The 230,686-nt window shown below is 57.3% G+C and carries 200 protein-coding genes and 9 pseudogenes (1 of these 209 cut by a window edge); 118 read left to right on the forward strand and 91 right to left on the reverse strand.

Features of this window, described 5'->3' with window-relative positions; translation table 11 throughout:
• A partial coding sequence (locus tag RYB66_RS13070) for a hypothetical protein (protein WP_316894569.1) occupies positions 1-334 on the reverse strand: 334 nt, incomplete at its 3' end.
• Positions 335-792: 458 nt separating this feature from the next.
• Between RYB66_RS13070 and RYB66_RS13075 the strand changes: the two genes are divergently transcribed.
• The 21 genes from RYB66_RS13075 (at position 793) to RYB66_RS13175 (ending at position 26,003) form a co-directional block, all read left to right on the forward strand.
• Entirely contained in the window at positions 793-2,370 is a 1,578-nt protein-coding gene (locus RYB66_RS13075; RefSeq protein ID WP_016980494.1) for an ABC transporter substrate-binding protein, read from the forward strand.
• Positions 2,371-2,390: 20 nt separating this feature from the next.
• Positions 2,391-3,401 carry an ABC transporter permease gene (locus tag RYB66_RS13080; protein ID WP_044345200.1) on the forward strand — a complete coding sequence of 337 codons (1,011 nt, stop codon included), beginning with the start codon at positions 2,391-2,393 and terminating at the stop codon, positions 3,399-3,401.
• Positions 3,398-4,252 (forward strand): ABC transporter permease, encoded by an 855-nt coding sequence (locus RYB66_RS13085; protein ID WP_002553740.1) that lies wholly within the window; start codon positions 3,398-3,400, stop codon positions 4,250-4,252. The genes RYB66_RS13080 and RYB66_RS13085 overlap by 4 nt, the downstream gene beginning before the upstream one ends.
• Complete coding sequence (locus tag RYB66_RS13090; protein WP_316894571.1) at positions 4,242-5,090, forward strand: ABC transporter ATP-binding protein; 849 nt, start codon at positions 4,242-4,244, stop codon at positions 5,088-5,090. The genes RYB66_RS13085 and RYB66_RS13090 overlap by 11 nt, the downstream gene beginning before the upstream one ends.
• Positions 5,087-5,803 carry an ABC transporter ATP-binding protein gene (locus tag RYB66_RS13095; RefSeq protein ID WP_005777364.1) on the forward strand — a complete coding sequence of 239 codons (717 nt, stop codon included), beginning with the start codon at positions 5,087-5,089 and terminating at the stop codon, positions 5,801-5,803. The genes RYB66_RS13090 and RYB66_RS13095 overlap by 4 nt, the downstream gene beginning before the upstream one ends.
• Positions 5,804-6,035: 232 nt before the next feature.
• The gene (locus tag RYB66_RS13100; protein ID WP_005757773.1) at positions 6,036-6,545 is read left to right on the forward strand and encodes a sigma-70 family RNA polymerase sigma factor; all 510 of its coding nucleotides are present in this window, start codon (positions 6,036-6,038) and stop codon (positions 6,543-6,545) included.
• The gene (locus tag RYB66_RS13105) at positions 6,542-7,507 is read left to right on the forward strand and encodes a FecR domain-containing protein (RefSeq protein ID WP_016980496.1); all 966 of its coding nucleotides are present in this window, start codon (positions 6,542-6,544) and stop codon (positions 7,505-7,507) included. The genes RYB66_RS13100 and RYB66_RS13105 overlap by 4 nt, the downstream gene beginning before the upstream one ends.
• Before the next feature lie 69 nt (positions 7,508-7,576).
• Complete coding sequence (locus RYB66_RS13110; RefSeq protein ID WP_117139548.1) at positions 7,577-9,985, forward strand: TonB-dependent receptor; 2,409 nt, start codon at positions 7,577-7,579, stop codon at positions 9,983-9,985.
• 345 nt (positions 9,986-10,330) lie between these two features.
• Positions 10,331-11,707 (forward strand): diaminobutyrate--2-oxoglutarate transaminase, encoded by a 1,377-nt coding sequence (locus RYB66_RS13115; protein WP_002553746.1) that lies wholly within the window; start codon positions 10,331-10,333, stop codon positions 11,705-11,707.
• A 238-nt stretch (positions 11,708-11,945) separates the two neighbouring features.
• A complete protein-coding gene (locus tag RYB66_RS13120) occupies positions 11,946-13,730 on the forward strand; it encodes an IucA/IucC family protein (RefSeq protein WP_054078562.1) in 1,785 nt (594 codons plus the stop codon).
• A complete protein-coding gene (locus RYB66_RS13125; RefSeq protein WP_004662637.1) occupies positions 13,723-14,931 on the forward strand; it encodes a type III PLP-dependent enzyme in 1,209 nt (402 codons plus the stop codon). The genes RYB66_RS13120 and RYB66_RS13125 overlap by 8 nt, the downstream gene beginning before the upstream one ends.
• A complete protein-coding gene (locus tag RYB66_RS13130; protein ID WP_016980499.1) occupies positions 14,928-16,334 on the forward strand; it encodes a DHA2 family efflux MFS transporter permease subunit in 1,407 nt (468 codons plus the stop codon). The genes RYB66_RS13125 and RYB66_RS13130 overlap by 4 nt, the downstream gene beginning before the upstream one ends.
• A gap of 21 nt (positions 16,335-16,355) precedes the next feature.
• Entirely contained in the window at positions 16,356-18,209 is a 1,854-nt protein-coding gene (locus tag RYB66_RS13135) for an IucA/IucC family protein (protein ID WP_029240813.1), read from the forward strand.
• Positions 18,209-18,982: an HpcH/HpaI aldolase family protein gene (locus RYB66_RS13140; RefSeq protein WP_002553751.1), complete on the forward strand. Its 774-nt coding sequence runs from the start codon at positions 18,209-18,211 to the stop codon at positions 18,980-18,982. The genes RYB66_RS13135 and RYB66_RS13140 overlap by 1 nt, the downstream gene beginning before the upstream one ends.
• Before the next feature lie 4 nt (positions 18,983-18,986).
• Positions 18,987-20,870, forward strand: coding sequence for an IucA/IucC family protein (locus tag RYB66_RS13145; RefSeq protein WP_316886117.1), 1,884 nt, complete (start codon positions 18,987-18,989; stop codon positions 20,868-20,870).
• Entirely contained in the window at positions 20,860-21,780 is a 921-nt protein-coding gene (locus tag RYB66_RS13150) for an iron-siderophore ABC transporter substrate-binding protein (RefSeq protein ID WP_316894575.1), read from the forward strand. Before RYB66_RS13145 ends, RYB66_RS13150 begins: the two co-directional genes overlap by 11 nt.
• On the forward strand, positions 21,777-22,766 hold the full coding sequence (locus tag RYB66_RS13155; protein ID WP_002553754.1) for a FecCD family ABC transporter permease: 990 nt from the start codon (positions 21,777-21,779) through the stop codon (positions 22,764-22,766). Before RYB66_RS13150 ends, RYB66_RS13155 begins: the two co-directional genes overlap by 4 nt.
• Positions 22,759-23,790 (forward strand): iron ABC transporter permease, encoded by a 1,032-nt coding sequence (locus tag RYB66_RS13160; RefSeq protein ID WP_316894576.1) that lies wholly within the window; start codon positions 22,759-22,761, stop codon positions 23,788-23,790. The genes RYB66_RS13155 and RYB66_RS13160 overlap by 8 nt, the downstream gene beginning before the upstream one ends.
• 10 nt (positions 23,791-23,800) lie before the next feature.
• The gene (locus RYB66_RS13165; protein WP_005777341.1) at positions 23,801-24,592 is read left to right on the forward strand and encodes an ABC transporter ATP-binding protein; all 792 of its coding nucleotides are present in this window, start codon (positions 23,801-23,803) and stop codon (positions 24,590-24,592) included.
• Complete coding sequence (locus tag RYB66_RS13170) at positions 24,589-25,368, forward strand: IucA/IucC family C-terminal-domain containing protein (protein ID WP_316894578.1); 780 nt, start codon at positions 24,589-24,591, stop codon at positions 25,366-25,368. The genes RYB66_RS13165 and RYB66_RS13170 overlap by 4 nt, the downstream gene beginning before the upstream one ends.
• On the forward strand, positions 25,365-26,003 hold the full coding sequence (locus tag RYB66_RS13175) for an RraA family protein (protein WP_316894579.1): 639 nt from the start codon (positions 25,365-25,367) through the stop codon (positions 26,001-26,003). The genes RYB66_RS13170 and RYB66_RS13175 overlap by 4 nt, the downstream gene beginning before the upstream one ends.
• 4 nt (positions 26,004-26,007) lie before the next feature.
• On the opposite strand, the gene RYB66_RS13180 is transcribed toward RYB66_RS13175, so the two are convergent.
• Positions 26,008-26,454, reverse strand: a complete 447-nt coding sequence (locus tag RYB66_RS13180; RefSeq protein ID WP_005757742.1) for an NUDIX hydrolase — start codon at positions 26,452-26,454, stop codon at positions 26,008-26,010.
• A 253-nt stretch (positions 26,455-26,707) separates the two neighbouring features.
• Between RYB66_RS13180 and RYB66_RS13185 the strand changes: the two genes are divergently transcribed.
• Complete coding sequence (locus RYB66_RS13185) at positions 26,708-28,069, forward strand: PAS domain-containing methyl-accepting chemotaxis protein (protein ID WP_005777335.1); 1,362 nt, start codon at positions 26,708-26,710, stop codon at positions 28,067-28,069.
• Between the two features lie 154 nt (positions 28,070-28,223).
• A complete protein-coding gene (locus RYB66_RS13190; RefSeq protein WP_046832769.1) occupies positions 28,224-29,825 on the forward strand; it encodes a putative bifunctional diguanylate cyclase/phosphodiesterase in 1,602 nt (533 codons plus the stop codon).
• Between the two features lie 45 nt (positions 29,826-29,870).
• On the opposite strand, the gene RYB66_RS13195 is transcribed toward RYB66_RS13190, so the two are convergent.
• Positions 29,871-30,989 carry a metallophosphoesterase gene (locus RYB66_RS13195; RefSeq protein WP_005777332.1) on the reverse strand — a complete coding sequence of 373 codons (1,119 nt, stop codon included), beginning with the start codon at positions 30,987-30,989 and terminating at the stop codon, positions 29,871-29,873.
• A gap of 357 nt (positions 30,990-31,346) precedes the next feature.
• Here RYB66_RS13195 and RYB66_RS13200 point away from each other — a divergent pair, with 357 nt between their 5' ends.
• From RYB66_RS13200 to RYB66_RS13215, 4 genes are read left to right on the forward strand one after another with little or no spacing between them, the layout of a single operon-like run.
• Positions 31,347-32,339 (forward strand): TRAP transporter substrate-binding protein, encoded by a 993-nt coding sequence (locus tag RYB66_RS13200; RefSeq protein WP_039847398.1) that lies wholly within the window; start codon positions 31,347-31,349, stop codon positions 32,337-32,339.
• Positions 32,340-32,343: 4 nt separating this feature from the next.
• Positions 32,344-32,838, forward strand: coding sequence for a TRAP transporter small permease (locus RYB66_RS13205; protein ID WP_005777328.1), 495 nt, complete (start codon positions 32,344-32,346; stop codon positions 32,836-32,838).
• Positions 32,835-34,121, forward strand: a complete 1,287-nt coding sequence (locus RYB66_RS13210; RefSeq protein ID WP_004665402.1) for a TRAP transporter large permease — start codon at positions 32,835-32,837, stop codon at positions 34,119-34,121. Before RYB66_RS13205 ends, RYB66_RS13210 begins: the two co-directional genes overlap by 4 nt.
• Positions 34,122-34,146: 25 nt before the next feature.
• Entirely contained in the window at positions 34,147-35,373 is a 1,227-nt protein-coding gene (locus RYB66_RS13215) for an aminotransferase class III-fold pyridoxal phosphate-dependent enzyme (RefSeq protein ID WP_005777325.1), read from the forward strand.
• Here the strand turns inward: RYB66_RS13215 and RYB66_RS13220 are convergent.
• The 3 genes from RYB66_RS13220 to RYB66_RS13230 all read right to left on the reverse strand — a co-directional run bounded on the left by RYB66_RS13220 (position 35,346) and on the right by RYB66_RS13230 (position 38,608).
• On the reverse strand, positions 35,346-36,239 hold the full coding sequence (locus tag RYB66_RS13220; protein WP_016980510.1) for a LysR substrate-binding domain-containing protein: 894 nt from the start codon (positions 36,237-36,239) through the stop codon (positions 35,346-35,348). The two genes, RYB66_RS13215 and RYB66_RS13220, sit on opposite strands and share 28 nt — an antisense overlap.
• A 79-nt stretch (positions 36,240-36,318) precedes the next feature.
• A complete protein-coding gene (locus RYB66_RS13225; RefSeq protein ID WP_016980511.1) occupies positions 36,319-37,392 on the reverse strand; it encodes an NAD-dependent epimerase/dehydratase family protein in 1,074 nt (357 codons plus the stop codon).
• A 148-nt stretch (positions 37,393-37,540) separates the two neighbouring features.
• Positions 37,541-38,608, reverse strand: coding sequence for an AraC family transcriptional regulator (locus RYB66_RS13230; RefSeq protein WP_016980512.1), 1,068 nt, complete (start codon positions 38,606-38,608; stop codon positions 37,541-37,543).
• Positions 38,609-38,864: 256 nt separating this feature from the next.
• On the opposite strand from RYB66_RS13230, the gene RYB66_RS13235 reads away from it, so the two are divergent.
• The 6 genes and pseudogenes from RYB66_RS13235 to RYB66_RS13255 all read left to right on the forward strand — a co-directional run bounded on the left by RYB66_RS13235 (position 38,865) and on the right by RYB66_RS13255 (position 45,865).
• Positions 38,865-40,235, forward strand: coding sequence for a flavin-containing monooxygenase (locus RYB66_RS13235; RefSeq protein WP_050547697.1), 1,371 nt, complete (start codon positions 38,865-38,867; stop codon positions 40,233-40,235).
• Complete coding sequence (locus RYB66_RS13240; protein WP_057424143.1) at positions 40,232-41,080, forward strand: SDR family oxidoreductase; 849 nt, start codon at positions 40,232-40,234, stop codon at positions 41,078-41,080. The genes RYB66_RS13235 and RYB66_RS13240 overlap by 4 nt, the downstream gene beginning before the upstream one ends.
• A 111-nt stretch (positions 41,081-41,191) precedes the next feature.
• On the forward strand, positions 41,192-41,920 hold the full coding sequence (locus RYB66_RS13245) for an NAD(P)-dependent alcohol dehydrogenase (protein WP_316894581.1): 729 nt from the start codon (positions 41,192-41,194) through the stop codon (positions 41,918-41,920).
• Between the two features lie 905 nt (positions 41,921-42,825).
• A pseudogene (locus tag RYB66_RS26595) lies at positions 42,826-43,596 on the forward strand (MCP four helix bundle domain-containing protein); the annotation flags it as partial.
• 279 nt (positions 43,597-43,875) lie between these two features.
• A pseudogene (locus RYB66_RS26600) lies at positions 43,876-44,454 on the forward strand (methyl-accepting chemotaxis protein); the annotation flags it as partial.
• Between the two features lie 232 nt (positions 44,455-44,686).
• Positions 44,687-45,865, forward strand: a complete 1,179-nt coding sequence (locus RYB66_RS13255; protein WP_057404310.1) for a DUF2252 domain-containing protein — start codon at positions 44,687-44,689, stop codon at positions 45,863-45,865.
• Between the two features lie 41 nt (positions 45,866-45,906).
• Here the strand turns inward: RYB66_RS13255 and tspO are convergent, their stop codons facing one another.
• The 8 genes from tspO to RYB66_RS13295 all read right to left on the reverse strand — a co-directional run bounded on the left by tspO (position 45,907) and on the right by RYB66_RS13295 (position 54,363).
• Positions 45,907-46,347 (reverse strand): tryptophan-rich sensory protein TspO, encoded by a 441-nt coding sequence (gene tspO / locus RYB66_RS13260; protein ID WP_005777309.1) that lies wholly within the window; start codon positions 46,345-46,347, stop codon positions 45,907-45,909.
• 165 nt (positions 46,348-46,512) lie between these two features.
• Positions 46,513-48,108, reverse strand: coding sequence for a gamma-glutamyltransferase family protein (locus RYB66_RS13265; protein WP_016981819.1), 1,596 nt, complete (start codon positions 48,106-48,108; stop codon positions 46,513-46,515).
• A 30-nt stretch (positions 48,109-48,138) separates the two neighbouring features.
• On the reverse strand, positions 48,139-49,011 hold the full coding sequence (locus tag RYB66_RS13270) for an ABC transporter permease (protein WP_057404311.1): 873 nt from the start codon (positions 49,009-49,011) through the stop codon (positions 48,139-48,141).
• On the reverse strand, positions 49,011-49,955 hold the full coding sequence (locus RYB66_RS13275; protein WP_016981817.1) for an ABC transporter permease: 945 nt from the start codon (positions 49,953-49,955) through the stop codon (positions 49,011-49,013). Before RYB66_RS13275 ends, RYB66_RS13270 begins: the two co-directional genes overlap by 1 nt.
• A gap of 28 nt (positions 49,956-49,983) precedes the next feature.
• Positions 49,984-51,486 (reverse strand): ABC transporter substrate-binding protein, encoded by a 1,503-nt coding sequence (locus tag RYB66_RS13280; protein ID WP_029240982.1) that lies wholly within the window; start codon positions 51,484-51,486, stop codon positions 49,984-49,986.
• Positions 51,483-52,616, reverse strand: a complete 1,134-nt coding sequence (locus RYB66_RS13285) for an ABC transporter ATP-binding protein (protein ID WP_016981811.1) — start codon at positions 52,614-52,616, stop codon at positions 51,483-51,485. Before RYB66_RS13285 ends, RYB66_RS13280 begins: the two co-directional genes overlap by 4 nt.
• Positions 52,613-53,629, reverse strand: a complete 1,017-nt coding sequence (locus RYB66_RS13290; protein ID WP_005777297.1) for an ABC transporter ATP-binding protein — start codon at positions 53,627-53,629, stop codon at positions 52,613-52,615. The genes RYB66_RS13285 and RYB66_RS13290 overlap by 4 nt, the downstream gene beginning before the upstream one ends.
• The gene (locus RYB66_RS13295; protein ID WP_005777295.1) at positions 53,626-54,363 is read right to left on the reverse strand and encodes a FadR/GntR family transcriptional regulator; all 738 of its coding nucleotides are present in this window, start codon (positions 54,361-54,363) and stop codon (positions 53,626-53,628) included. The genes RYB66_RS13290 and RYB66_RS13295 overlap by 4 nt, the downstream gene beginning before the upstream one ends.
• Before the next feature lie 308 nt (positions 54,364-54,671).
• On the opposite strand from RYB66_RS13295, the gene RYB66_RS13300 reads away from it, so the two are divergent.
• Entirely contained in the window at positions 54,672-55,856 is a 1,185-nt protein-coding gene (locus tag RYB66_RS13300) for a dienelactone hydrolase family protein (RefSeq protein WP_005777291.1), read from the forward strand.
• Between the two features lie 27 nt (positions 55,857-55,883).
• Here RYB66_RS13300 and RYB66_RS13305 read toward each other — a convergent pair whose 3' ends face one another.
• Positions 55,884-56,381, reverse strand: a complete 498-nt coding sequence (locus RYB66_RS13305) for a hypothetical protein (protein WP_005777289.1) — start codon at positions 56,379-56,381, stop codon at positions 55,884-55,886.
• 126 nt (positions 56,382-56,507) lie between these two features.
• Positions 56,508-56,905, reverse strand: a pseudogene (locus tag RYB66_RS13310) (integrase); the annotation flags it as partial.
• A 139-nt stretch (positions 56,906-57,044) separates the two neighbouring features.
• Here RYB66_RS13310 and RYB66_RS26605 point away from each other — a divergent pair.
• A pseudogene (locus RYB66_RS26605) lies at positions 57,045-57,815 on the forward strand (MCP four helix bundle domain-containing protein); the annotation flags it as partial.
• A 126-nt stretch (positions 57,816-57,941) separates the two neighbouring features.
• On the forward strand, positions 57,942-58,670 hold the full coding sequence (locus RYB66_RS26610; RefSeq protein WP_410039655.1) for a methyl-accepting chemotaxis protein: 729 nt from the start codon (positions 57,942-57,944) through the stop codon (positions 58,668-58,670).
• 84 nt (positions 58,671-58,754) lie between these two features.
• Here RYB66_RS26610 and RYB66_RS13320 read toward each other — a convergent pair whose 3' ends face one another.
• Complete coding sequence (locus RYB66_RS13320) at positions 58,755-59,186, reverse strand: DUF4113 domain-containing protein (RefSeq protein WP_005777282.1); 432 nt, start codon at positions 59,184-59,186, stop codon at positions 58,755-58,757.
• A gap of 265 nt (positions 59,187-59,451) precedes the next feature.
• On the opposite strand from RYB66_RS13320, the gene RYB66_RS13325 reads away from it, so the two are divergent.
• Positions 59,452-61,077 (forward strand): methyl-accepting chemotaxis protein, encoded by a 1,626-nt coding sequence (locus RYB66_RS13325; RefSeq protein WP_016981800.1) that lies wholly within the window; start codon positions 59,452-59,454, stop codon positions 61,075-61,077.
• An 11-nt stretch (positions 61,078-61,088) separates the two neighbouring features.
• Here the strand turns inward: RYB66_RS13325 and RYB66_RS26615 are convergent.
• A pseudogene (locus tag RYB66_RS26615) lies at positions 61,089-61,223 on the reverse strand (PLP-dependent aminotransferase family protein); the annotation flags it as partial.
• Between the two features lie 1,007 nt (positions 61,224-62,230).
• Here RYB66_RS26615 and RYB66_RS13330 point away from each other — a divergent pair.
• From RYB66_RS13330 to RYB66_RS13380, 11 genes are all read left to right on the forward strand, one after another.
• Positions 62,231-64,069: an integrase gene (locus RYB66_RS13330; protein ID WP_316894584.1), complete on the forward strand. Its 1,839-nt coding sequence runs from the start codon at positions 62,231-62,233 to the stop codon at positions 64,067-64,069.
• A gap of 65 nt (positions 64,070-64,134) precedes the next feature.
• Entirely contained in the window at positions 64,135-65,022 is an 888-nt protein-coding gene (locus RYB66_RS13335; RefSeq protein WP_005777275.1) for a TniB family NTP-binding protein, read from the forward strand.
• A 349-nt stretch (positions 65,023-65,371) separates the two neighbouring features.
• Complete coding sequence (locus tag RYB66_RS13340; RefSeq protein WP_316894586.1) at positions 65,372-67,273, forward strand: hypothetical protein; 1,902 nt, start codon at positions 65,372-65,374, stop codon at positions 67,271-67,273.
• Positions 67,274-67,519: 246 nt separating this feature from the next.
• The gene (locus tag RYB66_RS13345; RefSeq protein WP_005777271.1) at positions 67,520-67,870 is read left to right on the forward strand and encodes a hypothetical protein; all 351 of its coding nucleotides are present in this window, start codon (positions 67,520-67,522) and stop codon (positions 67,868-67,870) included.
• An 825-nt stretch (positions 67,871-68,695) separates the two neighbouring features.
• Complete coding sequence (locus tag RYB66_RS13350; protein ID WP_005777268.1) at positions 68,696-69,187, forward strand: hypothetical protein; 492 nt, start codon at positions 68,696-68,698, stop codon at positions 69,185-69,187.
• Entirely contained in the window at positions 69,180-69,437 is a 258-nt protein-coding gene (locus tag RYB66_RS13355) for a hypothetical protein (protein WP_005777266.1), read from the forward strand. Before RYB66_RS13350 ends, RYB66_RS13355 begins: the two co-directional genes overlap by 8 nt.
• A gap of 229 nt (positions 69,438-69,666) precedes the next feature.
• A complete protein-coding gene (locus tag RYB66_RS13360) occupies positions 69,667-70,410 on the forward strand; it encodes a hypothetical protein (protein WP_316894588.1) in 744 nt (247 codons plus the stop codon).
• A 138-nt stretch (positions 70,411-70,548) separates the two neighbouring features.
• Positions 70,549-72,270, forward strand: a complete 1,722-nt coding sequence (locus tag RYB66_RS13365; RefSeq protein ID WP_010196816.1) for a hypothetical protein — start codon at positions 70,549-70,551, stop codon at positions 72,268-72,270.
• Positions 72,271-72,336: 66 nt separating this feature from the next.
• Complete coding sequence (locus RYB66_RS13370; protein WP_316894590.1) at positions 72,337-72,918, forward strand: TetR/AcrR family transcriptional regulator; 582 nt, start codon at positions 72,337-72,339, stop codon at positions 72,916-72,918.
• A gap of 48 nt (positions 72,919-72,966) precedes the next feature.
• The gene (locus RYB66_RS13375) at positions 72,967-74,064 is read left to right on the forward strand and encodes an alkene reductase (RefSeq protein ID WP_316894592.1); all 1,098 of its coding nucleotides are present in this window, start codon (positions 72,967-72,969) and stop codon (positions 74,062-74,064) included.
• A gap of 20 nt (positions 74,065-74,084) precedes the next feature.
• On the forward strand, positions 74,085-74,168 hold the full coding sequence (locus tag RYB66_RS13380; RefSeq protein ID WP_003433863.1) for a zinc-binding dehydrogenase: 84 nt from the start codon (positions 74,085-74,087) through the stop codon (positions 74,166-74,168).
• 126 nt (positions 74,169-74,294) lie between these two features.
• Here the strand turns inward: RYB66_RS13380 and RYB66_RS13385 are convergent, their stop codons facing one another.
• Complete coding sequence (locus tag RYB66_RS13385; RefSeq protein ID WP_003433861.1) at positions 74,295-74,768, reverse strand: helix-turn-helix domain-containing protein; 474 nt, start codon at positions 74,766-74,768, stop codon at positions 74,295-74,297.
• Between the two features lie 371 nt (positions 74,769-75,139).
• On the opposite strand from RYB66_RS13385, the gene RYB66_RS13390 reads away from it, so the two are divergent.
• The 4 genes from RYB66_RS13390 to RYB66_RS13405 all read left to right on the forward strand — a co-directional run bounded on the left by RYB66_RS13390 (position 75,140) and on the right by RYB66_RS13405 (position 78,069).
• Positions 75,140-75,874 carry a metallophosphoesterase gene (locus tag RYB66_RS13390; RefSeq protein ID WP_054080914.1) on the forward strand — a complete coding sequence of 245 codons (735 nt, stop codon included), beginning with the start codon at positions 75,140-75,142 and terminating at the stop codon, positions 75,872-75,874.
• An 11-nt stretch (positions 75,875-75,885) separates the two neighbouring features.
• Entirely contained in the window at positions 75,886-76,287 is a 402-nt protein-coding gene (locus tag RYB66_RS13395) for a hypothetical protein (RefSeq protein WP_316894594.1), read from the forward strand.
• Positions 76,288-76,676: 389 nt separating this feature from the next.
• Positions 76,677-77,378, forward strand: a complete 702-nt coding sequence (locus RYB66_RS13400; RefSeq protein ID WP_223272535.1) for a DUF6957 family protein — start codon at positions 76,677-76,679, stop codon at positions 77,376-77,378.
• Between the two features lie 58 nt (positions 77,379-77,436).
• Positions 77,437-78,069 (forward strand): HAD family hydrolase, encoded by a 633-nt coding sequence (locus tag RYB66_RS13405; RefSeq protein ID WP_003433852.1) that lies wholly within the window; start codon positions 77,437-77,439, stop codon positions 78,067-78,069.
• 163 nt (positions 78,070-78,232) lie between these two features.
• Here the strand turns inward: RYB66_RS13405 and RYB66_RS13410 are convergent, their stop codons facing one another.
• On the reverse strand, positions 78,233-78,634 hold the full coding sequence (locus tag RYB66_RS13410) for a helix-turn-helix domain-containing protein (protein ID WP_003433850.1): 402 nt from the start codon (positions 78,632-78,634) through the stop codon (positions 78,233-78,235).
• Between the two features lie 318 nt (positions 78,635-78,952).
• Between RYB66_RS13410 and RYB66_RS13415 the strand changes: the two genes are divergently transcribed.
• The 3 genes from RYB66_RS13415 (at position 78,953) to RYB66_RS13425 (ending at position 82,548) form a co-directional block, all read left to right on the forward strand.
• The gene (locus tag RYB66_RS13415; RefSeq protein WP_003433848.1) at positions 78,953-79,285 is read left to right on the forward strand and encodes a hypothetical protein; all 333 of its coding nucleotides are present in this window, start codon (positions 78,953-78,955) and stop codon (positions 79,283-79,285) included.
• Positions 79,286-79,753: 468 nt separating this feature from the next.
• Positions 79,754-80,665, forward strand: a complete 912-nt coding sequence (locus RYB66_RS13420; protein WP_223272544.1) for an AAA family ATPase — start codon at positions 79,754-79,756, stop codon at positions 80,663-80,665.
• A 578-nt stretch (positions 80,666-81,243) separates the two neighbouring features.
• Positions 81,244-82,548 (forward strand): PQQ-dependent sugar dehydrogenase, encoded by a 1,305-nt coding sequence (locus RYB66_RS13425; RefSeq protein WP_005777246.1) that lies wholly within the window; start codon positions 81,244-81,246, stop codon positions 82,546-82,548.
• A gap of 33 nt (positions 82,549-82,581) precedes the next feature.
• Here RYB66_RS13425 and RYB66_RS26620 read toward each other — a convergent pair whose 3' ends face one another.
• Entirely contained in the window at positions 82,582-82,863 is a 282-nt protein-coding gene (locus RYB66_RS26620) for a DUF192 domain-containing protein (RefSeq protein WP_230081973.1), read from the reverse strand.
• Positions 82,864-83,229: 366 nt separating this feature from the next.
• Here RYB66_RS26620 and RYB66_RS13435 point away from each other — a divergent pair, with 366 nt between their 5' ends.
• A complete protein-coding gene (locus tag RYB66_RS13435) occupies positions 83,230-84,381 on the forward strand; it encodes an MFS transporter (protein WP_003435165.1) in 1,152 nt (383 codons plus the stop codon).
• A 203-nt stretch (positions 84,382-84,584) separates the two neighbouring features.
• Here the strand turns inward: RYB66_RS13435 and RYB66_RS13440 are convergent, their stop codons facing one another.
• A complete protein-coding gene (locus RYB66_RS13440) occupies positions 84,585-85,484 on the reverse strand; it encodes a LysR family transcriptional regulator (protein ID WP_003435167.1) in 900 nt (299 codons plus the stop codon).
• Positions 85,485-85,686: 202 nt separating this feature from the next.
• Between RYB66_RS13440 and RYB66_RS13445 the strand changes: the two genes are divergently transcribed.
• The 4 genes from RYB66_RS13445 to RYB66_RS13460 all read left to right on the forward strand — a co-directional run bounded on the left by RYB66_RS13445 (position 85,687) and on the right by RYB66_RS13460 (position 93,123).
• A complete protein-coding gene (locus tag RYB66_RS13445) occupies positions 85,687-87,039 on the forward strand; it encodes a VCBS repeat-containing protein (RefSeq protein WP_316894597.1) in 1,353 nt (450 codons plus the stop codon).
• 252 nt (positions 87,040-87,291) lie between these two features.
• Complete coding sequence (locus RYB66_RS13450; RefSeq protein ID WP_410478412.1) at positions 87,292-88,437, forward strand: efflux RND transporter periplasmic adaptor subunit; 1,146 nt, start codon at positions 87,292-87,294, stop codon at positions 88,435-88,437.
• A 32-nt stretch (positions 88,438-88,469) separates the two neighbouring features.
• On the forward strand, positions 88,470-91,634 hold the full coding sequence (locus tag RYB66_RS13455; RefSeq protein WP_316894600.1) for an efflux RND transporter permease subunit: 3,165 nt from the start codon (positions 88,470-88,472) through the stop codon (positions 91,632-91,634).
• A 1-nt stretch (position 91,635) separates the two neighbouring features.
• A complete protein-coding gene (locus RYB66_RS13460; protein ID WP_016981760.1) occupies positions 91,636-93,123 on the forward strand; it encodes an efflux transporter outer membrane subunit in 1,488 nt (495 codons plus the stop codon).
• Between the two features lie 104 nt (positions 93,124-93,227).
• Here the strand turns inward: RYB66_RS13460 and RYB66_RS13465 are convergent, their stop codons facing one another.
• Positions 93,228-94,148 (reverse strand): LysR family transcriptional regulator, encoded by a 921-nt coding sequence (locus RYB66_RS13465; protein ID WP_003435176.1) that lies wholly within the window; start codon positions 94,146-94,148, stop codon positions 93,228-93,230.
• 128 nt (positions 94,149-94,276) lie between these two features.
• Between RYB66_RS13465 and RYB66_RS13470 the strand changes: the two genes are divergently transcribed.
• The 4 genes from RYB66_RS13470 (at position 94,277) to RYB66_RS13485 (ending at position 98,534) form a co-directional block, all read left to right on the forward strand.
• Positions 94,277-95,422 (forward strand): metallophosphoesterase, encoded by a 1,146-nt coding sequence (locus tag RYB66_RS13470; protein WP_003435177.1) that lies wholly within the window; start codon positions 94,277-94,279, stop codon positions 95,420-95,422.
• Between the two features lie 10 nt (positions 95,423-95,432).
• Positions 95,433-96,290 (forward strand): SDR family NAD(P)-dependent oxidoreductase, encoded by an 858-nt coding sequence (locus RYB66_RS13475; RefSeq protein WP_003435179.1) that lies wholly within the window; start codon positions 95,433-95,435, stop codon positions 96,288-96,290.
• A 207-nt stretch (positions 96,291-96,497) separates the two neighbouring features.
• A complete protein-coding gene (locus RYB66_RS13480) occupies positions 96,498-97,643 on the forward strand; it encodes an MFS transporter (RefSeq protein WP_029240976.1) in 1,146 nt (381 codons plus the stop codon).
• A 63-nt stretch (positions 97,644-97,706) separates the two neighbouring features.
• Complete coding sequence (locus RYB66_RS13485; protein WP_003435183.1) at positions 97,707-98,534, forward strand: aldo/keto reductase; 828 nt, start codon at positions 97,707-97,709, stop codon at positions 98,532-98,534.
• A 47-nt stretch (positions 98,535-98,581) separates the two neighbouring features.
• Here RYB66_RS13485 and RYB66_RS13490 read toward each other — a convergent pair whose 3' ends face one another.
• Positions 98,582-99,577 (reverse strand): aldo/keto reductase, encoded by a 996-nt coding sequence (locus RYB66_RS13490; RefSeq protein ID WP_003435185.1) that lies wholly within the window; start codon positions 99,575-99,577, stop codon positions 98,582-98,584.
• Between the two features lie 197 nt (positions 99,578-99,774).
• Between RYB66_RS13490 and RYB66_RS13495 the strand changes: the two genes are divergently transcribed.
• From RYB66_RS13495 to RYB66_RS13505, 3 genes are all read left to right on the forward strand, one after another.
• Complete coding sequence (locus RYB66_RS13495; RefSeq protein ID WP_316894603.1) at positions 99,775-100,671, forward strand: NAD(P)-dependent oxidoreductase; 897 nt, start codon at positions 99,775-99,777, stop codon at positions 100,669-100,671.
• Positions 100,672-100,740: 69 nt separating this feature from the next.
• Complete coding sequence (locus RYB66_RS13500) at positions 100,741-101,463, forward strand: haloacid dehalogenase type II (RefSeq protein WP_016981748.1); 723 nt, start codon at positions 100,741-100,743, stop codon at positions 101,461-101,463.
• An 18-nt stretch (positions 101,464-101,481) separates the two neighbouring features.
• Entirely contained in the window at positions 101,482-102,303 is an 822-nt protein-coding gene (locus tag RYB66_RS13505) for an SDR family NAD(P)-dependent oxidoreductase (RefSeq protein WP_234942973.1), read from the forward strand.
• A 52-nt stretch (positions 102,304-102,355) separates the two neighbouring features.
• On the opposite strand, the gene RYB66_RS13510 is transcribed toward RYB66_RS13505, so the two are convergent.
• Positions 102,356-103,099: an SDR family oxidoreductase gene (locus tag RYB66_RS13510; protein WP_003435192.1), complete on the reverse strand. Its 744-nt coding sequence runs from the start codon at positions 103,097-103,099 to the stop codon at positions 102,356-102,358.
• 163 nt (positions 103,100-103,262) lie between these two features.
• On the opposite strand from RYB66_RS13510, the gene RYB66_RS13515 reads away from it, so the two are divergent.
• The 3 genes and pseudogenes from RYB66_RS13515 to RYB66_RS13530 all read left to right on the forward strand — a co-directional run.
• Positions 103,263-104,045 (forward strand): SDR family NAD(P)-dependent oxidoreductase, encoded by a 783-nt coding sequence (locus RYB66_RS13515; protein ID WP_016981746.1) that lies wholly within the window; start codon positions 103,263-103,265, stop codon positions 104,043-104,045.
• A 102-nt stretch (positions 104,046-104,147) separates the two neighbouring features.
• Entirely contained in the window at positions 104,148-105,029 is an 882-nt protein-coding gene (locus RYB66_RS13520) for an alpha/beta hydrolase (RefSeq protein ID WP_316894606.1), read from the forward strand.
• Positions 105,030-105,139: 110 nt separating this feature from the next.
• Positions 105,140-106,269, forward strand: a pseudogene (locus tag RYB66_RS13530) (IS3 family transposase); the annotation flags it as partial.
• A 279-nt stretch (positions 106,270-106,548) separates the two neighbouring features.
• Here the strand turns inward: RYB66_RS13530 and RYB66_RS13535 are convergent.
• Together RYB66_RS13535 and RYB66_RS13540 are read right to left on the reverse strand one after the other, a co-directional pair.
• Positions 106,549-107,469 carry an ImmA/IrrE family metallo-endopeptidase gene (locus RYB66_RS13535; protein ID WP_003435201.1) on the reverse strand — a complete coding sequence of 307 codons (921 nt, stop codon included), beginning with the start codon at positions 107,467-107,469 and terminating at the stop codon, positions 106,549-106,551.
• On the reverse strand, positions 107,447-107,812 hold the full coding sequence (locus RYB66_RS13540; protein WP_003435204.1) for a helix-turn-helix domain-containing protein: 366 nt from the start codon (positions 107,810-107,812) through the stop codon (positions 107,447-107,449). Before RYB66_RS13540 ends, RYB66_RS13535 begins: the two co-directional genes overlap by 23 nt.
• 207 nt (positions 107,813-108,019) lie before the next feature.
• Between RYB66_RS13540 and RYB66_RS13545 the strand changes: the two genes are divergently transcribed.
• Genes RYB66_RS13545 through RYB66_RS13555 form a run of 3 tightly spaced genes read left to right on the forward strand, consistent with a single transcriptional unit; the run spans position 108,020 to position 110,365 of the window.
• Positions 108,020-108,766 (forward strand): multiubiquitin domain-containing protein, encoded by a 747-nt coding sequence (locus tag RYB66_RS13545; RefSeq protein WP_003435206.1) that lies wholly within the window; start codon positions 108,020-108,022, stop codon positions 108,764-108,766.
• A complete protein-coding gene (locus RYB66_RS13550; protein WP_117139558.1) occupies positions 108,741-109,931 on the forward strand; it encodes a ThiF family adenylyltransferase in 1,191 nt (396 codons plus the stop codon). Before RYB66_RS13545 ends, RYB66_RS13550 begins: the two co-directional genes overlap by 26 nt.
• A complete protein-coding gene (locus tag RYB66_RS13555) occupies positions 109,928-110,365 on the forward strand; it encodes a DUF6527 family protein (RefSeq protein ID WP_003435209.1) in 438 nt (145 codons plus the stop codon). Before RYB66_RS13550 ends, RYB66_RS13555 begins: the two co-directional genes overlap by 4 nt.
• A 46-nt stretch (positions 110,366-110,411) precedes the next feature.
• Here the strand turns inward: RYB66_RS13555 and RYB66_RS13560 are convergent, their stop codons facing one another.
• Positions 110,412-112,793, reverse strand: a complete 2,382-nt coding sequence (locus RYB66_RS13560; protein WP_016981741.1) for a type I restriction enzyme HsdR N-terminal domain-containing protein — start codon at positions 112,791-112,793, stop codon at positions 110,412-110,414.
• A gap of 480 nt (positions 112,794-113,273) precedes the next feature.
• Between RYB66_RS13560 and RYB66_RS13565 the strand changes: the two genes are divergently transcribed.
• The 3 genes from RYB66_RS13565 to RYB66_RS13575 all read left to right on the forward strand — a co-directional run bounded on the left by RYB66_RS13565 (position 113,274) and on the right by RYB66_RS13575 (position 115,274).
• Entirely contained in the window at positions 113,274-113,642 is a 369-nt protein-coding gene (locus RYB66_RS13565; protein WP_003435219.1) for an iron-containing alcohol dehydrogenase, read from the forward strand.
• Between the two features lie 301 nt (positions 113,643-113,943).
• On the forward strand, positions 113,944-114,636 hold the full coding sequence (locus RYB66_RS13570) for an HNH endonuclease (protein WP_316894609.1): 693 nt from the start codon (positions 113,944-113,946) through the stop codon (positions 114,634-114,636).
• Positions 114,633-115,274: a hypothetical protein gene (locus tag RYB66_RS13575; protein ID WP_003435223.1), complete on the forward strand. Its 642-nt coding sequence runs from the start codon at positions 114,633-114,635 to the stop codon at positions 115,272-115,274. Before RYB66_RS13570 ends, RYB66_RS13575 begins: the two co-directional genes overlap by 4 nt.
• Before the next feature lie 381 nt (positions 115,275-115,655).
• Here the strand turns inward: RYB66_RS13575 and RYB66_RS13580 are convergent.
• Positions 115,656-115,835: pseudogene (locus tag RYB66_RS13580) on the reverse strand (alkene reductase); the annotation flags it as partial.
• Positions 115,836-116,085: 250 nt separating this feature from the next.
• Between RYB66_RS13580 and RYB66_RS13585 the strand changes: the two are divergent.
• From RYB66_RS13585 to RYB66_RS13600, 4 genes and pseudogenes are all read left to right on the forward strand, one after another.
• Positions 116,086-116,304 (forward strand): annotated as a pseudogene (locus tag RYB66_RS13585) (LysR substrate-binding domain-containing protein); the annotation flags it as partial.
• A gap of 25 nt (positions 116,305-116,329) precedes the next feature.
• A complete protein-coding gene (locus RYB66_RS13590) occupies positions 116,330-116,599 on the forward strand; it encodes a LysR substrate-binding domain-containing protein (protein WP_172833045.1) in 270 nt (89 codons plus the stop codon).
• A 54-nt stretch (positions 116,600-116,653) separates the two neighbouring features.
• A complete protein-coding gene (locus RYB66_RS13595) occupies positions 116,654-117,484 on the forward strand; it encodes a hypothetical protein (protein WP_316894612.1) in 831 nt (276 codons plus the stop codon).
• A 398-nt stretch (positions 117,485-117,882) separates the two neighbouring features.
• Positions 117,883-118,053 carry a hypothetical protein gene (locus tag RYB66_RS13600; RefSeq protein WP_003435236.1) on the forward strand — a complete coding sequence of 57 codons (171 nt, stop codon included), beginning with the start codon at positions 117,883-117,885 and terminating at the stop codon, positions 118,051-118,053.
• Positions 118,054-118,106: 53 nt separating this feature from the next.
• On the opposite strand, the gene RYB66_RS13605 is transcribed toward RYB66_RS13600, so the two are convergent.
• Positions 118,107-119,057, reverse strand: a complete 951-nt coding sequence (locus RYB66_RS13605; RefSeq protein ID WP_057404313.1) for a site-specific integrase — start codon at positions 119,055-119,057, stop codon at positions 118,107-118,109.
• Between the two features lie 194 nt (positions 119,058-119,251).
• Between RYB66_RS13605 and RYB66_RS13610 the strand changes: the two genes are divergently transcribed.
• Positions 119,252-120,274 (forward strand): DNA-binding protein, encoded by a 1,023-nt coding sequence (locus tag RYB66_RS13610; protein WP_003435239.1) that lies wholly within the window; start codon positions 119,252-119,254, stop codon positions 120,272-120,274.
• Between the two features lie 40 nt (positions 120,275-120,314).
• Here RYB66_RS13610 and RYB66_RS13615 read toward each other — a convergent pair whose 3' ends face one another.
• Positions 120,315-120,494 (reverse strand): hypothetical protein, encoded by a 180-nt coding sequence (locus RYB66_RS13615; protein WP_016981733.1) that lies wholly within the window; start codon positions 120,492-120,494, stop codon positions 120,315-120,317.
• Between RYB66_RS13615 and RYB66_RS13620 the strand changes: the two genes are divergently transcribed.
• From RYB66_RS13620 to RYB66_RS13645, 6 genes are all read left to right on the forward strand, one after another.
• On the forward strand, positions 120,493-120,918 hold the full coding sequence (locus RYB66_RS13620; protein ID WP_003435241.1) for a hypothetical protein: 426 nt from the start codon (positions 120,493-120,495) through the stop codon (positions 120,916-120,918). The genes RYB66_RS13615 and RYB66_RS13620 overlap by 2 nt on opposite strands.
• Positions 120,919-121,109: 191 nt before the next feature.
• Positions 121,110-123,014, forward strand: coding sequence for an ATP-dependent nuclease (locus RYB66_RS13625; RefSeq protein ID WP_003435243.1), 1,905 nt, complete (start codon positions 121,110-121,112; stop codon positions 123,012-123,014).
• Between the two features lie 43 nt (positions 123,015-123,057).
• Positions 123,058-124,809 carry a UvrD-helicase domain-containing protein gene (locus tag RYB66_RS13630; RefSeq protein ID WP_016981727.1) on the forward strand — a complete coding sequence of 584 codons (1,752 nt, stop codon included), beginning with the start codon at positions 123,058-123,060 and terminating at the stop codon, positions 124,807-124,809.
• Positions 124,810-125,020: 211 nt separating this feature from the next.
• Entirely contained in the window at positions 125,021-126,175 is a 1,155-nt protein-coding gene (locus RYB66_RS13635) for an RES family NAD+ phosphorylase (protein WP_225231426.1), read from the forward strand.
• A gap of 124 nt (positions 126,176-126,299) precedes the next feature.
• Complete coding sequence (locus RYB66_RS13640; RefSeq protein ID WP_029240973.1) at positions 126,300-126,962, forward strand: competence protein CoiA; 663 nt, start codon at positions 126,300-126,302, stop codon at positions 126,960-126,962.
• A 703-nt stretch (positions 126,963-127,665) separates the two neighbouring features.
• The gene (locus RYB66_RS13645) at positions 127,666-128,727 is read left to right on the forward strand and encodes a hypothetical protein (protein WP_316894616.1); all 1,062 of its coding nucleotides are present in this window, start codon (positions 127,666-127,668) and stop codon (positions 128,725-128,727) included.
• Positions 128,728-129,074: 347 nt separating this feature from the next.
• Here the strand turns inward: RYB66_RS13645 and RYB66_RS13650 are convergent, their stop codons facing one another.
• Positions 129,075-130,133: a hypothetical protein gene (locus RYB66_RS13650; RefSeq protein WP_223272539.1), complete on the reverse strand. Its 1,059-nt coding sequence runs from the start codon at positions 130,131-130,133 to the stop codon at positions 129,075-129,077.
• Between the two features lie 191 nt (positions 130,134-130,324).
• Between RYB66_RS13650 and RYB66_RS13655 the strand changes: the two genes are divergently transcribed.
• Positions 130,325-131,017: an ImmA/IrrE family metallo-endopeptidase gene (locus RYB66_RS13655; protein ID WP_005777170.1), complete on the forward strand. Its 693-nt coding sequence runs from the start codon at positions 130,325-130,327 to the stop codon at positions 131,015-131,017.
• A 456-nt stretch (positions 131,018-131,473) separates the two neighbouring features.
• Here RYB66_RS13655 and RYB66_RS13660 read toward each other — a convergent pair whose 3' ends face one another.
• Complete coding sequence (locus tag RYB66_RS13660) at positions 131,474-132,385, reverse strand: GNAT family N-acetyltransferase (protein WP_316894985.1); 912 nt, start codon at positions 132,383-132,385, stop codon at positions 131,474-131,476.
• 122 nt (positions 132,386-132,507) lie between these two features.
• Here RYB66_RS13660 and RYB66_RS13665 point away from each other — a divergent pair, with 122 nt between their 5' ends.
• Positions 132,508-133,929: a PLP-dependent aminotransferase family protein gene (locus RYB66_RS13665; RefSeq protein ID WP_005777167.1), complete on the forward strand. Its 1,422-nt coding sequence runs from the start codon at positions 132,508-132,510 to the stop codon at positions 133,927-133,929.
• Between the two features lie 458 nt (positions 133,930-134,387).
• On the opposite strand, the gene RYB66_RS13670 is transcribed toward RYB66_RS13665, so the two are convergent.
• On the reverse strand, positions 134,388-135,407 hold the full coding sequence (locus tag RYB66_RS13670) for a hypothetical protein (protein WP_039847380.1): 1,020 nt from the start codon (positions 135,405-135,407) through the stop codon (positions 134,388-134,390).
• A 669-nt stretch (positions 135,408-136,076) separates the two neighbouring features.
• On the opposite strand from RYB66_RS13670, the gene RYB66_RS13675 reads away from it, so the two are divergent.
• The 9 genes from RYB66_RS13675 to RYB66_RS13715 all read left to right on the forward strand — a co-directional run bounded on the left by RYB66_RS13675 (position 136,077) and on the right by RYB66_RS13715 (position 145,987).
• A complete protein-coding gene (locus RYB66_RS13675) occupies positions 136,077-136,367 on the forward strand; it encodes a hypothetical protein (RefSeq protein ID WP_005743709.1) in 291 nt (96 codons plus the stop codon).
• 799 nt (positions 136,368-137,166) lie between these two features.
• Positions 137,167-138,315, forward strand: a complete 1,149-nt coding sequence (gene arnB, locus RYB66_RS13680) for a UDP-4-amino-4-deoxy-L-arabinose aminotransferase (RefSeq protein WP_005743711.1) — start codon at positions 137,167-137,169, stop codon at positions 138,313-138,315.
• Positions 138,312-139,325 carry an undecaprenyl-phosphate 4-deoxy-4-formamido-L-arabinose transferase gene (arnC, locus tag RYB66_RS13685; RefSeq protein WP_005743713.1) on the forward strand — a complete coding sequence of 338 codons (1,014 nt, stop codon included), beginning with the start codon at positions 138,312-138,314 and terminating at the stop codon, positions 139,323-139,325. The genes arnB and arnC overlap by 4 nt, the downstream gene beginning before the upstream one ends.
• Positions 139,322-141,313: a bifunctional UDP-4-amino-4-deoxy-L-arabinose formyltransferase/UDP-glucuronic acid oxidase ArnA gene (gene arnA, locus RYB66_RS13690; RefSeq protein WP_316886073.1), complete on the forward strand. Its 1,992-nt coding sequence runs from the start codon at positions 139,322-139,324 to the stop codon at positions 141,311-141,313. The genes arnC and arnA overlap by 4 nt, the downstream gene beginning before the upstream one ends.
• Positions 141,313-142,194, forward strand: coding sequence for a 4-deoxy-4-formamido-L-arabinose-phosphoundecaprenol deformylase (arnD, locus tag RYB66_RS13695; protein WP_002553514.1), 882 nt, complete (start codon positions 141,313-141,315; stop codon positions 142,192-142,194). The genes arnA and arnD overlap by 1 nt, the downstream gene beginning before the upstream one ends.
• The gene (gene arnT / locus RYB66_RS13700) at positions 142,194-143,843 is read left to right on the forward strand and encodes a lipid IV(A) 4-amino-4-deoxy-L-arabinosyltransferase (protein ID WP_005743715.1); all 1,650 of its coding nucleotides are present in this window, start codon (positions 142,194-142,196) and stop codon (positions 143,841-143,843) included. Before arnD ends, arnT begins: the two co-directional genes overlap by 1 nt.
• Positions 143,840-144,184: a 4-amino-4-deoxy-L-arabinose-phosphoundecaprenol flippase subunit ArnE gene (gene arnE, locus RYB66_RS13705; RefSeq protein ID WP_005743716.1), complete on the forward strand. Its 345-nt coding sequence runs from the start codon at positions 143,840-143,842 to the stop codon at positions 144,182-144,184. Before arnT ends, arnE begins: the two co-directional genes overlap by 4 nt.
• A 26-nt stretch (positions 144,185-144,210) precedes the next feature.
• Positions 144,211-144,615 carry a 4-amino-4-deoxy-L-arabinose-phosphoundecaprenol flippase subunit ArnF gene (gene arnF / locus RYB66_RS13710; RefSeq protein ID WP_005777154.1) on the forward strand — a complete coding sequence of 135 codons (405 nt, stop codon included), beginning with the start codon at positions 144,211-144,213 and terminating at the stop codon, positions 144,613-144,615.
• Complete coding sequence (locus RYB66_RS13715) at positions 144,593-145,987, forward strand: UDP-glucose dehydrogenase family protein (RefSeq protein WP_005743718.1); 1,395 nt, start codon at positions 144,593-144,595, stop codon at positions 145,985-145,987. Before arnF ends, RYB66_RS13715 begins: the two co-directional genes overlap by 23 nt.
• Positions 145,988-146,021: 34 nt before the next feature.
• Here RYB66_RS13715 and RYB66_RS13720 read toward each other — a convergent pair whose 3' ends face one another.
• Complete coding sequence (locus RYB66_RS13720; protein ID WP_316894621.1) at positions 146,022-147,509, reverse strand: ArnT family glycosyltransferase; 1,488 nt, start codon at positions 147,507-147,509, stop codon at positions 146,022-146,024.
• A 182-nt stretch (positions 147,510-147,691) separates the two neighbouring features.
• On the reverse strand, positions 147,692-148,372 hold the full coding sequence (locus tag RYB66_RS13725; protein ID WP_223886834.1) for a histidine phosphatase family protein: 681 nt from the start codon (positions 148,370-148,372) through the stop codon (positions 147,692-147,694).
• Between the two features lie 259 nt (positions 148,373-148,631).
• Here RYB66_RS13725 and RYB66_RS13730 point away from each other — a divergent pair, with 259 nt between their 5' ends.
• Positions 148,632-149,435 (forward strand): phosphatase PAP2 family protein, encoded by an 804-nt coding sequence (locus RYB66_RS13730; RefSeq protein WP_316894624.1) that lies wholly within the window; start codon positions 148,632-148,634, stop codon positions 149,433-149,435.
• Between the two features lie 262 nt (positions 149,436-149,697).
• On the opposite strand, the gene RYB66_RS13735 is transcribed toward RYB66_RS13730, so the two are convergent.
• From RYB66_RS13735 to RYB66_RS13755, 5 genes are all read right to left on the reverse strand, one after another.
• Positions 149,698-150,717 carry a hypothetical protein gene (locus tag RYB66_RS13735; protein WP_316894626.1) on the reverse strand — a complete coding sequence of 340 codons (1,020 nt, stop codon included), beginning with the start codon at positions 150,715-150,717 and terminating at the stop codon, positions 149,698-149,700.
• Positions 150,718-151,090: 373 nt separating this feature from the next.
• Positions 151,091-152,695: a hybrid sensor histidine kinase/response regulator gene (locus RYB66_RS13740; RefSeq protein WP_005777149.1), complete on the reverse strand. Its 1,605-nt coding sequence runs from the start codon at positions 152,693-152,695 to the stop codon at positions 151,091-151,093.
• A 126-nt stretch (positions 152,696-152,821) separates the two neighbouring features.
• Entirely contained in the window at positions 152,822-153,979 is a 1,158-nt protein-coding gene (locus RYB66_RS13745; RefSeq protein WP_316894628.1) for a beta-glucosidase, read from the reverse strand.
• Positions 153,980-153,981: 2 nt separating this feature from the next.
• Entirely contained in the window at positions 153,982-155,163 is a 1,182-nt protein-coding gene (glf, locus tag RYB66_RS13750) for a UDP-galactopyranose mutase (protein WP_316894630.1), read from the reverse strand.
• Positions 155,151-156,335, reverse strand: a complete 1,185-nt coding sequence (locus RYB66_RS13755) for a glycosyltransferase family 1 protein (RefSeq protein WP_044299215.1) — start codon at positions 156,333-156,335, stop codon at positions 155,151-155,153. The genes glf and RYB66_RS13755 overlap by 13 nt, the downstream gene beginning before the upstream one ends.
• 414 nt (positions 156,336-156,749) lie before the next feature.
• Here RYB66_RS13755 and galE point away from each other — a divergent pair, with 414 nt between their 5' ends.
• Positions 156,750-157,778: a UDP-glucose 4-epimerase GalE gene (gene galE / locus RYB66_RS13760; protein WP_005743726.1), complete on the forward strand. Its 1,029-nt coding sequence runs from the start codon at positions 156,750-156,752 to the stop codon at positions 157,776-157,778.
• A 57-nt stretch (positions 157,779-157,835) separates the two neighbouring features.
• Here galE and RYB66_RS13765 read toward each other — a convergent pair whose 3' ends face one another.
• Both RYB66_RS13765 and RYB66_RS13770 read right to left on the reverse strand, forming a co-directional pair.
• Positions 157,836-158,384, reverse strand: coding sequence for a cupin domain-containing protein (locus RYB66_RS13765; protein ID WP_002553494.1), 549 nt, complete (start codon positions 158,382-158,384; stop codon positions 157,836-157,838).
• A gap of 127 nt (positions 158,385-158,511) precedes the next feature.
• Positions 158,512-159,267 carry a gamma-glutamyl-gamma-aminobutyrate hydrolase family protein gene (locus RYB66_RS13770; protein ID WP_005777144.1) on the reverse strand — a complete coding sequence of 252 codons (756 nt, stop codon included), beginning with the start codon at positions 159,265-159,267 and terminating at the stop codon, positions 158,512-158,514.
• A gap of 127 nt (positions 159,268-159,394) precedes the next feature.
• Here RYB66_RS13770 and RYB66_RS13775 point away from each other — a divergent pair, with 127 nt between their 5' ends.
• The 3 genes from RYB66_RS13775 (at position 159,395) to RYB66_RS13785 (ending at position 162,518) form a co-directional block, all read left to right on the forward strand.
• The gene (locus tag RYB66_RS13775; protein ID WP_046832777.1) at positions 159,395-160,282 is read left to right on the forward strand and encodes a LysR family transcriptional regulator; all 888 of its coding nucleotides are present in this window, start codon (positions 159,395-159,397) and stop codon (positions 160,280-160,282) included.
• Between the two features lie 147 nt (positions 160,283-160,429).
• Positions 160,430-161,494 (forward strand): aromatic ring-hydroxylating oxygenase subunit alpha, encoded by a 1,065-nt coding sequence (locus RYB66_RS13780; protein ID WP_005777138.1) that lies wholly within the window; start codon positions 160,430-160,432, stop codon positions 161,492-161,494.
• Between the two features lie 73 nt (positions 161,495-161,567).
• Positions 161,568-162,518, forward strand: coding sequence for a PDR/VanB family oxidoreductase (locus RYB66_RS13785; protein WP_005777137.1), 951 nt, complete (start codon positions 161,568-161,570; stop codon positions 162,516-162,518).
• On the opposite strand, the gene RYB66_RS13790 is transcribed toward RYB66_RS13785, so the two are convergent.
• Both RYB66_RS13790 and RYB66_RS13795 read right to left on the reverse strand, forming a co-directional pair.
• Positions 162,519-163,229 (reverse strand): GntR family transcriptional regulator, encoded by a 711-nt coding sequence (locus tag RYB66_RS13790; RefSeq protein ID WP_316894634.1) that lies wholly within the window; start codon positions 163,227-163,229, stop codon positions 162,519-162,521. It abuts the gene before it with no gap.
• Between the two features lie 73 nt (positions 163,230-163,302).
• A complete protein-coding gene (locus tag RYB66_RS13795; protein WP_005743733.1) occupies positions 163,303-165,273 on the reverse strand; it encodes a putative bifunctional diguanylate cyclase/phosphodiesterase in 1,971 nt (656 codons plus the stop codon).
• A 247-nt stretch (positions 165,274-165,520) separates the two neighbouring features.
• Between RYB66_RS13795 and RYB66_RS13800 the strand changes: the two genes are divergently transcribed.
• Positions 165,521-166,519, forward strand: a complete 999-nt coding sequence (locus RYB66_RS13800; protein ID WP_005743734.1) for a nucleoside hydrolase — start codon at positions 165,521-165,523, stop codon at positions 166,517-166,519.
• A gap of 18 nt (positions 166,520-166,537) precedes the next feature.
• Here RYB66_RS13800 and RYB66_RS13805 read toward each other — a convergent pair whose 3' ends face one another.
• Together RYB66_RS13805 and RYB66_RS13810 are read right to left on the reverse strand one after the other, a co-directional pair.
• Complete coding sequence (locus RYB66_RS13805; RefSeq protein ID WP_002553487.1) at positions 166,538-167,230, reverse strand: hypothetical protein; 693 nt, start codon at positions 167,228-167,230, stop codon at positions 166,538-166,540.
• A 138-nt stretch (positions 167,231-167,368) separates the two neighbouring features.
• A complete protein-coding gene (locus RYB66_RS13810; protein ID WP_019741535.1) occupies positions 167,369-168,268 on the reverse strand; it encodes a LysR substrate-binding domain-containing protein in 900 nt (299 codons plus the stop codon).
• Positions 168,269-168,406: 138 nt separating this feature from the next.
• Between RYB66_RS13810 and RYB66_RS13815 the strand changes: the two genes are divergently transcribed.
• On the forward strand, positions 168,407-169,750 hold the full coding sequence (locus tag RYB66_RS13815; RefSeq protein WP_316894987.1) for an MFS transporter: 1,344 nt from the start codon (positions 168,407-168,409) through the stop codon (positions 169,748-169,750).
• Between the two features lie 18 nt (positions 169,751-169,768).
• Positions 169,769-171,043, forward strand: a complete 1,275-nt coding sequence (locus RYB66_RS13820) for a glucarate dehydratase family protein (RefSeq protein WP_005743738.1) — start codon at positions 169,769-169,771, stop codon at positions 171,041-171,043.
• Positions 171,044-171,059: 16 nt separating this feature from the next.
• On the opposite strand, the pseudogene RYB66_RS13825 reads toward RYB66_RS13820, so the two are convergent.
• From RYB66_RS13825 to nac, 13 genes and pseudogenes are all read right to left on the reverse strand, one after another.
• A pseudogene (locus tag RYB66_RS13825) lies at positions 171,060-172,724 on the reverse strand (intermembrane transport protein PqiB).
• 106 nt (positions 172,725-172,830) lie between these two features.
• Complete coding sequence (locus RYB66_RS13830; RefSeq protein ID WP_002553482.1) at positions 172,831-173,664, reverse strand: ABC transporter substrate-binding protein; 834 nt, start codon at positions 173,662-173,664, stop codon at positions 172,831-172,833.
• A gap of 51 nt (positions 173,665-173,715) precedes the next feature.
• The gene (locus RYB66_RS13835) at positions 173,716-174,444 is read right to left on the reverse strand and encodes an amino acid ABC transporter ATP-binding protein (protein WP_005731847.1); all 729 of its coding nucleotides are present in this window, start codon (positions 174,442-174,444) and stop codon (positions 173,716-173,718) included.
• 19 nt (positions 174,445-174,463) lie between these two features.
• Positions 174,464-175,204, reverse strand: a complete 741-nt coding sequence (locus RYB66_RS13840) for an amino acid ABC transporter permease (RefSeq protein ID WP_044320739.1) — start codon at positions 175,202-175,204, stop codon at positions 174,464-174,466.
• Positions 175,205-175,210: 6 nt separating this feature from the next.
• Positions 175,211-175,912, reverse strand: a complete 702-nt coding sequence (locus RYB66_RS13845; protein ID WP_002553479.1) for an amino acid ABC transporter permease — start codon at positions 175,910-175,912, stop codon at positions 175,211-175,213.
• A gap of 121 nt (positions 175,913-176,033) precedes the next feature.
• Entirely contained in the window at positions 176,034-176,786 is a 753-nt protein-coding gene (locus RYB66_RS13850) for an SDR family oxidoreductase (RefSeq protein WP_005731845.1), read from the reverse strand.
• A gap of 127 nt (positions 176,787-176,913) precedes the next feature.
• Positions 176,914-177,684, reverse strand: coding sequence for a 5-oxoprolinase subunit PxpA (locus RYB66_RS13855; RefSeq protein WP_316892018.1), 771 nt, complete (start codon positions 177,682-177,684; stop codon positions 176,914-176,916).
• A gap of 4 nt (positions 177,685-177,688) precedes the next feature.
• Positions 177,689-178,096, reverse strand: a complete 408-nt coding sequence (locus RYB66_RS13860; RefSeq protein ID WP_316892017.1) for a biotin/lipoyl-containing protein — start codon at positions 178,094-178,096, stop codon at positions 177,689-177,691.
• Positions 178,096-179,067 (reverse strand): biotin-dependent carboxyltransferase family protein, encoded by a 972-nt coding sequence (locus RYB66_RS13865; protein WP_002553476.1) that lies wholly within the window; start codon positions 179,065-179,067, stop codon positions 178,096-178,098. The genes RYB66_RS13860 and RYB66_RS13865 overlap by 1 nt, the downstream gene beginning before the upstream one ends.
• Complete coding sequence (gene pxpB / locus RYB66_RS13870) at positions 179,064-179,729, reverse strand: 5-oxoprolinase subunit PxpB (RefSeq protein ID WP_044320743.1); 666 nt, start codon at positions 179,727-179,729, stop codon at positions 179,064-179,066. Before pxpB ends, RYB66_RS13865 begins: the two co-directional genes overlap by 4 nt.
• The gene (accC, locus tag RYB66_RS13875) at positions 179,726-181,078 is read right to left on the reverse strand and encodes an acetyl-CoA carboxylase biotin carboxylase subunit (protein ID WP_316894637.1); all 1,353 of its coding nucleotides are present in this window, start codon (positions 181,076-181,078) and stop codon (positions 179,726-179,728) included. Before accC ends, pxpB begins: the two co-directional genes overlap by 4 nt.
• Positions 181,079-181,132: 54 nt before the next feature.
• Positions 181,133-181,579: an acetyl-CoA carboxylase biotin carboxyl carrier protein gene (locus tag RYB66_RS13880; protein ID WP_002553473.1), complete on the reverse strand. Its 447-nt coding sequence runs from the start codon at positions 181,577-181,579 to the stop codon at positions 181,133-181,135.
• Between the two features lie 115 nt (positions 181,580-181,694).
• Entirely contained in the window at positions 181,695-182,606 is a 912-nt protein-coding gene (gene nac, locus RYB66_RS13885; RefSeq protein ID WP_010207353.1) for a nitrogen assimilation transcriptional regulator NAC, read from the reverse strand.
• Positions 182,607-182,882: 276 nt separating this feature from the next.
• On the opposite strand from nac, the gene RYB66_RS13890 reads away from it, so the two are divergent.
• The 4 genes from RYB66_RS13890 (at position 182,883) to RYB66_RS13905 (ending at position 187,665) form a co-directional block, all read left to right on the forward strand.
• Positions 182,883-184,091 (forward strand): aspartate transaminase, encoded by a 1,209-nt coding sequence (locus tag RYB66_RS13890; RefSeq protein WP_316894639.1) that lies wholly within the window; start codon positions 182,883-182,885, stop codon positions 184,089-184,091.
• On the forward strand, positions 184,063-185,661 hold the full coding sequence (locus RYB66_RS13895; protein WP_316894989.1) for an MFS transporter: 1,599 nt from the start codon (positions 184,063-184,065) through the stop codon (positions 185,659-185,661). The genes RYB66_RS13890 and RYB66_RS13895 overlap by 29 nt, the downstream gene beginning before the upstream one ends.
• A 72-nt stretch (positions 185,662-185,733) precedes the next feature.
• On the forward strand, positions 185,734-187,065 hold the full coding sequence (locus tag RYB66_RS13900; protein WP_316894641.1) for an OprD family porin: 1,332 nt from the start codon (positions 185,734-185,736) through the stop codon (positions 187,063-187,065).
• 126 nt (positions 187,066-187,191) lie between these two features.
• On the forward strand, positions 187,192-187,665 hold the full coding sequence (locus tag RYB66_RS13905) for a hypothetical protein (protein ID WP_016981675.1): 474 nt from the start codon (positions 187,192-187,194) through the stop codon (positions 187,663-187,665).
• Positions 187,666-187,761: 96 nt separating this feature from the next.
• Here RYB66_RS13905 and RYB66_RS13910 read toward each other — a convergent pair whose 3' ends face one another.
• Both RYB66_RS13910 and RYB66_RS13915 read right to left on the reverse strand, forming a co-directional pair.
• Entirely contained in the window at positions 187,762-188,070 is a 309-nt protein-coding gene (locus RYB66_RS13910; protein WP_316886019.1) for a putative quinol monooxygenase, read from the reverse strand.
• Between the two features lie 26 nt (positions 188,071-188,096).
• A complete protein-coding gene (locus RYB66_RS13915) occupies positions 188,097-189,281 on the reverse strand; it encodes an L-dopachrome tautomerase-related protein (RefSeq protein WP_316886011.1) in 1,185 nt (394 codons plus the stop codon).
• A gap of 72 nt (positions 189,282-189,353) precedes the next feature.
• On the opposite strand from RYB66_RS13915, the gene RYB66_RS13920 reads away from it, so the two are divergent.
• Complete coding sequence (locus RYB66_RS13920; RefSeq protein ID WP_316886009.1) at positions 189,354-189,566, forward strand: hypothetical protein; 213 nt, start codon at positions 189,354-189,356, stop codon at positions 189,564-189,566.
• 29 nt (positions 189,567-189,595) lie between these two features.
• Here the strand turns inward: RYB66_RS13920 and RYB66_RS13925 are convergent, their stop codons facing one another.
• Positions 189,596-190,603, reverse strand: coding sequence for an aldo/keto reductase (locus RYB66_RS13925; RefSeq protein ID WP_054079142.1), 1,008 nt, complete (start codon positions 190,601-190,603; stop codon positions 189,596-189,598).
• A 209-nt stretch (positions 190,604-190,812) separates the two neighbouring features.
• Here RYB66_RS13925 and RYB66_RS13930 point away from each other — a divergent pair, with 209 nt between their 5' ends.
• Complete coding sequence (locus RYB66_RS13930) at positions 190,813-191,385, forward strand: TetR/AcrR family transcriptional regulator (protein WP_316886006.1); 573 nt, start codon at positions 190,813-190,815, stop codon at positions 191,383-191,385.
• Positions 191,386-191,391: 6 nt separating this feature from the next.
• Here the strand turns inward: RYB66_RS13930 and RYB66_RS13935 are convergent, their stop codons facing one another.
• The 3 genes from RYB66_RS13935 to RYB66_RS13945 all read right to left on the reverse strand — a co-directional run bounded on the left by RYB66_RS13935 (position 191,392) and on the right by RYB66_RS13945 (position 194,077).
• A complete protein-coding gene (locus tag RYB66_RS13935) occupies positions 191,392-192,366 on the reverse strand; it encodes a biotin-dependent carboxyltransferase family protein (protein WP_002553463.1) in 975 nt (324 codons plus the stop codon).
• Positions 192,363-193,235, reverse strand: a complete 873-nt coding sequence (locus RYB66_RS13940; RefSeq protein ID WP_004665338.1) for a 5-oxoprolinase subunit B family protein — start codon at positions 193,233-193,235, stop codon at positions 192,363-192,365. Before RYB66_RS13940 ends, RYB66_RS13935 begins: the two co-directional genes overlap by 4 nt.
• An 86-nt stretch (positions 193,236-193,321) precedes the next feature.
• A complete protein-coding gene (locus RYB66_RS13945) occupies positions 193,322-194,077 on the reverse strand; it encodes a 5-oxoprolinase subunit PxpA (RefSeq protein ID WP_057402540.1) in 756 nt (251 codons plus the stop codon).
• Positions 194,078-194,234: 157 nt separating this feature from the next.
• On the opposite strand from RYB66_RS13945, the gene RYB66_RS13950 reads away from it, so the two are divergent.
• Entirely contained in the window at positions 194,235-195,152 is a 918-nt protein-coding gene (locus RYB66_RS13950; protein WP_316894643.1) for a LysR family transcriptional regulator, read from the forward strand.
• A gap of 76 nt (positions 195,153-195,228) precedes the next feature.
• Here RYB66_RS13950 and RYB66_RS13955 read toward each other — a convergent pair whose 3' ends face one another.
• The 5 genes from RYB66_RS13955 to RYB66_RS13975 all read right to left on the reverse strand — a co-directional run bounded on the left by RYB66_RS13955 (position 195,229) and on the right by RYB66_RS13975 (position 201,362).
• A complete protein-coding gene (locus RYB66_RS13955) occupies positions 195,229-195,573 on the reverse strand; it encodes a hypothetical protein (protein WP_005756108.1) in 345 nt (114 codons plus the stop codon).
• Between the two features lie 139 nt (positions 195,574-195,712).
• Entirely contained in the window at positions 195,713-196,957 is a 1,245-nt protein-coding gene (locus RYB66_RS13960) for a thiolase family protein (RefSeq protein ID WP_316894645.1), read from the reverse strand.
• Positions 196,954-198,840, reverse strand: coding sequence for a feruloyl-CoA synthase (locus RYB66_RS13965; RefSeq protein ID WP_005777105.1), 1,887 nt, complete (start codon positions 198,838-198,840; stop codon positions 196,954-196,956). The genes RYB66_RS13960 and RYB66_RS13965 overlap by 4 nt, the downstream gene beginning before the upstream one ends.
• A gap of 152 nt (positions 198,841-198,992) precedes the next feature.
• A complete protein-coding gene (locus RYB66_RS13970; protein ID WP_010196555.1) occupies positions 198,993-200,441 on the reverse strand; it encodes an aldehyde dehydrogenase in 1,449 nt (482 codons plus the stop codon).
• A gap of 90 nt (positions 200,442-200,531) precedes the next feature.
• Positions 200,532-201,362, reverse strand: coding sequence for a p-hydroxycinnamoyl CoA hydratase/lyase (locus RYB66_RS13975; RefSeq protein ID WP_316894647.1), 831 nt, complete (start codon positions 201,360-201,362; stop codon positions 200,532-200,534).
• A 211-nt stretch (positions 201,363-201,573) separates the two neighbouring features.
• Here RYB66_RS13975 and RYB66_RS13980 point away from each other — a divergent pair, with 211 nt between their 5' ends.
• Complete coding sequence (locus tag RYB66_RS13980) at positions 201,574-202,062, forward strand: MarR family winged helix-turn-helix transcriptional regulator (protein ID WP_004665318.1); 489 nt, start codon at positions 201,574-201,576, stop codon at positions 202,060-202,062.
• Between the two features lie 44 nt (positions 202,063-202,106).
• Here the strand turns inward: RYB66_RS13980 and RYB66_RS13985 are convergent, their stop codons facing one another.
• Entirely contained in the window at positions 202,107-203,429 is a 1,323-nt protein-coding gene (locus RYB66_RS13985) for an OprD family porin (protein WP_316894649.1), read from the reverse strand.
• Positions 203,430-203,755: 326 nt separating this feature from the next.
• On the opposite strand from RYB66_RS13985, the gene mhpT reads away from it, so the two are divergent.
• A complete protein-coding gene (gene mhpT / locus RYB66_RS13990; RefSeq protein ID WP_016981667.1) occupies positions 203,756-204,976 on the forward strand; it encodes a 3-(3-hydroxy-phenyl)propionate transporter MhpT in 1,221 nt (406 codons plus the stop codon).
• A gap of 355 nt (positions 204,977-205,331) precedes the next feature.
• Here the strand turns inward: mhpT and RYB66_RS13995 are convergent, their stop codons facing one another.
• The 3 genes from RYB66_RS13995 to RYB66_RS14005 all read right to left on the reverse strand — a co-directional run bounded on the left by RYB66_RS13995 (position 205,332) and on the right by RYB66_RS14005 (position 208,699).
• Positions 205,332-206,279, reverse strand: a complete 948-nt coding sequence (locus RYB66_RS13995) for a transporter (protein WP_004667647.1) — start codon at positions 206,277-206,279, stop codon at positions 205,332-205,334.
• A gap of 84 nt (positions 206,280-206,363) precedes the next feature.
• The gene (locus tag RYB66_RS14000) at positions 206,364-207,131 is read right to left on the reverse strand and encodes a coniferyl-alcohol dehydrogenase (RefSeq protein WP_010212026.1); all 768 of its coding nucleotides are present in this window, start codon (positions 207,129-207,131) and stop codon (positions 206,364-206,366) included.
• An 86-nt stretch (positions 207,132-207,217) separates the two neighbouring features.
• Positions 207,218-208,699, reverse strand: a complete 1,482-nt coding sequence (locus tag RYB66_RS14005) for a benzaldehyde dehydrogenase (protein ID WP_316894651.1) — start codon at positions 208,697-208,699, stop codon at positions 207,218-207,220.
• A gap of 279 nt (positions 208,700-208,978) precedes the next feature.
• On the opposite strand from RYB66_RS14005, the gene RYB66_RS14010 reads away from it, so the two are divergent.
• The gene (locus tag RYB66_RS14010; RefSeq protein ID WP_016981573.1) at positions 208,979-210,751 is read left to right on the forward strand and encodes a sigma-54-dependent Fis family transcriptional regulator; all 1,773 of its coding nucleotides are present in this window, start codon (positions 208,979-208,981) and stop codon (positions 210,749-210,751) included.
• Here RYB66_RS14010 and treS read toward each other — a convergent pair.
• From treS to RYB66_RS14030, 4 genes are all read right to left on the reverse strand, one after another.
• A complete protein-coding gene (gene treS / locus RYB66_RS14015) occupies positions 210,748-212,811 on the reverse strand; it encodes a maltose alpha-D-glucosyltransferase (RefSeq protein ID WP_002553446.1) in 2,064 nt (687 codons plus the stop codon). The two genes, RYB66_RS14010 and treS, sit on opposite strands and share 4 nt — an antisense overlap.
• A 158-nt stretch (positions 212,812-212,969) precedes the next feature.
• Positions 212,970-213,539, reverse strand: coding sequence for a LysR substrate-binding domain-containing protein (locus RYB66_RS14020; RefSeq protein WP_232288558.1), 570 nt, complete (start codon positions 213,537-213,539; stop codon positions 212,970-212,972).
• Positions 213,540-213,574: 35 nt separating this feature from the next.
• On the reverse strand, positions 213,575-213,835 hold the full coding sequence (locus RYB66_RS14025; RefSeq protein ID WP_002553444.1) for a LysR family transcriptional regulator: 261 nt from the start codon (positions 213,833-213,835) through the stop codon (positions 213,575-213,577).
• 229 nt (positions 213,836-214,064) lie between these two features.
• Positions 214,065-214,670: a DJ-1/PfpI family protein gene (locus RYB66_RS14030; protein ID WP_005734627.1), complete on the reverse strand. Its 606-nt coding sequence runs from the start codon at positions 214,668-214,670 to the stop codon at positions 214,065-214,067.
• A gap of 142 nt (positions 214,671-214,812) precedes the next feature.
• Here RYB66_RS14030 and ftrA point away from each other — a divergent pair, with 142 nt between their 5' ends.
• Positions 214,813-215,766 (forward strand): transcriptional regulator FtrA, encoded by a 954-nt coding sequence (ftrA, locus tag RYB66_RS14035; protein ID WP_002553443.1) that lies wholly within the window; start codon positions 214,813-214,815, stop codon positions 215,764-215,766.
• Here the strand turns inward: ftrA and RYB66_RS14040 are convergent.
• The 11 genes from RYB66_RS14040 to xerC all read right to left on the reverse strand — a co-directional run bounded on the left by RYB66_RS14040 (position 215,726) and on the right by xerC (position 229,393).
• Positions 215,726-216,919 carry a serine hydrolase domain-containing protein gene (locus RYB66_RS14040; RefSeq protein WP_005777088.1) on the reverse strand — a complete coding sequence of 398 codons (1,194 nt, stop codon included), beginning with the start codon at positions 216,917-216,919 and terminating at the stop codon, positions 215,726-215,728. The two genes, ftrA and RYB66_RS14040, sit on opposite strands and share 41 nt — an antisense overlap.
• Positions 216,920-216,922: 3 nt before the next feature.
• Positions 216,923-218,077: an iron-containing alcohol dehydrogenase gene (locus tag RYB66_RS14045; protein ID WP_002553441.1), complete on the reverse strand. Its 1,155-nt coding sequence runs from the start codon at positions 218,075-218,077 to the stop codon at positions 216,923-216,925.
• A gap of 24 nt (positions 218,078-218,101) precedes the next feature.
• Positions 218,102-218,746: a LysE family transporter gene (locus tag RYB66_RS14050; RefSeq protein ID WP_005743769.1), complete on the reverse strand. Its 645-nt coding sequence runs from the start codon at positions 218,744-218,746 to the stop codon at positions 218,102-218,104.
• Positions 218,747-218,773: 27 nt separating this feature from the next.
• The gene (locus RYB66_RS14055; protein WP_316894653.1) at positions 218,774-220,519 is read right to left on the reverse strand and encodes an FAD/NAD(P)-binding protein; all 1,746 of its coding nucleotides are present in this window, start codon (positions 220,517-220,519) and stop codon (positions 218,774-218,776) included.
• Positions 220,519-222,702, reverse strand: a complete 2,184-nt coding sequence (sbnB, locus tag RYB66_RS14060; RefSeq protein WP_316894656.1) for a 2,3-diaminopropionate biosynthesis protein SbnB — start codon at positions 222,700-222,702, stop codon at positions 220,519-220,521. The genes RYB66_RS14055 and sbnB overlap by 1 nt, the downstream gene beginning before the upstream one ends.
• 5 nt (positions 222,703-222,707) lie before the next feature.
• Positions 222,708-224,027 carry a lysine N(6)-hydroxylase/L-ornithine N(5)-oxygenase family protein gene (locus RYB66_RS14065; RefSeq protein ID WP_005743773.1) on the reverse strand — a complete coding sequence of 440 codons (1,320 nt, stop codon included), beginning with the start codon at positions 224,025-224,027 and terminating at the stop codon, positions 222,708-222,710.
• Between the two features lie 54 nt (positions 224,028-224,081).
• Positions 224,082-225,059, reverse strand: coding sequence for an ABC transporter substrate-binding protein (locus tag RYB66_RS14070; protein ID WP_057403946.1), 978 nt, complete (start codon positions 225,057-225,059; stop codon positions 224,082-224,084).
• Positions 225,056-226,195, reverse strand: a complete 1,140-nt coding sequence (locus RYB66_RS14075) for an NAD(P)/FAD-dependent oxidoreductase (RefSeq protein WP_005743775.1) — start codon at positions 226,193-226,195, stop codon at positions 225,056-225,058. Before RYB66_RS14075 ends, RYB66_RS14070 begins: the two co-directional genes overlap by 4 nt.
• A gap of 13 nt (positions 226,196-226,208) precedes the next feature.
• Positions 226,209-227,708: a methionine--tRNA ligase gene (locus RYB66_RS14080; protein ID WP_005777075.1), complete on the reverse strand. Its 1,500-nt coding sequence runs from the start codon at positions 227,706-227,708 to the stop codon at positions 226,209-226,211.
• Positions 227,701-228,093 carry a cupin domain-containing protein gene (locus RYB66_RS14085; RefSeq protein ID WP_002553433.1) on the reverse strand — a complete coding sequence of 131 codons (393 nt, stop codon included), beginning with the start codon at positions 228,091-228,093 and terminating at the stop codon, positions 227,701-227,703. The genes RYB66_RS14080 and RYB66_RS14085 overlap by 8 nt, the downstream gene beginning before the upstream one ends.
• A gap of 334 nt (positions 228,094-228,427) precedes the next feature.
• Positions 228,428-229,393, reverse strand: a complete 966-nt coding sequence (xerC, locus tag RYB66_RS14090) for a tyrosine recombinase XerC (RefSeq protein WP_005743777.1) — start codon at positions 229,391-229,393, stop codon at positions 228,428-228,430.
• Positions 229,394-229,627: 234 nt separating this feature from the next.
• Between xerC and RYB66_RS14095 the strand changes: the two genes are divergently transcribed.
• Positions 229,628-230,101 (forward strand): antitoxin Xre-like helix-turn-helix domain-containing protein, encoded by a 474-nt coding sequence (locus RYB66_RS14095; protein ID WP_005777073.1) that lies wholly within the window; start codon positions 229,628-229,630, stop codon positions 230,099-230,101.
• Positions 230,102-230,106: 5 nt separating this feature from the next.
• On the opposite strand, the gene RYB66_RS14100 is transcribed toward RYB66_RS14095, so the two are convergent.
• Positions 230,107-230,686, reverse strand: partial view of an MDR family oxidoreductase gene (locus tag RYB66_RS14100; protein ID WP_057403945.1) — the 3' portion only. It continues 404 nt past the right edge of the window; only the last 580 of its 984 coding nucleotides appear in the window; its start codon lies beyond the right edge, outside the window — the gene reads right to left on this strand; the stop codon is at positions 230,107-230,109.

Consider the following 230,686-nt stretch of genomic DNA (forward strand, 5'->3'; position numbering starts at 1 on the left):
CCACGAACGGTAATACCGGAACGATCTGGTTGAACTGCGCATCGGCCTGTCGCGGTGTGACCTTGGTGCCGCTGAATAACGGCAGGCGAATCGGCTCGCCTTCAAAGGTCGCGATCTGCAGATGAAGACGCGTGCCCTCGATGTGATCCCAGACCTTCAGGGTGCTGCTGAACAGCTCGTTTACCAGCCTTTCCGATTTGGCTTGATAGATACGATTTCCATCAGAGCCGACCAGCAAAACCTGCTGCTGTTCCGAATGATCCTTACCCACGATCTGGACGATCAGTTTGTCCATTTCGCAGGAAGGGCCATCGCTCAGTCTGCCGGTGGTCATTGTAAGAATTCCCTGTTCTGGCGTTGGTGATCGATACCGTCGAGGCCCAGACAGAAACGGACAGTTGGGCTAGTTGAATGCCGTGAGAGCTAACAAGAACAGTGCCAAATATTTTTTATTCATATAAATCAAAAGGTTAACTTTAAGTGTGATTCGAGAGTGATTTCTCAATCGAAAATCCAATAAAACCTGCGCGAGATTCTGCGTGCGATTACAAGATATTGCGCAACGCCGTCAAAGCGCCGCGAGGCGAGGCTCGCAAGCGCCTAACCGATCTAAAGCGACCGCTGATTGCGCAATCTATTGCGCATCACTTCCCAAACCGTAGCGTCGCTTTATCCGCCAACATTTCAACCCCAGAAAAACGTTCTAAGTTAATGACTAAACAGTCTTTTTTATATTACCAAATGCGCTATATCGTCTGCTCCCAATAACTCAAGCTCATAAGGGAATTCACGATGCGGCGTCTGACAGCTCTGGCTATGGCAATCACAATCAGCGGTTCAGCCTGGGCTGCGACGCCCCCGGATACGCTGGTGGTGGCGCGTTCAATAGACGACATTGCCAGCTTGGACCCCGCCGAAAGTTTTGAAATAACCGCGACCAACACCCTGGCTAATATCTATCAGCGCTTGCTTGAGCCAGACCGGCAGAACCCGGCCAGCCTGGTGCCTGCCCTGGCATCCAGATGGAAGGCGGGTGACGACGACAAGAGTCTGGTTTTCGAACTGCGTGACGGTGCCAGATTTGCCTCGGGCAACAGTGTTCGCCCGGAAGACGTCATTTACTCGTTGAGCCGCGTGGTCAAACTGAACAAGTCGCCTGCATTCATCCTGGGTGAGTTGGGCTGGACGGCGGAAAACGTCGACAGCTTCCTGACCCGGGTGGATGACCAGCATGTGAAGATTTCCTGGCCAGCAGCGGTAGGCAGCTCATTTGCGTTGAGCATTCTGTCTGCGACGCCAGTGGGCTTCATTGTCGACGCGGTAGAGGTCGGCAAGCATACGAAAGACGCTGATCTGGGCAACGGCTGGCTGAAAAATCATTCAGCCGGTACGGGTTCCTATGCGCTGCGCAGCTACGTGCCGCACGAGGCGCTGGTGCTTCAGGCCAATCCTAATGCCATCAAGGCCCCCAAGCTGAAAACAGTAATCCTCAAGAACGTCACTGACCCGGCAACCCGACGTCTGTTGGTGGTGCAGGGCGATGCTGACCTTGCGTTCGATCTGGGCGCAGACCAGTTCAGCGCTCTGGAAAAGCAGAAGGGCGTCAGTGTGCAGCGATTCCCGTCCTCAATGATCTATTACCTGGCCATCAACAGTGGCAGCACGCAGGCGCCTGCACTGAAGAACCCGGCGTTCTGGGAAGCTGCTCGTTGGCTGGTTGATTATCAGGGCATTTCCAAAGATCTGTTGAAAAACCAGTACAGCATCCACCAGGCATTCCTCCCTGCGGGCGTCATCGGCTCGCTGGTCGACAAACCGTTCAAACTGGACGTCGATAAAGCCAAGGCCGCTTTAAAGGCGGGTGGTATTGCCGAAGGCACGAAAATCGAACTCAATGTGTTCAATCAACCTCCCTACACGGATATTGCTCAGGCGCTGCAAGCCAGTTTTGCCAAAGCCGGCATAGAGATTTCAGTGCGTCCGCTGGTAGAAAGCGAGCTACTGGCGAAAATGCGCGCCCGGGACTTTCAGCTGATCTTCACCTACTGGGGGATGGATTATCTGGATCCTCACTCCAACGCGAGCGCCTTCACTTACAACGTCGCCAACGGTCCGAAAACCATCGCCTGGCGCACTCAGTGGGATATCCCGCAACTGAGCCAGGAAACCCGCACGGCTGCTGCCGAACGTGACCCGCAAAAACGTGTTGCGCTGTATACCGACCTGCAAAAAACTGTGCAGCAAAGCTCGCCATTTGTCGTGGCGCTGCAAGGTCAGAACCAGGTCGCGGTACATGACGGCGTGCAAGGTGTGTTACAGAACATCACCGTTTCGCTGCCGTATTTTGATCAGGTGAGCAAAAGCAAGTGAGAGCAGGGGCTTCACGCAGAGTGAAAGTGGCGGCCAGCGGACTGTTGTCGTTGTCGATAACACTGATCGGCCTGTTGTTCTTCACATTCATGCTGACCACTCTATCGCCAGTCGATCCGGCGCTAAGGATTGCTGGCGATCACGCCAGCGAATCGTCGCTGGCCCAGGTTCGAACCGATCTGGGCCTTGATCAACCTTGGCCAGCGCGGTTCGGTCGATATCTGGACAACCTGGGGCAAGGAGATCTTGGGGTTTCCATTACCTCCGGGCAGCCCGTGCTGGAAGGTTTGAGCCGTGCGCTGCCAGCCACACTTGAGCTCGCGACCCTGGCCATTCTGCTGGGCAGTACCCTCGGCCTGTCATTGGGCCTGCTGGCAGCGTGGCGGCCGGGAGGCTGGGTTGACGGGCTGGTGCGGCTGGTCTCGCTGATTGGCTATTCGGTGCCGATCTTCTGGCTCGGTCTGCTGATGCTCCTGCTGTTCTACGCCAGGCTGCAATGGACTGGCGGGCCAGGCCGTCTGGACGATTCGTACCTGTACACCCTTGAATTGAGCAGTGGATTGATGTTGTGGGACACCTGGCGCTCTGGCGAAAGCGGCGCGCTGGCCAACGCCTTCAGTCATCTGGTCTTGCCTGTTCTAGTCCTGGCGTTTTACTCGATGGCAGGCATTTGCCGCATGACACGCTCCGCGCTGCTGGGAGAAATGGGCAAGGAGTACGTCGTGACTGCGCTGGCCAAGGGGGCGGGACGTGGTCGGGTGCTGTTGCGCCATGTGTTGCCGAACGTTGCCGGGACGCTGGTGGTCGTCGTTGCCCTGTCTTACGCCAGTCTTCTCGAAGGCTCGATTCTCACCGAGACGGTCTTCGCCTGGCCGGGTATCGGCCGCTACCTCACCACGGCGTTGTTTGCCGGTGACGTACCAGCGATCCTCGGTAGCACGCTGGTTATCGGACTCTGTTTTGTGGTCGTCAACGGCATCGCCGATGTGCTGGCTGGCATGATCGATCCGCGAACACGGGGGGTGTCATGAGTGTTTCCGTAGCGTTCGACAATATAGTGGCTCGCAGCGGATGGCGTCGCTCACCCGCATTACTCATCGGCGCGTCGATTATCGGGGTGCTGGTACTTGTGGCGTTGCTGGCGCCGCTGTTGAGTGGTTTTGATCCCAATACGCAGAATATTCAGGAGCGTCTGCTGCCGCCGTCTGCCACCCACTGGCTGGGCACCGATGCGTTTGGCCGGGATCTGTTCACACGCCTGCTTTACGGCACACGCCCGACCTTGCTGCTGGTAACGCTGGTATTGCTGCTGACCTTGCCCATCGGTTTGCTGGTGGGCGTTACTGCCGGCTTTTACGGCGGCTGGGCCGAGCGAATCCTGATGCGCCTGACCGACATAATCATGGCCTTTCCGCAATTGGTGCTGGCCTTGGCGTTTGTCGCAATTCTGGGGCCGGGCCTGCTCAACGGGGCACTGGCACTGTCGCTCACGGCATGGCCCGCGTATGCCCGTCAGGCAAGGGCGGAAACCAGTGTATTGCGCAACAGCGACTATCTGGCCGCAGCTCACTTGCAGGGCATACGTGGCATGCGTCTGTTGATCGGTCACGTCCTGCCGCTGTGCCTGCCTTCGGTAATCGTGCGTGTAGCACTGAACCTGGGCGGCATCATTCTGGCCGCCGCAGGGCTGGGGTTTCTTGGCCTGGGTGTCGAGCCACCGACTGCCGAATGGGGCTCGATGGTTGCCGACGGCAGCCGGGTCATCTTTGATCAGTGGTGGGTCGCCGCTGCACCGGGAATCGCGATATTGCTGACGAGCCTGTCTTTCAACCTGCTGGGCGACGGTCTGCGCGATGTACTGGATCCTCGTCATGACTCATGAACAATCGCTGTTGAACGTGCAGGGCTTGCGGATCGGTTTTCCAGGCTCGGGCCCGGAACTGATCGAGGTGGTCAAGGGGATCGATTTCACTGTGGGCACTGAAAAGGTCGCGCTGGTGGGTGAGTCCGGCTCGGGCAAGTCACTCACCGCGCGTGCGTTGCTGGGGCTTGTCGCACGCCCCGGTCAGGTGACCGCCGAACACATGAGCCTGGCAGGCGATGACCTGCGCAGTCTGACGGCAAAGCAATGGCAGGGCCTGCGCGGTACTCGTCTGTCACTGGTGTTGCAGGACCCCAGGTATTCGCTCAACCCGGTGCTCAGGGTCGGCATTCAGGTTGAAGAGGCGCTGGTGCTGCATACCCGGCTGGGACGCCGTGAGCGCCGCGAAAAAGTACTCGACATGCTGGAGGCTGTAGGCTTGCCCAACCCGCTGGCGCTGTATGACAGCTACCCCCACGAACTGTCCGGCGGCATGGGGCAGCGGGTGATGCTCGCCGCGATGCTGATCAATGATCCGCGCCTTTTGATTGCCGACGAACCCACCTCGGCACTCGACAGCGGCCTGCGCGATCAGATTCTGGAGTTGATTCTGGGCCTTGTCGAACAACGCAACATGGGGTTACTGCTGATCAGTCATGATCTGCCTCTGGTGGCGAAATATTGTGACCGGGCGCTGGTCATGTACCGCGGGCGGATTGTCGACCGATGCAACTCCGCCGAATTGGCAACTGCCAGTAACCCCTACACGCAGACGCTATGGCGCTGTCAGCCCTCTGCTCTGACCTATGGTCAGGCACTTGCGACCCTTGATCGCAAACTAATGGAGGCGCTGCCATGAGCGTGGTGGATATCAGTGAACTGACGGTAAGTTTCAAACGCGGCCTGCATGCCTTTACTGCACTGCAGATGGCAGAGTTGAGAATCGAACCGGGTGAATGCTTTGGCCTGATCGGCGCGTCGGGCTCTGGCAAATCGACTTTGTTGCGAGTGCTCGCCGGCCTCCAGCGCGACTGGCAGGGCAGTGTGAACCTGTTCGGGCAGCCGCTTCACGCGCAGCAAGCCTTCACGGGAACCTTGCGTCAGCAGGTGCAGATGGTGTTTCAGGACCCTTATGCATCATTGCATCCGCTGCACCGGATCCGTCGCAGCCTGCGCGAGCCGCGGCAGATCAACGGCCTTCCTTTCGACGAGGCCAATCTGGTTGCATCGATGGAACAGGTGGGCCTGTCGGGTGACATGCTCGATCGCTACCCGCATCAACTGTCCGGCGGCCAGCGTCAGCGCGTTGCCATCGTTCGTGCGCTGCAATTGAATCCAGCACTGTTGTTGCTGGACGAACCGACCTCGGCGCTGGACATGACCGTTCAGGCGGAAATACTCAATCTTCTCCAGGCCCTGCGTCGCGACACGGGCATGACCATGATTCTGGTCAGTCACGACATGAATACCGTTGCCCATTTGTGTGACAGGGCACTGTTGATCCGCGAGGGACGTGTCGAGCGACATCTTGATCGTGCGGCACTTGGCGTATTGGCGGGGGCGAACCACTGATCGATTTCCCGGAAGAAATTTACGTCGAAAGTGGTACGAAAAAGATACACATCGCGTTTATTTGTCGCTCGAGTGAATCACTTGCATACAGCGCAGATCAACGCGTTGCGGACCAATGACCCCGATTTTACGCAGCGGCGGCGGGCTTTTTGAAAAAAAGAGCGTGGACTCGGGATATAACACTAATTAGAATCAGTCTCATTTGGCGCACCCATCGCTCAAGGCTTTTGACATGACTGAAGCAGCGACGCTATCACAGCAGACCTTGCATTCCCTTTACCGCGATCATCATGGCTGGCTGGAAAGCTGGTTGCGCAGACGCATGGGCAATGCATGGGATGCTGCGGACCTGAGTCAGGATACGTTCCTGCGTGTACTGTCCAGCTCTCAGCAGATCGCCGATATGCAGGAGCCACGCGCTTACCTGCTGACGGTGGGCAAGCGCCTGCTCAGTAACTTCTATACTCGCCGCAGCCTGGAACAGGCTTACCTCGAAGCGCTGGCGCAGTTGCCTGAAGACAGCGTGCCGTCGCCTGAGCAGCGCTGGCTGTTGCTGGAAACCCTGCAGGCGCTGGACGAGTTGCTCGACGGTCTTTCGGCAGTGGTGCGCCGGGCGTTTCTCTGGAGCCAGCTCGAGGGGCTGGGGTATCGGGAAATCGCAGAGCGCCTGGATGTTTCCGAACGCACCGTCAAACGTTATATGGCGCAAGCCTACGAACACTGCCTGCTGGTGGATTGGTGATTCGCTCGGCACCTTCTAACGAAGAACGCGAGGTAGTACGCAGGGCGGCGCAGTGGTTGGCGCTTCTGGAATCCGGCGGCGCCAGCGAAGAAGATCACGCCATGCTGCAGCACTGGCGCGACAGCTCTGCCAGTCATGAGCGCGCCTGGCAAAAAGCGCAACAGCTGCGGCAGCGTTTTTTCGGCCTGCCTGCCAATCTGGCTATGGCTACTCTGGATCGTCCCGACAAAGCAAGACGCGCGGCGCTCAAAAGGGCGTTGGGCGCTGTGGCATTGGTCCCTACCGCCTGGCTGGTGGGCCGTCAGTTGCCGCTGGATGTCTGGCGTGCCGACCTGCAAACCTCCGTCGGCGAGCACAAACGTCTGTCCCTGGCCGATGGCAGCACCTTGCAACTGAACACCGACAGCGCGGTGAATGTCGATCTGGGTGCACGTCGAGTCACCCTTGTGCGTGGCGAGATCGCACTCAAGGTGCCGGGCAGGGAAGCGCTGACCATCGAGGGCCCCTACGGGCGCGTCGTGGTCAGTCAGAGTGAAGTCTGTGTACGTCTCAACCAGAGCGACTGCCGTGTGTCGGTGGTCAGCGGCGCGGTGCAACTCTATCCGCTGCAGGGGCCGGTGCTGGTATTGCATGCACAACAGCAGGTCAGCCTCAAACAGGGCGGAGCCGGGCCTGTCAGCGCCTTCGACGCCTTGCTGCCCGGCTGGCGCGACGATGTACTGACCGCACAGAACCAGTCTCTGGGCGATTTCCTGCGCGAGCTTGGCCGCTACCGCCCTGGCTTGCTGCGCTGGGAGCCGGCACTTGAAACCCTGCGAGTGACGGGCAGTTTCAGACTCGACAATACCGACCGCGTGCTTTCGTTACTGGCTGCCAGCCTGCCGGTGGACGTGCAGATGCGGACCCGTTACTGGGTCACGCTGGTGCCTCGAAAAAACATTTCGACAAAAAATAATGCGTGAAGCTGTCCCTTTTTTTTGTCTCGCTGGTCATTTCAGGTAAGTGCACAAAAAATACGAGAGTTTCCCTCTATGTCCGCAGTGTCTTCCTACCGTTTGCGTCCGCTTTTGCATTTCAGCCTGTTGCTGACGTTGAGTTCCAGTCCGTTGTTTGTATCGACCAGTTGGGCCGAAACCTCGGGCAAACGTGCCTATGAGGTGCCGGCTGGCAGCCTGAGCGCCGCGCTCACCCGCTTTGCCGGTCAGGCCGGGGTCAACCTCTCGGTAGACCCCGCGCTGGTGAACGGTCGAAACAGTTCGGGGTTGTCCGGCGAATTCGCGGTCGAGGAAGGCTTTGCGCGCTTGCTGCAAGGTTCCGGTCTGCAACTGGTACCCGTCGGAGAGCAGGCTTACACGCTGATCCCGGCACCTGACAGCGCGAGCGCAGGCCTGCAACTCGCACCCACTTCGATTGTCGGTGATAGCGGCTTTACCGATGGCCAGGAATACGCAGGCGGCCAAGTGGCACGTAAAGGCTCGCAAGGCATGCTGGGTTCGCGGGACTTCATGGAAACGCCGTTCAGCATGACCACCTACACCAAGGACGCGGTGAAAAACCAGCAGGCCCGTACCCTTGGCGACCTGATTGCCAGCGACCCGTCGGTGCGTGCCACCAACCCGGCAGGCGGGCGTTACGAACAGTTCACCATTCGCGGCTTCAGCCTGTTCAATAGCGACGTCTCATACAACGGCTTGTACGGCATCCTGCCCACATACACCATCGACATGGAAATGGCCGAGCGGGTAGACATACTCAAGGGCCCGAGCCAGCTGATTAATGGCATTTCGCCGCGTGGCAGTGTCGGTGGTGGGATCAACGTGGTCCCCAAGCGCGCAACGGATAAACCCATCACCGAGCTGACCACCAGCTATGCGTCCAAAGGGCAGGCAGGCGCGGCGGTGGATGTGGCCCGTCGCTTTGGCGAGGACGACAAGTTCGGTATCCGTTTCAATGGCGTGAAGCAGTCTGGCGACACTGAATGGGATCATCAGAGCGTTGATCGCGAAATGGCCGTGCTGGGCCTGGATTTCCGCGGCGACCGCTTGCGCCTGTCGACGGATATCGGGCACACCGAACGCGACACCGATGCTCCGCAGGAACGCGTGCAGGTGGGTGCCAATGCAAAGGTGCCCAACGCCAACGATGTGCGTGACAACTATGCGCAGTCCTGGAGCAAGGCGCGCACCAAGGATACGTTCGGCGCAGTGAATGCCGAATATGACCTCAGCGACTCGGTGATGCTGTACGGCGGTGTCGGCGCTCGGAAAAGTAACCATGACTTCCTGCGCCATGCGGTATCGGTCACCAACGATGCAGGTGACTTCAGCGTTCAGCCGCGCGACTTCACCCGCGACGAAAATGTTCGCACAGCCACTGCCGGCGCACGCAGCTGGTTCAATACCGGACCGGTCAGCCACGAGGTCAATCTGGCTGCCAGCTATTTCTACATGGACTTTGAAAACGGTGGTGCACGCTACGCAGCCGCGCCGAGCAATCTCTACAATCCGGTCGACACGCCGACACCCTCCAACCCCACGCGGGCCGACTCCAAGGTTTACACCGAGAACCGCTTCAGCGGTGTGGCCCTGACCGACACACTGGGCTTTTTCGATGACCGCCTGCTGCTGACACTCGGTGCCCGCTGGCAGCGAGTCAAGGTTGATGACTGGACCGACAACGTCAAGGGCGACACCTCCTACGACGAGGAAAAGGTCTCACCTTCAGGCGGCATTCTGTACAAAGTGACCGACGACTTCTCGGTGTATGCCAACTACATGGAGGGCTTGAGCCAGGGCAAGATCGCGCCGTCGACGTCGGTGAACGAAGACCAGATCTTCCCGCCTTTCGTCAGCCGCCAGATCGAGGTCGGGGCCAAGTATGACCTGGGGTCATATGCCTTCACTGCCAGCGTATTCCGTATCAAGCAACCGGCCTACGAGACCAACACAACCTCGCGCGTCTTCGGCCCGAACGGCAAGCGCCGCAACGACGGTGTCGAGCTGACCATGTTCGGCGAACCGCTCAAGGGCTTCCGTCTGCTGGGCGGGGTGATGTATATCGACAGCGAGCTGACCAATACCGTCAACGGCACGTTCGATGGCAATCGCGCACCTGCCACCCCCGAGTACAACGTCAATCTGGGCGCAGAATGGGACGTGCCGAGCGTCAAGGGCCTGACCCTGACCGGGCGGGGTATCTACACCAGCTCGCAGTACCTGGACCAGGCCAACAGCAAAAGCATCGATTCTTCCGAGCGCTTCGACGTGGGCGCGCGGTATGCGTTCAAGGTCGATCAGAAGGACATCACACTGCGGGCCAATGTCGAGAACGTCATGAACAAGTATTACTGGAGTTCGGCCGGAGCGTCGGATGACAGCGAGCCGGGCCTGACCCTGTCGACACCCCGGACCTATCTGCTGTCAGCGACTATCGGGTTCTGAGTCGACCGCGACGCCCAGGGAAGGGCTCACTCGCGTAGTAAATTAACTGACAGTCCTCATCGAGGAATAACGTGTGCGGCTATTAAATAATTAACCTGAGTATGAGCATAGAAGAGTCTGTTATATAAGACTCTCTTTAGGTGCCTTACATAAATAACAATTGTCCCACCGAGTGATGGCACTTTGAATAATTCCGACTTATAGGGCGGCGTATTCATGTGCCCGGCTATTTTTTTAAGTAAGCAATAACGTTCATTTAAATTTCATCTTGTTTTTTGAAACAACGGGTTGCACTTTCAAGGAAATGATAATAGTTTGCATCCAGCATTTAGCGAGGACTAACCGATGTTGAATAATGGCTTATTGCAGTCTACTACGTCGCAGAAAACCAATGCCAACTATCTGGACAGGCAGAGCAGATTTGAATCCAATGTAAGAAGTTACCCGCGGAAGTTGCCATTGGCCATCGCCAAGGCACATGGCGTATGGGTCACTGATGTTGAAGGCACCACGTATCTGGACTGCCTGGCCGGTGCCGGAACACTGGCTCTGGGTCACAATCACGAAGCTATCATGGCCAGTCTCGACAGCTTCCTGACGTCCGGAATGCCGATGCACACCCTCGACCTGACCACCGCGGTCAAGGATGCCTTCAGCGAGACGCTGCTGAGCCTGCTGCCGGGCCAGGGACGCGATTACTGCCTGCAGTTCTGCGGGCCGTCCGGTGCCGATGCTGTCGAAGCCGCAATCAAGCTGGCGAAGACTGCCACCGGCCGGCACAACATCATCAGCTTTTCCGGCGCTTACCACGGCATGACCCACGGGGCTCTGGCATTGACTGGCAACACCGCGCCGAAAAATGCCGTCACCAACCTGATGCCCGGCGTGCAATTCCTGCCTTACCCTCATGAGTACCGGTGCCCGCTAGGTATTGGCGGTGAAGCCGGCACCGAGGCGCTGAGTTATTACTTCACCCAGTTCATCGAAGACGTGGAAAGTGGCGTGTCGCTCCCGGCCGCCGTGATTCTGGAGGCGGTGCAGGGCGAAGGGGGTGTCAATCCAGCGCCCGCTGCATGGCTGCGGCAGATTCGCGAAGTGACCCGCAAGCACGGCATTCTGCTGATTCTGGATGAAGTACAGGCCGGCTTCGGCCGTACCGGCAAGATGTTCGCCTTCGAACACGCCGGGATCGAGCCCGACGTCATCGTCATGTCCAAAGCCGTCGGTGGCGGCCTGCCGTTGGCCGTGCTCGGCTTCAAGCGCGAGTTCGACGCCTGGGCTCCGGGCAATCACGCGGGTACTTTCCGCGGCAATCAAATGGCGATGGCCACCGGCCTTGCGACCCTTGAAGTGCTGCAACGGCAAAACCTGGCTGCCCAGGCCGCAAAACGCGGGGACTGGCTCAAGGCACAGCTTGGCCTTTTGCAGCAACGTTATCCAATGATGGGCCAGGTGCGCGGACGCGGGCTGATGCTGGGCATCGAGATTGTCGATGAGCGCAAACCGGCGGACCGCCTCGGCAGCTTGCCAATGGATCCGGAACTGGCAGTTGCCATTCAGCAGCACTGTTTCAAGCAGGGGCTGTTACTTGAGCGCGGCGGCCGAAATGGCAACGTGATCCGTTTGCTGCCGCCGTTGATCATTACCGAAGAACAATGCCAACTGGTCATCCAGCGATTCGAGGACGCCCTCAAGGCTGCACTGGCCCAACTGCGCAAGTAAGCAGCTTGTAAACAGCGCGTAAGCAGTACTAACAGTGAGGACATCACTGCGCTTGAAACAGAACACGCACACAACGTTTGACTGAGCGACCCTATCGCACGTCGTGCACAGATTATCAATTGGCTTGTTGCAGATAATAAGCCACACCGACAGTTAAGCCGTTGTGCCGCAAGCGATAAATCAACACTTGTTGCGACGTCACTTAAACAGTAAGCGTCAAGGCGACTGTGGAGCAGACATGACTAATACCGATCGCACCGTTTTATCAAACATGGTGAGCGAGTTGGCAACCACTCGTGCATTACTTAATTGCCTGATCAAGGAGTTCGCACTGCCTGAACAGTGCCTTCATTACACTTGGCCCCAGGGCATGCAAGGTATTGCGCCGGGCAGCTTCGTGGATGGCGGGCAATGGAAGGGCATTCCACTCACCATCAGCCTGCCTAATGAGCAGCAGTTTTTCGTGCTGGTGGACCGCCGCGACCATCTGGGCAGCCATCGCTACCTTTCCGATGTTTATGCGCGGCAGGGGCAGGGTACCTGGCGCTGCCTGGCTTTTGCCGAATTCGCTCGGCAATTGCTGGCCGCCTGCGAGCACATGACCCGGGCCAGCAACGACGAACTGCTCGATCAGGTCCTGCAAAGCCAGCACCTGACTGCCGCCATCGTCGCCCACAACATGACCGGTCAGCACCCGGCACCGCTGAGCGGTTATCTGGCCAGCGAACAGGGCTTGTGGTTCGGTCATCCCAATCACCCGGCACCCAAGGCGCGTCTGTGGCCTGCGCATCTGGCGCAGGAGACCTACGCTCCGGAATTTCAGGCGCAGACCGCGCTGCATCTGTTCGAAGTGCCTCTGGACGGGTTGCGAATCACCTCCAATGGCTTGAGCGAAGCCGAGGTGATGTCAGGGTTCGCGGATCAATCGCGGGCCAGGCCCGGGCATGCGCTGATCTGCATGCATCCGGTACAAGCCCAATTATTTATGCAGGACCGCCGAGTGCAGCGCCTGATCGAACTCGGGCAGATCACCGATCTGGGCACCAGCGGGCCGCTGGCCAGCCCGACGGCTTCGATGCGCACCTGGTACATCGAAGGGCATGACTACTTCATCAAGGGCTCACTGAATGTGCGCATTACCAACTGCGTCAGGAAAAACGCCTGGTACGAACTGGAAAGCACGCTGATCATCGACGAATTGTTTCAGCGCTTGCAGCAGACCCGCCCGCAAACCCTCGGCGGGCTGTCCACCGTGGCTGAACCGGGTTCGATGAGCTGGGCTCCAAAAGGCTCCAGCGAGACCGACGGCCACTGGTTTCGCGAGCAGACCGGCGCGATTCTGCGGGAAAACTTCTGTCGCCGATCCGGCGCGGACTGCAGCGTGATGGCGGGTACATTGTTCGCGCGTGATCTGCGTTCGCGGCCTTTGGTGCACGATTTCCTTGAGCGTTTCAACGGCGGTGAACTTGAGGACCCGCACCTGCTGGACTGGTTCGATGAATACCAGGCCTTGCTGCTGCGCCCGGTCATGGCGCTGTTCTTCAATCACGGCATCGTGATGGAGCCACATTTGCAGAACGCGGTATTGATTCACGATAACGGACGCCCTCAACAGCTGCTGTTACGCGACTTCGAAGGCGTCAAACTGACCGATGAACTGGGCATCAAGGCCATTCAGGTCGGGCTGCACCCGCGGATTCGACAGTCATTGCTCTACACCCGCGAACAAGGCTGGAACCGCATCACCTATTGCCTGCTGATCAACAACCTGTCCGAGGCCGTGCTGGCCTTGAGTTGGGAACGTCCGCACCTCGCGCCGCTGATGTGGCAACGGGTCGAGCGGCAGTTGCAACGCATCCGCGACGAGTTGGTGCTGCCTGCGCCAGAACTGGACGCGCTGATCGCCGGCCAGTCAATTGCCTGCAAGACCAACCTGAAGGTCCGGCTCGCCGCCAAGGCCGACCGTGAGGCCAACTATGTGCGCCTCGCTTCACCATGGGCCAAGGAGGCACGTTATGCATAAGTTGCCGGAAACCGTACTGGGCGCCATCAAAGAAGCTCAGGCACTGGAAACCGACCCGCTGGCGGCTTTCGTCTACGATCTGGATGCGTTGCAACAGCATGTCACTGACGTCATGGCCGCGCTGCCTGCGGGCGTAGAGCTGTATTACGCGATCAAAGCCAACAGCGAAGCATTGATGCTGGAAACCCTCGCGCCGCTGGTCAGTGGCTTTGAAATCTCTTCGGGGGGCGAGATCGAGCGTGTGATGGCCTGCCCGACACGCAAACCTTACGTGTTCTCCGGCCCTGGCAAGCTTGATTCCGACTTGCGCTCGGCGTTGCTGAACAAGGTTGAAGCCATCCATCTGGAAAGCCTCAACGAAATTGCGCGTCTGCAACATCTGGCAGAGGAAACCGGGCGCGTGCAGCCGGTGTTTCTGCGCATCAACCCTCAGTTGCCAGCCGCGCAGTCGAGCAAGCTGGCGATGGCTGGCACCGCCACACCGTTCGGCATTGACGAAACCGATCTGGCCGAGGCGATCAGGCGCGTAGACAGCGCCAGCCACCTGACGCTCAAGGGTTTCCATGTACACGCCATGTCCCATCAGATGTCGGTTGAGCGTCATGAGCAGTTGCTGGATTTCTACCTGCAGCGCTGGCAGGAATGGAAAGCACTGGCCAGCTACCCGGAGCAGTTGACCCATTTCAACGTTGGCGGCGGCATTGGCGTCGATTATCTGAACAGTCAGCAGTTCGACTGGCAGCGCCTGTGCCGTTATCTGGAAAAACGCCTGGGCGAGCAGCGTGATGCGCCGATCCTGCGCTTTGAGCCAGGACGTTTCATCAGCGCCTATTGCGGCTATTACGCCATCGAGGTGCTGGACAGCAAAACCAGCCACGGCGAGCATTTTCTGGTCTGCCGCGGCGGCACTCACCAGTTTCGTCTGCCGGTTGCGCAAGGCCATGACCATCCGGTTATCCATGTGCCGTGTGCGCCAGCGACGGGCGCATCTGAGGAGCAGGCCTACACCGTGGTCGGCCAGTTGTGTACGCCAAAGGACGTATTGAGTCGCCGGCAGCCGCTCAAAGGCGTGAACATCGGCGATCTGCTGGTGTTGCCGCTGGCAGGGGCTTACGGCTACAACATCTCCCATGTCGATTTTCTATGCCACCCAAGACCGGTACAGCACTTTGTGCGCAACGGCGAACGGGTTCGCACATGAGTCTGAACGTCCCACGCCGTTGGGTGGTGTTCAATGTGCTGCTCGGTACGCTGACTGTCAGCCTTAGCAATAGCTCGCTCAACCCGGCGCTGCCAACCTTCATGGAGGCGTTTCAGGTCGGTCCGTTGCTGGCCACCTGGATCGTTGCAGGGTTCATGACCAGCATGGGCATGACCATGCCGCTGACCAGCTTTCTCAGTCAGCGCATTGGCCGCAAACGCCTGTACCTGTGGGGCGTGGCGCTCTTCATCGGTGGCTCCCTGCTGGGCGCGCTGGCCAACTCCATCGCATTGGTGATCACTGCGCGAGTGGTGCAGGGCATCGCCAGCGGGTTGATGATCCCACTGTCGCTGGCGATCATTTTCTCCGTGTATGAAAAGCATGAGCGGGGCAGGGTGACCGGGCTCTGGAGCGCAGCGGTAATGCTCGCTCCGGCATTGGGGCCACTGTGCGGCAGCCTGATGCTGGAGTGGTTCAGCTGGCGCTCGCTGTTCCTGATGAATGTGCCCATCGGCCTGCTGGCCTTGCTGTTGGGCGTCGGCGTGCTGCCAGACTCCGAGCCTGTCGAGCGCAAACCGTTCGACCTGATCGGCTATTTGCTGGTTGCCTCGGGCATCGGCTTGCTGATGATCGCCATCAGCCGCATGCATCACGCCCAAGCGCTGCTCGACCCGTTCAATCAGGGCATGGTGCTGGTCGCAGTGGCCTGTCTGATTGCTTTCGTCAGGGTCGAGTTGAGTCGCAAGGCACCGCTGCTGAATCTGCGTCTGTTCAACCTGCGCGGTTACCGTCTGAGCGTGATCGTTGCCGTCGTGCAGTCGGTCGGCATGTTCGAATGCCTGGTCCTGTTGCCGCTGCTGGTGCAGACGGTACTGGGCTACAACCCGATCTGGACCGGCCTGGCCCTGCTGTGTACCGCCGCGTTCGCCAGCCTGTTCGGGCAGTGGGGTGGCAAGGCGCTGGACCGGCATGGTCCGCGCACCGTAGTCGCCATCGGCCTGCTGCTGACCGGTGCTTCAACCCTGGCGCTGGGCATGCTCAAGGCGGATACGGCGATCGGCGTGGTGTTCGTGCTGATGATGATTCGTGGCGCAGGCCTCGGGCTGTCCTACATGCCGGTGACGACGGCTGGACTCAATGCCTTGCCCGAGCCGATGGTCACGCAGGGCGCTGCGATGAACAACATTTCCCGCCGTCTTGTGGCGTCGCTGGCAATTGTCATCGCCTCGCTGTGGCTGGAATTTCGCCTGAACACTGCGGGACCGGTCGCCACGCCTTCGGCCATCAATGAAGTCTTCATTGCCACCGGCCTGCTGATACTGCTGGCACTGCCTTGTGCCTGGCGTTTCCCCCTTAACGACGAACGCACCGAGGCACAGCCCGGCGCGGTCGAACCCCGATAATTTTTCGTTCGAGGTATGAACATGGCTACCCCTTTACCGCTGAAACGCAACACCGTTTCACCCTCAACGGCCACCGGTGCCTGGCTGGCTGATATCAACCCCGAGCGCTACCAACAAGTACAGCGCCGGGTAATCGGTCAATTGCTGCAAACCTTGCTGTACGAGGCTGCACTGCCTTATCGATGCGAAACGCTGGACGATCATCGGCATCGTTTCACTGTCGCTGTCAGTGATGGTGTGGAGTACCACTGCGAAGGCCTGCTGAGTACCAGCTTCGAGCTGATACGCCTGGATCACGCCACCCTTGAACGCTTGGACAGCGTCGGGGAGCGTAGCGTGCCGGATTTGCATCTGGCGTTGAGCGAGCTACTCAGCCCGTTTAAGGACAGCCCGCATCTGGCGCGCTTCATCCAGGAAATCGAGCAAACGCAACTCAAGGACCTGCAAGCGCGCAGTCAGGGTTATCAGCCCGCAAAACCCGCACATGAGCTGGACGTTGACGCTTTGGAACAGCACTTCATGGACGCCCACAGCTACCACCCGTGCTACAAGTCACGGATCGGTTTTTCGTTGGCTGACAACCGTCACTACGGGCCCGAATTTGCCACGCCGTTCGGGGTGGTCTGGCTGGCAGTGGCGAAGTCGAGCGCGTCGGTCGGTCATTCGCGCAACATGGATTTCCAGGCGTTTGTCCGCCAGGAACTGGGCACACAGCGCTGGCAGGAAATCTCCCGGGACCTGGCCGCGCAGGGCAAATCCATTGACGATTATCAACTGATGCCAGTGCATCCGTGGCAATGGGACAACGTCACGGTGTCGACTTTCTACCCGGAAATGGCCAGCGGCGAGCTGATTTACCTGGGCACCTCGACCGACGTCTACAAGGCTCAGCAGTCTATTCGTACACTGGCCAATGCCAGCCAGCCCAAACGACCTTACGTCAAACTGGCGATGAGCATGACCAACACCTCCAGCACGCGCATTCTGGCGCGGCATACGGTGCTCAATGGTCCGATCATCACCGACTGGCTGCACCAGTTGATCGCCACCGACAGCACTGCGCGTGCGCTGGATTTCGTGATTCTCGGCGAAGTTGCCGGTGTCAGCTACGACTATCGCCACCTGCCGGAAGCGCGCTCGGCGCAGACTTACGGCACGCTGGGTGCAATCTGGCGCGAAAGCCTGCATCAGTACCTCAAGGACGATGAGCAGGCCGTACCGTTCAATGGCTTGAGCCATGTGGAAAACCGTTATGGCGACGGCGCGCAGGCACCGTTCATCAATGCGTGGATCCGCCAGTACGGCCTCAAGGAATGGACCCGGCAATTGCTGCAGGTCACTGTGCCTCCGATCATCCATATGCTCTACGCCGAAGGCATCGGCATGGAGTCTCACGGTCAGAACATCGTGCTTATCGTCAAGCAGGGCTGGCCGCAGCGTATCGCCCTCAAGGACTTCCACGACGGTGTGCGTTACTCACCCGCGCATCTGGGCCGCCCTGAACTGTGTCCGGAGCTGGTCCCGCTGCCCGACAGCCACGCGAAACTCAACCGTAACTCGTTCATCATTACCGATGACGTGAATGCGGTACGCGACTTCTCCTGCGACTGTTTCTTCTTCATCTGCCTGGCCGAAATGGCGATCTTCCTGCGCCAGCAATACCAGCTGGATGAGGCGCTGTTCTGGCAGATGACCGCCGACGTCATTCTCGACTACCAGCGTGCGCACCCGCAGCATCGCGAGCGCTTCGAGCTGTTTGATGTCTTCGCACCGTCCTATGAAGTGGAAGAACTGACCAAGCGCCGCCTGTTAGGTGACGGTGAGCGTCGCTTCCGCTCGGTGCCTAACCCGCTGCATACCTACAGGCCGCAATGATGCTGAGGACCAATACACTCAAGAGCAGACTTGGCAGCGGACAGCCTGTGTACGGGCTAATCAGTTCGATCCCGGCCCCGGCCGCCATCGAGTTGATCGCCGAGGCCGGTTTCGACTTCGTGATCATCGACATGGAACACGTGCTGATCAACCCGGAAACCGTGGAGAACATGATCCGTGTTGCAGAGAGCTACGCCCTCACGCCATTGGTGCGGGTCGCCGATCTCAATCCGAAAACCCTGCTGCGCCTGCTTGATGGCGGTGCGCAGGGCATCGTTTTGCCGATGATCGAGAGCCCCGAGCAACTGGCGGATGCCATTGCCGCCTGCAAGTACCACCCGCTGGGCCGCCGCAGCCTCAACGCCGGTCGTCCCGGCTCGTTCGGCAAGCACAGCCTGGCGCAGTACGTGGAAGCTGCCAATCAACAGATCATGGTGGTAGCGATGATCGAAAGCGCCGAAGGCGTGCGCCGCGCCGCCGAGATTGCCCGTGTGCCGGGGCTGGACATGATTCTGGAAGGGGCCGCAGACCTGTCGCAGTCACTCGGGATGCCCTGGCAGATCGATCAACCCGATGTACAACAAGCGTTGCTGGCCACCTGGCAAGCCACCAAGGCAGCAGGCGTCGCCTATTGCACCATTCCCCGTAAAGACGGCGACGCTGCCCGCTGGCAGGCTCGCGGCGTCAATGCCTTCGTCCTCGGCGATGAGCGTGGCATTGCCTTTCGCGCACTTCAGGCGCGTCTGGCCCAACATTCAGCAGAAGGAAAATAATCCGATGAACTTCACTTCACTCGCCGCTGACCTGGTCATGCAGGATCTGGTCGATTGCCTGCTGGCTGAAGATTTCTTTGGCCGCGAGCCAGTGAGCCTGCAGGACACCGCTCACTGGCAAGCGCGCCACCCGCAAGCCCCAAAACTTGAAGGGCAGAGCAGCACACAGCAAATCTGGGAATGGTGCTGCGATGACTCGGAGCAGCGCTTCATCAGCGTCGCGCTGCGCCCAGGCATTACTCAACAATGGGAGAAAGTGCCCGGCACGCCGGTGCTGGGCCGTCAGGCTGAGCGCTGGACACAGTTGTCCCCGGAAGAGTTCATGAAATGGGTATTCGCCGGTAAAACAACCCTGCTTCAGGACAGCGAGCGCCAGGACAATGAAAAGGGCATAGCGCTGTTTCTGGAGGTGTTGCGCATCAGTGTCTGGCAGACCGCGTTGTCGCTGGACCATAAAGTCGACGAGCACAACCTGATGGCACAGGACGGCGCTACGTTCTTCAGGACGATGGAACAGTGGGCTTCGCTACGTGATCGCCCATATCATCCACTGGCCAAAGCCAAGCAAGGCTTGAACGAGCAGGAATACCAACAGTATCAGGCCGAGTTTGCCCGGCCGGTGGCGCTGAACTGGGTCGCCGTCGACAAAACCTTGCTGCAATGCGGTGACGGAGTAGGGGATTTGAACGAGTCTTTCCCTGCTCGCCACCTGCTGCCAGAGAATCTGCAAGCTGTCCTTGAGCAGGAACTGCAACAGCGCGGCATTGCCGACAGTCACGTTGCGCTGCCGGTTCATCCTTGGCAATTCGAGCATGTTCTGCAGGTCCAGCTGGGCGATGCCTTCACCAGGGGCGATTGTCAACGTCTGGCCTTCAACGAGGCCGCGGTATACGCCACCTCATCGCTACGTTCGATGACACCATGCCTCGACAGCCCCGATTACCTCAAATTGCCCATGGCGATCTATTCGCTCGGCGCGTCCCGCTACCTGCCAGCGGTGAAAATGATCAACGGCGGGCTTAGTGAAAAACTGTTGCGCCAGGTTGTCGACAAGGATGAAACCCTGAGTCGCTCGCTGCACCTGTGCGACGAACGCAAATGGTGGGCGTTCATGCCACCCCAAGCCACTCTGTTCGACGAAGGCCCCCGGCATCTTTCGGCCATGGTGCGAGGCTATCCGGCAGCCTTGCTCGACGATCCGGAATGCCGCCTGCTGCCGATGGCGGCGCTGGGTACACCGTTGCCAGGCAGCAATCGGCATTTCTTCGATGAGTGGATGGACTATCGCGACCTGCCGCGCAATCAGGCTTCGGTACTGACACTGTTCCGCGAGCTGAGCCACAGTTTCTTCGACATCAACCTGCGCATGTTCCGCCTGGGCATGCTCGGCGAGGTGCATGGCCAGAACGCAGTCATGGTCTGGAAAGCCGGTCAGGCACAAGGGCTGTTGTTGCGCGACCACGACTCGTTGCGTATTTTCGTGCCCTGGCTTGAGCGTAACGGCATGCGCGACCCGGAATATCGAATCAAGAAAGGCCATGCCAATACGCTTTATCATGACCGTCCTGAAGACCTGTTGTTCTGGCTGCAGACACTGGGCATTCAGGTAAACGTGCGGGCAATCATGGATACTCTGGCCCAGGTGTATGAGGTACCGGTAACAGCGCTGTGGACGGTATTGCGCGATGTTTTGGATAATCTCATTACAACCATCGAATTTGACGACGAGGCGCGTGCCATGATCAGGCATCAACTGTTCGAAGCCCCCAACTGGCCGCAAAAACTCCTGCTTACACCCATGATCGAGCGCGCAGGCGGACCGGGCAGCATGCCGTTCGGCAAGGGCGAGGTGGTCAACCCGTTCCACAGGTTGCGCCGTGCAACCTGACCAACATTTGCATCCTTCGCGGCGCACGGTATTGCGCCTGTCATTGGGGTTACTGGCGCTGCCCGGCATTGCCTGGGCAGAGCCATTGCGCGCAACGCCACCAAGAGTCGTCACCTTGTTTCAGGGGGCATCCGACAGCGCCGTGGCCCTGGGCGTGACGCCGTGCGGCGTGGTGGATTCCTGGAGCGAAAAACCGATGTACCGCTACCTGCGCCCGGCGCTGGCGGCGGTACCGCATGTGGGCCTGGAAACCCAGCCTAGCCTTGAAGATATCGTGCTGCTCAAGCCCGATCTTATCGTCGCATCACGCTTTCGCCATCAACGCATCGCGCCGTTGCTCGAGCAGATCAGCCCCGTGCTGATGCTGGAAGAGGTGTTCGAGTTCAAGCGCACGCTGGCGATGATGGGCGCTGCCATGCTGCGTCAACAGCAAGCCATGGACCTGCTTGACCAATGGCAACAGCGTGTGACGGCGTTACGCAGTCAGTTGCAGGAAAAATTCGCCGGGCGCTGGCCGATCACCGTGTCGGTGCTCGACATTCGTGAAGATCATATCCGCAGCTATCTGCCCGCCAGCTTTGCAGGTTCGGTGCTGACCGAACTGGGCTTCGCCTGGACGCCCACTGCCCGCGAAGCAACGGGCGTTTCCCTTAAACTCAGCAGCAAAGAGAGTTTGCCTGTGGTCGATGCCGACCTGTTTTTCATTTTTCAGCGCGCGGACAGCAAAGCCGCGCAGCAAAACTACGACAAGCTGGTCCGACACCCGTTCTGGCAACAGTTGCGCGCAGCGCAGGATGGTCAGGTATGGCGCGTGGATGCCGTTGCCTGGAGCCTGTCCGGTGGCATTCTGGGTGCCAACCGCATGCTCGATGAAATCGCTCGCGTGGCCATGGCGGATAGTCCCTCATGACCGCTGCGGTAAAACTGGGTCTGGGACTGTTGGTGTTGATAGCGTGCATGGGATTGAGCCTGGCAACCGGAGCCACCTGGATATCGCCCTCTGCGATTGTCCGAAGTGTGTGGCAGCCCGATGCGCTTAGCGCTATCGAGCATGTGCTGCTCGATACGCGCCTGACGCGAACCCTGATGGCCGTCGCCGTGGGTTCCAGTCTGGCGGTTGCTGGCGCGCTGATGCAGGCACTGACGCGCAACCCGCTGGCCTCGCCCGGTCTGTTCGGCATCAATGCCGGGGCGACGTTTTCGATCATTGCCTGTTCGTCGTTGTTTGCGCTTTCGTCCATGAGCCAGTGGCTGTGGTGCGCGTTCATTGGCGCGGCGGTAGCAGGGACTATTGTCTGGATAATCGGCAACCGCGGGCAGGGCAGTCTCAACCCGTTGCGAATTGTGTTGGCCGGCGCGGCGATTACCGCGCTGTTTACTGCGTTCAGTCAGGCGTTACTGGTAGTCAATCAGGACGGTCTGGACACCGTATTGTTCTGGCTGGCCGGTTCCTTGTCGGAACGCGATCTGGCCACCGCCGCGCCATTACTGATATGCGTGGTTGTGGCACTGGCCGGGTCACTGGTGCTGGCCGGGCAGGTCAACGTGCTCAATACCGGAGAAACCATCGCAACCGCATTGGGCCAGCGTACAGGCTTGATTCGCCTGCTGATGAGCATCGTGATCATTGTCCTGGCGGGCAGTGCTGTAGCGTTGGCCGGGAGCATTGGTTTCATCGGGCTGCTGGTGCCGCACATGGTACGCAAGACACTGTCCATCGATCATCGCTGGCTGCTGCCCGGCTGCGCGTTGCTGGGCGCAACGCTGTTGCTGCTGGCCGATACGCTGGCGCGGGTGGTGATCGTGCCTCAGGAAGTGCCGGTGGGCGTGATGACCGCACTGTTCGGCGCGCCGTTCTTTATTGCGCTGGTTCGCCGGGGGGCACGTTATGGATAGGCATCTGACCCTGCGCTACCGCGGTTTTTCCAGGCAGTTCAGCCTGACTGCATTGATACGTCTGTTGATCGGCGCAACGCTGACATTGCTGATCGCACTGGGCTCGCTGGCCGTGGGCAAAATCAACCTGTCGCCCGCGACCCTTTTGAATGTTTTTACCGGTCAGACGGATGCAAGTCTGGTTTTCATCGTCGAACAACTGCGCATGCCCCGACTGGTGCTGGCAGCACTTGTCGGCGCGGCGCTTGCGGTGTCTGGGCTGATCCTGCAAAGCATCATCCGCAATCCGCTGGCTTCGCCGGACCTGTTGGGTATCACCAGCGGTGCCAGTGCGGCGGCAGTGCTGTATCTGTCATTCTTCTCGGCTGCATTGGGGGCGCAATTTCTGCCCTTGGCGGCGATCTCTGGTGCAGGCCTTGCCGCATTGGTCATCTATCTGCTGGCGTGGAATCAGGGCGCTTCACCATTGCGCATGGTGTTGATCGGGGTAGGGGGGTCGGCCCTGCTGGCAGCAGTGACGACGTTCGTTCTGGTGTTCAGCCCGCTGACCACTACCTTGTCGGCTTATGTCTGGCTGACCGGGAGCGTGTATGGTGCCAGTTGGCCGGAGCCTCGCGCCCTGGCGGGCTGGCTGGCGCTGACTTTGCCGCTGCTGGTGCTGCTCGCCCGACAGGTGCGCATGCAGCAGCTCGATGATGATCTGGCTCAGGGCATCGGTGTGCGTGTGCAATGGCTGCGCGCCGGGCTGCTGCTGGTGAGTGTTGCGCTTGCAGGTCTGGCGGTTGCGTGGGGCGGGGCAATTGCCTTTGTCGGCCTAATTGCACCACACATTGCCAAACGCCTGATGCCACCGGGGTTTACCGGACAGGCGCTGATGGCGGCGCTGATCGGTGCCAACCTGGTAATGCTCGCCGATCTGGCTGGCCGCACGCTGTTCCTGCCACTGGACCTGCCTGCAGGAATTTTTGTCGCGGTGCTGGGCACACCGTTTTTTCTCTATTTATTGATCAACCAGCGGCATTAAGGAATTACGGATGGCGTCAATCGCAACCCACGACCTGACCCTGAGTTACCAACGGCAGGTGATCATCGACAGTCTTGATCTGCAGTTACCCGCAGGCCAGGTAAGCGTGCTGATCGGCAGTAACGGTTGCGGCAAAAGCACCTTGCTCAAATCCCTGGCGCGTCTGCTCAAGCCGCAGCAGGGCACTGTGGTGCTCAACGGTGCCGATATCCACCAGAAATCCACTGCTACGGTCGCGCGCGAACTGGCGATTCTGCCGCAAATGCCAAGCGCCCCGGAAGGCATAAGCGTACGTCAGCTGGTGGCACTGGGCCGTTATCCCTATCAGAACTGGATGCAGCAGTGGTCCGTTCAGGATGAAGCCATGGTCGAACGGGCGCTGGCGCAGACCGGTATGCAGGAACTGGCCGAGCGGCCCGTTGATGCGCTGTCAGGCGGCCAGCGTCAACGCGCGTGGATCGCCATGACGCTGGCCCAGGATACCGACATCGTATTGCTGGATGAGCCGACGACCTTTCTCGATCTGGCTCATCAGATCGAAGTGCTGGACTTGTTACGCGACCTCAATCGCCAGGAAGGCAAGACCATCGTCATGGTCCTGCATGATCTGAACCTGGCTTGCCGTTATGCCGATCACATGGTCGCCGTCCACGAGCGCACCGCCTTTGCCCAAGGACGTCCGGCCGACATCCTCAGTGAAGCACTGGTCAAGCAGGTCTTCGGCCTTAATTGCCGGATCATCGCCGACCCGTTCTTTGGTACGCCGCTGTGCATTCCCTTTGGCCGGGAACTGCCGCAATGAGCCTGGCACAGGCTTTCAGCGAGCCTGAATGGGCGCTGCTGTCCGGGGCGCTGCGCCTCAAACACGCAGTTGACCGCGATACCCGCTCGTTGCCAGCCCGTGCATTGCTGGACGACGAGGTGTGCGAACAATTGCTTGCAGCATTGGGGCCGGTCATCGGCTCTCCGACGCAGGCGATCACCGCGTCGCTGCTGGCCAAGCGCTTTTCCTTCCTGAGCACCGGTGCCTGCCTGTACGCCATGTCGGTCTACGACAAGGGCTTGATCCTGTCGCTGGACAATAGCGTGATTGAATACGCACACGAGGAGGGCCTGTGGACCTCTTCAATGCCCTTGGACGACGTAACACCTGTGGGTTATGAGCCGGGCACTCGCGAGGCGTGGCGGGAGGTAATTGTCGGCACCTTGTTCCGCGACCTGCTGCAGCCTCTGTGGGAAACCTTCAACCGCATCACTGGCATCTCCCGGCGCATCCTCTGGGAAAACACCGCCGTACGCGTTTATTCGCTGTACGACAAACGCATGGAGAAAGTTGAAGACCCGGCGATTCGACAGCGCTATAAAGCCGATTTCGACTGGCTGCTGAATCAGGCCGACCCGGCACTTTTCGGCCTGAGCTACAACCCGTTGAAACACTTCCGGCGCCCACCGGTTTTGCTCGAAGCCGAAGGCAAAAGCATCCGTTTTCGGCGCACCTGCTGCTTCTATTACGACGCCAGCAACCCCGTCGAGTATTGCTCGACCTGCCCGTTATTGAGGCCAAAAAAATGTCGATGAACAAGCACATTGCACACCGTCAGCAACAACTCAGTGACGCCGTGATAGAGCAATACCGGGGCATTGCCGCCTCCACCATCGGCCACCTGACTGACAGTGGTTATCTGCCAGGGATCAGACCGCTGTTCGACGGCGCGCGACTGGTCGGCAACGTGGTTACAGTCAAAGTACAGCTGCCCGACGGCAGCATCCTGCGCGATGCATTGCTTAACAGCCTGCCTGGCGACGTGCTGGTCATTGAGTGCGTCGGCGACGATCATTGCGCCTGCTGGGGCGAGCTGCGCACCCTGGCGGCGCTCATCAAAGGCCTGGCCGGCGTAGTCATATCAGGTGCGGTTACCGACGTCGCCGCCTTACGCGAACATCGTCTGCCGGTATTCAGCCGAGGTATCAGTGCGGTGACCACGCGAAGTCTGGGGGAACGTGGCGAACTCAATGGGCAGATCAATATCGGTGGGGTTGTTGTTAATCCGGGAGACATTGCCATTGGCGATGACGACGGAGTGTTCATTCTGAATGCGCAGCAGGCGAGTGAGTTGTTGCCTGGGTTGCTGGCCAAGGAACAAGCGGACCATGACAAACGGGAGGAGTTTTTCCGACGACTGGACAGGGATGAAGCACATGCTGCCGGTTAGCATATTAATCCAGCAGAGACGCATTCTTGAGTAGATCAAACAGCCCTTCAGGTACAAGCGTAGATTCACTGGTAAAACTGGAACCAGAATGCCACGCGGCCTTGAAAGTTGCCCCGTCGCTTTCAAGGCCATCCAGCCAGGGCTTCTTATAGATTTCTGCGTCGTCAAATCTTGCATCGTAGACCTGCACGATCTCGTGCCCTGGCTTGCCCGCGTAGGTAAAAATGCTCTCCAACGTGCCAATCAACCGAACGTTGCTGATCGAAAAGCCCAGTTCTTCATACACTTCCCGGACCACGGCATCGATACTCCGCTCGCCAAATTCTATGCCTCCGCCAAGAGGGCGAAAAAGCGTTTGCTTTGCAACGACGTCGTGGAATTCGTTGACCAGTATTTTTCCCTGGTGGTGAAAAACGCAAAGAGCGAGGGCACGAATGCGCGGTTCTGACATGAATAAATCTCCTTTCCAGCGTTCTGCATGAGGCACACACAGACGTTATCAAGTTGTTGTTCAGCCATTATTCAGGTGAATAGCTGACCGACAGCCACCTTACAATTTAATTCCGTGCAAACTTACAATTAATTGTCATGTATTAACCGTTATCGTACGACCAGACAGGCAATCTGGATCCTAATCAGATTTCGGAATTTACATCAGGATTTTCCGACGTTTAGTTGACCAGCGCGCTAAAGATTTCGATTCGATGACCGATGAAGGTGGCAAGCCCAAACTGTCCCGGATAGCCACAATGTTTAACTCTCAGTTGAAAAAAACCAATAAGGCATTGGAGCGCCGCCTCGCCATGCTTGAACAAGCAGGGCAAATTCTGAATCTGGAGACAGTTGCCGCCGTTCTGGACGGGGCGGGCAAAGTGCAGTCAGTCAATGCCTTGTTCGAGACAGAACTGAGCTATGCACAAGCCGAGATTGCCGGGCGCAGTCTCTCCGAGTTGAGCCCGCCAGAGCTGAGCGCTGATGTTCACCAGAAGCGTGCTCTGGCTGCTATTCGGGACGGCAAACATTTCAGCGGCACGTTGCGCCTGGTCAGCAAAACAGGGGCCAGGGTGTGGCTGAGAACTGTGGTCGTCCCCTTTAAAAACGAAACCGGCGGTGTGGAGCAGATCACGCTGTACTCAAGCGTTTTGACACGCACCATCGAAGCCTCTCGCGAGAACGAAGCCCTCGTGAACGCACTGCAACGGTCAACCGCCGTTATCGACTTCACCCTCGATGGAATAGTCATCGCAGCCAATGACAACTTTCTGAAAGCAATGGGCTACGAGTTGCATCAGATCAAGGGAAAACATCACAAGATTTTTTGTTTGCCTGAAGAGTCCGCCTCGGACGCCTACATGTTGTTTTGGGAAAGGTTGCGCCGGGGTGAATTTATCGTTGACCGTTTCCGGCGCGTCGACAAGTCCGGTCGTGATGTATGGCTGGAAGCGTCCTATAACCCGATTACCGACGCCAATGGCAAGCTCTATAAGATCGCCAAGTTTGCAACGGTCATTACTGAACAGGTTGAACGTGAGAAAGCTGTCGCTGAAGCGTCGGAGATGGCCTATCAAACATCTATCGATACCGACGGCAGTGCCCAGCAAGGCCGAAAAGTCATCAAGGACACCTTGCAGATGCTGGGCCAGCTGACGATTTCGATGGAAGAGGCCACGCGGGGCATCGAGGCACTGGACTCTCAAAGTCAGGTCATTGGAACGATCATAAAAACCATCAGTGGAATCGCCGAGCAAACCAATTTGCTCGCACTGAACGCAGCTATTGAAGCCGCGAGGGCGGGCGAACAGGGCAGGGGGTTCGCGGTGGTGGCCGATGAGGTACGTCAGTTGGCCTCCCGCACGACCAAAGCGGCAGAAGAAATCGTAAACGTCGTGAAGACCAATCAGAGCCTTGCTTCAGATGCCGTGGGCGTGATTGTGCGCAGTACCGAGCAGGCTTCCGAGGCGCTGGTGCTGGCTAACGATGCAGATCGTGTCATCCAGGAAATCCAGCAAGGCGCCAACACAGTAGTTCGAGCCGTCAGTCGGTTTGTCGATCAGCGCTCGAGTTAGTTGCAAACGGCGGAACACTACCGAGCCGGGTAGTGTTCCCGGTCATCATCCTGGCAAGGGTCAATAGGGCGTAGCGAATGCCGACTAGTGTGAAGTCTGGCGACCGCTGAACTGCCTGCAGTCGTACACCTGTCGTCATTTGAGCGTAGCGTTCATGTCATTCATTCGCAGTCCGCACATGGTTCGTAAATACCTTTACACCCTGTTGTGGTTTTATCTGTTTTCTATTTTTTTGGTGGCCATCGCGTGGGAATTCAAGCTTGAGTCCTTCGCCATGTACGCCATGAACTTACCGTATGATCAAGACTTCGAAGATGCCGAGCGCTGGCGTTTTGTATTAACGTCGACCGGGTTTGCATTGCTGTCGATGGTCGTACCGTTCATTCTTTTGAAGCGCCTGATGCAACGCTTGCAAGACAGCTACAACGACTTGCTGAAGTCGCAGGCGCTCAGCGACTCTCTGGCCCGCCACGATCCCTTGTCTGGCCTGCTCAATCGGCGCGTGTTTCAGGAGCAGCTGGTTGCGCGCCTGGAGCAGGCCTCTTCGCAAACCGCCGTTTTCCTGATCGATCTGGATAAATTCAAGCTGATCAACGACACCCACGGGCATGCAGTGGGAGATGCGGCGATTTGCGCCGTTGCGGAAAGCCTGCGAGAGGCGACTGCCGGCTGGCAGGCTTCAGTGGCGCGACTGGGCGGGGACGAGTTCGGTCTGGCGGTCAGTGGTGACTTCACTCAGGTTGAACTGGCAACGCTGGCTGAAAGTGTGTTGGCTAAAATCGCAGCGTCCAGCGCGGATTTGCCGCGTTTAGCGCTTAGTGCGACCCTGGGCATTGCAATTTCGCCTTTGGACGGTTCGGATGCCGACACCCTGCTACAGCATGCCGACAGCGCCATGTACAGAGGCAAGAACGGCGGCCGCGCCATGTTTAACTTCTATGAAGTCAGTTTCGAGCGCGAACAACGCCAGCAGGAGCTATTCGCGCAGGAATTGAGGCAGGCTATTGAGCACAACCAAATCCAGCCGTTCTATCAGCCTATTGTCAATCTTCCGGAGCAACGCCTCGCGGGCTTCGAACTATTGGCGCGATGGCTGCACCCCGAGCGTGGAACTATCATGCCGCTTGACTTCATCCCCGTGGCAGAACAGTTGGGGCTAATCAAGCAACTCACTGAAAGTCTCCTGCTTCAGGCCTTCGATCAGGCGCGTGACTGGCCCAGCGACTTTACGCTGTCCATAAACGTCACTTCATTGATGATCGAAAGTGTCGATTTTCCCGACTGGTTGGCCCACGTGGCCAGTGAAGGTCAATTTCCACTGACTCGGCTGGAAGTGGAAGTGACGGAAAATGCCCTTGTGGCCAATATCGACAGTGCACGCCTGAACCTGGAGCGTTTGCGCGCTATGGGTGTGAGCGTAGCGCTGGACGATTTCGGTACGGGCTATTCGGGGCTTTACCACCTGACCAAACTGGCCATCGACAAAATCAAGATCGACCGGTCTTTCTTTGACACCTCACTGGATAACCAAAATGAGATGGTCAAAGCCATCCTCGCTCTGGGAAAAAGCCTGCGCATGAAAATCACCGCCGAGGGAGTGGAGCACGAGGAACTTGCAGACTGGTTAGCCTCCCACGAGTGCGATTTCGCTCAGGGTTACTTGTTCGGACGGCCCTTGCCTTTGGCCCAGGTGACAGCGCTGCTGGCAATGGCCGAGCCCGAAGTGCCGATAAGGGCGCGCGCCAGTGCCGGGTAGCACGAACGTCGGGCGCACAGGATGTGGCGCGCCACTAATGGCAAGCTACGGTGCCCGCCGAAGCGTAATCCGGGTCAACTCCGAAGGCTGGCCAAGACGAATGGCAAATCCGGGCCAGAGTGCGGTGCCGTTGTTGACGTACAGCTGCATCCCGCCGACATCATAAAGCCCCGACACAAATCCCCCGTTGGCCAGGGCCAGCAGGCGGTGAAGACCGAAGATCATTCCGCCATGGGTATGGCCGGAAAGTTGTAAAGTTACCCCTTTAGCCGCGGTTTCTCGCGCGTTTCTCGGTTGATGGTCTAGCAGGATGATCGGTGTGTCTTTTGCGATGCCTGCTATGGCTTTTTCAACGTCCGGCGCGGGGAAGCCGGTTTTTGGTGCGGTCACATCGGTGACGCCAGCCAGAGCGATCCGTGCGCCGTCGCGCTCGATCAGAGTGTGGCTGTTGGCGAGTGGCACCATCCCCAGCGAGACAAAGTGCTGCATCCACGTCTGGTTATCGAAAAAGTATTCATGATTCCCGGGTATGACATACACGCCGTCAGGCGCCCGTAAATCGCGCAACGCTTCAACATCCTGCTTTCGGTTGTTGAGTGAGCCATCGATCAGGTCGCCGGTGATGACGATCAGATTCACTCCCAGCGCATTCGACTGCTGCACCACCGCCTGCGTCCACGGTGCGTCAAACAGGCGACTGATGTGCATGTCGGTCAGTTGCAATACTTTGTAGCCCTCGAATTGCACAGGCAGGTTTTTGATCGCGATCTGGATGTCTTTCACAGGCGGCACGCGCACGGCCTGCTGGACGCCGATTGCCGCCAGTACCAAGGCTGCCACACCGATGACGTAGCGCAGATTTGCCGGAATGGTCAGTGTTTTCCGGCGCAGCAGCATCGTCAGCAACGTTGCGATATCGACGATGATTTGCAACACCGCAAGCAACAGGATCGCGCCAAACGCCCAATTGAACAGCATCACGACGGAGCGTGGAAATTCTGGCGAAAACACGCTCCCGGAGGAAAACCGGCAATACAGATGATATTGCGAGGCTAGAACAAGCAGCAGAGCAACGGCAATTCTGGTTGATAGCGCCCACGGCATTGGCCATAAGAACCTGGCGATAACGTACAGGCAGGGCAGGCTGAACATAACGTGAAACATCAAAGCGCTCCTTTAGTCATCCGCCGATAGTAACGGCTCGCCTCTCGAGGCGTCGACCGGTGGGCTCCGAATACTCACTTGATTCATAAGCGGATGAAGCAACACCCGATACTGGAAACGTGGTTGGTGCCTCTTTCGGCTGCGGGCCCGGCCTTGCTCGCGATCCTCCCTTCATGGAGCGGGTTTTAAGTACCTGGAGCGTTGACTGAGAATGCCGGAATGGCAGGAAATGGCATCCATAAATAAACGTATGGATGCATTAAGCATCCTAATCGCAAAAAGCCATCTCTTAATTGACGCTAAGGTCGGCACTCATGGTTAATGGCTGCAACGCTATTCAACGTAGAGTTCGCCGCCATGCTCAAATTCTCATCTCGTTTAAACGCTGTTTTCGGAGCCCTGACCGGGTTGGCTTTGCTGATCGGCGCAAACGCCGCGATGGCGGACCAGACGTTACGTTTAGCCCACGCCTCCAGCTCCAGCAGCCTTATCAATCAGGCGATGACGCGATTCGCCGCCCAGGTCAGTGCGCAAACCAACGGTGAGTTGAAAGTGCAGCTCTACCCGGACGGCCAACTGGGTGATGAAGCGCCTATTGTCGATTCGGTCGGCGCAGGAGCCATCGACATTGGCCTGGGCGGCTCGACCGACGGCATCGATCCGCGCCTGAATGCGCTGTCGCTGCCATTTCTGTTCGAAGATTCGGTCGCCGTACATGCCTACCTCGATAGCGAAGCTGGCAAGAAATTCCTCAGCATGGGCCAGGATCATGGCTTCGTCATGCTCTCGGCGCTGGACTCTGGCTTTCGTCAGTTCGCCAACAGCAAACACCCGATACTTCAGCCCGCGGACCTAAGCGGCCTAAAAATACGTACGCCGCCCAACCCCGTGATCCTGGCAACCATCAAGCAACTGGGCGGGCTGGGACAGTCGATTCCGTTCGGCGAGGTGTATACCTCGCTGCAATCGGGTGTAGTCGACGGTGTGGAGCCCGAGCTGCGCGATTTTTACGACCAGAAATGGTACGAGGTCGCCAAATATGTCTCGCTCTCGAACTACGTGTGGTCGGCTAACTTCTGGTTCATCAACAAGGACAAGTACGAAAGCCTGAGCACAACTGAACGGGCAGCTCTCGATAAGGCGGTGGTAGACACCACAGCCTGGTATCGCTCGCAGCTGGAAGCGGTGTACAGCAAGATTCAGCAGGAAATGCAGGGCAAGGGCGTGAAGTTCAATGACGTCAACCCGCGTCCATTCCGCGAGCTGAGCAACCCGGTGTATGCCCAGTTCGGCAAGGTCTGGGGCGAAGACTTCGTCAGCCAGCTGCGACACGACGCGCAAGGCGAGTGACGCCATGTCTATCAGCCCGCATCCTGACCAACCACCCAGCAGCCTGGCTGAACGCTGCCTTGCTGTATTCGGCTCGCTGATGTTCGCCGTGACCTTTCTGTCCATTCTGGCAGGCGTTTTCTCGCGTTACCTGAATCTGCATGGCTTCGAATGGTCGTTCGAGATCGCCACGATCGGGTTTATCTGGGTGACATTTATTGGCGCCGTGATCGCTGAAGTCAGGCACGAAAACGTGCGATTCCAGGGCCTGGTGGGCATGCTGCCAAGGTCTTTGCAAAAGGCCCTGGATGCCTTTGCCAGTGTGGCCCTGCTGGGTATCAGCGCCTGGCTGCTGAGCAGCGGTGTTGCGTTCATTTCACGCACCGGCTGGATGCCAACCCCAGTGCTGCGCTGGCCCGCCGGGCTGAGTTCACTGGCGTTGATCAGCGCCGCCGCGATGCTTGCGCTACTGGCTGTGGTTCGTCTGACACGCCTGATTCGCAACGGAGTACGCCCATGACCGTGCTGATCCTTTTTCTGGCGTTTTTCTGTTTGCTGATGGCTGGCCTGCCAGTTGTCTGGGCGATGGCCGGTGGCAGTATCGCGGCCCTGCTGTGGGGTGATCTGCACATGCCGCTGGCCTGGATTGCCCAGCAAACGCTGCGCGGTGCCGACTCGTCGACCCTGGCCTCGATACCGTTGTTTCTGCTGGCCGGAGAGCTGATGAACCGTGGCGGTCTGACGCTGCGCATCATGCGTGTTGCAGAGCACTGCTTCGGGCGTTTGCGCGGCGGACTGGGGCTGGTGAATGTCGCCACTGCGTTCGTCTATGGCGGTCTGACCGGATCAGCCACCGCCGATACTGGCACCGTTGCCAAGGTCATGATTCCGGTGATGGAGGCGCGTGGCTACCCACGTGCCTTCGCCGCTGCTGTTACAGCAGCCTCTGGAACGCTGGGCATTATCGTACCGCCGAGCGTCATCCTGATCATGTTCGGCGTGTTGACCAACACGTCTATCGGTGGTCTGTTCATGGCCGGCGTTATCCCTGGCCTGATGCTCGCCGCAGTCTTCATGATGACCGCTTACATAGTCGGGGTTCGCGAGGGCTTTCCAAAAGCTGAAGGCAAGATGGACTGGGGCCTGTTCCTACGGGACACCGGTGGCGCGCTGCCTGCGTTGCTGATGCCGTTCATGGTGCTCGGGTCGATAGTTACCGGCTTTGCCACGGCCACTGAAGCGGCGTCGCTGTCAGTACTCTATGCGCTGTTCGTCGGCACCATTGTCTATCGACAACTGGGCTGGCGCGATCTATTCCCGGCCGTGACCGAAGCGGTGACCACCACCGGCTCGGTAATGATCATCATGGCTGTGGCCATGCCGTTTGGCTGGATCCTGACCTTCGAACTGGTGCCCCATACAGTGGCCACCTGGATTGTCGGCCTGCATACCGGCCCGCTGGTCACCATATTGCTGGTGATTCTGGTACTCAAAGTGGTCGGTTTCTGGCTGGACCTTGGCCCGGCAATGATCATTCTGGCGCCGATTCTGGTCCCCGTGGCCAAGGCTGCGGGCTTCGAGCCCTATCAGATCGGCCTTATCTTCACCATGACCCTGGGTTGGGGACTTTTCACTCCGCCTATCGGCACCAACATCTTTGTGGTGTGCAACGTAGGACGTATTGATATCGGTGCCGTATCACGACGATTGATACCGTTCTGGATCGCCACCGCGTTTGCCATCGCCTTGCTCGTGTTTTTCCCGAATCTGACCCAATGGTTGCCCCGCGTCATGGGCTATTGATACCTCCCATTTCCTGAGAATAAAGATGAAACATTTGATCGGTGGAATTTCCAGCGGCGGCCGCGCTTTGCCCGAAATCGACGGCCAGGCTTTCAATGTCGCACGCTCCAATGGGCCATGGCTGTGGGACAGCAAGGGTGTGCGCTACGTGGATACCGCAATGGGTTTTGGTGCAACCATGCTGGGCCATGCTCAGATGGAGGTCATGGCAGCGGCCAGTGCAGCAATGCTCAACGGCCCGATGCCTTCCTTTGCCCACGGGGACGAGGAGGCCGCTGCTGCCGCATTGGCGACATTCACCGGCGATCTCAGCCAGGTGATCTTCCTCAACACCGGCAGCGAAGCCGTGCACCTGGCCTGCCGCACCGCGCGCGTGGCAACGGGTCGCCAGCGCATTGTAAAGTTCGCTGCCGGCTATGACGGCTGGTACGACTCGGTAGCCTTTGGCAATGCGGGGCAGGCCTCGGCCTTGATGAGCGGCACAACCCGGCCTGAACGTGATGGCATGCTGCTGTTGCGCTACAACGATTTTGAGGATGCCGAACAACTGTTTCGCGATTACAGCGACATCGCAGCCCTGGTGGTGGAACCCGTGTTGGCCAACGCAGGCTGCATCGAGCCTGCGCCGGGCTATTTAAAGCACCTCAGCGATCTGGCTCACCGCAATGGCGCACTGGTTATCCTGGATGAAGTGTTGATGGGGTTGCGCCTGTGTCCAGGGCTGACCGGCACGATGCTGGGTGCCGAGCCTGATCTTGCCACGGTCGGCAAGGCGATCGGCAGTGGTATTCCGGTCGCCGCTCTGGTTGGCAAACCCGAATACATGCGTCTTTTCGAGCAGGGAAAAATCGTACGCGCCGGCACCTACAGTGGAGCGCCGCCAGCGTGCGCTGCAGTACTGGCGACCCTCAAGCAACTGGCGACCGCCAACTATGCCGCACTGCTGACACGCGGTGATCAGCTGCGCGCCCAACTGGTCGCAGCCTTTGCCAGCAAAGGCATGGCCGTGAGCAGTACGGGTTACGGGTCAGTGTTCACGTTATGGCCCTCGGCGACGCCACCCAGAACCTACGCCGATGCGGCGCATGTGGCTGACAGCGCGTGGACACTCGCGCTGCACAAAGCGCTACGCCGTGAACGGGTCATGAGCATGCCGTTTGCCTTTGGCCGAACCTATCTGACCTTTGCGCATCAGGAAAAAGCGCTGCAAGCGGTGCTTGAAGGTTACAAGGCTGCCATCGCTTCGCTTTGAGACTCGCTTTCAGAACGGCTTTTGGCCTGAAAGCAATCACGGACGAAATGCGCCAGGCGGCGGGTATTCAACAGGGCATGTTCAGGCACCAGCAGCTCCAGTTCGATGCTTGGCAGCCGGGGCAACTGCTCGGATTTCAGGATGCGCCAGCCAGATGGAACAACTGAAGCGGGCAATACCGTCACCGAGGTGCCCAGTCGAACCGAATGCATGACGCCCGGCAGATGAGATGAAGAACTGACCACCCGCCAAGGCGTGCCCAATAGATCCAGCGCCTCAATGATCTGCGGACGCGCCCGGCAGCTTTCGGTAAATAACGACAACGGTAAAACTTTCTGTTGCTCGGGAAAATGCCCCGGCGCTGCGCACCACAACATCGGTTCGCACCTAAGTAACTCACCCTGCACCTTGGTGCCGGAGCGGGTGATGATCGCCAGGTCGATGCTACCTTCGGTAATCATGGACTCGAGGCGAGAAGAAAAATCACAGATGATTTCTACCTGCAGATGCGGATGGCGCAGGGTGAATGCCTGCATGAGCTCGCAGCCCAGCGACTCAAGATAGTCATCCGGCATGCCTATACGAACGCGAGTGGCTTCCTGCCCGCAATCGAGCGCGGCAAGCGCCTCGTCTTCGAGCATCTGGATACGCCTGGCGTAGCCGATCAGCCGTTCACCATGCTCCGTCAGCGTAACGCCACGGCGAGACCGCTCCAACAGCTTGCGCCCGACCCGGGATTCCAGCCGGCCCAGCATCAAGCTGACAGCTGCCTGGGTCTTGCCGATACGCTCACCGGCAGTGGTGAACCCGCCGCAATCGATGACAGCAACAAAAGCAGCAAGGCAATCGGTATCGAGATGGCGCATGGGGAGACCTCGGGTGAAACCTGATAGGCGAGGTCTATGCACGTTCCATTCCGTTACGGGAAATGAAGCAACTTGAATGTCACGACCGAAGCTTCTCATTCGCCTGGCTGTTGAGCTGACGCTGCATATCCCAGCAACGGTAATGATCTGTCAGCGTTTCCGTGATGGATCGATATTTGATGCCCAGATCATTCAGGCTGCGCTGGTTATCCACCACGAAGCGAATGCCGAGGTGCTTGCTCAGATAATCCTGAGTGAGCCCGAAGAAGGGACCAATCAACCTGACAATAGCGTCGGGAATGCGGTAACGCGGCAATAACCAGGGGCGTCGATGCAAACGGCGCACAATGCCAGCTATCTCCACGAAAGAAATCATATGTTGTTCAGCAAGGATATAGCGCCCCTGAGCGTCAACCTTGTTCGCTGCGATGATATGAGCTGCCGCTACATCCCTGACGTCCACGGTAGTCAGACTCAGGTCGGGCATGCCATAGAAGAAGTAACCGCGGAACATCTCATCCAGAAGAAACAGGCTTCCGGAGTCCGAGGCCGGCGTAAGAGAAGGGCCGAGGATCATGCCCGGATTGATAGTGACCAGGCTCCAGCGAGTCTGCTTCTCGCAGATCCGCCATGCTTCTTTTTCGGCCTCGACCTTGGCGTAGTGATAGGGGTTGGTTTCAAGCGTGCTGCTGGTATTGAAATAGTCTTCGGTAAGGGTCTTGTTCTTCATGTGCAAAACGTCAATGTAATCGCCAAAGATTGCCCCGACGGTGGAGGTCGGGACGACACGAAGGACGCTGGGCGTTTTATCGACACTGCTCAGAACGTTCCGGGTGCCCAGCAGTGCAGGCTCAAGCATTTCCCGGCGGCCGTCCTTTATTTTTTCAGGCAGCAGAAAGGGCGACGCCACATGATGGACGACCGTGCAGTCGTGCATGGACGCATCAAACGCGCCGTCTACAAGAAGATCTGCTTCGAACAGGTAAAGTTTGCCTGGATGTTGCTTTTGCAACGTCAGCAGAGGAAGCACTTTTGCCCTGTTGGTGAGGTTGCGCACGGTGGTATTGACGACATTGCCGCTGGCAAGCAGTTGCTGAATCAAGTGGCAGGCCACAAAACCGCCACCCCCGGTAACAAGCACTCGTTCTGTCATCACGGCCCATCTCTTGTTTGATTATTTATGGAGAGCAGAGAGCTACGATAAACAACCGGTCACAGAACGATCAGGGGTTGAGCGGACACAAAAGGGGGCGGCAGCGGACGTTTGATGATCACGTATGTTCTTGCGAGTACGCAAAAACTCAGGAGGTTGACAGGCCCTGGATGTCTTTTCGAAATTGTTGAATTTCGTATCTGGCTTCGCGGGGTGTTACCCCGGTCCAGCGTTTGAACGCCCGACGGAAATCACGAATATCGCTGAAGCCGGTTTCAGTCGCCACGTCGATCAATTTCGTTTCACGGTGACTCAGGAGTGACAATGCTCGGGCCCTGCGTAGCGAGTCGATGACGCCCTGATAGGACTGTCCCGCCTCGTCAAGACGACGCCTTAAGGTGCGTTCGCCGATATTGAGCTGTTGCGCAAGGTCATTGAGTGACGGCGGAGCGCAGAGACGCTTGCGTATTTCCCGTTGAACGGTTTCGACAAGATCTGACGTGCCTTTATCTTCCCAGTTTGCACTGTCCAGCAACTCTGCCACTTCTGCAGCCACGAAGTCATCGCGCGTCAACAATGGAATGTCCAGCCACAGGGCATCGAATTCGATCAGATTGTGAGCACCGGCAAATACCACCGGGCAGCGGAATATTTCGCTGTATCGTTGCCGGTGCGCAGGCTCTGGATATTCAAGCTCGATGCGGCTGGGGAGCATGTCATGATGCCCAGTCAGATGCCGCGCGATGGCCATCGCGCTGGCGAATGCCTCTTCCAGATAAAAACTGATCACGTCAGGGTCAAAGAACTGCGGCACCATGTAGGTCAGGCAGCGACCTTCATGAAGCTCCATTCGATGGCGGAGCAGGGCACCGGCATGCTTCTGATAACGAATGGCCAGGTCCAGCGCCTCACCCAGCGTGGCACTGGCCTGCATACCCAGCCCGACAATGCCCCATGACACTGCTGTCTGGCGCTCGCCGACCGACAGACCCAAGCCGTCATCACCCAGCACCGTGATTGTTCGGCGTACCAGCAGGTTGCTTTGCCGATGCGACAGAAGATAGCCGGGCTTTTTCAGGTCATCAGGAGCAAAACCCAGGCCACGGCATAGCCACTCGGCATCGACGCCACGTTCGGTCGCGTACTGCAGGAGCATGCGCGATACCTGCGGCGGAGCCGAGGCTTCAGAGAACAGTGGGTCAGCAATGAGCTTCATGTTGATCCGGACCTTTTACAGACAGGTTTTATCGAATCACAGCATGCCTGAAAAAACAGCCGAAACACCCCTCGAATCGTTAAATTAATCATTGATCCGACCCGCCAGCCGAACAAGTCCGTTACCACCCCCTTTTACGTCCATTGGCCCCCTGCATGCTCCGCGCCTCCTTGGCTAACTTAGGGTTCTCGCTGTTGAACCCGAGGAATACAAAGTGAGCCACGAGAACAACAAGATCCACGATTGCGCCGACGCGGTGTGCATTATCGGAAGCGGCCCGGGCGGGCTGTGTATGGCGAGGGCGCTCAAGCGTCAGGGCCTCGATTACGAGCAGTTCGAGCGACACGGCGAAGTGGGAGGCGTATGGGATATCAATAACCCCGGAACCCCAATGTACCAATCGGCGCACTTTATCTCCTCTCGCGATCAGTCAGGGTTTATCGACTATCCCATGCCCGCGCACTTTCCCGATTACCCGAGCAATCGACAGATTTTCGAGTACGTTCGCTCTTTTGCGATGGCGTTCGATCTGTACGACAGGATCCGTTTCAACACCGCAGTCAAAGACGTTGAAAAAGAACAGGATGGACGCTGGCTAGTCACGCTGGCCAGCGGTGAACGACGCCGCTATCGCGCGGTAGTGTGTGCCACCGGCTGTAACTGGGACCCTAACATGCCTGAAGTGAAAGGTCAGTTTGAGGGCACCGTTCGGCACTCGGTAACGTACAAGAACGCCGACGAATTCAAGGGCAAGCGGGTGATGGTCATCGGTGCGGGTAACTCCGGCGCCGATATTGCCTGCGATGCGGCCAAATATGCAGATAAAGCCTTTATCAGCATGCGTCGCGGCTACCACCTCATTCCCAAGCACCTGTTCGGGATGCCGGTTGATGAGTTCGGTGAAAAGGGACCGCAACTGCCGATGTGGCTGGCGCGCCCGGTTTTCCAGACCATTTTACGGGTCATAAATGGTGATACCCGGCGCTTTGGCTTGCCCAGGCCGGACCACAAGCTCTTTGAGAGCCACCCGTTGCTCAATACCCAGTTGCTGCACTACCTGCAGCACGGCGATATTCAGGTAAAGCCGGACGTGTCCCACTACGAGGGTCAGCACGTGGTGTTCAAAGACGGCACGCGTGAGCCACTCGATCTGGTGCTGTATGCCACCGGGTATAAATGGAGCTGCCCCTATGCCGCGAAGTATTTCGAGTGGCAGGGCGGTCGGCCCCGGTTGTACCTGTCTATTTTCAGCCGTGAGCATCACAACTTGTTCGGCATCGGGTACGTCGAGACGAACTCGAGCGCCTATAAGCTGTTTGATAGCGAGGCGCATGCTGTCGCTTGTTACTTGCGTGACCAATTGCATCAGAAAACCCAGGCCAGTCATTTCGATCAGTTGATTGCTACGGACGACCCGGATCTTTCCGGGGGAATCAAGTTCGTCAAATCCCAACGCCACGAGGTGTACCTGGAGGCGCATGCGCTCAAGAAATACCTGCGCAAGCTGTTTCACAGCCAAGGCTGGCCTGCGGTCGAAGAGGGTTATTACAAAAGCCTGCGTAAAGGCACTGGCTATATTCCTGCGCCACTGCAACAGAAGGTCGCCATTCAGGAGACGTGCTTATGAAAACGGTGGTCCTGATTACCGGCGCGGCCGGCGGCATTGGCCAGGCGATCTGCGCCCAGCTGATCCGCAGGGGCATGCAACTGATACTGGCAGACATCGACGAAAAGCAGCTGCGCGTGTTGGCGGAAAGCCTCGGCGAAGATGCTTTTCCCTATGTAGTTGATCTGACCGACCAGGAAAGCCTGGCAGGCTTGATGACCTACATAGAGTCAGAGTTTGGCCGACTTGACGTGTTGATCAACAATGCAGCCATTGCAGTAGTCGAAGCGTTTGATACACGCTCGGTGGAAAGCATCAGTCGAGAGCTCAACATCAATCTCGTCGCACCGCTGATCCTGACTCGTCTGGCCATTCCATTGCTCAAGCGCTCGAACGACGCCCGGATCATATCCACTGTTTCATTGGGGGGCGTATTTCCCACGCCCGAATCACCGATCTACTGCGCCAGCAAGTTCGGCCTGCGCGGCGCAATGCTCTCGATCGGACTGGATCTGGCCGAGAAGGGCATCAAGGTCGGTTCCATCCTGCCAACCGCGACAGACACCCAAATGCTGCGCAAGGAAGCGATCGAAGGCGGCAACGCTCTACAGTTCATAGCACCGCCACAATCGCCGGACGACGTCGCACGTCAGGTGTTACTCATGCTCGACAAGCCTTGCCTGGAACGGACACCGAAACCGAGCGAATCCTTGGCATCCAGTCTGGCTATGCTGTTCCCCAACCTGTTGCCGCGCACCACCCGGTTGCTGCAAAAGCGCGGTGAGAAAGGCATGAAGAAGTACATCGAGTCGCTCGGCGAGCGCGGTCTGGCGCATCGGGTGGAGGGGATTTGGCGTTTGAAGTAGCAGCCGTCTGCGCTGCGGACAACACAGAGCGTTTCAGGGCTAAGGGCTTGCGGACATCGTTCGTCCAGGGGCGAGGTCATCGCTGTAGGCGAGGGCGTCAGTCAGGTCAAAGTGGGTGACCGGGTTATCTGCGGTCACTTCCCGGACTGGCTGGAAGGCCCATTCAGAATCGATGTGTTTGCCCATGAAGTCGGCGTAACCCACGACGGCTGGCTGGCGGACAAAGACGTTGCCGCGCTCGCATCTGCGGGCCTGACAGCCTGGAACGCGCTGATGGAGGTGTGCAAAGTCAAACCGGGCGAGCTGGTACTTTGTCTCGGAACCGGCGGGGTGGCGCTGGCCGCTTTGAAGCTTGCGAGGCTCCACGGCGCGCGCGTGGCAATTACCTCGTCAAGTGACGAAAAACTGGACATCGCCCGCCAGCTGGGCGCGGACATTACCATCAATTACCGAACACACCCTGACTGGGCTGCGCAAGTCATGGCGCTCACCAATAACACCGGTGCGGACGTCATCCTCGAAACCGGAGGCCAGGACACCCTGGGGCAATCAATCGCTGCCGCTGCCGTCAACGGACGTATCGCGGTCATTGGTGTGACCCCGGGGAAGCACTCTCCGATTCCCGATTACCTGTCCCTCATCCTGAAAAATGTAACCATCAGGGGCATTGCCAATGGTAGCCGCGCGATGTTTGTCGACCTCATACGCGCAATCGAGGCAAATGGGATTGAAACCGTTGTTGCCAGGACGTTCAAATTCGCTGATGCCCCCCAAGCCTATGCTTATTTTGCTGCGGCAAAGTGTATAGGAAAGGTATTGATCGAGTTTGAGCGCAACTGAGGGCAGGGCACAGGATCATCCGGAAAATGGCAAAAGGCTTACACGATCTGGAGTGGATCCACTCTGTACGGCGCCACGGCGAAGGAGCAATCTACACCCATCAACTGCAAGCGCAGGAAGCGCTTCACAGGTCACGGATGATCACCATTGCCGGGATGGCTACCGACAGGATGTCGGAATGGTATTGATGGAAAAAACAACCCGCTTCGGCGGGTTTTTTTATGCGCGCAAGTAATGGGCGCGCCTGCAAATGTAATCGAAGCTGGCGGCAACGGTTTTACGGATGACGTGAAGGTGAAGGGCCTATGCAGGCGCATACCCAAGCCCAAAGGCGGAAAAAGGTGTCGTGTCGCGCGGGTGATCGCAAGGCGGCGCTGACCGTCGATTGGCGGTGGTCGTCATTGGCGGGCTATCGGCCTCGACCGTACTAAGCCTGTTGGGAGTGCCCGTTATTTTTACTTATATCGATGATGGCCACGAGACACTAAAAAAATGGTTTCGCAGACCTCGATAAAACAGTGTAATCCGCTATCGTCGCAGGCTCGGTGACTCGGGCTAACGCCCGGTAATACCTGGCACGCCGACACGTTTTCCTACCTGGGTTCTACTTGGAAAACCCTGCGTAGCGGTGCCCGTTTTTCATCTAGTCACCCTCTTTTTATCCAGTAACACCACAGTGTCTATTCATAAAATCCGGTTCATGCCGATAACGACAGGGATCGCGAAAAGTCAGGATGCAGAGAAAAATCAGGTCCTGCTCTGGCACAGAAATTGGATGACTACTTCTGTAGTCCGAAAAATCGCTTATCGCAAAAGTGCGCAAAACCTGCGTTCAACTACTTGCCTCTAGTGCAGTAGGGCTCTCGGACAGAAGTGCCCCCTTACTTAACGATGATGGATAATCAATGAACCTGATAAATCGCACCAGTTTCGCTAAAAAACTCATGGCCGCGTTCATCGTTTGCGCCATGATCACCTTGGCTGTGGGTGGGTTGGGTATGCTCGGTATAAACCGGCTTTCCGACGCCCTTGAGCTGACCTTCTCGAATAACCTGGTTTCAGTGGCCAACACCAACGAGACGATGACCGCCCTGACCACTCATAACCGTGGGCTTTACCGTTTGCTTGATGCCAAGGACAAGGCCACGGCGGATAAAATGCGTCAAAGTATCAATGCCGAGTTGGAGCGTGCGCAGAAAGTCTATGCCGTCTACCGCGCCACGCCATTGGAGGACGATGAACGCGCAGCGGGTGACCAGTACGACGCCTTGATGCCAGCCTACATCTCTGCTTCCCAGAACATCTTTGACCTGCAGCAGGCGGGCAAACTGGAAGACGCGCGCAATCGTCTAAACGCGCTGGCGGACGGGGAGTTCAATAAGGCTCGCGGCTACCTGCAGATCATGATCGACTCCAACAAGCGCCAGATCAAAGAAGGTGCAGAGGCCGCTGACAGGCTGCAAAGCAACTCGGTATTCATGTTGACGGCGGGTATTGTCATCGCGTTTGTGGTGGCGATCATGTTGGGTATTCTGATCACTCGCATGATTACAGGGCCACTGAGAAGCGCTATCGACGTTGCACAACGTATTGCATCGGGTGACTTGACCCAGAGCGTTTCCAGCACCCGAGGTGATGAAGCAGGGCACCTGCTCAATGCGATCGGCACGATGCAGGGCAATTTGAAACGGACGATTCAAGAGATTTCCAGCGCGTCCGACCAGCTTGCGTCCGCTGCCGAAGAGCTCGGCGCGGTCACTGAAGAAAGCACACGCGGTCTTACTCGACAAAATGACGAGATTCAACAGGCAGCAACGGCGGTCAACGAAATGACGGCTGCTGTCGAAGAGGTAGCCCGCAATGCAGTGTCTACCTCGGAGGAATCGAAAGCACTGGCAACCGACGCAGCCAGCGGCCGTGGTCAGGTCGATGACACCGTCAAGGGCATCGGCACGATGGTGAGCGAGATTACCGAATCGACGGGGTCTGTCACAACGCTCGCTGGCCACGTCCGGGATATCAGTAAAGTGCTTGAGGTCATCCGCAGCATTGCGGAACAGACCAACCTGCTTGCACTCAACGCCGCCATCGAGGCTGCACGCGCCGGTGAACAAGGCAGAGGGTTTGCCGTGGTAGCCGACGAAGTGCGCGCCCTTGCACACCGCACCCAGGCTTCTACGGTGGAAATCGAAGGCATGATCGGCACCGTGCAGTCCGGTGCCGACGGTGCGGTCGCTGCAATGAGCAAAAGCCTGGCGACGGCCACCAACACCCAGGAACTCGCTCAGCGTGCCGGCAGCGCCCTGGAAAAAATCACCAGCGGCGTAGGCACCATCAACGAGCGCAACATGGTGATTGCCTCGGCGTCCGAAGAACAGGCCCAGGTCGCACGCGAAGTGGATCGCAACCTGGTCAACATTCAGGAGCTCAGCGCGCAGTCGGCAGCAGGCGCCAATCAGACGAGCGCATCCAGTCAGGAACTGTCACGGCTGGCGACTTCGTTCAACACCATGGTTGCGCAGTTCAAGCTTTAACGGGCTCGTGCAGGTGTATTTCCGGTCTGATTGTCTGGACCGGGAATACATGCTGCATACCTTGTTCTTGTTCTTTCTACGGGTTGACCTCGCCAGTTTACGGGGGCAAAGCGCTTGAGGTAATTTGAGTCTGGCTTAAACGCTGAAGACAAACAGCGATCAGATGTGAAATATCTTGAAACATTCGTGTCACATGTCGAGTCAATGGAATAACCCTCTTCAAGGTTTTCCGATGAAAACGCCTCGTCCCGACACACGCCTCAAATCCCTCATCAACCTGCGCAACCTGAAAATGGCGCGGTCTGCGCACGCGTTCGTTCGAGGCAATACCGAGCAGTTCTATGAGTGGCTTCACAGTCAGTCGGGCAGGCGTCTGCCCAGCGGTCCGCCGGTCTGGATCTGCGGAGACTGCCATGCCGGCAATCTGGGGCCCACTGGGGATTCGAACGGCCGCATCGACATGCATATCCGCGACCTCGATCAAGCCGTCATCGGTAATCCGGCCCATGACCTGGTGAGGCTGGGGCTGTCGTTGGCGACAGCTGCTCGTGGCTCGGATCTACCCGGAGTGACCACGGCAAGAATGCTGGAAGAGATGATGCAGGGCTACGAAGAGGCTTTTATTGGCAACGACGATGAAGAGCCGGATCGTCCTGCGCAAGTGAAAGCGGGGATGCGTAGCGCGGTACAACGCACATGGAAGCATCTGGCAAAGGAGCGTTTCGAAGGTACGCAACCGACCATTCCGCTGGGCAAACATTTCTGGCAGCTGTCACGTGCGGAACGCGATGCAATCAAGGCGCTTTGTGAGACGCCGGAGATTCATGCGTTGGTGACATCGCTAAAAGGCAGGTCCCAGGATGACCGAGTGCGTTTACTCGACTCCGCCTACTGGGTAAAAGGCTGCAGCTCTCTGGGGCTGCTTCGCTACGCGGTGCTGATGGGTGTTGGCGATGAAGAAGATGAAGAGTTCTGCCTGCTCGACGTCAAGGAAGCCGTCGCCGCGGCGGCCCCACGTACTGCGAGGGCGCGCATGCCCAGAGACAATGGCAAACGGGTAGTGGAGGGCGCCCGGAACCTGTCGCCCGGTCTGGGTAGCCGAATGGTTGCCGTGCGAATGCTGGATCATTCGTTCTTCATTCGTGAGCTACTTCCTCAGGACATGAAGTTGGAACTTGATGAGCTCACTGAGCAGGAGGCCATGCAGGCCGCAGCGTATCTCGCCAAAGTTGTGGGTAAAGCCCACGCCAGACAGATGGATCTGGCCACACGTGCGGCGTGGATCAGGGACCTGCAAACCAATCGATCCGATACCCTGGACGCTCCCTCCTGGCTATGGTCGAGCGTCGTTCAACTGGTCGGTAGTCACGAGCAGGGCTACCTTGAGCATTGCCGCCTTTACGCGCTGTAGCGGTTTCGCCGCAGAGCCAGTAGACGGCAAAGCCGGGACGGTTATCTGTTGTGGCGCAGAATGGAAAAGTTCAGCGCCGCTGCCACCGAGAGCCACACCAGATAGGGAAACAAAATCAGCCCAGTAATGATGTCCAGCTGCAAGGCCATTACGATCATTGTGGCGACAACAATCCACAGCAAAGCAAGAATCACCATCGCAGCGACAATGCGGTTCGCACCAAAAAATACTGGTGTCCACAACGTGTTCAGTGCAATCTGAGCAGCCCACAGGGCAAGCACGATCTGGCTGCCGGGGAGCAGCGTCAGGCGATACCCTGCCCAGGCGAGGAGCAGGTAGATCACGGTCCACGCTACCGGAAATGCCCAGTTTGGCGGGGTGAAGCTCGGTTTCTGAAGGGATTCGTACCAGGCTCCTGGCTTGAAGATGATGCCGGTTGCTGCGGCGGCGCTGCAGGCTAGAAGGAAGATCAAAAAGGTCATGGCTTTTCCTGGGTTGAAACGCTGTAGGGCGTCAGATGAGTGGCAATCTCAAGCTTGGACGCCTGTGCGCTGGAAAGGTCCGATCTTTTGAGTGGCGAGGCGAGGCCAGCGAAGCCGATTGAAACAGTCAATGCCCTGCTGCGCTGGCCGAGCCGCTACTTTTGGTCAATAAGCCGCGACAATTCCATCCTTCCTTGGATCGGTCCCGCCCACATAGCCATGCGCCGTGCGCTGGATAATCTGCGCACCGCCAAAGGCAAATACGCCGCTCGGCTCTTCGACATCGATGTCGTGACCCTTTGCACGCAGTGCGCTGACCACATCAGGGTCAAACGCACGCTCCACCGCGACTTTCAAGCCGGTTTCGATCCTCCAGCGCGGCGCATCGGCAGCGGCTTGCGGGTTTTGCTTATAGCGCAGGATGCGCATCATCATCTGCAAGTGGCCCTGCGCCTGCATCGGGCCGCCCATCAACCCGAATGCCATAAGCGGTGTGCCGTCTGAGTTCATGACAAAGCCAGGGATGATGGTGTGGAACGGGCGTTTGCGCGGCGCAACGTAATTGACGTGCTGCGGGTCCAGCGAGAAGCCTGCGCCACGGTTCTGCATGCTGATGCCGGTGCCGGGTACAACGACGCCCGAGCCGAAGCCCATGTAGTTGGACTGGATGAACGAGATCATCATGCCGCTTTCATCCGCCGCTGACAGGTACACCGTGCCACCCGGTTTTGGCGAGCCATGCCCGGGATTGGCGGCCTGATCAGTGACCAGTCCCGCGCGCTCCATCAGGTAGGCCTTACTCAGTAAATCCTCTGAAGGGACGCGCATGTGCTCGCTATCGGCCACATGTTCGTCGAGGTCGGCGAGGGCCATTTTCATCGCCTCCAGCACCGGGTGAACCGTCTCAAGGCTGTCCACCGGGTGCTCGCCGACGCCCAGCGCTTCAAGCATGGTCAGGCCGGCAAGAGTAGCAATGCCTTGGCCATTTGGTGGGAGCTCGTGAACCACAGCGCCCGCGTATGGCACCGACAGCGTATCGATCCAGTCCACGGTGTGCGTCGCCAGATCGTCGAGACTCATCACGCTGCCATTGGCGTTGGCATGGGCGATAATCGCCTGTGCCAGTTCGCCGCGATAGAATGCTTCGCCTTTGGTCCGGGCGATCAGTTCCAGCGTGCGGGCGTGGTCCTTGAGCTGGATTTTTTCTCCGGCCAAGGGGGCTTTGCCACCCGGCATGAAGCATTCGGCAAAGCCCGGTTGATCCTTGAGCAGGTGCGAGCCGCGTTTCCACAGCTCGGCGATAATCGGTGTGACCTGATAGCCATCGCGGGCGTAGCCGATCGCCGGTTCGGCCAGGGTCGCGAAGGGCAGTTTGCCGTAGCGTGCCGAAAGCTCCACCCAGGCCGACACTGCCCCCGGCACGCTGACCGCAGGCCAGCCGCGTTGCGGCATCTGGCTCTGGCCTTCGAAGTATTCCGGTGTCCAGGCCTGTGGCGCGCGGCCGGAAGCGTTCAAGCCTTGCAGCTTGCTGCCGTCCCAGACGATGGCAAAGGCATCGCTGCCGATGCCGCAGCCGGTGGGCTCTACCACAGTCAGCACCATGGCCGCTGCGATGGCGGCGTCGACCGCATTGCCGCCACGGCGCAGCATGTCCAGCCCGGCCTGAGCGGCCAATGGTTGAGAGCAGGCGACCATATTGTTGCCCATCACCGGCGAGCGGGCCGACGCGTACGGTTGGTTGTAATCCAGATCATCGAACATAAGCGTTTCTCTTGGCAGAAGACGAAAGGTTTAGCCCTTGGGGTCCAGCGCATCGCGCAGGCCGTCACCCAGCAGGTTGAAACACAGGACCGTGATGTAAATCGCCACACCTGGCGCGATCGACATCCACGGAGCCTGCTCCATGAAATTCTTCGCTGTATTGAGCATCGAGCCCCACGATGGCGAAGGCGGTTGCTGACCCAGGCCAAGGAACGACAGGCTGGCTTCGGCCAGAATTGCCGAGGCGATGGTCAGCGTTGCCTGTACCACCAGCGGCGACATCACGTTGGGCAGCACGTAACGCAGGATGATCCAGCGATCCGGCAGACCGATGGCGCGCGCACCCTCCAGATAATCCTCGTGCTTGATCGACAGCACCTGGCCGCGGGTCAGGCGGGCAAAGATCGGCATGGCGGACAGGCCGATGGCAATCATCGCGTTGGTCAGGCTTGGGCCGAGAAAGGCGCCCAAAGCGATGGCCAGCACCAGAAACGGACAGGACAACAGTGCTTCCATGACCTGTGAAATAAGCATGTCCAGCTTGCCACCAAAGTACCCGGCCAGCAGGCCCAGCGGCACGCCGATGAGCATGGCGATGGCTACCGAAACACCACCGGCCAGCAGCGAACTGCGTGCGCCATACAGCAAGCGTGAAAACAGATCGCGACCCAGTTCGTCGGTACCCAGCCAATAGATCAGCGAGGGGGCTTTGCGTACGGCGAGAAAGTTGGCCTTTAGCGGATCATGGGGCGCAATCCAGGGGGCCAGAATGGCCGCGAGGACAAACAGCAGCAACACCGCCGCGCCAATCACTGCGCCTTTGTTGGCGAGGAACTTCTTCAGAAAAGGCGAGCGACTGCGCGGCAGGATCGCGCTATGCGGCAGGCTGGCAATAGCGGTCATCAGGCACTCCTCAGGCGTGGGTTGATCAAGCGATAGAGCACGTCGGCCAGCAGGTTCAACAGCAGAAAGCCAATCGCGACACACAACACCACGCCTTGCACCACGGCGTAGTCGCGGTTGAACACAGCGTCGACGATCATCTTGCCGAAGCCCGGAATGCTGAACACTTGCTCGGTCAGCACCGCGCCGCCAAGCAATTCACCAAACAGCAGTGTCGTGAGGGTGACGATGGGCATCAGCGCGTTGCGCAACGCATGCTTGAGAATCACTGTGCGCGGGAACAGTCCTTTGGCCCGAGCGGTGCGGACGTAGTCAGTGCGCAATACTTCCAGCATGGCGCTGCGGGTGTGACGCATGAGAATCCCCGACAGCCCGGCACCCAGTACGAAGGCTGGCAGAATCAAGGTCTTCAGGTTTTGCCCGAAATCCTCGCCCATAGGCACGAAGCCGGAGGCGGGCAGCCACTGCAGTTTCACTGCAAAGATCATGATCAGCAGAATGCCCAGCCAGAAGTGCGGAATGGAAATACCCGACAGCGCCACCACGTTGGCGCCGTAATCCACGGCGGTGCCTTTGCGCACCGCCGAAATGATCCCGGTGGGAACGCCGATCAACAGCGCAATCAGCAGGGCCAGCACGGCCAGCTCGATAGTCACCGGCAGTTTCGACGCCAGCAGCGTGGTCACCGGTTGCTCGGTGCGCAGCGATGTGCCCAGGTCGCCGGTCAATACGTTGCCGACCCAGTTGAGGTACTGCAACGGGATCGGGTCATCGAGCCGGTACTTGTCGCGCAGGTATTCCATGACCGCCGGATCGCGTTCTTCCCCGGCCATGGCCAGCACCGGATCACCCGGCAGCAGCTTCTGTAGGGTGAAGACGAACAGCGAAACCAGAATCAGCGTCGGTATCGAGCTGAGCAGGCGTCGCAGGATGAACATCAGCATACCGGAACCTCGCAGGTGCGCCCGTCAGTCATGGCTTGAACGCGACATTGGCCAGACGAATCAGACCGTCCGGGTTAGGGACGAAACCGGTCACGTTGTTACGCATGGCAATGATTCGCGGGTCGAAATACAGGTAGGCGGTCGGTACTTCATCGGCCAACAAACGCAGCGCTTCGTTGTAAAGCGCCTGGCGTTGTGCAACGTCGTTGACCGTGCGCGCCTTGTTCAACAGCTCGTCGAGCTTGGCGTTGCAGTATTTGCCGTCGTTCTGGCCACCCTTGCAGGTCACGAACTGATGGATATCGCCATCCGGATCAGGGCGGCCCGACCAGGCGCTCATGCCAATCTGGAAATTGCCGCTCGCCTGTTCGCTGAGCATCGTCGCGTATTCAGTGGCAATCAGGTTGACCTTGAAGCCCGCTTCTTCAGCCATGGCCTGAATGATCTGCCCGACCTGTTGCGCGATAGGGTTGTTGGCCACTTTCAGGTCAACCGCCAACGGCAGTTTCACACCGGCCTGCGCCAGCAGCGCCTTGCTTTTCTCGACATCGCGGGCCGGGATCGGCAGGTCCTTGTCGTAATACGGGCTGTTTTTCGGAAACGGCTGAGCGCTAGGGGCGTACAGCCCCTCAAACACCACCTGGTTAATGGCATCGCGGTCGATAGACAGCTCAAATGCCTTGCGTACGCGCTTGTCCTTGCCGATCGGCGAGTTGGCTTTTTCCCCGTTGCCGATGTTGAACATCAGTTGCATGTAGCCCAGGCCGGGTGTGTTGTAGATCGCCAGCTTGCTGTCACCCTTGACCGTTTTCACATCGGTTGGTGCAACACGCTCAATGATATCCAGGTCGCCGGAGCGCAGGTTGGCCAGGCGCACCGAGGTATCCGGAATCGGCAGGAACACCACTTTGTCGAAGTGATACGCCTGTTTATTCCAGTACTTGTCAAAACGCTCCAGCACGATTCGATCCTGCTGCACGCGCTGCACGAATTTGTAAGGGCCGGAGCAGACCGGGTTGGAGGCGAATTCGCCTTGCGCAGCTTTCGGCGCGAGCATCATTCCGGCGCGGTCCGACAGCTGTGAAACCAGCGTGGCATCGGCCTGCTTGAGCTTGATGGCGACGGTTTTTGCGTCTATCACCTCGACGCTGTCCACCGAGGCCAGCTCGCTTTTGCGCAGCGAGTCGGGGAGGGTGCGGGCGCGGTCGAGGTTGAACTTCACCGAGGCGGCATCAAAAGGTTCGCCATCGTGGTACGTCACGCCTTCGCGCAACGTCATGGTCAGGGTTTTACCGTCTTCGCTCCAGTTCCAGGCGGTGGCCAGTTGCGGCGAGTAAGTCAGGTCCGGGTTGACGTCCACCAGTTTGTCGCACAGCGCGGTGTAGACCAGACGGCCGGAGTAGGTACGCGAACGATGCGGATCAAGCACATCGGGATCGTCCTGAATGCCGATGCGCAACGTCGATTCGGCAAAGGCAGCGTTGGCGGCCAGCAATAACAATGTTCCTGTCACGACGCGTGCGATTCTCATGGCTGGCTCTCCACTGCAAGGGATTGATGATGCTTGAACAGATTCAGGCGCTGGGTGTAGGCAGCGCTGGGTGTCGGAAGGATCAGCGTGGCGCTGCCTGCGTTGGCGATTTCACGCCAGAAGTGGCAAGCCACCTGACGTTCGGCCTCGACTGTTTCCATCACCGGCACAGCTTCCTTGCACAGCGCACGGGCATGCGGGCATCGGGTATGAAAACGGCAGCCCGAAGGCGGGCGGCTGGGGCTGGGCATATCGCCGCCGAGGAGCGAACGCGGCTGGCGCAGGTCAGGGTGGCTGACCGGCACAGCGGCCATCAGCGCCTGGGTATAAGGGTGCAAAGGGTTATCGAACAGCGCGTCGACCGGCGCCAGTTCGACGATTTCACCCAGGTACATCACCGCCACGCGGTCGCTCATGTGGCGGATCACGGCCAGTCCGTGGGCGACAATCACCAGGGTCAGGCCGAACTGGTGCTTGAGGTCTTCCAGCAGATTGACCACTTGCGCCTGCACTGAAACGTCCAGCGCCGAAACCGGCTCGTCACCGAGGATCAAGCGCGGTTCGGAAGCCAGTGCGCGGGCAATGCCGATGCGCTGGCGCTGCCCCCCGGAGAATTCGTGGGGATGTCGGCCACCGTGTTCCGGGGCAAGACCTACTGTGCGCAGTAACTCTGCGACCCTGGCCTGACGGTCGCTGCGGCTGGCCTGGCTGTGCAGCCAGATCGGTTCGCCAACGATGGATTCCACGGTCATGCGTGGATTCAGCGAGGCGAACGGGTCCTGAAAGATGATCTGTAAGTCACGGCGTACCTGACGCAGCTTTTCCGGTGTCAGGTTGGCCAGGTTGCGGCCCTCGTAAATCACGTCACCCGCAGTCGGTTGCAGCAGGTTGAGCAGCAAGCGGCCAAGGGTGGATTTACCCGAGCCGGACTCGCCTACCAATGCCAACGTCTCACCCTTGCGGACTGACAGGTTGACCTCATTGACAGCCTGTACCGGCGGCTTCTTCGGCTGCAAAAGGCCGCTTTGCACGGTAAAGTGCTTGCTCAGGCCGATGCCTTCCAGAATGGGTTTCTGCGCGTTGCTGTCGGGGCTGACGCGCCCGGCGATGTCTGGTCTGGAAAGGTTCACGCACTGACTCCCACATGCTGTTCCAAAGGCGCACGGATGCACGCGGCGAAGTGTCCGGGAGACAACTCAAGCAGCGGCGGGCGTTCGTCTCGGCATTGCTGGATCACAAACGGGCAGCGGCCGGCGAAACGGCAGCCGCTTGGCATTTCTGCCGGCGTCGGCACTCGGCCGTTAATCGTTGCCAGGCGACCTTCACGAGGACCAATCGATGGCATCGAGCCCATCAGGCCGATGGTGTATGGGTGCTGCGGATCGTCGAACAGGGTTTTAACCGGGCCGCTTTCAACGACGCGACCGGCGTACATCACCATGACGTCATCGGCGACTTCGGCCACAACGCCCAGGTCGTGGGTGATCAGAATCATCGCTGTGCCAGTCTCGCCCTGCAAGTTGGCGATCAGCGAGAGGATCTGCGCCTGAATGGTTACATCCAGTGCTGTGGTCGGCTCATCCGCAATGATCAGCGCCGGATCATTGGCCAGCGCCATGGCAATCATGGCCCGTTGACGCATGCCACCCGAGAGTTCATGCGGGTAGGCGTCCAGCCGCTGGCGAGCGTCCGGTACGCGGACTTTTTCCAGCATTTCCAGCGCCCGTTGCCGGGCAGCCTTGTCTGAAAGGCCCTGATGACGCATCACGCTTTCGGCGATCTGCTCACCGATGGTGAAAACCGGATTGAGGGAAGTCATCGGTTCCTGAAAAATCATCGCCATGCGGTTACCACGCACATCCAGCAGGCGTTCTTCGGACATGCCCAGCAAGGCTTCATCGATCAGCAGAGAGTCGTGTGCGCCGACCTGGGCAGTCGCAGGCAAAAGTCCCATCAGCGCCATTGAGGTCACGCTCTTGCCGCAGCCAGACTCGCCAACGATGGCCAGGGTCTTGCCGCGCTTGACGGAAAACGACAAACCGTCGACAACGTTGGCGGGCGCACCGGCGAAGCGTACGGTCAGGTCTCTGACACTGAGCACCGTGCTGTCGCCAGTTTCTGTGAGATGGGCGATGGCGCTCATAAGCTGGCCTCCAGGTCTTGATTGATGACGTTATCCAGCGCCTGTTGCAGCGCCCGTAAATGGCCGCGCATGGCCGTGGCGGCCTTGATCGGGTCGCGGCTTTCAATAGCGCTGACGATGTCGTCGTGATCATGGCTGTAAGTGTCGAGGCGGTCGGCGTTACGCGCCCGCTGGCGCAAATCTCGCCAGGTAGGGTCCAGACGGATCGCATCAAGCATTTCGAAGATATCCAGCATCAGCCGATTACCCGCAGCTTCGGCAATTGCACGGTGCAGGGCGCTGTCCCACAGCTCGATGCCTTCGGCATCAGTCTGCTCGGCGACCTGCTGGCGAGTGGTGCGCTCGGCAAGGCGGCGCAAAATCGCCATCTGCTCACCATTGGCCCGCACCGCTGCCAGTGAGGCAAGTGCCGGTTCCAGGTGCAGACGCGCTTCCATGACCTCGCTGAAATTGGTCCGGCCAGAAAGCCGGGCGAAACTCATGGCAGCGCTGGGTGGTGTAGGTCCGACAAAGGTTCCTTTACCTTGCCGCCGCCAGATCTGGCCTTCGGCTTCCAGCACCGACAGGGCCCGACGAATTGCCCGTCGGCTAACCCCGAAATCGACAGCCAGACCCCGTTCAGTAGGCAGCGCCCGCAGGGGAAATGCCGCATGCTGAGCGACGATCTGCCGCAAGGCATCCAGTGCCAGTTTCGAAGAGTTGTCGATGGGGACGTCAGGATCGAACCTTTGCATCGTGGTACTCACACCAGACCAGAAAAAGATGCCCTGAGCTGCCTACACGCAGACATTCAGGGCAAAGGGACCGGTGCAAGAGCGATGCCAATGAAATTGGTTCGATCAACTTCCAGTTGCAGGACGTCTCACAATTGCAGGCGATCAAGCCTGGCGCGCCAATGCTCAAAGGTTCGGCTGATCGGTTCCAGGCTTGGAAGAGGATTGGTTCGCAGGTCTGTGAACCAATTTTGCGAAGGAGGCGTTTTTTTGCATCAATGCGGGCATAGTGCGCCAGTGAGGCGCGCATTCTGCGGGGAGATTCTGGCATGGCGTTAAAAAATGCATCGATCGCTGTGCTGTTACTGGTATTGGCGGCTGGCGTCGGAACTTTCCTCCTGATGAATGAAGTGCCACAAGGGGAAGCGTTATCGTTAATAGCCAATGCGCACATTGATGGTTTGATCAGAGAGCCTTTGCTGCTCAGCGTCCGCTTGCCCGATGGTTCAAGTGCGCTTCTCGATGCTTTTGTCACGCGGCCAGAGAAGCCGGGGCGCTGGCCAGTTGCTCTGATCACTCATGGCACTAACGGTGATTCGAGCGATCGCACCAAAAGCCCCAATCTTTTCTCATCTGCGGCTACCGTATTTGCCCGTCATGGTTATGCAGCGGTAGTGGTAATGCGTCAGGGATATGGACAATCGTCAGGTGTCAGCGAAAAGCGTGATGGAACATGCCTCAGTCCCCATCATGCCAGGGCCGGCAGAATTGCAGCTGATGATCTCATTGCAGCATTGCAAGCCATTCAGGGGGCGCCCTGGTCATTACCGGATGAGGCCGTATTGATTGGTGTATCGTCCGGAGGATTCTCGGTGCTGGCAGCGGGCGCGTCCAATCCACCGGGCGTACGGGCGATAATAAATTTCGACGGTGGGCGCGGGGCCAAGGGGGCTGGCAAGGTTTGTGGCAAGGAGCAACTTCTAGCGGCTATTAAAACTTACGGAAGCCTCTCACGACTGCCTACCTTATGGATGTACGCCACCAACGATAAAGTATTTCCACTGCCACTCGGCGAAGAGTTTTTTGCAAGCTACATCGATCATGGAGGACGTGGAGAGTTTTTCCAGGCTCCCGTATTTGGTGAGGATGGTCACACGTTCTTTGAATGGGCGCCTGAAGAAATATGGTGGGGCAGGGTGGCTGATTTTCTGGATAAGAACAGGCTGCCGAGTGATGAGATCATTTCTGCACCTGTCCCGGATCTGGACCCGCCCGAGGGCTTGGCCACATCAGGGAAAGCGTCTTTTCAAAAATATCTGAACAGCCAGGTGTATGAAAAAGCTTTCGCGACCAATGGAGCAGGTGTCTGGGCCTGGAGCGGGGGGCATCGCAGTCAGGATCAAGCAGGCAAAAAAGCGCTAACTCGCTGCGAGAAGATGACACTCGCAAAAAAGGGGTTGCCTTGTACGGTCTATGCAGTAGGTAACACGCTGGTTAACGCGCAGAGAAAGTAAGTTATTTTTTATGAGGACTTCGCGACATCACTTCGCCGCGAGTTGTTGGGCCTGCTGCAACTCGTCGGGTGATATCTTATTCTCGCGTGCCTGTTTTACCAGGGCGTTGTTGGCGGTCGCGAGGCCAGCGCTGAGGGTCGCGATCTCCGTTACCAATGCGCCGACTTTGGATTTTTTGATTTCGGGATCCATATTCTGATCCGCCATAAGCGCCTGTAACTCCTGCTGTTTCTCCTCAATTTGTCGCTTCAACTCGCGGATCATCTTGAGGGTTTTTTGCGTCTGGTCTGGTAAGCCGCTTGATTCGATATCGGCATTCGACTTTGCCTGTGGCTTCTTGTCGTCGGCAGATTTCTGAATACTCGCCTCAGACAATGAGACCTTTACCCCTTCGGCAGGAATTGCAGTTGTAGCTGCAGAAGACGACTCAAGCGATTCATCTGTGACGTTGGCACTGTCAGGCCTGGGCGCAGGGACGACCGTTGGCGTGTAGCTAAAATTGGAGAGCTGAGTGTTGATGTTCAACGTATATGCCTCATGAGATGTCCGCAGTACGCCATTGGTACGGAAATGTAGCAAAACGTATCATTTTTGAATCATCGGCCGATCCTAGCAAATCTTTAGGTTCCGGGAGTGCGCCAATTATGATTCAAGCGCAAACGCCAACGACGTTCGCGATGGCTCGACATTGAAGGCTGTGCTGCCCAATCGGCCGCTGCACACTCCCAGGGCGGAGAACCAGGTGTCGGCATTCAGTCGGCGCACGTCACCGATCTGCAGGCCCATCACTTCAGAACGTCGTTGACCGCCACTGTTCCAGGCAAGAGGAGGAGGGCGCGGTCGCGGATCCCGCGCACCATCCTCGCAGGTCGCGAGCATCGCAGCAGGGGCTCGAGCGCCACCGCGGTTTTCTTACGTACCGCCACGCCTTGCCGCGACTGTGATTTGCGGGCTTCACGCAGCAAGGTTTTCACCGGCGGCGCCTCGGTGGGACTGTCCCAGTCATGCAACCGGCGCCACTTGGTCAGCATCACCAGCCGTTGCCATACGCAGCGCCCCTCGTCTCTATCGGCTGTTCATCGACACTACACACATGCTGTTACTTTCTGTCATAAAAGCTTCATATATAGGATCTATTGAGAATCTTGGGCTAGTCGATAACCGATAAATCCCTCATGTAGCCCTGCTATGAATCTTCGAAGCCTGAAAATTGCCTACCGCAGCCTTGCCTGCTTTGGCGTCCTGATAGTGCTCACGCTTAGCGTTGGCCTGTTCGGATTGAATCAATTGTCACACATTCGTGCGCAGGGACTAGCGCTTGAGAACAACAGCATTCCGAGTATTGTCGAGGCCGACAACTTAGCCTTGCAACTGGCCCGCACGCGCATAGAGGCACTGCGTATGGTCGCAATGCCTGACGCTGCCAGTCGCGCCGCCATCCTGAGCAAGATAGACGGTATATCCGGTCTGGTGAACAGCAGCTTCAAACGCTATGAGCCACTTGTGAGCAGTGATGAAGAACGTAGGCAACTGGAAGCCTTGCAACAGCATTACACGAGCTATCTCAGCTTGCTTGGCAAGCTTACAAACCTGATGTCCATGGGGCAGATCGATCAGGCTCGTCTTGTCATCAGTGACGAAATGGCGTCTGTCGGTGCAAAAATGAACGAGGGCACGGAAGCACTGCGAAAGATAAATGAGACTGCAATCAAAAACGCTGCAATAGCGTCCGATTCGACTTACTCGCAGTCACAGCTGGTAACCGGCATTGCGATCACGCTGGCGGTGGCTCTTACCCTGCTCTTGGCATGGCGGCTCACCGCAAGCCTGGCGCAGCCAATCACTCAGGCGGTTCAGGTCGCCAGAACCATCGCCGATGGGGACCTCACGCAAGTACTCGATGTACGCGGTACCGACGAAGCGGCTCAGCTCCTCCAGGCGATGCAGGTAATGCAAAACAATCTGCGTGAGACGCTTACGCACATGGGTCATTCGTCAACTCAGCTGGCAGCATCGGCTGAGGAAATGTCCGCAGTCATGCATGAGAGTGCACTAGGACTGCAGCAGCAGAACACCGAGATCGAGATGGCCGCGACCGCTGTTACTGAAATGAGCCAAGCGGTAGAGGAAGTCGCTAGCAATGCAACGTCAACTTCCACAGAGTCCAGAAAAGCTGCCGAAACAGCCCGAGAAGGGCAGACTCAGTTGGGCGCAACATTAGGGGCCATCGAAACCCTAACTGAGAACGTTTTGGACGCCCGAGAGCAAGCGCAGTACTTGGCCGATAAAACCCTCAACATAAGCCAGGTACTGGACGTCATACGATCGGTGGCGGATCAGACCAATCTGCTTGCACTCAACGCCGCGATCGAAGCAGCCCGCGCGGGTGAGGCAGGGCGGGGATTTGCCGTAGTCGCTGATGAGGTACGCGCATTGGCACACCGTACGAGCGAGTCAACCCGAGAGATCGAGTCGTTGATTGGTAGCATTCAAGACGGTACCGCACGCACTGTCGATGCACTTGAGTCCAGCGCAGAGCAGGCCCGTCTTACGCGAACTCAGGCTCAGTCCGCAAACTCGGCCTTAGCAACAATCGCGCAGTCAGTCTCCGGTATCGATGATTTGAACATGGTGATCGCCAGCGCGGCTGAAGAACAGGCACAGGTCGCACGCGAGGTAGATAGGAACATTGTAAGAATCCGCGATCTTTCAGTACAGACGGCCACAGGCTCCGAGCAAACCCGGATTGCCAGTCAGGAACTGTCTCAGCTCGCTGCCGGATTAAATACGCAGGTTCGCCGTTTTCGCGTTTAACCAACAATCCTTTCAAAAGCCTTGTCAGGTTGGGGGTCTTCCCCCAACTCGCGCGTGCCTTAAATCAAGCTCGCGCGACACTCATCAATGAGCTTTGGCTATCCAGAGCTCATCAACCCGCGTGGTATAACTCTGACTCATCAAGTCGCGCCGCTTAGCACATTCCGGTGTAGTCGGCACTGTCGCTGTGCGTAACGTCCCGCGTCCCCATCGACTGTTGATCGAGTCCATGACCGACATCAGCCGAGTGTCATTGGTAGCGTAGGGCAGCTCGATCACGACACCGTTGGCATACTTCGCTTCGTCCGGATTGAACATGCCCGTACGCACGCTCAAGCGCATCTTCTTGCACACTGAGCCTTGAGCTCGCAGCTTCTCCGCAGCTCGCGCTGTGTAGGTGGCCACCGCCTCCTTGATGGGCCCAACTTCGCTATGTTTGGCGATGTTTTTTTCATAGTCGCCCGGCGCAGGGTGAATTTGCGCGGCGATCAGCTTGATTTGCCCTTTCTCTTCCAAGTGTGGGGACAGCGCTGAGGCGAATGAATCTGTGCCCGAGCACTGCCTTGGATCCAACGGACGCTACACGATCGGCAGCCTGATGAAAAATATATGGAAGGGCATGCGCATCAACACCGGAGGCCAAGAGCGGACGCAAAAATATAAGGCAAGCGTCCTCCAAACTGTGCGGTGATCGCACAGGTTCTCTGTTAACCGCTTAAGTTTTAACGCCTTGGCGTAGATAGCGTATTACAAAAATCTATTCGGAGTCGGGATATTCCCCATGTTCGCACACTTGAAAGTCCGCACAGGCATGATCGGCGTGTTGGTGTTATTCGTCATCGCGCTGATGTTCTCGATCGTCAACAGCTGGTCATCGGCAATGCGCAGCTATGACCAGGTCGACGAGCTCAGACATACTTCACAACAGATTGACGGCATCAATAACTCACTGCTGTTGGCCATCCGTACCAGTGCCAATGTGTCATCGGCCTTCATCGAAACCGTGGGTGGTCGATTTGAGGATGCGGAAGCCCGGCTGATGCGAAGTGAAGGCATCTGGAACGACGCGATTGCCAAGCTCGATGCATCGACGGCCGATATTCGCGACTCGAAACTTCAAGCGCTCGCCGACGAATTGAAGGCCGCGTTCGCCGAGTACGGCAACGCCATCGTCGGCCAGCGCGCCGCCACCCGTGCACGCTCGGCGGACCAGTATTTCGTGGTCAACATCAGCGCTGGCAAGGGTATGACCAAACTTCAGGAAATCCGGGTGAATCTGGTCGGCGCCTTGGATGCCCGTGCCGCTGAGATTAACCGGGACGCCAGTGAACGCCTGGCCACCGCCAAGCGGCTATCCCTGGTACTGGCGTGTATCACTCTGGCGCTGGCGGTGATTTGCTGGATGTTCATCTCCAGCCGTGTACTGCGCCCGCTTCGTGAGGCCGGTGAGAACTTCAAACGCATCGCCAACGGCGACCTGACCCAAGAGGTCGTGCCCCCGGGCCGCAACGAGATCGGCGACTTGTTCGTTGAGCTTCAGCGCATGCAAGCCAGCCAGCGCAACACCTTGATCCTGATTTCCGGTTGCGCGACCCAACTGGCTTCGGCGGCCGAAGAGCTCAACGCAGTGACCGAGGAAAGCAACCGTGGCCTGCAGCAACAAGACATGCAACTTGAACAAGCCGCCACTGCAGTCAACCAGATGACCAGCGCCGTCGAAGAAGTCGCGCGCAATGCCGTCTCCACTTCGCAAGCGGCGACAGCTTCAAACACGCTGTCGGAGAAAAGCCGTCAACAGGTTCGCGAAAACATCGCGGGTACTCAGTTGATGACAACTGAAATCCAGGGCAGCGCAGAGCGTATCCAGCACCTGGCCGGCGAAGTACGCAACATCGGCAAGGTACTGGACGTGATCCGTGCGGTATCGGAGCAGACCAACCTGCTGGCCCTCAACGCCGCCATCGAGGCCGCCCGTGCCGGTGAAGCGGGGCGCGGCTTTGCCGTGGTCGCCGATGAGGTGCGAACGCTCGCCTATCGCACCCAGGAGTCCACCCGCGAGATCGAGCAGATGATTGGCAGCGTGCAGACCACCGCCGAGCAAGCTGTCGACTCGATGCGAGGTAGCACCCTGCGTGCGCAAGGGACCCTGGAAATCACTCAAGCCTCCGGCGCGGTACTTGAAGACATATTTGCTGCCATCGGCCAGATCAACGAACGCAATCTGGTCATCGCCAGTGCCGCGGAAGAGCAGGCTCAGGTCGCCCGTGAAGTGGACAGCAACCTGGTCGCCATTCGTGACCTGTCCGCGCAGTCTGCGGCTGGCGCCCTGCAGACCAATGCGGCGAGTCACGAGCTGTCGCGTCTGGCGGTCGAGTTGAACGACCTCGTGTCTCGTTTTCGTACTTGAGTGAAGCGAGATCAGATATAGGCCCCGACCACCCGCTTTAGGGTGGTCAGCGCTTCACGCAGGGTCTCCGTACTCACTGAGCCCAGGGCCAGCCGTAACGCATGAGGGACGTGAGCCGAGGTGCAAAACGGCCCGAGTGTCGCGACCATCGGTTACTGGTCCGGTCGATTCCCCTGAGGCCCCAAGTCGCCCAAGCCCGGCAGAAGCGTGATTGCTGTGCCAGAGAGGTCCTATTAAATTTCAAAGATCCTCAATGTGATCGCGCACTTTGGCATCCGCTGTCGCCGAGGTGTGTCGCAACCAGTGAAGTGACGCAGATCTCAAATGCTTCACGTCGTCATCGGGGAAGCCTTTACCTTTGACGAGGCGTAGAGCTTGGAAATGGAGACCATGGCGCGTGGATCTTAGGTTGCTGTCCAAATTCACATACCTCCGTTCACCACTCAGCTCCTTGAAATTGCACCATTTTTTCAAATTTCATCACTAACATCCGTTTTTTTGTCACAAGAAAACGGAGATTAGTGAAGTGGAGCTCATATAAATCAATAGGTTATGAACCTCCGTTTTTTTGGATCAGCGGTACGACCATGCCTCCGAAGGCGACCTATGCTTAGGCGTCAGGTGCACGATTGGAGCATGAATGGATGGTCTCTGTCGGCGATTTTTGCTCAGTGGGTACGGCGTCCGACCTGCTGGTCGTAGAAGCTATGTGGAAGCAGCGCGGCGGGGTCGTACGTCTCTGCAAACTGTCTAATGGGCTCCAGTTGGCTCTGCCCGAGGAGCGGCTGACCCTGTCAACAGATCCGGTCGGGGCCTTCCGAAAGCATATGGACAAAATCGTCCGAGCCTCTCGCAAAAAGTCCAGGGCCTCAGCTAAGCCCGTGTTCGAATCAAATCCTGCTTGCGAGTTTGCAGAGTACCTTGCCATTACTAAAGACGAAGGGGCCACATATCGGATCAAATCAATCACTTACTTTCTCACCCTGCTGGAATCACAGTATCTGACCCCTCACTACTCACTGAAAGCTCTATGGCGAGACGTCTGCGTCAAATGTGACCTGCTGGACATCGATCCGCCAACACTCGGGTTTGTCAGAGACCGGTTGCATAGCCGGCATCGTTCATTGCTCCTCGAAATGATCGGGCGATAGCTATGGAATTTTCAATAGGCGAAGCAGTTTTTGTGGATGGTATGGAGGGCATCTACCTAATAGTCGGCGATGTTCCGGAGCGGGGCTGTTACCTGGTCAAACTCTCCGGGTTACCTGCGTCTCCAATTGAGGTACCTAAGAGCAAGGTTCACAAGATCAGCACCAAGGCCGTTGAACAAATCCGCGCGGCAAGTGACGTTGGTGTCGAAAACGCCGAGCCTGACAATGAGGTCAGGCCTGTTTCCCCGTATACCCCTGAACAAATTCTTGTGGGGACTGCACGGGAGGAAGTGATCAAACCACTGTACCTGGAACAGATCACCAAAGAGCAGGCTGAGCAAAAACTGAGCATCGGGCGAACGGTTCTGAATGATCTGCTGCGCCGCTATCGAGAATGGCAATCATGGGAAGCGCTGGTGCCCGGTGTTTCTGGACGAAGAAAGGGCGATACCCGGCTAGAGGATGAGGTTGAAGAGATTCTGGCGAAAGCGATCGATGAAGACTACAAGGGGCCGGGTGCGTCTGTAGTCGCTGTACTCAATCGTGTCCGGTGGGAGTGCCAGGCTATTTCGAAGAATCCGCCTTCAGCCTCCACGGTTGAAAGACGGTGTGCCCAGTCATCCATGCGCAAAGCAGTTGCTAATAACCAAGGCCCCGTTGCGGCCCGGGATAAATTCGACTCCTTTCCGTTTGGTACAGTCACGCAGCGTGCCCTTGAGCTTGGGCAGGCTGATAACAGTCCACTCGACTGCCAAGCGGTCGATCCTGATACTGGAAAAGTACTGGGGCGACCGAACCTGACTATCATCAGTGATGACCATACCGAATCCTATTTAGGATTCTGGTTATCGTTCGGTGCGCCATCAAGAAACACCCTCGCGAATGCTTTTTTCATGGCACTGCAGCCTAAAGATGAACTGCTGGTGGAGTTTGGGCTTTCTGCAGTTTTTAAATGGATACAGTACGGAAAACTGTCTAGGCTGAGGACGGATGGAGGAAGCGATCTCAACGGCAAAACTGTCCTTGCAACGTTTTCAAAAAATGACATACGTCACGAGCGTAGAATGCGGCCGCAGAGCGGCGGCAAGGTAGAGCGTAAGATTGGTGTGGTGAACCGTTATTTCATTCAGACGCTGAACGGAGCGATAGCATCGAGTAGGAAAATCGCACGGGGAGAAAACCCAGAGAAACTTGCGGAATACACCATAAAAGACCTGTTTATTCTTATTATTAGCCAGATTTGCATTCTGCACGAGCGTCCTGGTGAGGATGGTTTGACGCCAAATCAGCGTTGGATGAGAGACTTTGGCGAAAAAGACGGTGTAATACGAACGCCCCCAGTTGTCAAAGATGCAACCCAGTTCAAGATCGACATGCTCCATCAGAGGAACATCCATGTAAGGCGTGAGGGGCTTCTGACTCTTGGGTTGTTGTATGAGCCCGGCCCGTACTGGAACAGAGTCGGAGAGCCGGTAACTCTTAAGCTCGATTACGGTAACTTGCATAGGGCGTGGGTGATGGACGAAGGGCTATGGGTTCCTGTCAAACTTATCAACGCAGATATTTATCCGAAAACGATGATGGAGTGGAATATCCAGCGTAAATCCGGACTTCCAGTAGGCCAGCATACCCCTGAAGGACTCCAAGCTATGCAGGAACAGCATCACCTCAAGCAGTCCCTTCTGACTCAACGGCAGGAGCGTCGGCTGCAGGAAAGCCGGGATCTTGAGGATAAGATGTGCAAGATCAATCAGCGTACATCTAGCTCGCTCCTGGAACCCAAAGCGCCTGCAAAGCCTCACCAAGGCCCTATACCAGTCATGATGGGGGATGATCTGTGACCCACTTAAGCCCCCGGGCATTGGCGCTACTGGAACTACCTCGTGAAGAGCGGGCGCTTGCGTGCATGCGTGACGTATTCCTTAACTACCCCACAGCGATGGCTGTGGAGCACAGCGCCAAGCGGCTACTCGCATCACCCAGAAATACGTCAAACGCCGGGATGTCGCTCATCGCTCTTCCTGGCTTAGGCAAGTCGACGATTGGAGTGAGCTGGGAAAAGCGAAGCTTTGATCCTGCGTCAGATTGGCCGGGCAAGGTCATTTATCTCGACCTGGTTAAAAACAGTGCAAACCTCAGCGTGATGAAGCTGTTCCTGGCCGCAATCGGGGAACGGTTTCATACACGCCCTTTGAATCTCAGCTATCGAGATGTGGGCTTGGCTAAGACTTTGGTTCGGGAGCATAACGTACGCGGGGTTTTTGTTGACGAGGCTCCGATGTTAAGGCTCGCTTTAACTGGGGCGCCCGTGAATCGTGAGCTGGGCTCAATAAAGGGGCTGGCCGGGCACGAATGGCAGCTAAATGTTTTTTTGGCTGGAACGCCAGACGAAATGTATGCTTTATTTGACAATGATGAAACACTAAAATCAAGATTCAACATTCGGGTAGGTTCTCTAAGCTATTGGAAGAATGATGTTGAGGGCAGGTCTTTTATTAAAGGTTACTTGGCGCTCATGCCGCTAGGGCAGCCCTCCGTACTCAATGATGATTTCTTTAGGATACTTGAAGAAAATACGCTAACAACTACCACTGTTCGAAAGAAATTGGTTATTTATAACTCGCGCCGTGCGGTAACTGACCTGACTCGTGAAACATGTCGCGCGGCAGTTGAGTCCGGGCAAGAATATGTCAACTCGGAGATATTGGTTAGCACTGTTCGCGCAATGAAGAATGTCATCGAAGAGATAAATCTCAATGACTATGCTCGACCGGACTTGGGCCCTTTTGCATGAGCACCGTTCTCGTCAGTGCGACTGAATGTTGTCTGCTCGGAAACGACGTTGCAGGGCTGACGGGAGACGAAGCTGCACGGGCAGCAGCGATGACCCCAGTGTCCTGTCTCGAAAATAAGCCGGTCACTTTTGGCGGAGTCTTGGGGGACTGCCCGGCATTGCCCATAGCCCTGCGATGGCTCGTCGCGGCGCCTTAGCGGAACACGCGAGCCACTCGCCTAGAGAACGTATTTCCGAGACAGGGCTCTAGCCGAGGTGGTACGCGTGATGCCCTGGCTGCCCTGAGAGCACAGAATTTGAAAAATTTGGATTCAAGGATTCATGACTACGGGATTGAGAACCAGGCTCAATGACGATCAAATCAGAGAAATGGTCAGATGCCTCAGGCAACCAAAAGGTCTTGGAGCAGTGCCTTGAGCACTTTCGTACAGTCACTCAGCCAGCCGAGTCACAAAGCGCTTCACATGTAGCCCCCTGCGCGCCTGAGCGAGAGGTTCTGCTGCTGGCTGCTCCGGCAGGAACTGGAGCCACCGCATTGCTGCTTCACCTGGCTTCTCTCCTAAGTCAAGAAGGGCAGAACGTCCTCTCGGTACTGGGAGGTACGACGCTAGAACCGACTGACTTCAGGCACGCGCTGAGTATTGCGGCTGGCATGCCTGGCGAGCTCGCAACTAAGGTTGACACCGCCGTGACCGAGCTGGGCCAAGTACAGCATGCCGTGCTGAGCGCCCGAAACTACGAGACGTCTATAGTTCATGATGTTCAGACTTATCTAAAGGGTAGCAAGGACGCAAATACCAACTTCTGGATCATGTCTCATTGGGTAAAGAGTTTCAGGCAGAAGGGCTTTTTGTTCTGCGGTCTGCCAGATGCCATTTCCACGCTGAGCGTGAGCTTCAAAACCGCCTCGATCAAGCATCGCATTTTCACACTTGAACCTATGGTGGAAGGCCTGGGTTTTGACCAGTTTCTTGCGGATGTAAAAGCTGGGCTAGCGGACAGGTACGCCCCAGACGTTTTGGTTGCAGTGGATACGACCATCGTTCATGGGCGCTCCGGTGGTCGCATCGGCGCTGCTGTAGATGTCATGGATCACCTCCTCATGGAGATGACTGCGTCGATTGACACTGTTGGCGAGCCGGACTGGTACTGCCTGGGTGCACACGAGGTGAGCCAGGAAAGGAGATACGAACCAGATCACGATCAGGTACCTATTCAGGAACCAGTGACTCCCGTATTGGATGAAACGTTTTCGTCTTGGGCAGCGAGAAGCAGCTTGGTGCCCCGGAATTCTGCTGACAGCCTGTTTGCGGAAAACTTCATGCTGCTATGCAGCAAAGGTAGCGTCGACCCTGATCGGCAGTACGCGAATCTGGAGCTTCTTAGCCATTTCTCTCCTCGCGAGCGATTGTTGATTTCAAAGCAGTTCAAGGAAACGGATGATGCCTTAGTAGACTATTCAAACGCCTTGAACTATTGCCCACAGTGCTTTCACACAGACCTCAGTGCGGGCCTGAATCCCGTGTGGCGGCTGTCGTGGCAAAAGTCGCGTAGCTGCGTATGCGTGAATCATAAAGGCGGGGTGATGCTGCAGCGGCTTGAAACGCGGAACTTCACGGTCTTGAACAAGGCCTGGGTCGCTTTCAAAGAGCATGTGCAAAGCCCGGCAGCTCGGTTGACGTCCAGCTTTCCGCTTCAGCACTCGAATCCGGAATTCGTCAGCGGTGATAACTCGTGCCTCGTCCATCTAACAGAGCGGGTTCAGACCTGGTTCTACTCGCTGTCAGAAACATCCACTCCGACCAGGCGCGCAGCAGAGTTCCTGCTGGCATTTTGGCTACAGGATTCAGATGAGAGCAAGACCCAGGGTTTTGCTCGCTCATATTTCTTCTATCGATTAACCAAACCTCATGCCGGGCTCAAGAAAAAACTACATGGCGAGGTTCGGGATCGTCTTAGGCCAGACTCTGCTAAGCCTCGTGATCTCGCGGTTGCGTATTGGATGCTTGGGGTGAGTTTCGAGCTGATCTCTGATGTGGAGGCTGGTTTTATCAGAGACACGACTCGGGCCTATTCGACACCATTCCCCGTGAACAGATCGGAGATTGCTACCTTGGGCACACTGGCGTACAGCTGGTCACAAATCTCTGCATACTTGAGGCATGCGCGGGTTATCTTCGATGAGAAAGACCTGAAGGCAGTTGCCTGGGCCATTGATGAGACCATTTTTCCCGCGAGTCGTCGAAAGTAATGTGGAAGGGCAGGGCAGTAGTAACCGGATCAGTGTCAACCTGTTTCGAGCTTCCTCGGGGCTCTGAGGCAACGGATGGAAATTTATGCCGCACGGGGGCTTTACACTTCCAACTGTGGCTGACGACAAATAATTCAAAGGAGAGAACTCTAGAAAAAGTTGAAGATTACGGTGGAGGCAGAGAGTGCGTCATGCATATCCAGCCTACTCGAACTTGCACTGACCGAATTGAGGCGAGAAAGCCGAATGCTGGTTGAATTCGACAGCAGCATGGCCGGGAGTCAGGAAGGTACATTTGGCAGTTACGTCGTTGAATATGCGGTTTCGGAGACGTCACAAGATGCCTCTGACCCTGATGATCCGTTTGGTTTCGCTGATGTAGATAAGCCTCGATCGCCAAGAAAAGTCGCAGGCTACGAGCACCCGGAAGGTTGGTACGAAGACTCGATCTTACTCATCAATGACCCGAGCCAACCCAAGCTGAAGGAAGGGCAGCTGCTGAGCTACATGCGTGAGGTTCGCGGACTTCACATTTATGTACTACTTACTGATCAGGGCTTAGCTACGGTCGCCCGAGATTATCTTCAGCTCAAGTAGAAAGCGTAGGGCGCGTTCTCCAATTCTTAATCATTAGGCGATGATACAGGTGGTCAATAATGCCTACGTAGCGCGCGGCTCCAAGGACGAGCTGCGCGTCATGAAGAATTGATCAAATGGACTGACCGCGTAGGGCAGGATTCAGGGGTACATCCTTGGCGCCGCTAGCAATGGCTAGAGGTCAGGAGGGTGCTGAAGGGAACAAACGACCTGAATGCTCTGGAACCGAAGCGGGCAAGGAGGAACGGACATAAATGGGCTCGGGTGGGGCACAGGAGGCGGCGTTCAATATCGGTTTTCAATTAAATTGAGTGGTGCTTCTGTCCGTGGCCGCAGAAAAATCGTAGTCGCAAAAAATATAGTTAATTCAATAGACTAGAGTGCCGAGCGCTAGTCGATACTTCTCGGCGTTCCTTCAAAATGTGTTTTTTCCCTGAAGAACGCTGGCTGGCTGAGGCTTTCTGGGCAGCACCGACCGTCAGTCGTAACCAAACTTAATTGATAAATTGACAAGAAGCGATTCAAGGGTGGCGCCAGCATGCGAGTGGGATTGTTGCGTGGGTGCGAACATTCTGCCGAAAGGGTTCTGGCGATCTTGAAACGCCTTCATGTTGAATTTTCTGCTCATGATCCAGCGCAGTCTGGTGTCCGACCAATGGTAGCGGGTGGTAACGATTAGCCATCTAACTTATTGAATGTTATGCATTAATTCCAATTAGAACGGCGCCCTTGCAAGGGTGTTGCTTAGCTCTTAACCTCACTATAATAAGACAGGAACCTCATGAGTCGCCCAGGGGTAGGAGTACCAGATAGCCGGAGCCATGCATGGTCAGAACACACACGCTCGTTGAGTTTAGACGCAAGCAGCACGAGCTTGAATTGGCCTTGCGCGGGCTAGAGAAGCAACAGGAAGAGGTTGATTACAAACTCGACGTCGAGTTTTACCTTCGGCTGGAGGCGCTAGCCAAGGAGCATGGCTACACGTTCGCTCAGGTATTTGATCTTCTTGAGTCCAGGTACAAAAGCTCCGCTGGCAGTGCAAACGTTACCGTAGCTGGGAGTAGAGGAGCTGAAGCACCTGACGGCCCTTTATGCATGAAGACGCGCACGACCTCAGGCTTGCTGGACTTGATCGACCGGCTGCAGCCGAATGGCGGTAATGGTACTCCCTGCGTTAAGAGGGAGTCCGTGCTCGACAGTGATGCCATGCTCACTGTGGGCTTACCCCCTAAGTCAGTCATCGATTCACCAGTGCCGGCCCTGGTGGTGGAGGCAGATAGTGATGAGCCTGCCAGTGAGGAGAAAACCAATGACTAGTGTTCAAGAGTTCTTCGAATTGAGCAATAGAATCACTTTGGAGTACGAGGCGATAATTCCTCTTCTTCGAGATCCAGAAGTAGTGAAGGCGGCCCGCTTTCTTGCGGAACTCGACGCCCTTGCGAACGATTATGACTTTAAGCCAATCGACATAATGACATTGCTTGATCCAGGTCGCGCAGCAAGACTCCCAGCAGTCACTGAACAAAAAAGCAAAGCGACACCCAAACGGCGCAAGAATACTAAATGAGTTTAGGGCTACGCGTTCAGGCTCGTAGCAGGGGCACTTTGAAAAGGAGTCGATGATCTGGCTTTCTCGCCGCTGGCATTAGGAGATTACTTGGTCTGCGTCATGCGCTCAATTTTTTTCTGTAGGGCAGGCCGAAGACATAAAAGCTAAATCTGTGCAAGGCACGTGCAACTGGTGTGTTTCTTAGCTTTCGTTTGTGACTTTCTTAGCATAAAAATGGAGTTTTATTTTGAGCCAAGGGCGCTATTTGCTTTTTCTTGATATCCTGGGTTTCAGCGAGCTTGTAGAAACAAAATCCGTCAAAGAAGTTTACGCCGTCGTCGATAATTCTCTTCAGGCTTTTGGGCGATGGGAAGAACTCAATGCCTTATTTAAAACCATCTATTTCTCTGACACGTTTGTGTTCTACCAAGACCCAAAAGGGTATGGTGACTGGGCGTTCCTGGATATCTATGCCATTGGCGGAATGGTCTTGTCCGCCTTGCTAGCTGCTGGTATTCCCGCTAGAGGCGCGATTTCATTCGGTGAGTTCGAGGTCGAACTCGACTCTTCTGGCCGACATCAGGTCTATTTCGGTAAAGCTCTGATCGAAGCCTACCAGGCGGAGCAGAAGGAAAAATGGATCGGGATCACAATTCTCCCTTCAGCCTGGGAAGCTTATGACGCTGCGAATCCAGGAATTATTGATGCGTTTGCCCGCGAGAACGCGTGGCGGCGTCGGGACGACGGGGTTCTACTTCTGAACCCATTGATCAAGCTGCGAGCGTGGTATGACTTGGCTAGGATGGGGGAGGTAGACAAACCTTATTCGAAATGGGATGCCCCCGAGTTTCCTAACGACATTCTTGCGCTGAAATTCATCCGCGACAAAGCCACCTCTTACGCTGCGATCAACGACTTCACCAGCCCAGTCGCCGTCAAGTTCCACACAACCCATGATTTTCTGAAGAGCATGCTTGGTGATGAATGCTAGGCGTGGGCCCAGATGGCGGCGCTGCCAGGAAATTTTTAAAACTCACCGGTGGCCTCGGCTACCATGGAAGGCCGTTACGTCCCCGGCGCGTCGCGATGCACCGTTCGAACACAGGAATTCATCAGACAGGGAGTGCCCATGCTGCAAGCTGCGACAGGAAAACTGTTCACGAACCGTGAAAATCCACGTTCAACCCTTCTCAAGGGTGTCGTCTACACCAACCTCGATCTCGCAGTCGTAGACCAGATCACCACCAAGGTGGGTAGGTTGAGCAGCATGGACACCTCGCATACCCCGACAGCGCTTGGGTATGAGATGACTGAATACATGGAAGCTGCCGATCCAGCTCCTGGCATTCTTCACTCCAGGACGATGGGTGCCTACATCGATGACTTTGCCGACGTTGCCTCGTTCAGCTTACAGGTCATTTGCTCCCCCGATGTCCACATTGTCGAGCGATTGCTGAATCAGAAACGCCGGCCTGGTGAATCGCACCCGCGTGAGCGCTTGATGCGGTATTACGACCCTTCAGTGCGCGCCACCCTTCTAGAAATGAAGGCGTTTGAAGACTTCACTGAGCAGTTGATCGGGCTGAGGCGCGAGACTTATCTCGCCGTCATTCAGTCGATCAGAACCTATGTTGCCGCCGTCCATAGGATGAGTGACGACCTCAATCTGGCCTACACGCTCCTGGTCATGTGTATCGAATCTCTGGTGCAGAAATTTGATGGGCATGAGCCTAAATGGCCCGACGTTCCTGAAGACAAACGGCGCGGAGTGGACAAGGCGCTGGCGGGTATCGATGACGAGCCTGCGCAGGCGGTGAAGGATGCGGTTCTGGACGTCATTTATCCGCGCTTGGGCCATCGCTTTGTGCAGTTCATCTTGGCGCACCTGCCAGCGGACTACTTCACTGCTCAGGCCGATGCTCAAAAGCATCCGATTGGCCGGCGCGACCTGGAGTCGGCTCTGCAAAATCTGTATGGCGTGCGCTCCAACTACGTCCACACCCTCAAGCCGCTAACCAAAGAGTTTCTTCATTTCACAAGCCACGGCGAAACCTATGAAGATGCTGACAAGCTGACTTTCACTTTCCAAGGGTTGTTTCGACTCGTACGGGCGGTGATCATCGAGTACGTGCGCAAGGCGGACAAGGTGGAGCATGAGCCATATCACTACGAGTGGGATAACCCGCACCTGCTGAGGATCAAGCTTGATCCTTCGGCCTGGCTTTACGATCCCCAGGGTCTGAACGCCCAGACTCCCCGACAGTATCTGGAAGGGCTCGTACACCTCCTTGATCAATGCTTGGTCGAATTTCCCAACCGCAAGCTTCGCCATCCAACGCCTGTCATAGACAAAGGATCCAGACTGCAGGCTCAGATGTCCGCGCCCATGAGGGTGTCGTTTTTGGCATTTGCCTATTTGGCTAACTATTTTCTTCAAACTGCGCCCAACCGACGGGAGTTCACAAAGCCGGAGGTCGACCTACTGAATCAACCAGGTATCCACTCGCTGATTGCCCAGGCCTTGATGGGAAGTGATACGGGGTGGACTCCTTCAGAGCACCAGGAGCAGTTCGATCAGTACTACAAAAAACGGCATACAAACGCCGGAATCAAGGTACCGCCCAACGTGGAAGCCTGCATGGCGTTAGCGCTGGCTGAGCGATACCGTCTTTCTGGCGACATCACTGAGGCATCGGCGGCGCTAGGTGCGGCAACAAGGGACTTTCCGCACCTCAAGCAATTGCGGAGCATGGAACAAAATTTCGATCCGAACGCGCCGATCGACTGGCTATCAACCATCTATCCCAAGCTGGCCGCGCCGAGAGCCACATTGGAATGCTACGGTCTGTAACCGCTTTGTAGACGACTGTCTACAAACTGCTAGACGACTGGTCAGCTTGTAGTTAGCATGGCCCGCATGAACAAACCATCGACTGAAATGCGCCAGCACATTCTCGAAGTAGCCCGGGCGTTGATGACCGCCAAGGGCTACACAGCAGTGGGCTTGGCTGAGGTGCTGAGCAATGCAGGCGTGCCGAAGGGCTCGTTTTACTACTACTTCAAGTCGAAGGAGGAGTTTGGAGCTGCGCTGCTGGAAGAGTATTTCGGTGAGTACCTTGCACGCGTTACCCCCATTCTTGAAGGGCAGGCAAAGGCCTCAGACTGCCTAGCTGCATACTTCGCCCACTGGATAGAGACGCAGGGCGCAGACATCCCTCAGCAAAAATGCCTTGTCGTGAAATTGGGCCCAGAGGTTTGCGATCTCTCTGAGGCCATGCGCTTGGTTCTTGACCGAGGCACTGTCCGAATCGTCAGCTTGATCGCACGATGCATTGAACGCGGCATGGAAGACAAGAGCATCCAAACGGCATGCGATTCCTCAATGCTAGCCCAGGCCTTGTACCAGCTCTGGCTTGGCGCCTCTTTGCAAGCAAAGCTGCAGATGTCCACTAAAGCCTTTGATGCCGCTGTTCAAGCTACCCAAACACTCGTGCGCTAAAAAATTTGCCTATTTACTAGACGACTGGTCGACTACTAGGAGATCTCTATGCATAACAGCACTCACACTGATCTTTTCTCACCCGTTTCATTCGGCGCTATCAACGCCTCGAATCGGATCGTAATGGCACCGGTCACGCGCAGCCGCTATTGCGAGGAGGGTATCCCCAATGAGCTGCATGCCCGGTATTACGCTCAGCGAGCAAGTGCAGGGTTGATCATCGCTGAGGCAACCAACATTTCACCTCAAGGACGTGGTTATGCCGCTACACCCGGCATCTGGAGCGACGAGCAGGTGGCCGGCTGGAAATTGGTGACTGATGCTGTGCACGAGAAGGGCGGGAAGATTGTCCTGCAGCTTTGGCACGTCGGGAGGTTCTCCAGCGTAGAGCTGCAGCCTGATGGTCAGGCGCCAGTCGCTCCTTCAGCAGTGAAAGCAGAAGGCAACACCTATACCGTTGACGGCTTCGTGCCTGTGTCCATGCCTCGTGCCCTGGAAACCAGCGAAATCCCGGGCATTATCAAGCAGTACGTCCTGGCGGCTGAGAATGCGAAGCGAGCTGGGTTTGATGGCGTGGAAGTGCACTCGGCGAACAGCTATCTGCTGGATCAGTTCTTGCGTGATTCGACCAACAAGCGCACAGACGCGTATGGTGGCTCGATAGAGAATCGGTGCCGGCTGACGCTCCAGGTCACCGAAGAGGTCGTTAAGATCTGGGGGAGTGACAGGGTAGGTATCAGGCTGTCTCCTGTGACACCTGATGCCGGTAACACTCCGCCTGACAGCCAAGTCATGGATCTCTACGGCTATCTGATTGAGCAACTGAATTCGCTCAATCTGGCTTACCTTCACTTCGTTGAGGGGGCCACTGCCACTTCACGGAACGTGCCTGAGGGGGTGGACATGGATGCTCTCAGCGGCCGGTTTACAGGCCCCTTCATTGGCAACAACAACTACGATCTGGAAATGGCCGTGCAGCGCCGCGCTGAACGAAAGATCGATGCGGTCGCGTTTGGGCGTTTGTTTATCTCCAACCCGGATCTGGTCGAGCGGTTGCGTCAAGGGCACGAGCTGACGATCGCGCCTCGCGAGTCCTATTATGGTGGTGGTGCCAAGGGTTACACCGACTGGCCAACAGCGCAGTGAACCCCGCTGGTGCACGCTAGGTGTTCAAATTCGACGAGATCGTCGAGGCGCATCGTTACATGGAATCTAACAGCCAGGTGGGCAAAATCGTCGTAGAGATTTAAGCCGGCACTGTGCCGGGCGGATGCAATGTCTGCCCGGTACACAAGACCTGTAGTTGCCGAGGGTGACCACTCGGCGGCTGATGCGGGCCAGTATTAGGCGTCGTATTTGCGCACGTGGCGACTCGCCTAGCCCAGCTTCCAGTATCTGTGGACAGTTACCTTGTTCACCTGCAGTTCCGTAGCCGTTTCAGCTTGGGTCATACCCTGGGCTTTGCACGCGAGCACCTTGGCGAGCAGGTCGGCATTTACGGTTGTGCCTCTGGGGCGGTCGACCAACTTTCCATCGACCACCTGGGCGAGGGCCTGCGTCAGTTGTCCTGACGCCTGAATGGCGTTGAGCTCTTCAGAGAGACGAGCGAGGATCGCTTCAATACTCCCGCCATCCTTTATGACCATGGTCGCTGCGACTACCGTAGCGGGGCTTAGCCCCAGCGAGCCAGAAAGCTTTTCAAGTTTGTCGAGCGTGACGCTTGATTTGCCGTGCTCAAGATCGCTGATGTACTGCCTAGCACTCCCTTCGTCAGGCAGTGCTTCCTGGGGCAAACGCTTAGCGGCCCGCAAAGCTCGGAGTACTGCAGCAAGGGGCACCTTCAGCGACATGTCCCGTCCTCAAAAGGCAGGATCAGGCCACGTTGCGTAGTTACACTCTACCGTATATATTTGCATTGATGTAACTCGCTTTGGGTTCGGACTCATGCGCGAATTTCTGCCATGGCAGCCAATGGGCGATTGGCGGACGGTTAATGCAGTCCGGCCGGACGGTTCAGCACAGCGATTGGGCGAGTCGGCCAAGCTGCTCACTGACCAAACTGGCAGGTCGCGCCATCCAATATAGGCCTAAACCGTTCGGCGGTGGATCTACCGGGAGTCAAAAAGCGCCGCTACGGAATCCCTTGCCCAGCCCTGGCCAACACGTCAACCGGTCGTACCTCACGCCTTCAAATTGCCTCAATATTGCTTGCGCCTACATTATGAAAATCCGAATTTACTCAGATCTACACGTCGAGTTTCACCGCTTCGATCCACCTCCGTTGGACGCGAGCATCGACCTAGTGATCCTCGCCGGGGATATCGACAAAAAAGCCCGGGGCGTCCGGTGGGCCAATGACACCTTCAATTGCACCACCGTGTATGTCGCCGGCAACCATGAGTTTTACGGTGGCCACCTCGATCGCACACTCCAGAAAATGCGCGATGCAGCAGCACCTCATGTGCACATTTTAGAAAACCAGTCCCTGGTCATTGGCGACGTCAGAGTCCTTGGCACAGCTGGATGGACTGACTTTACTTCTACGGGTGATCAAGTGGCCGCCAGCAAGATGGCCCGGGAGTCGATGAACGACTTCACGTACATCCGTACCGAGGCGAGTTATCGGCGCATACGCCCCTGGGACATCATCGAAAAGAATCGAACGGCGAAACAATGGCTGACTGAAGAGCTGGCCAAAACCCACTCTGGCAAAACCATTGTGGTTACCCATCATGCGCCGACACCAGCAGTAGTTGGCGAAAAGCATCAAGGTCATCTCAATGCGGCCTATACCAATGACTGGCCCTCGCTCATTAAAAAAGCAGATCTTTGGGTTTTTGGCCATACCCACGAAAGAGTCGACGTTGAGCTGGCTGGATCGCGGGTCGTGTCGAATCCTCGTGGCTATCCCGGAGAAGTTACTGGCTTCAACGACGCCTTTGAGATTGAACTCTAGAGCAGAAGCACATGAGCAGAGCTCCAGGAACAGCCAGATACCAACCGATTAATGAACAGCCTTGTGTTTTGAAATCAAACGTATACCCCATCAACACCTTCACCCCCCCGTTAGCCGAGTTGGCAATGCCCGCTGACGTGCCAGTCGAGGTTAGACAGGCGATGGAGTACGACTGGGAGGTCTTCGTGGACGCCTTTCTCGTCAACGGCGCGAGGGTAGGTGATCGATACGCCGCAACTGCTTACTTCGGTCAGCAGGGAAAGATTCCAGACGGTATGACCGTGGCCACACATTCCGTAAGGCACGTGACGACGAAGGGGACGTTTAAATTGCTCCAAACCTTGGACGGTGCAGACCATTACGTACTCGTCTCGGAGCACAGCGTTGGAGACATCGATGGCAACGACGCTTGAATGGCCCCCAGCGGTGCTGGCCGCAGTGTCGATTAAATTTACGGCACCTGTCAGTGCTATTCTCTGGCTGCCGGAAGTCCAGTACCCCTGTTTGGTTGGGCGCGTCTTTATGGATCTGAGTGGTAGGTTCGCTGATGGTAGGTTGATCCGCACCTCTGGGATCATCGCGCTCATAGAGGAAGGTAACCACACGATCGCGCGCACGTTTGCGGGTAGCCACTACCTGTTGGTTGAGCCCGCAGGGAATCTCTTCGCTGGATTGCAGCTCCTGCCTCAAATACATCCGCATTCACCTGACACTGTCCACTGATTTTCTGCCTGGGTGACCTTCCAGAGATTGCTGCCCGGATAGTCAATTATGCGAAAACTATTGTGTGCTTGGAGGGCTCGTGCAAGAGACTGATCTGTACCAGTTGTTGAGTCTTCACGGAGAACGCATGGAGGGAGCATCTTATGCCGACGCTTCCACGCTAATCTCGCTTGAGGCGGCAACATCGAAACCTCATTGCGCTGTTCACTCTTGGATAGTGTTGGACTTGCTGAGTGATGACTCGATGTCGCCCGGTACGCGACAGAGCGATCAGACTGACAACCCGTCAGAGGCTGCTGGCAGTGCCGGCGCGTCGGAAGCGATGCTGCTGCCGATTGTGCTATTTAGCCACTACGTCGAGTTTCACAGCACCGGTCAGTTTCAGAAGGGGGACTCCATCCGGACTGGCCTGGCTGCGAATTACGACGGCCGAGGCATTTTTGAGACCCAGGATGCCATCTACGTCCTGCTTGGTCAGGGAGTCCGGCGTGAAGCGCCTATAGATTTTCTACAGGCTCTGCCACAAGGGCTCGCCCTCCATGATTACTCACTGCCCATTCAGGCGGAGCCACGGCGAGGAATTTCTGCGCTGAGAGGCGACCAAGACGTAATTTATTGCGATCTCCAGATGTCACCAGAGCAGGGGCGAGAACTGATATCGCTGATCGAAGGGTTACGCGCCGGGGGACTGCACCCAGGTCTGGAGAGCGTATTCCTCGACATTACGCAGGAGCTCAGTCATTCGAGTCAAAGACAGGATCGTCGAACGCCAAAGGGGTAGCGATCAGGAGATCGATCACAGCTTGTATGATTAGCATTCTCGCATTGACGGAGACATCATGAGCTCTAGGGTAGTCATATTCGACGCGTTCGGTACGATCCTTAAAATCCAGGATGGAGTTCACCCGTACCGGCAATTACTCCGTGAGGGCATGAAACACGGCCGCCGGCCTAGACCTGACGATGCGACTCAGATCATGACCTTCAGTGGCGGCTTACCTGCCTGTGCTGAGGAACTCGGAATCCAGATCAGGTCTGAGCGCTTGACCGAGATTGAAGAAGCACTCGAACGGGAGGTGACTGGAATAGAAGCTTTCCAAGACGCGTTAGACGCCGTCGAGATTCTTCGAGAGCATCACGTACCGGTTGGCGTGTGCAGCAACTTGGCGCAGCCGTACGGGTACGCAGTCAAGCGACTATTTCCCACGCTGCAGGGATATACCTTCAGCTTCGACGTAGGCGCTGTCAAACCCGATCCGCGAATTTATGACCGTGCTTGCCAGGATCTTGGGGTTGAGTTCTCTCACGATCTCGATAGTCGGCGAGTCGTGATGATCGGGGATTCACTGCGCTGTGACTGCCATGGCCCAAGGAGCATGGGTATTACTGGTATCCATCTTGAGCGATCGTCGGTGAGGGGAGTGAATAACCTAGTGGCCTTTGCGAAACAGATCGTCGGAGCGAGGCTGTAAGGAGTCATGGTATTGCGGGCGTGCGAGAGGCCGGCGGTGTTATAGCGGCAAATAGCGAGACGAATGTCCAAGCCCTTTTGCTGCGAAGGGCGAGTATGACGACCTCACTGATCCATGGACTCACTATGGCCATTGCTGAGGTTGGAAAGAAAGTGGGGAGTGATCATTCAGCGAAGCAAAACTCTGTTTGCTGAAGAGCCTTCCCAATCCGGCGGCTCTTTGAAGCTTTAGTGTGCGCCGCATTCCAGGGTTCACCGGGCGGAATCTTAAGCTCCTTCAGTACGCCGGCTTGAGATAGCTCGTCGATCTCACGTTCAGCGTGCATGATCAGTGAACTGATGGATTGTCCAGATTCGGCTGCCAGCGTGAGCGCAACCAATGCGAGTGGACTCAAGCCTAGCGGCGAGCTCAACGTCGACATCATCTCCAGAGTAGGGCTACTTTGCCCGCGTTCGAGCTTTGAGACGTATGTACGGCTACTTACCTCGGCCAGCTTGTACTGTGATAGCCCACGGGCCTTTCGGATCGCTTTGAGGGCTGCGGCTATAGCGTTTTTGATCGGCATAAAGCTTTCCTGAAATCTAGTCTCGCGCTTGGCCCAGCCTCGTTAAAAGTGGCATGACGGATGGTCAGGCGACAGAGCCTATCACACGCTAGTGTGACCGTTAGGAGGCCATGTCCGCTCATGCGCATCCTAAAGATTCTCTTGGCGGCCTGGTCGAGGACAGGATGATCAGATGTTGAGTGCAGCCAAAACTTTATGAGGTTGCTGGAGCTCTGTCGTGAAGCAGGTCAGCCTTTTTCCTTTGCAGGCGTTCATACCTATGGCCAGTAAACCGAGTAAAATGGGAGCGTTCTTACATGACCCTCACCGAGAAATTCGATGACTTCTGATCTGAGTGAAGAAGAGATGCGCAGGGCGCTTTTTGGCGACGCTGAGCCCGCACATCCGGTTGCTGTCCCCCTGAGCCCTGAGCCCATTCCTGAGGTCGTGTTCGTGAAACCGTCCGCGCCCGCGCCAAAGAAGAAGGCAGCGAAAGCTTTCATGCCCAGACTGCGAGTGCTCTTGAGGGTCGGTAATGAATTTGAAGACAAAATGTTCGACTTCATCCATGAAGCAGACACCCTCAGCACGCTCTTGGCAGAACAGGAAGCGGTGAAAGCGGCCAGGAAAAAATTCCGCTATGTCGAATTCGTGGAGGTAAAGTCGATGTAGCGGTCGATACGAAACTGCCCGCCGAAGATTTCGACGCTCGCAGCGGCTGTACTTTTAGCGTGGAGAAAGCTCGACCCAGTGAGCAAGCCGTTAACATTCGTGGCGGGGCTGCATCAGTCACTGTCCAGTGAGCAAAAACTGATGTTCAGGATCATGGTTCATTGAGCCACTACCCATTCGTCCTTCCAAGCAGAGAATCGAGCGGCACTCTGTGCCATCTAGTATCCCCATTTGCAAAACCTTAGGCTGTGTCGACAGATAAGGAGAATTGCTATGTCCCCATTTGCCGTTGCCCTCATGAACTCGCGAATCGAACATTCAATGTCCAGATTCAGGGCCGCAGAGTGCGCTGGAGTAAGCGAGAGAACCTGGAGATCCTACGAGCAGGGGTCGCGAAAACCAGGCAAGAGCGTCGTTCGAAATTTTTATAACCGTTCAGGGATCGCCATGCCCTCAACTACCGTGCAGATGCTTAACGCTACTCGGTCAGCGCGCGTATTAAGCGTTACATCGTTAAAAGGAGGAGTGGGTAAGTCACCTATCACAGTGGACATTGCCGCGTGCCTAGTAGAGCGCGGGAATACCGTGGCTGTCATCACACACGATTGCTGCTATGAGGATGGTGTTTCCAATGGGGCGCAGCTCAAGGCACGCTCGCTGGTCGCAGGCGTTGACTTCTTTGGCTATGCAGATCTGTTCTTCTCCGTTGCGGAGAAGGAAACCTTCGCTAAGCGGCTGCGGCACATCGTGGATCACGGATCCCCCATGGATCGTAGCGGGCTTGAATTTGAAATGGGTGGAACGCTTGGGTCGATGGTGGAAAGGATAGGATCATGCCAGATGTTCAAAGACATGAAAGCAAATTACGACTACATCCTACTTGACCTTAACCTCAAGGTAGATCTAATTCGCGCTCATGCAGACCTTGTAGCAATCATCATCGACAGCTCCTGCCCCCAATCAGTGGATAGCGCCCAGAGATTGAATCACCGATTGCTTGAAAGAAAGCGTGGGCGGCGGGTACCGAAGTGCTTCGGCCTTGTCACTCGTAATGATATCGGGGGACGTAGCCAAGAGCTGGAGGAATACTGTGGAGGTCTGGATATATCGCCGGATTTGGCCGAAGGCCTAGAGGAACAAAGGTTTGTCTCCAGCAAGTTCCGAGAACGTATTCTAGGCGATATCAAAGCTCTGCCATTGACCCGCTTGCTGACCCACCTGACCAACGCTCATGAGATCGTGATCGACAAGTACAATACTGATCAGCCCTTCATGGAGGGCTATACCTATTTCGATTCAGTCCTGGATATCTCCCCGGGTTCCCACGCTGCGGACGAGATACGTCGGCTGACCACCGAAATCGTCGATTTGCGGCTCTGAGCAAAGCAGCTTACCGAGTGAGCCACGCCCGCTCGATTTCTACGGATCAGGTGTAGCCCCCACGGGCTACACATGCGCGGCGTCTACGTTTCAAATGCGGTAGGCGCCTGCGCAGGACATCAAGTTCAGCAGCTCCTCGTTGATAGGGAAGCCCCGTACATCTTCGGATTTTCCATAGAGATGGAGCCCTGCTGGGGTTGTGGCCAGCCAATCTTTCGACATCGGCCACATCGAGACAGTACAAGACAACCTGAGCCGAGTGATCTTCAGGCGTTGGGCGAGTCCATCTGGCGCTGAAGGGCTACGCAACTCTCCCAGCGCAAATCCTAAGATAGGTTTGGCAGGTTGATTTCAATCGCACGGCGCGTTGAAAAACACTCATGAATATCTGGGTGACAATAGCCATCTGACTCAATGACTGCGCCCGAGAACTGCGCTAGTCCATTTCGATAATCCGCCGCACACCTCCAGGTGCTCCGATTTCTGATCGGTGTCTCGGCGCGATTTGGAATCTCAAGAGTACGCCGTTGACGATCGTCGACCGATCTCTCACACCGCTTTTTTGGGGATAGACAGTTATGAGAACGACCGCTTTGGCCATGGTGGCCGCGCTTAGCCTGTCGAGCGCAACAGCATTTGCTCAAGTCATCGATATGGAAGATATACCGACCAAGGGGACACGCGCGCCGGATGCGAATATCAAACCTGGACAGCCGCTACCCCGCAACGCACCAATCAATCCCAAGCAGCAGCCCGCATTCATAGGTCAGACTCAGGCGCCAGCAGTCGTCACAAAGGCTGCTATCGACACGAAGGTGATGACCCGAAATCTGAATCATCCTTGGGGGCTAGCGTTCATTGGGGAAAATCGCGCGATCATTACTGAAAAGCCTGGAGCTATGAGGATCGTCGATCTTGGAACGGGAGAGATCGTTGGTGATGTTCAGGGTGTGCCGCGAGTGGTTTATGGCGCAGATGCCGGATTACTGGACATTATTACCGATCCCAAATTCTCAACGAACGGCATGGTGTACTTCACCTACGTGGAGCCAAGAGGAGGGGAAGAAAATGGGATCGTCGTCGCCAAAGCCAAACTGGCAGTCGAAACCCGCGCGGGTGAGCCGCCTCGCTACAATCTTGCCGGACTTAAAACGGTTATCCGGGTTGAGCCGGGTATCGTTGGAGAAAAACACTATGGTTCGAGGTTAGCTTTTGACCGAGAGGGCTATCTCTACGTATCCCTCGCGGAGCGATTCTTCTCCCCATACCGCGATGAGGCTCAATCGCTCTACAGTTGGCTGGGCAAGATCCTGCGAATTACTACCGACGGTGAAGCCGCGCCGGGTAACCCCTACGCTGGCGATCCTAAAGCTGAAAACCACACGCGGCCAGAGATTTGGAGTTATGGCCAGCGCAACCCGCAAGGACTCGCTTTCCATCCGGAAACGGGAGAGCTCTGGGATGCGGAGCATGGCCCGCAAGGTGGAGATGAGATCAACCTCATCAAGCGCGGGCATAACTACGGCTGGCCACTGGCAGCCTACGGAACCAATTACGACGGCACTGCGATTTACGGCGGTCGCTCGCAGCTCGAAGGAACAGATCAGCCCCGCTATTACTGGGATCCCACGATTGCACCTGGCGGCATGACCTTCTATTCCGGCAAGCTAATTCCTGAATGGAAAAATAACCTGTTTGTCGCTGCGCTGGCCGGTCAACATCTAGCACGATTGGTCATTCAGGGCGACAAGGTTGTTGGTGAGGAGCGGCTGCTTCAGGATCAACATCAGCGAATCCGCGATGCCAAAGAGGGCCCGGACGGAGCGCTCTGGGTGATCACTGATGATGCTGCGGGCCGATTGATCCGTATCACCCCAAAATAAAGAATCTGCTCAGAATACCCAGGAGGAGGCTGCTCAGCGAAAGCTCAAGCAGTCTGCCTTCGCAACCTGGTCGCCGATCCTGATTCCGACCTTTTGGAACGTCCCCTTGGGCACTTCGATGATGGCTATGGCAGGTTCGAATGACGATCGCTTTTCCATAATTTGCGGCTCCAACTCCAGGATGGTCTGAAGCTCACCCTTTGCACTGATCCATCCTGCGGAGAGAGGGGCTGGCGTGTTTTTCATCCATACGCCTCGGACACCGGGCTCAGGCCACACGAATATCACGCCTGGCCCCGGATTGTCTTTTCCCATCAAGCCCTGCTTCATCGCGTCAGCCGTTCGGGCTACAGGTAAGGTGAGCTCGCTGCCGGTTTCGAACTGGATCGTACAGGTCTCCGTCGTGGGGGGTTGGGGTGTAGGGGCTGAAGTGGAGGCGAGTAGGGTGCACATATGAAAAACAATCGTAAGCGAAACCGTGATCTTCAGCTGGCCGTAAGCCTTAGAGCTTCTACGCATAGTGAGTCACGGAACCTGGGTAGCCGAACGCAAAGCAGTGATGAGGATGTAGAAGTGCACATTTGAAAACAGAGTCCACAGACCGTCCCAATTTGCAGGCTGTACAGATCAGCCTTGTTCCACTCAAGCCGCACCCGCTTTCATTAGAGATGTTGGACATTTATGGCTCACTCGCTTAACCCCAAAGTCTATGCTCTGACTTTCACCACGTTTGTCATGCTTTCCTCAGAATTCATCGTCGCAGGGCTGCTACCTGAAATCGCGTCTGCGCTACAGATAACCGTGGGTAATGCCGGCTGGCTTGTCACGGCCTTTGCACTGGGCATGGGCGTGGGTGCGCCGTTAATAGCGGCGTTCACGCACAGAGTCAGTCTACGCTTGTTACTGATCACGGCCTGTGTCGCTTTGTTCCTCGGCAATACCATCTGCGCGCTTACTGACAATTTCGCCTTGTTGATGATAGGCCGCGCATTGGGCGGGGTAGGTGTCGCGATGTTCTGGACGAATGCTGCATTGGCCGCTGCGGCCATGTCCAAGCCTGAGGCTAAAAGTCTTGCAGTTTCCCGAGTGCTCATCGGTGCTTCGATCGCATCGGTGGTAGGCGTTCCTCTGGGTAAGGCCGTGAGCGATGCCTGGCGTTGGGAAGATGCGTTGCTGCTGATGGCGGTGCTCAGCGCTCTAGCTTTGGCAATGGTCATTCGCTGGATTCACGTGCCTGAGAGAGATGGGTCTCAGCTCCAATCTACATTGTCAGAGCGACTCAGGGCGGTGTGCCGCCCCGACATTGTGCGGGCACTGCTGAGCTACTTGTTGATTTTCGGGGGGATAATGGCGGTGTTCAGCTACCTCGCTACCTTCCTCGTCCGTTACACCCATTTCCCATTCGCATACGTCACACCTGTCTTGGCGTTATACGGTGTAGCCGACATCGTGGGTAACCTTGTTGTCTCCAGGCACATACCAGATCCACTTGAGGGCATGTTTAAACGCCTGCTTATCGTGCTCGCAATTTCGTTGACGGCCTTATCCCTGTTCGGCACCACGGTGTGGATGATTCCTTTCGTCATCGCAGCAGTGGGCTGCTGTCACGCAGCTGCGGGCCTCATGACAGGGATCGATGTGCTACGCCGGGCCGGTGCCAACGCTCAGCTCGTAGGCGCATTCAATGTCAGTGCAATTAACGTTGGAATCATGCTTGGCTCTGTCGCCGGAGGGTTGTTGATAGACCATATCGGTTTAGCGTTCATAGGCTGCCTGGGTGGCGGTTTCGTATTGCTTGCATTGCTCGTCAGAGCCCGGCTCACGCCTGCCTAGCTAACTCAATCGGCGCAGCAGGCCCATTCATGTGCGGTTGGCTTCATGATCTTTTTGGCGGATGGGAAGTGCCGCTAGCGCTGTTGCTGGCTTGTGCGGCGCTCCAGGTCATCTTCGCGGTTTTGGCTGGGCGTAATCACTTTGTTTGATCATCTAAAATTTTTGCCGGAACCGCACCTGAATGTCGGGGCATTCGCTTGATGTCACTCTGACTTAGAGTACCGCAGAGCTTCGACGAGTAACTGGAACGCCGAGGTGTTTTGTCGGCGGCTTGGGTAGTACAGGTAGTAGCCAGGGAAGGCAGGGCACCAATCGTCCAGCACTCTCACCAAGCGTCCCGCTTCGACTTGGTGAATGACTTGAGAGTCCAGCAGGCATGCCAGCCCGTATCCCGCTACGGCGGCCTCTAAGATCATCTCTGGTCGATTGAAAGCTACCTGACCCGACACCCGAACCTGTGTCGCTTGGCCGTCCTTTTCAAAGTGCCAGGCAGACTTACCGTTCAAGCTGGGGAAACGGCGATTGATACACAGGTGGTTGACGAGCTGATCAGGGTGAGTAGGCACGGGGTATTTGGCCAGATACGAAGGCGAGCCGACGATGACGCAGCGCTCCATCGGCCCGATCGGAACAGCGATCATGTCCTTGTCCAAGTTTTCGCCAAGCCGGATACCTGCGTCGAAGCGCTCGGCGACAATATCCACGAATCCATTGTCGACGGTGATCTCTACCTCAATGTCAGGGTATTTGGGCAGCCATCGATTGAGGGCAGGCCATAAAATGGTCTCAGCTACATGATCCGCTGTGGTAATCCGGATGGAACCGGCAGGCTTATCCCGCACATCAGTCAAGCTCTCAAGCTGGGCAGTGATGTCAGCTAGTGCAGGCTTCAGTGTTTCTAGTAATCGCTCGCCAGCAGCGGTTGGTGAAACGCTGCGAGTGGTTCTTGTGAGAAGACGAACTCCCAGGCGTGCTTCTAGCCTGCGAATTTTATGGCTCAGCGCCGATTGGGAAGTGCCCAGTCGGCCTGCCGCCCGCGTAAAACTACGCTCCTCTGCCACGGCCACAAAAGCCATGAGGCTACCCATTTCATCTTGAAACATTTAGTTACCCATGTCATAAACGGCGTGCCCATCCCGTGAGCGGATCATATCCCGGTGCGGTTTTCCGGGCCATACTCATTTCATTTATGACGCAACGTCATAGCCCCATTCGATTTTTTCGCCCTAATTCTCGGTGACTTCCCAGTGAATAATTGAGTTTTGCAGCTTCGCGCTGGACGCTCTAATGACTGAAGGACACCTCATGAAAAGCAGATTCAACGCCCCTGTCGCCTGGCTAACCTCGGGCCTTTTTTCAGTACTAGGCGGGTGCTCCTGGGCTGATCAGTGGAAGAGCGAGTCTGATGCCTTCGATATTCTTACTGACAAACCAACGGAGTTTTTCGTGGACGCCACATCCACGAATGTACCGATCGCCCCGAGCCTGCATGCAACCGATTCAGTTTTCATCGATGTGGATAAGGATGGCGACCTTGATGTTGTCGTCTCGGTAGAGCACGGCGTAAATCGCCTTTATCTAAACGATGGCCAGGGTCGCTTGGTAGAGCGGCCAGGTGCTTTTGGTAAGGGCATCCACGACAGCGAGCATGTTCGAGCGGCGGATTTGAATGCCGATGGCAACATGGACGTCGTCTTCGTCGCCGAGGCGGATGAGATCCATCAACTATTTCTAGGTGATGGAAAGGGTGGTTTTACCGATGCCAGTGAGCGTTTGCCTCAAACAAGCCAAGGTAATGCGCTAGCTCTCGGCGACGTGAATGGGGACAAGCTACCTGACATCGTGATTGGCAGCACAGGTGAGACAGCCTATGCCCCCGATGCGAAGATCATCCCTGCACGCAATCTGCTTTTTCTAAATGACCCCAAACGCCCAGGCGACTTTATCAATGCCACGAAGACCCATCTCCCTGATACCAACGATCAGACCGAGGGAGTAGCGCTTGCAGACATGGATGGCGACGGCGATTTGGACATGGTATTGGCCAGTCCAGCGCTCCCAAATCGGCTGCTAATCAATGACGGCAGTGGTCACTTCAAGGACGCCTCATCGCAACTCGACCTGCGAGTTCCGATGGAGAGTCGAGAGGTTCAGGTCGTCGACGTGAACCAGGACGGGTATCTCGACATTGTCTTCTTCAGCATCACCAGCAATAACTTCGGCTGGGACAAGGATCCCCAAACTCGCATCCTGGTGAATGACGGCAAAGGTCATTTTCGCGATGAGACTGCCGGGCGTCTGCCTGCGCACAAGTTCTCAAGTTGGGGTGGAACCGTGGTGGATTTCAATCACGACGGAAATCCCGATTTGCTCGTCGGCGCCATTGATGTGCCTGGGTTCGTGCCTCTCCAGGTTCGTGCGTGGCAAAACGACGGAAAGGGCCAATTCCGCGACGTCACAGGCGATGTGATGCCTGGTTCCACAGTTGGCCGCAGTTGGAGCATGGGTCGTGGCGACCTAGACGGCGACGGTCGAGAAGATGTGTTCATCGGCGGTTGGGGTACGCAAGCCCGTCTTCTACTCAGCGATACAAACGCCTATGAGGCGACACGCCCGGCTGTGACTCCTTTGAACTCTCCGAAGGCCGAGACCCAGTAGCCATCAATGGGGTTTGAGACGCCGCTCGCAGTAGCGTTGATCTCTTCTGCAAGTAATTCAAAGCGCAGTCGACAAACAAAAATCCACGCATCGTGCCCCAGAGAATTCAGCGCCTGGGGGACGTTGCCTCGCGCCTCGGAGCTTCCGAGGCTAGCTGCCAGTCACGAATGAATTTTAGCGATTGAGACTGAGGTTGATATGTCCCGTGCACATGTAAACATGGTTTTTCGAGGAGGATTCGTAGCCTCACTAATGGTATTAGCCGGGTGCAGCCAGCCTGAGGCAGCGGCTCCGCCAAAGGTGTTTGAAGTGGGCGTTATCACCGTCAAAACCAGCTCCGTACCAGTCTTCAGCAATCTTCCAGGGCGTACCAATGCCTATCTGGTATCCCAAGTCAGAGCGCGAGTGGACGGTATTGTGCTTAGGCGAGAGTTCACGGAGGGGGCAAACGTAAAAGCAGGTCAACGGTTATACAAGATTGACCCTGCCCCCTACGTCGCGGCCTTGAACAGCGCAAAAGCGACCTTAGCGCGGGCTCAAGCCAGCCTGGTCGCAGAAAATGCACAAGTGCAACGCTATAAAGTCTTGGTTGAGGGCAATGCGATCAGTCGGCAAAACTATGACAACTCTCTCGCAGCTCAGGGCCAAGCTGTAGCGGATGTCGCAGCCGGTAAGGCCATGGTTGAGCGTGCAGAGATCAACCTGAGTTACACAGATGTCGTATCACCCATCAGCGGGCGCATAGGCCTTTCAGAGGTCACACCAGGTGCCTATGTGCAGGCTACCGGTGCGACGCTAATGACCACCGTGCAGCAGCTTGACCCCATGTATGTCGATCTCACGCAGTCAAGCGCCTACGGCTTAAAGCTTCGTACCGACATTCAGGAAGGCCGGCTTCAGACCCAAGGCAACGATGCTGCCAAGGTCACACTGACGCTTGAGAATGGCCGCCAGTACGAACAGGTAGGCAAGCTTCAATTTTCCGATGTCAGTGTCAATCAAGGCACTGGCTCCGTGACAGTAAGAGCCGTTTTCCCGAATCCAAACGGGACGCTATTACCTGGCATGTTTGTGCGGGCACGTTTGGAGGAGGGGACGAACAATGGCGCAATGCTGATCCCCCAAGTAGGCGTAACCCACGATCAGTCAGGCCGGCCTATCGCTTTGATCGTTGGCTCAGATGACAAAGTCTCCCAAGCCGTCCTGACAACCTCAGGCACGCGCGGCACTGACTGGATTGTTACTAGTGGCCTGAAACCTGGCGATCGAGTGATCGTGCAGGGAACCGACAAAACTCGACCTGGTGCAAAGGTCAAAACCGTTCCCGCCCAGCTCAATGGCTCAACCGCTGACGGTACACCACAAGGTGGCGACACCCGCACTAGCCCTAGCGCATAGCCCTCACTCCTCAACCAGCGAGCCCGTGCCATATGGCTAACTTTTTTATCGATCGACCTATTTTTGCCTGGGTCTTGGCAATCATCTTGATGCTAGCCGGCATCGCCGCCATTTTTAATTTGCCGGTTTCTCAATTCCCAACCATCGCACCACCTACAATACAAATTCAGTCCCGTTACCCAGGTGCATCCGCCAGCACGGTGGAGAACACAGTAACCCAGGTAATTGAGCAGCAGATGCGGGGCCTGGATCACCTGATGTACATGTCATCGACTAGCGATGACTTCGGTCAGGCGGCGATCACGCTGACATTTGCTCCGGGCACGAACCCCGATATTGCCCAGGTTCAGGTGCAAAACAAGCTTCAGCTTGCCACCCCCCAGCTCCCACAAACGGTGCAGCAGACTGGCATTGAGGTCACCAAGTCCAACAGCAGCACGCTATTGGCTGTGGGCTTCATCTCAGCCGACGGCTCGATGAATCGAGACGAGCTCGCCAACTATGTCGCCTCCAATATTCAAGATCCGGTAAGCCGTCTGGACGGGGTCGGGCAGGTTCAACTCTACGGCCGCCAGTTCGCCATGAGGATCTGGCTCAACCCGCTCAGGCTCAACAACTACAAGTTGAATCCCACAGATGTGACCAATGCGATCGCAGCTCAGAATGTGCAGATTGCAGGCGGTTCGCTGGGAGGAACACCGCCTGCTCCAGGCCAGATGCTGCAGGCCACCATCACCGAAGCCACCCTTCTGCGTACGCCAACGGAATTCGGCAATATCCTTTTGAAAGTTGAGCCTGACGGATCGCAGGTGAGGGTCAAGGATGTCGCCCGAGTCGAGCTTGGCGGTGAAGACTACAACTATCTCACGCTTTACAACGGTAAACCTGCAGCGGCTATTGGTGTTCAGCTGGCTACCGGTGCGAATGCGCTGGAGGTGGCCGAGCGCGTACGAGATCGCGTGAAAGAGCTCGCGCCATTTGCGCCTCCGGGTGTTGTCATTGAGTACCCACAAGACACGACGCCTTTCGTGACAGAAGCGATTACAGGGGTCTTCCACACGTTGCTGGAAGGTATCGTCCTGGTATTTCTGATCATGTACCTGTTCCTGCAAAATTTCAGGGCGACGCTAATTCCGACCATCGCTGTCCCAGTGGTGCTGTTGGGCACATTTGCCGCGATGGTGGCTGTAGGGTTCTCCATCAACACCTTGTCGATGTTCGGCTTGGTGCTCGCAATCGGGCTATTGGTTGACGACGCGATCGTCGTGGTTGAGAACGTGGAGCGGGTCATGGTCGAGGAAGGTCTTGGCCCGAAGGAGGCGACTCGCAAGGCGATGGGCCAGATCACCGGAGCGCTGATTGGCGTTGCAGTAGTTCTGGGTGCCGTGTTCGTCCCTGTGGCGTTTGCCAGTGGTTCGGTCGGCGCTATCTACCGTCAGTTTTCGCTCACCATCGTGGTGGCGATGGTGCTGTCGGTGCTGACAGCCGTGATCCTCACACCGGCACTCTGTGCAACCATGCTGAAACCCGTTGGGCGTGACCATCAAAAAAAGACAGGTTTCTTCGGCTGGTTCAATCGGATCTTTGATCGCGGCCAGGCTCATTACCACGTCGGTGTACAGCGCGTTATTCGAGCTTCATCTCGATACATTTTGCTCTATGTTCTGCTTACCGGTGCCGCTGTCTTCATGTTCCTGCGTGTACCCACGGGCTTCCTGCCGGACGAAGACCAGGGCCGGATATTCGTTATGGTCACAACGCCACCGGGGGCAACCCAAGAGCGGACGAGTCGAGCACTCAGTGACGTAAGCGCATATCTGCGTGAGGATGAAAAAGACATCGTCACGTCCACTTGGGAAATCAATGGCTACAGCTTTCCAGGACGCGCGCAGACTTCTGGGGTGATCTTTGTTCAGATGAAGGCATTCGAGGACAGGCTCGGCGATGCACCTAGAGCCCAGGATCTGGTGAACCGACTGAACGCACGCTTTGCGGATTACAAAGATGCCAACATCACTGCGGGTAATCCTCCAGCGATTCCAGGGCTTGGAAATGTGTCTGGTTTTGACCTGGAACTGATGGACAGCGGTGGTGTAGGTCATGACGCGCTCATGAGAGCAAGGGACAGCGTGATGGAGCGGGGCAACGCCTCGCCAGTGGTTCAAAACGTTCGCCCCAACGGCCTGAACGATGCCCCGAAATTCAAAGTGAACATTGATCGCGAGAAAGCCAGCGCGCTGGGTCTCACCGCTGCCGGGATAGACCAGGCGTTCTCTGTTGCTTGGGGTTCGGCCTATGTGAACAAATTTCTCGACCTCGACAACCGAATCAAGAGTGTCTATGTCCAGGCTGATGCCCAATGGCGGATGACACCTGAAAATCTCAACGATTGGTACCTCCGTAATGATGCCGGTGAGATGGTGCCCTTCAGCACGTTTGGTACCGGCGAGTGGATCTACGGGTCGCCTCAGCTCGAACGTTACCAAGGTGTGCCGGCGGTTCAGATCAATGGTAATGCTGCAGATGGGTATTCCACCGGGCAAGCGATGGATGCCATGGAGGAGGTGTTGAAAGACCTTCCGGAGGGAATCAGCTACGCGTGGACAGGCATCTCCGTGCAGGAGCGGCAGTCGGCATCTCAAGCCCCCATCATGTATGCCATCTCCATCGTTTTCGTCTTCCTCTGCTTAGCAGCGCTTTACGAAAGTTGGTCGATTCCTGTTTCAGTCATCCTGGTAGTCCCGCTGGGGATTCTTGGCGCCCTGGCAGCGGCTTTGTTGCGGGGCCTGGAAAATGACGTGTTCTTCCAGGTGGCATTGCTGACCACCGTAGGTTTGTCTGCAAAAAACGCGATCTTGATCGTGGAGTTCGCAAGAGACCTCCAGGATCAGGGCCGAAGCGCGGTGGAGGCAGCGATCGAGGCCGCACGTCTTCGTCTTCGTCCAATCCTGATGACCTCGCTGGCGTTCATTCTGGGTGTTTTGCCACTGGTATTTAGCAGTGGTGCGGGCTCCACCAGCCAGAATGCCATTGGCACTGGTGTGATCGGCGGTATGCTGGCCTCTACCTTCCTTGCGATATTCATGACCCCGCTGTTCTTCGTTTTGGTGAGCAGGCTCTCTGGTGCAAAACAAAATGCACAAGCGGCTCCTGAAGTACCGCAGCGTACAGCACCACAGACGCAAGGAGGGCAGTGATATGTCGAGGGCAAGAGCCTTTGGGGCGATTACCTGTTCATGCCTCGCAGTCGCGCTGGCTGGATGTAATCTTCAGCCCTCATATGAGGCGCCGGAGCCTGCGATCGCTAACAGCTTTCCATCGGGATGGGCTTATCAGGGCGGGCTCGTACAGCCGCCCAACAATGGCGCGCAGCAGGCAAGAGCAGAGCAGCCTGCCAGTGAAGTAGGGTGGCGTGAGTTTTTTCGCGATCAGCGACTGCAAGCACTCATCGCACTGGCTTTGCGGAACAATCAAGACCTTGAGATCGCCATGCTGAATGTGGAGGTCGCCCGGGCTCAATATCGGATCACACGCTCCCAGTTACTGCCGTATGTGGATGCAGCTGCTTCAGCATCAAGGGAGCGAACGCCTAGCAACCTTTCGAGCGACGGGGCAGAGCTGTCAACCGAGTATTCAGTGGGACTTAATGTCTCGTGGGAGCTGGATTTCTTCGGTCGGATCGCAAGCCTGAAGGATGAGGCATTGGCGCAATATTTCTCCTTAGCTCAGACGCGCGAAGCCGCTGAGATGCTCTTGGTATCACAGGTGGCGAACCAGTACTTGGCAATGCTAGGGAGCGACGATCAGCTTGCAGTGACCCGATCCACGTTAAAGAACGCTGAGGAGTCATACCGCATCACGAAACTCAGTTTTGATAACGGTATCGCGACCGAGCTCGATCTTCATCAGTCCCAAGGCATCGTAGAACAGGTATCCGCCAGCCTTGAGGCCTATACGCGGGCGCGCGCCCAGGATGAAAATGCGCTGGTTCTACTGATCGGTCAGCCCATCCCTGAAGGGCTTCCAGTTGGGTTGTCTCTATCCGATCAGGCGCTATTGTCCGACATCCCGGCCGGCCTGCCGTCCCAACTACTAAAGCGCCGTCCAGACATAGCAGCGGCGGAGCAGTCGCTTATTGCCGCCAATGCGAGTATTGGCGCCGCACGCGCGGCATTCTTTCCGACCGTATCGCTCACTGGCAGCTACGGCACTCTATCGCACTCGACCCGGGGCTTGTTTCAGGGCGGGCAGGGGGCATGGAGCGTTGTGCCGCAAATATCCGTACCTATCTTCGCAGGAGGTGCCAACAGGGCGAATCTCGATGCCGCCCAGGTTCAGAAGCGCATAGAGGTTGCCAACTATCAAAAGGTGATCCAGGTAGCCTTTCGCGAGGTGTCAGACGGGCTTGCAGCCCGACGCACCTATGACCGGCAGATTCAGTACCTGCAGCAGTATGAGAGCACACAGACCCGGCGTCTTGAGCTGTCCGACCTGCGATACCGCAGCGGCGTCGATGGCTATCTTTCGGTACTGGAAGCCCAGACGGATTTGTTTGACGCCAACCAGAGTCTTGTAGCTGCTCGGGTATCACGGGCCAGCAACCTGGTGTCGCTCTACAAGGCGTTGGGAGGTGGATGGACGGAGGGCACTTCAGTCTCGGCAACAGACGCCTCCATTGTGAACTAGCGCGTCTGACGTCACTGATGAACCGTTGACCTGTCGATGGACAGGTCAAGCTTGACGCAGCACCTTCGCCCCGCGAGGTGCTGCGAAAGAGCTGGCATGGACGACTAGGACGTGATTCCAAGTCTAAGGGTATCTATTAGCTCTCGAAGACCTGGTGGCATCTGACGACGCCCGGGGTAGTAGATGTGGAAAGCCGGTTCAATAGGGGCCCAATCGGGCAAAACTACCTGCAATTCTCCGCGATCCAGGTAGGAACGAACCCGCGCCTCCAGGCAATACGTGATACCGCAATGTGCGAGTGCCATCTCCACACCGAACGTGGTCTCGTTTGAGCAAAGCTGGCCCGGTACATCAATGGCTCTGTGGTCACCATCCTTTTCAAAATCCCATCGGTAGATGACGCCATTACCTGTGCGAATCTGAATGCAATTCTGGTCTTTGAGGTCTTCTGGAACCTCTATCCGAGGCCGTGTGTTCAGGTACTTTGGAGAAGCCACTGCAACCCAGCGAAGCGGGTCGCTTATCCGTACGGCGATGAAATCCTCCGGGATCGTGTCGCCAAACCTGACGCCCGCATCGAATCCCGCAGATACGATATCCACCATCTTGTCATCCACGGCAACCTCGACCGAGACATCAGGATAAGCCTCAAGAAAGCGAGGGAGGTATTCAGAGAGAAGAAGTCTGGCACCGTCACACAACACGTTCAGTCGCAGTCGACCAGATGGGCGATCACGATGGTTATCCAGCGCGGCCAGCGCGGCACTTATCTCGGTAAACCCAACGGTTAGCCGTTTGGCGAGAACGGCACCAGCGTCAGTAGGGGAAACGGTTCTGCTCGTGCGATTAAGCAACCTGACGCCGAGCCGCGCCTCCAGGTTTCGAACCGAGTGACTTAATGCAGACGTCGTTATCCCCAACTCCACAGCCGCCTGAGTGAAGCTCCTGAGCCGTTCTACTGCTAGGAAAGAATTCAAATCTGCGAGATCTGCTCGTGACAGTCGGCTGGTGGGAAGTACAGGCATGGGCGTATCCACTGTTGAGCAAAATTCAATGACTGATGCAATTCTGCTAATCAATCTTCGCTTTCGAATAGGTTACATTAATTTACCTCAACGATTGCAAGATAAATTGGCTTTGCGGGTGTCGTACTGTGTTCCACGTCTATCTCTCTGTTGCTTATCTCTATGTGCTGTGGCGCTTTGTCATGCCGTTGCCGATCAGCGCTGCCTGGCGGTTGTTGTTGGGTGCTGCGCTTCTGGCTATTTCCAAATATCACCTGATTCTCATCGGCGTTTTCGGGAACATGTTCTCGCCCGAGATGCCACGCGCTGCGGTGATTGCTGCAGGCTGGCTGTTTTGCGCTTTCGTCCTTCTCATGGTGTTGACGCTGCTGGCCGACGTGATCGGTGTTGCGTTCTCATTGGCGCGCAAGACAGCGTTGAACACGTTCTTCGGTGTTCGACTTAGGGGCGCCATTGCAGTATTGGCGTTGATGCTGTCGGCTATCGGCGTTCATGAAGCTATCCAGGTACCGGAGGTGCGCCGGCTAGAGGTTGAAGTCAAGGATCTACCCAAATCGATGGATGGCCTTAGAGTCGTTCAGCTGACAGACCTTCACATCAGCAAGCTTTTCCAAGCGGACTGGGTCGAGCAAGTCGTTGCTCGCACGAACGCTCTCAAGCCTGACGCGATTCTAATCACCGGGGATCTCATCGACGGCACCGTTGAAGCTCGACGCAGCGACGTTGCGCCATTGCGTAACCTGCGTGCTCCGCTTGGAGTGATCGCAATCCCCGGGAATCACGAGTACTACTTTGACTGCGACCGCTGGGGTGCTGAGTTTACGCGCTTGGGTCTCAAAGTACTTTTCAACGAGCACGTTCTGCTCCAACGGGGTGAGGGCAGCGTGGTTGTCGCAGGTGTAACGGATGAAGCAGCACCTTCGTTTGGTTTTCCCGGCCCGGATCTAAATCGAGCGCTGTCTGGTTCCCCTAAGGATGTCCCCACGATTCTTCTTAAGCACCGGCCAGTCGGCGCTGCTGCAGCTGCGGCAGCGGGTGTCAGTCTGCAGCTTTCCGGGCATACCCATGGGGGGATGATACTCGGCCTAGATCAGGTGGCTCGATACGCGAATCAGGGGTTCATCGCTGGAAAATATGACGTTGGAGGAATGACGTTGTACCTGAACAATGGGACGGCCTTATGGAACGGCTTTCCAATCCGACTAGGCGTTCCCGCCGAGATCACTGAGATCGTGCTGAGATCGAGCCCGTCGGATGCGACCACTGCCAACTAGGAGACCTACCATGAACCATCCAGCTATCAGGAAAGATGCCGTCGCAGTCATCACAGGTGCGGCCGTAGGGATTGGCTATGCCATCGCGTACCGAGCAGCGGCGGAGGGTATGAAGGTGGTTATCTTCGACCGTGACGAAAAGGCACTCAATACTGCGACCAGAATGCTCCTCAACGAGTTTCCAGGTCTCAAGCTGCTGGCAATTTCGGGAGATGTGACGTCAGAAGCGGATCTTCACAGTTTATACGAGCAGTCGTGTGAGTTCGGAGAGGTGTCTCTATTGGTCAACAACGCGGCGGTGATTCAAGGAGCAGGCCCTTGGAGCGGACTCGGTAAATGGCGAAAGCTTATGGACATCAATTTCTGGAGTGCGCTAACCCTACAGTCGCTTTTTGTGGAAACGATGTTTTCCCAGAGTGGCGCCGCCGCCATTGTCAATCTCGGTTCCAAGGAGGGTATCACTACGCCGCCAGGCAACGCGGCGTACTCAGTTTCTAAAGCGGCTATCAAGGTGTTGACTGAACAACTGGCTCATGAGCTGCGCGAGAAAGTAGGTGACCGAATTTCTGCTCATTTGTTGATCCCTGGGTACACCTTCACACCCATGAATTTTCCTGGAATGACCAACACTACTGAGAAGCCGGCGAGCCCTTGGACGCCCTCCCAGGTAGTGCAACGACTGTTCGACGGGATGGCGGCGGGGGACTTCTACATCTTCTGTGAGGATAACGAGTCTACTTGGGGGCTCGACCAGCGGCGGATGCAGTGGGCTGCCGACGACATGATTCAAAATCGGCCAGCGCTCTCGCGCTGGCATCAAGATTTTTCGGAAAAGTTCTCGGCCTACACCGCAGACGTAACCAAGTAATCCACTCTTGGTGTTGCGCCCTAGCGCGAATTCGCTCTTCGTTCCCACGAGGACTGATCACTAATCGACAACGAAAGAGGTGCCTGCCGTGTGGTTCACGATGCGCGGCAATATCAAATGACCAGCCAACTCTCCACTGACTCACTCGCTATTCCCTCTACGCCCAACCAAATCGATGCTCCTTACGGGGTGTGGGCGGCGATTCTGATGCTTGCGCTAGGTGGCCTATTTATCGGCACAGGCGAATTCGCATCAATGAGCCTGTTGCCTGGCCTGGCGTCAAGCACAGGTGTCTCTGTTCCCGTTGCCGGCGGTTACATCACGGCTTATGCCCTTGGAGTCGTAGTTGGCGCACCTCTGATCGCTATCTTGGCCGCTCGTTGGCACCGCAAGTCGTTGCTACTCGCACTCATGGCTATGTTCGTCATAGGGTATGGCGCCAGCGCTGTTGCCTGGAACCATGTCTCGCTGCTCATCGCACGCTGCCTGGCGGGGCTGCCGCACGGTGCCTATTACGGCGTGGCCTGCCTGGTTGCTGCCAGGCTCGTCGCAGAGAACCGTAAAGCCCAAGCCGCAGGTTACGTCATGGCGGGACTTGCTGCTGCAAACGTCATTGGCGTTCCTGCTGCCACATGGATAGGTCAGCTATTCGGTTGGCGAGGTGCTTTTGGGATGCTCGCAGTGGGAGGTGTACTGGCTGTGGCCCTGTTTTGGTTTTTCATTCCATCCGTCCCTCGTGATGACTCTGCGAGCCCGAAATCCGAATTGGATGGCCTAAGACGGCCGCAGCTTTGGATCACGCTTGCGGTAGCGTCAATTGGCTTCGGAGGAATGTTTGCCGTCTACAGCTACATCACTCCAACGCTCACCGAAGTGACGGGCTATAGCTCTGATCAGGTGCCAATGGTGCTGGCTGTCTGGGGAGTTGGAATGATCGTAGGCAACCTGGTAGGCGGATGGTTGGCCGACCGCGCTTTGGTGCCGGCAATTTTCTACATCATGATCTGGAACATGGTTTTTCTTGGTTTCTTTTCCCTGTTCACATCTTCGCCGGCAGGTACTGTGGTTGTGTTGTTCTTTGTCGGTTGCGGATTTGCTCTGGTGCCTGCGCTTCAAGTTAGGCTGATGAACGTCGCCGGCGAAGCCCAGACCTTGGCGGCTGCGCTTAACCACAGTGCATTCAACATCTCTAACGCTGTAGGTGCCACGCTTGGCGGATTGTCCATCGCGAGCGGATGGGGGTGGGCTTCCACCGGATGGGTTGGAGCTAGCCTGGCGCTATTGGGGATCATCTTCTTTGCCGTTTCCATCAAGGTTGAGAATCGTCAAAGCGCGGAGGGAGATGAGGTGTAACTCAAAGGTTGGATATGTGAACCTCATGCAAACGCATGATTTTTTGAAGTGGAGCGAATATTGATGAGTAATCCTCAACTCACGGTTCAGCTATGTGACGGCTGCACCATTCCTCAACTGGGCTTAGGTGTATGGCAAGCCAGTGATGCAGAGGCTGCATCTGCGGTGAAAATCGCGCTAGAAGAAGGCTATCGGCATATTGATACAGCAGCGATCTACGGGAACGAAGAGGGGGTTGGCCGGGGTATACGCGCATCTGGTGTATCTCGTGATCAGGTTTTTCTGACCACCAAGGTGTGGAACGATGCGCACGGATTCGACGCGGCCAAAAAAGCATTGGATGCAAGCCTGGCTCGACTCAACGTCGAATATGTGGATCTACTGCTGATCCATTGGCCTGTGCCTAGCAGAGACAAATTTGTTGAAACCTGGAGTGCGCTCATCGACTTGCAGCGTGCCGGCAAGGCCAAATCGATCGGCGTGTCGAATTTCAATAAGGATCACCTGCAAAAGCTGATAACGGAGAGTGGAGTGGTGCCGGTGCTCAACCAGATCGAGCTCCATCCATTCATGCAGCAGAAGGAAATCTGCAGCGTGCATCATGAACTGCAGGTTGCTACCCAAGCGTGGAGCCCGCTTGGCCAAGGTAGTGCGCTAACAAATCCAGTCGTGCTGGACATTGCTCGCAAGCATGACCGAACGGCTGCCCAAATCATCATCCGTTGGCATCTTGAGCTTGGGAATATTGTTATCCCTAAATCCATCACGCCTGCGCGAATCAAGGAGAACCTACACGTATTCGACTTCTCTCTGAATGCTTCGGATATGTCTGCCCTCGCCACGCTGGATAACCGCAAGCGACTAGGCCCGGATCCCAGCGCATTCGGCTAATTTGGTCAATGCCGAGCAGGGAGGCAGACCCTGCCCGGCCGGTCGGCTCAAGAAAAACCAGTTACTGCATGCGGCACATAGAGTTCTTCGAGACGCCGGATCTCCTCGGTAGAGAGGGCCAGATCAAGTGCGGCAATCGCATCATCTAGGTGGTGAGCTTTGGAGGCTCCCACAATGGGGGCTGACACTGTTGTCTTGCTTAGAACCCAGGCCAAGGCAACCTGAGCCATAGGCACTCCTTTTTCTTTGGCTATCTGCTCCACACGATCAATGATCCGCCCATCTTCAGCTTCGGTCGCATGGTAGAAAGACTGCCCAGAAACATCTGTCTGCGTGCGTGTTGTTTGCTGGCCCTTAGGACGTGTCAGCCTTCCGCGCGCCATCGGACTCCAAGGCATGAGTCCAACACCTTGATCCATGCACAGAGGGATCATCTCGCGCTCTTCTTCGCGATAGATCAGATTGAGATAATTCTGCATCGAGACAAAACGACTCCAGCCGTTTGTTACCGCCACCTGCTGCGCCTTTGCAAATTGCCAGGCATACATTGATGAGGCACCGATATAACGTGCTTTACCTGACTTAATCACGTCGTGAAGCGCTTCCATGGTTTCTTCAATGGGCGTGTGATAGTCCCAACGATGTATCTGGTACAGATCAACGTAGTCAGTGCCAAGTCGTGTCAGGCTCGCATCAATGCTCGCCATGATGGCTTTTCTAGAAAGCCCCTTTTCATTGGGCTTCGAGGAGCCCTCCCACATGTTGGCTGGGTAAAAGACCTTAGTGGCGATCACGGTTTCTTCTCGGCGGGTAAACTCTCTCAGCAGCTTACCTATGATCAGCTCAGAGGTTCCGGCGGAGTAGCTGTTCGCTGTATCGAAGAAGTTAATGCCTTGCTCGACCGCGTGTTTAACAATAGGACGACTGGCGTGCTCATCCAACGTCCATGGGTGTGTACCTGCATCAGGCTCACCAAACGTCATGCAACCAAGGCAAAGCGAGGATACGTCCAGTCCTGTCGAACCTAGCTTAACGAACTTCATGAGGCCTCCTACATTTCCGAGATCAGCAATGAATGCTCATCTCTACCCTGACAAGGTAACGTATCCAGGCGTCCGTGTTGTCCTCTCATCGTTGAGAAAATCTCAACCACGCGTTGATTGGAATGCAAGGCTCTTTCTGATACCTCCAAGGTCAGTTCATGAGTAGGCGAATTCGCCGTCATGAATCTGGAGAAATGATGTCTCAAGTAATCAAGCGCGTTGCAGTCACCGGAGGCCACGGCAAGGTTGGCAGAGTGTTAGTTCCGTACCTCAAAGAGCGGGGATATGAAGTATTCATTATCGACAAAGACGATCCACTTGATCCGGATGAGTTGATGATGAAAGCCGACCTGGAAGATTTTGGTCAAACGCTCGACGCGCTTTCATCCGTTGGTGAAGACGTTTATGCCCGCCCAGAACCGCAAGGGTTCGATGCAGTCGTGCACCTAGCGAGCATGCCGCATCCGCGCATGATTCCTGACAGCGTTGAGTTCCGGCTGAACATGGTCGCGACCTATAACGTGTTCGAATCATGCCGTCGCCTGGGCGTCAAGAATATTATCTGGGCTGCCAGCGAGGTTGGGACAGGCGTTCCTTATGACAAGACCGACGCCCCCTACGTACCAGTGGACGAAGACTACCCCATGCGAGGTTACAACGTGTATTCGCTTACCAAGGTGCTGGGAGAGGAAATGGCAAGGCAGTTCTGCCTCAACGATCCGACCCTGCGAATCACCTGCCTGCGCCTGTCAAACGTAATGAACCCTGAGGAATACGCGAAATTTGAAACCTGGCAGGATGACCCGACTGTCCGACTGTGGAATTTCTGGACGTACGTGGACAACAGGGATGTGGCGCAAGGCATCGAGTTAGCGTTGCACTATGACGTTCGCGGCAAGGACGAGTTCTTCATCACCAATGATGAGACGGTCATGCGTACTCCGAGCAGCGAGCTGCTTGATCGCCACTACCCGAATATCGAGCGTCGAAAGCAGATCACCGGAAACGAAGTTCTGCTCTCGAATGACAAAGCCAAGCGAGTGCTCGGGTTCAAACCTATGTACTCCTGGGTCAGCGAGGTTTCTAAACCATAATTTGTGGCTGACCGCTCCTCCCACTCAGGAGGAGCGGTCTGAATCCTGCAGCGAACCATGAGAGTCGATATGAGCAAGCTAGACGATATAGGTTTTCTTGGATTCGATGTCTTCGGCACGGTTGTGGACTGGCGCTCAGGTGTTGCCAGGGCAGCTGAGCCTTTCCTTCGCCGCCACCAAATAGACATCGACCCATTGGAGTTCGCTGATCAATGGCGCTCCCTTTACCAGCCTTCGATGGATCGTGTCAGGAGCGGCGAGCGTCCTTTTGTAACCCTGGACGTTCTCAACAGGGAGAATCTGGAAACCGTTCTCTCAAAGCATAGCGTCGATTACGGCAGGATTGCTGAAGCGGAGCTAGCCCAGCTTAACAAAGCATGGGAGCAGCTCGATCCGTGGCCTGACTCGGTAGCGGGCCTGGGCCGGCTCAAACGCAAGTACTCAATAGGGCCGCTTTCCAATGGGCATATTGCCGGAATGCTCAACTTATCCAGGTTCGCCCAGTTACCTTGGGACGTCATCGTCGGTGCGGAGGTCGCTCATTCGTACAAGCCACAGCCCCAGACTTATCTTAAATCGGCGCAGACAGTGGGTCTCCCACCAGAGCGGGTAGGGATGGTTGCAGCTCACAACTCGGATCTAGCTGCCGCTCGCGCTAGTGGATTGAAAACCATATTCGTGCGCCGCCCGACCGAACACGGCCCTGATCAAGCGTCGGATTTAACGGCCGAGCAAGACTGGGACGTCGTAGCTGAATCCATGACCGAAGCCGCAGACGCGCTGGGCTGCTGACTTAGCAGCTGGAGAATTATGATGAGTGAACAAAGACCGCTTGCTTTAGTAACGGGTGCATCCAGTGGGATTGGCTATGAGCTAGCAAGGCTTTTCGCGGCCGACGGCTACGATCTTGTGATTACTGCCACGGGCGCAAATGATGGACTGCAACGCACGGCTGAAGCCGTCGCAGCCACGGGGGCGGCAGTCACAATCATCAACGCTGATCTGACCCAACCTGAAGACGTTGATCATTTAGTTCGCGCTATCCATGCACTGGAGCGATCTCTCGACGCCGCTGCGTTGAACGCAGGCCTAGGGCTGGGCGGATTCTTCCTAGGCGGTACAGCCCTTGAAGATGAGATGAGACTGATTCAGCTCAACACCGCTTCCCAAGTCCATCTCACCAAGTTGTTGCTGCCGGACATGGTCGCGAGGGGCCAAGGACGCTTGCTATACACGGCCTCGATTTCTGGAACGATGCCCACGCCGTATGAGGCGGTTTATGGCGCTACGAAGGCATTTCTAATTTCTTTCGTGGAAGCAGTAAAGACTGAGGTCAAGGACAGCGGTGTCAGTTTTACACTGCTATTGCCAGGGGAGGTCGACACGAATTTCTGGCATCGAGCGGGCATGGACACTACGACATTGGGGCTCGGCCCAAAGGCCGCTCCGACGAAGGTCGCTCAGGAGGGTTATGAGGCTATGAAAGCCGGGAAAGATCGGGTGGTAGCGGGTAAGCCGGACAGTAAGCTCATTGGCAATGTGATCAACAAGATCCTCCCCGACTCCACGACAGCAAGTTTGCATGCGAAGGGCGCTCGGCCTTGTTCCGGCCTCAAAGATGCGGACGAGTGATTAGATTTTTTAGTACATGGAATGGCGGCCCAAGAAGGCCGCCATTTTGCTGTTACCAGTCCTGCTTAGTTGGGTGAATTACGATGTCGTTGATGGTGAGATTGGTGGGTTGGTCAAGCGCATAGGCGACTGCATCAGCCACCTGCTCAGGAGTGATCGCAATCTCGTTCAGCGCTTTCGCAGCCTCTCTGCCTTTGGCATCACTCACCTTGTCAGCCCAGCCAGTATCGATAACGCCTGGACTGATCATGGAAACTTGAACCCCGCTGTCCACGCCAACTTCTTTTCGCAGGCTCTCTGTGATGCCACGGATGAAAAACTTCGTTGCACTGTACACGCCGCTTGAACCACCGACGTGAAGGCCTGCGACCGATGACATGTTTAAAATCTTGCCATGACCTTGTTCCAGCATTTGGGGAAGCGCTGCCGCGATAGCGTAGAGATAGCCCTTGATGTTGGTGTCGATCATCTTTTCCCAGTCATCGACTACGACGTCTTTCCAGTCGGAAAAAAGCATCAACCCGGCGTTGTTGACGAGACTGTCGATACGACCATACTGCTTAATCGCAAACTCGACCAGGCCTACCAGGCTCGTTTTGTCGGTGACGTTTGTGACGTAGTAGGACGCCTCACCCCCCGCATTTCTGATTTCGGCAACCAAAGCCTTCAATTTTTCCTCATTGCGTGCGGCAAGAACCACTTTGCCGCCGAGGCTGGCCAATTTAATCGCAGAGGCCGCGCCAATACCTGATGACGCACCAGTGATGACGATGACAGTATTTTTCACATTCGACATTACTCGCACCTTTCCTATTTAGTAACGGTAAGGGCTCTGACTGTTCTTTCACCTGGATGACCTTGCGCTAAACCCAATGCTACGTTGAATGCAATTCACGGATCATGGCGTCGTCATGGCGTTCAGAGATTGGGTCACGCTAATTTCATTCGAGGAGACAGACATGACAGCTACACGCCCACTGGCACTGGTCACTGGAGGTTCATCAGGTATCGGCTTGGAGCTTGCCAAGCAATTCGCTCAGAACGGTTACGATCTGGTCATCTCTGGATCCAGTGACAAAGTTCACTCGTCGGCGGATGAGCTGAAAGCGCTCGGAGTTGAGTGTTTCCCTCATCAGGCCGACGCGGCTACCTACGAGGGCGTTCAGGGGCTGTGGGACTTTGTGGTTTCGTTGGGCCGACCGCTTGAAGCAGCGGCTTTGAACGTAGGTATCGGTCAAGGTGGGGCCTTCGTGGACAACGATCTTGAAGATGACTTCAAACTGATCGCTATCAACATCACAGGCACCGTGCATATGGCTAAGCGCGTGGTTAAACATATGGTCGATAACGGCCATGGACGTATCCTGGTCACGTCGTCGATTTCAGCGACTCAACCGACTCCTTACGAAACCGTGTATGGCCCATCGAAGGCCTTTGGTTTTTCTTTCGCAGAGTCGCTCCGTGAAGAGCTTCGCGATACCGGGGTCACCGTCACAGCACTCTTGCCAGGGGCTACCGATAGCGATTTTCACAAGAATGCCGGTATGAGCAACAGCAAGATTGGCGAGTCAAAGAAGAACGATAAGACCGAGGTTGCTCGTCAAGGGTTTGAAGCACTTATGAATGACGTAGACCATGTCGTCGGTGGTGATGAAGCCACCAAGCGCAAAGCGATCGAAAATCGTACGACCCCTGAGGTGGTTAAAGCTCACAATCACGCCAAAAATGCGCGCCTCAACTGACATTGTTTTCGGCATGAGGCTCAGCTCTAAGCTGAGCTTCAGCTCGACTCGATAAACAGCACCTTCTTGCCCGGAGGTGGCTACTTGGCTAAAGAGGACACGATGGACAGTTCAGAAATGAATAGCATGCAGTGGGCGTCCGTGGACGTTGGCAACGGCGTGAGGCTTCGTTACGCGGTAGGGGGTACTGGCCCTAAAAATATACTGCTGATCCATGGTTACCCGGAGACGGCGATCGCTTGGCGTCGCATCGTAGGGCCACTTATGGAAAGCGGTTACAGAGTTATAGCCCCGGATTTCAGAGGTGCTGGCGGTTCGACTCGCCCAGCAGATGGATATGACAAGGCTCAGATGGCCCGCGACTGTTTTGCAGTGCTACAGGATGCCGAGATCAAGGCTCCCACTTTCGTAGTCGGTCACGATATCGGCATGATGGTTGCTTACGCATTCGCCCGGCAGTTCCCGGGCTCCACGAAGGCGTTAGCGGTCTTAGACGCACCATTACCCGGTACCGAAGTGTTCGACCATGTTTTGCTTGATGATAAGCGCGTCTGGCATTTCCATTTCCACCAGGCTCCGGATATCCCAGAAGCTTTGACCGCTGGCAAGGAGGCTTTTTATCTTGAGCATTTTTGGCACGATCTTGCGTACGATGCCGGCGCTATCGACCTGGCCACGAAGCAGCGCTATCTAGAGAGCTTCAGCGGGCCGGGTGGCATGCGAGCTGGTTTTCAGCTGTATAGAGCTTTTGCTCAGGACGCGGCGTTTAACCGAACTCAGCTTGCGGAGCACGGCAAAACTGCCGTGCCCGTTCTTGCGGTTGCAGGAGAGTCGAGCGCCTTTGCGCCAGTCATGGAAAGGATGATGAAGGAGGTGGCGAAGAGTGTGAAATTCTTATGCCTTGCACAGGCGGGGCATTGGCTCGCAGAAGAAAACCCAGCGGGTCTGGTCGAGGCCTTGCTGAATTTTGACCGTGCTAACTAAATCATTACAAGGTCTTGATCTCACACCAAAGCATCGTAGATGGATGTGGTCTGTCCCGGGCTGAGTGGGCACTGACTTAAGGTGGATAATGCCCACCGCAAGGAGTGTTCATGACCCAGACCAGACGACGTTTTCCAGAATCCTTCAAACGCGAAGCGGTCGACCAGGTGCTTGCCGGCATGACGCTTCGTCATGTCGCCGAGACGCTCGGCATCGCTGAAAGCCTGTTGGGCAAATGGAAGCGCCAGTCTGAGCAGCAAGGTGACGATGCATTTCCGGGCAATGGCAAGCAGCGGGGCGAGAGCGCGGAGCTAAGTCGCCTACGCCAGCAACTGGCTCAGGTCACCATGGAGCGCGATGTTTTAAAAAAGGCGCTCGCCATCTTCTCGCAGCCCACGAAGTGAAGTTCCGCGCCATTGAGGCGTTGGCCGGTCGCTATCCCGTAGCGCCAATGTGCCGGCTGCTGCAGGTATCGCGCAGCGGTTTCTATGCCTGGCAGCAGCGGCCTCCATCGGCGAGAGAGATGGCGAATCGGCGTCTGAGCAAGGAGATCCGCACCATCCACCACGAGGTGAATGGGATCTATGGCCATCGCCGAATCAAGGCCGAGTTGGCGGCCACGGGGCATGTGTGTGGTCGACACCGGGTTGCTCGACTGATGCGCGAAGCCGGTCTGCGCGTTCGCTCGCGCAAGCGTTGGCGGCTGGTTTCCAGCAGTCGCCATGCTCTGCCGGTTGCCCCGAACCACCTGGATCGCCAGTTCGTCTCGGATCAAGCTAATCGGCACTGGGTCTCGGACATGACCTACGTGCGGACGGCCCAAGGCTGGCTGTATCTGGCCGTCGTGCTCGATCTCTATTCACGCGCTGTCGTCGGTTGGGCGATGCACCATCGGATGCAGCAGGCTCTGGTGCATGCTGCTCTGGAGATGGCCGTTGCACGCCGACAGCCGAAAGAACAAGTGCTGCTGCACTCCGATCGTGGCAGCCAATACTGCGCCTACGACTACCAGGCCTTGCTTCGGCGACATCGAATCGTGCCCAGCCATTCACGTCCGGGGAACTGCTGGGACAACGCCGCGATGGAGAGCTTCTTTCGTTCGCTGAAGGCCGAGCGGGTGTATCTGACTCGCTATGCTAGCTACCAGGAGGCGAAAACCGACCTGTTCGACTACATCCGCTTTTACAATCACCGCCGCCGCCACTCGACGCTGGGCTATCTCAGTCCCATGGAGTTCGAGCGGCGAAATGCGAGCAGTAGCCATTGCTCAGGCGTCGCCGAGCTTGGTAGTACGCCCGATGTTACGACCTCTGCAGTTAAGAGGCGAGTGGCCAGCACAAGCCTCCCCAATTGCTGGCTGTCAGATGAGTGACTTTTCGCTCGACGACGCTGCTTACTGGATGCTAGATAGTTTGAGGGCTCGTGTATGCGAGATTCCGACGCCACCAGTACGGGGCGATCAAAAGAGGTAATTCAGTCAAGCCCTTTGCGCAGCAAATAACGCCCGCGTTTGGCGCTTCTACTTCGGGAGTAGAAAGTCAAAGGTAGCAGCGGGGCGGAGAGGGAATACGAGCAAGAACACATTATGTTTGGTGTCAAATGCCTCCCCCAAGCATTCATACAGCGTGCCATTGAGGTCTTTGATATACACCCTGGCGTCGATCACCATTCGCCGCCCATGCTTAGGAAGCAAGCGGCCAAGCGTATGACTGAGCGTGATGAAGCTATCATCCGGTCGACCAAATTTCTGTACGTAAGCAGGTGAGAGCTCAATCCGTCGTACCAAGGCGATCAGCTCATGGTCTTCATGGATCTGAATGGGTTCGAGCACAAAGAGTGCGCACGCCTGGTCATGAGTGCGAACGAACTCCCGACACGACGCGTAAATCGACGCACCGTACTGCTTGGCGAGAGCCATCGGAGTCTTGATCGCATTTGCCATGTCCAGGGCATGCTGTTTGTAGCTGTCCCCTTGGAACAAAGCGAATCGAGCGAAATTGTTCGCCTCACGCTCGAAGAGATCGGCGATCGAGGGGGCCAGTGTCTGCTCACAATCCTGAAAAAATTTGAACATCTGGCGGTGGCTCGGGAGCCGATGATGACCGGTTTCATGGAGCTTGAGGAAGGTCTGCTTAGATTCGGTGACAGTGGGATCGATGTGGATGAATTGCTCATCCGCGTCATATACACCTAGCACCTTCGACAAGGCTGATTTCAGGCGATGCCCGGCGGCGGCCGTCTTTTGGGCCACGTAGGCCAGAAAGGTTTCGACATCGTGGATGGCGATAGGGGCGACCCGCAGCTTGGCGGCATCAAGGATGTCGGGGACGGGGGTTGGGAACCGTCCCCATGCATTTGCTTCATCGAGCAGTTTCTTGGCTTTGGCTTCTACAGCAAAAAGCTCATGTTCCTGCAGGCTACTGTCGTCCGGCTTGGCCATCCTTACGTCGACTCCTGATGAACTGCAAAAACTCCAAAAGCTCACCTTCCTCATCTTGAGTGAGGTTGTGCTCAGCAAATGTTGCAACTCGGCCGTGACGCTGCGAATCCTCCCGTTCGGCGGGGAGGTAGTTAGCGAGCTGCATGAGATATATGTAATCGATCCCATACAACTCAGCCAGTGTGTGGAGCACATTAGGGCTGGGCTGCGTAACCTTGCCGGTTTCTAGCTGGCTCAGGTAGGCATTGGATACTTCCTTGCCGCTCTGCTCCTCAACCTGCCTCAGGGATAGCTGCCTATCCCGGCGAATCGAAGCCAGGTACTGTGCAAGTGTTGGTTTCACATGTGCCTCTGTTGTTACTGATCTTCAGAAAATATCGGCAATCAGCCGCGATCTGACAACCTGCCAGTACGGTGATGTTTGATGCAGTGTAGCGCTCTGCTACTCAAGCACAAACCATTTTCTCGCGAGTGCTTGATATATCAAGCGTGCTTTGCTAGCCTAACAAACGTAGCGGTTAACTGCCCCAGCGGGGCTAGGAGTTCCATCATGGCTTCTGGTTTTGCGTTAGACGTTGTGGATTTGGCGGCCGTAATCGCCAAAGGTGAACAGCCGCCCGAGCAGGGCCCTTATCGGATTTTGGTGGGCAATGAAGCGCTGTGCTTCACCTCGGTCGTGATCGATGACCCCATCGTGACCGGCGGCCAGATCCTCGAAAGCATCGAGGTTCGCCCTGCGCCGGGCATCATGGTCTTCCAAGTGCTTTCGACGGGGCGCCTGGAAGAGATCGATACCAACGAGCGGGTTGATCTGCGCCATGCTGGGGTGGAGCGCTTCCTGGTGTTCTTAGGCGATAGCTCGTACCGGATCGTGTTGAACGACCAAGTACTCACCTGGGGTGGTCGCCAGATCAACGGAGCAACTCTTAAGGCCCTGGCCGGTGCTCCCCAGGATCACGATGTTTGGGAAATTGTGCCTGGCGGGCGCGACATCCTGGTTGGCGACAAGGACTACATCGACCTGACCAAGCCCGGCGTTGAGCACTTCGTGGTTAAGCCTTTTGAGGCAACCATCATCATGAACGCCAAGCCTCGCGTGGTGCACACCCGCTTCCTGACCTATCAGCAACTGGTCGAGCTGGCGTTCCCTGGTAGCCAGCATCCTCCGCAGACGGTTTACACGATCGACTATGACCATGGCCCTCACGACCACCCGGAAGGTTCGGTAGTGGACGGTCAACAAATTCGTGTCAAAGAGGGGATGGAATTCTATGTCTCGGTCAGTGATAAGTCTTAACCCCACGCTCCTCGATCTCCGCAACCAGGGGTTTGAACTGGAAGTGCGCGAAGGGCATTTGGTCGTGCACTCCATCCCCTACCTCAACGCGCAAGGAGAGGTGAAGCTCGGTACATTCTGCTGCCCGCTTGATCTGGTTAGCCCTGAGGTGGTGGCTGCCCCAGCCACCCACGTCATTCACTTTATTGGTGAGTACCCCCACAAGCACAACGGCGAAAAGATTGCCGCAATCGAGTATCAAGCGGGGCCGCTCCCGTTGACGCAGACGCTGACGGCGAATTTTGCATTCTCGAACAAGCCACAAGGTACCAATGGGTTTACCAGCTTCTACGACAAGGTGTGGCACTACACCCGGATCCTCTGGAATGAGGCGCGGGCTGCTGCCGCCGACGTGACACCGTTGACGTACAAAGTGGTGGAGGCGGAATCGCCTGACTCCGCCTTCCAGTACGAGGACACGGCCTCAGCACGCTATGGCACCACTGCGCTGAATGGGATTTTCACCTCGCAGCGCATCGCCATTGTTGGCTTGGGCGGTACTGGTGCTTACGTACTGGACGCGGTGGCAAAGACGCCAGTGGCTGAGATTCACCTGTACGACTTGGACAAACTTCAGCAGCACAACGCCTTTCGTGCCCCGGGTGCAGTGAGCCGAGAAGCGTTGGATGCTCAGTACACGAAGGTGGACTATTTCGGGCAGCTGTACTCAGCCTTCCGTAAGCACATCGTGCCGCACTGCATAAACGTGACGGAGGTTAACGTTGATGAGCTGAGGGACTTCGACTACGTCTTCCTGTGTGTGGATAAAGGCGATGTGCGCAGGCTGATTTATGACCGTCTGGCCGACTCCAAGGTTGTGATCATCGATACAGGGATCGACGTGATTCGCACCGAAGATAACCAGTTGATTGGCACTGCCAGGGTTACGATGAGCCTTCCAGGCCAGCGTGATCATGTGTTTGAGCGGATCTCTATGGCTGATGGCAACCGCGAGGCTCTCTATAAGGCTGCTGTTCAGATCGCAGAGCTGAACGCGATCAACGCTCAGCTTGCTGTGCTCAGGTGGAAGCGGCACTGCGGGTTCTATTACGACAGCGCGCGCGAGCTGAATGCGACACTCACCACCGCCAGCAACAAGGTGGTCAATTCCGAGCAGTTGCCATGAAGCTACGGAACGCATTTGTCGAGTTCATTCCGGACGAGCTCGAAGCCGGGGTGCTGTACGTTTCCATGAAGTACCGCACCACCACTCATTTGTGTCCCTGCGGGTGTGGCAACGAAGTACCGTTGCCCATTTCCAAGACTCAGTGGAAGCTCACATACAACGGAGAGGTGTCGCTGGATCCTTCAGTAGGCAATTGGAGCTTCCCTTGCCGCTCCCATTACTTCATCCGCAACGGATCGGTGCTCTGGGCTGGAGATATGTCCGACGCTGCGATCAAAAGGGGAAAGGTGCATGCTGATGAACAGCGAAAGAGCTACTACGAGGATCGCTCTGGTTCTGTATCTGTTCAGCCTGAACCTATCGAACAAATTGCGCCCGAGGTAGAAGGAATCTGGTTGCGTCTCAAACGCTGGTTCAATGGCATAAATCACTAGTGACGGCTAGGTGAGCGCTAGCCGTGATCCTTGAGAGCTTGAGCGTTTAGGCGCTGCACGAATCAGCTTCAGCATGTTCAGATGAAATGAAGGTTTTCCAGTACTTGTCGAGTCGGTGATCGGCTGCGTGGGCAGCTGCTCGGACACGTGGGTTCCCATCATTTTTCAGAAGATTGCAAAGCATTACCAGGCGCCACGCGAGGTGACGTTTGTCTTCCTGCAGCGCGTGGGTCACCAATAGTTCGAACTCGTCGGGACGATGTGATGCACAGATGAACAATGCCTGCATGAGTGGCTCGACGATGCCGCTATTGCCGCAGAGCACGGAGCCCACGCCGGGGATGTCGTGCTTGTGCAGGCCAAGCATGTCTCTGAGGTTGTAAGGGGCCGGCTTGAAAATCAGATCTTCACAATTGCCTAGAGCAGCGAAGATCAGGAGATTGACGGATGTGCCTCCATCCCCTCTGTCCATGAGTTTCATCGCCAGGTGGCTCAGAATCAGCCAAGGCTGAGTATCCCCAGGAACGCGCCCGCCCATCCCTTCACCGAGTTTGATGCGCGCCCCTTTGATATCCTTCGCAAGCACTTCGAGCACGGCTCCCTCCGCCAGGAAGGTTGGCTCAGGCTCGCAGCCTATTAGAGAGTCAACGATCTGGTATAGGTGTGCACCGTTCTCGATTCGCGAGATGGCAGCTGCTGCGCAGATATCTCCATCAGGCACAAAATGTGACTGCTGCAGTATGCGGTGCAGGGTGGAATCTACACCAGCTTCATCAACTTGCTTATTAAGATCCGCCGTCCACTGGAGGGAGATGTAATGTGCCAGCTGTTCAGGAAAACGAATGACCAACCTTGGGCCCATCGTTCGTGTGTCAATCCAATGGATCATACCGCTTGCGCGTAGGCGCTCGATTCGTGAATCCCCCAGTGATTGCTCCATCACATCGGGATCGATCGAAGGTACACCATAGGTTTCGATGATCCTCTGGAGGTCTCGTCCGTTATCCGCCACATCGGCCAGATAGGCTGCAGCGAGCTTAGAGAGATCATGTTTCAATTGCGGATCCGCTCCGATGAGGTTGCTCGCCCATTCCAGCATCCGGAGACCGGGAATTGGTGGGATTACGAGTCGGGTTTCAAACTTTGAGCCGTTAGGCCCTGACTTCCTTTCCGGCGCGTGGTTGGGCAGTAGAGTTGCAATGAGACGGAGCAGGCGTGGGCGGCGCAGTTCCGGAATCAGCTCCGCCCCACGTATGAAATGAGCCTGCTTGAGGTTGATAAAAATCTGACAGGCCTCTCTGAATTCTTCGTTTGACAGATCCATGAGCTCGACCGGTTTAGCCAGGCGACCGAGCTTCGTTTCTTCGATGCGGCCAGCCAATGTACGAAGTGCGTCGAATGTACTGCTGTCAGTTCCGAGAACGAGTTGTAGGTGCTTCAACTCTGCAAGGTGTAGCAGCTCCTCAAGCTCACCGGCCGGGATGCCGTCCACCACGAGGATGAGTCCAGCCAGGGGCTGTCCAGTTAACAGCCATTGCCTGACGTCATCCCGGGACACCCCGATAGAAAGCTCCCGGGTCAGACGGGACGAAAGAAACTGGAGAACATCCCCCGAGCTTCGGCGGTCGAGGTAGAGGACAGGGCCTTTCTGGAGTTTCTCAACCAACTGGATCAATGTGCCAGTGATGCCAGATAGCGGAGCGCCATGCAAGATGACAACTTCCGCTCCCTTTTCCACGTGTTCGCAGACTTGGCCGACAGCTTCTCGTGGGATATGGAAGCCTTCGGCAATCGCTCGGTGCAATTCGGAGACGGTGCCCGTTCGACTGCTAATTTCCTCGGCATTCCATTTTTTGACAATGGCTGCCCAGACTCTGGAATCGCGCCCCAGCAGAGTACGTATTGCGCTCTCGGTCGAGCTGCTAGCCAACTTCGATGCCGCCGACAGAATCTCCGCCAAACCTGCAGCATCAGCTTTGTCGTTTGAGACGAGTGTTCCATCGTAGGTCAGCACAAGCCGGGTCGACGCTTGATTGCCGTTCGTGACCAGTACAAGTGGCACCATGGGCTGGTGGATCCGAGCGTAGGAGAGCCCTTGGTCGACGTCTTCATCAGTGATATCCACAGACGGAGCTTTGAGCTCAGCGAGCAACAGCGGTTTATCATCGAGAAACACGACAACGTCCGACCGCCCCCTGAAGAAATCTTTAGTTTTTCCGCTACCATCGATTGCGATCTGATGGTGACCAAGCTGCAATTTCAAATAGCGCTCGGCACGGATGTTAGCCGGCAGCAGGGGAAGGGCTTCACGCAAGCGTGCGATGATCGCAGCCTGGAAGTCAGCTTCGTTTACCGATGGGCTCGCCCCGGAATGGCTGGCAGGTTGCGCCTTCGTCTTAGGAGCGCGTTTCTTTTTCGAGGCGGCCATATCGTCCTTGGAATGAGATCTGAGGGGCGCATAGCGTACCCCATACGGTCTAAGTGGTGATCATCTGAAGAACTACAGCTCCTAGCCGACCTCGCCTAATTTCGGAGCGAAGCGCATCAGGGGGATAAGCGCCAAGGCTGCGAATCCGAACAACATATACGTTGCCGCCGACAGGCCTACGAGATTCCCTAATGTACCTCCTAGCAGGACGCCGGCCATCGAGGAGAGGTACGTCACTGCAGCGTACTTTGAGGACAAAGCAGCTTGTTCGGCCGGAGTCGCATGTCTGACACACGCCAGCAGGCACAGTCGATAGGCCATCCCGAACCCTAACCCGATCATGTCGCTGCTGGCAGAAAAGGGTATTCGCGCCATGGCCCAAGGGCTTCGCGCGCTCAAGCATGACTCCGCCAGCACCGAGGCTCGCAACGCTTGCCTGTACGGCGCCTGGTTGTGCGGCACAGTGCTCGGAAACGTGGCATGGCGCTTCACCACAAGCTCTGCCACACCTTGGGCGTTACGTTCAATCTGCCACACGCCGAGACACATACCATCGTGCTGCCGGATGCCATTGCCTACAACGAAGACCATGCCAAGGCCCAGACCGCCCGTATCAGCTTTGCCCTGGGCGTTGAAGGCACTGTACCAGGCGCCGCGCTGGCGCTGTATGACCTGGCCGTAGAACTCGGTGCGCCGACGGCATTGGAATCGCTGGGAGTGGGCGAGGGCGACATGCAGCGGGCGGCAGATATTGCCCTCCAAAACCCGTACTGGAATCCCGCGCCGATCGAGCATGACGCAATCCTCAAGCTGCTGTCGAACGCACTGCAAGGCAACAGGCCTGCCTAAACACGTTGCTCGCCATCACTGCCAATTCGGTAATGTGCGGGTACTTGGCAGATGTGATGTAGCACCTTTGGTGCCGTTAGCTTCCTCCGCTTTCGGCATCTTTTTTGCCCCTGATTAGTCTGATGATCGCGACACCTATCGGGTGTGTCACGCAGGCTAACAGCGCTGATTCCGCACCAGCTGTCAGCGTCCAGAAAAATCCCTTCAGACTGCGTCATCTGATGTCGGACTAGGCCAAGGTCGGTCTATGACTCTGCGCTGTCTGCCGCTACTCTGTGCACCTCAAATTCAGGGCGCGACCATGGCAGATCGAAAGTACATTCCACAGGAAACCAAGCTCCGGCTTTTCTCAGAGGCCGCAGGTCATTGCCAGCACCCGGACTGCCTACAACCCCTATTCCCCGCTGAAATGGGGGGTGACAAGCACATCGCGGAGATGGCCCACGTGATCCCCCATGGTGAAAAAGGGCCACGTCACGAGGAGCGCCCTGATGGCGAATTCGAAGCTGACTCCTTCGAGAACCTCCTGCTCCTGTGCCCGACCTGCCATACGAAGATCGACAAGAACTCCCCGTCGTACAATCGAGTCACGCTGTTGATGTGGAAGAGCAACCACCTAGCGGCACTGGCCCATAAGCAAGGCGTACACGCCTACGAGGAGCGCTCGCAGGTTAGGAACGCCATAACCGCTGCCATGGCGGAGAACAAGGCGATCTGGAAAAGGCTAGCGCCTTGCGAAGGTACAGATTTTGAGTACGACCCTGAGTCAGAGTCCGCGAAAACCTGGTCGGACAGGATGCGTAACGTCATCCTGCCCAATCACCTTCGTATCCAACGCATCATTACGGCGAACCAGCAGCACATGAACGAGGCCGAACATGAGGCCTTTGCCCAGTACCAGGAGCATGTCCGAGGGCTGATCGAACGTCACGTCTGTGGTGGCTCCGGCCGTGCTATTCGCTATCCAGTACAGCTAGACGGAATCTTTGCATGAAGTGGCAGGTGAAATATGCGTTGGAGAATGCCCGGCGTGAAAGCGGAGTCATCTCGGTAGAGCACGCTGGGGGCGACGCTATTCGCATCTCGGTTCATGAGCAGCCTGACGTTTTGGCTGTCATCAGTGACGCCTACAAAATGGACGCCGAGTTGGCTGCTCGATACTACGAGCAATGGCCAGAGATGGATTTCCTCTGCGGCTATCGCAAAGAGTGCTTATGGGATGGTAGTGCGATCGCCTTCCTAGAAGACAAGACCGTAGGATGGGGAAACTACGGATCACTTGGGTCAGCAATTCCAAAAGGCTCGGCGAGGATGGCGTCCCACAAAAACTACATGTTTCCTTACCGCCTGATTCTGCAGCAAGGTTACGTTTCAAACGTCCGCCGTGAGTTCGATCGTGTATTCTCTCTGACCCTTTCGCGTGGCCGCTCACTCAGGGTAGGCATGATCTGGGAATATGAGCCGACAGCTGATGCTGTTCGCAGCCTCTGGGACAGTTGTGGTGCTGTGGACGTTGCGTGGAACACCAACCCCAATGGATCGCCCGCCCCGAGCGCCATTGAGGCAGGGCGGCAGCTGGGATGTAAGGTACTGAAATGGGACGAGCTGAGACCTATCTTGCTGAAGGGCTGATGACAGCAGCGGAGGTGGCAGGCTTTCTCCTCGAAACCTGCCCGACACTGCGGTACTACAAGGCCTTCATGTTTGGCTCATCGCTCCACGGCATCGGCAGCGATTACGACGTCTTGGTAGTGGGCCCTTCTGGCGCGCCATTGGTTCGACTGAAGAGCGAATTAAGAGCCGCTGGCGCTGAGCTCCCGCTCGACATCTTGTACATGGTGCCGGAGGAGGCTGAGGACACAGCGTTCGTCGCTAGGAAAGGGTGTATTCCACTCTCACTGCTGGCTCGCTCACTGTGCGAAATTCAGAAGCGAATTTGAGGCTCCTGTGGCCCTCGCTTGACAGGGTCGGCAGCTCTGGATCTTTGAGAGCCGCCAGAATGCCTTGGAAAGGCCCGGATGGGAAAATTCGGATACCGACTCGCTCAGACCCAATCGCTTCCACCGCTGCGTCGACAACCTCCTGGGCAAAGCGAGCTCGATTTTCCAAGCGGCCACCTTATTCGTCAGTGCGTTTGTTCGACGCGGAGGACAGGAACTGGTGAAGCAGGTAGCCGTGGGCACCATGCAGTTCGCAATACTCGCCGGCTGTCTTTGACACCTGCGGGCCATGAGCTCTACGGGAAGTGCAGGTTCCTGCTGGGTGAGTTCCGCGATGCCGAAGCCGCCGTCCACGCAGCGACGACCGAGGCAAGCGGAACGCTTACCATCACCTCGACTATCTCTTGTGCAAAGCTACACATCGTCCCGATCCTGAGCGAGTTTCGGAAGCGCCATCCCAAGCTCAAGGTGAAGATCATTGGTGCGAACCGTTATTACGCATCATGGATACCGAAATCGACCTGGCGATCCGCACTAGGGAATTCGAGCCTGACTCCAATATCACCACTCGCAAGCTAGCTGAGACCAAGCGCGTACTGGCGGCCTCTCGGGCCTACCTGGCGGAGCGGGGGCGACCTCGTACAGTCGAGGATTTGCTCAATCAAGATTTGCAGATCTATAGTCATGCCAACCAGCCCCGCGTGATTCAATTCACCAAAGGCAAGGAATCCAAGGTAATCGAGATCGATGCTGTCCTCGAATGCAATGATGGCCAGATCATCCGGGTGCACCAAGGCTCACGCGGGCATTTTGATCCAACCGCTGTACATCATCTACAACGAGATCGTCTCAGGCGAACTCATTCCAGTTCTGACCGAATGGGAGCTGCCCAAGCTCATCATCAACATCGCGTTCCATGAGCGAACCTACATACCGGCAAAAACCCGACTGTTCATCGACTTCCTCGTGGAAAAATTTAAGCCCAACAACTTCGAGCGTCTTTGGAACGAGGTCTGATCCAGGGAAGGCTCGCAGCCCCATTATCAAGCCTCCTGGAACCTCGAACGAATCATGCAGCCCGAAACCTTCCTCCGTTATATAGACATGCCGAAATTGGCCGAGACCGAGCGAGCAGTTTGCGCCCGCCTGGATGTAAAAATCCGCCCCCAAACGGATTTTGCGAAGGCCTTGAAGCTTGCCTCTGAAGCCGAATGTATCGCGTCAACCGGGCCCTCAATTGAGCTTGGTCGTGCGCAGCGAGTGTTGTTGGCCATCGAGGCTTGCCAGCACGAACCTGAGCTTCGGGAGCCGTTGCGACGCATCGCCAGTAACCCGCTAGACCCTGCTTCGCTGATGCACTCTCCCGGGAAGGATGCAGTGTTCGAGCTTGAGATGCTCCAGTATGTGCGCCACCGCCAGCTGGTAGGGCGTCTAGGGGAGCCAGATGTCGTAGTTAGCGCGCCTTTCGGTGACTATTACGTCGCGTGCAAAACCATCAACTCCATCAAAAATTTTGAGGGCCAAATACGCGCGGGTTGTGATCAGGTCGTCGAAAGGGGGCATGGGTGCATTGCATTCAATCTTGAGCCGCATCTCCTGATCCCTCAGCCTATTCAAGTTCAGTCTGAGGCCCGGCTCAGGCAGATGATCCACCCATGTTTGGAGAGCCTCTACAAAGAACACCAGCGCTTTGTAGATGCTCGACTCAAGGACGGGCGGCTGGATGGCGTTCTGTTCCAGATATCCTGCTTTGCGGAAATCGCCGACAGCCATTCGGACATGGATGTGTTTACGCACACCGTCTTTTACTGCCGCTCGCACATGCAAGAGCGCGCGGCTATTGACCGATTCGAGGGTTTCCGCCAATCCATGCAAGGCCCAATGAGACATGTTTGGCCCTAAACGTTAAACCTTGCCTTCCAGAACTGGAAAACTGAGGTCGTGCCACTAGAGAGCATCTCGGCATGTAGGAGCATGGGGCTGGGGGCGAAAGCCCCCTTGGCTTCAGGGCTCATGATCACCCTTTGACCTGATGCATTTCTTATCAACGAAGGTCAGAAATTCCGCCCAGATGGCTAAATCACATGGTCGGGCATTCCGCCTAGGACACAGTGTTTTTCCACCTAGCGAAAAACAGATAACCGATAATGTGCGTTGACCCGTGAACGCGAGTTTCTTTAGCTGAAATCATGTTCTCGAGCTACAAGCGCCAAGGCTCCCAACGCTCTGATGTCGTTGAGCTAGAGCGCAACAGCCGACAGGCAACTACCTCAATAAATAATGCCAAGATGAGGAAAATCATGACTGCTATCCAGCCAACCAAGCCAGAGGCACTGCTAGGTTTCGACAACCTGCTGATCACTCCTCATCTGGCGGGATGGTCTCCAGAAGCTACTGCCGCACAGCTGGAAGTGTTCATGGCCAACGTAACCGGCCACTTTTCAGGCAGCGGCGCCGTAGTACCTGTCTGAACGGGCTCAAACTCTTTCAGGGTGGGATGTGCTTCTGGTTTTCGGCAGCAATCCTACCGGCCAATCTGCAGCTCAGATCCACGTTTCCCCACCGCCAGTCCCGCAAAGGAAGCGCTCGCGTCGATGTAGCGCAGCGCCGACTGCATATCCTTCCACCCCACGTAGGTCATCAGCGCTTTGATGTCCCACCCATTCGCCGTCGCCCATGTTGCGAAGCCTCTCCGAAGGGAATGGCTGCTGTACATGGCAGCAGGTAAACCCGCCTCTGCAAGGATCCTGCGCAACATCGGAATCAGGCTATGAGGATTGATTCCCTCGGTTGAAAGATTGCCCCAGCGATCGATCCCCCTGAACACCGGCCCACTGGCCAGGCCAGCAATGGTGATCCAATTGATGTATGCCTCCACAGGGCAGAGCATCTTGAGCGCCGGCGTGTGATAGGTCGCACCCTGATGCTCGCGATCGCTCTTGGTGTACGGAAGAAAGAATGAAATGCCTTCCCCAGACACCGCGTGGGTGTGCTCGATCTCTAGACGAGCGAGCTCGTCACCTCGGAAGCCACGCCAGAACCCGATCAAGACCAGGGCGATTGATCTCCTTTGCCGAACCTCACACTTGTGATCGCCTCGATGGTGAGCGCCATTTGCTTCGGTATCTAGCCAGCCCACAACTTGCTGCAGCTGGCTCAACTGAAGAGGGGCAGCTTGCTTTGTCTTGGCTGGATGGACAGCTCGAATACCTTTGAGCACCCGTCGGACGTCTGGCGTCTTCGTTGGATCTGGAAAGCCTTGAGTGATGTGCCATTGGGATAGCGCCGCGAGCCGCTGCTTGAGTGTATTGATCGAGTGATGCCCGGCATAGTTGGCCAGGTAGCGGACGATGCCGTCACCCGTGGTAGGCAGGTAGCCACCCCAGTCCATCTCGAAATGCTCAATGGCTGCTCGGTAGCTTTTCCGAGTGTTCTCCCGGGCTCCAGCCTTCAGGTACAGATCGGCTTTGCCCATGTGATGGCCTCCAGATCGAGGGAACTTGGCATTCGTACTGCCTGGGTGTACTAAAAACCGATTCTACCGAACTGAGAAGCCATAACTCTGCATTACTTCATACCAGTTGTCGGCTTCTTAGTTGCACTTTCAAGCATTTTCGTATCATGTAATTACATGACATGTGATATGACACGAAATAGTACGGAGGGCGTATGGCCCGTGGCGGCGTTAACCTGGCAGTGGTGCAGAAAGCGCGGAACAGCCTGCTGATGCGTGGTGTGTACCCCAGCATTGATGCGGTGCGGGTCGAGATTGGAAATACAGGCTCCAAGACCACGATTGCTCGTTACCTGAAACAGCTGGAAACGCCCGGGCCAGACGCAACCACGCGTGATCGCATGAGCGGTGCACTGCGCGGGGTGGTCGAGAACTTGTTGGATCAGGTGCAGGAGGAGGGTAATCAGGTCTTTCTTGAGGCACGGGCAGAGTTCGAGCATGAGCGCAAACAGTTGGCCGCCCGCACAGAAACCCTTGAGAACGAGCTGGCAGAACTTCAGCGCTGTCATGAGGCGCAGGCGTCCGCACTGGCGATCCAAGCTGAGGAGCTCAAGACCACTCATGCTTCGCTACAAGCTGAACTTACACGCAACGCCGGCCTATCCCAGCAATGCGCAGACCTCAAGGTTCGCCTAGGCGAGCGGGACGCCCAGATCCAATCCCTCGAAGAAAAACTGCTTCATAACCGCAACGCTCTGGAGCATTACCGTGAGTCGGTGAAGGAGCAGCGCGATCAGGAGCTGCGTCGCCACGAGGCACAGCTTCACCAACTGCAGGTTGAACAGCGCAAGCTGCAGGAGACAGTTTCGGTCAAGCAGGACGAGTCAACTCGGCTCAATCGAGATAACGAGCGCCTGCTGGGTGAGGCCAGGCAGCATGCCAGGAAGTCCGCCGACCTGACGGACACTGTCCAACGCATGACCTCAGATGCTCAGGTTACCCAGGTGGCGCTGGCGCGAGCGGAAGGTGCTCAGGAAGCGCTCAAGGAACAACTGCTTGATCAGAAGCAGGACACTGAAGCATTGCGCCAAGCCCTGATGGCAAGCACCACCACTGTCACTGCGCTGCAGCAACAGATAGGGGCAGTGGAAGCCGAGAATGCCACTCTCCGGCAAGCACTAGAGCAGGCAGTGGATGCATCAGAGTCAACAGATCATTCGAGCGAGACGGGCGGGTGAGGGTGGTCACCCAGGGCCCACCCAGTGACTTTGCGAATTTCTAGCACACCCCTTGGGCAGTCGCAGCCTCGTCGTCAGCCATCAGGGCCTCGGCCAGCGCCTCGAGCGCATCGGCCAAGCGTGCGTTCTCCCTGGCATCGCCACTTGCCGGCACGAACTCCTTGCAGTGGCGAAGCAGTGCTTCCCTGTCATTGTGGTTAAGGTCAAACGAGATGTGCATGCACGAACTCCTACGTGTTGAATCAAAGGAGCGGTTTACCCGAAAATTGCCGGCGTATGTAGCGCGTCTGGAAGAACAAAGAATGGATGATGACCTGGAGGCCGAGGTTTGGCGCGCTGCCGCAGATTTTCACGGCCCGGCGCTTGAGCTGATTTTGCGTGAGGTGCTTAGCAGCTACCAGCGCAAGCCTGGATTCGACCCGCAAACCCGGCTCTACGAGAAGGCAATAGGCGTCGCTGCGTTCAAGGCGCTAAGGACGGTCATTGATCGCGAACATTTCAATCCGTCGACGACCGGATATCCCATGATCCGGGAACGCCTGCGCTTCCACCTTCGAAATGAGCTGCTCCGCCACCTAATGCAGCAGGGCCATGCCAGCCCCATTCAACAAGATACGTTGATAGCTGTAGATCTGGGGATCTGAATCACCCTGAGGTATCCCACCCAGATCATCATCGGTACAAATCATCCTCGCAGGCCAAGCCTGGATGCTGAGATTGCCCGGGCTATACCGTAATGCCACTATCACAGGATCAGTTTGCGTGAACCTGCAGGCCAGATACGCCCGGCAGTCACGTCATTTTCGTTGGTAACCGGCCACTAGAAGGGATTCGCATGTATCTACGGCAATTGGATGTCACTGGATTCAAATGCTTTGGTGAGCCGTTCACCATCGAATTTCGAGACGGGCTGAACGTGCTCGTGGGAGAGAATGGGGCCGGCAAGACTGGCGTGGTCAGTGCAGTGCGCCAGCTCTTCAACGACTCGGAGTCAGGCAAGCGAATCATTAGTGAGCGCGATTTCTACCGGGGTTTTGAGCCGGGCGCGGTCGCTGCTGAAAGCATCCAGATTCAGGCGACGTTTTCAGGTCTGGATGATCAGGACGCCATTGCGTTCGAATCCTGGTGTGGAAATCACGACGAGGCCAAGCTGACTTTTGAGGCCCGCAATCAAGAGTCTCGCGGGCGCTTCAGGCACCACACCTACGCGGGGCACGAGCATGCCAAACCGTTCGAGTCCGAGACGCTGGACTACATCCATTGTATTTACCTACCTCCGCTGCGCGATGCCGAGAACAAGTTGCGCGAAGGTCGCCAGTCCCGCCTTGCCCGGCTCATGAAGGCCCTCTGCCGCAAAGAGCTCGCTGAGGCCAGGAAGGCACAGACTCTTCACCCGCTGGAAGAGCATGTCGGAAACTTCAATCGTGAGCTTTCACAGAGCGACGAATTTGCGATCAAACAAGCCAATCAGCGAATCGGAGACAACCTGAAGGCAGCGCTGGGGCTCAATCTCTCTCAGGGCACCATGATTCAGTTCTCAGAAGTCAGCTTCTCCCGGATCGTGGAGGGCTTGCGGCTTCTGTACTTCCCTAACCTCAGCGAGGCTGACACGACCCAGTTCCGATCGCTGGAGGAGAACAGCCTTGGCTACAACAACCTCCTGTACATCGCGTCGATCCTGGCTGAACTGATCCTGGAGGAAGAAGAGGATCGAGGCGAAGAGACCTATCTGCGGCTCCTGTTGATCGAGGAGCCAGAGGCGCATCTTCATCCTCAGCTTCAACTGCGCCTGCTGCGGCATTTGAAAACGGTGGCTGAAGAACGTGGCATCCAGGTCATCATCACCACGCACTCAACGGTCATCTCTGCCGCTGTCTCCCTGGATCACCTCATCCACATTTCAAATGACGCAAGGCCAGTAGCAATACCGCTCAGCGCGTGCGGCCTTCCTGAGCACAGCCGCCGCTTTGTGGATCGCTGGTTGGACGTCACAAAATCCAACCTCCTTTTCTCCAAAGGGGCACTGCTCGTAGAAGGAATCGCTGAGGCGATGGTGCTGCCAGAGCTGGCGCGTATTGTCCTGCGCCCCTACGGAGAGGGGAAGAACTGCCTGGACGACTACGGCGTCTCGGTGATCAATCTTGGTGGCATCTACTTCAATCATTTCATGCAGCTGTTTTGCGATGTCACGGGCGGCCAGCCAGGCGAGAATGTCCCAATCAGGTGTGCAGGGCTTACCGACAATGACCCACCGAAATCTATCAGGTCGGTTGCAGGCGATGACGGTAAAGAAATCCCCGTTCCGTTTCTTCCCCATGATGATGACCTCCTTGTAGGCGACAATCCGGCCTTGGCATTGATAGGGCCGATCAGCCAGTCGCAGTTCGGCAGGTTGTTCGTAGGTAAGTACAAGACCCTCGAGTACGACATCGCGATGGAGGGTAACAACCTCAGATTGATGTCGACGGCTGCGGCCACTCTCTGGCCTGTGCAAGGCGGGGAAGTGGTGAGAGAGCTGACAAGGCGGGCTGGACTGGACTACTCGACCATGAGTTCAGGGGAGAGGGCGCCGTACGCGAATGACATGCTTGATCGAATCGAAACCAAAGAAATTGGCAAAGGGTTCTATGCGCAGGCATTCGCGGACGCGCTGGCTAACGTGAGGGATGACTTTATCGTGCCGGAATACATCCGCTTAGCCGTCCTCTGGGCTTGTGGGATCGAGGAACAAGCCGAATGACCCGGGTCAGGCCTGAAGGCTCGAGGCCGAAGGATGCCAAGCGATGAACTTCACCAAGGAGCAGTTGGAATACATCGCAGCGCCGCTTGATCAGCACAGCTACCTGAAAGCATGCCCAGGTAGTGGCAAGACCGAGGTGGTGGCTGCAATGGTCTCGCAAACCATCCAGGTGTGGTCACGTTCGCCTTCGGGTATCGCTGTTCTCACGTTTTCTAACAGTGCGACCGACGAGCTCCGGAGTAGGGTGCACAAGTACTTGGGCGGGCCTATCGGCTTACCCCACAGTATCTCTACCTTCGACAGCTTTGTTCTCACTAGGTTGGTGGCCAGCATCGCCAGCGAGCTGACGGGCTATCCAGGCAAGGATGGCGATTTCCGTATCCGTATCCTTGAGAAGGAAGCGAATATCTTCCAGACCCAGCAACGGATTTGTGGTCGCCGCATCTCAGCCTGTCGGTACAACTATGACTTGGAGGCGGGGCGCTTCAAGTTTTCGACCGGCGATCGAGCGCTCGATCATCAGCTCAACGCCGTGGAGGTTACTGACAATATGCATCGGGATCTCGTAGCCACGAAGAGGCGGTTCTGGCTCGGTGGTTACGCTACCCATGGTGACATCGATATGCTGGCGCTTATGGCCTTCAAAGATCACCAGTTTGACCGCTACTTCTCCCGAGTTGCCCGTCGGTTTCCCGTTGTGATCGTGGATGAGTGCCAGGATCTCTCCGCTGAACAACTGCAAATCGTGAGCAAACTCAGCGGCTTTGGGATCAAGTTTCACTTCGTCGGTGACCTGAACCAGTCGATTTATGGGTTCCGCAAATCGAACCCGGCCAACGTCAACAAGCTCATGGGCGTACTGCAGTTCAAGCAGTACGAACTGACCACCAATTGGCGCAGCGGCCAGGCCATAGTCGATCTCTGCAGCAACATCGTCGGTACCGGGAAGGTTTCGGGGAATCCTGAAATCGCATCCATCCAGCCCAAAATTCTCGAGTACGAAAGTTGTCCATCCGAGCTGCTGCCTACGATCCGAAACCTGACAGCTGCATACAATGAGGTGGTACTGGTTGCCCGAGGGCATGCAACCCTTCAGCGCCTGCGCAACGGGAAGACCTTTGAAGGCATTGAGCTGCTTGCAGTCGCCTGCATTGGCGCCAGCTCAGGGAGCCTGAGCGATCTCAAAGTGAGTCTCAGGACATTCGCCCAGTGGCTTGCAGGGAAGCTAAAGCTGGAGGTCACTAAGACGGGGCCCTATTGCCCAACCTCAATGGAGTCGAAACTGGCCTGGCGTAAATTCATCCACCAAAGCCTGAGGTTCATGGTTGCCAGCGGCGCCGGCAATTCCGATCAAAACTGGTCAGCGTGGGTACGCTGCGCAAAACTCGCACTGCGACAACTCCCTGACCAGGCGTTCGTGCCCGATGAAATTCTTAATGAATTGCAGGAATTGAGAGGACTCAACCTCGTCACCAAGCGTGGTCAAGGTGATAAGCCAGTGTCGATCCGTCTCTCGAGTCAGGATATCCAGGATGGCGAATCGGAGACATTGCGTTACGAGACGATTCACCAAGTCAAAGGTGAGACTCACGATGTCACTGTGGTTGTGTCCTCACGTAAACGCGGCAAAGGTGAATCACACTGGGCCGACTGGCTACAGAACCGTGAGTCTGAGGCCGCCCGTTTTGCCTACGTCGCGAGCTCAAGACCTCGGCACATGCTCATTTGGGCAGTCAAAACGCTGAAACCTCGCGAGCGTCCAACCCTGGTCAATTTGGGCTTCCAACTGCCGTGAAGGACTTGAGCGTGCCTTCAATGACCGGAAACCTGTTCAATCCCACGGGCAACGAGCGCCCTATCATCGACGGCTCAAAACAACTGATTGAGTGGATCTGATTTCAATGACGTTATCGAGCGCGGCGTGCTTTAAATGCGTACACGACACTTTTCTCAGTACATGGGTCACTGAAACTGGGGCGCTCGACCACTGTAACCTCTGTGGTGACATGGCCCAAAGCGTCGCACTCGTCGAGATCACTGCGCGGGCGCGTGCCGTTCTCGACCAATACATCTGGGAGGCGCGGAATCATCGTCATTGGGGTTCCGACGGTTCAAGACTGGAATCACCCGGCGAACCATTGAAATACTGGGTCGCCGAAGTCTTCGCTTGTTCCCCTGGTGCACCTATCGTTCAGGCAGTTTGTGGTGGACTGAGTGAGGAGTGCGAAGCACTGCCCATTTTTTCCACCACCATCCACTACAGCATTCGTCCGGCTGGGGTTAAAAGTGCGCTTAATCGGTGGTGCGACATCCAGGAGGGCATGCGGCACAGCAGTCGGTTCTTCAACGACGAGGCCAGGCAGCTTCTCAGCTGGCTGTTCGACGACCTGGGCCAATACGCAGAGTCAGCCGAGGCTGACCATGTCGTGCAGACCCTCAAGCCGGATGATTGTCCCGCAATCTACCGCGCGCGGCGCAGTCCTGCTGAAAAGGTCGAGAGGATTCGGGACAACCCCGACACTGAACTGGGTTCACCACCAAAAGAAGTATCGGGCGAGGGTAGAATGAACCCTGCTGGAATCCCGGCGTTCTACGGTGCATTCGATCGTCAGACATGCATCGCAGAACTGCGCCCGCTTCCACAGGACAGCTTCATCAGTGGGCGATTCCAGCTCATCCGCGCGGTTCGAGTACTCGACTTCGAACGCTTCGAAGGCGCTAATCTAGGGCCGATTCCAAGCTTCTTCGACCCTGAGTACTTCAAGCACCTTGATCGCCAAGGTTTCCTTCACAAAATTCACGAGGAAATAAGAATTCCAGTCGATGAGGAAGAAAAACGAAACTACCTGATTACCCAAGCTGTAGCCGAATACTTGGCCCTCAAGTGCTCCCCGCGCTTTGACGGCGTCATCTTTCGCTCTGCTCAACGCGCTGAGGGGCGGAACATTGTACTGTTCTCGCATGCCGCCGCTAAGCCAACGTCATCCACGGTGCGTTTTGCAACCGGATACCGGGTGAGCGGCGCAAAGGCGGGTGATCCATTGAGTATCGAGTACGTGGCCGGTAGCATGATTCTTCACACCATCGATAAAGACAATGTGGGCACGATGGATGAGGTGCTGAAAGAAACAGAATCTTCCAACGCCATACCCGAGGCATAAATAGCCCGGGCTGGTAGCAGGCACAGCCCAAACAGGTGAGGGTGGCGCCTACGCTACGAAAAGTACAAGACCATCATCCATACTGAAACGCTCGGAAAATCAGCGAGACCAGGGAGGGCGAGAGATGAAATATGCCCACGTGGGCGACACCCGAATGGAAGCCGAACCGAAGCTGCGCGGGGTTTGCCCATCTTGTGAATCTGAGGTGATATCCAAATGTGGCAAACATGTGATCTGGCACTGGGCACATCGATCAAAACTCAGCTGTGACCCGTGGTGGGAAAACGAGACGGCCTGGCACCGGGAATGGAAGAATCGATTCCCAGCAGAATGGCAGGAGGTCATGCATCAAGACCCGATCAGCCGTGAACGCCATATCGCCGATGTGAAGACCAGTCACGGTGTCGTAGTTGAATTCCAGCGCTCGACGATCGATCCCGAGGAAGTGACAGCGCGAGAGCAATTCTACAAGCGGATCGTTTGGGTGATCGACGGGACACGCAGCGAACTGGACAGCTCTTTTTTCAATCTTTCACGCAGTGGAATCTCCACTGAGGGCTACGCGTACTTCAAGTGGCTGGGGCGTAGCCGCCTATTCCACCGCTGGCATACCCGCACACCCGTTTTTGTGGACTTTGGGGGCGCGGGGTTTTGGAGGGTGTGCGCGTTCGACCCTACGACCAAAGAGGGAACAGTCGGAATTGTTGATCGGGATTTGTTTTGCCAAGGCTTAATCCGAGGCGAGACCGATTTCAGCCGGGGTGGTGGCCCAGCCGGGATGCTTTAGATGCATTGCGCACCTGAACGTATGGGCAACACCACACGCTCATGGCTCAACGGCTTCCTTGATGCCGGGGCTTGTCGCAGGCGAGCTAAGCGCTCTACAGCTTGCTCGAGGCTCGACCGTTGCCTGGAGGCTAAGGTGTTTCACTGATTCGAATTGCAAACCTGAGATCCGACGCAGTGATTTCGAAAGCAACCACCTGCGCAACCTGACGGCCATACTCTAGTGAGTGGCTCCAAAGTATCCGTGCTGGGCCATGGTCACCCAGATTTCTTGCACACGATTACCCGTCGGATGATCGTCCGGCCAAGGTCAAGCCGAGGTTGCCTCAGCACGCAGTGCTCCACCATGAGACCTACTCGGTCGCCGGCGAAGCTGATGCGCTCGCTGAATACGACGAGCGCCTTGGTGCGTTCTATCAACGCGAAGGAATGAAGGCATCGGGCTGGTCTGAGCAGGTGGTCAGCAGGCTGCGGAGCGTCTCGAGCCTGCACGGACGCGAAGAGCTTGTCGGAGAGCTTAAGCGAATGGGGTTCGGTCTACACTAAAGCAACCTTGGCCACAGCCGTGCACGCATCGAGGATACTCAGGAACAACTGCACAAACGTTTCCACACCCATTTATACCCATTTTCAATGGTCACTCTGATGAGCTCGGTAGCGCCTTGCTAGATCAATCTGCTGTCCTGGATGAATCAAGCGACTCCTTGACCAGCTTACTAGCAGAAGTGGACGCAGATCACGATCTGACAAATAGACTCTTCGATCACACGACCTGTGACCTCCACACACTCACTGACGCCCCGAGATATCTTTGGGCAAAGGCACTTGAGAGTGATCGCCTGGTGGCCAAAGCTGACGCCGTTTGGATTTTTTTTGAGAAAGTCGTTGGGCCAGACGGCAACGTCTCGGACGAAGAGATCGGATCGGATCCCACAGCGGTATTCACCGGCTTCATCGCTCGGAATGCTTCGTCTCTCAAGGGCACCCTGTGGCAGTCAACGAGCGCAGACTGGTCGCTGCAACAGTATCTTCTGAGCTCCACCGGTATCAGTAATGACGTGCTCCAGGTATTGCTCGATGGCGTCGTGCTACAAGACGTAGCAATGATAAAAACAGCGCTACCTGAGGGTCGCTGGGGCATGCTGGTAGCCTCATCATTTTTGCCATACAGCTCGGAAGTCAGGGAGACCGTACTGAATACTTGCCCACAGCTCGAAGGCAAGTACCTGGTTGAACGCTGGGATCTAGCAAAAGCAGAGATCGAAATCAGCTCGCTCCAGCTCGACACGATGCTCACGCTGAGCAAAAGCAAAGCGCTGTCACTCACACAGAAAATTCAGATGTGGTCAGGGCTTAACCTGGAGACAATCGAAAGCAAACCGGAAGTGGTTCCAGAGCTCGGCCGTGTATCTATGCTGGCTAATCAAGCCGGCGCAAGATTTGCTGATTCGCTGATGCCTGTGCTGCGACACCTGGTTCGCAACGCGAGCCTCACCACGGAGCAGCGCTCTGAAATACTGACACAATGTCTTCCCGGGATGAAGTGGCCGGACATTGCTGCAGCTCTAGGGTTGCTCGACGATGAGGACTTCAAAACCGTGAGCGCGAAGGTCAAGAAGATCAAGGTAAGAAACACCGAGTCAAATCGGAGGTTGGTCAACGCGATGAAATCTGAAGGGTACTTGGCAACGGTGACGACTGAGGACGACGTCATCATCGCAACCACCAGGCCCTCGTCAATGACATCTGAGAACGGATGGCTCTAGGCTGAGCGCTGAAAGTAGCAGCTCAGCGACCACCGTAGAGCGCCGATAGGGCGTGACGCTGACCTGCATGGGAGTAACCTGACCCTCGCACATGACTTATCAAGCTGCTCGTAAAAGCAGCATGGGCGAGGGGAGTGAAGACGTGAACCATGGGGCTGTTCTTGTGTCAGCAGGTGGGCGATGCTGGAGCGGTAGCGTGGATACATAACAATTCGATAGGCCCCTCAGCCCTGACGCCCCAGGACTGTTTGTCCCGGAATAGTCTGAGCGCGAAAGGGCTCGCTTAGCATCCATGGCAGGCCCGAACCACCATCGGCATATGCGTCGGGTGGCCCAGGCTTCACCGGCTACTTGTCGTACTTGGAAGGCAATGGGCAGTCGTAATTAACGTCAACCATGTCCAAGTTCTTCAGCTCGAAATTGGCGTAGCTCGTCCCCTGTGACGTCCGTACTGTGGGTTGTCCGTACAGAAACACAAACGCAGTGGGCTTGGGCTGCTGGGAGATCTTTGCAAGCCTGGTAGCCATGAGGTTTTTGAGTTTGTAGCGCTCGACGAGCGTGTCCGAAACGAAGCTTGAGGTCGTCAGGCTTTCGGTTCCGCGCATCAAGCATTTCTTGAACTTGATCCGGTACGCGTCATTTTTTCTAGTGCGATCGATGTAGGCCCACCCATAGTAAATGACAGGGTGGTCGGGGAGGTCATTCAGATCCTGCTCCCAGATGCATTTAAAAATGCTGTCGTAGGCCACGTCCTGGCCGGCAATATTGAGCCGGCGAAACTCCAAGGTGTTGTCGGTTCGATACCGGATATACCGGCTTACTACAGAGCGCACGGAGTAAATGGGGCCTACGATCCCGGATTCACCCAGCTTGGTCGTGTAAGGCCTTGTGTTTCTAGCGCGTTGTTTCGCCACATGCACATCAGCGCTGGGATCCTGAGTCGGTTCGTCATAGTACGAGTCAGGTCGAGCAAGCTTGAACACGTCAACAATGGACTTATCGACGGTTTTGCGCTCTTGCCCATCGGGGCCGCTCGGTTCAACCTCAAGGTCGATCGCCTTCCCGTTGATGATCCCGCATGCCTCACTATGCTCTCCGTAAACCTTGAAGTGCGGCACGACCCGCATGCTCTGCACGTCCTTGTCCAAATTCGCACAGGTCACCTGGGCCGCACAGTCCGCTCCAGGGCAAACGAAGGCTCGTTTATTGGTAATTACACCTGCCCAAAACAGGTCATAGGCTCGATCGGGATCGACAAAATCTCCAGCCTCAATGCTGAACGCAACATCCAATGCCATGCTTCTTGTCAAACCTCCGGTAATCCTTTCGATGGCCCCCAACGCTACAGCGGGCGACATCAAGGGTTCGATGTGTGGATAGCGGTCTGGCACGCCCTCATCGGCCACCGCCGTAGCCGAATCCTCGCACACAATCTGGAGCAGGGCGAACCCAAAGATAGCGAAATGAAATCACCTTATTTCTTGTGCCAAACCCCTCCACCGTTCATCTGAAAACCCATTTTGTGGTTTAGCCATATATTGAAACCACTACATATTGGGCTAAATTGTTTTTGAAAGCCTACATGTGGTGTTCTGCCATGAACGAAGCTTCAATCGAGAAAGCAGCTACTGACCTGCTAGTGCAGATTTACCGTGATCGCCGGTACCTGTGGCCAGATCAAGAAATCCCACCGATGATGATGCGCAGCCCCCGGATCGCCGCCATGGTCTGCGGCTACGACTATCACGAATATCCCACCCTGGGAGACACCCAGTTCAACCGGCATAAAACCGGTACTCGCATTGCAGGCCTGATTGACCGTCAATCCAATAAGATCGCTGTCGCGACCGAGTTTGGTGACAAAGTTCAGCTCTTCACGGGGGCCCATGAAGTCGGCCATCTTGTTTTGCATGAGGACACCGTCATGCATCGCGACCGCGCGTTTGATGGCAGCCCGTTGCAAACACCACGTGCACCCGCAGAGCGACAAGCCGATCGCTTCGCGGCCTGCTTCCTCATGCCTCAAAAGCTGGTGAAGGAACGCTTCGAATTTATGTTCTGCTGCAAGGGACAGCTGCGCTTCAGCGACGTGATTGCCTATCACCTCGACCCCAACAATCCGGATCGACTCCTCTACGCCCCAAAAGAGTCGGGAGAACGTGAACTGGCTCTAGCGCGATGCACCCGCTTCAACAACCAGAACCTGGTGTCACTTGCCCAGCAATTCGGCGTCTCGGATTCGGCGATGGCCATCCGGCTCAAGGAACTGGAGTTGGTGCGGTGGCCATAAGGCGGGCAGGGGTCAAAGCATGCAAGTAGAGGCATCCCTGGACGCGACCTGCATCCAGGCTGTTACTTGAATGGGCGCTGATTGAATGCCGGTAGCAATTCCAATATGGCCTGATTTAGTTCTGCAAAGATGAAGAAGCGACGGTGACGCAGGGCTGCCAGCAGCTAGATCTACTGCACAACCTTGATGGATTACCGCCCAAGGCATATCAGATTTACCGACAAATCAACCGGCATCTGCAGGGCTATCCGCTTCTGATTCGGCCAATGCTCTTACGGGCCGAGGCGTAGTACCGATGTCGAGAAAAAGCGCGGGGGCAATGGGGCGGTAAGCGCTCTGGTGCAGACCGTCCCGTGCAGCTAGCCGCAGAGCCGTTAGCTACCATGCCAGTTTCGGTAACCTGCGTGGCTTCGATGCTGCGCGTGACTCGCAGGCACCGAGACGCAGGCCTTTTCGTTAACCGATCTCTAGTGTCAACATGCCAAAGATTTTTGCGAGTGGTAGATCTGGGGCAGTCCCTCGGTACATTCTGGCAGTCTCGAATAGGGGTGTGAGCTCATAACTCTCTGCGAGAAGAGTGCCAACCTTGTTAGGTTGTGGGACATCAAGAATCACGGATGCACCATCAGCCCATGCAACAAGCGAACAGAAAATGGATTCCGCTATAAATTCGTTCTGAGCAGATAATGGGCCAATCTTATAACCGCTCTCAGCTGGTCGGATTGCACCGAAACCTTTAACCACACCCTCCTCGACGTAGGCAACAGAGTAAGACGAGTGCTTGAGAAGCCAGTGTCGAAGAAAAGTCTCTCGACTGGCTGGAAAAAACGACCAGTCATAGTCCAATACCCGATCAATAAGTTCTTCGCCAATGCTTTGTACACAAGGATTATTAGACTTCAAAACCTGCGGGATCCCGGCATAACGCGTGGTCTTGAAAGCCATTTCAAAGCCTGAGCGCGCGTAGTTCCCCTGCTGAGCAACAACCGCATCCAAACCTACTGTCCTACCTTCGAGAGAGGTCATTGCGGCTTTCCAGAGTGGATAACCCATGCCCTTTCCACGTAAATCCTCTCTGACAATATATAGGCCCACAAAGCCTATGGTATCGCCGTATTTGACAGCGGAGATAGCCGCGACGGGATCATCGTTCAAGCAGGCAACGAACAACCCCGTGGGATCTGCGACCTGAAAAGCCCTTCCATCGTTAAGGCCCAAATTCCATCCTTCCTCAGATGTCCATTGAATGACTTTATCTAGGTCGCTTGGCTGCATCGGGCGAATGGATAGCCCATTTGGTGTGTGTGTTGTCATATCGGTCTGACCGTAGAAATTGAATCGTGGATAAGGGGGGGAAGCTTTTTCCACACTCAAGCCGACGCTTGGACGGGGTGTATCAGCTCCAGGCGGAAATCTTAAGAAGAGGAGACAAATCAATACAGAGTCAGATAGAGTGAAAAGATACCAATACAGGGGGGGGGGGAGAGTCGATGCTGCGCTATATGGCCCTTGCTGAGTCGCTGCGTACCCAGATCGAGCGAGGCTGGTTGAGGCCTGGCGAGCGCATTCCATCAATTCGTGAGCTAGCCACCAACCATGGTGTCAGCACTGCCACTGCGGTTCAGGCATGTCATCAGCTGGAAAAAGAAGGGTTGATCTTGGCTCGGCAGCGCATGGGATTTTTTGTATGCAGCTCCACACCGTCCGTCACCTTCAAAACGCCCTCTGCACGTGAGCCAGCGTTTATCAGCAACCCTGCATTGCGAGAAATGCGTTTCATCGATGCAAGTGCAGACGTATTACCTCTGCATTACGCTCGTCCTGCCGCCGCACTATTACCTGATGCAGCTATTGCTGCTGCTCTTTCGAGATGCTTACGCAGACAGCGGAGCAGCGCTCTGGACTACTCGCCCCCTCAGGGGCATGGCCCGCTACGACGTCAAATAGCCCAGCGTTACGTGAACCTTGGAGCCCAAGTGGAGGCGGAAGAGATCATCGTAACTGCAGGCGCTATGGAGGCCATCTCATTAGCGTTGCGTGCCACTACTTCTCCTGGGGACTTGGTATTGGTCGAATCCCCTGCCTATCAGGGCATCTTGCAAACACTCGCCGCCTTGAACCTAAGGGTCGTCGAGTTTCCTCAGGATCCTGTCGGTGGGATCCATATGGCGCGCTTGGAGGCAATCCTTGCAGAAGAGCCCGTTCGGCTAGCACTTGTTGTACCGAACTTCTCCAATCCCTCTGGCCGCCTGCTTGATGATGCGACTAAACAGCAACTGCTTTCAGCGTGCCAGCGGCACGGCACTATAATTTTGGAAGACGATGTTTACGGTGAGTTAGCGTGGGACGACAGCCGCCCATCTCCATTACGGCGCTGGGACTCAGGTAGCAACGTGATTACCTGTAGTTCATTCTCCAAATTTTTAGCACCTGGATTACGAGTTGGCTGGATTGTAGGGGGGCGCTGGACAGAAGAATTAAGCAGGGCAAAATACTTCTCCACCATCGGCAATACCGCGCTTCCCCAGCTCGCAATCAGCGACTACCTTGGGCGCCACGATCTTGAGCGCGGACTGCGAAGACTACGCCGGGAGTTGGCAGAAACCTCGCTTCGTATGCGTGATGCAATCAGCCGTTATTGGCCTAAGGAAACACTTACAAGCCAGCCGCGTGGAGGACTGTCGTTGTGGATTCAGTTACCTGCCGGAGGCGACGCTCAGCAGTTATTCAACACGTCGCTGGATAATGGCATTGGAATCGCGCCAGGGCCCCTTTTCTCAAGCAACGGTAGCTACGGTGATCATTTACGCCTGACTTGCGGCTTGCCATGGGGTGAGCGGCTCGCCCAAGGAATGATTAGTTTGGGGAAGCTTGTGCACGAGAACGTTACCAATAACAGGACAAGCATCTGATCAGTCGATAGTCAGTATGAATTCCCTCTGGCTTCATTGAGACTCTCGGGCCTCATGGATGTGTCTATCCATCGATTGTTAGACCGACTGCTTTTGGCCGAGGCAGTGTAAAAGCGTTTTCGGGCGCGCCAGGTACTTAAGACCAGACTGAAATCCGCGCACCTAGGCTGAATCTACATCTGCTGTCGTGCCGACAATTTTCATATATTACGTAGGTGCGCGCACTTCAATTTTGGCGATGCTTTTTTACAAACTCTGGGCCGATAGCTGCCCGTCATCCTCGATAGCTATCGGCCAGAAGCGGTTCTCATTCCAACAGAGGGGCCAGGAAATTTCGACGTCCGCTGCCTATGGCTTGGTAGGGCAGGATCGTCGGCGCAGTGGATCACAACCGCTGGATTGGCTAGGAAAAACCTGCGGATCGGATGACGCACAATCAATGGAATCGGTTGCCACGATCACCGGGAGTACACAGGTACAGGCTTGCGACTAACCAACATAACCGTCAAACCGCGAATCTTCTCCGAGGCGCTGGAGATCTCTGGATCATCAGACCCAGCTGCGCTGTCAGCCAAAGCGTCTCTGATGGAAACAAGGATGCGTCCGAGCGCTTTGGGATAGTAAGAACTCCGATCATCTTTGGGAAAAATTGGAATCGATGGGAGAGGGTGGAGCGGATCAATATTCAGGTAACGCAGGTAACGACCAAAGACTTCATCGAAATGGGGTGACAGCGGCAGCCAGCCATCCTTGGCTGAGCGAAGCTCAACCCAACGTCCGTCCGACCTACGATTGAACTGATCGAGAAGTCCGGGAGACCTGGCGTTTCCCATGACGCTCCAGAGCCGGCGGCCTGAGTATCTAGCCATGATCAGGTACATCTCAATTATTCGGAATTCATGCACGCCGATGAAATTTGGAAGCGACTTTAAGACCCATTCCAGCTCAGCATCGGTCAAGAAACCGATCGCCTTGGGTTGCTTGAAAGCAAGATCAGCAAGGGGCTGCGCGGCAACGTTTTCACGTGAGGCTGAAGTATCCTTGAGGTAGAAATCCAGAAACTGCGTCGCGCATCGAATCTCTCGCTTCCACACATTTTTCTCGATTTCGCCGTCATCACCAATTGATCTGGAATCAAGGAACGGACGCCAGATTGGGTTTATAGGCCATCCCTCAAATGCGACGCCGGGTTCCTGCACGAAGCGAGCCTGTTGGCCGTACACAGTCCAAGCTTTTGGCGGGTTGAGCACAAACTCTGCGTAGTTCTCAAAGTCTTTGCGGCGCCAGTCAACGAGCGATAGGCCATGAGCAAAGCTCCAATTGAGCATTTTCTCCAGACCCATAATGCAGCTGTGGTACTGGCGGTGAGGATTTTCTGCTCCCCAATTGTGAGCAATCCAATTCACATACCTGTCGACGTACCAGAGGTTGATGAAGGGATGGGCTGCCGGGTCTATCTGGGCTAACCGATCAGCCACAGCCAGATTCGTAGGAAAGGATCGAAGCTGATTTGGTCTCCAGTAAACGTAGGGAGGGAAAATCGGGAATGGGATGAACGGCCGAGTCATGACAGAACCAGGGGGCTAGAATGAGTGATGGCTCCTTTAACCTGTAGCAGAAAGCTGCAGCATTGCCATGGTGGATGTCGTGGTCGAATGGGGTTCAGGGTCGAGTGGGGTCAACCGGAGGTTAGTGAAGGGACATGCGCAGAGATAGGATTATGAATGGAACCCAAGCTTTTGAATTTCTGGGAAACGGGGGTTTGTGGGGATTTGACCGGAGGTATGTGGGATTGGACATTAGGTTGCTGGTAGGAGTTACAAATAGATACAATTTAACATAATATACATTATGCGTACCTACACGTACATCCTTGGTGAGCCTTGGCCACCAGATTTGAAGCCCGCGAACTGCCTCCTGTGTATTTCAAGAACGTGTAAATCGAAGCCCCTCACACTTCAGTGTCCGACCCATGTGCAGCGTAAATTTCAACACATCGTGATCGACTGTTTGAGACGATCCACAATGACGGACCGAGACATTGCGCCTGGCTCACGTACCCAAGTCAGCACTCGAATTCAAAACGTTTTGCGGTAAAGTGTCCGTCCGACGGTACCAACGCCTGCTAAACCTGAAATCAAGGACTGATGATGAAACGGATAATAGCGACTCTGATTGCCTGCATAAGCTCACCAGCATGGGCTGTAGATCCCGCGACCCTGCCAATGGTCGTGCAGATGCAAAAAGCTGCAAATGCAGCGACATGCGAGTCATATAAAGGCGATACATCGCCGCTGGGCAAGGCTGTTAACAAACAGTGCCGGAACCGAGCCAAAGCTGAGTTTGAAGACATGCAAGACGAAAAGCCGCTAAGGGACTGCATCAAGCCAGGCAACGTTATAGACGATGATGTGCGCAAGTGTATGAAAGGAATGTAACAGCATGGCCAAAACCAATCCTGTAGCCTGATGACCTGATAGGTGATAAATATGACAGTTCCGAGGTTTGGAACAGCAACCCTCGCCCATTTATACTTATGCAACAAGCCATATCCTATATAACTCAACTAAACAGACATTTAGTTGAGTTATATAGGTGACCCGATAATGCCTGATCCTCCACGCCTCCGTTCGCTCCACTAACTGATCTGAGCAAACTGTCAGACGCACTGCCGACAGCCGTAAGGCAGCCTACCGCCGCATAGGCCCAATCATCCCGATCTGAGCATCCGGGCACTCAAGCTGCTGCCTGCAGCCAGCCATATAAATTCGCATTCCGGTCATGAAAGCTTCATTAAATTTCAATGGCATTGTCATACGTAACGTCACTTATAAACGTCCACAATTAGCATGACCAAGCTGAACTCAAGCTGTCTGTCTGCGATTACCTAAATGAAAGCTGAACACCACATTAATAATTCTACATATTGTCATGACGACATTGTTATCCCCATATAACTCACCCTACCCTATGGCTGACAAGCGCTGCAATGCGCTACAAAAAACCAACGGCGTCTGGACAATATTTTGATGTTTGAGCCCCTATCTTCGCGACACTTGCTTTCGTCAGCAGGCCGTTTCTGGTGTGCAGCGAGTGTGCCCATACACATAGCGCCACTTGCAGCCGCTACCGGTATTCCCGTCCTGGCAGCTCGTTATTGATGCACGCCTATGTTTGGGTACCCGTGTTATGCGTTTTTTATGTATTGGCTATGAAACGTAAAGTGGAAAAATATCTATGAGCCAGGCTTTTCTTGCTTTTTCACGGCCTTCCATAGGCGATGAAGAAGTTGCTGCGGTGACTCGTGTGCTGCGTTCCGGGTGGATCACAACCGGGCCGGAATGTCAGAAGCTTGAGGAGCAATTTGCGGCTCGGTTTGGCGCGCAACATTCGGTTGCGTTGTCGTCTGCTACCGGGGCGATGCATGTTGCGCTACTGGCACTGGGGGTCGGACCTGGCGATGAAGTGATTACGCCTTCGCAGACCTGGGTGTCGACGGCCAACATGATTTGCCTGCTGGGGGCCACTCCGGTTTTTGTCGACGTCGACCGTGGCACTCTGATGAGCAGCGCCGCGCTCATTGAGCAAGCCATCACGCCACGAACCAAAGCGATCGTGCCGGTGCATTACGCTGGCGCCGCATTCGATCTCGACCCGCTTTATGCGCTGGCAGATCGGTACGGGATTACGGTGATAGAAGACGCTGCCCATGCGACCGGAACCGCTTACAAGGGTCGTCCGATTGGCAACCAGGGCACCGCGATATTTTCATTTCACGCGATCAAGAACATGACCTGTGCCGAAGGTGCAATGTTCGTCACTGACAATGCACAACTGGCTGATCGGGTGCGCCAACTTAAATTTCATGGTCTGGGTGTCGACGCCTACGACCGGCTGACGCTGGGTCGCAAACCCCAGGCAGAAGTCATGGAGCCAGGCTTCAAATACAATCTGGCCGACCTGAATGCGAGTATCGCCCTGGTCCAGTTGCAACGCCTTGACGCAATCAATGCAAAGCGTCAGGCGCTCGCCAGCCACTATCTCGAACGGCTGGCCTCGAACCCGGTCCTGCCCCTCGCCCTGCCCCGCTACGCCCAGCATCACGCCTGGCACTTGTTCATTCTGCGCATTGATCCCGAGCGCTGCGGGCTGGATCGCGACGCGTTCATGAAGGCCTTGCAGGCTCAAAACATCGGCACCGGCATCCACTTCATAGCGACTCACCTGCACAGCTATTACCGCAAACGTTTCCCTGACGTCTGCCTGCCAGACACCGAATGGAATTCATCAAGGCTTTGCTCTATCCCCCTGTTCCCTGACATGACGCTGGATGATGTCGAGCGGGTTGTCAGTGCCATTGAATCGACCGTGGAATCCAGCCATTGAGACCCTACCCAATCAAGTTTGTGTCGATTGTCATCCCTGTCTACAACGAGCGCCAGAGCTTGCCCGAGTTGCTACGGCGTACTGAAGCGGCCTGTAAACAATTGAATCACCGCTTCGAAATCGTGCTGGTGGATGACGGCAGTCGCGACGACTCGGCAGAGATTCTTCAGCAGGCCGCCGAGCGCAGCGCCAGCCCCTTCGTTGCGGTGATTCTGAATCGTAACTACGGTCAGCACGCAGCGATTATGGCTGGGTTCGAGCAATGCAAAGGTGATGTGGTGATCACCCTCGACGCTGATCTGCAGAACCCTCCCGAGGAAATTCCCCGGCTGGTGGCGCTTGCAGAGCAGGGATATGACGTTGTCGGCACAGTGCGCAGCAATCGTCAGGACTCCGCATGGCGACGTTGGCCATCAAAGATCATCAACGTGGCAGTACAGCGTTCCACCGGCGTGGCTATGAGTGATTACGGCTGCATGCTGCGCGCGTACCGGCGCACGATTGTCGATGCAATGCTGGCCTGCCGGGAGCGCAGCACCTTCATTCCGATTTTGGCTAACAGTTTTGCGCGGCACACGACGGAGGTATTGGTCGATCACGCTGAACGTGAACATGGCGACTCGAAATACAGCCCCATGCGCCTGGTCAACCTCATGTTTGACCTGATCACCTGCATGACCACTACGCCCTTGCGCCTGCTCAGCATTATCGGCTTCAGCATGGCGCTGCTCGGTGTGCTGTTCGCTGCGTTACTGATCATTCTGCGTCTGATCTTCGGTGCGCCATGGGCCGGTGACGGCACGTTCGTGCTGTTTGCGGTGTTGTTCGTATTCACCGGAGGGCAGTTCATCGGTATGGGATTACTGGGTGAATACCTGGGCCGAATGTACAGCGATGTCCGCGCGCGCCCGCGCTTCTTCATTGAAAAAGTCGTGCGCAGCTCGTCCGAAGTTGTCAGCGAAAGCGTCGATTCCTCTGTAACTCCCTATATGAACAAGGTTGCGCCATGAGCCCTAAAGCTGTCGTTTTCGCCTATCACGATATTGGCTGTGTCGGCCTGCAAGCGCTGCTGGGCGCAGGTTATGAAATTGCTGCAGTTTTCACTCACGCCGACGACCCCAAGGAAAAAACCTTCTTCGGTTCCGTGGCTCAGCTGTGCGCGCGACATGGCATTCCCGTACATGCTCCTGAGGACCCTAATCATCCTTTGTGGGTAGAACGCATCGGTAAACTGGCCCCTGACTTCATCTTTTCCTTCTATTACCGCCAACTTCTCGGTGATCCGTTACTGGCCTGCGCGAAAAAAGGCGCATTGAATCTGCATGGCTCGCTGTTACCACGCTATCGCGGGCGAGCACCGGCGAACTGGGTGCTGGTCAACGGCGAAAGCGAAACCGGCGTGACCTTGCATCAGATGGTCAAACGCGCCGATGCAGGGCCAATAGTCGCTCAGCAACGCGTCTCGATCAGTTCCACCGATACGGCCTTGACGCTCCACGGCAAACTGCGTGAAGCCGCCGCTGACCTGCTTAGTGAAACGCTACCGCTGCTTGCCCTCGGGCAACTTTCAGGCACGCCGCAGGACGAAACCCTTGCAAGCTGTTTCGGTCGCCGCACCCCGGCCGACGGTTTGATCGACTGGTCGCTTCCGGCCATTCAACTGTACAACCTGATACGGGCAGTCACGCAGCCCTACCCTGGCGCATTTTGCGCGGTAGGCGAAAACAAGTTGATTGTCTGGGCCGCCAGTGCCGAAGCAGGCAACAACGGCGAAGCACCCGGCACGGTCATCAGTCACGACCCATTGCGTATCGCCTGCGGTGAGGGCTCGCTGGTGATCAACGCAGGGCAGCGCGGCGACAACGGCTTGTACCTCAGTGGCGCACAACTGGCTCGCGAGTTCGGGCTGGTGGAAGGCTCGCAACTGCTCGATACAGAAAAGCGCCGCCCGGCCCGCCGTACCCGCGTGCTGATCCTCGGCGTCAACGGTTTCATCGGCAATCATCTGTCAGAACGCCTGTTGCAGGACGATCGTTACGACATCTACGGCATGGACATCGGTTCAGACGCCATTGAGCGCCTGCGAACCAAGCCGAACTTTCACTTTATCGAAGGCGACATCAGCATCCACACCGAGTGGATCGAGTATCACATCAAGAAATGCGATGTGGTGCTGCCATTGGTGGCCATCGCTACACCGATTGAATACACCCGCAACCCGTTGCGAGTGTTTGAGCTGGATTTCGAAGAAAACCTGAAGATCGTCCGTTACTGCGTGAAGTACACCAAGCGGGTGATCTTCCCGTCAACGTCCGAAGTCTATGGTATGTGCCAGGACGCAAGCTTCAACGAAGACACATCGAACCTTATCGTTGGCCCGATCAACAAGCAGCGCTGGATCTACTCGGTGTCCAAGCAACTGCTGGACCGCGTGATCTGGGCCTATGGTCAGAAAGGCCTGCAATTCACCCTGTTTCGCCCGTTCAACTGGATGGGCCCACGCCTGGACCGACTGGACTCGGCGCGTATCGGCAGTTCTCGGGCCATCACCCAACTGATTTTGCACTTGGTGGAAGGTACGCCGATTCGGCTGGTGGACGGCGGGGCCCAGAAGCGCTGTTTCACCGATGTCGCCGACGGTATCGAGGCGCTGGCGCGGATTATCGAAAATCGTGATGGGCGCTGTAATGGTCAGATCATCAACATCGGTAACCCCGACAATGAAGCCAGCATTCGCCAATTGGGTGAAGAGCTGCTGCGCCAGTTCGAAGCGCACCCGTTGCGCGGCAACTTCCCGCCATTCGCAGGCTTTCGCGAAGTAGAAAGCCAGTCCTTTTATGGCAAGGGTTATCAGGATGTCAGCCATCGCAAACCGAGTATCGACAACGCCCGACAGTTGATTGGCTGGACACCAGGTATCGAGCTGAGCGAAACGATTGGCAAAACCCTGGACTTCTTCCTTCGCGAAGCCATGGCTGAAAAGGCGGATATGCGCTGATGCAGGCAGGCTTAAGAATCGATGTCGACACATATAGGGGCACCCGTGAAGGCGTGCCGAGGTTGCTGGACATACTCGATGAAGCTCAGGTCAAGGCGACGTTCTTTTTCAGCGTCGGCCCCGACAACATGGGACGTCACCTGTGGCGTCTCGCACGGCCCACGTTTTTCTGGAAGATGCTTCGCTCCAGAGCAGCAAGCCTGTATGGCTGGGATATTCTGCTGGCGGGTACGGCGTGGCCGGGCAAGCCGATAGGACGTGACCTTGGCCCGTTGATGCGTCGCGCTCTGGATGCAGGCCACGAGGTCGGCCTGCATGCATGGGATCACCATGGCTGGCAAGCCAATGCCGGACGCTGGAACGATCGCCAGTTGACCGCGCAAATACACCGTGGGGTCGACTGCCTGAGCGACATTTTAGGCAACCCGGTGATCTGCTCCGCAGCAGCGGGCTGGCGTGCCGACCAGCATGTCGTGCAGGCCAAGCAGGCGTTTGGCTTCCGCTACAACAGCGACTGTCGCGGCGCTACCCTGTTTCGCCCGTTATTGGCTGATGGCAGACTCGGCACGCCGCAGATCCCGGTGGACTTGCCGACCTTCGACGAGGTGGTCGGCCCACAGCTCCAGCCAGGGGCCTTCAACGAATACATCCTCAACCGCTTCGCTGCGCAACGGCTCAACGTCTACACCATTCATGCTGAAGTCGAAGGCATTGTCATGGCGGACGGCTTCAGGCAGCTTTTAAGGCAGGCCGATGCACGGGAAATCGAGTTCAACCCGCTGGGCCAGCTGCTGCCGGAATCCATCGAGCAACTGCCTTGCGGACAAGTTGTTCGCGGTCACCTGCCCGGTCGCGAAGGCTGGCTGGGGGTGCAACAGTGATGCACTCCAGATACCGTGATGGCGCACTCCTGTTAGCGGCATTCTTGCTGGCCTACCTGCTACCACTGGGTTTCCATGGTTTGTGGATTCCCGATGAAACCCGTTATGCCCAGATAAGCCAGGAAATGCTTCACAGCGGCAACTGGATCGCGCCGCACTTCATGGGCTTGCGTTACTTTGAAAAACCGGCTGCCGGTTACTGGCTGATTGCCTTGGGCCAGGCGGTGTTTGGCGAGAACCTGTTCGGCGTGCGCATTGCTTCGGCGATAAGCACCGGTTTAAGTGTCTTGCTGGCCTACATGCTGGCGGGAAAGATCTGGCGCGACCCGCGCAAAAGCTTCGCCAGCGCACTGCTGTTCATGAGTTTCGGTTTCGTCGCCGGCCAAGCCGGTTACAGCAATCTCGACCCGCAATTCACCCTCTGGACCAACTTGACGCTGGTAGCGTTCTGGTACGCCGTGCACAGCATCGGCCGAGCCCGCCTGCTAGCCTGGACGTTGGTCGGCGTAGCCTGCGGCATGGGGTTCATGACCAAGGGCTTTCTCGCCTGGGCGTTGCCGGTCATCATCACCCTGCCCTACATGCTATGGCAAAGCCGCCTGACTGAACTGCTCAGGTTCGGCCCGCTTGCAGTGGTGATTGCCATTGCAGTCTGTCTGCCGTGGGCGCTGGCGGTACACCAGCAAGAGCCCGATTACTGGCGTTACTTTTTCTGGCACGAGCACATTCGCCGATTTGCCGGGGACAATGCGCAGCATGCCCAACCCTGGTGGTTCTACCTGCCTCTACTGATCGCGGCTTGCCTGCCTTGGGCGCTGCTGCTGCCCGTGACGTTGAAGCAAGCCTGGCAACAGAAAAACAGGCCCGACACCGCCTTCCTGCTGCTATGGCTGGTCCTGCCGCTGGCATTTCTGAGCCTGAGCAAAGGCAAGTTGCCGACCTACATACTGCCTTGCCTGCTGCCGCTGGCATTGCTCATGGCTGACGCTCTGGTCGAACGTCTCAATCAAGGCCGTGGCACGGCGTTGCGCGTTAACGGAATAGTTAACGCAGCATTGACCTTTCTCGGGCTTTTAGCGCTGATCTACGTGCAGTTGAAACAGCCCGTGTACGAAAACGAACCGATGCACTTGTTGCTGGCGATCATCGTACTTACCGGATGGACACTCACCAACGCCCTGCAAGGCATCCGCCCTTTGACCTTCTGGGCTCTGCCAGCGGTGGGAAGCTGGTTGCTGATCGTATTGCTGCCTGCGGCACTACCAAACGACGTGGTGTACAACAAGACTCCCGACCAGTTTGTCGCCAGGCATCAAACGGAGCTGGCAGCCTGTACACATTTGCTGAGCAATGATCTGGGCGCTGCTTCTGCCATGTCGTGGCGCCTGAAACGACCGGACATCGCGCTTTTCAATACTTGGGGCGAGCTTGAATACGGCCTGGGTTATCCGGATGTACAGGGCCGCCAAGTCCGTCTGCAGGACATCGACGCCTGGATTACAAAAGCCCGAAGCGAAGGCAGGGTCGGCGTGATCATGCGTGGCAAGAGTGATGATGAGCTGGAGGAGCTTGAAATGCTTCCCAAGGACGGCCAGCGTTACGACGAAGGCAACCTGGCCATCCTCATTTATGAGAAGTCAGCGTTATGACCTGGCTGATGCTCCTGAGCGCATGCCTGCTGACGTGCCTGGGCCAAATCGCACAAAAGTACGCAGTGGAAGGCTGGCGCGGGACATTTCCCGGCGTATTTGCTGCACTGCGTTCAATATGGCTGTGGCTGGCGATTGCCTGCCTCGGGCTGGGTCTGCTGGTCTGGCTGTTGGTGCTGCAACGCATGGATGTAGGCATCGCGTACCCCATGCTGGGCCTCAACTTCGTGCTGATCACCCTGGCGGGACGCTATGTTTTCAAAGAGCCGGTTGACCCACAGCACTGGCTTGGTATTGCGCTGATCCTTGTCGGCGTATTTCAGCTGGGACGCCAGGCATGACCCGCCGTAGCGCAACGATGTACGCCATGACCAGTGTTGTACTGGTCAGTTCGGCGCAATTGGGCATGCGCTGGGGCATGAGCCGCCTCCCCTCGCCTGGGCAATGGCTCGACCTGCAGGATATCGGGCAGGCTCAGTCCAGTGCCGTCGCCGTCATCTGCGCCTCGATCACAGCCTATGCACTCTCCATGCTTTTCTGGCTGCTGGCGCTGCGTGATTTGCCCCTCAGCCGTGCCTATTCGCTCCTCAGTATCAGCTATGCACTGGTTTATACGCTGGCTGCAACCCTGCCATTTTTCCATGAGACGTTCACGGTATCGAAAACTGTGGGTGTCACGCTGATTGTGGCAGGTGTCTTGACCATCAACCTGCGGCGCATCTCCAGCCCGTCACTTCAGGATCTTCCCCATGAGAATCAGCGTTTTCGGTAGCGGATATGTAGGTCTGGTACAAGCGACCGTACTTGCCGAAGTCGGCCATGATGTTGTCTGTATGGACATTGACCAGGCCAAAATCGATCAACTGCGTCAGGGTCAGGTACACATTTACGAGCCTGGACTGGCCAATCTCGTGCGTGACAATCTGGATCATGAACGTCTGCACTTCACCACCGACGAGCGACTGGCGGTGGAGCATGCCGAGGTGCTGTTCATCGCGGTTGGCACGCCCTCCCGAGCAGATGGCTCGGCCGATCTCGGCGGTTTTTTTGCGGTAGGCGAAGCCATTGCCCGGCATCGCTGCGAGCCGCTGATCATCGTCGAGAAGTCCACCGTGCCGGTCGGCAGTGGCGACGCCTTGCGAGGCCATATCGACAAGGTATTGCGTCAGGCCGGTCGCCTGTTGCAGTTCGATATAGTGTCCAACCCCGAGTTTCTCAAGGAAGGCTCGGCGGTCAACGATTGCCGGCGCCCGGACCGGATTGTCATCGGCTGCGAAAATGAAGCGGTGCGCAAAGTCATGCGCGAGCTGTATGCACCGTTCAACCGCAACCATGACCGCATCATGTTCATGGACCTGCGCAGCGCCGAACTGACCAAGTACGCCGCCAACTGCATGCTGGCGACCAAAATCAGTTTCATCAACCAGATCGCCGAGCTGGCAGAACATCTGGGCGCAGACGTTGAGTCCGTAAGGCTGGGCATCGGTGCCGACTCACGCATTGGTTATGACTTCATCTACCCCGGTTGCGGCTATGGCGGCTCATGCTTCGGCAAGGACATTCGCGCCTTGATTCACAGCGCCAGAGAGGCGCATTGCTCCAACGATCTGCTGTCTGTAGTCGAAGCAATTAATGAGCGGCAGAAGAACAAGCTGTTCGAGCGGGTCAATGCGTTCTACCAGGGCGACCTGCGCGGCAAGACGTTTGCCTTATGGGGGCTGGCGTTCAAACCCAATACCGACGATATGCGCGACGCTCCCAGCCGCATGCTCATGGAAGCACTGTGGGAAGCCGGGGCCAGCGTGCGGGCATTCGACCCCGAGGCCATGCAGGAAACCCAACGCATATATGGGCATCGCAAGGACCTGATTCTAATGGGAACACCTGAGTCCGTTCTCAACGATGCCGATGCGCTGATCATCTGCACCGAGTGGCAACAGTTCAAAGCCCCGGATTTCGAGCTGATACAGCAGCGGCTGAATGCACCGATCATCTTCGACGGCCGGAATCTGTATGACACCGAACGGCTGGCAAAGCGCGGCTTTCACTACTTCCCCATTGGTCGTGGTGAATCGTGCGATCTGCCAATCCCGCAGAAACGGTGGACACCCTATGACCAGTTAACCAGCAGTCAGGCCATATGAATGGCCCTGCTCCACCCGCCGTACAGAGGGGCTGTCAGTTACTGACAGCCCCTGCCCCTGGTGCCTGACTGACGAAATAGTAGACACGATCCCCGACCTTTACGCTGTCAACAATCTGCAGAGGCGGTTCGGGTGGCTGCATGCTTTCCATCACAGCGACATTGCCGTCAGCGCTGGTAAGAAAACCAGTCAATTCAGAGTTACTATTGAGTGTTTTCAGAAGGCTCTGACTATAGAACACGCTGGCCCCCGCCAGCCGTTCGCTGGGCTGGAACAAGGCAACCTGCCGTCCCTGCACCTGCAGGGTATGGACTTTGTCGGTCAGCGGCAGAAATGACAACTGCCTGTCGGCTTGTGGCGCGAGCCATAGGGCTGCACTTAGATAGCTCACTACAACCAGCACAACGCCTGCAGCCATGAGCGCCTTTCCATTCCTCACGATAGACGCCGCAAAAAATGAGCGTCCCGACCGAGCCTGCAATCGCTCACCCAGAACAAAAGCATATTCCGCAGCAATCACTGCCGCAGCAGGTGCCAGCGACATCAGATAAACCATGCGTTTACTGGAGGCCAGCGACAACAGCAGGAACTGCGCGCCCAACCACAGGGCGAAGAACAGCAGATAACGATTGGCCATTAACCGCTTTCGAAAATGCCACAACCCCAGATAAACCAGGATATTCCATGGCAAAAATGCTTCAAGCAGTTTTGTCAGGTAGTAATAGGCAGGTTCGTAGTGCCCCGCCTCTTCGAAGGAACCACTGAAGCGTCCAACGCTGTTGGTCCACAGCACGTCCTTCAATGACTGCGTGCCACCCTGTCCGTACAGGAAACACAGCCACACGAGCAGCGGAATCAGAGCCACAAGGGTGAGCATTGCCGGGCGCAACCAGTGAGCAATAACAATGCGTTTGTTCCGCACTGACTCGCAACCAAGCCAGGCGAAAATCACCACGCCCGGCATTGCCAGCCCCAGCACGCCCTTGCTCAGGGTCGCCAGTGTGATACCCAGCGTGAACAGCAACCAGGGCCCTGTAGAGAGCCCATTACCACGCAGGCGATTACTGGCATGGAAGAATGCCAGCAAGGCGGTGGTTACCCCCAACGCCAGCAAGGCATCCTCGCCCACTTGCCGCGAATTGCTCCAGAAGCTGGCCTGGGTCGCCAGCATGAAAGCAGCCACCCAGGCCACGGATGCCGGCCGGCCGAAACGCCGCAGCATGGTGTAAAGCAGCAACACGCTGAGCAGGCCGGCGCAGGCAGAAGCCAGTCTCAACGCCCATGGGGCAGGACCGAACACCCGAATAGCCGCCGCATCCAGCCACACACTCATCGGCGGTTTTTCCAGGAAAGGCTGGTTGTTCAATTTCGGCGTAATCCAGTTGCCACTCAAGTGCATTTCCATGGCGATGCCAGCCACGCGCGGCTCCGTCGAATTTTGCAACTGGTGATTTCCCAGTGCGAGAAAAAACAGCAAGACACACAGCAGCAACAGCAATGGCGAACGCGCACGAGACGTCATCAAGGAAGATACCGGTTTGATGAGAAAGAGGATACCGACAGGCACAGGGCATTAAATTATAAACAGTGAGTTGTTGAATAATTGTTGAACAGCTCTTAAACACTTTTCACGCCTGCACAACCCAAGACTCACCCTTGTGTATAAATAAACAGAAATTTGACAACGCGAAAATACACCTGGGTTCAATGCCACAGCAGATGAAGCCGGGAAAGTTGCGTCCAGTCCTCCGGGTTTATAACCCCTCGGATAACCGCTTTACCCCGACTGTCGAGCGAAATGAAAAGCGCACTGTCGTACTCGCTGGTGGCTGCATGAGGATACCCATGCAGGCTTTCCAGCTGACCGATACAACCGCTGTGCGTCACCAGAATCAGATTTCGATTCAGAGACTTGTGCGCCATGACCTCATTCAGCATCGTCTCATCACAGTTGTACAACCATTCCTGGGCCTCCACCGGATGGCCAAACATGGCTTGTGCAGTCTGGGCGGTGCGGGTCAAGGGGCTGGTTATTACATCGGTGTGTGCAAGCCCGAGTTCGCTGAACGACCGGCCGACATCTGTCGAAACGGAACTGCCGTAGCGAGTGATGCCGTCGTTTGCACCAAGGCACTCGTTGCTGGAGCGGTCGCAGCGTTCGCCGTGGCGAACCAGTACCATCACATCACCTTTGTTCCAGCTGGCATACAAACCGGACATGGCCAGATTCTCGCCCTGAACAAGCCGAACTGGCGAACGCGGCCAATAGGTGTACCCCGTCAACACGAGCAAGGAAATCACAATGGCGGCCGCCATCAGAACAGCGTTTATCCTGCCGCTCAGAAGCGAAGATGCCCTGAACGCGGATTTACCATAACTTTTCATCAAGTTGCCCCGCATGCCTGCCTGTTCAATGGACAGCCGAACACGCTGGCTCTGTCCTTATAAGGCCGCCAGCTTGATCAAGGACGCGTCATCGTCGGGTCAATAACATGTGAAAAAAATGCCAAAGCTGAATGAAACGGTTTTCATGAAACTCCCGCTAGGAATTGAACAGGTGGCTACGTATATTCTGCCTCGCAGAAGACTTGCGCACATCGATATGAACTCTCAAACCACGCAAATGACTACGGAATAAAAAAGAGTGCAAAGCGAAAAATCAAGATTCTATGCGTGGAACTTCGGCGTGCCGATGGCAATAGCGCTGTTGACCTTTGTCGTTTTTGATCTTACTTCGCTCGACGAAGCGATCAGCAACTGGCTGTACTACCCGCTTCAGGTATTTCCGTTTGAGCATGACCGCCTATTTGAAAATCTGACCCACCGCTGGCCCAGGATCATTCCCGACTGGACGGGAGAAGCCGCAGTGATCGGGCTGTTGCTGTCCTTTATATGGCCACTGCTGAAACCCGGGCGCAATGACCGAATGATTGGCCTGCTGGAAACTGCTCGGGTAGCGCCATTGTTACGCTTCACTGCTCGTCACCGTCGTGACCTGCTGTTTGTCGTGGTCTCTTTCGCGGTGATCACCGGCATGATCCACTTTTTCAAAAGTCACACGAGCATTTACTGCCCTGTGGAAACCACTCTGTATGGCGGCACAATGGAGAAAAAGGAGTGGTTCGAAAACTTCAGGCTGTTCCATGAAGCGGGCGCGGGTCGTTGCTGGCCAGGAGGTCATGCCTCGGGTGGTTTTACCATGGTGGCATTGTATTTCGTTGCACGCCGTTACTGCTGGCGCCACGCCAAGGCAATCCTCTACGCATCGACCGTACTGGGTGCAATCTACGGCACCACGCGAGTGGTTCAAGGTTGGCATTTCATGTCCCACACGTTCTGGGCTGGTGTGATTGTCTGGCTCAGTGCGCTGCTTACCGCGCTCGCTTTTTATGGCTGGCGGCAGTTGGCACAACCGCTTGAAACCAGAACGGATAAACCACTCAGCTGAATCTGACGGACTCATTGTCCGCATCCTGCGTTGAGATTGAATATATATCCGGCAGAATGCTGTTAGAGTATTTGCTCTTTGAAAGTTGCCCTGTTACCAGCTGTAGAGCCTCACGATGATGAGGTAAAAGATTGAGGGATGGACTTTACCAACGTGTAGCCGAGGAGGATCTTCACCAACCTGATATCGAACGGCTGAAATAAAAACGGGGAGCGATTAACGCTCCCCGTCTGGTACTTCAGTTCAGTCTTGCTGCATTAGATCAGACAGCAGCAACAACTTTGGCTGGCGGCTGAGTACGACGACCCAGTACACCGGCACCTGCTGCTACCAGACCCGAGATCACCAGAGTGATCAGCAGAATCCAGGCACCTTGCGAAACACGTTTGGCGGTCACTTCAGCCGCTTCACGGGCTTTCTGTTCTGCCTGAGCTTTCAGCTCCTGATACTTGGCATAAGCCTGGCGATAGCTGGCCTGAGCCTGATCGACGATCTGATTGGCTTCGGCATCAGTCTTGTTGCCACGCGCCTTGATCAGATTAACCAGCGCCTGACGGTCAGCAGCATCCCACGCCTGGTCACCTTTGGCTTTGATGCGGTCCATCAGGCCACCCAATTGCTCATCGGCTTGCTGAGGATTTTGTGCACTTTGTTTGGCAGTGTTCTGGGCATCTTCCTGGGTTGCCTGAGCTTCCTGCTTGACGTTGTCAGGGTTCAGCTCTGCTTTACCGGTCTGGCGCATGGCTGTTTCAATTTCACCCTGGATATCGTCCAGATTGAAATCAATACCCTGAGCGCGCAACTGATCCTGAATCTTGCCGCCGACGGCCGGCGCTATCTGAGCAATACCGCTGCCCAGTGCCGACATACCGCTGCCTGCCAGATTAAGGCCACCACGCACGACACCTGTTACCGCACTGGACACCAGATAGACAGTGATCAGCGATACGCTCGCCCATACCAGAAGACCATGAAAAGCGCCTTCACGCTGAGCCAGACGGCCAGCCGCCCAACCACCGACAAACAGCGAGATGACCGAGCTGACAACAACCCAGATACCCGCACCTGTACCAATTCCGGACAACGGATTGGCTTCCTGCATTGGATCAATACTGGCACTTCCAATGGCCGTGCCCAACAGGTTCAACAACAGCGAAACAACCATGGCCAATACAACACCGGCCAGAATAGCGCTCCAGGAAATTCGTTTAAGCAGAGGAGCCATGGCATGCGTGTCTTGATACACAGGGGAGCCTGGAGCGATGCGGTCGTCGCGAATCATAATAAGAGTCCTTTGAGTCATTGGCAGTGAACGCTGAAATGTGTGGCGTACACTTTAATGACCCGGGCGACGTTCAAGAAGTTTAAAACTTTTATAGACTTTTTTTCAGGCCTGCAAAACCACATAAAAAGGCGACGAACAGTGATCTCTATCAATGGAACGGAAGGAGACGACTATGCTCCACACGCTTTACAACTTCCCGGCCTCATTATCTGCTTTATTTTATAAGTGAAGTTGTCTGATGTCTGTTAATGCTCGACAGGCATTAACAATCACCGGCACTTCATAAAGCACAGTCAACAGTGGGTATAACCACACACTCATCGGCCTGACCGAGAACAGTCAGGCCTTCAGGTCTTCGTTAGCGGAACAATCAAGCGATACCGTTAGGTCCGTCCAGCACCTGCCTGACCTTCCGGGCAAGGTCTTGAGGCATGCAGGGCTTGGATACCACATCAAACTCGGAACCACCGATATCAGTTCGTTCGATCGAGCTTTCAGCATAGCCGGTGGTCAGCAGCACCTTGATCTTCGGGTACCTGCGCCTCACTTCCCGCGCGAGCATCACGCCGTTCATGCCGCCCGGCATGATCAGGTCAGTGAACAGCAAATCATACCTGCTGCCGGATTCGAATTTCTTCAGTGCTTCACGAGCGTTGAGTACGATTTCGCAGATATAGCCATAGTCATCCAGCACCATCTTCGCCAGCTCGGCGACGTCGGGCCGGTCCTCGACAATCAGAATCCGCTCGCAGCTGCCAATGCGTCTGTCGACAGCTTTCGGTGGCTCCGCATGGGTCAGCATTGCCTCGTCTACCGGAAAATACAGACGCAGCGTTGTGCCAACACCTTCTTCGGTATAGATTCGCGCCGCGCCGCCCGACTGTTTGGCAAAGCCATAGACCATCGAAAGACCGAGCCCTGAACCCTTGCCCTCTTCCTTGGTGGTAAAAAACGGGTCCATTACGCGGTCACGAATACTCGATGGCATGCCAATGCCATTGTCCGTTATGGCAATACTGACGTAGCGGCCAGGCAGCAAGCCGTCATAGGACATGTTGGCCAACTCATCGACGACCAGATTGCGGGTTTCAATGGATATTTTCGGGTCAGGCCTGCCGATCAACGCATCCCTGGCGTTGATGAAGATATTTAGCAAGGCAACTTCTGCCTGGGTCGGGTCGATACGGCAGTTCTTCAATGCCGGATCCAGATCGGTTTCGATCGTCACGTGCGGCCCGAACGTACGCTCGATCAAGGGCTCTGTGCTGGAAACCAGGCCATTGAGGTTGAGCACCCGTCCCTGCAGTTTTTGTTTACGGGCAAATGCCAGTAATTGCTTGGTCAGCGTACTCGCGCGTTCGACAGCAGACTTGGCGTGATGAACGCTGCGCTGGACACGCTGCACATCAATAGTGGGCTTCTCTGCAGCGCTACCGATCAAATCAATATAGCCCCCCATGACTTGAAGCAGGTTATTGAAGTCATGGGCGATGCCTCCGGTAAGCTGCCCCAGGGCTTCCATTTTCTGCGCCTGACGCAAGGCATCCTCAGCATCCCGACGTCGACTGATATCCAGTTGCGACGCAAAGAAATAGATCAGGTCTCCGGCATCGTTATAAACCGGAGAAATAAACAAGGCATTCCAGAACGTAGAACCGTCCTTGCGGTAATTGAGAATTTCAGTGGAGATATCGACACGCTCGTCAATCGCTTCACGAATGGACTGCACCACGGCCCGATCCGTTTCCGGCCCCTGAAGAAACCGGCAGTTGGTACCGATGATTTCTTCTGACGAATAGCCCGTCATTTCCAGAAACGCGCGATTGGAAAAAATGATCGGGTTGTCCGCACGGTTGGGGTCCGTCACGATCATTGGCATCCGTGTCGTTTCCACCGCCGCAAAAAAGATATCTTTTCCCTGATGCTGGATATCTCCCGTTGCAGCATTGTCGACACGGGCTTTTTCTTCCGACACTCCAGAAACTCCACACATATTGGTTGGGTGTAATACACGTTCTCAAAGCTAGGACTGGCGGAGCCTTGAAAGGGTTCTCAGATTTTGGACAAAAAACGAATTATATTCATATGAGGGGCTAAACACTCAAAAAGCGTTCACGCCGAGAGCCGATTTTTCGTCCTTTTGTCGAATGAGAGCCGCAAATTCACTCGCACTCTCGCGTAACGCCACCTGCAAAGGGTGAAAGGAGGCCCGTTTGCCCTGCCCGTCTGCATAACCCAACAGGCCTGTCGGGCAGTATCGGGCGTCGTCCCAGCCCGGATAATCGAGAATGGGGTACCAGCAGATGCCTTCTACCGGTAAGCCTGCCCTGACAGCCTTGCTGACCTCGGCACAAATGTAATTGAACCAGGGCAAACGCTGAACATCTTCGGCACCGGTTTCAGAAATCAATATCGATCTTGCGTACCGTGTATGCAGCTCGCTCAACATGCCCTGAAAAGGCCTGTATTGCGGGTCGTCCTGAGTGAGCTTTCGACCCTTGAATTGCCATTGGTTATGGGGGTAGAAGTTGACGCCCAACACATCCAGATACTCGGATCGGCCGCCCAGCCCAGGCAATTGCCGCCCGGATAAAAGATCCCAGGCTTCAAACTGCGCTTGCCTATAGCACTCTGCTGCCGCTATTTGCGCACTACCGCGCGTAGCCGGTACGACATGAATCAATGGTTCGGCCTGAATAAAACGCGCGCCTGGCTCTATTGCACGTATCGCCTCTATTGCCGCAATGCTGGCCCGGACCAGTTGCTGTTTGAGTTCCATGCCGCGCTGCCGACTACCGGGGTTGAAATAAGCAACTTCACCTCCCGCCCAGCTCCAGAACGAAATTTCATTGATTGGCGAATAAAAAGGGGCGGTCTCCCCTTCTTCTTTGACTACCTGAGCCACTGCAGCGGCAAAACGCGCAAAGCGCTCGACAAACTCCGGCCGCCAGATATCCAGATCATCAGGATAACCGTAATGGCATAAGTCCCAGATAACCTGAGTGCCCTGACGCCGCGCGGCTCGTAACATGGGCAGAAAACTGCTCCAGTCGTAACAGTTCGGGCTGGTTTCAATCAGGTGCCAGCGCATACCGTCACGCACGGTACGTATTCCGTGCTCCGCCATTGCGGCAAAATCTTCCGGTGCCCAACGGTCGTGCCCAGTGGAGCCAAGCAGATCGAGTCGCACGCCGTCGCGTCGTCGATGGCTGGCACACTCGAATCCGCCTATGAAGAAGCTGTCAAACAGACCGCCCATACTCAACCTCGCGCAGGTTGTTCAATCGGTTCGGCAATCTGCTCCGGCAACTCATGAGCCAGCCGCTGGTACAGCGCCAATGCCTGACCGACAACCTGGTCCATGTTGTAATACTTGTAAGTACCGAGCCGCCCAAGAAAAGTCACCTGATTCGACTCATCGGCCAAGGCTTTGTAACGCTTGTACAACTCCGCGTTTTCCGGTCGCGGAATGGGGTAGTAAGGGTCGCCCTCGGCACTCGGGAATTCATAGCTGATACTGGTCTGGGCATGCAGTTGACCGGTGAGGTGCTTGTATTCCGTAATACGCGTATGAGCAACTGCCTCATCCGGATAGTTGACCACGGCCACGGATTGAAACTGTGCCTGATCAACGGTCTTGTGCTCGAAACGCAACGACCGATATGGAAGACGGCCATAGCAATAATCGAAGTATTCATCGATCGGCCCGCAGTAGATCAGGTGCCGATACTGCACGGCCCCGCATATATCGGCAAAGTTGACCCCCAGTGCCACGTCGATAAGCGGGTGATCGAGCATCCGTTCAAACAGGTGCGTATAGCCATGCAGCGGCATTTTCTGGAAGGTATCCGTGAAGTAGCGATTGTCCGAAGTGGTACGGGTAGGCACTCGAGAGGTGACCGACCTGTCCAGTTGCGACGGGTCCAGCCCCCATTGTTTGCGGGTGTAGCCACGAAAAAACTTCTCGTACAACTCCCGGCCCACCTGATTGATCACAACGTCTTCGGAGGTTCTTATCATCTCCACCGGCTCGGCCCGGCTGGCAAGAAAGGCTTCGGCTTGTTGCTCATTCATCTGCAAACCGTACAAGCTGTTGAGCGTATCGAGGTTGATCGGAATAGGTAGCAATTGGCCATCCACGCTGGCAAGCACACGGTGTTCGTAGTCGCGCCATTCGGTAAATCGCGAAAGGTATTCCACAATGCGCTCGGCATTGGTGTGAAAGATATGCGGCCCGTATTGATGAACCAATACCCCGGCGCTGTCCAGGTGATCGTAAGCGTTACCCGCAATGTGTGGACGTCGGTCGATCAGCAAAACGCGTTTACCCAACCCGGCTGCCAGCCGCTCCGCCACTACACTTCCCGCAAAACCTGCACCGACGATCAGAAAATCATAATGCGTCTCTGCAAATGCGGCTGATTGAGGATTTATCCGAGGCATTGGGTTTGCTCCCCGATAGTTACCAGGCCGATTTGCGCCTTCATGGCAGCGCACGTGTTGTCCCAGGACTCACCGGCCAGCACTGCATCAACCTTACGCAGAAAATCAGCAGGATCCCTATGCGCCAGTGCCTCGCGAATCGCGCGCACAAACGCATCGGTATCATCGGCAATTGCGACGACACCGGATTCACCATAAGTTCTGACAACGTCGGCAATCCGGGTTGATACCACTGGACAACCGCCAGCCAGGTACTCTGGCGTCTTGGTCGGGCTGATAAAACGTGTGGAATTGTTCAGGGCAAACGGCATCAATGCTACATCCCAGCCAGACAGATAGGCTGGCAAATCGCGATAAGGCTTGCTGCCCAGATAATGAACATTGTCCATGTGCGGCAGGGTTGCCGGATCGATTTTCACCACGGGGCCGATCAAAATGATTTGCCATGTGGGCTGTGATTCCGCCACTTCTCGAATCAGTTCAATATCGAAACGCTCATCAATGACGCCAAAATAGCCCAGCCTTGGGTGGGGAATGCATTGTTGATCCTCCGGAACGGCAAGCACGTTGCGGGCGGCTGCAAAATGCCCGATATCGACGCTGCTGGGCATGGAGTGTGCATTTGCATGCTGTAGGCGCTTGGCCTCCCAGAGGCTGAAGCCGCCGGTAAAGACAACATCTGCGCGCTTCATCAGCGCTTGCTCCTGCTCGACAAGCTCTGGCGGCGCATCTTTGAATGCAGACAGCTCGTCCATGCAATCGAAGATCGTCACTTGCGCACGGAGGTGATCGGTAAATACTAGGCTCATCGGGGTGAAATACCACAGCAGCAGGTCGCCAAATTGTTGCGCATCCATAAAGCCATCCAGCAACGTGCGCTGTGCAGCTATGACCTGGTCAGGCTGCATCTGCAAAGGCAGGTGCGGCACCAGTACGGTGACACCGCATGCTTGCGGCAGTGACTCAAGCCAGATGCGAGGCGAGTCTGAAAGAGCAGGCTCCTCAAGAAACAACACCTGATAATCCTGCGCCATGCGCGACATGATGTGCTGCGGGCGCTGATACACAAACCCCCACCTGAGGTGGGACAGGCACAGCAGCAGCGGTCTGACTGCTGCCTCGACCCTGGTTAAGACTGACGTTGCGGATTGAATGTCCTGGACACCGTTCATGAAGTTTCCCTTTTGCTAAAGTCCTGGATGAAACTGAAGGGCTCTGTAAAGGGCTGAACTTCGACGGCATTCATGATGAGGATGTGAGTTGGCGGCTGTTGCATGCATGGACAATCACGTGCATAGAGCAACTATAGATATTCTCATTGGTTTCGAGCACGCGCTCGGACCGCTGTTCACTGATTCCGATAAAGGGTATGCGCCGTCGGGAATGAACCGTTGAACTCGGCGGTACAAATACGCCCCTAGTCTTGAGCGAATGTTTTTTGGCACCTGCGGTACGTTTTCCCCACGCGGTGGTCTGGTCCTGATTTTCGCAAGCAAGGCTCCTCTGTCGTCCTGTTGATAAAGGTCACGACGTCGAGCCCTCAGCGCGCCTCTTACCGAGGCGGCGAACATCCAGGAAGGATAATCATGATTCTGGTTACCGGTGGTGCGGGATACATTGGCGCTCACGTTGCGCTTGAATTGCTTGAAGATGGCCACGATGTCGTGGTGCTTGATAACTTGTGCAACAGTTCGCGAGAGACGTTGAGCCGGGTGGAGACACTCAGCGGGCGACAGGTGGACTTCATCCACGGCGATGTACGCAGCAAAGCGACGTTGAACCGGCTATTCGCCCGCCACCCTGTGAACGCTGTGGTGCATTGCGCCGGGCTCAAGGCCGTGGGCGAAAGCGTCAGAGAGCCGTTGCGCTATTTCGAGACCAACGTGAGTGGCAGCGTAAACCTCTGTCAGGCGATGGCGCAGGCAGGCGTGTTCAACCTTTTGTTCAGCTCATCAGCGACTGTATACGGCGACTGTGAACAAATGCCGCTGGATGAGAACTGCCCACTGGGTTTACCGACCAATCCTTACGGGCATTCCAAACTGATGGCCGAGCATGTGATGAAAAGCGTCGCTCGCTCGGATCCACGCTGGTCCATCGGGCTGCTGCGCTACTTCAACCCCATTGGTGCCCATTCTTCCGGCTTACTGGGCGAGTCGCCCTGCAACACGCCCAATAACCTGCTGCCCTTCCTGCTGCAGGTTGCCAATCGACGACGCCCTGCCCTGCACATTTTTGGCACCGACTACCCCACGCCGGACGGCACAGGTGTGCGTGATTACCTTCACGTAGTGGATCTGGCCGAAGGCCACTTGAAGGCGCTGGACAGAATACGCAGCGAACCAGGCGTATCCGTCTGGAATCTGGGAACCGGACAGGGTTATTCAGTCCTCGAGGTGGTGCACGCTTTCGAACGTATCTCCGGCAAAACCGTGCCTTTGATCTTTGAGCCGCGCCGGGCCGGAGACATTGCGGTGTGTTGGTCGGATCCGGGGAAAGCATTGCGTGAGCTGGATTGGCGCGCCAGGTTCAACCTTGATTCGATGCTCACTGACGCCTGGCGCTGGCAGTGCATGAACCCACAGGGTTATATGCCGACAGCACTGGTCAGTTGAAGTGCGGCCAAAGGTGTAAAGTGGCGGGGAATTACCCTCGCAGCAGGCTGCTGTGCGCTAAAAATTGGCCGGTGTGTTGGAACTGATGATCTCGGCCTCGTCCTGGCCAATGTTGCGGAAGCGGTGTGGCAAGGTGGTCGGGAAGTAATAACCGTCCCCGGGACCGAGAATATTGACCTGCCCATCGATGGTCAGCTCCACGGTGCCGCGCGTCACCAGCCCGCACTCCTCGCCTTCGCTGTGGACGATGGGCTCTTCACCCGAATCTGCGCCCGGCGCGTACTGCTCGCGCAGAAAACGCATCTGGCGGCTCGGCAGGGTTGCGCCGACCAGCAGCAGGCGAACACCGTTACGCCCCAGGTCAGGCTGGTCGCCGGCGCGGAATACATACTGATCCTGCCCCGGTGGCTGGTCGAAGGTGAAGAAATCCGCAAGCGTCATGGGGATGCCCTCAAGCAGCTTCTTCAACGAGCTTATAGAGGGGCTGACACGATTTTGCTCAATCAGGGAAATCGTGGCATTGGTCACACCACTGCGTCTGGCGAGTTCGCGCTGTGACAGCTTGTAGCTTTCACGCACCAGTTTGAGTCGTGCTCCCGTATCCATAATGGCCTTGTGTGAAAGATATCCGATGAGTGAAGCAAAGCCCAGTTGGAATGGATTGTCCATCGCCCAAGGCCGCAAAGCCGGATATTAAATCACGTTTGCCAGCAACACTCAGCAGCTCATCGCACTACCTGCCCTGACGGTTCCGGGCATACGCCAGGCAGGCTTCACGGAATGCCGTGAACAGGTTCAGCGACACAGGGTTGTTCATGAACTCCCACTCCGGGTGCCACTGCACACCCAGCACAAAGCCTGGCGCACCGGGCAGGGAAACCGCTTCCACCAGACCGTCGGGTGCCAGTGCTTCCGCGCGCAGATCCGATGCCAGACGATCGATACCCTGACTGTGCAGGCTATTGACCTCGAACCCCGGCGCCAGCCCGAGCGCCTCCAGCAACCCGCCAGATTGCACCTGCACCGGGTGTTGCGGCGCGTACTGCACGGCCAGTACATCGCTTTGCGGCTCACGGTGATCCAGATAACCGGGCAATTCCTGGACCCGCTGATGCAGGCTGCCGCCCAGTGCAACATTCAGCTCCTGAAAACCACGACAGATGCATAACACCGGCACACCCTGGGCGATAGCGGCCCTGAGCAGCGGTAATGTTGTGCGATCCCGAAACACGTCGTGGGCAGTGCCTTCCACGCTTGCCGGGCCGTTGTAATGATGCGGCTCGACATTGGACGGCGAGCCGGTAAACAGCAAACCGTCCAGTGAGGCCAGCAACTGCGCAGGCTCGGTGGGCACGTCGAGCGCGGGCAGAATGACCGGGACACCCGCAAACGCCGCCGCTTCGACATATTTATCGCCTGCGGTATGGGAGGAATACTTGCCCAACTGCTGACGGCAGGCAGTAACGCCGATCAAGGGAGGTCGTGACATACGTTGAATCCTTGTGAATCTGGTGAGCCAGCACGTCAATATGACGCTATCCAGGCGGTATAAAACCAGTCTAGGATACTCATCTGCGCAACAAACATAGGCATTCAGGCAAAGGAACAATGCAGCGATGCAATATGAAATCACCCATGCCGATCTCTCTCTGGTACTTGCGCTGGTACGCGGCCGAACTCTGGCGCGTGCTGCAGATCTGCTGCACGTTGATATTTCTACAGTGTTCCGCTCGATCCGACGCCTGGAGTCAGCCCTTGGTGCTGCGCTGTTTGAAAAGAACCGCCGCGGCTACATTCCGACGGATGCCGCCCAGGCCATGGCCGAGCAGGCGGAACACGCCGAACAGGCACTCGCCGCTGCCCGTATTGCCTTGCAGCAAGGCGAACAGGTCGTCAGCGGTACGGTACGCCTGACGTGCACCGACGCGGTATTGCACAGCCTGCTGCTGCCAACGCTCGCGGACTTCATGCCGCAGTACCCTGCTCTCACGCTGGAACTGGCCACCTCCAACGCGTTCGCCAACCTCAGCCGTCGTGATGCCGACATCGCGCTGCGCCTGACCAATACCCCGCCCGAACACCTGATCGGACGATGCCTGGGCAGCGCGGACTACTTCATTTGTGGCCGCCCAGAATACCGCGACGCACTGACGCACAGCCCCGCCTCCATTCCCTGGATCAGCCCGGACGACTCGATGCCCGACCACACCTCGGTGATCTGGCGTAAACAGGCGTTCCCGGCGGTGAGCCCGCGCTATCGCTGCAGCAACATGTCGGCGGTCTCTCAATTGGTCGCTGCCGGCCTGGGCGTGGCGGCCTTGACCGATTTCACGATTCAGGGCCTTGGCTCAGTGGAACGGCTGAGTGGACCACTGCAAGGGTGCAGCACCGATCTGTGGCTACTGACCCGTCCCGACTGCCGCGCATTGCGCTCCGTGCAGACCCTTCTGGAAGCACTCGCGCCCCGTCTGCGAGCAGCATTGCTGGCGTCCAGATCCGCCTGATCGCCAGCCTGTGGATCCACTAAATAATAGTTAATAAAATTAATCATTGGATTAATCTCGATCCTGTGGCATTAATAATCACGAGGAAAAGAACATGATTCATTCTGTGGATCCATAAGACCAATAATTGAACCGTGGAGAACCGTCATGCACCCGAAAAATGCGTGGTACGTCGCCTGTACAGCGGATGAAGTCGCCGACAAGCCTCTGGGCCGGCAGATCTGCAACGAAAAGATGGTCTTCTATCGCGACCAGAACCAGCAAGTTGTCGCCTTGGAAGATTTCTGCCCGCACCGCGGTGCTCCGCTGTCGCTGGGTTATGTCGAGAACGGCCAACTGGTATGCGGTTATCACGGGCTGGTGATGGGCGGCGATGGCAAGACCGCCGCGATGCCCGGCCAGCGTGTTCGAGGCTTCCCCTGCAACAAAACCTTCGCAGCGGTCGAGCGCTACGGCTTCATATGGGTCTGGCCTGGCGACCGGGAGAAGGCCGATCCGGCGCTCATCCACCATCTGGAGTGGGCGGTCAGCGACGAATGGGCCTACGGTGGCGGTCTGTTTCATATTCAGTGCGACTACCGCCTGATGATCGACAATCTGATGGACCTCACCCACGAAACCTACGTGCATGCGTCGAGCATCGGCCAGAAGGAAATCGACGAAGCAGCGCCTGTCACGACAGTCGAAGGCGAGGAAGTCATTACCGCGCGCCACATGGAAAACATCATGCCGCCGCCGTTCTGGCAGATGGCGCTGCGTGGCAACAACCTGGCCGATGACGTGCCAGTCGATCGCTGGCAGATCTGCCGCTTCACCCCGCCCAGCCATGTACTCATCGAGGTAGGCGTAGCACACGCGGGCAAAGGCGGCTATCACGCGCCTCACGAGTTCAAGGCCTCGAGCATCGTTGTCGACTTCATCACGCCAGAGACCGACACCTCGATCTGGTACTTCTGGGGCATGGCGCGCAACTTCAACCCGGCTGACGAGCAACTGACGGCCACCATCCGCGAGGGGCAGCGCAAGATCTTCAGCGAAGACCTGGAGATGCTTGAACGCCAGCAACAGAACCTGCTTCAGCACCCGCAGCGCAACCTGCTCAAGCTCAACATCGACGCCGGCGGTGTGCAGTCGCGCAAGATTCTGGAACGCTTGATCGCTGCCGAACGAACCAGCACAGCTGAACAGATTCCAGTAATGGCCACTAAATGACCGCCTGCTGCCAGCCCGAATGCGTTGAAAACAATCAGAAGTGACCCGTGCTGCGGTCACCCGAGGACATACCATGATCGACGTGACCGTGTTATCACGTAACGATGAAGCGCTGAATATCTGCAGTTTCGAGCTAGTGCGAGCCGATGGCGAGTTGCTGCCGCCTTTCACGGCAGGCGCACACATTGACGTGCACTTGCCTGACGGGCTGATCCGCCAGTATTCGCTGTGCAACGCACCGAACGAGCGTCATCGTTACCTGATTGGTGTCCTCAACGATCCGGCTTCACGCGGCGGCTCGCGCAGCCTGCATGAGCAGATTCAATCAGGCGCGCAACTACGCATCAGCGAGCCGCGCAACCTGTTTCCGCTGGCCGGGAACAGCCGTCGCACGCTTCTGTTTGGCGGCGGCATCGGCATCACCCCCATTCTGTGCATGGCTGAACAGCTTGCGCTGGAGGGTGCCGATTTCGAATTGCACTACTGTGTTCGTTCCGTCGAGCGCGGCGCGTTTATCGAGCGCCTGAAGCGTTCATCATTTGCCGACCGGGTCACGCTGCACCTTGATGAACAGCCCACTACCGCGCTGGATGCTGCCAATGTACTCGCCCAGCCGCAACCCGATACCCATCTGTATGTGTGCGGACCGGGCGGTTTCATGCAACACATCCTCGACAGCGCCCGTGCTGCCGGCTGGCCTGAAGACAATCTGCACCGGGAGTACTTTTCTGCAGAGCCGGCGGACACCAGCAATGACGGCAGCTTTTCTATCGAGATTGCCAGCACCGGCCAGGTACTTGCCGTTCCTGCCAACAAGACGGTCGCCCAAGTGCTCGAAAGCCACGGCATCGATATTCCGCTGTCGTGCGAACAAGGTGTGTGTGGCACATGCCTGACGCGCGTCCTCAAGGGCATTCCGGATCATCGGGATCTGTTTCTGACTGAAGACGAGCAGGCGCTCAACGATCAGTTCACGCCATGCTGCTCACGCTCGAAAACCCCATTGCTGGTGCTCGATATCTGATCAGTCCGAGCGCTGGATGACCTTCATGCGCTCGTTCAAACCGGCACCGAAAATCTCCGCGTAGCGCAGGGTAGCATTGGCATGCTCACGCATGATCGCCTCGGCACGAGCGCCCTGCCCGCTCACTAACGCATCCACCACCGCGTGATGCTGCATGTGGGCGAAATTGAAGCGCCGGTATTCGCGAATCAGGTTATCGCGATCCACTGCCAGCGCCGTCACCGAGGCAAAAGGCAGGTGGTCGTTGCGTGCCAGCGCATCGGCAATGGCGCGATTACCGCTGCCCGCCACGATCACTCGATGCAGGCGCATATTCATGTCGTGATAGACCTCAAGATCATCCTCAGTGACATAACCCTTTTCGAACAGCGCATCGCCCTGCACCAGGCAGGCTTCAAGCTCGTCCCGAGCCTCCTGCGTCAAGCCACGTTCGGCCATCTGCTGCGCCGCCAGACCTTCCAGAACACCACGCACGTCGACCGCACCGGCGATTTCCATCGGCGTGATCGAGCGCACCTGAAAACCGCGCCCGCCAAAGGGCACCAGCAGGCCTTCCTGCTCCAGGGTACGAAACGCCATACGCACCGGCATGCGCGACACGCCGAACAGCTCGGCGGTCGGCACTTCCATCAAGCGCTCGCCGGCCGCCAGCTCGCCTGACGCAATCATCTTGCGCAACGCAACAAGAATGGTCTGCCCGGGTTTGCTCATTGACAGGATTCCGTGGAGATCGAAAAACGCATCTTACTCCACGTACACAGGGGAATGGTTCAAGCGCAGTCGATCAGATCCGGCACGAGGCTGCATAACCGAAGGTGCGCTCCTCATCCGGCGTTTCGATCCACACCAGGGTTTGTTCAAAACTGATCGGTGGACTGTAGAAATAACCCTGCACCATCGTGCACCCAAGGCTGGTCAGTGCATTCAGCTCATCCTGCGTCTCGACGCCTTCAATCACGCAGCCAAGAGACATGTCCAGACTCAAGGCAACCAGCGATTTCACGATCTTGTAGCTCGCCGGATTGTCATGCACACCGGTTACAAAACTGCGGTCAATCTTCAGCTTGGTCAGCGCCAGCGCGTGCAGCTGACTGAGGCTGGAGTACCCGGTGCCGAAATCATCCAGCGAGATACCGCAACCCAGTTGCCGGAACTGTGCAATAGCCTGCTGTACCTGGGCAATGTCCTGCATGACCGCCGTTTCGGTGATTTCCAGATCGAGCCGTGAGGCATCAAAACCGCTGTTTTCGATGATCTCGACAATGGTACTGACACTTTCCCAGGTCGCGCAGTCGTGCGCCGACAGGTTGAACGACAGTCTGATGGGCGCCGGCCATGACAAGGCCCTCTTCAATGCATGAGTCAACAAGGGTGCGGTGAGCTTGTTGATCATGCCGATTCGCTCGGCAATCGGAATGAAATGCGCAGGCGATACCGAGCCCAGTTCCGGACTTTTCCAGCGGGCCAGAGCCTCGAAAGCCACCGTTTCGCGTGTGCAGCTTTCAATGATCGGCTGAAACAGCACGTAGAACTCGGTCTCCAGATTCGCACGCCGCAATGCCTGCTCGGTTACGCCATCGGCGTGCAACTGCTCGCGGTGGCTGGCGGAGAACAGGCAGGTAGTTCCGGGGTTATGGTCTTTGCCCTGATAAAGCGCGTAGTCGGCAAACTCGAACAGTTGGGTGGCATTGTCTGCAGTGGCCGGAAACGTAGCGAAGCCCAAAGTTGCGCCAATCTGGATGGGCATGTCCGACAGCTCGAAGCTTTCATGCATCAGTTCACACAGGTGTTTACCAAACGCCAGCAATGCATCGTTGCTGATATCACCCTTGATAACCAGAGCGAACTCGTCACCGCCCAGTCGCGACACATGCACTGTATCGCTGGAGGCACTGGTCAAACGTTCGGCTACCAGCATCAGCAGACGGTCGCCGGTACGATGCCCATAAAGGTCATTGACTGGCTTGAACCCGTCCAGATCCAGCACGCCGACCGCCAACCCGGTGCGCTGCGCCAGCGCCTCCTGCATGGCCGTGTCCAGTGTCTGAAAGAACTGTCGGCGGTTGGGCAGCCCCGTCAAACTGTCCTGATTGGCCAGCAGAAGGTTCTCATTGCTCAGTTGCTCGGTTCTTATCTGCACATTCACCAGGCTGGTGAAATCGCGGTATTGATACTGAAGAATGATCAGCATGCCAATCGACACCAGCACGATGTTCACTGCTGTGGCGATGAAAGTAATGTTGTGCGTCGACGCGAAAAAAATAACAAACGCAGTGTTGACTACAACTGCAGTGGTCAACGCCGCAGGCCGCAAGTGCATCATGCAGAAGATGCAGACAATCACGGTGATGCCCATGAAAAATGCCACGTGCGCCTGGGCATAGGCATCGCCATAGGGATAAAGCGACAGCGACCAGGCGGCGAAACCGGCAGCGATCACGCCTGCCAGTCCGTTGGTCCCGCGCAGCGTCGCCAGAATGGTGGTTGGCGCGGGTGGCGGCCGGTTTACCGTGAGCAGCCACTTGCGCGCACGAATAGCGCAAACAATAGTGAGCAGCGCCGGAACCAGCAGGGTCAGCCACATCGGAGCAGTTGCCCAATGGGTGAATGCCAACGCCCAGGTGTTGACCAGCAGCACGAAATACATCAATGGCAGCTGTCGGGACAACGCAACGTATTGGGCCTGCAACAGCCTGGGATTATCAGCGGGTACAGACATCACGGTGCGCAAGGCACTCACTAGTTTTTTCAGCATCGCAAGGCTTCTCTGTCACTACAGTCAAAGCGCACGTGGCTTGCTGCTCATCATGTGAGCCAATTAATGATCGGCCCACTTGTCATGCTCTCGGCAGGTGTGATTAATTCTTTACGGTAAAACCGATCCATGCGTCGGTTTAATGGAAATAAACAGGCGATACCCTTTTCGAGCAGGTGCTCGGGTATATCTAAAACGCTTGCAAACTCCTCTTTTCAATCGTCCCCTATGGGCAGGGAGCATTACCATGAACAGGAAAGTCATTATCGATACGGACATGGGCTGGGACGACGTACTGTCCATCGCCTACCTGATGAAAAGGCCGGACATCGACATCGTCGGTATCACGGTCACTGGATGTGGCGAAACGGATCTCGGCTGGGGCGTCATCATCGCGCAGCATTTACTGGGCATTGGCAACCGTCTCAGTACTGTTGTGGCAAAAGGCACCGATAAGCCACTTGAGTACGACAACCGGTTTCCACAACCATTCAAAAACGATATGAATGACATCATGGGCCTTCTGGGAACGCTCAATCCGGCTGCCTTGCCGGCGTTATCAAACCTTCCCGCGTGGGAGTTCATGTATCAGGCCGTGAAGAACAGCCAGGATAAAATCACTGTTCTTTCGCTGGGTGGCTTTACCAACATTGCGAAGATGCTCTCACTGAGTAACCAACCCGCAGACTTCCAGATGATCGAGCAGATCGTCGCCATGGCTGGGGCTGTCTATGTTGACGGTAACGTCGCCGCCTTGAACGGCGCTCAAAAGGAATGGGATCAGGGTGAGGCCTACAGCAGTAACCACTACGCAGAATGGAATGTGTTCGTCGACCCTGTCGCGGCCGATACCGTTTTTCAGTCGAGCCTGCCATTGACCCTGGTCCCGCTGGACGTCTGCAACCAGGTCATTCTCGACGCGAGCTACTCGCAAAAAATTACGGCGAGCGACCCTGTCGCCTTGCTGGTCAAGCAAGTGCTTGAAACCAAATCAGGCACGCACGCCGAAGGTTATCCGGTACCGATATTCGATCCGCTGGCAACGATGCTGATGGCAGGCGGTATTGAAGCGACGAAAATTGATGAGCAGTTTCTGTCCGTCAACACGAGCATTACACCGCAGGACAATCACTGCGGACAGATACAACTACAAGGCAGCGGTTCGCGAACCATCACCTCCGTGCTGGGTGTGTCACAGTTCGCGTTCAGCGCGAATTTTGCTCAGGTCATCAACAACCGGACATGAACCAGGCGCGACCTAGACTCAGTTCGCCGCCACCTGAGCCCTATCGGCTTGCATAACCAGCGCTTTGAGCGATGCATCGAATTGTTTCAGCGCATTGACCTGCAGCTCACGCTGCTGGTCAATCTGTGCGGCAATTTCTGGAGCAGCTTTGCCCTGCACCCAGACCGAGGTCATCTCCTTGACCACCTCACCTTCTGCCTTGCCGATGTATTGCAGATTGGTGTCATAAAACCGGGCCATGAACCGCGCTTCGACCTGACTATTGCGCTTGCTTACCAGACGGTTGTAGGTATCAAGCATCACCACCACGTCGGGGCGCGCTTTCATCAGCGCGTCGAGGTTGTCGTAAACGGTCACCGAGGCGAATTCTTTCTGCAATGAGCCTACCAGCCAGTCGGTTGCCAGTTTCGGGTCCGAACTGCTGATGAATGCATTGCGGATACGCGAATCGAGCGCGCCGTTCTGTCCGCTCCTGAGCGCTACCGAGTGATAGTTGTTCAGGTACTGGAGGTTACTGACGGTGTTTTCGCTGTACAACACCCCCACTGACTGAGTGTGTTGCAGACTGGAGGCGCTGTCGGCCACCGGCATGAAGTGGCAAGACTGCTCTGAGACCGTAGAGACTGACGAGACGGCAGCATTGGCTGGCGCAGTGAGCATCATGCTGGTGCTTAGCACGGCAGCAAACGTCAACAGGTTAAACATTCTCATCGCGTCGTCTCCCTTTGGAGCAGGTGGCTATGGCGCCATCCTCCTCCTTTGCCGGAAAAACAGAACTTGCCTTGCTTGATGATGACTATCGACTGAATGAATGATAGTTGATGCCAACGCACTGCAAGGTTTTTCGCGTCAATTTTCATCCACCCTGACAGCCGCGCGAATGGCCTTTAGCAGCATCCGGCACGCTGGATTGTCATTGTCGGCACGCCAGACCAGATGCAACTCGCTCTGCACACCCTCGCCCAGGTCAATGTCACGAAATACGACGTCCTTGAACACCACATTGGTCGCACAGCGCGGCACCAGTGCCAGGCCCATGCCGGCGTTGACCAGTGCCAAAATAGTCAGTGACGACCCAAGCCATTGGACATACTCCGGCGCAACTCGTGCGGAACGAAACATACCGGTCAGCAGTTCGTTGAACGGTGGATAGGCCGAATGCGAATACATCAGAAACGGCGCGCCTTCCAGGTCCGCCACCGTAACTGAATCAGCGTGAGCCAGCCGATGATTGCCCGGCACCGCCAGCACGAATGGCTCTCGCACCAGGCATTCGCTCTCGTAGCCGGGCTGAAACAGCGGCGCTCGCACGATCCCCAGGTCAATGCGTCGCGCCCTGAGCGCTTCGTGCTGCTGATAGGTGTTCATTTCAGTCAGGGAAATCTTCACCTGCGGCTGCTTGAGCCGCGCCTCGGCGATCACTCTGGGCAGAAATTCGTACACCGCGCTGCCGACAAAACTGATGGTCACCGAACCAATATCGCCTTCGGCAAAGCGCCGCGCGGAGATGGCTGCCTGCTGCGCGCGCTCCAGCAACGTCTGCGCTTCAATGAAGAACGCCCTGCCCGCTGCGGTCAGGGCCACACTGCGGGTGCTGCGCGTGAACAGCTCGACACCCAGATTGTGCTCCAGTATCTGGATTTGCCGGCTCAGCGGAGGCTGGGTCATATTCAGCCGTTCGGCAGCGCGCCGGAAATTGAGTTCCGTGGCCACCGTGGTGAAGCAGCGCAGTTGAGAAAGCTCGAACATTGATCCACTCCCGGTATCAATCAAGTCATTAACTGGATTGGACGGGAATAATACACCCCCTCATGATCGACTCATCCCCAAAAAAACAATGAATGGGAGTCGCCCTTGAATACCGTCCCTGGCACTACGGACCCCACGGTGCTTGCCCGTGCGGCCTCCAAGGTGAAACGCCACGTGTTGCCGCTGTTTGTGGTGATGTTCATCGTCAATTACATCGACCGGGTCAATATCGGTTTTGTACGCAGTCATCTGGAAACCGATCTGGGCATCGGTGCGGCGGCCTACGGGCTGGGCGCCGGATTGTTCTTTGTCGGCTATGCACTGTTCGAAGTACCTTCCAACATGCTGTTGCAGCGCTACGGTGCCCGCGCCTGGCTGACCCGCATCATGTTCACCTGGGGCGCGGCCGCGATGGCCATGGCGTTCGTTCAGGGTGAAACCAGTTTCTACGTGCTGCGTTTCATTCTGGGTGCCGCCGAAGCTGGCTTCTTTCCCGGCATCATCTATTACTTCACCCAATGGTTGCCTTCCAGCGATCGCGGCAAGGCCATGGCGCTGTTTCTCAGTGGCTCGGCAATCGCTTCGGTAATTTCCGGCCCGGTATCCGGCGCGCTGCTGGGCATCGAGGGCCTGAGTCTGCACGGCTGGCAGTGGATGTTCCTGATCGAAGGCTTCGCTTCCATAGTGCTGTGCGGATTCGTCTGGTTCTGGCTGCAATCACACCCGCATGAAGCCACCTGGCTCAGCGATGAAGAAAAAACCGCACTCAGCACCGCCATCGCCGAAGAGCAACGTCTGCGCGAAGCAACTCAGACCGTCAGGCCATCGGTGTTTCGCTTGCTGGCCGACCGGCAGATCCTGCTGTTCTGCTTCATCTACTTTTCGGTGGCGCTGACCATTTACGGGGCTACCTTCTGGCTGCCAAGCATGATCCGCAAGATGGGCAGTTTCAGCGACTTTGAGGTCGGGCTGTTCAACTCGGTGCCATGGATCATCTCGATTGTGGCCATGTATGGCTTTGCCGCACTGGCGGCACGCTTCAAGCACCAACAGGCCTGGGTCGCTGTCACGCTGGTGATCGCCGCCGTCGGCATGTTCATGTCCACCATTGGTGGTCCGGTGTTTGCTTTTGTTGCCATCTGTTTCGCGGCAATCGGTTTCAAGGCCGCGTCTGCACTGTTCTGGCCGATCCCTCAGGGCTATCTGGATGCGCGCATTGCCGCAGCGGTCATTGCGCTGATCAACTCCATCGGCAACCTGGGCGGTTTCGTTGCTCCCACTACGTTCGGTTTTCTGGAGCAGACCACCGGTTCGATTCAGGGTGGTCTTTATGGGCTGGCTGCCACCTCGTTGCTCGCTGCCGTCGTGATTTTCTTTGCCCGCACCACCCCGCGTGGTGACCTGCGCCGCCCGTCCAGAGATGAGCCAGCCAAACCCCACCGCGCCGTCGGGCCTGGCACCCCTTCAAGCCTCAAACCCTGATCACCGGGAGACCGCCCTTTGAAAATCATACGCGTGACCGTAACCCCTATCGCCTTTCGCGATCCGCCGCTGCTCAACGCCAGTGGCATCCATGAACCTTTCGCCCTGCGCTCGATCATCGAAGTGGAAAGCGACAACGGTTACATCGGCCTCGGCGAAAGCTATGGCGACGCCCCGGCGCTGGCCATTCAGCAACAGGTGCAGAACCAGTTGATCGGGCTCGACCCGTTCAACCTCAATCAACTGCGCAGCATCGTTCAGGCGACGGTTGCGGCACACAAACCTGCCAGCCTGGCCGGTGCTGAACTGGCACCGGGTTCGCACGCCAGCAAGGCGGTAAGCAACGCTTATTCAGCATTCGAGGTGGCGTTTCTGGACCTGCAGGCACGTTCCATGAACCTGCCGTTGGTGGACCTGCTCGGCGGTGCCATTCGTGACCAGATACCCTTCAGCGCCTACCTGTTCTTCAAATACGCGCAGCATGCCGATGCGCCTTACGCACCCGACAGCTGGGGTGAAGCGCTCAGCGAAGAACAGATCGTCGCCCAGGCACGGCGCATGATCGAAGCCTACGGGTTCAAAAGCATCAAGCTCAAGGCCGGTGCGCTGGAGCCGGAACATGAGGTGTCGTGCATCAAGGCATTGAAAAAAGCCTTCCCCGGGTACCCGCTGCGCATCGACCCCAACGGCAACTGGTCGCTGGAAACCTCGATTCGCATGGCCGAGCTGCTGGGCGATGACCTGCAGTACTACGAAGACCCGACCCCTGGTCTGGATGGCATGTCGGAATTGCACAAGCGCACTGGCCTGCCACTGGCGACCAACATGGTCGTGACCGATTTCGATGAATTCCGACGCAGCGTGGCCCTCGACAGCGTGCAGATCGTACTCGCCGACCACCATTACTGGGGCGGCCTGCGCGACACCCAGGCGCTGGCGAAGATGTGCGACACCTTCGGCCTCGGTGTGTCGATGCACTCCAACTCGCATTTGGGGATCAGCCTCATGGCCATGGCCCACGTCGCTGCGTCCGTGCCCAATCTGGACTACGCCTGCGACACGCACTACCCGTGGCAGGAACCGGACGAGGAAGTCATCAAGGGCGGCAAGCTGCCGATTGTCGACGGCTGCGTCAGCATCACCCGCGCGCCGGGCCTTGGCCTTGAGCTGGATTACGACCAGCTCGGCAAGCTCAACGATCAGTACCACAGCTGTGGCATTCGTCAGCGCGATGATGTGAAGCAGATGCAGAAGTACCAGCCGCAATGGAGAGCTGTAAAACCAAGATACTGAGTACGTCCGGGCAGCGTCAGTCAGGCCTTGGCGCAGAATTGGCCGGCGGGTAGACACTCGGCACATCCTGCCGGGTGCGATCACGGATCAAGGCTTCGGGGTTGCGGCTTATATAATCGGTCAGGACCCGCACCGAGCGGGCCGTACGTTGAACCTCATCCATTGTCCGGCTGACCTGCTGACGTACCGGCGAGTCTTCTGCAAGGGCCGCCCCGGCTATCTCCATCGTGCTTCGGGACTGCCCCAGAACAGTGTGAAGTTCGGGCATCACGTCTGCGTTGAACAGCTTGAACGTCTTGTGCGCTTCGTCAAGGCTGCCATTCAGATTGCCGGCGATCTCCTGCATCGGCAATTTGCTGACCTTTTCAACGATCAGCTGTACCTGCTCCTGCATTTTCTCCAGCTCTCCCGGTACGGTGGGGATTATCAGCGGCCGTGCGTTGACATCGAATTGAACCGGCGCAGCGTTGGCAAAGAACTCCAGAGAAATATAAAGCTGGCCGGTCAGCAGACTCGCACTGCGAGGCTGTGCGCGCAGGCCCTGTTTGACGAAGTCGGCGATCAACTGCGCGGTACGCGAATCGTCGGGTGTACCCAATGTCTCTACGATCTTTTCGTTGGCCTGCCCAAGGCGTTCCGGGTAGATCACCGCCCCCACAATGCTGGAAAAAGACTTGTTGGCCGCATCGTAGTCAAGATCGACGGAGACCACTCGCCCCAGATTTATGCCCATGAACTCGACGGGCGAATTGACTTCAAGGCCACGCAAGGACTGCCTGAACATCATGCGGATATAACCCGGCTCGCCATCAGGCGGTGACAGCGCCTTTTGCTGATCCTCGAACAGCTTGAAACGTGCATGCTCTGCAGCCCTTGGCGCGCTCGAACCTTATCCTGGCTCAACGAAGGCCACACCTCCGGCCAGTAACGTCGAAACCGATTCAGTCTTTATCTTCAGCCCATCAGCATCAACCGTCAGGCCAATACCGCAGGCGTTGCAGAACCGTGTATCGGTGGTCACAAACCTGTCGTTGGGGGCATTGATGAAAATTTCCGCATCCACACCTTTGCCATCCTCGGACAAATGACAGGCAACCACTTGACCGACTTGAATGCGCCGATAATAGACAGGAGAACCGACATCGAGTGAGCCCATGTCCTCGGCGTGCAGGGTAAAACGTGTGCCTTTTGCGCCAAACGTAAGGGGTGGTGGGCTTTCCTGACCAATAAAGTGTTTTTTCGGGTGCTCGGACGTCCCGCTGTCTGCCGCGATATACGGCCCGGAAAGCAGGGTATCCACGCCGGACACGCCCTTGGCCCCGATACGCGGGCGCACCACCCAGAACATGGAATCCTCGGCAGTGAAGGCACGGGCGTCGGCATTCAGATCCACTGTCGCCACAACACCGGTACGGTCTTTGCTCAGGGTGACGGCCGACACCTCGCCGATCACGACATTTTTGACCTTGACTCTGGTCTTGTGGGCTTCAAGCCCTTCGGCGCTTTGAAAACTGATAAAAATTCTCGGCCCTTTCGACAGTGAGCTGCTAATCAGCAGCGATACGCATACCAGGGCAGCAATCACCGGAATCAGCCATACCGGCGAGGCACCGAATCGCCTTTTTCCAGTGATTGAAGCGCCAATTGTCGATGCAGAAACGGAACCTGAGCGATCAGACATTTTTTCCTCTGAGGCGCCCACACGGGGTCATGCCGACGGTTAATACTGTCGGCAGAACTCTGAACGTCGACTATCAATAAACCCTCAAGGAAATATCAAGATTTGATCAAGGCAGCGGGTCGAACTTCAATTCACTGAGGCTTTGCACCTTGTCTTCACGAACCATTTTGTATTCGGTATTCGGGCCGATCCACTGCGCCCAGATCGCGTCGATTTCACCTGCTGCTTCCATAGCACGCAGCGATTCGTTGACCTTGGCCAGAAATGCCGGCTCGCCCTGACGCATACCGGCACCGATAGGCTCCAGCGCCATCGGCTCCTTGGCGATTGCCAGCTCCACACCACTGGCCTTGGCCTGCCCGACCAGCTTGATCGCGGTCATGGTGTTGGTCACCAGGCCCACCACCTTGTTCTGTTGCAGCGCCATGTAGGCAGAACCGGTGTCCTGGAAGGTCACAGGCGTGGCATCAGCCAGCCGAATCGACTGCTCGGACGTAGAGCCTTTGGTCGAGCTGATGCGTTTGCCTTTGAAAAAGGATTTCGGTTGATCGGCATTGGCGGCGCGCACTACCAGCGTTTCCTTGGCGATGTAGTACGGATCGCTGAACTGGATCTGGTCGGCGCGGCTCTTGGTGTAGGCCAGGTTGGCAAAAATCACGTCAACGCGGCCCATTTTGACTTCAGGAATGCGCGCTTCGACCGACAGCGGCTTGAGCTCCAGCTCGACGCCCATATGTTTGGCCAGCGCCTTGCAGAGGTCGACGTCCATGCCTACCAGTTCACGGGTTTTCGGGTCCGGTGCCGAAAACGGCGGGACGTCAGCATAGACGCCGCAACTCAGGCTTTTCTTGCTCATCACATCACTGAGCTGATCAGCGTGAGCAACCGAAACAGCCAATGGCGACAATGCCAGTGCAACCAGCAAAGACTTCATACGCATGGTGAGACTCCTGGAAATAAATGGAGGGATTGCTGAAACAGGGGCCTGTGCTCAATGGCTGCGCAGGTCGGAAATGAAGCGTTGGGCACGCGGGTGGTCCGGCTGCTGAAAGAAAGCCTCAGGACTGGATTTTTCAAGGATCTGCCCCGCATCCATGAACCAGATGGTGTCGGCCACTTCACGGGCAAAATTCATCTCGTGGGTGACGCACATCATGGTCATGCCCTCTTTGGCCAGGCCTTTCATGACGCTGAGCACCTCGCCGACCATTTCCGGGTCGAGTGCGCTGGTGGGCTCGTCAAAGAGCATCACGGGCGGTTCCATGGCCAGCGCCCGGGCAATCGCCACGCGCTGCTGCTGGCCGCCGGACAACTGCGCCGGGTAAGCACCGGCCTTGTGTGCCAGCCCCACCCGATCCAGCAGTTCCATGGCCCTGGCGCGCGCCTCACTGTTTTTCAGGCCGCGCACTTTGGTCGGGGTCAGGATGATGTTGTCTAGCACCGACAGATGCGGGAACAGATTGAAGCTCTGGAATACAAAACCCACCCGACTGCGCAAGCGATTGACGTTGGCGTCGGTGCCGTTCACGTCGTGGCCGTCAAACAGAATCTGGCCCTGCTGAACATCTTCAAGACGGTTGACGGTGCGGATCAGTGTCGACTTGCCCGAGCCCGAGGGCCCGCACAGCACCACCACTTCGCCGCGCTGCACTTCAGCGGTGATATCGGTCAGGGCCTGGTACTCGCCATACCACTTATTGATCCTGGAAAACATGATCATCGGATGCATTGGGCAACCCTCAATTATCGGTAGTCAAAGGCCGGGGAACAGGTGCAGGCGACACGCTGCCCTCCCGTTTGCGGGCAATCCGCCGTTCCACCACTGCGGCCAGCCGGGTCAGGCCGTAGCACAGCACGTAGTAGGTGATCGCCAGAATGAAGAACACCTGAAACGGCTTGGTCAGCAGCTGGTTGTTGATCTGATTGGCGGCGAAGGTCACTTCCTGGACGTTGATCACGTAGCCCAGCGACGTTTCCTTGATGATCGAAATGAACTGGCTGATCAGGCTTGGCAATGCGTTGTACAGCGCTTGCGGCAGAATCACCCAGACCGTGGTGCGCATGTAGCCCATGCCCAGCGCGCGTGATGCTTCGTACTGACCCGCCGGCAGCGCCTGAATGGCACCGCGGATGATTTCGCACAGGTAGGCGCTCTGATAGACCACCAGCGTGCAGAGCATGGTGGTGAAGCCGGTGATGTTATGACCGATCAGCAGCGGGACCAGAAAGTAAGTCCAGAAAATCACCATCAGCAGCGGAATGCCGCGCATCACATAGACCCAGACCGTGGCCGGGTAACGCAGCCAGCGCCACGGCGAGACCCGTGCCAGCGACAGTAGCAGCCCTAGCGGGAACGCCAGCAAAAGCGCCAGCGCAGCCAGAATCAGCGTTGAAACCAGCCCGCCCATCGGGCCGTGAGGGTATTGGCCGACCAGCAGCAAGGTCCAGTTATCGCGAACAATCGTGAACACATCGAACATCGCCGCCTACCTCGCCATGGCTTTGCTGAAATGCCGGGCCAGCAACGCACCCAGGCCCATCAGCATCAGTGAAATGGCCAGGTAGACCACAGTTGCGACCAGGTACGCCTCGAAGGTGCGAAAGGTGTAGTTCTCGACCTCGCGAGTGGCATAGGTCAGCTCGACGACGCCGATGGCCATGACCAGGCTGGTGTTCTTGAACAGCAGCACCGTGTGATTGATCAATGACGGCAGGCAGTTGCGAACGCCTTGCGGCAGGATCACGTAACGCATCGAACGCACATAACCCAGGCCCAATGCGCGCGATGCTTCGACTTGCCCGGCTGGAATCGCGCGTAACCCGCTGCGAATGTCTTCACTGAAGTAAGCCGCCTGGCAAAGGCCCAGCGCGATCACCGAAAACAGGTACTCGGTGCTGTAGTTGGCCAGCCAGAGCTGCGTGCTTTCGGTGAGCAACGTCGGAATACCGAAATACCAGAGCATCAGTTGCACCAGTGTCGGCACGTTGCGGTGGTAGGACACATAGCCCGCCACCAGACGCTCGGCGTATTTGTTGCCGGTCAGGCGAATCGACACCAGCAGCAGGGCCACGGCCATTGCCATGCACCAGGCAACGAACGCCAGTTGCAGGGTTGTCTCTATGCCCTTGACGATCAGCTCGGCATACTCGCCCTGCAGGATCGCCGAAAGATCGAATTTACTCGTCATGGTTGTTCCCATTGACATTCAGCCAGGGCAGAAGCAAGGCGCCAGGGGTACTGGCGCGGGTGTCGCATGGCGGCTGGTGCCGCTCTCGTGATGGGTACAGCGCTTGCAGCGAGGCGCAGCCTCAGCCTTCATAGTCCTGCGGGCGCGCGGTCGACAGCCCGCCGGGTACCTGTAGCGTCGGGGTGATTTCCATATGGCCAATGTTGACCGCGATGGGCGCAGCGATCACGTAGGCGATTGCATCGGCAATGTCCTTGGCCACAGGCAGCTCATAGCCCTCGATGAAGCGTTTGCGCACTTCCTCGGAATCGCCATGCACATGGGCAAAAATGTCCGTGGCCACACGCCCGGGGCAGATTTCCGTCACCCGCACGCGCTTGCCGAACGCATCGATACGTAGCTGGCGAGAAAGCATGCTCACGGCAGCCTTGGTGGCGTGGTACGTCGAGTTGCCGCCGAAGTTGTAGGCGGCGGCAATCGAGCTGATGTTGATGATGTGCCCGCTGTCACGCTCGACCATACCCGGCAACGAAAGCCTGGCGATCTGCAATACCGCGCGCAGGTTCACATCGACCAGCAGATCAATCCCTTCTGCGTCGGCCTTGAGCAGCGAACCGGGCCGGTCGACTCCGGCATTGTTGACCACAACATCGAACTGATGGGCCTGGAACAGTGCCGTCAGACCGGCCAGATCAGTCACGTCGATAGCATGTGCGATGCAGCCGGTGCGCTGCGCCAGTGCCGCCAGCTTGTCTGCACTGCGCGCCAGCGCATGAACCTGCAGACCTTCGGCACACAGCCGTTCGACGACGGCTTCGCCAATGCCGGAAGAAGCGCCGGTCACCAGCGCAGTTTTGTAATCGGAAAAAGGCATGTCGGGGTTTCCTTGAATAAGCGTCGATCAGCCGCTTGGCTGTTAATGCTGATCGCCTTGTACTGGACTTTAACGAGCGTCATGGGCAGCGACCAAGACACAATGGTTGTGTGGCAATAAGCTGCGCTTATGACCCGAGCAGCTGTGAAACCGGGGTGATGACACCGCCCTGCTCTTCGATGCTCTGGCGAATGCTGCGCGCCAGCTCCACGGCGCCCGGCGTGTCGCCATGCAACAGGATCGATTGGGCATTGACCGCCACGCGCTTGCCGCTCAGGGTCGTAACCGTACCGTCCTGCAACAGTTGCGCAACCCTGGCGCGAACCTGCTGCGGGTCCTTGACCACCGCCCCGGCAATGCCACGCGGCACCAGCAGGCAGTTTTCGTCGTAGGCACGGTCGGCCAGAAACGTGGTCGCGACTCTCAGGCCGCACGCTTCGGCGGCCTGTTCGATGGCCGCGCTGCTGGATGAACTGATGATCATCTGCGCATCGAAACTGGCGACCGCCTTGACCAGCGGCCTGGCCAGTTCGGCATCGGCCGCGGCCATATTACCCAGCGCGCCGTGGAAGCTCATGTGCGTCACGCGGTAACCGGCAGCGGCTGCAATGCCTGCCAGAGCGCCCAGCTGATACACCACCATGCTGCACAACTCGTTGAGTTCGATGTTCATTCTGCGCCGCCCGAACCCCTGCAGATCAGGAAAACCGACATGTGCGCCGAGATCGATGCCCAGCGCTTTGGCGCGGTGCACGGTGTTGTTCATTATCAATGGATCACCGGCATGAAAACCACAGGCCACGTTGGCCGAGGAGATCAGTTGCATCAGTGCCTCATCCTCACCCATGGTCCAGGGGCCGAAGCCCTCACCCAGATCAGCGTTCAGATCGATGCGCATCGTGTCACTCCTCCAGTTCAATCAGCGGCTGGCCGTAACCGACCCGTTCATGCTCGGCAGCCAGAAAACGCGTCACACGCCCTGCCTGCTGGCTGCGCACCGGCAGATAAAGCAGGCCGATGCGCAACAGGCCCAGCAACTGCCCGACTGCAACGGTGTCGCCGGGTTTTACGTAGCTGTTTTTTTCGTCGGGGTGTCTCGATACAAAAACGCCGGGGTTATCCGCAGCTATTACAAGCGCAGTGGCTGGCGACTGTTCGACTGCGACGTCCACGTCAGGTCGCGATGCAGGGTTATCCGCACGTACTCCGCGTCGGATCAACAACTCGAACCCTGGTCGTTTCAGTTCAAGAACCGTGAGCCCGGCATCACGAATCCAGCCTGCCAGTTGGCGAATTTCATTGATGTTCATCAGCGATGTCCTTGCAGGCCGCGCAGCGCAAGCAAGCGCCGGGCGTCTTCGATGAAGGCGTGATTGGTGTCCAGTGCCTCGACGGCCTCCTCGTAGCTGCATTGCACGAAGCGCACCTTGCTGCCGATGGGGGCCTGACCGAGACGCCATAGGTCGGCTTCGATAACCGTGGCAAACTTTGGATAGCCGCCGCTGGGCTGGGCATCGCGCATTTGCACAATCGGCTGGCCGCCGTGGGGCACCTGAATCACCCCGGGCACAATGCCGTGAGAGCGAATTTCCAGCGCCTCCCTTGGCAATAGGGGCGTACCTTCCATGCGATAACCATAGCGATTGCTTTGCGTGGTGATTTTCCATTCGCCGGCAAAGAATGTTTGTTGGGCTTCAACGCTGAAGCAGTCGAACTCGGCGGCAGGCAGTACGCGTATGGCCGGTAGCTCATCGATAATCAACGGCAAGGCCGCCGCAGCAGATTGCAGACCAAAATCACCAGCGCGCGGTTGATTAGCCGCACCGGCGGGAATCAGATCGCCCTGCTGCAAGGCGCGGCCCTGCCAGCCACCAAATGCACCGCGCAATTGCGTGCTGCGCGAGCCCAGAACCTGCGGCACATCCACACCGCCCGCAAGGCATAAATAGGCGCGACTGCCCGTCGTTGGGTAACTCAGCTTCAACACCTGATTCTTGCGCGCCTGAGCGACCCAGTTACCCGGCAGTCGCTCGCCATCCAGCCGTGCAGAACAGGCAGCACCGGTGATAGCAAAAGTGCAGTCCTCGACAAAACGCACTTCGAACGGGAACAGTGGAATCTCGATGCCTGCCGCGTCTTCGTCGTTGCCCAGCAACAAATTGCCGAGCTGCAACGACAGCGTGTCCATTGCGCCGGAGGTGCCGACGCCGTAGCCCAGGCTGCCATGCCGACCCAGATCCTGGACCGTCGCCAGTGCGGTGGCGCTGATAACTTCGATCATCGAATGATCCTCTCGATACGCAAGCGCAGTTGATCGCCGGGCTGCATCAGCGCCGGAGGGTTCTGATCAGCGTCGAAAAACACCATTTCCGTGCGCCCTATCGTGTTCCAGCCACTGGGGCCGGCTGAAGCAGAGATACCCGTCTGCACGCCGCCGATGGAAACCGAGCCGGCACCGATATCGAGTACCGGCACTTTGCGCCGAGGCGTCGCCAGACGCTGATCCATGCCGCCCAGATAGCAATAACCGGGGTGGCTGCCCAAGGCGTACACCGGGTAAAGCGGTTCGCAGTGCAGATTGGCGATGGTCTCGATATCCAGTCCGGTATGGGCGATGACATCGGCCATGTGCGGTCCGCCGTCACCGCCATACACCACCGGCAACTCGATGATCCGGCCTTGCAACGGCAGCGGCTGGCATTGCTCCCAGGCCTCCAGCAAGCGGGTTTTCAAGCCGGTCAGGTCGCGTGGCGGCGCTGCGAAGGTCAGCATCAGGTTGTTCATGCCCGGCACCGATTCGCGCACCTGCGGCCAGTCCTTGCTCAGGCTGGCCAGCGCCCATATGCGTTGCTGCGCTGCCAGCTCAAGCTCGCCAGGTGCTTCGAACAGCAAGGCGGTGGTTCCCAGCAAAGTGATTCGTGGCGACAACTGCTGGAGGGTCATGGATGGCTCCTTGTCTGTAACCAGCGCTCCAGGTGGTGAATGTCCATGCCACCCTTGCAGAACACCGGGTCCTGCAAAATGTCGCGATGCAGCGCGATGTTGGTAGAGATTCCCTCAACGTGCATTTCGCTCAGTGCCAGGCGCATACGTGCCAAAGCCTCATCGCGACTGGCACCGTGGGTGATGACCTTCGCCACCATCGAATCGTAATAAGGCGGAACGCGATAACCGTGGCTCACATGCGAGTCGACCCGTACGCCAAAACCACCAGGAATCTCCCAGCGGGTGACTTGCCCCGGCGTAGGCATGAAGCTGCGCGGGTCCTCGGCGTTGATCCGGCATTCCACAGAATGGCCCGACACGCTGACGTCGGCCTGGCTGAAACTCAGGCGCTCACCCATCGCCATGCGAATCTGCTGCTGAACGATGTCGATGCCGGAAGTCATTTCCGTGACCGGGTGCTCGACCTGCAGGCGAGTATTCATTTCGATGAAATAGAACTCATCGTTTTCAAACAGGAATTCGAACGTGCCTACGCCCTGGTAACCGATCTGCCGGCAGGCCAGTGCGCAACGTTCGCCCACCCTGGCCATCAATTCCGGGTCGATGCCCGGTGCAGGAGCCTCTTCAAGCACCTTCTGGTGGCGGCGCTGCATCGAGCAATCCCGCGAGCCAAGCCAGACGGCATTGCCATAGGCATCGCACAGCACCTGAATCTCGACATGGCGCGGCTGGCCCAGAAACTTCTCGATATACAACTCGGGATTGCCGAAGGCCCGGCGGGCTTCTTCGCTGGTCAGCGCAATTGCATCAAGCAATTGCTGCTCTTCCTGAACCACGCGCATGCCCCGCCCGCCGCCACCGCCAGCGGCCTTGACGATGACCGGGTAACCGATGTCACGGGCAATTTTCAGGATGCCTTGCGGATCGGCAGGCATGCTGGTGTCCGGACCTGGCACGCACGGCACACCGGCCTCACGCATTGCTCGCTTGGCCGAGACCTTGTCGCCCATCACCCGGATGCAGGCGGCACTGGGGCCGATGAAGGTCAGGCCAGCCTGTTCGATGCGCTCGGCGAACGCGGCGTTTTCAGACAGAAACCCGTAACCGGGATGGATCGCCTGAGCACCGGTCAACTGCGCAGCGTAAAGCACGGCAGCCTGATTCAGATAACTCTGCCCCGGCGCGGCCGGGCCTATGCACAGTGACTCATCGGCCTGGCGTACATAGCTGGCATCGCGATCCGCTTCGGAATAGACCGCAACCGTGCTCAGGCCCAGGCCTTTGCAGGCGCGCTGGATGCGCAGGGCAATTTCGCCGCGGTTGGCGATCAACACTTTATCGAACATCAAAAACCCCTGATCTGTGAACCCGGAAGGCAGCCGCACGGCCACCCAAGACCTTCAACCGATGCTGAACAGCGCTTGTCCGGCCTGAACCTCTTCGCCGTTGGCAACCAGAATGGCGGTCACGACCCCTGCCTTTTCAGCCGTCACCGGATGAAACATCTTCATGGCTTCAACCACTGCCAGGGTCTGCCCCACGTCGACTGACGTGCCGACTTCAACAAAGGGCGGCTGGTCGGGCGCCGGGGTCAAATGCAAGACCCCATACAGCGAGGCGCAGGCCTGAGCCTCTTGCGCATTGGCAGTTGCACTTGCCTGAGAGGAAGCAGCAGCGTCGGTTGCAGGCGCTTTCAGCGACGTTGATGCAGATGGACTGACGCCGCTGGCGGCCTCGACCGACTCACGCAGCAAACGCAACTGCGTATCGCCTTCAGACAGGCTGAGTTCACTCAGGTCCGATTCGGCCATCAGGTCGATAAGTGCTTTGATACGTTCCGGTTTCATGCAAGAGCCCTTGCCTGGCAAAAGAAATGTGGCTGAGGGCAATGTAACGAGAGCGATTTTTGACCGCCAAGACGGTTTGACTGTGGGGTGATAAGCGCCCCTTATGACGCCGGGGTTACTCTGTACGGCGATTGCCGCGCATCTCTGCGACCAGTTCCAGTAGGATGGCCTTGACCGCCTGGGCCGGAACCGAAAGCGGCAAGTGGCCTGACAGGCACAGGGCCAGCGGCGCTTCGATCTCGGGTTCGACGATCCGGCTCAGATTGACCGCATGCGTATCGGCCAGCACCCGCGCAGCAGACTCGGGAAGAATGGTCGAGCCGAATCGATCCGCTACTGCGGCGGCCAGAGTCGTCGATGACTCGACTTCTGCCACCACCCGGGCACTGCGCTCGATGCGCACAAACGCCTCGTCCACCAGACGGCGGATGGTGTTGTAGGTGCGCGGCAACAGCAGGTCGATATCGGCCAGCTCGGCGAGGGCTATTTCCTCGCAGCCCTGAAGCGTGTCCTGGGCGCTGACCAGATACAGTTGCTCGCGAATCAACGGCACAAAACTGAGGCCATGCACCTCACGTCCGCCATAAAGAACGGCCATGTCCATGCGCCCGTTCATGATCAGTTCGCTCAGCGTGGTGCCAAAGTTCTCGTTGAGGTACAGCAGGATACCCGGATGACGCTCGCGCACCCGTTTCAGCAACGGCAGCGACAAGGTTGACGCAGCAGTGCCCGGGGCCAGCCCTACCGACACCGGCCCCGACAACGCCAGGCCGCTGGCGTTGACATCACTTTGCGCCTGCTCACACTGACGCAGTATGACCTGAGCATGGCCGTACAAAACCTTGCCCGCCTCGGTCGGGGTAACGCCGCGCTTGGTGCGGATCAGCAACTGCTGCTGCAACTCGGCTTCCAGCGTCACCAATTGCTGGCTTAACGCAGGTTGTGCGATGTGCAGTACATCGGCGGCTTGGGTCAGGCTGCCGATGTCGACAATTTTCACAAAGTATTTCAAGCGGCGAAGGTTCAAGGTGTTGTACTCCAGAGTCACGACCCCGATGCCTCAGCAAGACACAGGCCAGCTCTGAAAAAACCAGACATAAGCAATTGCTATGTCAGCAACTGCCGAGCGTGATTGCAACGCATGGATGCCCCCGCAGGCATTGCTCGCCCGCTTTTGGTGCAGCATTGGTTCATCTGCGGTCATAAGCGCTGCCTATCAACCCAGAACAAACTCGTCTTATGGCCTGCCGTCTGCAGGCTCGTAACGTATTCCCCGTCAAGGCCATCAACGAGGAATGCCAACGTGACCGCATCTCGCATCGCTGCCCGCGTGCTCCGCATCAAACCATCGCCCAGCAGCGCTGCTGCCGATCGGGCCAATGAACTGCGGCGCGCAGGCAAGTCGATCATCAATCTGGTGGTTGGCGAACCCGACTTCGATACGCCTGCCCACATTCGTCAGGCCGCCTCTGCCGCCATCGAGAACGGTGAAACCCGCTACACGCTCAATGCGGGTACTGCAGCGCTGCGCGACGCGATTGCCGCCAAACTCCAGCGCGAAAACGGCCTGACCTATGCCCCCGGCCAGATCGTAGTCACCAGCGGTGCCAAGGCTGCGATCTTCAATGCCTTCGCAGCGACCCTGGGCATTGACGACGAAGTGCTGATCCCCGCGCCGTACTGGGTGTCGTACCCGGACATGGTGCTGGCCTGCGATGGTCGACCGGTGACCCTAGCGTGCCCCGAGGACAATCAGTTCAAGCTCACCGCCGAGCAACTACGCCACGCAATCACGCCGCGTACCCGCTGGCTGCTGCTCAATTCGCCGAGCAACCCGACCGGCGCGACCTACAGCGCAACTGAATGGCGGGCACTGGCCGACGTGCTGCTCGACTACCCGAACGTGCTGGTCATGACCGATGATATTTACGAACACATTCGCTATGACGACACCCCGCTCAGCCATCTGCTGACTGTTGAACCCGCCTTGCGCGAGCGTGTGCTGATCATCAATGGTGTATCAAAAACCTACGCCATGACCGGTTGGCGCATCGGCTATGCCGCAGGCCCCAGCGATATCATCAACGCGATGGCTACCCTGCAATCGCAATCCACCAGCAACGCCTGCTCGGTGAGCCAGGCCGCCGCAGTGGCGGCCCTCAATGGCGACCAGTCGTTTGTCGGCGAGAGCGTCAAGGTCTACAAACAGCGCCGCGACCGCTGCCTGGAGTTGATCAACGCAATTGACGGCCTGAGTTGCATCCAGCCACAAGGCGCGTTTTATCTCTACGTCAATTGCGCAGCGCTGATCGGCAAAACCACCCCGTCAGGCTCGGTACTGGAAGCCGACACCGATGTGGTTCTGTACCTGCTGGAAAGTCAGGGTGTTGCGGTTGTAGCAGGCACCGCTTATGGCCTGGCACCGTTCTTCCGGATGTCTACGGCGACGGCCCTCGAAACCCTTGAAACCGGTTGCACACGCATTGCGACTGCTGTCGCTGCGTTGCGCTGAGCGCCTGGCCATGACCACGCCGAGCCACCCGGCCCTGACCTTCAAACAGGCCCTGCTGGCCATGCTCGGCATTTCCCTGGTGCTGATGCTGTCCGCACTCGACCAGACATTGATCGGCAACGCATTGCCAAGCATCGTCGCGGAACTCGATGGTTTCGAGCTGTATGCCTGGGTCGCCACCGGCTACCTGCTGGCGTCCATTGTGACCATTCCGATCTTTGGCCGACTGGGCGATTTCTACGGGCGTAAACCGTTCGTGCTGGCCGCTACGGTCATTTTCACCGTTGCTTCGCTGGTCTGCGCGCTGGCCGACAGCATGCTGGTGCTGGTCATTGGCCGGGCCCTGCAAGGCGTCGGTGGCGGGATGCTGATCGGTACGGCATTTGCCTGTGTGCCGGAGCTGTTTCCCGACACCCGTCAGCGGCTGCGCTGGCAGGTTCTGCTGAGTGCGATGTTCAGCGTGGTCAATGCCATCGGCCCAGGGTTGGGCGGTTACCTGTCCGGCGAGTTCGGCTGGCGTTCGGTGTTCTGGCTGAACCTGCCGCTGGGCGTGATTGCGTTGTTTTTTGCCTGGCGTTTTTTACCCTGGTATCGCCCGCCAACAGCCGGTGCGATCAGGCTCGACTGGATCGGCGCAGTGTTGATTGTCCTGAGCCTGGGCAGCCTGCAATTGTTCGTTGAATGGCTCGGTCAGCGCTCTCTGGCGATCAGCCTGCTGTGCGGCGCTATCGCTGTTATTGCCTTGACCGGCCTTTGGTTCAGAGAGCGCCGTTGCGCGTTCGCCTTGCTGCCCGCCGGGCTGTTTGCCAATCGCAGCATCCGCCTGCTGTTCATCATGTCGCTGCTGGCCGGTGCGATCATGTTCACCCTGCTGTTTTACCTGCCTCTGCTGTTGCAGGGCAGCTACGGCTACTCGCCGCAGGACGCCGGGCTGCTGCTCACACCGCTGGCCCTGAGTATCACTTTGGGCGCAATCGTCAACAGTCGCATCGTCACGCGTCTGGCAAACCCCAACTGGTTACCGATTGGCGGATTCATTGCCCTGTCGATTGCCTGCATTGCCTTGGCACTGGTCGGACTGCACGCCGGGTTCACGACCTTGCTGGGACTGATTCTGCTGGCGGGGCTGGGTCTGGGGTTCATTCTGCTCAACCTCACTGTATTCACCCAGACGCTTGCCGAGCGGCAATTTCTCGGTATTGCCACAGCACTCACTCAATCGTTGCGACTGGTTGGCGGCTTGCTGGGCACCGCGGCAATGGGTGTGCTGGTCAAGTTGCTGTACGTCGCCAATCTGCAACATGCGCTGGTCTCGGCAGGCCAGATGCAGGCAATAGCGCGTCTGACCGACCCTCAGGTCCTGCTGCAGCACACGCTCACAGATATCGACACCACGTTGCAGCTGGCTCGCACTGCCCTCGCCCATGCAGTCGGTACGGGGCTGTTGATCTGCGCCGCACTGGGCGTACTTGCACTGGTGGTTCTTTCCCGTTTACCTCGCGTCGCGCTGTATCAAGCGCCTCGCACAACGACACCTGAAACGGATTCAGCTGCAAAACACGCCTCTTAAAACAACAAGAAACCTGACTGCCGCCCGACCCTGCCTCTCACAACACTTAATGACAGCATGAGGATGAACCCGATGGAGCGTATCAATCGCGCCACCCCTTTCGTTGCGGGCTTTTGTGGCCTGCTGATCGCGCAGCAGAGCTTTGGCGAAGGTTTTCTGGAAGACAGCAAGGCCAGCATTCTGGCGCGCAACTTCTTCAGCAACGCAGACAACCGCAGCGGTGCTGCCGACCCGAACTACACGCAGGAGTGGGGCCAGGGCTTCATGCTCAACTACCAGTCCGGCTACACGCCCGGCACCGTCGGCTTTGGTGTCGATGCGCTGGGCCAGTTGGGCATCCGCCTGGACTCGGGCAAGGGCCGCCATTACAACCCGCAAAGCACGGCGTTCAACGGCAATATCTTCCCCACAGACAGCGACGGCCGCGCGGTCGATGAGTTCAGCAGCCTGGGCGCAACGCTCAAGGCACGCGTTTCAAAAACCGAGTTGAAATACGGCACGCTGGTGCCGATGCTGCCGGTGGTCATGTCCACTGATCGCATGCTGCAACAAACTTTTCGCGGCGGCCAGATTCAGTCTGGCGACTTGAAGGACTTCACTTTCACCGCAGGCCAGCTGGAACATGTCATGGGCCGCGGTTCGACCAACCAGATGGGCATGTCGATTCCGGGTGCCAACAACCCGCTGACCGGCGAATTCGTCAACAAGTTCTACTACGCAGGCGTCGATTACAAACCGACCAAAGACCTGACCTTGCAGTATTACTACGGCAATCTGGAAAACTTCTACAAACAGAACTTTCTCGGACTGAAATACGACATGCAACTCGGCCCGGGCACCCTGCGCACCGACCTGCGCCACTTCGACAACCGCTCGGACGGTGCAAACGGTCACGATCCGGCGTTCTACACGGTAGGTTATTACGGCAACGGCGTTACCAAGGGTGAAGTCGACAGCCGCCTGTCCAGCGCCCAGTTCACCTACCTCATCAACGGTCATACCTTTGCTGCCGGTTATCAGGCAGTGACCGGCGACAGCGACGCGGTATGGTTGAATCAGGGCGATGGATCCACCGCCTACTTCATGACCGAATCCATGATCGGCAAGTTCCAGCGCGCTGGAGAACGCACCTGGCAGGTCCGTTACGGCTATGACTTCGCCAGGCTTGGCGTTCCCGGGCTGAACTTCCTGGCCATGTATGAAAGCGGTTCGAACATCCAGGCGTCCGACGGCGACAAGAAGGAATGGGAACGCAACGTTACCCTGAGTTACGTGGTGCAGTCCGGCCCGGCGAAAAACCTCAGCGTTGCACTGCGTCATGCACAACTTCGTACCGAGTTCGCCAGTCAGCGTGATGCCGATGAGCACCGGATCATTGTCAGCTATCCGATTAATATTTTTTAAAACCTGGGCGGGTGGCAGATACCGGGTGTATCTGCTACCTGAGGGTTGGTTGACGGCGTGCACAAGCGCTCGTGCTGGTCACAACATTCGTTATAACCTTTGCACCTTGCAGAGGAAGCGAAAACAATGGATAAAACGATCCCGGAAGCCCCCACCGACCACGACCGCCCCAATGTCTTAATGGTTGTTGAAACCGACCCTGGCAAGCCTGACGTCATCGGTGGCCCTGCTACGCCATTAAAAGCAACTCATCCACACTTCGATGACACGCCAGCAGACCTTTACCCCGTAATGGAAAACCAGACGGGCATGCCTTTCAGCTCGTTCTATCGAAGCAGGTACATCGGTTTTGCGTCCATCGCAGTTGTCGTGATCGGCATCGGTGTCGCCCTCTTTTTTCTGAGCCTGCAAAGTGACTGGTTTCAGGTTAAGAAAGTGCTGGCGATTACCATGCTGTGGTTCGCCAACCTGATCTCGACAGTGCTCAATGCAGCCTACTGGTTTATTCGCAGAGGCCCGAAGTGGCTGGCAGTACTACTAGGCATTCAGCTGATAATAGTGATGTCCGGGGTATTGTCTGCCTTGATAAATGACGGATGATGATACCTGTCTCTTGAGAGGGGGTTCCCATCATGTGTTAGAGCGTGTTTGGGGTAGCCGTACAGGGGCTCGAACGTGTGGAGCCCCTTATCCAAATCAGCCAGACACCTGATCCAGAAATATCAGCTGCGGTGGCTCTGCCAGCCACTCGCCGCTTGCAGCTGCAAACTGTTGGTAATGCGGCGTGGCAACGTGCGCATCCAGTGCTGCCTGATCATTGAAGCATTCACGCATGTAAAACGTGCCGTGCTCATCGCGCGCCTCGAACAGTGTGTACTCGATATTGCCCGGCTCTGATCGGGAGGGCTCCACCAGTGCTGATAATGCTTCTTTCAATGCGGACTCTTTGCCGGCAACGGCTTTCAGAACGGCGATCAAGGCCAACGGCTTTGCAGGTGTATTCATTATCAATGCTCCGGTATTCAATTAGATCAATGAGTGGGGGCAGGCGCAGCGTCGACTTTCACGCGTAGCAGGCTATAAGGTTTTGCACGCTTGTCGTGGCCCGAATTGAAACCGGCCTGACGGTGCAATTGGTTGACGATGAAATACAGGTAGCCATCCGGACCGATAGACAACGTATCAGGCCACAGCATGCGAGGATCGTGCGCCACGGTTTGCCAGTTTCCGCTCGGCAGGCGTTTGCGAATTGCATTGTGCTCATAGTCACCTGCATACACAGCACCGTCTGCATCAGCCTCAAGACCATCGGAAGCGCCCTTTTCACCGAGGTCCTGAACAGCCGCAGCCAGTTGCTGCTCACTTACACCGCTGTCGCTCAGCAGCTCGGTCGCGACGGAGTACAGGTGGCGGCTGGACAGTGGCGAGAAATACAGCGTCTTGCCATCAGCCGACAACGCAATGCCGTCTGCGGCTACGTGAACCGGTTTGCGCGATCCGTCCGGGCCATCACCCAGCACGGGTACGCCCTCGACCACGGGCACGAAATCCGGGTCGGCAGACGTCGCCTTCGCGCCGCTCAGGCGACGTACGGCATGCCCACTGGCAATGTCCATGACAATGATTGCGCCCGGTCCGCTTACCGAAGAGTCAGTCACATAGACAGTCCCCTGCGATCCTTTGCGGAAGTCGAAGCGCATGTCGTTGACATAAGTGCTGGGCAAGATGACGTTATCCGGAAACACCAGCCGCTTGACGATTCGGTTGGTGGCCAGGTCTACCGCAACCAGCTTGGCACCACCCGGACGCGGAGCAGCAAACTGCGGTGCGGCAGTGTCCAGAAGCCAGACGCGTCCTTTGCCGTCAGCCACCACACTCTGCACGCTGATCAGCCCGTCGCCGGGGTCCTTCGGATTCTCGTGGTTGACCGCCAGATCCGGGTAGGCAACCACTTTGCCGTCACGAATCTCGCCCACCGTAAAAGGCACCTTGTCGCCCCAACGAGGGAAGTTGACGAAGATTCGCCCGGTTTCAGTGACTGTCACACCGGTAGGCATCGCATCGTAAAAGGCATGCACTTGTTCAAGCTTGCCTACCGACCTGTCGGCAGGGGCGCTTGCAGGGAGCCCGGTGATGGTTGCGCCGTAGGCCAGTGAGGTGGTGAGTGTGGCTGCGGACAGGATGGCCAGTGCTGCGCAAATTGATTTTCGATGCATGGTGCTCTCCTGATGGGACAGCCAAGGCTGCTCATCGGTATTCAGTAATACGGGCTGTGCGCACGGAAGGTGATGACGTTCATCACTCTACGTGGCTCAAGGACGATGGATAGACAAGACTGCGAGTATTTTGGTCTTTCTCATTACAAAGAAAAACGCGGGGAATACGCTAACACTTTCAACGCCAAGGCGAAGATCACCGCCATTGCCAAGACACGCAAGCACCGTGCTCATGCGGCAACGCTGCGCCTGGAAGGACTCCAGCCGCTCATTTGGCGGCTATAAACAAATATCCGAGCCAGGCCAATAACAACTCAGGCCACTCCCCTTGCACGAGTCTCATCCGACCAATCAGCCGCCGACCTTGGCCCAGCGGAGGGATCCAGACTGCTGACCGCATCCAGGCGTTGAATCTGTTCGTCAGTCAGTGTCAGCGACAAGGCGCCCAGATTATCGGCAATCTGCTCATGCGAACGAGGCCCGATGATTGGAACAGCGCCGTGCGAACCTGCCCAGGCAATGGCAACCTGACCCGCGCTTACGCCAAGCTCACCGGCAACCTCCAGAACAGTATCGAGAATCCGTGTGCGCTGCGCCGAGTTCTCAGGCTGGAATACCTTGCCGCCAAACCCCTCAGCGCGCCCGCTCTCCCCTTTGCGATATTTACCGGTCAGCATGCCACCCCCCAGAGGTGACCAGGTGACGACGCCAAGGCCAAGCGCGTAAGAAGCCTGAAAAAGATCAGCCTCAGGCTCGCGATGCACCAGGCTATGTTCGAACTGAGCGGCTGCAATCGGTAATGCACGGCTGATTTCGGCCAGCGTAACCGCGCGAGCAAGCCGCCATGCAGGGAAATTGGACAGGCCTGCGTAGAGGATTTTCCCTGCACGCGCCAGATCTTCAAACCCTCTGACAATTTCCTCGATGGGTGTAACAGCGTCTGGATGGTGCGCCCAATAAATGTCGATGCGATCCGTCTTCAAGCGCTTGAGACTTGCTTCCACCGAGCTGACCATTGCCTTGCGATTGTTGCCGATGGCCAGTCGGCCGGGATTGGCCGAGGCACCGTTGGTAAATTTGGTCGCCAGCACGAAATCATCGCGCCGGCCTTCCAGCAGCGTACCGAGTAACTCTTCGGACTGACCGAACTGATATATGTCTGCAGTATCGATGAAGTTGCCACCCGCCTCTGCATAGGCGTTGAAAATTGCCTTGCTGGCAACCGGGTCTGCGCCGTAGCCCCAGCCCGTGCCGAAGTTTCCTGTGCCCAGCGCCAGTTGCGAAACATTGAGCCCGGTTTTGCCAAACGTTCTGTATTTCATGGTTTTGCTCCTGCCGATTGAGGATCGCCCATGGTGCGATCCTGTTGCCGAGAAACAAGGTGGACAGCTAACAGTCAGCTTTGAGCGGTTATGATTACGATCAGCATCTTAACTGTCAATCATTTTGATGATGGTCAGCATCAATGCTATATTCACGCCCTGCCGAACCCGGACGGGTAAAAACCAAGCAGGCAAGAGAGGCAACTCACATGAGAGTCACCAAGGCGCAGGCCCAGGCCAACCGGGCACACATTGTCGAGACGGCATCCGTCCAGTTTCGCGAGCACGGCTTTGACGGTGTCGGGGTGGCAGACTTGATGGCAGCAGCGGGTTTTACCCACGGCGGGTTCTACAAGCATTTCGGCTCCAAGTCCGATCTGATGGCCGAATCGGCTGCCTGTGCCATCTCGCGCACCGTGGAGCAATCGAAAGACGTCGATCCTGCGCAGTTCATCGAGTACTACCTGTCCAGAGAGCACCGGGATACCCCAGGCACAGGCTGCACGATAGCCGCACTCAGTGCTGATGCTGCACGTCAGTCAGACGACGTCAAGGTAACCTTTGCCGAGGGCATAGAGAGCATGCTTGCCGCCCTGGCTCCGGCAGGCACGTCTCCTGGCGACAACGAATGGAAACAGGCGCGGGCAAACACCATCGATATGTTTGCCCATGCACTGGGCGCGCTGCTGCTATCGCGCAGTTGCCCGAACGACTCGCTACTGGCAGACGAAATACTCGATGTGTGCCGTACGAAAATGCTTGAGCAACTGCAGGCTCTTTGACCGCTTCTATGAAGGAAACAGTTTGCTCAGGCACGCCAACTTCTTTTTGTACGACTTTCGCGCTTCGAGAGCCTCCTCCAGCGTTACCGCCACGAATCGCGCTTTCTGGTTGGGTTGCATCTGACCGATCAGGTCGAGGTCGGCACTGATCACCGTACCGATCATCGCGTAGCCTCCGCCGGACACCGCGTCACGGTGCAAGACAATGGGCTCAAGCCCGGCAGGCACCTGAATCGAGCCGATCGGGTAGCAGCTGTCGACGATATTTGATGGATCGGAGCCTGCCCCGAAAGGCTGCTCCCTGGGCTGGAACGTCAACGCCCTGCCGCCCTTGAAGCGATAACCGATGCGGTCGGCTTCCGAGCCTACGCTCCAGGACTCGGAGAAAAAGCTGGTGGCTGCGAATTCGGTCAGACGCTCGTAATACAGGCCAGGCACCACACGCAGATACACTTCCCCGCCCAAAGACTGTCGCAAAGCCATCGGCAGGCTCGCCCCGGCCCGGCCTTTGCCGCCAGGAATACCTATCGGCAACTGATCATCAGCCATCAGTCGGCGGCCCTGAAAGCCGCCAAGCGCACCCAGCGTGTAAGTCGACCGACTGCCCAACACCAGCGGCACATCAATCCCCCCGGCAACCGCCAGATAGGTGCGCGCGCCGTCCTTGGGGAAGTCGAAACGCAGCACCTGTCCGGCCTTCACCGCAAAGGCAGTGTCGTGGTGCATTTCCACACCGTCGAGGCGCGCCGTCATGTGGGCGCCACAGACAGCGGCCAATGTATCGCACTGAAACTCCAGCTCCGGCCCCAGCAATGTGCATTCAAGCCCGGCGGCACCGGGTGGGTTGCCGACCAGTTGATTGGCAGCGCTGAGCGCATACTGGTCCAGCGCACCCGAGGGCGGAATGCCCAGGTGGTAATAGCCTTCGCGGCCAAGATCCTGCACCGAGGTCGCCAGACCGGGTTTGAGCACCTTGATCATGCCAGCACCTCCTGCAACGACTTGGGATAACCAGCGGGATCAGCCAGAAAGGCATCCAGGGAAAACTTGACCGGACGAATCCGCAAATCGAAGCGTCCGGCTTCAACCTCTGCAACGGCCGTATCATAGGTGTCCCGATCAACCGGTTTGAACTGGACGATGTCGCCTGGCCGGAAAAACACCATGTGCTCTTTCAGATAAGCCAGCCCCTGCTGCGGATCGTAGATCGGAGCGGGCGTAACGCCGAACATCTGGTAGCCACCCGCTCCGCGCACCGAATAGATGCAGCCGAAGCAGCCACCGTGACCTAGCGTAAGCTTGGGTGTATCGGTACGTGGCCGAAGGTATTTGGGCACTTGCAGTTGGCGCTCGCGTTCGACCATCTGAAACATGAACGGCAGACCGGCCACAAAACCGACCATCGAGACGAACCACGGCGCGCCGCTATGAGCAGCAATGAAGGCATCGACATCCGCCAGGTTATTGATGCGCGCAGCGTATTCCAGGTCCGTCGAACCCGGGTCCTGATGGCGGTCACGAAAACGCATCAGGGTTTCATGGGTCCAGGGATCGTTGTAGAGCACCGGAATCTCGATGATACGGGTTTGCAGCGTACGTTCGGCCACCGCATCGACCTCGGCAGCTCTCACCGCTTCGAGCAAGGCATGCGGTGCGATACGGTCTGGGTCGAAGCGGATCTGGAACGACGCGTTGGCCAGGCATACGTCCAGTACACCGTCCAGTTCCAGACGCTCGACTGCACGGGTCACCGCCAGCCCTTTGAAAAATGCCTCCAGCGACATACTCTCGCTGACTTCCGCGAACAGGTGTTCATCAGCGCCAAAGCTGTAGCGAATCGGATCAGCCATGTCTGTTCCTTGTTGAATTTGTTGTAGAACGGCAGGCAAATATCAGTAACGTGGCTCGTGTGTCTGTGCACACGATGCCATTTGACTCAGCGCGGCTTACGTACCGTGATTCCGGCAGCGTCCAGCGCCTTGCGGGTCGCTTCGGCAAGGGCCAGAGCGCCCGGCGTGTCGCTGTGCAGGCAGATCGAATCGAATTCGATGCTCAGGTCCTCGCCCTCGACGGTGCGCACCAGACCTTGCTGGCACGCCCGAACCACGCGTGCCGCGACCTCGGCCGGGTCATGCGCGCGCACATTACGAGTGAAGACGATGGAACCGCTAAGGTCGTAGTCGCGATCAGCGTAGAACTCGCGAATCACCGGCTGACCGAGCTCCTGAGCGATCTTGCAGATAACCGAACCGGGCATGCAGTAAAGCAGTAATTCGGGCTCCAGGCGCTGAAGGTTTTCCACCAGCAGACGGGCAGCGGCTTCATCCCGGGCGAGGTGCATATACAACGCCCCATGAGGTTTGAAATGCTGCAATGTCACGCCCTGAACCCGGGCCAGCTCACGTAATGCACCCAGTTGGTAGAGCATGTCATCGACCAGCTCCTGCGGCGCTGCGTTGATGTGCCTCCGCCCGAAGCCGACCAGATCGCGGAACCCTGGGTGCGCGCCAATGGCAACGCCCAGCTGTTTAGCCTGTTCGATGGTGCGGCGCATGGTGCCGGGGTCACCCGCGTGAAAACCGGTAGCGACGTTGGCGGAACTGATGAAGGCCATCAATTCGTTATCGACACCATCACCAATGGTCCACGCGCCGAAGCTTTCACCCATGTCCGAGTTGAAATCCACCTGCATGGCTTTTGCTCCTGGGGCTATCGGGTTAAGGGTCAGTCAGGAAAAGAAGCTATCCGGCCTCATGCAAAACACGTTAGATTCGCTTGCACCCCTTGGGTAGATCTATTTACAGATACATCATCTTCTGAAAAACAGATACCCGCCGATTGGAGTGCTTATGTCCCTGACGTTGCGCCAGGTTCGTTATTTCGTGGCAACGGCCGAGATCGGGCAAATCTCGCAGGCGGCCATTCACCTGAACATTTCCCAGTCTGCGGTGACCACGGCCATCAAGGAACTGGAAAGCATGCTCGGCACGCTGTTGTTCCAGCGCTCGGCCCAAGGCATGAGCCTGACCGAAGCGGGTCGACATTTTCTCAACCGCGCCTACGTGATCCTGCGCAGCGTCGATGACGCACTGAACAGCCCGCTACCCGATATTCGCGCCAGCGGCGTATTGCGCCTGGCCGCCAGCTATACCGTGATTGGCTACTTTCTGCCTCACCACCTGCAACGTCTGGAACATTGGCACCCTGATGTAGCCATCGAGGTTCATGAGCGCGAAAGGCAAGCCATCGAACAGGGTCTGTTGGAGAGGCGCTTCGATATGGCAGTGGTGCTGACAGCCAACATCACTCACCCGGATATCGTCTCGGAGACGCTGTTCAACTCCGAACGACGTCTATGGCTGTCCAGCCATCACCCGCTGTGCCAGCGCGCCGCCGTGAGCCTTGCCGATGTGGCACAAGAGCCCTATATCCTGTTGACCGTCGATGAGGCGGAGCAAAGTGCAATGCGTTACTGGGAACTGGCCGGCCAACGACCCAATGTCAGAGTGCGCACCAGCTCCGTGGAAGCAGTGCGCAGCATGGTCGCCAACGGCAGCGGCGTGGCGATTCTCTCCGACCTGGTACATCGCCCCTGGTCGCTGGAAGGCAAACGTATTGAAACGTTGACTGTCACCGACTCGGTAACGCCAATGAGCGTCGGCCTGGCCTGGCACCGCGAGCGAGAGCTGAGCCCGGCGATGCAGGCGTTTCGTAACTATTTTCACGATGCGTTTCTGGCACCGCAGCAGCTGTCGGCGCGGCGTTGAGCCGGGCAGGAATTATTGAAATCAAGGTGATTGCCAGGTTGCCGGAAACTGCACGCGACTAGCCGCAGCCGGCAGCTCAGTTGCTGCGAATCGGTACCACGCGGTCGCTGGCATAAACAGCCGCGGGCTCTTCAAACTGCTGGAAGAATTTTCCGGACACCACATGATCAAGAAACTGTGCCTGGTCTTCAGTGGCCTGCAGCATCGGCGAGTAGCCATCGGCATCGGGCACTGCAAAAAGACGAGCCTTGCGTTCATGCGCCACAGCGATGAACGCTCTTTTCTCTTCGTCGGACATCGCCGAAAAGTAGTCAGACAGATTTTCCAGCGAGCGTACCGCCAGATCCTGGTCGAGCTGATCGTCATCCGTGAACATCAAATGCCAGACGAAATCGAAAGAAAGCTCAGCGAGGGCACGCATAGACGGGTTCCGTAGTGTTGAGAGACGCGAGAGTCACTGTTCACTTCAATTCGGTCAAGCGCTAAAAGATGATCTGCGTCAAGTGCAGCTCCATAAATGGCTGAATTTTGCGTTCGCGTCATGGATAAGAGGGGCAGGCTCAGTAGGCGATGAATGCCGGATTCTCGATCAGCAGCGCCATGCCCTGCCCGCCCCCTACGCAGGCGGCAGCAATCCCGTAGCGCAGGTTTTTTTCGCGCAATTGCCGGGCCAGGGTCATGACCAGACGCAGCCCGGTGGCTGCCAACGGGTGGCCCAGGCCCAGTGAGCCGCCCAGACAGTTGAGTCGTTCGCTTTCCAGTTCCAGCGTTTGTGTCACCGCCAGCATCTGGGCCGCCTGCGCTTCGTTTATTTCCAGCCGGCCAATGTCGCTCAACGCCAGCCCGCTGCGCTGCAATAACAGCTGAACGGCAGGCGTCGGGCCAATGCCCATGAACTCTGGCGCGACGCCAATCACAGCACTGGCCAGCAGGTGCGCCAGCACCGGTCTTTGTGACTGCGAAGCGCGGCCCACCAATGCCGCTGCCGCGCCATCGACCACCGCACAGCTGTTGCCTGCAGTCTGCACACCATCAGCATGAATAGCACGCAAACGGGACAAGGCCGCCAGGGTGGTCGCTCTCGGATGGCTGTCCTGCGTGACCGTTTCAACTCCTCGCGGTAACTCGATGCTGCGCGGCTGGTACCCCTCCAGCTCAAAGCGCTCGCTGCTGACCGGCACAATTTCGCCAGCCCATTGGCCGCCAAGCTGCGATTGCAGTGCGCGCTGATGGCTGAGCAATGCATAACCGTCGACGGCCTCACGGCTCAAGCCGTAACGTTTTGCAAGATTGTCCGCCGTAGCAATCATGTCCATTGCCGGTGCCGGGTCGTACAGCGCTTCCCAGAGAAAGTCCTTGAACTGCACGGCACCGCCCAGCGGGAAGCCGTCGCGATGGGTATAGGCCGCAATCGGGTTGCGCGACATCGATTCGGCAGCAACGCACAGCGCCATCTGCCCGCCTTCGCTCACGTGCTGAGCGGCCTGACGCAGCAGTTCGAGACCTGTGGCGCAGATGCGCTGCACGCCCAGCGCCGGAACGCTTTGCGCGACGCCGCTGTACAGGCCGACATGCCGGGGCAGCAGGTACGCGTCGAAACTGGCTTGCGCCATCGAGCCGGTCAGTACGCTGTCGACCTGACCTGGCTGAGTGGCTGCACGGGCCAAAACCTCACGACCGACCTTTATACCCAGATCGATGGGTGAAATATGCCCCAGAGCGCCGCCCAGATCGACCCACGGCGTGCGCACTGCGTCGACAATGGCCACGTCGCTGAACGCCATATATTGCCCGCCGCTGCTCATGCCGTCGGCTCGGCACTGATTTTGTCCGGGGACTGATCACGATAAAGCGCTTCGACTATTTCTGCCCGCCACTGCAGCACCGCACGCTGGTTGATCGAACCCTTGTCGGTGATTTCGCCACGATCAATAGACGCGGGTTCGTCAAGCAGCACGATCCACTCCAGACGGCTGGCATTGCCATTCGCACCTTGATTCAGGCGGGTCAGCCATTCGCCAAACCACGCACGTACCGGCGCACTGGCCAACACCTGTGTATCAGAAGCCTGTGCATCCAGCCCGGCCAATTGGCGACATTCGTGCAATCTAGGAAACACCAGCGCACCCAGGCATTCGCGATCAGGCGCGGTGATGACCACATCCTGCACGTACGGCGAGCCTTCCAGCACTGCGCGGTTGCGCATTGGTCCGACGCTGACAAACACGCCGGACGACAGTTTGAAGTCCTCGGCCAGACGCCCGTCGAACATCAGGCCCAGCTCGGGTGCCGCGGGATCGGCGAGCTTGATTGCATCGCCGGAGCAATAAAAACCGTTTTCGTCGAACACGTCGGCAGTCTGCTGCGGCGAGCGCCAGTAGCCTGGCATTATGTGCGGCCCGCGAAAACGGCCTTCCAGCTTACCGTCCACCGGCACCAGACACACTTCGCATCCTGGCGCAGGCAAGCCGATATAGCCGGCCATCGACAGCGGTCCGGTGGTGAACGTGCAGGAAGGCGCAGCCTCGGTCATGCCCAACCCGGCCATCATGCGAATCCGTTCGCCACAATGCTGCTCGGCGACACGGTCAAGACGATCCCAGATACTTTGCGACAGGCCGGCTGCGGCGAAGAAGAACAGTTTCATGCGCGAGAAGAATCGCTCACGCAGTTCGGCGTCCTGCTCCAGCGCGTTGACCAGCTCTTCCCAGCCCTTGGGCACGGTCAGGTAGGCCGTCGGCGAGATTTCCTTAAGGTTGCGCAGGGTTTCGGCAAAACCCTGGACGGTCGGTTTGCCGTTGTCCAGATAGAACGTGCCACCGTTGTACAACACGATACCGAGGTTATGGCTGCCGCCGAAGGTGTGATTCCACGGTAGCCAGTCGACCAGCACGGGCGGCTCTTCGCCGAACACCGGAAATGTCTGCAGCAGCATCTGCTGATTGGCACACAGCATGCGCTGCGTGGTCACTACGGCCTTGGGCAGTTTGGTCGAGCCCGAGGTGAACAGGAACTTGGCGATACTGTCCGGACCACTGGCCAGAAAAGCCGCCTCGGCTTCACGGCCGCCAGGCTGATCGAACAGGCTGGCGAAGCTCAGTGGACGCCTGCCAGCGAGTTGGCCGCGTACAGTGATGATCGGCGTATCCGCTGGAATGACCGCATCAATGGCGCGCTGAAACGGCGCGGCTTCGCTGACAAACACCAGTCCTGGCTGCAACACTTCGCAAACATGCCGCAGCTTGGCGAAATCCTGGGACATGACTGAATACGCTGGCGATACCGGGCAATAGGGAATCCCCGCGTACATGGCACCCAGTGCAAGCTGCAAATGCTCGATGTCGTTACCCGAGAGCAGCGCCAACGGCCGCTCGGCGGAGAGGCCATACGCCAGAAGGCTCTGCGCGATGGCGCGCACGTCTGTGAGCATGTCGGCGTAACTGACCTTGCGCCAGCCACCACGGCTGTCGCGGGCGGCAATAAAGGTTTGCTGCGGACGGATGCTGGCCCAGTACACCAATCGGTCGAGCAAGCGATCGGGCAATTGCGCCAGTGGTTCCAGAGCGCGCATATGCAAAATGCCCTGCTCTTCCCGCACCTCGATGGGCGGATGACCGATGGAGACCTGGCGATAGCGTGGTGAGCTATCTTCACTGTGCAGCGTTGATGATCTGATATCGGAACTCACGTGCGTTCTCTCCATCAAGGTACGCAGACACCCAACGGCTTGCAGCGGTTCGGGCGGGGCGTAGCAGCACAGGCTGCAGCCTTGTTATTGTTATGCCTGACTTGCTGGCGACACGGTCTTTTGCAACATCGGTGACGCCAGCGCCGGAGGATTCAGATCGGGTAGTGCCGCGGCCCGTTTTGCAAGGTCACCCAGCGCAACTGAGTAAAATGCTCGACAGAAGCCTTGCCACCGAAACTGCCATACCCGCTGGACTTGACCCCGCCAAAGGGCATTTGCGCCTCGTCGTGCACAGTCGGTCCGTTGATGTGGCAGATACCCGACTCGACCCGCTGCGCAAGCGCTAGAGCGCGGCTGGTGTCGCGACTGAAAATTGCCGCCGAGAGGCCGAATTCCGAATCATTGGCCAGCCGCAATAACGCCTCGTCACCTTCGCCACGGATCACCACAGCCACCGGCCCGAAGGACTCTTCGCGGTACAGGCGCATGGTGTCAGTCACGCCGTCGAGCAACGTCGGTTGCAGAATGCTGCCCTGTAACTGCCCGCCAATCACCAGCGTTGCGCCCAGATCCACAGCGTCATCGATCAACGCCTTGATGCGCGTGCCAGCCCCGACGTCTACCAGCGACCCCAGCACCGATTCACTGTCATCCGGGTTGCCGGCACGCAACGTTTCGATCTTGGCGCTCAGTTTTGCAACAAAGGCATCCGCCACCTTCCGATCAATGATCAACCGTTCGGTGGACATGCAGATCTGGCCCTGATTGAAATAGGCACCAAATGCGGCCGCTTCCACCGCCGCATCCAGATCAGCGTCGTCCAGCACCAGAAACGGTGCCTTGCCGCCCAGTTCAAGCAGTGCCGGTTTCAGATGGCGTGCCGAGAGCTCACCGACGATACGCCCCACATGGGTCGAACCGGTGAAATTGACTCGACGCACGGCCGGGTTGGCGATCAGACGCTCGACAATCGCCGCAGCATCGGCAGGCGCATTGCTGATCACATTGACGACACCGTCGCCCAGCCCGGCATCCTGCAATACCTGACCGATCAGCCGATGCACTGCAGGGCTGAGCTCCGATGCCTTGAGCACCACGGTGTTACCGCAGGCAAGCGGCATGGCGATTGCGCGGGTAGCAAGAATCACCGGCGCATTCCACGGTGCGATACCAAGTACCACGCCGCAGGGTTGGCGCAGCGCCATGGCAAAGCAGCCGGGCACATTGGAGGGAATGACTTCACCGGTAATCTGCGTGGTCATCGACGCAGCTTCGCGCAGCATGCTGGCGGCCAGTTGTACGTTGAAGCCATACCAGTTGGCCATCGCCCCGGTTTCGCCAGCGGCAGCGATAAATTCGCCACTGCGCGCCTGCAACTGCTCGGCAGCCTTGAGCAGGCGCGCTCGGCGCTCGCCGGGTGCCAGCGCCGCCCAGGCAGGGAACGCAGCCTGAGCAGCCGCGACTGCTGCATCGGCATCTTCCAGGGTCGCTGCGGCCACACGCGAAACCACTTCGCCAGTCACCGGGTTACAGCGTTCAAATGTACGTCCATCACGGGCGGGGCACGACTGGCCGCCGATCAGCAGGGGCACGTCCAGCATGATCATTCCTCTTTGTTATTGTTGTTCAAGGGCTGCCTCGAACCTTGCAATGCAAGCCTCAAGTCAAAGCCTTACGCGTGCAGCTGCCATCTACCGCTTATAAGCTTCCAACCCTGGCTTGATGCTCTTGTCGTCGAGGAATTGCTTCATGCCTTGCTCGCGCCCGCCTTCCTTGTCCAGCAGTCGTGACTGATCGAGTTTGGCATACAGGTAGTCTTCGTTCTGCTCCCAGGTCAGTTCGCGGCAGCGCTTGAAGCCGTGCTTGGCGGCGCGCAGTACCACCGGGTTCTTTTCCAGCAGGTTGAGGGCCAGGTCGATGGTCACCTGACGCAGTTGTGCCAGCGGCACGCTCTCATTGACGAGCCCCATTTCAGCGGCTTTCTTACCATCGAAGGTCTTGCCGGTCATGATGTAGTAAAGCGACTGGCGATGACCCACGGTATCGGCCATAGCCTTGCTCACCAGGTTGCCAGGCGGAATGCCCCAGTTGATTTCCGACAGCCCGAAGGTCGCTTCATCGGCGCAGATCGCCAGGTCACATGCCACCAGCGGGCTGAAGCCCCCGCCGAAACACCAGCCGTTGACCATTGCGACGGTCGGTTTGGCGTACATGCGCAACATCTTCCATTGCCACTGGGAGGCCTCGCGACGGATTTTTTCCTGAAGAATCTCCGATCCGGCGTCCACCTCACGAAAGTACTCCTTGAGGTCCATGCCGGCAGTCCAGGCCTCGCCCGCACCGGTCAACACCAGAACACCTGCGTCGGGATCCTGCTCGAGTGTTTCCAGCACATCGATCATTTCACGGTTCAGGGTCGGGCTCATGGCATTGCGCTTTTCAGGCCGATTGAGTATGACCCACGCGATGCCTTGCTCAATTTCGACCTTGACGGTTGCCCAGCGACCTTCGTACTTGCTCATGGCGATACTCTCTTGTTCTTGGCTTGACGATAGCTCAAAGCTAAACGGCAAATATAGTTATGTCAATTAACTGTTATCGTTATTAATCAAAAAGTCGGCACTCTGCCTGCACAGGCTGGTCACAGTGACGTATACCCCATAGCTATCGTTCGCTAACCTCGGCAAACTGATCGGCTGATTGACCCACCCCATCAAAAGGACTGCACTTTCAATGGCCAAGCCATCCGACATTGCCGACATTTGCCAGGCCTCCGCACAGGTTGCCGAAGCAGCTTTGCCAACGGATTCTGCGCTGGATGATCTGATTGGTTATGCCATGCGCCGGGCACAGCTCAAGCTGTTCCAGAACCTGATCGGACGTCTTTCCGCCCACGACCTGCGCCCGGCGCAGTTTTCGGCGCTGGCGATCATCGAGCAAAACCCGGGCCTTATGCAGGCAGACCTGGCCAAGGCGCTGGCTATCGAACCGCCCCAGGTCGTACCGTTGCTGAACAAGCTCGAAGAACGTGCACTGGCCGTGCGGGTTCGCTGCAAGCCAGACAAACGCTCGTATGGCATCTTCCTCAGCAAGAGCGGCGAAACATTGCTGCGCGAACTGAAACAGATCGCCGCCGACAGTGACCTCGATTCCACTTCGGCGCTGGATAACCAGGAACGTCAGGACCTGCTCAGGCTGTTGAAAAAGGTCTACCAATCGTAAAAATCCGTCATCAACGGCGATTTTTGCCGTCGATGACGGGCTGATTACCAGAGTGGCAAGCTGTACTGAACAATAAAGCGCGTCTGGTTTTCATCGCGAAAGGCGGCGCCTGCGGGGAAGTCGTTGCGATAGATCGACTTGCGCGCCAGCAGGCCGATATTCTTCAGCGGGCCGCTCTGAACGACGTAGCCCAGCTCCATCTGAAACTCACGCTCCTTGCGATCATCGGCATTGAAAGCGGCCAGTTCGATGTTGTCGCCGCGCACATAACGCAGGCGACTGCGTAACCCGACAAGCCCCACGGCAGTGAAGTCATAGTCGTAAATGGCTTGCCAGGTACGCTCCCTGGCATTGAGAAAGTCAGAACTCATGGTCATCTCGCTCAACCCCATCAGTTCGGTGCCCGATACATAGGGTGTAGCGGTATCGCCGCTCGAATGCATATAGCCAAGGCTGACGCTGTGCCCTCCCCACTTGTAACCCAACAGCGCCGACAGGTTCTGGTTATCCACGTCTCCGGCTTTCGCGCTGCCCGTGTCGCTACTGAAAAAGCTGCGCAGATCAGTGGTCAGCACGCCATCGCCGATTGCCAGTTTGTGTAGTAGCGCGAGCGTGTTCTGAGTATAAAGATCAGCCACTTCAGCGTGATACGCGCGTATGCTGAGCTCCTTGTTGACCTGATAGTCGCCCCCGGCATAGGCCATGTGCGATGACGTTGCTGCACCATTGAAGCGCCGGTTCGGCGAAGCGATGGTCATTGCCTGATAGTTGCTGGAATCGCGCTTGTTGACCCGATCAATATAGCCGGCATTGAAGGTCAAGCCGTCGATGTCCTTTGAGGTCAGCGTCGTGCCCCGAAAAGTCTGCGGCAACAGGCGTGAGGGGCTGGCGAAAGCAAACGGCAGAAAAATCGACACGTCGCCAGTCTTGATTGTGGTTTCGCGGAATTTAAGCTTGCCGGTCAGCGCCAGTCGGGAATATTCGTCAGCAGCCCGTCCGTCACTGGCCGATACCGGCAATAGCTCGGTACCGCTGCGGTCTGGCGAAGAATCAAGCTTTACACCCACCAGCGTTCGCGCATCAAGACCGAAGCCCACCGGTCCTTCTGTGAAGCCGGATTCGGCGTTGATAATGAACCCCTGCGCCCACTCCCGTGTGGCTGTTTTGGCACCATCGTCCTTGTAATCACGGTCCATATAATAATTGCGCAGCGTCAAGGTGCCGTGGCTGTCCTCCAGAAACCCCTGAGCCTGTACGAGGTCAGGTATAGCGCTGACGCCCAGCAGGCCCAGCGCGAGACCGCAATTTTTTCCACGGAAAAAGAGAGTTGACACAGCTTTTGCTGCACCACGAGTGAGCGTTGGCATGTTGGATGTCCACTTATTGTTGTTGTTTTTGGATTCGGTCCGGCGCTGGCCGCAGGTCCGTTGGAGGAGAATTGGAGGATTTCGTATCGACGTCAATCCAGAGTGACCGATAATCGAACATTAATAATGTTAACTACTTAACTACCACTCTTTAAATACCTCCCTAACTCAATGTTTTAAAAAGACTAATTCCTGCTTTTATTGAATTATTGGTCCGGATTCATTTTTTAGTTATTTTTGTTACCTTGATCAGCACCTGTCACAACGCCTCGTCGGCGCTCGGGAACAGGCTTTTCTCCACAACAAAAACAACAATGAGGCTTGCCATGAACAGTTCGTTGCGTCGTTCGACGCTGACCATCATCTTGTGTTCTATCGTCGCACTCATCGAAGGTTTCGACCTGCAGGCTGCCGGGACGGCGGCGGCGGGACTTCGTCAAAGCTTTGCCCTTGACCCGAAAATGATGGGCTGGGTATTCAGTGCAGGGATCATCGGGCTGCTGCCGGGCGCTTTTTTTGGCGGCTGGATTGCGGATCGCATCGGCCGCAAGAAGATTCTGGTAAGCGCAGTACTGCTGTTCGGGGTCTTCTCGCTGAGCACTGCTTATGTCGAAAGCTTTTCTGCCCTGTTGCTGGTGCGCTTCATGACCGGCCTGGGGCTGGGGGCTGCGCTGCCCAACCTGATCGCCTTGTGCGCCGAAGCTGTCGGCGAACGCCATCGCGGGCTCGCCATCAGCGTCATGTATGCAGGCGTTCCGCTGGGCGGAGCCCTGGCTGCGGTGGTCGCGATGTTTACCAGCGAGCACTGGCAGACAACTTTCATCATCGGTGGTCTGGTGCCACTGCTGGTGGTCCCGTTGATGATCCTGTTACTGCCCGAATCCAGTGCCTTTAAACAGCAAACGACTGCCAGCGCTGCCCGGCATTCAAGTGCCAGCGCACTGTTCGGCGAAGGCAGAGCTCGCACGACACTGGCCTTGTGGGTCGGCTACTTTTTTACCCTGACCGTCATGTACATGCTGCTCAACTGGCTGCCGTCGCTGTTGATCGGCCAGGGTTTCAGCAAACCTCAGGCGGGCCTGGTGCAGATGCTGTTCAATATTGGCGGCGCGCTGGGCTCGCTACTGGGCGGGCTGTTGCTGGATCGCTGCAACGGCACCAAGGTCGTGCTGTTCGTCTACGCCGGTTTGCTGGCTGCGTTGGCGGGCGTGGGCATGTCGGTCGGCATCGTGCCGATGGCAATTGCCGGGTTTGCTGCCGGGGTATTTGTGATGGCCGCGCAACTGGTGCTGTATGCGCTGGCCCCTCCTTCGTACCCGACTTCGGTACGTGCCACCGGTGTCGGCGCTGCGGTAGCCATCGGCCGCCTCGGCTCTGTGGCCGGCCCTTTGGCTGCCGGGCATCTGCTCGGAGCCGGTGCGGGAACCGCTGGCGTACTGTTGGCCACCTCACCCGGCCTGGTGATTGCCGCACTGGCGGCGATCACGGTGCTGTCCAGGTCGGTCGCCCTCGAGAAGCGTGAACTCAAGGTTGCAGAGTCGAGGTGATCAGGTCGCTATGTCCATCGTCATGCACAAGTCTTGAAGAGCCCGAAAACATAGCTGAAATCCCGATACTTCTCGTTCCCACGCTCCGCGTGGTAATGCATTTCGTGACGCTCTGCGTCACATTGCAGCCGTGACGCATCATTCAATCCGGCCCGAGATACAGGCAGCACCAAAGCCTGAGACTGCTTCGCACTTGATACCGCGCAAGGCTGCAGATTTGTGACGCGGAGCGTCACCCAATGCATACCAACGCGGAGCATTGGCACGATAGTCAGCTGGACTCATGTGTAACGCCGAGCACTCCGCGTAGCGCCGCGAACTGCGCGCTACGCATTGGCAGATAGCCGTACAAACCTTACAGCTTGTGCAGAAAATTCAGCACCAGCTTGTTGCCTTCGGTGCGGTTTTCCGCACCCTGCTCGAAGTAGCTGTTGACCGTCAGGACGTTCTCCTTGCTGAAGGCGTACAGGAAGCCGGGGCCGATGGCCCAGACTTTTTCCTTGCGGCCACTGACATCATGGCCATCCACCTGGGTGTCCGTGAACTGCTTGAGCCAGTAGCCGTTGAGTCCCAGCGAAAGCTGTTCGGTCACTGCGTATTGCACGGTCAGGTTGGCATGCAGCGCCTGGCCCGCCTGAGTGTCGGAGACATTGCCGAACCCGGCTTGCGGGTCGTCATTCTTGCCGTTCCACAAGTACATGAAACGCCCGCTGGCCGACCATTTCGGGGAAAACCAGTAAGTCGCTGCGTAGTATGGGTTGAACGACCAGAAGTTGCTGCCGGGGTTGATCGAACGATTGCGATTGTAGGCACCCACCGGGATCGCAATATCCGCCTCGATACGCTGGGTCAACAGTGGGCTACCGTCAGCACGAGTTATCGTCGGTAACTGCAGAAACGGGCCGATGATCACATCGCCAAACCCTGCACGCGAACTCAGCACGGTGTTATCCAGACCATCGTCCACGTCGGCATGCGCCAGCGACGTGTTGATTGCGGTAATACCCGGCATCGCGCCATTGGCCAAAGGCTGGCCGACGTAAATGAGCTGCGTGGTCACGGCCAGTACATCCACATCCTGTTTGGGAAGTTGCAGTTTGTCGCCATTCACGTCATTGAAGCGATCGGCCCTGGCGTAGTTAAGGTACTCCTCCAGATACCAGCCTGGCCCTGCCGGGGCTGGCGATCCGTCGTAGAAGCTGGTGTTGCCCAGATTAAGGCCGGGCAAGTCATAGGCATAGGTGGTCGATGAAAGGCCGATGATTGATACGGTCGCAACGGTACGCAAGATAGACTTGGGCATCTTGTGATTCCTGTACTTATTGTTGTTGTTTTCAATATCCCCGACGTCACGAGCGTGCCATCGGGGTTGCACCGCTTGCAGCCATTACACGTAAGAAGCTGCCAGCCCCCCATCTACCGGCAAGTTGACACCGTTGATCCAGCGCGATGCGTCGGAACACAGAAACGCAATCACCTCGGCCACCTCATCAGCCAGCGCAGGACGCTTCATGTGCAAGCCGTCACGGGTGACCCGCTCCTGGCCGACCATGCTGACAAAATCCCCCAGAATAGGTGTGAACACCGGGCCCGGCGCGACGCAGTTGACACGCACCGACTGCTCGCGAAACCACTCTTGCGACTGCTGAAAGCTCCAGACAATCAGCGCCTCCTTGAAGTACTGGTAGCAGGTCTCCTGAGCGACCGGATTGGCTGCCAGCCACGCCTGCCCTTCGCTGTAGCTTTCAGTGGCGGCCAGCGCCTTGTGCAGCTCCAGCCGTTTAACCCATTGGTCACCGAGTATCGACGATACGTTGACGATACTGCCGCCTGGGGCCATGCGCGGCAGCAAACACTGGGTCAGATGGCGCAGCCCCAGGTAATTGACTCGGGCGACCGCCTGAACCGGCGCAGTGCCGGGCACGCCGGCGATGTTGCACAGGGCGTCGATCTGTCTGGGCAAGCGCTCGACCAGCGCATTGATACTGTCAGGATCAGCCAGGTCCGCCTGGAAGAATCCGTCCACGGTCAGTTGCGGTTCATGACGATCGATGCCAATCACTCTGGCACCTTGAAAGCGCGCCACCCTCGCCAGCTCAGCGCCAATTCCGGAGGACACACCCGTAATGATCAGTGTTTTATTATTCAGGTTCATAGTCACGCGCTCTTATTGTTGTTGGATCACGTTTTGTCGTTGCATCACATCACTATTTGCAATAAAGCATGGAAGTCCAGGCACACTCAGAATGGGTAGGTCGGAGCCTGATTCTTCACGGTCACCCACTGCCACTGGCTGTACTCCTCCCAGTCTGAAGGGCTGCCTGCGCTGCAGCCGTTGCCCGACGCTCCGCGCCCGCCGAACGAGTTGATGCACTCATCGGCCACGGTCTGGTCATTGATGTGCAGCATGCCGCACCGCAGTCGATCGCCAATCGCCGTCGCGCGGCCCACATTCGGGGAAATAACGGCAGCGGCCAGGCCATATTCAGAGCGATTGGCCAGTTCAATGGCTTCCTCATCGGTGGAAAAACTGACCACTACGGCCACCGGGCCAAAAATCTCCTCCTCGAATGCACGCATACCGGGCTTCACGCCGCTGAGCACTGTAGGGCGATAGAACAGGCCTTCGTATTCACCACCGGTTTCCAGCTGCGCACCAGCTTGCAGGCTGTCGCTGACCACCTGGTGTACGTGCTGCAACTGGCGTTTGTTGATCAGCGGCCCCAACGCAGCTTCACCGCGTGCCGCATTACCGACCGTCAACGCCCGTGCCTTGTCTGCCAGCTTGCGGGTCAGGTCGGCGACAATCGATTCGTGAACCAGAATCAGGCCGGTGGCCATGCAGATCTGCCCCTGATGGAGCCAGGCTCCAAACGCTGCATTGCTGGCAGCCAAATCAAGGTCGGCGTCTTCGAGAATGATCAGGGGGTTCTTGCCTCCCAATTCCAGCGACACTTTCTTCAGATTGCGCCCGGCAGCCTCGGCAACCTTGCGTCCGGCCGCAGTTGAGCCGGTAAACGTGATCATCTGTACATTGGTGTCGCGGCACAGCGCTTCGCCCGCATCCGCCGCCCCCGGCAACACATGCAACAGCCCTTTGGGCAGCCCTGCTTCCTCGAACAGCCTGGCAATCAGAAAACCGCCACTGATCGGCGTCTGCGGGTCAGGCTTGAGCACCACGGCATTGCCAGCGGCAAGCGCAGGAGCAACCGCGCGCATGGACAGCACCAACGGAAAGTTGAACGGCGAAATCACCCCCACCACACCGTGTGCGACGCGCCGTGCATAAGACAGGCGACCGGCAGCGCTGGGCAGCATCAGACCGTGACCATGAGCCTGCGAAAGCATACCCGCGGCCTGGCGCAGCAACACAATGGCCTCATTCACTTCGTGCTGGCCCTTGTGCAGACTGCCGCCGCTCTCACGAGCCACGTACAAAGCCAGTTCATCGAACGCACAGACCGCGTGGTCGGCGGCCAGCAAAAATATTTCAGCCTTTTCACGAGGCCCCAGCGCCGCCCAGGCAGGCTGGGCAAGCGCAGCTTCCCGGCAGGCAACGGCGATATCCGCCGCGTCAGCCATGGCAGTGTTCATCAACAGCTCGCCGGTCGCAGGCTCGATGACGGGCAATAACGGGGATGAGGAAGGAATCCAATCGCCATTGAATACACATTCGGCTTCAATCGCGCGGTGCAACAGGGGGGTGCCATCAGACGCTGACATATTCAGACTCCGGCTTTTATGGTTGTAATCGCCTGCTCCACTCCAATGGACAGCACGCGCCGTAAACAGGCCTGAGCAAAGCCTGTGCCGGGATTGCAATCAGGTTGTCATATAGCCGCTCAACCGCTCTGGAACAAGACTTTTCGGCAACCTCATTAACGGAGCAAACATCAAGGTCCGGAAATACTGCGCGGCCGAGCTTGTTCATTTGATAAAGTTATGTTTATTAACCGAGTCATGAATTGATCATTTAGACCAATGCCGGGCCGAGGTACAAGAATGAGAATTCCTCACTGCGAGCTTCCCGACCACAGCGTCTCCACTGAGCACTTCCTGCCTCGGGGCGACAGCAGTCAGCCAGACGCCAGTGGCTCGCCGACCGCCGAGGAATTGACCGGTTGCCTGTTCTTCTCGCCTGACGATGGGCGCATCTGGCTCAACGATCAGCGCATGTTGCTGCTGCACACCTCATCGTTCGGCACCTTGCGCCGCGAGATCATCGAGCGTCTGGGGCAGGAGCAGGCGCGCGGAATGTTCACCCGCGCCGGTTATCTGTCTGGCGCGCGCGACGCCCGGCTGATTCGCGAACGCTGGCCACTGGCTGATGCCACATCGGCGTTTCGTGCCGGTACGCACTTGCACACGCTGGAAGGCATGACCAAGGTCGAGCCGTTGCACTTCAAGTTCGACGCCGAGTCCGGGTTCTACGAAGGGGAGTTTCTCTGGCACCACTCCTGCGAAGCCGACGAGCATGTTGCGGCATATGGCATCGGGCAGGATTCGGTGTGCTGGACCGAAATCGGCTACGCCACCGGTTTTGTCAGCGGCCTGTTCGGGCAGATGGTGGTCTTCCGCGAAGTGGAGTGCCGCGGCATGGGCCACGCGAACTGCCGGGTCGTTGGCAAGACCGCGGAACAATGGGGCGACGTCGAACGCGACCTCGGCTACCTGAGCGTGGTCAAACCAACTGCCCCTGAACAAACTCCTCCACTGGCAAAAGCAAACCATGACGCAAGTCCGCCCACCGGCACCGAGCAGCCGCTGATTGGTGCCAGCGCCGCATTCAACGCCGCCACCCAGGCACTGCAGCGTGTGGCAATGACCCCGGCAACGGTATTGATCAGCGGTGAATCCGGCGTCGGCAAGGAAATGTTCGCCCGCCAGTTGCACCAGCTCAGCCGCAACCGCGAAGGCCCGTTCGTGGCGCTCAACTGCGCAGCCATTCCCGATAACCTGATCGAGGCCGAGCTGTTCGGCGTCGAGCGTGGGGCATACACCGGGGCGACGCACTCAAGGCCCGGGCGTTTCGAGCGCGCCAATGGCGGCACGCTGTTTCTGGATGAAATTACCTCCCTGAGCCTGGCCGGGCAAAGCAAACTGCTGCGCGCCCTGCAAGAGCGGGAGATCGAACGCGTCGGGGGCGGCCACGGTATCAAGGTCAATGTTCGGGTGGTGGCGGCGACCAACGTCGACTTGCGCAAGGCGGTGGCCGATGGCGAGTTCCGCGAGGACCTGTTCTACCGCCTGAATGTTTACCCGATCACCCTGCCCCCATTACGCGAACGCCGCGATGACATTCCGTTGCTGATCAACGCCTTTCTCAAAAGATTCTGTCAGGAGTACGGCAGGACGCCGGCCGGCTTGACCATGCGAGCATTGAAGACGTTGCTGCGTTATGACTTCGCCGGGAATGTGCGCGAGCTGCAGAACCTGATCGAGCGTGGGCTGATTGCCAGCGACGAGGGCCAGGCGATTGATCTGGTGCATATCTTCCGCAACGAGTCGTTACCGGAGGACTCCTACTCGTTGAACCCCGAGGGCACTTTGCGGCAGACCTCTGTTTCAGAAACCCGGCAGTCCTCGACTGCCAGACTGCTGGACACTTTGGGGCAGTCAGGCCAGGCATTCTCCATCGACGACCTCGAACGGCGCCTGATCCACGAAGCGCTGGACGAGAGCGAAGGCAACCTGGCGGCCGCCTCGCGTTTACTGGGCCTGAGTCGCGCCCAGTTTGCCTATCGTCTGAAGAAACAGCAGCCAGGGGGCGCCTAGATCGGCAAGGTGCTCACCACACGCAGGGCAAGCCCTTCGTAGGCATCCAGCGTGATGGTGAACTCGCCCTGATCGGTCAGATCGCCCTCGACCCGCTCGTTGATGATATCGACCACCGGACCCGGCGCGATGCCAGGCAGGTGCAGCGTTTCGACAATAGTCTCTGAGCTGAAGTTGAGCGCGGTGATCTGCGTGCCCTTGCCGGCAGGCAACTCGTGCACCATGACCAACAGCCCTGGATGCTCGACGTCGGGAATCAGAATCTGGCGGCTTGCTGCAATGTCGTAGGCGCGGCGCACAGCAAGAATTTTCTTGAGCTGCGAGGCAAACGAATCGGGTCGCTGGAGCTGACTGACCAGGCTGCCATACAGCGTCTTCGGACGCGGCATGTCACCAGCAGAAAATTCAGCTTCCGGGTCCAGATCCACCAGATCGTAGGCACCCCGATGAATCCAGCGAGTATCACCGTCCTGCATCAGGTGGTCGACCTGCTCGGCCGGCAGCGTCAAGGCGCCGACCAGGTCCCAGCCCGACAAGGCAAACACTCCCGGCTGCATGGCGTTGTACATCACCAGCAGCAGGTGGATGTGCTGGATCTGCTGAATGTCTGCATCGCTGATCGTGCTCAGATCACGAATGCCCAGCGCCGCGGTGATGATGCTGGCCGTCGTGCAGGAGACACCATTGGTGACGAACTTGAGGTTGTACGGCGCGTGTTCACCGGACAACTTCTCGTACATCTCTTCACGGATGTGCTCGCGCAGGATATTGCCCGGGAACGTCTGCCCCTGGTAATGGAAGGTGTCATGGGCGTGCAGCGTCCAGAAATGCACCAGCTCCAGAGTCAGCTCATCGTGGTTCTGCAAGGCATGGATCAGCGATGCCGGATCGATGCCGTACGCATGCACCTGACGCAGCATCAAGCGCAGGAACTCGGTGGTGCCGGTCAACAGTGCATGCTGATAGGCCGGTCGCGTGATGAAGTCGTAGGACAGGTCAGCGCCGCCCTGCCCCATGGACGCGATGTCATCGATGGTCAGGTTGAGTTCCTGGAAGCTGAAACCGCCTGCCTTGCGGATCGCACCGGCCAGTAGCTGGTTACCGGTGATCGACAGCGGGTGGCTTTCCGACCAGGCAGTGCCTTCGGCGCGACGCTCGACACCAAGGAAGCCGTTGGCGTCCAGACGCAGTACTCGCGCGCCCATCACATCAATGGCATGCAGCGCGTCACCGATGATCATCTGCTGCGCGGCAAAACTTGGGTCCAGCCAGTTCAATGAAGGCTGGCCGTCCTTGAAATAATGCAGGTAGACCCAGCGGCGGGCCTTGCCATCGACGCCATGCACCACATCGGTGGCGCTCCAGTCGGTTTCCTTGACGCCAGGCTCGAAGAAAATCACCCGTTGCAACTGACCGACGATGTAATGCTTGTCGCGTAACTGATCGACCACATCGGGCATCAGGTTGACTGCGTCGCGACCGGTCGGCACTTCAGGTAACAGCGGCCAGTCTTCCTCACGGATCTCGACCATGTGGAACAGGCCTGGGTAATCCTCGTACGCCAGCTCGGCAAGACGGAAGTCTGCGCCCTTGCCGGTGTGCGACGGGATGATGTCATCGATGATCACCGCGTTGTGCGCTGCAGCGATGCGCGACAGGCTCAACAGTTGTGCTTCGGTGCCCAGATCAGGGTCGATGCCGAAACTGATGCGGTCGAAGTTGCCATCGATACTCGGAGTCCGCTCGCGGCCTTTCAGCCCGCCGGACAGCTTCAGCGGGCCGTTGTGAATGCCCTGAATGCCGATCTCCGACAGCGCGTGCCACAGGGTTTCATCACCCAGCGCTTCCAGCACCGAGCCACCTTCGCGAGTGACGATAGAAGCCGGATAGGCGGTGAACCAGACTGACGCAATGGCGGATGCATCTCTGGGACGTGCAAGGGCGAAAGGACGCTGCCAGAGCCTGCCCTGCCCCGAATAGGTCTTGGCGCGCTGTCTTGCGGCATTAAGCATCGATTGCTCGACCAGCCAGTCCACGTACTGCTTGTCCGGTATCGTCATAGCGTCCAGTCTTCCTCTCGAATCGGCGACCTGAGACGCTCCGCAGGCGGAGCGCCCTGAATGTATTGCTTACGGATATGAGCCCACAGGGCCCGATTCGTTGCATTCATGTCGCGGTCTGACGCTCGCCGACCGTGCTATGACGAAGTTTTGCGGCATCAATAAGGTTGAGGGATGGCAACAGGAGGCTTTTTCAGTGCCTGAATCACCGCATTGGCGGCATTGGAAAGCAGCGAGGCCGGCCGCGCCACCACACTGATGTGCCGCATCACGGTCAGCGGCAGCGGGATCGACTCCAGCTCACGGAAGCGCCCGTTCAGCAACGCCCTGGGCAGAATCGAAATGCAATGGCGCTTGGCGACCAGATCCAGAAGTGTGTCCAGACAGGTCAGTTCGCCGCGTTGACTGAGCCGCACCTGCGCCGATGCCAGTTGCTGGTGCAAACGCTCGACCCCAGGATGCCGCCAGGCCACGTAACGTGACGCCTGCGAAAGCTCGGCGAAGCTTTGCGGCGTTACCTGTTTGCTGCGCGCCGCCACCAGCACGTAATGGTCCGACCAGCAATGATGCTCGAGATAATGCTCATTCAGGACAGTACCGGGCAGGATGAGGATGTCGGCTACTTCCTTTATCAACGCGTCAAGCGAGGGGTGTTGTTCGGAGCGGTGCAGCACGTTCAAGTGAATATCGGGGTAGTGATGGGCGAGAAAGTCCAGCGAGGCGCTCAGGCTGGTCTCGAGGATATGCGAGTGGTAATGAATGGTTACGCTGCCGCTGACCCCATTTTTTTTAGTTGTTCGAGTGTGGCCATGATGTTTCCGAGGGTCTGGTTGATGACCTTGCCTTCAGGGGTGAGGGTGCAGCCCGTACGGCTGCGAATGAACAGGCGTTTTTCAAAGAAGTCTTCGACTTCCTTGATGGCATAGCTGATGTTCGACTGGCTGCAGCCCAGAATGGCTGCGGCCTCCGAGAACGAACCGTGCTGGGCAACGGTTTGAACGACTTTGAAGAAATGGGTTTTCATGTGTCCTGCACTCTGGTTTTGCAAAGGTGGGTGCGGCCCTGCCGCTGAGCCGAAGGCTCGGGAATACAGGAAACCCCCGCTGAAACACCGAACTGGCCGGGATATCGGCCGTTCGAATAAATGTCTCAAGCGGGGGTAAAGCGAACGCTGGCTATCAGGTTGAAGGCGTGGCTATGCACATTTCGGGTGCACGGCGTCTTCAGGGGTATCCGCAGCGGAACTGAGTGGCTCAGTCGTTCTCGGTCCAGTCGAAATCCATTTGCAGCGCCGTGCGTTCGGCCAATTCACGACTGTGCAGGCGCTCTACCAGGTGAAGGCTCATGTCGATACCGGCGGAGATACCTGCCGATGTCACAAATGAGCCCTCGTCGACCCAGCGCAGGGTGCTGAGCACGTCTACCGAAGGGAACATTTCCTTGAGGTCGTCAATGTCTTCCCAGTGCGTGGTTACTTGCTTGCCTGCCAGCTTGCCGGTCCTGGCCAACAGAAAAGCACCGGTGCACACGGCAGCCACAACGCGCCCGGGTTCTGACTGATCGCTGATCCAGTGAATCACGTCGGGTTTTTCCAGTTCGGCAGTCACGACCCCGCCCGGGACGATCAGGCAGTCGATGGCCGGATGGTCGTTGATCGAAAAGTCCGGATCGACCTTGAGCCCGGCGCGGGCACGCACTGGTGCGGTGCTGCGCCCGATGGTGAACACATTGAACAACTGCCGGTCATCGCGGCTGTTGCGAGCATGCATGCGTGTTGCGGTGGTGAACACTTCGTAGGGGCCAGCGAAGTCGAGAACCTCGACGTCGTCATAAACGTAGATACCGATATTGAGTGGCACGAGTTGGCTCCAGGGCCTGCATGGCAGACCACTTGCATCATATTAAGGTTTAAGCAGTTTCAAGCGGTGACAGGGTGCAGATTACCCAGTAGCATCACGCCAAACTACTGGCTGAAATGCCAATATCCGGTAACATCGCGCCATGAAAAATCATCTCGTTGTCGCACTCATCTACAACCAGTTGTGCACCTTCGAATTTGGCTGCACGGTCGAAGTATTTGCGCTGAAAAGACCTGAACTGGGGGTCAACTGGTACGAATTCGCGACCTTCCCGGTCGACGATGGGCCAATCACCGCCGCCGGGGGCATTACCATCGTGCCAACGCCTGGCGAAGTACTGCTGGAGAATGCCGATACAATCATCGTGCCAGGCTGGCGCGGAGTGGAGTCCGCAGTTCCGCAGCGGCTCATCGAACAGCTCCAGGCTGCTCATGCACGCGGCGCGCGGATCTGCTCGATCTGTACAGGCGCTTTCGTTCTGGCCGCGGCCGGTTTGCTCGACGGGCACAAGGTCACCACCCACTGGCGCTACACCGACCTGCTGGCAACCATGTATCCGGGCCTGACCATTCAACCCAACGAACTGTATGTGGACCAAGGCACTATCGTGACAGCTGCGGGCTCGGCCGCAGGGCTGGACATGATGCTGCACCTGGTGCGCAACGATCACGGCTCGCGCGTTGCCAACATGGTGGCGCAGCGCATGGTCATCCCGCCTCATCGCGAAGGCGGGCAATCGCAATATGCGTCCCGGCAACTGGTGTCGGCCAGCGACGGGCCGATTTCCAACCTGATGGACTGGATCCGCAGCGATCTGCAGCGCCCTCACACCATCAAGGAAATGGCCTCAAGGGCGGCGCTCAGTACCCGCACCTTGCACCGCAGCTTTATGGAAAGTACCGGCCTTACGCCTTACGACTGGCTGCTCGGCGAGCGCATTGCCTACGCCAAGGAATTGCTGGAATCCTCGAAGCTGCGTCTCAACGAGGTGGTGGACCGCGCCGGTTTCGGCTCCGAAGAGTCTTTTCGCCGACACTTCCGCAATCTGGTGGGCATCAGCCCGAGCAGCTATCGCAAGCAGTTTGCCCGGGCGTGACCTCGGGCCTGGCGTAGACCGCATCGACAAGCGTATCGGCAAACTCACCCCACGCGCCCGCAACAGCCGTGTTGGTCAGGACGACCATGCTGAGCGCAGAAACCGGATCAACCCAGTAATGACTGCCATACAAGCCGCACCACGACCAGGTCCCGACACCCTGTTGCTGCCCCCGCACCGCAGCGGGATCGGCAAGAATCATCGGCCCCAGGCCGAACTTCCAGCCAGGCCCCCGACTGGCAATGGTTATGCTTCCAATCGCGTTATTCAGCAAGCGCTCGGTACTGACGGCGCTCAATAACGGCGCGCCCCCCAGACGCAGGCACTCAAGCAGCCGAAGATAGTCATCAGCCGTGCCCAGCATGCCTGCCCCGCCAGATTCATATGCGCCTGTGTCGCGAGCCCGAGCCGACGACAACCGCGCCTGTCCGCTGTCGAGCAACAACACATCATTGTCACCGATACGCTGCGGGCCGTTGACACTGTCCTTGTAGGCGCTGGCCAGCGTTAGTTGCTGGTCGTGCCTGAAGGAAGTCGCATCCATGCGTAAAGGCAGGGTGACCCACTTGGCAACAGCCTCTGACAACGGCATGCCGGTGGCCTGTTCAATCACTGCGCCCAGCACATCAGTGCCCAACGAGTAACCCCAGGCGCTACCCGGCTCAAACAACAGTGGCAGGCGCGCCAACCGGGTCAGGTTTTCCGGTAGATCGAACGGCACCCAATCCAGCCCGTCCGACACCCCTGCCCGCTCATAGGCATTACCGGGCGTTTGTTCGAAGCCGTAGCTCAAGCCGCAAGTGTGCGAAAGCAAATGCTGCAGTGTGATGACAGGCTCACGGCCGCTGACCAGCCGTGGGCGAAAGGCTGGCAGCCAGTCCGTTACCGAGGCTTGCAGGTTCAAGGTGCCCAGTTCGCAGAGCCGCAACACCAGCACCGAGGTCAACAGCTTGGTCAGTGACGCCAGACGAAAGCGCGTACTGCGAGCGACCGGAATCTGTTGCTCGCGATCTGCCCAGCCGAGTGCGCTGGCGTAAACCAGGCGTCCCTGCCGGGCCAGCAACAGCACCCCGCCAACGATCCGACGCTGGTCGATGAAGCGTTGCCAGACCTTATCGACACGCTGCACGGCGGGCTCATTCAAGGCAATCATCGCTCACAGGCCCTTCACTGCACGGCTGAAGATCTGCGCATACGCCTCGGCCGAATGACGAATCGGATTGGTGTGCGAGCAGCCGTCGGCAAATGCCATGCGTCCGACCCGCTCGGCGTCGCGATCGTCGATACCTATTTCGCCCAGCGTATGCGCAATGCCGATCTGCTCGCGTAGCGCCAGTAACCAGTCCATTACCCCGGTAAAACCGGGCGTGGGCAACCGCAGGTAAACCGCCAGATCATCCATTTGCTTCAGCAGCACCGAGCGATTGGCCTCCAGCACGTAGGGCAGCAGAATCGCATTCAGTAAACCATGATGCTGGTCGTAGAGCGCCCCCAGGCTCTGAGCAATCGCGTGTACGCCACCCAGACCGCGCTGAAACGCGGCGGCACCCAGGCTGGAGGCCACCAGCATCTGCTGCCGCGCCTCCAGGTCCTGACCGTCAGCAACAACCCGAGGCAAATATTCCTTGATCATCTGCATGCCCTTGACCGACACCGCTTCGGCCATCGGGTGCCAGGCCGGTGAACACCAGGATTCCATGCAGTGAGTCAAGGCGTCCGCACCCGTCGCGGCAGTCAGATGCGTTGGCAGGTTCAGGGTCAGCGTGGCATCCAGAATCGCGATGCGCGGCATCATGCGAATGTGCAGGATGGTGCGCTTGACCTGTGCCTGCTCATCGGTAATCACCGACGCACGCCCCACTTCAGAGCCGGTGCCAGCCGTCGTCGGCAGCGCAACTACCGGCGCAATACCGTCTGGATCGGCGCGCAGGTGGTTCTGGCCGATGTCTTCGAAATCCCACAACGGGCGGGTCTGGCCTGACATCAGCGCCACCGCTTTGGCAGCGTCCAGCGCCGAGCCGCCGCCAAACGCGATGACGCCGTCGTAGCCACCGGTTCTGTAGGCGTGCAGGCCCTCGGCGACGTTGGTGCCGGTCGGGTTACCCTTGACTCGGTCAAACAGGCCGCAATGGCCTAATTGGCTGCGGCAATCCTCCACGGCGCTGGCGATCATATCGGTGCTGCCGAGAAAGCTGTCGGTAATCAGTAACGGCCGTTTTATGCCGGTCTTCCGGCAGGCGTCGACCAGTTCATTGACGCGTCCAGCGCCTGCACGGATTGAAGTCGGGTAGTGCCAGTCGTTGCTGTGCATGTACGTAGTCCCTTGCAGGTTATTTCAGTAAAAGAAGTTGGCGGGCAGCAAACCGATCAGCAGGCGCAGACCGAAAGCGATCATGAAAAGACCGGTGACGATATCGATGGCCTTTTTCATCCGTTGATAGCGCACCTGCACGGCAGGTATCGAAAACAACGTGGCCAGCAGCACGAACCAGGAAATTGCCAGCACCGCGATGATCGATACACCCGCAGTGCGCACCCACATCGGCATGCCCGGCGTGGTCACGGTGGTGAACACGCTGGTGTAGAACGCCAACGCCTTGGGATTGGTCAGGTTAGTCAGCAGGCCAAACCGATAGGCGCGGCTCAGGCTACCGATGCCCAGCGAACCGATGTCCCTCGGTTTGGGCTGGCTGCCGGCACTGCGCAGGCTCTTGGCGCCGAGCCATGTCAGGTAAGCGCCGCCCAGCAATTGCAACGTCGGCTGCAGCCACGGCAACTGCTGAAACACAAGCCCTAACCCGGTGGCTGCCAGCAAGGCCCAGAGAATGCTGCCCGAGGCGACCCCCAGCCCGGCACAGATGCCCTGCTGCCGTGACTGGCTGAACGAGAGCTGGGTGATCACCAGGAAGTTCGGGCCGGGACTGATGATCAGCACGATGAACGCCCCCGCCAGCGCGGTCAGTAAAGTGACTTCATACATATCAGTAATTCCTTTTTAATCAATAAGTTAAATAGCTTTATTAAACTTGAGCGTGATACAACTTGAAGTGTGCTTTCCCAGCGTCTCCAGGCATGACTCGACCGCCCTGCGCGCTTCGATCAGTGCATGGCAGGTCGGGTCAGGCGTGGGCACGTAGTGGTTGTAGAAGGTGCAGCCTTCTACGGCCGGCCCCAGAACCCAGAGCCGCTGCTGCACAGAACCATCGCGGCCAATGGCACGAGCAGACTCATCGGTTTCAATACCGTCGGCAGGCCAGGCGTGCGCAGCGCGAATCAGCCCTTGCTCGTACAAATCACTGATCAGTCCAGGGCCATTACCCGACAGACCGCCGTGGGCGACCCGCGCGCCAATGATGCTGTCGGGGCGAAAATCGCCCCTTTGCACATCGTCCATCGGCGGCAGGATCGTCACGACGCCAGCCTCGATCAGCGCCAGCAGATCTTCCTGGCGCTCCTTTTGCGGCCCGCCGACCAGCCGGTTGCTCAACCCGGCCCATGTGCCATAAAACTCCAGGGTCGACGATTCAGTCAGGCCGTTGCGATCTGCGATCAGGCGCAACAGGTCGCGATAATCTCGCCAGACCTCCAGTGCCTGGCAGATCGGACTGCCTGCCGTGCCCAGGCGACTCAGCGCCAGGTCCCGTTTGATCCAGTCGACGAACCATTGGCCATACGCGCCTTGCGCACCCGACCAGCGTTGGGTCAACAGCCACTGCTCAGGGTCAAATTCACCCCACAGCTCGGCCAGCCGCTCAAACGCTGCCGGTGTGGCGGTTGACTCGCTCAGCAGACGCTGCACCGATGCCAACTGCGCTGGCGCATCGAGCCGGACCCTGGCCTGATAAAATACGGCGCGCATTTCATCCTTGATCAGCGGCAGCACATCGGCCCGAAAGTCGAGTTGCCCGCCCTCCTTTTGCTCGCGCAAACGGGCTATGGCGGCAGCGGTGAAAAACAGCCTCGGCAAGGGGGGCTGGCTGCAGGCATGCCATTGCGGCCTTGCGTGAAACGGCAGCCCTGTGCGCGAGTACAGGAACACCTTGGGCTCGCGGCCGGACGGCAGATATCGCCAACCTGCAAAGCCTCCATCCCGCACGTAGCGCCCGCCGCGCCCTTGAGTCAGGTGGGCCAGTGTGTCCATCGCGGTCAGTCCCAGTCCCTCGATGGCCACCGTATCGCCGACCTCCCGTTGAGCGCCGGTTTCAAAGGCATGCCCGCTGGTGAGGAACACGGCATCGACATCCATCTCCTGACTTCGGGTGTGCAACCTGAAGCCGGGGGCTTCCAATAGCGGCCCACAGGTCATGACCTGCTCGGCGTGATAGCGCACCTGCACATGCGCCGGGCAGCACTGCAGGAGCAAGCGATAGCTGTCCTGCAAGTAGCGCCCGAGCAATGCACGCGGCAAAAAGTCGCCAAACGCCACCGCTCTGCCCTGCCCGTCCGTGCTGACATGGCCGCGCTCGTCAAGGCGCACATCCTGACTGACGCACCATTGCAGAAAGGTCGGGCCCGGCGGCGCACACGCCGGGAATGCGGAAGAAAACGCGGATAACTGGCCGGCCATGGTGTTGAGCATCAGGTAATCCGCCTGCTGCGCATGGTGCAGCCCGCTGCCGGGTGGTTGCGAGTCGAACACTTCGATATTCAAAGGCCGATCGGCATGGCGACTGAGGCCGATCAACTGCTCCAGAATGCTCAAACCACGCGAGCCCAGACCGATAATCGCTACGGTATGCGTCTGCACGGCCATCACCAGCGCTTCGACTCAAAGAAGAACGTCGGCACCGGCAACGCACTGCCTTCGGCCACTGCCTGGCGATACACGCGCTGGCCCACGGCAAGGTCCAGTACGCCGAGACCGAATGGCGAGAAGATCGAGGCCCGATCCGGACTCAGTTCCACCTGCCCGGTCATCAGTTGTGCCAGCGTCCCGGTGATGAACGATCGATCCTGATACTGCTGCACGGCGAGGTCAGGAGAGGTCTGAGCCTTGAGGCAGTGCTCAACGTCATCAAGAATGTTATTGGCCTGGGCGATGACGTCCGCGCCCAGATCACGCAACGAAATGTTCAGCAGCAGTTGCCCTGGCCGAAACAACGGTTCCAGCACATAAGGGCTCGGCGCGGTGGTAGCGAACACCACCACGTCAGCCTGCAAGGCGGTCAGCAAATCGCTTGGCTGGCTGTTCAACCGATGTCGACTGGCGGCATGCTGCACCAACGCCGATGCCGAGTCCTCGTGTTGATCGAAGACGGTTATTGCGTCCATCGTCCAGCCATCGCTGACGAACATGTCGAGGATGGTTCGGGCAATGAAACCGGCACCGATGAATGCCATTCGTCCGACGTGGCGCTGATGGCGGTTCATCCAGCGCGCACCGAGCACCGCCGAGGCCGCCGTGCGCATGGCGCTTATGCGTGAGGCTTCCAGACAGGCAAACGCATAGCCGGTGAGCGGGTCATTGAGGATCAGCACAGCCGAGGCGCGTTGCAGGCCCGTCTCGATATTGCCCGGAAAACTGGATATCCATTTGATGCCACTGACTGCCTGCTCGCCGGACAGGCTGGCGGGCAAGGCAATGATCCGATTGGCCGGTGCCTCGGGAAAACGCAGAAAGTAACTGTCGGGGTTGATCGTGCGCCCGGCCTCGTGGGCCAGATAAGCTGCCTGCACATCCTCGATGCAAGCCAGCGGATCAGCCGCCAGCAGGCGCGCGACCACTTCGCCATCGACCACATGAAACGCCGCCTGCTTCAGGCGCTCGGCAGCCAGCCAGAAGGTTGAACACTGCTCCTGCGCAAGCGCACCTGCACCCGAAGGCGCTGTCGCCGACTCAGCGCTTTCGCGAGCAAGCTCGCTCCAATAAGGGCTTGCGCACGCGCATGCAACAGATTCACATACATCCTGTGGGAGCGAGCTTGCTCGCGAAGGCGTTTTCACGCTTCCCGGAAACGTTGCAGCCTCTGATGAGGAAAGATCCGCCAGGGTCATGTTCAGCACTTCACGGCCAAAACGCTGCTCGACCCACTGGTCATCGTAGAGGGTGTCCAGATAGCGCTCGCCCCAGTCTGGCGACAATGCCACGACCACCGAACCCGGCTCGATGCGCTCGCGCCAGGCATGTACCGCGGCGATCACCGTCGCGGTGGACCCGCCAACCAGCAAGCCCTTGCTGCGCGCCAGAATGCGACACATGGCGACGGTGCGGGACTCCGGGACCATCTCCAGCGCGTAAATACCATCAGCCTTGAAGATCGGCGGATGCTGGCTGGTACCCAGCCCCGGTATGAAGCGACGGCTGGCCGGAGTGCCAAAGGTCACCGAACCGACGCTGTCAACAGCAATGATTCTGGTGCTCGGGTGATGCCGCTGAAAATGCTGAACACAACCCATCAGCGTGCCGGTGGTCCCGGCACCGACGAACAGATAGTCGACATGACCGAAGTGCTGGCTGATCGAGCGTGCCGTAGTCCGGGCGTGAGCACGCGGGTTGGCCGCATTCTCGTATTGATTGAGCCAGACGTATCGCGGGTCGCTGGCGAGCTTTTCCCGGATCAGCGCAATGCGTGTTCCCAGAAACCCGCCGTTGGCGTCCGGGGCCTGAACCTGAATCACCTCGGCGCCATAGCTGCGCATCATGCGGACGTTATGGCTGGAGCTGTTGGGGTCGACCACGCAGGTAAAGGGTATCGCCCGTTCAGCGCAGATCATCGCCAGCGCCACACCGAGGTTGCCCGACGAAGACTCGATCAGAATCGTGTCAGGGCCCAGCAAACCCCGAGTCTGAAGGTCATTGATCAGCCCTACGGCGGTTTTGAGCTTGATCGAGCCAGCCGGGTTGAGTGATTCCATTTTCAGGAAAAAGTCTGCGCCCAGGCCAGACACCTTAAGGAAGGTCTGATCGTGAACGATGTCGCAAAGAGAATCGTACATAAGGGTCACTTCCACTGTGCCAGCAAAGGTTCGGCTGCCGGTGTTACAGCCCGCTCAAGCGCATTGGCGATACGCTCGGCGCGTAGCGCCATCAGCGAGAACGACTGGCTGTCGCTGATTCCGTGACTGCGTTCGGAAAGACCGTTGACCCAGATATTCGCGTCGCACTCGCCCTGCATAGCGATGCGGTAATCCCGATCAATCAGCAGGCCGCCATCCAGATCGGCCTTGAGCCATGGCTGCAAACCACTCAATAACGGCGGTATCAGGTACTGCTGATAACCGGTGCCGAGCACAACGGCATCGACTTCCAGCACCTGGGTGCGCTGGCTGAAGGTGTCGGTCAACTCGATCCGGTAGCCCTCGGCGCTGTGCTCGATGGCACTGATCAGGCTGTAAGCATGGGTCTGCAGACGCTTGCGTCCGGCGATGGAATCCTCGTAGATCAGCGAAAACAGCTTCTGACTTTCATCCGGGTCGATCCCGGCGTAGTTGGTCGAACGGCTCCAGTCGAGAAAGCGCTGCCGCGCTGCGGGGCTCAGGCTATGGAAGTAATCAACGTGATCCGGGGCAAACACCCGGTTGGGGAACTGCCCCAGTTGAGTGAGCTTGAAACCGGCAGAGCGATGCACTGACTGCACTTCGATAGCAGGATCGCGGCTGACCAGTTCCAGCACCGACTCACTGGCGCTCTGCCCCGAGCCCAGCACCAGCCAGCGCTTGGGCAAGTGTTCGCCAAAGGCTTGCAGGCGGGTTAGAAACTGCGAAGTGTGAAACAGCGTCGGGCCAAGCAGCGCCTCGAAGGCGTGTGGAATGCGCGGTGCGCTGCCGCTGGACAGCACGACATTGCGCGTCGTGAAACAGGCTTGCGGCGTGCAGACCTGTACTTCGTGCAAACGACCGTTGCGCAGCACAGGGTCAATCCCGGTGACCGGCGTGTTGAAGCAGGTCTGGCTATCCACTTGCCTGGAGACCCAAGCCAGATAATCCGACCATTCATGGCGACTGGCGGGACGGCCCAGCAGGCCGAAATCGAACATCCGACCCTGTTCCTTGAGGTACATGGCGAAGGAAAAGCGGCTGCGCGGGTTGCGCGGCGTCACCAGGTCGCGAAATACGTGATGGTTGATGTCAGTCCCGGCCAGCAACAGTTCGCGGTGCCATTGGCTGTCTTGCGCAGCTTCCAGATAGCGGATGGACAGCGAGCCGAGCGGGTCATTGGCCTCCCGTGCGTCTTCAAAAGCACAGGCCAGCGCGATGCCGGCGGGACCAAAGCCGATACAGACGGCGTCCGAGTGCAACGTGTGTGGTGTCGAGTTACCCATGAAATTCCTGTCCTTAGAGTTGGCGTGAAACGGTGTTCTTGGTTTTTCTTGCGGCTATCGGCTGACGGGGGTCAGTCCTGTGGGGCCCGGGGTCCAGACGCAGGTCATCGCGCCTCGCAGCTCGCCCCGATCAAAGCCAACTGCGCCCAGCGGTGTGTTGAAGGTGGTGTGCTGCAATGCGTCCAGCAGTTGCCCGGCGCAAAGACCGCCGTTGGCCAGTTCAGCCAGCACGTAAAGCATCAGCAGGCTTTCGCGAAAGTAGGTGTGTGGCTCGGCAGCGAAAAACGTTTGGTGTAGCGCGCTGGCATGGCAGCCATTTCCTGGGTGGTCAGGAGTGCCGAAACCGATGACGAACGTCTTGCCACGCTGGTCCTCTGCGCAGCCCAGGTACGGCGAGGCAGCGTCGTCAGTCAGCACCAGCGGGCGGTTACTCCCGGCCTGTCGTCGCGCCTGCCAGTGTTCGCGACTGGGCTTGAGGCGGCCGGCAAATACCTCGACATCAGCGTGCTCAGGCTCTTCGACGCGCTGCAATCCCGCGCGTACCAGTGCTTCGCAGATGGCAACGCACAAGGCCTGACCGTGAGCGCTGTCATCAGCCTGAACATGCACGCGGCGCCATTGACGGCTCGCCAGCCAGCTCACCAGGTCCCCCGCCAGTTGCCGGTCCGAGGGGCAGAAACGGAATGCGTTGGGGTGCTCAAGCGTCAGGCAATCAATCGTTGCTGCCGGTGTCAGCAGCGCGATACCGGCTTGCCGATACAGCGCGGCGGCGCTAAGGGCGGCGTCCGATGAAAAATGGCCAATAACCAGATCCGCTTTCCAGTCGATCATGTGCCGCGCCACTTCGGCCCCGCGAACGGCGTTGGCTCCGTCGTCGAGAAAGTGCCATTGCACCCGCGCAAGCCCCGGTACGCAATTGCGCGCCACGGCCAGCGCCCTCATGAAGGTCCGCGCGTGCGGCGTGTCGTGGGGGTCGAACAGTGCGCTGACCCCTACCCGCAGACCCGGCACGGGTGACGCGAGCGGTGTCATGGCTGTATCCCCGCCAGACTGGCAGCGGGCATGTGTCGGCGTGGCGACAATGCCGACCAGCCGAGGCTCGGCCGGTCCTTTCCTGCCAGATGACTGCGCAGTTGCTCGAAAGCGATACCGGCAACACCAGGAGCAAACTTGAACCCCAGTCCCGACATGCCTGCGGCCAGATAAACCGGGCTGTACTCGGCGCAGAAACCCAGCAGCGGACGACCGTCGGCGCTGTAACTGTCGAAACCCGGCAGCACATCCAGCACACGTGGGTGGGTTGCCGAACCGCACAGCCGGGCAATGCGCTTGCAGGCGTCTTCGGCATGCCGCGCATCAGGCTGTGCCAGATGCTCTGGCCAGAGGCTGTTATCGCGGCTGCCGCAGCCGGTCTGCACGATATGGCGGGTCAGCGGTATAGCGTAGCTCTGAGTAACCGCATCGATCACCGGCATTGACCAATCGCTGTCAGTCAGTACCCGGGCAAAGGGAATAGAACGGGCTTCCAGCCCCGCCTGCGGCACCAGATGCTGACTCCAGGCACCCGCAGCCACCACTACGGCCCGACAACGCAATGTAGCGTCCCCCATGTCGATATGTACGAGGTCCGCAGCACGACAATCGATGGCTTTGATCTCGCGATGCTCCAGCAGCAAGCCTTGCTGACGAACCACGTGGCACAGCGCAGCGACAGCCTGACGTACATTGCCGACGCAGGCGCGAGGTTCGAACAGGTTGACCCGCTCAACTGCCGGGCAGTGCGGATAGCGACCGCCATCGAGTTCATGGCCCGCCAGCAGACGCATCGGGTAGCGCTCGCTGCCGTGCTGCTCGATAGCCCGGCACAGATTATCCAGCTGGTCCATGGCGGTCCGGTAGATCACCCCGGTACGTCGCAGTGCGCTTGCGTAAGTGGTCGCGAAAATGCCGTCGTCCATCAGGCTGATGGACCACGCCGCAAGCTCCATCAGCAATGGATCGCTGTCGTACAGGCGAACCAGTCCGCCGGAATAACCGCTCGCCCCCAGGCTGCCGGCTGCGCCCTTGTCGATCAGAGCGACCGACACACCTGCGCTGCACAGCTTCGCCGCGATACTGGCGCCGGTAATCCCGGCGCCGATGACCGCTATCTCGTAATCGATGAACATGTGGTGCATCCGTTCAGATGGAGTATTCAGCGGCCGAGCCGTTCATGAGCGTGGCGTTGACCCGGGCTTCGGGCAGTCCGAATGCGGTCATGATCTGCGCTGACATTTCCGGAATCAGCGCCTTGCCAGCCACTGCGATGAACGCCGCCAGATGGCTGACGGGCCGACCTTCGGCCAGACGTGCGCGAGCAATGGCGATGACGTCGAGCAGCACCTGAGCCATGCCCTTCATAGAGAACTGCGCAGGCTCTGCAGCCCTGCTCCATTGCAGGCGTAACGCTTCCAACAGCCCGGCATCGGCCCCACAGATACCGCTCCACCAGTTGTCATCTCGATGCTTTCCAGCGTCCAGCAACGCGGGAAAAAATTCGTCGAATATCTGCTCCCGCCATGCGCGGAAATGCGTCAGACGAAAATCGCCTTCGCTTTGCTCGGGTGCGATGCTTGCCAGATACAGGCGCGCACTGTCGGCACAGGCTTCACGGGCCAGATCGCCGACCCAGATCGCATGATTGCGGCTGGTCGACAGGTTCAGGCCGTCCAGTTTCAGAAACTGATTGGGCATGAAGCGCTGGCGAACTTTGATATCGCGCAGCGCCGACAGCTGCGCCGGGTAGACGATGGCGTGGCTGAACACGCAGTCAAAACCGAGAAAATGCACCAGCGTGCCCTGTCCCGACTGCCAGTACTGACGGAACAGCTCCGGACGCCCGACGCTGTCGGCATATTCACGAAATGCCGCCATATAGCCCGCCAGCCCCATGAACCAGGTGTGGACCCGGCACGAGCCGTCGGCCTGCAGGTCAAGCCCGCCGTCGCCCGGACGGGTTACGCCCCAGTCATGCAAGTGCTCCAGCGTATCGCGTAGCCAGTTGTCGAGCGGCTTGCGCCATTGCTGGCCCAACAGACGATCACGCAAGTGCGGCTTGAAATCAGCCAGCTTCAGAAATGCACGATGGGCCTTTTTCCATTGCGACGGCTGCCTGCACAATTTGCAGTGCAGACTGGTCATCAACTCGGCGTCAGGGGCCTGAGCGCAGTTCTCGCACTGGCTGGCATCAGAATCGGCCCCACAGTAATTGCAGTTGCCTCGGGCAAATGCCTCGTAGCCCCACACATCGCAATCGGGGCAGTACGGCTCGCTGGAATCGCGAAACTCGATCGAGCCCGCTTCACGCAACGCGTTGAACACCTCGCCAACCGCCTCGGCAAACCATGGGTTGTTGTGCGGACGCATCCAGTTGTCGGGTTTGATGTTGATCGCCGCCAGCGACGCTTCGATGCGGTCGGAATTACGCCCGGCCAGCTCGACCGGATCAACGCCCTGCTCCAGTCCTTTGCGCAGCATGTAGGACTGGTAATCGTCGGAATAGGACACCAGCACACAGTCGTGACCGCGCTGGCGCTGGACCCGGGTGAACACGTCAGCGGCCAGAAACGGGCCGGCGATATGACCTATGTGCAAATCGCCATTCGGGGTGGGCGGCGTGATGGTCACGATGTACTTACTCATCGAGGCACCCCGTGGTTTCGCTGTGCTGAGCCACGAAAGCATTCACGTAGTTCATGTCCCACCACACCACATAGAAGTGGAAGTCCTCGGCGGAATCATTGATGACGTAATGATTGGTGTGTTTCGGAATCGCGGCGATATCGCCCACGACGAAATCCATTTGTTTTTCGCCGACCACCAGACGGGCGCTGCCCTTGATGGCAATGAAGATTTCCTGATCGATCTGGGTATGCGCTTCGCTGCTGGTGCCCGGACGGACCACGCACCAGCCGCCAGCGAACGGCATCGGGTAGCCTTCCCAAGGCAACAGACGACTGCCATCGAGCCCGTACTCGTGTACCAATGAGTCGAAGCGGGTTTTACGGTGTATATCGAACTTTTCCATGCTCAGTCCCGTACGTTTCAAGTCCGGTAAAGCATGAAATTGTTGCCAATTGTTGGCTATCCAATTGCCGGATAGCTCGCAGGTGAGAAATCGATTTTGCAGATGGCTGGCCACGCAAACACGTGCGGGTCATATGTTTTTTGGCAATGACGGGTATCAATAACGCTGATAATTGAATCAGGGGCGGCGGTGTTACCGTTGTCGGCGATGAACGAACATATCTCCCGGCCTCGCGAATCCGCGTCGCGAGGCCAGTGAATCTCTGCTCTGATTCATCACTCCTTTGGTTAGATCTTTTAAGCCACCCCGCTTGTGCGAGGTGGCTTTTTTTTGCCTAAAGATCAAACCCGTCCACCACATTGCGGCGTTCGTTCTCGCTGCGCATGTCGTAACTGGCGGTGGTCGAAATATGCGTGTGATGCGCAAGTTTCTGGGCAATCGACAGATCGAACTCTTCGATCACACGGGTGATGAACGAGCGCCGAAAATCGTGAGGCATGATGTTCACCCCCACCTGCCGCCCGCGTTGCTTGGCGATGAAGTAAATGGCATGTTTAGTGATTCTGTCGCGGGTGATGTGACTGCCGCGGCGAATCCGGTTGAACAGGAACGGGTCATCGCCCTGCCCCGGCTGCAAGCACGAGCGGCGCAGTTCCAGCCAGTCGTTCAGCGCCTTGAACGCCCACTCGGGGGCGTATTTGATCAACTGTTTGTTGCCTTTGCCCAGCACCCGCAGGCTGCGCTCGGCGAAATCGATCTGTGACAGGTCCAGGTTGACCGACTCCGACTTGCGCATTCCCGAACCGTACAGAATCGCAATGATCGCGGCATCGCGACGCCCTTGCGGCCTGGGGTCCGCAGCACAGGCTTGCATCAGTTCACGAATCAACGTGCGGCGGATATTACGGCCCTTGGCCAGACGCGTACCGCTGACCGGTTTGATCGAGCGAATCTTCAGTAATTGCTCGTGGCTGATCAGGTCGTGCCGCCAGGCTTCGTTCATTACACCGCGAATAGCGTTCACGTACAGCGAGGTGGTATTGGGTGCGTAGTCGTCTTCACGCAGCGTCGCGACCAGTGCGGTCACGTGGCCAGGCTGCAGGGTGTGCCAGGGAATGTCATGAATATCGACGTCAGCCATGCCCAGACGATCTGCCGCGTCCTGCAAAACGTAAGTCATGGTCAGGCGGCTTGAGGGTGCCAGGCGGTCGAGATAGAGGCGCAGTGGCTTGTTGACGTCGGGCAGCGAAGGCTGGCTGACAATGCGTGCGTCCTGATCGGTATAAGGGTCTTGCGGCATGTGGAACGACGCCTTTTCTGGTGCAAGCGCGCGCGAACAGCTGCGGCGCTCTTCATTCATATTCAGGCAGCCGACTTTAGCACGAGGGCCCTGCTGCGACACCTCTGGCGCGGCTCGTTCAGCTCAGCAGCTTCAGCCCACCCGGCAATCATCGGTAACACCCTGCAGCTTGAACGACGCGCTGCCTGGGATAGCCTTGGCCGACTTTTCCGGCCCTCAAGGCAAGCACGTATCTTGATTCCGCCCCTCGCTAGCAAAGCACATGGCCGTCGCGACGCGGCTGCGCATTTCTGGTTGCTGGCCCATCAGGTCAGTCAGCGCAGCGAGGCCGAACGCCTGGCGAACATTCAGGCAGGCTTTGCGCATGGCTGGATCCGCGCGGTACGCGACGCGCTGGCCCTCGGCCCGCGGCAAATGGAGGCGCTGTTCAATGCATCAATTTCAACGCTGGAACGTCGCCAGCGCCAGAAACAGCCATTGGACCCCGTGGCTTCGGAGCGTCTGGACCGCCTCGCAATGATCGCCAGTCACATCCTTCGCGTGCTTGAAACACCCGAGCGCGCCGGTCGCTGGCTGGTGACACCCAACGCAGCACTTGGCGGTTGCATCCCGTTGCAATTATGCGAAACCGGGCTAGGCACCGCCCGGATGCATCGCGCACTTGAACATGCGCAGTCAGGTGACAAGGGCGAACCCAGCGTTTTTTGACCGACTCAGCGCCCGGTGTCCACCACAACCCGGCCACGGATCTGACCCGCGATCAATTGCGGCGCGATGTCGATCACCTCGCTCAAACCGACTTCACGACTGATCAGCGGCAGCAGCGCCAGGTCCAGGTCGCTCGCCAGCCTGGACCAGGCTTCCAGCCGGTGAGCGCGCGGGCGAGTAACGCTGTCGATACCGGCCAGGGTGACGCCGCGCAGAATGAACGGTGCAACCGAGCCCGGAAACTCCATACCCTGCGCCAGACCGCAGGCCGCGACTACGCCGCGATAACGAATACCGGCGCACACATTGGCCAGCGTATAACTACCGACAGAGTCGATTGCCGCCGCCCATTGCTCCTTGACCAAAGGTCGCCCCGGCTGCGACAGGGTAGCCCGGTCGACGACCTGCGCTGCGCCGAGTTGATGCAAATATTCGCTTTCCGAAACACGCCCGGTGGAGGCAATCACCCGATAGCCAAGCCTGGCAAGAATAGCGATGGCGAAACTGCCGACTCCCCCATTGGCACCGGTCACCAGCACATCGCCGTGGTCGGGTGTCAAACCGTGCTTCTCAAGGGCCAGCACG

The organism is Pseudomonas syringae group sp. 243L2, from assembly GCF_032587875.1.
In the GTDB taxonomy this organism is placed as follows: Bacteria; Pseudomonadota; Gammaproteobacteria; order Pseudomonadales; family Pseudomonadaceae; genus Aquipseudomonas; species Aquipseudomonas amygdali.

Coding starts and splice junctions, on each gene's coding strand:
- RYB66_RS13075 (WP_016980494.1), top strand. CDS start 793: ATGCGGCGTCTGACAGCTCTGGCTATGGCAATCACAATCAGCGGTTCA.
- RYB66_RS13085 (WP_002553740.1), top strand. CDS start 3,398: ATGAGTGTTTCCGTAGCGTTCGACAATATAGTGGCTCGCAGCGGATGG.
- RYB66_RS13090 (WP_316894571.1), top strand. CDS start 4,242: ATGACTCATGAACAATCGCTGTTGAACGTGCAGGGCTTGCGGATCGGT.
- RYB66_RS13095 (WP_005777364.1), top strand. CDS start 5,087: ATGAGCGTGGTGGATATCAGTGAACTGACGGTAAGTTTCAAACGCGGC.
- RYB66_RS13100 (WP_005757773.1), top strand. CDS start 6,036: ATGACTGAAGCAGCGACGCTATCACAGCAGACCTTGCATTCCCTTTAC.
- RYB66_RS13110 (WP_117139548.1), top strand. CDS start 7,577: ATGTCCGCAGTGTCTTCCTACCGTTTGCGTCCGCTTTTGCATTTCAGC.
- RYB66_RS13115 (WP_002553746.1), top strand. CDS start 10,331: ATGTTGAATAATGGCTTATTGCAGTCTACTACGTCGCAGAAAACCAAT.
- RYB66_RS13120 (WP_054078562.1), top strand. CDS start 11,946: ATGACTAATACCGATCGCACCGTTTTATCAAACATGGTGAGCGAGTTG.
- RYB66_RS13125 (WP_004662637.1), top strand. CDS start 13,723: ATGCATAAGTTGCCGGAAACCGTACTGGGCGCCATCAAAGAAGCTCAG.
- RYB66_RS13130 (WP_016980499.1), top strand. CDS start 14,928: ATGAGTCTGAACGTCCCACGCCGTTGGGTGGTGTTCAATGTGCTGCTC.
- RYB66_RS13135 (WP_029240813.1), top strand. CDS start 16,356: ATGGCTACCCCTTTACCGCTGAAACGCAACACCGTTTCACCCTCAACG.
- RYB66_RS13140 (WP_002553751.1), top strand. CDS start 18,209: ATGCTGAGGACCAATACACTCAAGAGCAGACTTGGCAGCGGACAGCCT.
- RYB66_RS13145 (WP_316886117.1), top strand. CDS start 18,987: ATGAACTTCACTTCACTCGCCGCTGACCTGGTCATGCAGGATCTGGTC.
- RYB66_RS13155 (WP_002553754.1), top strand. CDS start 21,777: ATGACCGCTGCGGTAAAACTGGGTCTGGGACTGTTGGTGTTGATAGCG.
- RYB66_RS13160 (WP_316894576.1), top strand. CDS start 22,759: ATGGATAGGCATCTGACCCTGCGCTACCGCGGTTTTTCCAGGCAGTTC.
- RYB66_RS13165 (WP_005777341.1), top strand. CDS start 23,801: ATGGCGTCAATCGCAACCCACGACCTGACCCTGAGTTACCAACGGCAG.
- RYB66_RS13170 (WP_316894578.1), top strand. CDS start 24,589: ATGAGCCTGGCACAGGCTTTCAGCGAGCCTGAATGGGCGCTGCTGTCC.
- RYB66_RS13175 (WP_316894579.1), top strand. CDS start 25,365: ATGAACAAGCACATTGCACACCGTCAGCAACAACTCAGTGACGCCGTG.
- RYB66_RS13180 (WP_005757742.1), bottom strand. CDS start 26,454: ATGTCAGAACCGCGCATTCGTGCCCTCGCTCTTTGCGTTTTTCACCAC.
- RYB66_RS13185 (WP_005777335.1), top strand. CDS start 26,708: ATGACCGATGAAGGTGGCAAGCCCAAACTGTCCCGGATAGCCACAATG.
- RYB66_RS13190 (WP_046832769.1), top strand. CDS start 28,224: ATGTCATTCATTCGCAGTCCGCACATGGTTCGTAAATACCTTTACACC.
- RYB66_RS13195 (WP_005777332.1), bottom strand. CDS start 30,989: ATGTTTCACGTTATGTTCAGCCTGCCCTGCCTGTACGTTATCGCCAGG.
- RYB66_RS13200 (WP_039847398.1), top strand. CDS start 31,347: ATGCTCAAATTCTCATCTCGTTTAAACGCTGTTTTCGGAGCCCTGACC.
- RYB66_RS13205 (WP_005777328.1), top strand. CDS start 32,344: ATGTCTATCAGCCCGCATCCTGACCAACCACCCAGCAGCCTGGCTGAA.
- RYB66_RS13210 (WP_004665402.1), top strand. CDS start 32,835: ATGACCGTGCTGATCCTTTTTCTGGCGTTTTTCTGTTTGCTGATGGCT.
- RYB66_RS13215 (WP_005777325.1), top strand. CDS start 34,147: ATGAAACATTTGATCGGTGGAATTTCCAGCGGCGGCCGCGCTTTGCCC.
- RYB66_RS13220 (WP_016980510.1), bottom strand. CDS start 36,239: ATGCGCCATCTCGATACCGATTGCCTTGCTGCTTTTGTTGCTGTCATC.
- RYB66_RS13225 (WP_016980511.1), bottom strand. CDS start 37,392: ATGACAGAACGAGTGCTTGTTACCGGGGGTGGCGGTTTTGTGGCCTGC.
- RYB66_RS13230 (WP_016980512.1), bottom strand. CDS start 38,608: ATGAAGCTCATTGCTGACCCACTGTTCTCTGAAGCCTCGGCTCCGCCG.
- RYB66_RS13240 (WP_057424143.1), top strand. CDS start 40,232: ATGAAAACGGTGGTCCTGATTACCGGCGCGGCCGGCGGCATTGGCCAG.
- RYB66_RS13255 (WP_057404310.1), top strand. CDS start 44,687: ATGAAAACGCCTCGTCCCGACACACGCCTCAAATCCCTCATCAACCTG.
- tspO (WP_005777309.1), bottom strand. CDS start 46,347: ATGACCTTTTTGATCTTCCTTCTAGCCTGCAGCGCCGCCGCAGCAACC.
- RYB66_RS13265 (WP_016981819.1), bottom strand. CDS start 48,108: ATGTTCGATGATCTGGATTACAACCAACCGTACGCGTCGGCCCGCTCG.
- RYB66_RS13270 (WP_057404311.1), bottom strand. CDS start 49,011: ATGACCGCTATTGCCAGCCTGCCGCATAGCGCGATCCTGCCGCGCAGT.
- RYB66_RS13275 (WP_016981817.1), bottom strand. CDS start 49,955: ATGCTGATGTTCATCCTGCGACGCCTGCTCAGCTCGATACCGACGCTG.
- RYB66_RS13280 (WP_029240982.1), bottom strand. CDS start 51,486: ATGAGAATCGCACGCGTCGTGACAGGAACATTGTTATTGCTGGCCGCC.
- RYB66_RS13290 (WP_005777297.1), bottom strand. CDS start 53,629: ATGAGCGCCATCGCCCATCTCACAGAAACTGGCGACAGCACGGTGCTC.
- RYB66_RS13295 (WP_005777295.1), bottom strand. CDS start 54,363: ATGCAAAGGTTCGATCCTGACGTCCCCATCGACAACTCTTCGAAACTG.
- RYB66_RS13300 (WP_005777291.1), top strand. CDS start 54,672: ATGGCGTTAAAAAATGCATCGATCGCTGTGCTGTTACTGGTATTGGCG.
- RYB66_RS26610 (WP_410039655.1), top strand. CDS start 57,942: ATGGCCGCGACCGCTGTTACTGAAATGAGCCAAGCGGTAGAGGAAGTC.
- RYB66_RS13325 (WP_016981800.1), top strand. CDS start 59,452: ATGTTCGCACACTTGAAAGTCCGCACAGGCATGATCGGCGTGTTGGTG.
- RYB66_RS13330 (WP_316894584.1), top strand. CDS start 62,231: ATGGAATTTTCAATAGGCGAAGCAGTTTTTGTGGATGGTATGGAGGGC.
- RYB66_RS13335 (WP_005777275.1), top strand. CDS start 64,135: ATGCGTGACGTATTCCTTAACTACCCCACAGCGATGGCTGTGGAGCAC.
- RYB66_RS13340 (WP_316894586.1), top strand. CDS start 65,372: ATGACGATCAAATCAGAGAAATGGTCAGATGCCTCAGGCAACCAAAAG.
- RYB66_RS13345 (WP_005777271.1), top strand. CDS start 67,520: ATGCTGGTTGAATTCGACAGCAGCATGGCCGGGAGTCAGGAAGGTACA.
- RYB66_RS13350 (WP_005777268.1), top strand. CDS start 68,696: ATGGTCAGAACACACACGCTCGTTGAGTTTAGACGCAAGCAGCACGAG.
- RYB66_RS13355 (WP_005777266.1), top strand. CDS start 69,180: ATGACTAGTGTTCAAGAGTTCTTCGAATTGAGCAATAGAATCACTTTG.
- RYB66_RS13365 (WP_010196816.1), top strand. CDS start 70,549: ATGCTGCAAGCTGCGACAGGAAAACTGTTCACGAACCGTGAAAATCCA.
- RYB66_RS13370 (WP_316894590.1), top strand. CDS start 72,337: ATGAACAAACCATCGACTGAAATGCGCCAGCACATTCTCGAAGTAGCC.
- RYB66_RS13375 (WP_316894592.1), top strand. CDS start 72,967: ATGCATAACAGCACTCACACTGATCTTTTCTCACCCGTTTCATTCGGC.
- RYB66_RS13385 (WP_003433861.1), bottom strand. CDS start 74,768: ATGTCGCTGAAGGTGCCCCTTGCTGCAGTACTCCGAGCTTTGCGGGCC.
- RYB66_RS13390 (WP_054080914.1), top strand. CDS start 75,140: ATGAAAATCCGAATTTACTCAGATCTACACGTCGAGTTTCACCGCTTC.
- RYB66_RS13395 (WP_316894594.1), top strand. CDS start 75,886: ATGAGCAGAGCTCCAGGAACAGCCAGATACCAACCGATTAATGAACAG.
- RYB66_RS13405 (WP_003433852.1), top strand. CDS start 77,437: ATGAGCTCTAGGGTAGTCATATTCGACGCGTTCGGTACGATCCTTAAA.
- RYB66_RS13410 (WP_003433850.1), bottom strand. CDS start 78,634: ATGCCGATCAAAAACGCTATAGCCGCAGCCCTCAAAGCGATCCGAAAG.
- RYB66_RS13415 (WP_003433848.1), top strand. CDS start 78,953: ATGACTTCTGATCTGAGTGAAGAAGAGATGCGCAGGGCGCTTTTTGGC.
- RYB66_RS13420 (WP_223272544.1), top strand. CDS start 79,754: ATGCTTAACGCTACTCGGTCAGCGCGCGTATTAAGCGTTACATCGTTA.
- RYB66_RS13425 (WP_005777246.1), top strand. CDS start 81,244: ATGAGAACGACCGCTTTGGCCATGGTGGCCGCGCTTAGCCTGTCGAGC.
- RYB66_RS26620 (WP_230081973.1), bottom strand. CDS start 82,863: ATGGGAAAAGACAATCCGGGGCCAGGCGTGATATTCGTGTGGCCTGAG.
- RYB66_RS13435 (WP_003435165.1), top strand. CDS start 83,230: ATGGCTCACTCGCTTAACCCCAAAGTCTATGCTCTGACTTTCACCACG.
- RYB66_RS13440 (WP_003435167.1), bottom strand. CDS start 85,484: ATGTTTCAAGATGAAATGGGTAGCCTCATGGCTTTTGTGGCCGTGGCA.
- RYB66_RS13445 (WP_316894597.1), top strand. CDS start 85,687: ATGAAAAGCAGATTCAACGCCCCTGTCGCCTGGCTAACCTCGGGCCTT.
- RYB66_RS13450 (WP_410478412.1), top strand. CDS start 87,292: ATGGTATTAGCCGGGTGCAGCCAGCCTGAGGCAGCGGCTCCGCCAAAG.
- RYB66_RS13455 (WP_316894600.1), top strand. CDS start 88,470: ATGGCTAACTTTTTTATCGATCGACCTATTTTTGCCTGGGTCTTGGCA.
- RYB66_RS13460 (WP_016981760.1), top strand. CDS start 91,636: ATGTCGAGGGCAAGAGCCTTTGGGGCGATTACCTGTTCATGCCTCGCA.
- RYB66_RS13465 (WP_003435176.1), bottom strand. CDS start 94,148: ATGCCTGTACTTCCCACCAGCCGACTGTCACGAGCAGATCTCGCAGAT.
- RYB66_RS13475 (WP_003435179.1), top strand. CDS start 95,433: ATGAACCATCCAGCTATCAGGAAAGATGCCGTCGCAGTCATCACAGGT.
- RYB66_RS13480 (WP_029240976.1), top strand. CDS start 96,498: ATGCTTGCGCTAGGTGGCCTATTTATCGGCACAGGCGAATTCGCATCA.
- RYB66_RS13485 (WP_003435183.1), top strand. CDS start 97,707: ATGAGTAATCCTCAACTCACGGTTCAGCTATGTGACGGCTGCACCATT.
- RYB66_RS13490 (WP_003435185.1), bottom strand. CDS start 99,577: ATGAAGTTCGTTAAGCTAGGTTCGACAGGACTGGACGTATCCTCGCTT.
- RYB66_RS13495 (WP_316894603.1), top strand. CDS start 99,775: ATGTCTCAAGTAATCAAGCGCGTTGCAGTCACCGGAGGCCACGGCAAG.
- RYB66_RS13500 (WP_016981748.1), top strand. CDS start 100,741: ATGAGCAAGCTAGACGATATAGGTTTTCTTGGATTCGATGTCTTCGGC.
- RYB66_RS13505 (WP_234942973.1), top strand. CDS start 101,482: ATGATGAGTGAACAAAGACCGCTTGCTTTAGTAACGGGTGCATCCAGT.
- RYB66_RS13510 (WP_003435192.1), bottom strand. CDS start 103,099: ATGTCGAATGTGAAAAATACTGTCATCGTCATCACTGGTGCGTCATCA.
- RYB66_RS13515 (WP_016981746.1), top strand. CDS start 103,263: ATGACAGCTACACGCCCACTGGCACTGGTCACTGGAGGTTCATCAGGT.
- RYB66_RS13520 (WP_316894606.1), top strand. CDS start 104,148: ATGGACAGTTCAGAAATGAATAGCATGCAGTGGGCGTCCGTGGACGTT.
- RYB66_RS13535 (WP_003435201.1), bottom strand. CDS start 107,469: ATGGCCAAGCCGGACGACAGTAGCCTGCAGGAACATGAGCTTTTTGCT.
- RYB66_RS13545 (WP_003435206.1), top strand. CDS start 108,020: ATGGCTTCTGGTTTTGCGTTAGACGTTGTGGATTTGGCGGCCGTAATC.
- RYB66_RS13550 (WP_117139558.1), top strand. CDS start 108,741: ATGTCTCGGTCAGTGATAAGTCTTAACCCCACGCTCCTCGATCTCCGC.
- RYB66_RS13555 (WP_003435209.1), top strand. CDS start 109,928: ATGAAGCTACGGAACGCATTTGTCGAGTTCATTCCGGACGAGCTCGAA.
- RYB66_RS13560 (WP_016981741.1), bottom strand. CDS start 112,793: ATGGCCGCCTCGAAAAAGAAACGCGCTCCTAAGACGAAGGCGCAACCT.
- RYB66_RS13565 (WP_003435219.1), top strand. CDS start 113,274: ATGGCGCTTCACCACAAGCTCTGCCACACCTTGGGCGTTACGTTCAAT.
- RYB66_RS13570 (WP_316894609.1), top strand. CDS start 113,944: ATGGCAGATCGAAAGTACATTCCACAGGAAACCAAGCTCCGGCTTTTC.
- RYB66_RS13575 (WP_003435223.1), top strand. CDS start 114,633: ATGAAGTGGCAGGTGAAATATGCGTTGGAGAATGCCCGGCGTGAAAGC.
- RYB66_RS13590 (WP_172833045.1), top strand. CDS start 116,330: ATGCTGTCCTCGAATGCAATGATGGCCAGATCATCCGGGTGCACCAAG.
- RYB66_RS13595 (WP_316894612.1), top strand. CDS start 116,654: ATGCAGCCCGAAACCTTCCTCCGTTATATAGACATGCCGAAATTGGCC.
- RYB66_RS13600 (WP_003435236.1), top strand. CDS start 117,883: ATGACTGCTATCCAGCCAACCAAGCCAGAGGCACTGCTAGGTTTCGAC.
- RYB66_RS13605 (WP_057404313.1), bottom strand. CDS start 119,057: ATGGGCAAAGCCGATCTGTACCTGAAGGCTGGAGCCCGGGAGAACACT.
- RYB66_RS13610 (WP_003435239.1), top strand. CDS start 119,252: ATGGCCCGTGGCGGCGTTAACCTGGCAGTGGTGCAGAAAGCGCGGAAC.
- RYB66_RS13620 (WP_003435241.1), top strand. CDS start 120,493: ATGCACGAACTCCTACGTGTTGAATCAAAGGAGCGGTTTACCCGAAAA.
- RYB66_RS13615 (WP_016981733.1), bottom strand. CDS start 120,494: ATGCACATCTCGTTTGACCTTAACCACAATGACAGGGAAGCACTGCTT.
- RYB66_RS13625 (WP_003435243.1), top strand. CDS start 121,110: ATGTATCTACGGCAATTGGATGTCACTGGATTCAAATGCTTTGGTGAG.
- RYB66_RS13630 (WP_016981727.1), top strand. CDS start 123,058: ATGAACTTCACCAAGGAGCAGTTGGAATACATCGCAGCGCCGCTTGAT.
- RYB66_RS13635 (WP_225231426.1), top strand. CDS start 125,021: ATGGCCCAAAGCGTCGCACTCGTCGAGATCACTGCGCGGGCGCGTGCC.
- RYB66_RS13640 (WP_029240973.1), top strand. CDS start 126,300: ATGAAATATGCCCACGTGGGCGACACCCGAATGGAAGCCGAACCGAAG.
- RYB66_RS13655 (WP_005777170.1), top strand. CDS start 130,325: ATGAACGAAGCTTCAATCGAGAAAGCAGCTACTGACCTGCTAGTGCAG.
- RYB66_RS13665 (WP_005777167.1), top strand. CDS start 132,508: ATGCTGCGCTATATGGCCCTTGCTGAGTCGCTGCGTACCCAGATCGAG.
- RYB66_RS13675 (WP_005743709.1), top strand. CDS start 136,077: ATGATGAAACGGATAATAGCGACTCTGATTGCCTGCATAAGCTCACCA.
- arnB (WP_005743711.1), top strand. CDS start 137,167: ATGAGCCAGGCTTTTCTTGCTTTTTCACGGCCTTCCATAGGCGATGAA.
- arnA (WP_316886073.1), top strand. CDS start 139,322: ATGAGCCCTAAAGCTGTCGTTTTCGCCTATCACGATATTGGCTGTGTC.
- arnD (WP_002553514.1), top strand. CDS start 141,313: ATGCAGGCAGGCTTAAGAATCGATGTCGACACATATAGGGGCACCCGT.
- arnT (WP_005743715.1), top strand. CDS start 142,194: ATGCACTCCAGATACCGTGATGGCGCACTCCTGTTAGCGGCATTCTTG.
- arnE (WP_005743716.1), top strand. CDS start 143,840: ATGACCTGGCTGATGCTCCTGAGCGCATGCCTGCTGACGTGCCTGGGC.
- arnF (WP_005777154.1), top strand. CDS start 144,211: ATGACCAGTGTTGTACTGGTCAGTTCGGCGCAATTGGGCATGCGCTGG.
- RYB66_RS13715 (WP_005743718.1), top strand. CDS start 144,593: ATGAGAATCAGCGTTTTCGGTAGCGGATATGTAGGTCTGGTACAAGCG.
- RYB66_RS13720 (WP_316894621.1), bottom strand. CDS start 147,509: ATGACGTCTCGTGCGCGTTCGCCATTGCTGTTGCTGCTGTGTGTCTTG.
- RYB66_RS13725 (WP_223886834.1), bottom strand. CDS start 148,372: ATGAAAAGTTATGGTAAATCCGCGTTCAGGGCATCTTCGCTTCTGAGC.
- RYB66_RS13735 (WP_316894626.1), bottom strand. CDS start 150,717: ATGATTCGCGACGACCGCATCGCTCCAGGCTCCCCTGTGTATCAAGAC.
- RYB66_RS13745 (WP_316894628.1), bottom strand. CDS start 153,979: ATGGGCGGTCTGTTTGACAGCTTCTTCATAGGCGGATTCGAGTGTGCC.
- glf (WP_316894630.1), bottom strand. CDS start 155,163: ATGCCTCGGATAAATCCTCAATCAGCCGCATTTGCAGAGACGCATTAT.
- RYB66_RS13755 (WP_044299215.1), bottom strand. CDS start 156,335: ATGAACGGTGTCCAGGACATTCAATCCGCAACGTCAGTCTTAACCAGG.
- galE (WP_005743726.1), top strand. CDS start 156,750: ATGATTCTGGTTACCGGTGGTGCGGGATACATTGGCGCTCACGTTGCG.
- RYB66_RS13765 (WP_002553494.1), bottom strand. CDS start 158,384: ATGGATACGGGAGCACGACTCAAACTGGTGCGTGAAAGCTACAAGCTG.
- RYB66_RS13770 (WP_005777144.1), bottom strand. CDS start 159,267: ATGTCACGACCTCCCTTGATCGGCGTTACTGCCTGCCGTCAGCAGTTG.
- RYB66_RS13775 (WP_046832777.1), top strand. CDS start 159,395: ATGCAATATGAAATCACCCATGCCGATCTCTCTCTGGTACTTGCGCTG.
- RYB66_RS13780 (WP_005777138.1), top strand. CDS start 160,430: ATGCACCCGAAAAATGCGTGGTACGTCGCCTGTACAGCGGATGAAGTC.
- RYB66_RS13785 (WP_005777137.1), top strand. CDS start 161,568: ATGATCGACGTGACCGTGTTATCACGTAACGATGAAGCGCTGAATATC.
- RYB66_RS13790 (WP_316894634.1), bottom strand. CDS start 163,229: ATGAGCAAACCCGGGCAGACCATTCTTGTTGCGTTGCGCAAGATGATT.
- RYB66_RS13795 (WP_005743733.1), bottom strand. CDS start 165,273: ATGCTGAAAAAACTAGTGAGTGCCTTGCGCACCGTGATGTCTGTACCC.
- RYB66_RS13800 (WP_005743734.1), top strand. CDS start 165,521: ATGAACAGGAAAGTCATTATCGATACGGACATGGGCTGGGACGACGTA.
- RYB66_RS13805 (WP_002553487.1), bottom strand. CDS start 167,230: ATGAGAATGTTTAACCTGTTGACGTTTGCTGCCGTGCTAAGCACCAGC.
- RYB66_RS13810 (WP_019741535.1), bottom strand. CDS start 168,268: ATGTTCGAGCTTTCTCAACTGCGCTGCTTCACCACGGTGGCCACGGAA.
- RYB66_RS13830 (WP_002553482.1), bottom strand. CDS start 173,664: ATGCGTATGAAGTCTTTGCTGGTTGCACTGGCATTGTCGCCATTGGCT.
- RYB66_RS13835 (WP_005731847.1), bottom strand. CDS start 174,444: ATGATCATGTTTTCCAGGATCAATAAGTGGTATGGCGAGTACCAGGCC.
- RYB66_RS13840 (WP_044320739.1), bottom strand. CDS start 175,204: ATGTTCGATGTGTTCACGATTGTTCGCGATAACTGGACCTTGCTGCTG.
- RYB66_RS13845 (WP_002553479.1), bottom strand. CDS start 175,912: ATGACGAGTAAATTCGATCTTTCGGCGATCCTGCAGGGCGAGTATGCC.
- RYB66_RS13850 (WP_005731845.1), bottom strand. CDS start 176,786: ATGCCTTTTTCCGATTACAAAACTGCGCTGGTGACCGGCGCTTCTTCC.
- RYB66_RS13855 (WP_316892018.1), bottom strand. CDS start 177,684: ATGCGCATCGATCTGAACGCTGATCTGGGTGAGGGCTTCGGCCCCTGG.
- RYB66_RS13860 (WP_316892017.1), bottom strand. CDS start 178,096: ATGAACATCAATGAAATTCGCCAACTGGCAGGCTGGATTCGTGATGCC.
- RYB66_RS13865 (WP_002553476.1), bottom strand. CDS start 179,067: ATGATCGAAGTTATCAGCGCCACCGCACTGGCGACGGTCCAGGATCTG.
- pxpB (WP_044320743.1), bottom strand. CDS start 179,729: ATGACCCTCCAGCAGTTGTCGCCACGAATCACTTTGCTGGGAACCACC.
- accC (WP_316894637.1), bottom strand. CDS start 181,078: ATGTTCGATAAAGTGTTGATCGCCAACCGCGGCGAAATTGCCCTGCGC.
- RYB66_RS13880 (WP_002553473.1), bottom strand. CDS start 181,579: ATGAAACCGGAACGTATCAAAGCACTTATCGACCTGATGGCCGAATCG.
- RYB66_RS13900 (WP_316894641.1), top strand. CDS start 185,734: ATGGAGCGTATCAATCGCGCCACCCCTTTCGTTGCGGGCTTTTGTGGC.
- RYB66_RS13905 (WP_016981675.1), top strand. CDS start 187,192: ATGGATAAAACGATCCCGGAAGCCCCCACCGACCACGACCGCCCCAAT.
- RYB66_RS13910 (WP_316886019.1), bottom strand. CDS start 188,070: ATGAATACACCTGCAAAGCCGTTGGCCTTGATCGCCGTTCTGAAAGCC.
- RYB66_RS13915 (WP_316886011.1), bottom strand. CDS start 189,281: ATGCATCGAAAATCAATTTGCGCAGCACTGGCCATCCTGTCCGCAGCC.
- RYB66_RS13920 (WP_316886009.1), top strand. CDS start 189,354: ATGACGTTCATCACTCTACGTGGCTCAAGGACGATGGATAGACAAGAC.
- RYB66_RS13925 (WP_054079142.1), bottom strand. CDS start 190,603: ATGAAATACAGAACGTTTGGCAAAACCGGGCTCAATGTTTCGCAACTG.
- RYB66_RS13930 (WP_316886006.1), top strand. CDS start 190,813: ATGAGAGTCACCAAGGCGCAGGCCCAGGCCAACCGGGCACACATTGTC.
- RYB66_RS13935 (WP_002553463.1), bottom strand. CDS start 192,366: ATGATCAAGGTGCTCAAACCCGGTCTGGCGACCTCGGTGCAGGATCTT.
- RYB66_RS13940 (WP_004665338.1), bottom strand. CDS start 193,235: ATGGCTGATCCGATTCGCTACAGCTTTGGCGCTGATGAACACCTGTTC.
- RYB66_RS13945 (WP_057402540.1), bottom strand. CDS start 194,077: ATGCAGGTGGATTTCAACTCGGACATGGGTGAAAGCTTCGGCGCGTGG.
- RYB66_RS13950 (WP_316894643.1), top strand. CDS start 194,235: ATGTCCCTGACGTTGCGCCAGGTTCGTTATTTCGTGGCAACGGCCGAG.
- RYB66_RS13955 (WP_005756108.1), bottom strand. CDS start 195,573: ATGCGTGCCCTCGCTGAGCTTTCTTTCGATTTCGTCTGGCATTTGATG.
- RYB66_RS13960 (WP_316894645.1), bottom strand. CDS start 196,957: ATGAGCAGCGGCGGGCAATATATGGCGTTCAGCGACGTGGCCATTGTC.
- RYB66_RS13970 (WP_010196555.1), bottom strand. CDS start 200,441: ATGCTGGACGTGCCCCTGCTGATCGGCGGCCAGTCGTGCCCCGCCCGT.
- RYB66_RS13975 (WP_316894647.1), bottom strand. CDS start 201,362: ATGAGCAAGTACGAAGGTCGCTGGGCAACCGTCAAGGTCGAAATTGAG.
- RYB66_RS13980 (WP_004665318.1), top strand. CDS start 201,574: ATGGCCAAGCCATCCGACATTGCCGACATTTGCCAGGCCTCCGCACAG.
- RYB66_RS13985 (WP_316894649.1), bottom strand. CDS start 203,429: ATGCCAACGCTCACTCGTGGTGCAGCAAAAGCTGTGTCAACTCTCTTT.
- mhpT (WP_016981667.1), top strand. CDS start 203,756: ATGAACAGTTCGTTGCGTCGTTCGACGCTGACCATCATCTTGTGTTCT.
- RYB66_RS13995 (WP_004667647.1), bottom strand. CDS start 206,279: ATGCCCAAGTCTATCTTGCGTACCGTTGCGACCGTATCAATCATCGGC.
- RYB66_RS14000 (WP_010212026.1), bottom strand. CDS start 207,131: ATGAACCTGAATAATAAAACACTGATCATTACGGGTGTGTCCTCCGGA.
- RYB66_RS14005 (WP_316894651.1), bottom strand. CDS start 208,699: ATGTCAGCGTCTGATGGCACCCCCCTGTTGCACCGCGCGATTGAAGCC.
- RYB66_RS14010 (WP_016981573.1), top strand. CDS start 208,979: ATGAGAATTCCTCACTGCGAGCTTCCCGACCACAGCGTCTCCACTGAG.
- treS (WP_002553446.1), bottom strand. CDS start 212,811: ATGACGATACCGGACAAGCAGTACGTGGACTGGCTGGTCGAGCAATCG.
- RYB66_RS14025 (WP_002553444.1), bottom strand. CDS start 213,835: ATGAAAACCCATTTCTTCAAAGTCGTTCAAACCGTTGCCCAGCACGGT.
- ftrA (WP_002553443.1), top strand. CDS start 214,813: ATGAAAAATCATCTCGTTGTCGCACTCATCTACAACCAGTTGTGCACC.
- RYB66_RS14040 (WP_005777088.1), bottom strand. CDS start 216,919: ATGATTGCCTTGAATGAGCCCGCCGTGCAGCGTGTCGATAAGGTCTGG.
- RYB66_RS14045 (WP_002553441.1), bottom strand. CDS start 218,077: ATGCACAGCAACGACTGGCACTACCCGACTTCAATCCGTGCAGGCGCT.
- RYB66_RS14050 (WP_005743769.1), bottom strand. CDS start 218,746: ATGTATGAAGTCACTTTACTGACCGCGCTGGCGGGGGCGTTCATCGTG.
- RYB66_RS14055 (WP_316894653.1), bottom strand. CDS start 220,519: ATGGCCGTGCAGACGCATACCGTAGCGATTATCGGTCTGGGCTCGCGT.
- sbnB (WP_316894656.1), bottom strand. CDS start 222,702: ATGTACGATTCTCTTTGCGACATCGTTCACGATCAGACCTTCCTTAAG.
- RYB66_RS14065 (WP_005743773.1), bottom strand. CDS start 224,027: ATGGGTAACTCGACACCACACACGTTGCACTCGGACGCCGTCTGTATC.
- RYB66_RS14070 (WP_057403946.1), bottom strand. CDS start 225,059: ATGACACCGCTCGCGTCACCCGTGCCGGGTCTGCGGGTAGGGGTCAGC.
- RYB66_RS14075 (WP_005743775.1), bottom strand. CDS start 226,195: ATGTTCATCGATTACGAGATAGCGGTCATCGGCGCCGGGATTACCGGC.
- RYB66_RS14080 (WP_005777075.1), bottom strand. CDS start 227,708: ATGAGTAAGTACATCGTGACCATCACGCCGCCCACCCCGAATGGCGAT.
- RYB66_RS14085 (WP_002553433.1), bottom strand. CDS start 228,093: ATGGAAAAGTTCGATATACACCGTAAAACCCGCTTCGACTCATTGGTA.
- xerC (WP_005743777.1), bottom strand. CDS start 229,393: ATGCCGCAAGACCCTTATACCGATCAGGACGCACGCATTGTCAGCCAG.